The following is a 230,686-nucleotide window of genomic DNA, read 5'->3' as shown; positions in this document are numbered from 1 at the left end:
GCCCCCACAGAGTAAAGCGCTGCTCGGCGATATCAAATAAAATCGCTTGATTACCGTTGTAGGTTAACCAAGGCAGGATGGCAAACATAAACAAGAAAACAAAATTCATTTTACGGCGTAGGGTTTGGAAAAAGCCCGTAACTTTACGCACATAAATTTGATCGCGAGGTTTGTACTCTTCAACGCCCTTGCCTTTCTTGGCGGGATGTACTTTCACATTTTTAACTGGAATGCGAACGGGTTGTTCCGTTTTTGCCTGTGCTTTTTTTGCTTCTTGTTCAGATGTCACAATGGTTCCCCAACAATTATGAGATACATGAGGCAATAAATCAGCCGAGTTCTTACTCGCGCTTGTAAAGGGCTTAATGAAGAACCTATTTGAGCGCTGTGGCACACGTGATAACATGGGCTAACTTATTGTCACGAACGCATTATACGTGAAACCATGAAAAAATTATTGATCTTAATCGTCTCGGCCGCGATCTTTTTACATTTCTACCCACAGCCAGAGCTCACTGCTTGGTACGAACAACAAAAAGAACAAGTGCTCACTTTTTTTAGCGACGCCACCGACACCAAAGTAAGATTAAAGGCCAGTAAAATCTACGACGAGCTCAGCGCTGGTAAACACAGCTTTTCGAGTAATGAACTCAACACTATTCGTCAAATTAGTCAAAGCCGCCGCCAACTAAAAGATTTTCAAAAAGCGTACTGTGAAGGTAACAAGTCTCACCCAGTTTTTCACCAAGTGAACTTAAAAAAGGTTTGCACTAAAATTGGCGAATACCAAGGGCTACTTTAACGCCTTTTTTCGATTAGACTCGACTAAACAATTCTAGTGCTGGTATTTTGATATCGAGATACCACAACCGCAATAGACTTAGAGCTTGGTGTATCGCTACCGATCCCTCGATGCGCCAATGCCACTAAAGGGTTTGCCTCGGGAAAATAAGCCGCCAAATTGCCTTGCGGTACATCGTAAGGAACTAGCTTAAAACCTTCGACTTTACGGGTAATAGCATCTGGCCAAAGCGCTTCTAAATCAACTTTATCGCCCGCTTCAAAGCCCAAATCACGAATGTCATCAGGGTTCATCATCACTATCGTGCGTTCACCGCTGATGCCACGATACCTGTCTTCAAAACCGTAAATGGTGGTGTTATATTGGTCGTGAGAGCGCAAGGTTTGCAAAACAAAAATGCGATTGTCGCTCAAAGCCCGCACCGATGCTGGCACAATATCAATTGGCAAATTATGGGCCTGAAACTCAGCTTTACCGGTTGTCGTCAGCCACTGGCGCTGGGCCGCACTATTGCCAAGGTAAAAGCCACCGGGTTGATTGAGCGAGTCGTTAAAATTGTTAAAACCGGGAATCACTTGCTCAATAAGCTCGCGAATCATGCGGTAATCTCCAGCCAACGCTTGCCAATCGACAATTGAACTGATTGACGGCTTATCACTAAACAATGCTTGGCCAATACCAGCGATAATTGCTGGCTCAGAGCGCATATTACCGGTATCACTGGCAACCACGCCTTGCGAAGCATGTACCATAGAGAAAGAATCTTCAACCGTAACCTGCTGCGGCCCAGATTGTTGTATATCAATATCAGTACGACCTAAACATGGCAACACCAATGAGTCTTTCCCTGGGGTTAAATGAGTGCGATTGAGCTTGGTAGCAATACTCACTGTTAACTGACAACTCGACAGCGCTTGACGCGTAAGGTCAGTATCTGGGGTTGCAGCCACAAAATTTCCCCCCAAACCAATAAAAACTTTACTCTTGCCAACCAGCATCGCTTCAATCGCTTGTACGGTATTGTGACCTGGCGCGCTTGGCGGGGTAAACTGAAAAACTTCAGCTAATTTCGCTAAAAATTCAGCACTCGGTTTTTCATTAATCCCCATGGTGCGATCGCCTTGCACATTAGAGTGCCCGCGCACTGGGCATAAACCTGCACCAACTTTACCAAGCTGACCAAAAAGCAATTGCAAATTGGTAAACTCTTGAATAGTCGCAACCGAGTGTTGATGCTGAGTGATGCCCATTGCCCAGGTAATAATGACTCGCTGCGCCCCCTGATAGATATCGGCGAGTTGCACGATTTCGGCCTTTGACAAGCCCGATTGATCAGTGATGTGCTGCCACGATGTTTGCTCGACTTGCTTAAGATAATCTGGCAAGCCATGAGTATGCTGGTCAATAAAATCGAGATCAAAAACTTGATTGCCGGCCGGCAACACTTTTTGATGACGTTCATTGAGTACTTTTACCATACCGCGCACCAAGGCCATATCACCGCCTAACTTCGGTGTAAAATAACGCTTGGTAATGTTGGTCGCGCCACCTGTTATCATTTCAGTGGCCGATTGCGGATTAGTGAAGCGCTCTAGCCCTCGTTCTTTTAATGGATTAACACTGACAATCGTTGCGCCACGGCGCGATGCTTGACTCAAGGTATCGAGCATTCTCGGGTGATTGGTACCGGGATTTTGACCAAAGACAAAAATGGCATCAGCGTGCTCAAAATCGTCTAATGTCACTGTTCCTTTACCAACACCAATCGATTGTTTCAGCGCGACGCCACTGGCTTCGTGGCACATATTCGAACAATCAGGAAAATTATTGGTACCGTATAAACGCACCAGTAATTGATATAAAAAGGCCGCTTCGTTACTGGTACGCCCTGAGGTATAGAACTCTGCTTGATTTGGGCTTTCAAGTTGCTGTAGGTGTTTTGCTATTAGGGCAAATGCCTCAGGCCAGCTAATGGCGAGATATTTGTCGCTGGCACGATCATAACGCAGAGGTTCAGATAATCGACCTTGATATTCGAGAAAGTAATCACTTTGCTGATCGAGCCATGATACTGAGTATTGGCTGAAAAACTCGGCGCCAATACGGCGGCCAGTGGCTTCCCAGTTAACGGCTTTGGCACCGTTTTCACAAAAGCGAAAGCGGCCGGGTTCGTCTTTTTCTCCCCAAGCACATCCGGGACAATCAAAACCGTGATCTTGATTGGTTTTAAGCAAATTTTTAATATTTTTCGCTATGTTATCGCTTTTCAATAAATGTTTAGCTGTGCTGGCAAGTGCCCCCCAGCCACCGGCTGAACCCTGATACTTTCGATATGACATCACTCAAAACCTAACGTTAAACCTAATTATGTTGTGCTGTGCAAAAAAGCAACTCACTCACTGATTCGCCAATGGCCATGGTAAACATTAAAACACTCGGTGCGAGTAAAGCCAATCAAGGTGAGATCAAACTGCTGAGCCACTAATAACGCCAAACTCGATGGTGCACCAACTGCGACAATTATTTCAATGCCCGCTAAAACCGCTTTTTGCATTAAATCGAAACTGACTCGGCCACTTAACACCAAAACGCCAGCACTGATATTTTCACCACTAAACACCAATTGACCTATAAGTTTATCAACCGCGTTATGCCGGCCAACGTCTTCTTGAACATCTTTCATTTCGCCGTTGCAGTAAAAGCCAGCGCCGTGGACTGCGCCGGTTTGCTGAAACAGTGCTTGCTGAGCGCGCAATAAATTCGGCAATTGAATAATCTCATTGGCACTGACACTCAGTGGTTCACTTTCAGTCACTGTTTCTCGATTTAACGCCAATGCTTGAACCGCGCTTTTGCCACACAGGCCACAACTGCTATGACTGGCCAATTGTCGTTCCAAACTTCGCCAATCTAGTTTTGTCTCAGCACTAAGGGTAACGTCAATTTGATTGGCCTCAACCGACGCTTGATCAGTATTAACTTGATCAGTGTTGTTTTGATCGCTGCCAATGACTATCGATTGCACCTGACTGATTTCTGAAATCACACCTTCGGCAAGTAACAAACCATAAACCAATGCGCGGTCATTGTTGGGTGTACGCATAGTAATCGTCAGGCTTTTGCGCAGGTAATTAGCACACTTTGGGTCGTAATAATTAAGCCATATTTGCAATGGTTCTTCTAACACCAAAACGTCTTTAGATAAGTGAGTGCTCACATCAAAAAATTGGCTGTCGGAGTTGGATTGCTTGAGCTGATAGCGTTTCTTGGTAACAGCTTTTACTTGCTGTGACATTCATACTCCGACTTATACATGGTGAAAGTAGATCAATACGCACTAATCTTTGGCCAAACGCGCTAGCAACTTTGCAAAGCGCTCAGCAGTGCTGTTACTACTAGCCAAATCTGATTCATCTGATGTTAATTGTTCACTAATGTGTTGGCCGTTTTCCACAACCCATTGACCATTAACCATAACATCTTTTACTAAATTGTTTTGGCTAGCAAAGATCAAACTATCGAGCGCATATTGGTCGCTGGCGGCAAACAAATTGAGTTTAGCATCGTCTAGCACTAACAAGTCAGCCTGTTTGCCAACCTTAATTTCGCCGGTATTGGCGGCACAACTTTGCGCACCACCCAATGCCGCAGCTTGCCACAAAAAGCGACCTACCGACGGTTGTTGCTCAGTCGCTAATACTGCACGCTGCTGTTTTACTAAGCGCTGCGCATATTCCAACCAACGCAGTTCCTCAACGGGGTTAACCGAAATGTGGCTATCAGAGCCAATCGCGAAGCAGCCGTTTTCGGCGATAAATTCCTGGGTTGGAAAAATGCCGTCGCCTAAGTTAGCTTCTGTGGTTGGACAAATACCTGCGACAGCCCCTGAAGCGGTAATACCACGACGCTCTTGCGGGTTGATATGGGTGGCGTGAATTAAACACCAATGCTGATCGATCTCAGCATTGGCCAATAACCATTCAACTGGGCGCTGACCATAATGCGCGATACAATCGTCGACTTCTTTTTGTTGCTCGGCAATGTGAATATGAATGGGCGCTTTATCGTCAAGGCTGCGCACGTGTTCAACAGCGGTTTGCAACGAAGTTTTATCAACAGCTCGCAGCGAATGTGGCGCAATACCAAGGTTAGTATTGTTATATTGCTGCGTCAGGGTAAAACAATCGGAAACCAATTGATTAAACTGCTCAAGGCTGTGAATAAAGCGCTGCTGACCTTGAGTTGGCGGCTGTTGCCCAAAACCACTGTAGCGGTAGAGCACCGGTAACATGGTTAGGCCGATACCCGCAGTCGCAGCTGCGCTAAATATCGCCTTCGCCATATCAGGTTGGCGATAGTGTTCACCATTTAGGTTGTGGTGCAGGTAGTGAAACTCAGCAACACGGGTGTAACCAGCTTTCAACATCTCGATATAAAGTTGCTCGGCAATCAGCTCTACATCGTCAGCGGTTAATTTAGCGAGAAACTGATACATGATTTTACGCCAGCTCCAAAAGCTGTCTTGGTCTTGACTGGCGTATTCACTAAAACCGGCAAATGCCCGCTGAAAAGCATGAGAATGACAATTGACCATGCCGGGAATAACCGTACCAACTGCTTGATCAGCCGAAGCGGCTACACCCGGTTCAATACTAACAATAACCCCTTGCTCAATAGTCAGTAGCTGGTTTTGCTGCCAACCTTGTTCGGTTAATACGCGGGCACTAAACAGTTTCATCATTGCGCTCCTGTTCACTTTGCGGATTGTGTGGTTGATCAGCCAAACTATGACCATAGCCAATCAAACACTCCACTAACATCTTCAACTTCTTTTGCACCTGCGCCGCTAACTCGTGGTTATAACTGAGTTCAGCTTCACTCATATAAGTTGCTTGCGATAACTCTAGTTGAACCGCGTGAATATTTTGCTCAGGTTGGCCGTAAGCACGGGTAATGTAGCCACCTTTAAAGCGGCCATTAGTCACCGTTGAGTAAGGTGAAAAATCAAGTTGGTTAACACGATTAATCAGCTCATCACTGCAGCTAGCACCATTGCTGGTACCAAAGTTAAAGTCCGGCAGTTGCCCGTCAAAAAAGCGCGGTACATGTGACAAAATAGAGTGCGCTTCCAATAACACTGCGCCAGAAAAGCGCTGTTTAATCTCGTCGAGGGTTTGCTCAAGCGCGCTGTGATATGGCTGCCAATACTGCTCAATTCGACGCTGATTTTCTGCTGAATCTGGCTGCATGCCTTCGAGATATAACGGCGATAAATCAAACGCCGTGGTTGGGCAAAGTTCCGTGCTATTGGCGCCCGGATACAAGTTTTCACCGTCAGGTGCTCGGTTTAAGTCAATGACATAACGGTTGTATTTGGGAATTAACAAATACGCGCCGAGCTCTTGGGCAAACTGATAAAGCTCATCCATGTACCAATCGGTATCGGGTACTGCACGCCCTTTGTCGGTCATGGTTGCGGCAATATCACCGGGAATCGCTTGGCCGTTGTGGGGCATGCTAATTAGCAATGGTACGGAGCCTGGAATAAGTTGGTAACTCGAGGTCATGATTCGCTCTCTGTTGCTTCAGCTTTTTTAAAACCAAATGGTTAATGATTTGGGAAGCTGATTAAATTTGTATATACAAGTTGTTCAAAGAGTATCACGCTGTGAATTAGTCGGCAAATTAAGCGCATAAAAAAGCCCAGCGGTGTCGCTAAACAAAGCAGGGCTTATGAAATAAAACTATCAGTAGCTTAAGAAGCCTCTGATTATTTTACTGCTTTCGCAGCGGCTAGCAGTACTTGCTCATCTAAACGGACGCGAAAGTTAGGGTTAACATAGTTAAATTGAACCAAACCTTTGCTGTCGATAACGTAAACCGCTGGCGCAGGCAATACTAAACGGTCTTGACCAGCAGCATTTTTCTGCAATGGGTTGGCTAAATTCAAGCCAGCTAAGTAGCGCTTAGTTGTTTTCTCTGAGGTAAAAAACGCGATGCCAAAAGCCTGACTGAGTGTAGAGTCAAAGTCCGACACTAACTGATAGCCTAAATCCATTTTTTCAATGCTCTTCTTCAAATCAGCAGGGCCGTCAGTTGAAACTCCCACTAATTGAAAGCCCATCGCTTTTAATTGGCCTTCAATCGCTTTTAACTGACCCATTTGCGTATTACAAAACGGACACCAGCCACCGCGATAGAAAAACAAGACGGTTTTTTGACCATCTAAAAATTTAGGTAATGACTCCTTACCGCCATCAATTGTCGTCACTTCTACATCGGGTATCATTTGCCCATTGAGCAATGGCGCGACCTGTTCGGCAGACTCAGCAATTGACTTCGCCGGTGCTGAATAGCTGAGAAAACTGATGGTTAAACCAGCAAACGCCAGCAATGAAACAATAATTTTGCGCATAATTTTTCCTGTTTAATGTTTGTTATTTTACGATTTCTCTAATGCGTAACCCTCTAAAGACCTTGTCACAGAATAAAAGCTTTCAGTAATATCAGGGCGTGTTAATCTTTCGAGATTAAATTTTGTTCTATCTAAACGCTTTCTGATCGCGGCGCTCAGCTTGTAGCATAGTCGTTCTATGTAAAAACCGAGCACCGCTACCGCATCCTGCTATCGCTCAGTACCTACTTCCTGTAGGCAACAATAAGCAGGGAGCGTTTAGATGAACCCGCAGGGCAGCGCCTGTTTGGCTTTTCTACCGCGTTGTCGCAGGATTTGTGTAGAACAACTACACGACACCTGCTCCGCCTTGTATAAAAACCAAACAGACTGCTGCAAAAACAATCCTGAAAGATCAACACGCCCTAGTCTGCGCTAATCTTTGATCTTAATGGTCGCTTGGCGCTCTCGGTTGACTACCAGTTGGGTAACGTCTGGTCGAGAATAATGCCCTGCTGGATCGAAGTTCTGACGCTCTTCTCGCACTCTTTGATGATCAATAACCGCTGTGTATAAACCTTCTCGGCCGACTTGAGGTTCAATTAACCATTCACCATCTGGCCCCGCCAGACACGAAGCACCATTAGCGAGAAATTCATTGTTGAAGGCATTGAGGATATCATCTAAATGCGGCGTATCAGGAGAAAAGTCTTGTCGACGCATCAAACCACTCACCGACATCACGTAAGATCGCCCTTCTTTTGCGATAAATCGAGTAATATCGTGGGTGTTGTGATCGCCACCGGGCCAAATCGCAACGTGTAAGTCTTCACCCATGCCGTAAAGTGCCGCTCGTGGCAATGGCATCCAGTTTTCCCAGCAATTTAACCCGCCAACGGTAAACGCGCCCAACTTATGCACCCGCAAACCGTGACCATCACCAGGCGACCATGCCAATCTTTCTTCATACGTTGGCATTAGCTTGCGATGCACTGAACCGATCTTGCCCTGCTGGTCAATATAAACCATCGAACAATATAAACTGTGACCACCGCGATCACTCGCACGCTCGATAACACCTAAATAAAGGGCGACTTGGGTATCGGCCGCCGCTTGGCAAACGCCATCGAGATCGCCGCGCTCTATCACTACCGCTTGGTCGAGATAATAACTGTGAATGCGCTTTTGGTCCGGTGCATTAAAACGAGCACCATGAGTCAATTCGAGCCAGAACGGATAGCCCGGTACCAGTGCTTCACCAAAAGCAATTAGCTGACAATGGTCTTGCTGTGCTTGATAAAGCATATCAATGACTTTATCTAAGGTTGCTTCTCGGTCGAACCACACTGGCGCTATTTGCGCTAAACCAACAATTAACTTGTTTGATACTTCGCTATCCACGTTCACCTCTCATTGAATTTTTATACTCAAGCCACCTCAATATACTTGGGTATATTTGTTGACCATCGAAACAAATCGAATGGTTATATAACAAATAAGTACTGGCATCAGATGGGTTATTTACTTATTTTTATCCGATACATTTTCACATCACAAGTGAAACGACAAGCGACTTGTTGCTTTTTTGTTCGTAAATTTATCGCTCGTAAATACAGTTACACGGAGACCCAATGAGCCAAACCAACCAATACATACTTACCTGGCAATGTCCTGACAGCTCAGGTGTATTAGCAAAAGTAACACAAAGCTTATTTGAGCACGGCGCATTTATCACCGAAACCAGTCAATACAGTGACCCGTACAGCGATACTTTCTTTTCGCGCATTGTTTTTGATGACCGTGACTTAACTGTACCAATTGAAGAGTTTAGCGATGCCATTGACCAGCTCGCCAAACCTTTGTCAATTAGCTATCAGTTGCGCAATAAAAAAGACGTGCCCAACATTGTTGTTGCGGTATCTAAGGACGATCACTGTTTAGTCTCGTTATTAACCAAGTGGAAAGCTGGCGTATTACCTATCAATATTGTTGCTGTTGTCTCAAACCACCGAGATTGCCAAGCGTTAAGTGAATGGCACGGGGTACCGTTCCATCACTTGCCGATGGGCAAAGACAATAAGCCGCAACAAGAAGCTGATATGCTTAAACTATTTGCCGACTACAACGGTGATTTACTCGTGCTAGCTCGCTATATGCAAATACTGTCAGACGATATGTGTGAAAAGCTGCAAGGTCGAGCCATTAATATTCACCACTCGTTTTTACCGAGTTTCAAAGGCGCACGACCTTACCACCAAGCGCATGCTCGCGGGGTAAAAGTAATTGGTGCAACGGCTCACTACGTTACAGCCGATCTTGATGAAGGGCCGATAATCGTACAAGAGGTAAAACCAATTAATCACACTTACACTATTGAGCAAATGGTTCACTTAGGTCACGATTTGGAGGCAACCGCACTAAGCCATGCCGTTCGATTACACGCTGAACAGCGCATTTGTTTAAACGGCGATAAAACCGTTATCTTGGCATAATCAACACTGAAATACCTGCCGACATCTGCTAGAGTGAAGCCAAACGTATTACTTCGCGAAACTAGTTAAAAAGATGTCGGCAATTCACTACCAAATATCAGCTCCAAATCCCAACAATCATCAATTTCACGTTCAATTAAACTTTGCCGCCGAGCCGGGAAAATCGTATCAGTTACAGTTACCTGCTTGGTTACCGGGCAGTTACATGATTCGTGACTTCGCCAAAAATATTATTGGTTTAAGCGCGCACAATAGTAACGGTGATAGCCTAGAAATCAGCCAGCTTGATAAGCAAAACTGGCAATTAACCGCTACCGATCAGCAAGTGTCGGTCAGTTATCATGTCTTTGCGTTCGACTTATCGGTGAGAACAGCCTATTTAGATAGTGAACGGGGCTTTTTTAATGGCAGTTCAACCTTTTTAGCGGTTAAAGAGCTTGCCGACCAACCGTGCCTGTTGACCATAATTCCTGTCGATAACAAGCAAGATTGGCGAGTCGCCACTGGTATGCCGCGCAATAAAGGTACAGAAAAGTTCCAGTTTGGTGACTACTGCGCTGAAAGCTACGACCAGCTTATTGATTGCCCAGTGGCAATAGGTGATTTTGACGTTACTGAATTTACCGTTGAAGGGGTGATTCATCATTTAGTGTTCACCAGCCAGCATTACGGCGACACCCAGCGCATCGCGCAAGATTTAACTAAGCTTTGCCAACACCACATTAATTTGTTCGGCGAGGCACCATTTGACGAATACTGGTTTATCACGCATTTGCAGGCCAGCGGTTTTGGCGGTCTTGAGCACAAAAACTCAACGATTTTACAAGCCAGCCGTTTTGACTTGCCCAACCCAAATAAAGTAGAAGAACTGACCGAAAGCTACAAAACCTTTTTGAGTTTGTGTTCACATGAGTACTTTCACGCTTGGAACGTTTGCCGGATAAAACCTGAAGAATTCGTCCCCTATCAGTTACAAACCGAAAGCTATACCGAGCAACTATGGGCGTACGAAGGGATTACTTCTTATTACGACGATTTTTCATTGTACCGCGCAGGTATCGTCAGTTTTGATGACTATCTAAAGTTGCTAAGTAAAACCGCAACTCGCGTTTATCGCGGTCAAGGTGAGCTTAAACAAAGTGTCAAAGCATCGAGTTTTAACGCTTGGACCAAGTTCTACCAGCAAGGTCCTGATGCCGTCAATAATATCGTTAGTTATTACACCAAAGGCTCACTGATTGCACTCTGGCTTGATTTAACGATAAGACAAAAATCAAATCAGCAATACAGTTTAGACACGCTAATGAGAGAGCTGTGGATCCACTTTGGCCGGCCTGCTAGAGGCACCTGCCAAGATGATTTTATCAATATTGCCAACATCCTCTGCCAAGAGGATATTAGTAACGACTTTATCGCCTGCTTAGAACAAGCAGAGCGTTTAAGTTTAACTGAATTGTTGCAAGCGTTTGGCGTTAACTTCAATGCCGTTAAGTATAAACAACTCAACAGCATAGAAACGACAGATAGCCAAGCATATCAAGCTTATCTAGGTGTTCATTATCAAACTGTGCCAGCAGGCCTAAAAGTGACACAAGTCTTAGCTGATTCACCAGCCGAGCGAGCTGGCATTGCGGTTAATGATATTATTATTGCCCTTGCAAACATGAAAGTAAGTGATAAATCTTTGCAAAACTTGGTTAATTACTTGCCGCAGGGCAGCACGGTTAATTGTCACTACTTTAGAGATGATCAGCTACTCAGCGAACAACTGATCATTACCGATTCACCACTCGCCGGTGTCGCACTCAAAGTAACCGATCAGACATTAGCTAAAAACTGGCAGCAAATTATCGGCTAAAGACTTTCATTAGCCGTCACTCGCCATTGTCAGCGTTAACTGTAGCTATTTATTTACAGCTGTAGTTAATTGCTGACGCTAGCCCAATATCAAATATGCACTAAAAATAGCCTCAGATTTTCGTTTTGTGCTAAAACAAAACTCTATTTACTAGTGGTTGTATTCTATGATTAATATTAAACGCTTTCATCACGTTGCCTATCGTTGCATCGATGCCAAAGAAACCGTCGACTGGTATCGCGATAAACTCAATATGGAACTCACCGTTGCCATTGCAGAAAACGAAGTACCATCGACAAAAGAGCCAGATCCCTACATGCATATTTTTCTTGATGCTGGCATGGGCAACGTATTGGCGTTTTTTGAAATTCCAAACTCACCAACCATGGGGCGTGACCAAAACACTCCGGTTTGGGTGCAACACATCGCCCTTGAAGTCGAGAATTTTGATGCCTTAGTCGACGCCAAAGCATCACTAGAAAGCAAAGGGGTTGAAGTGCTGGGTCCTGTTAATCACGGCGTCTTTAAATCGATTTATTTTTTCGATCCAAATGGCCACCGACTCGAGCTTGCCGCCAACACAGGTACTGAACAACAATATCAAGAGCTCAAACGGGTCGCACCAATGATGATAGAAGAGTGGTCAAAAACTAAAAAAGCACCTCGTCACGCCGCTTGGCTTCACGAAATGGAATAGTGAACAGCAAAAGAATCAAGTGTATTCGTCCCGCTAAATTCTCCGTCAATCTTATTGCAGTAGCATAAAATTGCAGACCGTTTAATATAAACGTACTTTATGTTACTGCTCGCCATCTAAATCATTGAAGCTATAGACGATAAAATAATATTTTATCCGTGAGAAAATTGATCTATATCTTGCAAATTTTCATATGGTTACAGTACAGTTATATCTGGCCTTTAAGTTCTTTATTAAAAACTGTTTTTGTTGTAATTTTTTATCTGGCCTTATGGTCTGTTAATTACGTCCGTATACTAACAATAATTGGCAAGAACCAAACAACACGGAGATAAGCAATTGAAATTCTTACGCTATGCGCTATTTTTGCTACCGGCGCTCACTGCTCAAGCAGCGACAGAAGTTCAAGTATCGGATGCTAGAAACAAAGCAGTTTCCGACATCATTGTTTACCTTACACCGCTTGAAGGACAAACCTACGCCAATAATCCAGAAACTATTGAGGTTGGACAAAAAGATCTCGCCTTCACCCCCTATCTCACTGTTGGTCAAAAGGGACAAGCAGTGAGTTTTCAAAATGACGATGATATCACCCACCACATCTATTCTGCTGTTGGCGACAACAAGTTTTCGTTCAAAATAAAGGCAGGACAAACAATTAATAAGAATGACTTTAGTCAATCTGGCGTTGTTCCGATGGGCTGTAATATCCACGACTGGATGGGAGGTTATTTACTACTGGTCGATACGCCGTTATACAACAAAACCAATAAAAAAGGTGCTGCTCGCTTTGAGCAAGAACTATCGGGTAAGTTCAAATTAACGGTATGGCACCCTCAGCTACAAACGCCTGATAATCAACAAGAACAAATCGTCGAACTAGCAGCAGGCAAAACCATTGCAGTAAAATTAAACGGCAAATTAGCACCGATCCCGGAGCAAGTCAGTGATGACGATTTCGACTTTTTATCAGATTACGAGTAATCGGCCTGCACTATGAAAAGCTTACAGAATAAAATATTTCTGTTCTTTGTCTTATTGCTCATCCTGGTGCAAGGGGTGGCCTTTTGGACCATGTATTCATCGAATAAAGCTGATGAACAACTCACTATTACCAACCGCCTCAATAACGCTGAAACCCTGTTCCAGACTGAATTCGATTCGCGAAGTTTTTACCTCAATGGCTTTGCAGAAACCGTTGCTTTTGATTATGGCCTGATTAACAACTTTGATGAAGATGCCAGAAGTTTAGCTGTCGCTTTGAATAACCACCGCAATAGAATCGCTGCGAATCTAGCGATGATTGTCGATCAAACAGGCTTAATTCGAGTACAACTTATTACCGACAAAGACGACAATGGTAAAACCAGGATCCGTAGAGGTAGCGAGCATCAAAAAGCCTTTGGCGACTTAAGTGCTTTAATTGATGGCGAAACGGGTCGCTTTTATCAGTTAGACGGTAATATTTATAAAATTAGTTTCTCAGCGATTAAAACAGGCCCTGCCACTATAGGTTGGGTTGGTTTTGGTTTCAGAGTAGACTCAGAACTAGCAAGTAATCTCAGTAAAACGACCGATTTAATTATCGACTTTGTTGCCAATGAAAATGGCCAGCTGCGCAGCTTAGGTTCAAGCCAGACTGACGTTGACTTGGAATTATCTGAGCGCATTATCACTAACCAACAATCAGAAGAAGTGATCGCTCGTGCTTATAAATTTGCTTCTGTTGGTTCTGCGGACTACCTCGTCCTGATGCACGGTGCCCGTGACGATTTTGTCGCCCTACTGCAAAATCGTTGGGTACAGCTACTTTTATTAACAGCCATGACTTTGATGCTGTCGCTAACCGGTGCTTATTTGATTGCGGCAGGCATCACCAAGCCGGTTAAAGCATTGGTTGAACAAGCGAAAAAACTCGCTGCGGGTGATTACAATCAAACCGTGAAAATTGCTGACAAAAGTGAACTCGGCCAGCTTGCTAACGAGTTTAATGTGATGCAACAGGCGATATTGGCACGTGAGAATACTATTTCCCACCGCGCTTACCACGACCAATTAACTGACTTGCCAAACCGCAATATGCTCAAGTTAACCTTGAGTCAGCTGGGCAAACAGCACGAAAGTTTCTGCTTAATGCACCTTAATATATGCCGACTAAAAGATGTTAACGACACCTTGGGGCACGATGCCGGTGACAAGGTCATTATCGAAGTTGGCAAACGCCTTAATCAAATTAAAGCATTGAATTTAGTCGCCCATTTAGGCGCTGACGAATTCGCTATTATTTGTCAGAGTACAACCGCTGATAATATCAATGCGACTATGGATATTATTCACGACAGTTTGCACAAGAGCTTTACTTATCAAGGTATTGCCCTTCAGTTGCAAGTAAGAGTTGGTATTGCTTTTTATCCAGAGCATCAGGCAGATACTTTATTGCTGCTGCAAAAAGCTGACACAGCATTGCACCACTGTCGTCAAAAAAGACATGATTTTGAAATCTACGATCCAAGCCAAGATAGCAACACGGTAGAGCGTTTGAGCTTGATCAACGACTTAAAAACAGCGATCAGTGACAACCAACTGACATTATTTTATCAGCCAAAAATGAATTTACAGTTGCAAAAAGTCACCCATGTTGAAGCATTAGTACGTTGGTTCCACCCAACTCTGGGTATGGTGCCACCGGATAAATTTATCCATCTAGCTGAACAAACCGGTCAAATAAACGCATTAACTCGTTGGGTTTTCCACGAAGCAGTAAGACAACACCTAGCATGGCGTGAGCAAGGTATCATGCTCAATATGGCGATTAATATTTCAGCTGAAAATTTAAAAGACCCAGAATTTTACCCACTTGTTTGCGACTGTTTTACCGAGCACAATTTAGACCCAAGTTGTTTTACCCTTGAAGTAACAGAAAGTGCCGTCGTTGATGACCCAGAAGCAGCCATTGCCCTGTTATCTCGATTTAAAGAGCACGGGATTCATCTCTCTATTGATGATTATGGCACAGGTTATTCATCTTTAGCGCAATTAAAACACTTGCCAGTTCATGAGCTTAAGATCGATAAGTCATTTGTCATGAAATTAGCCAATGACCAAGACGATCAAATTATAGTAAAATCAACTATTGAGCTAGCCCGAAACATGGGACTAACCATAGTTGCCGAAGGCGTTGAAGACGAATTTAGTTTAAAATGGCTAGCAGAACATCATTGCACGTTGGCGCAGGGCTTCTTTATTAGTCGGCCTGTGCCAGCAGATGAACTCAGCACTTGGCTGGCTGACTCTGCCGAGCAATTAACGCAATACTATCCACAACTGGCCTAATGAAGAAACTTGCATTACTTACATTTTTATCCGCCCTCACCTCTAATTCAATTATTGCGCAATCCCTGAGTATTGAAACCAAAGGCATTATCGATTTTCGACTGACATCAACTTCCTCTAGCGACAGCTACATTAAAGGTGGTTTAGGTAAATTCCGCTACTCAGATGGCACTCGCTTGTCAATTGCACACGCAGGCCTTGAAGCTAACATCGGTATAAATGATCACTGGTCGGCTCGGGTAGTTGCCAATGGCTATTTAGACGGTGAAGACGATGCCATTGGCCTAACCGAAGCATTTTTTAAGTATCAAGGATTGCCATCAGAAGGGGGCTATCGCTTAAGTAGTCGCATTGGTGTTTTTTATCCTGCAATTTCACTAGAGCACGTTGCTACTGGCTGGGCCAGTAAAGACACCTTGACTGGTTCAACGTTAAATACTTGGATTGGCGAGGAAGTTAGAGTTGCAGGCCTTGAAGGAAAGTTAACGAAACTCGGTAAATTTGCTGGTAAAAGTTATGATTTATCACTAACTGCGACAGTTTTTAAGAATAACGATCCAACAGGTGCTTTGCTCGCTTGGCATGGCTGGACACAAAGTGTTAGACAAACGCTTTATCACGAATCACGACCATTTCCACCGAGGTTATCGCCAGAGTTGGTAGACCAAGCAAGTGAATCGGATCCATTTCGAGATGTTGATGGCAATCCCGGTTTTCACGTCAGTGGTGAATGGAAAAAGCGCCGCAAAGGCAGTTTTTCATTTGGTTACTACGACAATCAAGCAAAACCATTTTTGATTGAACAAGGCAACTACGGCTGGAAAACGCGCTTTTACCACTTAGGTGGTCGCTGGCGATTTGACCATGACCTAGAGCTAACGTGGCAGTATTTACACGGTGATACGCTGATGCAAAACTTGCAAAGGCAAGACATTGTCAATGCTGGTTATGGCAGTGGCTATGTCATGCTCAGTAAACGCTGGCAAAAAAAGCATCGCTTTAGCGTGCGTTTAGAAGAGTTTTCTGTTGATGATAGAGACTCAACCGAGCTAGACAATAATGACGAATACGGTAAAGCTGCAACCTTCAGTTATCAATATCGACTGTCAAAAGGTTGGTTTTTGAGCACAGAATACAACTGGATTGACAGCTGGCGACCGAGTAGAAGTTACATCGACCTACCTGTTGACACCACAGAACGCCAACTTCAGCTGTCGGCACGCTACTTTTTTAACCACTAAGTTTCTCTAAAAATCATAAACTTAGCGAAAATGGTAAAAAAATGTTAAAAAAAATGTCATTTAACGCTTGATGTATAAATTAATTTGAGTAGAGTATAGCCAACTGTTATGAAAACAGCGCAAAAACGGACAAGGTGCACGGATAGCAAAATATCAAAGTTGTAACTGATGAAATTTTTGTAATACGGATGGTTGTATTTTGAACAGGACGATTAATGCAGTCTAGGTGACAGACAATATACGGATAGCACAAAAAGTATCAGGAAGATCGATAACAAGAAATATATAAGAATAATAACGGAAGCCAATAATAATAAGACGGAAAACGTCAAATATAAGGGAAAAATAATAAGGTTAGGATAACTCAGTATTGGAACCAACTCTCCGAAAGCGATGACATTGTCATCGCTTTTTTCATTTCTATCTGACCATAATTGCCGTAAAATAGCGGTATAATCTTCGTAATAGCAAAAAATATGACTCGCCAAAAGAAATCTAGAAAGCCAAAGGCTACTATTATTAGCACGCCAAAAGATGCTTTATTTTCGAGTAAAGACAAAAAGCCTAAGAAAAAAACTGGCTTAAAAAGTGGCAACAAGCAGCAAGTCGCGGTTAAAAAGCAGAAGCAACCGACAAATAAAACGGCAAAAGATCCTCGTATTGGTAGTAAAACACCAATTGTACTAATCAAAGAAACGCCGAAAGCACCAAAGTCTTCTAACAACCATAGTGCTATTGCCGCCATTAAAAAAGCGCCTGAGCCTATGAGTTTGGCCGAACAGCTGGCAGCTATCGAAAATGATGAGCGCTTGTGGTCGATCACTGAACAACAAGAAAACGGCCAAGAATTGAGTCAAACCGATGTTGATTACTACAATCAACAAATGGATGAATACCAGCGCATTAGCGAACAACTCGGCGCCGATCAAGATAACGACGAAGCCCTGGAAAGCACGCAAGACAATGATGATGATTCACTCTCTGAAGAAGAGCTCTGGCAGAAGTTCAACAGTGATGACTACGACTTTTCTGAAACTGAATAAACGAGTCTAATACAATGTTGTCATCTCCGTGGTTTTATCTCAGCTTAGTCGGTGTTGCAATCATTATTGGCTTAAGCATTTATGCTGGCCGCTTGCTTTCTCAAGTCAAACAGCAGCAACGCGCTCAAGCAGAAGCTGAACGTGATAAACAACAAGCACTCAAGAAACACGATAGCAAAGTACTCAAGAGTGTCACTATTATCGTCAAAGCGATGCAAGAGCAGCAGTGCGACTTGAGTGAAGGCTGTTGGCGCTTGAGTGTTTTGCTTGAGTCACTCAAGCTCAGTAGCGATTTGTCGAGCCAGTTCCCTGCTGTTTTTGAGTTATATAGCCGCATCCAAGCACTCGATATTCTCGATGCCCGCAAAGCACTCAAGAAAAAAGAGCGCATGAAGCAAGATCTAGTGCGCATGAAAGCTGAATCAGAGTTAAGTGATAAAATTGATGCTGATTTAATTTTATTAGCACAATACAGCCAAGAGCGTTTATCGGCATTGAGTGAGCCTAGCTAAGCTCACCTTTCCCAGGGCCTGAATGCCTGCAAAGCCCAAAACCAAATCTGACGTCCAAAAGTGTCAAAAGCTTGCGCTTGATCAAAACCCGATAAGACCAGTTTGATAAAATTTCATCATGTCTTATCGGGTAATACAACTATGCAAGCCAGCCAATTTTTTGATCAAACACTCCTACAAAAGTACAACACTAGCGGACCGCGCTACACCTCGTACCCGACGGCACTAGAGTTCAACGATCAATTTAACCAGGTTCAGTTTGCTCAAGCGGTTGCCAATTCAGCTAACAGAGAATTATCGCTCTACGTTCATATTCCGTTTTGCCACAGCCTTTGCTATTACTGCGGCTGTAATAAAGTTGTCACTCGCCACCGCGACAAGGCTGATATCTATCTCGAATTCCTCGCTCGTGAAATTAGACAACGAGCGCCGCTTTTTAAAGACTATACCGTATCGCAAATACACTGGGGTGGCGGTACGCCGAGCTTTTTGACCAAAGCACAAATTAGCCAATTGGTGAATTTACTGACCGACAACTTTACTTGTGCCGACAACATGGAAATGAGTATTGAAGTCGACCCGAGAGAAATCGAACTGGATTTGGCAGACCATTTAGCTAAACAAGGCTTTAATCGCCTGAGTATCGGCGTGCAAGATACCGATGAAAAAGTGCAAGACGCGATAAACCGTAGACAAGATACCCAATTTATCGCTGATTTCATTAAACAAGCACGCGCCGTTGGCTTTAATTCAGTCAATGTAGATTTGATCTACGGTTTGCCCCATCAAACTGAACAAACCTTTGGTAAAACCTTAGCTGATATCAAATTAATGGATGTTGATCGCATTTCGCTGTTTAGTTATGCGCACTTACCACAACGCTTCGCCGCCCAGCGCAAACTGAAAGACGAATGGTTGCCAAATACACAAGAAAAGTTCAATTTAATGAAACTTGCAGTGGAAACGCTTTGTGATTATGGCTACGAATTTATTGGTATGGACCACTTCGCCAAGCCTAACGATGAACTCGCCAAAGCGCAGCAGCAAGGTAAATTGCATCGTAACTTTCAGGGCTATACCACCCAGGGGCATTGCGATTTATTAGGTTTTGGTGTGTCGGCGATTAGTGCTATTGGCAATAGTTACAGCCAAAATATCAAAGAGCTCAAGGGTTACTATCAAGCCATTGAACAACAAGATCATGCCCTAGAAAAAGGTTTGATGCTCAACCACGATGACCTAATTCGCGGAGAGGTGATTAAGTCATTAATGTGTAACTTATTTCTCGATAAAAACGCAATTAATCAAATGTTCAATATCGATTTTGATCAGTACTTCGCCGCTGATTTGCCTTTGCTCGAGACATTTATTGACGATGGTTTAGTGATTAACACCAAAGATCACATCGAAGTAAAACAAAAAGCGCGCTTATTAATTCGCATTATTTGTATGAGCTTCGATGCCTACATGAAGCAACACATTAACCAACAACGTTTTTCTCGCGTTATCTAACACCTGATTAGTTAAGCAATCATTCTCTTAAGTGGTTGCTTTAACTAATAGCGACCGATCACAAAACGGTATTCGCCACTATAAAGGGCTAATTCATTACCGGTCTCTGTCGCTTCATCTTGGGCAGTTTCAAGCCATTGGTAATATACGTTGCGATGAACTCGCGCCAGCAAATTTCTTCGCACTGTGACATAAAGCTGATCGTCTTCAGTAAGCAATAACTTGTGTTGCTCATTCAACACGAGCTCATCGTCTAAATTAGTTTTGCACTCAATTAAACCGTCGGCACTTTGTTGCCATTGCGTTAATACAAATGGCACGTCTTCTACTTCGATACCGACTTTTTCAACAGGTGTCACTAAAAAGTACTTCTGTTTGCCATTGGCTTCTTCTAACTTTAATACAGAGGCAAAAAGTTTAACTAATGACATTCGCTTAAATGACGAGCCACCATAAAACCAGGTGCCATCAGCTTTAATTTGTAGATCAATATCGCCACAAAACTCTGGGCTCCACAATTCTACCGGTGGCAACTTCTTCTCAGTGGAGGGCTGACCCTTGTTATCTAGCAATTGTTGAGATAAGTGCTCTAATGACATAAAAAGAATGGACTAATGATGTTAATGCAATAATTTTAGCAAAATTAACAAAATACGCTTGCCAAAAAAAGGCTAAATCTATAGAATTCGCGCACTGTTTACGACAAGCTCATAAACAGTACAGACCTCAGTGGTGGCTGTAGCTCAGTTGGTAGAGCCCCGGATTGTGATTCCGGTTGTCGTGGGTTCAAGTCCCATCAGCCACCCCATTTTATTTATTCCTTTATTCTATTTCCATTAAGCACATCTGCCACGACTGCGTAACCACCTTGTGATTCTGCTAATTTTGGTTGGCGTGAGTTAAAACTTCATCAGCTACCCCATTTTATTGATTCTTTTATTCTATTTCCACTAAGTACATCTGCCACGACTGCGTAATCACCTTGTGATTCTGCTAATTTTGATTGGCGTGGGTTCAAACTCCATCAGCCACCCCATCTTACTTCCTCAATTTTATTTCTTTTTTGTCGATACTGCACTGTGTAATCACCTTGTGATTTTACTAGTGCTATTGCTTCTTTCGATTAAATTAACCTTTTGCAACAATCAAGACATAGCGTCAACATATACACTGCTTTAATATTAACAATTTAGAAACCTTGTTAGAGAATCTTAATGAAGTCGGCCAGTGTTTTTCTGTTAGCAACGTTATTATTTAGTTGCAGCAATACCAATCAGGTTGAACGCATCGAATCGAGCCAGTCGGTCATCGTATACCAGAAAAATTCGCCTGACCGAGTCCGCTTTGACAATTTGCACCCGAGTGAAAAGCAATACCCTATTACCTGCCAAGAAGACTGTTACCCAACAAGCAGTGTAATTGAATGCCAAACTCACGGCGAAAACTGTCAGTTTGTTGGTCAGCAAACCAATCCTAACCTCAACGCTGGCTTCACAGTCCGTTGGCTCGGCCACGCGGGTTTTCACATTACTAGCGCAGATGGCACCGGCGTATTATTCGACCCTGTCAGCAAACAATTTGATTGGCCGGTCAATTGGGCGTTTCGTCTTGCTGTTGGCTTTAACCGTAAGCCCGGCGCCTGGCTGAGTGAAAATGCACTTGAACAAATAGATGCCGTAATGTATTCACACATTCACTACGATCATTTCAATAAAGCCGATATTAATGATTTAGGGAATAGTATTAACTATTACACGCCGCTTGGTTTTGCCGACCATTTCGAACAAGATGGTTACAAGATAAAAGAAATGGCCTGGTTTAGCGACACTAAACTAAACGAACTAAAAGTTAGTTTTGTTCCTGCTCATCATTTTAGTAATCGAATTTTAGTGCCATTTATATACGAAGATAACGATGCCAGCTTATGGGGCGGCTGGTTACTAGAACAAAATGGCAAACGCTTGTTTTTCGCTGGAGATACTGGCTACTCAAAGCACTTTAAAGACATTCAACAACGCTATGGCGATATCGACGTTTGTTTATTACCGATAGCTTCATACTATCATCCAGACAATGGCCGTTGGTATCGTTATGTTCACATGACACCAGAAGATGCTCTTGTTGCCGCCGACGATCTAAACTGCAAAGTTATTGTGCCTTGGGGCTACGGTAATGCCAGTTGGAAAATGGGCGATCACAGCAGCCACTCAGCCTTGTTGCGTTTGTTAAAAATGCACCGTCAACATACAACTCAAAGACCTTTGTACATTCTCAATGAGGGCGAAGAAATAAAGTTTTAGCGTCAACTAGCCGTTATTTCGCTGCTTTTTATCTCCAAATCGGTTAACTGTTTTATGATAAAAAGGTAAACAGGCTTGATTAATCTTAGAACAATAAATTAATATAAATAGAAATCATTATCACTTTTATAATTAACAATGTTCATAGGATTAATTTCAGCATGGTTTGCTTGCCTGACACTATACAGTGGCAGTGAACGTCAACAACTATGGTCGAAAAGGCTACCAACACTATACAGCTACAGCTTATCGATAGTATTTTTTACCTTCAGTATTGCCCTAACCAATACTAATTTCCCTACCACAAGTGCAGTGATTGCATGCTCAATAGCTGTTTTTACCTTTCTGCCATTGCAAACCATTGTCAGCGCTTACCACAAACGCTACACACTTTGGTTAACAGCAGTCGTTACATTAATGTGCTTATTGTTAACACTAATGGAGGTTCAGTAATATGCTACACAAAACCTTATTAGGGTTCTTTTTGGGGTTGGTTATTTCGGCGTCGATAGCACTTAACATCAATCTGATCTTGCCCTTAAAAGTTGATACTTTGCTGTTAATTGGCTTAATCATTTCTTTTCCTATTTGGGCTGGTATTCAAGTTTGGTGCTATAGCAGTACTTCAAATAAACAAGCTTGGTTAAGGCTAACCAAGGTTCTTGTGCCCTCTGTTGTTCTTAATATCATTTTACTTTACGTTAGGTAGCTAAACCGTGAAAAGAGAATCTTTATCAGCGCTTACCAATGCGCACGCTTGGGTTGGTTTAGTGATATCAACCGTATTATTTATTGTTTTTCTCGGTGGAGCATTTAGCTTATATCGAGACAATATTATTGCCTGGGAACGCGATACCGTTTACCCACAGGCAATGCCAGGAACCTTAGTCAGTTTAGACAAAGTCGTTGCCACTATAGATAGTAATTATCAAATAGATCAGCATCATCCAATTTTCATTCGCATGCCTAAGCCAAGTGCCCCACACTACGAAGTTTACTTTGCTGAAGAAGACGAGCACGGCAATGAAATTGACTACAATGTGATTGTTTCAAGTGAAACCGGAGAAGTGCTTGCTGATGGCAGTCGTTTTACCTTTGGTGACTTTTTATATGAACTTCATGTCAATTTAAAAATACCAGGCTATGGCTTGTATATCGTCGGTACTATTACGCTGTTTTTCTTCATTGCGATTATGAGCGGTATCGTCATTCATTGGCGCAAAATAGCGAGCAACTTTTTCAAATATCGAAAAGATGGCAAAAAAGATAAATGGCTCGATGGTCACAACCTCATTGGAGTAATGGGCTTACCATTTCACATTATGTACGCTTTCACCGGCTTAGTATTTAATATGGTGATTGTTTATCAAATCGCTTATGCAGTAGTGTTGTATCAGGGCGACCAAAACGCCTTGCTAAAAGACGCAGGTTTTGTCATTGAACCTAAACAAGAGCTCAACCAACCAATGCCAATGAGTAATTTGGATTCACTATTGGTCAAAGCGCACCAAGAGCTCGCGCCTGTTGAGATTCAATTTGTCAGTTTTGATAACTTCGGCGATCAAGCTGCAACAATGACCTTTCGAGCCAAAGATCCGACTCAATTTTCTGTTCGGAAAGAGTTAAAAGTATCGGTTAAAGACGGTGAAGTACTCTACAAAACTCTCGACAACTACGATAACGACGTTCGCGGTGGCTTAGATGTTATCGCTAATTTGCACTTTGGCAGCTTCGCAGGTTACGGTTTGAAACTCGTCTTTTTCGTTTTAGCGATTGGTACCTGCTACATCATTTTAACCGGTAACTTAATGTGGTTAGCAAAACGAGCGAAAAACAAGCGTCAAAGTAAAGCGGGATTACACCTTGTTAGAGCAATGACCACAGGTATTTTTTTGGGAGCAATGTTAGCGACAGCACTTGGTTTTGCCAGTGCCCGGTTACTACCAGAAACCTTTGCTGAGCGCAGTTTTACCATTGAACTGATTTGGTTTATCACGTTACTGCTATCACTTGTGTTGGCATTTAGCAGTAAAAAACAACAAGCCTTATCCGTACTGCTACTGAGGGCAAGTGCCGCGGTGATGCTATTGGTGCCAGTGCTCGACTGGTCATTAGCAAGCCGAAACATTTTAAACTTGCTTAGTCAGGGTCGATACGACGTATTGCTCGTCGAGAGTATACTGGTCATTTTTGCGCTTTGTGCATGGCGTATTGCGAAGAGTATTGCGGTCAAAAAACCAGAGCAAACAATTGAAGTAACTGAATTCAGTCGTCCTCAAACCGCATAATGAGCAAAGTCACAGATATCTAAAACAGAGTCGTTATTGAGTGCAAACAACGACGAATAACCTCAAAGACAGACAAAAAAAACCTCCTAAGTACAACTCAGGAGGTTTTTATTTAACCAGAAATTAAGGCTAAAAATTAAAATTTATAGGTAAGATTCAAGCTAACTTGTCTTGGCTCACCAAGTACTTGTGAACCCTGATTATCGCTATTCGCACCGCGATCGCGGCCGCGATTGATATTAGCTGCGTCAATAAAGTCTTTATCAAATAAGTTAGTCACAGAGGCAAAAACGCCCCAATTTTCCCAGTTGTAGCCCAATCTAGCATTTACTAAGATACGCGCGTCATTTTGTGGATCAAAACCTTCATCACCTTCGGTTAAGCCATTTCGATATGGGTTATTGCTGGCGTCATGACTGTTGGCAAAGTTTGCATTGATGTTGCCAAATAAACCTTCGCCACTGTCGTAGTTTAACGCAAAATTAGCTGTCCATTCAGGTGCGCCACCAAAAGTGCGACCAGACAAATCAATAATAGGTTCGCCAGGCACTGCGACGATAAACTGATCAAATTCGCTTTTTGCCAAACCGACACCCGCTGTTAAGCGCCATTGGTCATTAAGGTGATAAAACACTTCAACTTCAAAACCTTTGAGATTTGAGCTACCAACGTTTTCAGTTACGCGGTCAAAGCGATTAGAGCTAAGCTGAGTATTAACTTGCTGATCAGTCCAGTCGAGATAAAACACATTGGCATTAGCGACCAAGGTGCCATCAAGCCATACTGAACGCAATGAAAGTTCATAGTTGTCAGTGTATTCTTGATCATAAGTAAAAATTTCACTTCGCGCGATGTTAAAGCCAACACCACCAGAGCGATAACCTTTTTGATAGGTAAAATGTGCCGATAAATCGTCATTCCACAAGTAAGTAACGCCTAATTTAGGCAACCAAGCGCTAAAGGTTTCATCAGTCAGAGGTTCGTTGCCTGAAGCATTTCGCGCGTTTTGTAAAATAGCACCGTTTAAGCCAGTAACAATTTGAGTGGTCAATGGATCAAGACCAAGTGTTTGTGGGTTTGGCAGTAAATTCTGGTTCAATATTTCAACCGAATTACTGGTGGCATTTTCCTGTTCTTCTCGGTCATAACGCAAACCACCAAAAACTCTCCAATGATCATTGAGTTGATACGTAAAATCTGCGTAAAGTGCGGCACTAGCGACTGATTGCTGCAAACTTTGCGTTAAATTTGTCAACGCAGGATCAAATTGGCGGTATAAGGTCAAAATTTGATTAGCCACTTGATTAGCCTGCGCAACTGGCAAGCCTTGTTGCACCAAACTGCCAACTAATAATCTCGGTATGCCAGCATCACTTAAGCTCACTTGTGACGTACCTGCGTAATCATCATTGACGTCTAAATCGGTGTAATAAGCGCCAAATACTGCTTGTAGATCATCACCTTGATAAATAAAACGCAGTTCTTGGCTAAAGGTATCGTCACTGCGATCATCTGCTTGTGTTGCCAGCGGTTGAGGTCCGGTATCGTTATCCCAAACGTAACCATAGTAAGCATTTATATGAGTGGTTACCGATGCTAATGACCAGTATTCATCAATGTCGTAGTCAACTTCTAAGTTGTAGATGTTATTTTTAGTAAACTCAATGATTGGATCATTAAAAAAGACACGACGATTCTCAAATAAATCAACATTTTCTCTAAATTGAGTCCACTGCGGACCTATTTCACTTTCGTTGTAGGTATAGCTGAATAAAAACGATAAATCTTCTACGCCTTGCGGCTCATATAAAAACTTTAAGCGATAGGTTTCATTGTCGTTAAAGTCCGAATCTTCATTGCGAGTAACATTGTAGTTAAAGCCGTCAAAACTGTTCTTTTCACCACTAAACCTAAACGCGACTTGGTTGTCGACTAGTTCGCCACCAACGGCAACAGCGGCATCGCGACGACCGTACTCACCAGCAGCAAGCCTGGCTTTACCTTGCCACTCATAAGTCGGCCTTGTCGTGCGCATCACGATTGCACCTGCGAGCGCATTTCGGCCCTGTAAAGTAGACTGCGGACCGCGCAACACTTCAACTTGTTCAACATCCCAAGCAGAGAAACCGCCCTGCTCAATCATTCTCCGTGGCAAAATAGCACCATCAACGTAGACGCTAGTTAAAAAGCTATTACCGCCGCCAGAGACATTAAAGGCGTCAATACCGCGAATAGTGAAACCACCACCCAAATCACCCGAAACATTTGGCATTTGCTCCAAAACATCGAACATATCAATTAGGTTTTGTTGCTCAATTTGCTGATTAGTGACAACCGCAACACTAGCAGGCGTCTCTTGTAAGCTTCTATCGATTTTTTGACCGGTAACGGTAATGGTTTCTATTTTTTCATCATCAGCAATTGCGATGTTAGAGGTGAGAATGGCTCCTGTTAATGCAAGTTTAACTGCACAAGTAATATTTGAGTATTTCATGTTCATCCATATAATATTAATGATAATTGTTATCATTAATATTATTGATCATATAAATACTTAATTAAAGTTTAGATAATTATAAATTCCTTTAATTTCTATATAATTAGCCTTAATAATCCGCTAGTATCTAAACACTAACTAATTAGACAACTTGTCACTAAATTTGCGTAAGTGCAGGATACAACTGGCAACCTTTTAACCGATATGCTTACTAATACTATTGAAAAGATTACCCTCTTTTTTTCTTTGACTGCCATCGGTTTAATGACATGTGCCAGCAGCTATGGCAATCAAGCCATAATCATTAACAAACCTCTCGGTCCTAATGATCCCAGATACCAATACACCTATGAATTAATGTCACTGATTGTGAAGGCAACTGAAGCTGAATTTGGTCCAATAGAAGTGCGTCATTCCGACATTGCTATGACTCGCAAGCGCACTTTGAATGAGCTCGCCTTGGGTGAAAAAATTAACGTTATGGCCGAAGCGCCAAAAGCCGATTGGGATAAAAGGCTTTTGGTAGTACCAATTCCGATTAGAAAGGGCTTACAGGGCTATCGGTTATTTATCATCCACCAAGACAATAGAATATTGATGAACGGCGTGACCAATTTTGCCGATTTACAAAAATTGGCCACCGGCTCAGGCAGTTATTGGTCGACAAGAAAACCCATGGAACAAGCCGGTATGAAAGTGATCACTGGCTCCAACTACCAAGGTTTGTTTACTATGCTTGCCAATAAAAGGTTTGTGACATTCGGCCGCGGTATCAACGAGGCCTACCACGAAGTTGCAGCATTTAAAGATAAATACCCGGTTTTAGAAGTAGACAACAACCTGCTGTTACACATTCCACTCGCGACTTATTTTTACATTTCACCCAACAGACCTGAACTGGCAAAACGCATTGAAAAAGGCTTGCTTAAACTAATAGAGAGTGGCGATTTTGATCATTTCTTCTATCGAAGATTCTGCCCAGACATTGTCAAAAGCAAACTCGATAAGCGCAAGACTTTTCACATAGACAATCATCAAGTTTCTGTTGAACGCATGACCAGTCTTGTTGGTAGTGAGTTTTTAATCGACACCAACCACAATTACAACAGCATCTGCCAGCCGTACTTGAGTAAAACTATGCTGAATTAATTTTTGTAAGAAATTAAGGGTTAAATGGCCAAGTAATCGCGTTGACCTCGCCAGTTCTCGTATTGTACTGAATGGCTGGCACACGCTCATCTGCTAGCCCCGAAAAAGCGCCATTATTAAACGCACGGGTATAAACGTAATGGCAGAAAATATCACTGGTTTCACCAAGACTACCAACCGGTGATGCGTTTGATGACCAATCCACTTGCTGAGCTCTAGTACTCCAGCCTCCGCCGCTAGGAATAAAAGTTGGGCTAGTAACATCTGCTAACACGTCTTGCCAAATAGTACGACAGTCACCTTCACCAACTTGAGTTAAGTCAGAGCCACCAACAGGAAAACCCTGAGGAGATGGTGTACTGTTAAAGCCAACAAAAGCTTGATCTGGTTGGCCTTGGGTTTGCCAACGGACGTGGTACAGATTAATACCGGTTCGAAACGCACCGACAAAACTGTCAAAACTCGCTTGCTCGGCGTCGCGATTGAGATTAATAAACCTAGGTAGTGCAGTCGCGGCTAAAATCCCTAAAATTACTATCACTACAACCAATTCAATTAGAGTAAAACCTTTACTGCTTTTTACTTTCATCGTCATCACTTCAACTTAGACAAACGTACTTAACGTTAGTGATTATCATTAAATTTTGAACAATGTAAAGTGATAAAAAGTGAATATGCGTAAACAATGCAATACTCAATCACTAACATCGATTATTATTAACACTCGCTCACAACTACCGATATACTGTGGCTACTTTTGACATAGCAGCAAGCTCAATGACCAACCAATTTCACTATGGCTTAGATATTGGCGGCACTAAAATTGAAATCGCCATATTCAATTCAAAATTCGAGTGCCTAGGGTGTTTACGCGCGCCAACGCCCACGAATAATTACGTTGACTTTATCAATAGCATTAGTGATTTGGTCAACCAAGCAGACGACTACTGTGATAGCCAAGGTAGTGTAGGCGCAGGTATCGCTTGTACATTAAATAGTGAGGGGCTAGCGCAATCGGCGAATATTGATTGCCTTAACGGGCGTCAACTGATTAACGATCTCACCGAAAAATTAAATCGCCCTATCGCCATAGATAATGACAGCAACCTGTTTACCTTATCAGAGGCCAACGGCGGTGCCGCTGATAAAGCTGATGTTGTGTTTGGTGTCATTGTCGGCACCGGTTTAGGTGGTGCATTATCAATTGGTCAAAAGATAGTACCAAGTGCACAAGGGCTCAGTGGTGAATTTGGCCACACCTGTATTTCAGCAAACTTGCACGCTAAATATCAGTTGCCTTTACATCAATGTGGCTGCGGCTTAGTTGGCTGTTACGAGTCATACCTTGCAGGTTCAGGCCTAAGTAGGCTTTATCAACACTTTGGTGCTGAGCAGGCAGACACTATTAGTTTTGCGCAAGCACTTAAGACTAAACACCCCGTCGCGCAGGCCACTTTCGATTGTTACATCGATATTGCTGGTGCCGCTTTTGCCAGCTTAGTACTGCATTACGATCCCCAGGTTATTGTGCTTGGCGGTGGCTTATCAAATATCCCAGAAATTGCCGCTTCATTACCCGAAGCGATGGCCAAACACTTATTTAACCAAGTTACACTCCCCAAAGTAATAACGGCGAAATTTGGTGACTCTAGCGGTGTCCGTGGAGCGGCAATAATAGGAGCACAACATGCTGCAAAAATTACCTGATCACTATTATCTAAAAGCTGCCAAGGTCTATACCGAACGAGCGATTTGCGAAAATTACTATGTCGAGATAAAACACGGCCAAATTAGCGCCATTATAGAACAACCAAAGCTTGCCATTACTATTGTTGATAGCGGTGATATTAGCCTGTTACCCGGCTTTCTCGACTTACACATTCACGGCCGCGAAGGCAGTGACGTGATGGATGCAACACCACAGGCACTTGAAGTCATTTCTACATCACTGGCTAAACATGGTGTCGTTGGCTTTTTGGGTACTACCGTAACCTCCACTTGGCAAAATACACTCGATGCGTTTGCCAATTTAGGTTATGTCTATCAACATCAACCCAGTGGTGCCCAACTACTTGGCGCATACAACGAAGGCTTGTTTTTCACCCAAGATCACAAGGGTGCTCACGATGATAACTACTTCTTACCGCTAGAAATTGAAACCTTAGATCAACTTATACATGCTGCCAACGGCGCCTTAAAAGTTGTCGCACTAGCACCTGAACTAGCCAATTCAGCCGAGATCATTAGCTACCTAAAAGACCAAGGTATTCGCACCATGCTCGGGCATACATCGGCCAATTATCAACAAACCTGTGACGCCCTATCGGCAGGTGCCTGTGGTGGCGTTCATGTGTTTAACGGGATGAAAGGCATACACCATCGCGATCCGGGCTGTGCTGGTGCAGTATTGTTAGAACAAGACGCATACGTTGAAGTAATAGCCGATGGCGTTCATTTACATCCGGCAATCTTGCAGCTTATTTATCGCCTCAAAGGCCCTGAAAAAATGGGCTTGATTAGCGATTGTATCGTCGCTGGCGGTCTGCGTGACGGCAGTTATCAATTGGGTATGCTCGACATCGAAGTCAATCATGGCATTGCTCGAACCGAGTCGGGGGCTCTAGCTGGCAGTACATTAACATTAGAAAAAGCGGTCGCAAATTTAGTGGATATGGCAGGTATCCCTGCCCTCGACGCTGTTCACAGTGCCAGTTTAAGACCAGCAGAATTTCTTGGCCTAAATGACCAATTAGGCAGTATAAAAGTAGGTAAGCGCGCTTGTTTTGCTTTGGTTAATGAAAGTTTGCAAGTACAAGCAACCATACTTGACGGCCAGTTAATTTACCAAAGCGAAAGCTACTCATTATCGAGCTAACGACTCGCTAATCGATGGCTCCAAAGCCGCTGAAAAGACAAAACCATGATAAATATTTTTCGCCTTTTCTAGGGTTAGCAATAAAATTTGTTTACAATGAAATCAACACTAATAATTGAGTATTTGAGATGATCAACGCTAAAAAAATTGAAGACATCGCCAAGCAAGTCAGTGAAGCGATTCCTCCAGGTTTAAAAACTATCGCCCACGATATCGAAGACAAAACCAAAGTCGTATTACAAAAAAAATTATCTCAGCTTGACGTAGTTACTCGTGAAGAATTTGATGTTCAGACTCAAGTATTGATAAAAACACGAGAAAAGCTCGCGCAATTAGAAGCAAAAGTTGCTGAGCTTGAAGAAAAGTTGGCGGGCTAATCCGCCAATTACTTTGACAAAGCCATATTATACATTCACCAAAAAAATAGAATAAGCAATTTATTTAAATTGCATTTATGTACCAATTTAAGCAATAGGGAACCTTTTGATATAGAATACATTTTAATAAAACACCCGACTCAAGGTTCTCGTTCTCTAACGCTTTATCTAGACCAAATTCACTAAATACAGTAATCCCTCATAAATTTCAGGGTTGAATCTTCCCATCATTAACATCAGAATACGCCAAATTAGAGCATAGACTCAATTCTCAGAGATGTTATCTGTCTTGCCACCATTTCACAGGGTGCGAGCAACAAACAAATCTAACGATGGCTTCAATATCGCCAATATAGAGGTGCCTTATGCAAAACAAAACTCTTATTAGTGCTTCAATAGCAATGCTAATTACGTCAACCACACATGCCGCGGGTTACAAAATTAATGAACAAAGTACTAGTGGTATGGGCAATGCTTATGCAGGTAGAGGCGCTGTTGTTGAAGATGCTAGTATCGTCTTTTCGAATCCAGCAGGCTTAACAAAACTCTCAGAAGCAACGTTTAGTTTTGGTAGTGCTTATTTGCACGGCAAATCTGAATATCGTAACACACAAGCAACTAATGTTCTTGGTCAAGGGGTTTCTGGACCAGCAAATGGTGATTTCGATATTGGCGAGGTTGTGCCTTTTGGCTACTATGCTGCACCAATCAATCAAGATTGGGCTTGGGGTATTGGTTTATATGCACCAGCGGCCATTGCCGGTAACTACGATCAAGACTTCGTCGGTCGCAACTTTTCCCAAGATACCGAACTAACGGTCATTAGCTTACAGCCGACACTCGCTTATCAAATCAGTCCTAAGCTATCGCTTGGCATTGGCATCAATATTTCATTTTCAGAGGGTCGGCTAAGTGCATTCAAAGACCTCGGTGGTATTTGTGAAAATGCCGATGCGATAAACACAGCATTTGCCCCTGTCGGTTTAGGTGACGTACACAACCCAGCATTTTGTGATGTTCAATACAACTATGAAGCTGACGACTGGGCAGTGGGTGCTAACCTCGGCCTTTTATGGCAGCCTAATGGCACCACTAGCATAGCTGTTACCTACAATTCAGAACTCGACTTTAACCATCAAGGCGACTTCGAAGTAACCAATACGCCAATTATTGGCGCCAACGCAGGTAATGCAGACAATTTATTGGTAGTCGCACCTGAACTGCCAAGTATAGACTTAACCACTGGTCTGCTAGCCGCAACCCCGTTAACAACTGAAGCGGCAACCTTAGAGTTGCCAGTGCCGCAAAATCTAACCGTTAGTGTTGATCAAGCACTTAATGCCAAATGGTCTATTCAAGCTTCGCTGCAATGGATGGATTGGAGTGCATTTACCGATATCAGTATTATTAGTGAGCAAGATTTAGGACCAGTCTCTGATGTTACCGACCAACCCAACGAGCTAGCAAGTCCTGGCTTTATTGGTTATATCCCTGAAAACTGGCGAGATACGCTAGCCGGGTCGATTGGTGTTACCCACCAATGGTCAGATAGCATCAAAATTAAATCTGGTATCGCTTACGATCCCAGCCCAATTCCTAACCAGTATCGCACAGCTAGAATTCCTACCGAAGATCGCATTTGGTGGACAATAGGCAGTAACATCACACTGAACCAAGATTGGAGCCTAGATTTGGCCTATGGTTATATGTGGATGAAAGAAGCGGATGTAAATGAATTCGAGTTTAACGCGAACAATCAGCGTTTCAATCAAGCGAGTTTGTCAAGCCAACACCACACTTATGTTCATGTCATCTCATTCCAGCTCAACTACACCTTGTAGGGTTGCCACAAATAGCACCAGTGCTTTGTCACAAGTCACTGGTGCATTGTGGATATCCCTTCGAACAAATCTTTGTGATCACCACAAGCTAAGTTAGAATAGCGGCAGTTTATTCTGCACACATATTTTTCTCTTGACTAAAACACCATCCGACGCCACTGAGTTGCACCAAGCATTAAAGCACTATTTTGGTTATTCGTCGTTTCGCGATGGCCAACAAACCGTCATTGAGCAACTACTGCAAGGCCATGACTGCTTAGTCTTGATGCCAACCGGCGCCGGCAAATCGCTGTGTTATCAATTACCAGCAACACTATTGCCGGGTTTAACCATTGTTATTTCACCCCTGATTGCCTTGATGAAAGATCAAGTCGACGGGTTAAATCGCCAAGGCATTAGCGCAGCATTTATTAACTCCAGTCAAACCCCTGAGCAAATCCAAAGCATTTTTGCTCAAATTAGCCAAGGGCAAATAAAGCTGCTCTACGTTGCGCCGGAACGCTTAAAAAGTCGCTACTTCCTTGAAGACTTGCACAACTTACCGATTAGTTTATTCGCCATTGACGAAGCGCACTGTATTTCGCAGTGGGGCCACGATTTTAGACCAGCTTACACTCAGCTCGGCTGCTTAAAGCAGTATTTCCCTCATATTCCAGTGATGGCATTGACGGCAACCGCCGACGTTGCCACCCGACAAGATATTCTTCAGCAGCTGAATTTAAGACAACCCTATATTCACATCGACAGCTTTGATCGCCCAAATATTCGCTTTACCTTAGCCGATAAATATCAGGGCCTAAGCCAAGTGATTCGCTATATTCAGCAGCGCGGCGACGACAGCGGTATTATTTATTGCAACAGCCGCTGGCAAGCAGAGAAACTGCGTGACACCTTGCTCGACGCCAGCATCAATTGCGATGCTTACCACGCCGGTTTAGAGGTCAGTCAACGCAATCGCGTTCAAGAAGCCTTTACCAAAGATAATCTACAAGTTGTCGTAGCAACGGTTGCTTTTGGCTTGGGCATTAATAAACCCAATATTCGTTACGTGATTCACTTTGAGCCACCGAGAACGCTCGAAGCCTACTATCAAGAAATCGGCCGAGGCGGTCGTGACGGACTGCCCGCAGAAGCACTATTACTATATGACGAAAAAGATGCGGAGCGCATTAAAAAGCGCATCAACGATAACGACAACGAACAAAGAGTAAAAGTTGAGCTGCAACGATTTCAAGCAATGATGGGGTTTCTAGAATCGCAAACGTGCCGCCGCCAAGTCGTCCTCAACTATTTTGCCGAATATACCGACTCAGGCTGTGGTAACTGCGATATTTGCTTAGACCCACCCACTCAGTTTGACGCCACAATTGAAGCGCAAAAAGTGTTGTCTTGTGTCTACCGAATCAACCAACAAGGTGATATTCACCACGTTATTGATGTCTTACGCGGTGTTAGTTCGGCTAAGGTTCTGAAGTACCAGCACAGTAAAGTCAGTACCTTTGGTCTAGGTCAAGCCAAAACACCAGGCTACTGGTTTGCCATTATTCGCCAGTTAATTCATTTAGGTTTTTTACAACAAGACATCACCAACGATTCTAATTTATGCCTCACGGAAGCATCGCGCTCAGTGCTAAAAGCAGAGCAAACCTTAATGCTGGCCTCACCTCGTTTACAAAAAGCGAGCTACTGGCGCAATAGCCAAAGTCAACCGAAATACGACAAAGCACTGTTTATCAAACTAAGAGAATTGCGCAAAACTATTGCTGATGCTGAAGACATAGCTCCGTTTATTGTCTTTAACGATGCCACCTTATCTGAACTCGCCCGAATAAAACCGAGAAATAAAAATGCCATGTTGTCGGTCAATGGCATCGGTGATACAAAGCTTGCTCGTTATGGCGAACCATTTCTCAACTTAATTAACGAGCATATCTCGTAAAACTAGGCTAATTTTGGAACAAACTGCTCTGAACAGTTGAAAAACCTGAATCTAGGTTAAAGATTGAGTTTTACACTTTTTGGCGAACCGTTTAATATCAATGTAACAAAAAAATTGGAGCATAACAGTAAGTTATGCCATACCAAAAGTTATATACTTATGGTTAACTCGACGTAAGGGTTTACACCACGAAACGTTAGAGGCCTTACTGGGAACGAACAGGAGTGACAAATGAAGGTCGGCAATTTGAATAAATGGCTAATTTCGGGTTTATTGACGTTTTTACTCATACCTCTTGCCCATGCCAATACCCCCAATCACGTTTTTCAAGCCGCTGACGACCTCGCTGCCAATATTAATAAAATTAGGCAGCAGCAAAATATCACCAGCGAGGCGCGAAAACCCGGTGTTCAAATTGCCAAAACCCCCATTCACGCTTATACCAAAGCACTTGAAGTGTTTGAAAAACTTAATCGCTACAAGCAAAGTAAAGGTCTAGCGACAGCCACTTTGCCGACCTTGCCAAGTAAAAAAGTAGTGCCTGCCGATGTCCTTGCTTTAGTTCAACAAATTGCTGATGAGTTAACCGACATCAATCGCGAACTAGGTATTAATTTTACTGCAAATGCCAAGTTGCCTGCTGGCAAAACCCCGTCGGATGTTTATGAAAATTTATGGCAATCGTCTTATTTGCTCGACGATTTAGTCGGTGCCATCAGCCCCACTTTTGTTCATCGCAACACTTTACGCATCGAGCAAGCACTCATTGCGATAGCGAATAAATTGGGTAAAAGTAGCCAAATTACAACGCCAGAAAAAACACAAGGCAAAAAGCCTATCGACGCCAATATTCAAGGTTTTAAAGTACTTTATAAATTGGTTGAATTAGAAAAACAGTTAGATTTGCCACCGCTTAGAGTGCCGAGTTTTCCGGCAGGTAAAATCTCTCCATCGGATGTCTACGACACTACTAATAACGTGATTGCAGAGCTCACTCGCATTAATGTCAAACTAGGCTTGCCAGCCGTACCACAAGCCTCTTTAAGCACAGAAAAAATCACCCCGAATGAAGTTATTTTCCAGTTCAAGAAAATTCAATTGTTGCTCGACAAGTTAACGTCGTAGGGTAGGTTTAACATGTTTAACAACTTGTCCATTAGCAAAAAGATTATCGTTGGTTTTTTACCAATGATCGTTTTATTAGTTGGTTATTTAATTTACTCAGTTATTCAAATTAGCGCCGCTAACAAAAACTTATCAAGCCTAAAAAAACATATCGATGACCAAGCAACTTACGGTACATCGCTATTTTTGTTAAATAATATTAATCGTCGAGAGCAACTTAGTCAGCAGTACTTAATTTCTGGCCGCAGTCAACTCACCGAAATTATAGAATTGTTAGAAGCTGATTTTGACTTGCTACTCGAAGAACAGCTCGCCCATGCGAGTGCCGAAGAACGCCTCAAAATTAATCAAATTGTCAATCAAGAACAAAGTTACAGCCAGTTATTACACGAACAACTATGGCCAACTAACCGTAAGCTCAACCAACTATTGGAGCAATACAACAGCGATGTTGGCCCCAACTTGGAAAAACTAGCGTTAGTAACCAGAGATTTAGGTATTCAACGCAGTAATATAGCAATTACTGACATTGGTAGTAGATTAGCCGCTGGTGCATTGTCCGCGCGCGCCTACTTCAATCAGTACATTGCTAACCAAAGTGATACTAGCTTGCAACGGGCTTTGCTTGAAATTACTGCGGCTAAGTCTGCTTTAAGTGATTTTAGCGCCGATATGCAAACCGACAGTCATTACTCTCACGGACAAATTCGCCAATACCTACAGCAAGTTGAAGAAATTATTGCGCAAGGCCAGCAATACACACAAGCAATTGCCAGCACTCGCAGCCAAGCGGAAGATTTGAGCAATGGCATTATCAATGAAATGCTCAGCCAACAAATTGCTCAGTGGCGAGTGCTCAACTACGACGCCGGGCAAATTTATCGCTTTATGCAGGCTTACCAATGGCAAAGTGCCGCCATTCTCACTGCAGCATTGGTGATTGGTATTGTCGTACTGTTGATTATCGGTCGTGCAATCGTCAACAGCTTAAACATATTGCTATCGAGAGTTTCTGAAATTAGCGAAGGTGAAGGCGACCTCACCAAGCGCGTTAACATCAGTAATAACGATGAAACCGGGTTACTGGCCAAATCCCTCAATCAATTTATCGAATCAGTACAAAGCATTGTTCGCAGCGCTCAAACTAATTCGAGCATCATGATCGACAAATCAGAGCAAAATCTAGCCAATGCCACCCAATCAACTGAGCTGCTCGACGAGCAACAACAGAAGAACCAGTTGGTTTTGTCACAAGTTGAACAATTATCAGTGGCCTCGGGGGAAATTGCTGAAAGCTCTGTACAGTCTAATCACGCCGTTGAAGTGACATTCAGCTCACTTGAACAAGGTGTTGAAGTGGTTGAGCAATCGGTGCAGTCGGTACAAAAACTCAATGAACAGATGGAAACGACCAGCACGGTGAGTCAAGCATTGGCAAAAGAAACCGAAGAAATAAGCAAAGTACTCGACGTCATTAAAAATATGACCGAGCAAACTAACTTGCTTGCGCTAAACGCTGCTATTGAAGCTGCTCGAGCCGGAGAAGCGGGTCGAGGTTTTGCCGTGGTTGCCGATGAAGTGCGCAGCCTAGCTAATAGAACTCAACAATCAGCAACTGAAATTGACCAGAGTATTTCCCGTTTACAAACCGAATCACAGCGTGTGCTAAGTTCAGTTTCTGAATGCTACAGCTATTCAGCCGACAGTGCTGATGCTGCCGAGCGCACTCAGCACATCTTTAGTGAAGTGAGAACATCGGTCGAGAAAATGCAAGCAATGTCAGCGTCTATTGCAACTGCGTCAGAAGAGCAATCACAAGTAACAGCAAATATTCGACAAGATATTGAAGAAGTGTTCAATTTCAGCGAAAGTATTGCTCAGGCGGCGCAAGCGAGTCAGACCGCGAGTAAAGAGTCAACCGATTCGGCATCGGAGCTCAATCAAGTATTAACCAAATTTATTGTTTAAAGTTAGAGAATAACTATGAAAAAAATGGCGAAACAAGGTTTACTATTACTGGGTTCGTTACTGTTGTCATCGACAGTACTAGCGACAACAACAACTCCTGCAAACTGGAAGTTTTTGCGCCAAGACGAAGACTGGTCAAAGTATTACAACAACGACTTTAAACACATTAAGCTCAACGAAAAAGGCGACTACTGGGTTAGCGTTGGTGGTCACGTGAGATACCGCGGCGAGTTTTGGAACAACGTCGGCTTTAACGACGCCAACGATGACGCCTTTCACTTAGGCCGCGCTCTGCTCCACGCCGATTGGCACTTGGGCAGTAACTGGCGCATTTTTACCGAGATTAAAACCGCCAATTCAACCGATAGAGCCCTACCAGGTGGCCGTCGCCCGCTAGACGTTGATACTTTTGCCCTACAACAAGCATTTGTCGATTACAGCGCAGGCAAGTCGCGTTTTCGCATTGGTCGTCAAGCCTTGAGCTTTGGTCGCCAGCGCTTAGTGAGCCCATTACCTTGGGGTAACGCTTTGAGAACATGGGAAGGTGCTCGTTATGACTATCTTGGCGATACTTGGCAAACTACTGCTTTTGCTACCCGCTTCGTGCCAGTAAGACAATACGATCGCAACCGTTCAGACAAAAACAATAAGTTCGCAGGTATTTATACCAAAGGTAAAATCAACCGCTGGCGTACAGATTTCTATGTTTACAACTCATCAGATCAAGGTGATCGCAACTTGTTTACTTGGGGTAGTTTGATTGAGCGTCGAACTCGTGATTGGGACTTCAACGTAGAAGTAGCGGTTCAAACAGGTACAGACGCACAAGATCGCGATGTTTCAGCGGCTATGTTAGGTTCAGAACTTGGCTTTAAGATTGACCACGACGTTGTTAAGCGCGTTTCTGTTGGTGTTGATTACGGCTCAGGTGACGACAACCCGAACGATAACGACAACAATACCTTTGACCAATTATTTCCACTCGGCCATGCTTACCTAGGCTTTGCTGACCACATTGGTCGTCGCAACGTAGTTGCCGCTAATATCGCAACTAACTTGCGCATTTCTCAAAAAGTTACTACGAAAGTTGCCTTGCACACCTTCTACAAAGCAGAAAAAGAAGATGCAATTTACAACGCAGGTGGTATTGCCATCCGCCCGGGTAACGCCAATGGCAGCAGCCACATTGGTAACGAAATTGATGTTGTTACGAGCTACAAACACGATCGTCACACCAAAATTGATTTTGGTTTAAGCTACATTAAATCGGGTGACGCAATTAACGAAACAGCAAATGACGCTAATGTTGCCTTTGCTTACATCAGCGTTAACTATTTATTCTAAAAGCGGTGATAGCACGCTAGCCAGGTATTAGTGTTTGGCGCCTCGGTCATTGAAGGCGCCAAATGTTTAGTAACCTCAGCGTGAATAACAGTGTGGTTGCCGTTAAACCGATAAATAATATCCCGAGTAGCCAATAAAAAAGCCGCTGTAGTTTTAGTTTCAAGCGGGTAAAGAAACCTTGTTTATTGTTTACTGTTTCAGGTAACTGTACGAAAGTACTGGCAATAATGTAGGCAAGTAAGCTCCACAAGCTCAACGCTAACAGCGGCAGTAGATAACCTTCACTGTTCGCGTTGAAACCGCTAACTAAAATAAACGCCAATGAAGCTAAACTTGAAATAGCAAGCACTAGCCATGCTTTTCTCAAAGGCGCTAACAGCAACGCCAGCTTGTGTAGTGCATTTAACATCATTAAGCCTGCGGTTTTAAGTGCTGTGCTAAAAACGCCAGCAGTACTTCAAAAAAAGCGATTGTTCGCTGGTCATCCCCAAAGCTATGGGTTGCTTGCTGATCGAGATACCATTGATAGTCAATATTGTGTTTATCGAGCATGAGTTTTAACCGATACGCGTGTTCAATATCGACAACCCTGTCTTTACTGCCGTGCCCTATCAGTAGTGGCCGCTGTAAATTTTTTACTTGATAAACCGTTGAAATCTCAATTAAGTCATCATAGTCCTTAGTGCTATCGCCAATGTATTCACGACTCCACTCAAGCTGCTTCGCCGTCAAGCTTGTGCTGTTAACATACAAGTTAACATCGCTGACACCAGCCCAGTTAGCGGCGCACTGATAGCGTTCAGGATGTTTAATGGCCAACATGATTGCCGCATAGCCACCATAACTCATGCCAAAGAGACAGACCTTGTCAGGACTGATATCAGACCGTTTTACTACCGACTGTACCGCTTGGTCGATGTCGGTAAGCATTAGCTTGCCCCACTGTTTTTTACCCGCCTCTTTAAATGCTTCGCTGTAACCCGAAGAACCGCGAAAGTTAACTTGCAATACCGCATAACCTTCGTTAACTATCGCTTGTCTTGTTGCATCGTAGTATCGTCCGTCGAAAACGCCAATCGGGCCACCATGTGGCATCACTACCAAAGGTTTAACTTTTTCACCATCAGTCGGTATCGACAAGATGTAAGGTATTTCCAAGTCTTCAACCACAACTTTGCCCACGACCTGCTTACTGGCCAGTTTGTCTTGTAAACTGCTAAAGCGAAAACCAATCAGTTTCGCCGGTGCTTGGCGGCTATTCTGATTCTTTTCAAGTAAATAAAATGCCCCCGGATTGTTATGGCGTTCGCGATATTGCACCGTAAATTGCTGATCGGCACTTTGATTAATCTCGACCTTTAACTCTGGCGCCATTGCTTTATTATTTGCCAATTCGGCAGAGTCTTGACCAACAAATTCAGTTTCAATTTGGCCGTTGTTTAATACTTTAACGCCAATCAGCTGTTGTTGTTCAGTTAACACTAAATCGACTATACGATAGGCTTTTGACTGATAAACAACTTGCTTTTCGCCACTTTGATAATCGACTTGGTACAACGAGCGTTCATCCTGCTCATTAATAGCGACACAATAAAACTGTTTGGCAACACTAGCCATTGCAATCGGTAAACAGAGACTATCTCCGCTAGCTAAATCGGCTTTTGACCAAGTTTTTAACACTTGTTTATTACCATCTTGATCATAACTTGAGAGCTGCAATGCTTGCCCTCGATTAAAGTGCAGTACCGATTGTACCTCGCCCTTGTCCGAGAAAAACCAGCGTGTTGCGTAACCTGCGACATCGGCAACTTGTGATGACTTTTTAAACTGACCACCATCAATTCGGTCGAGTTTACTAAGCCGCTTTTTATAGGGTGCAAGTTTATTGATCGCTATTTTATAAACTTTTGAATAAATACCACTCTTTGCGTACAGAAAAACGCCTGCTTGCGCTGATAACGGGTTTACCAGCCAGCCATTGGTTCGAACACTATAAATAATTGGCTCTTGGTTTTGTTGAGGTAGCTTAACAATCAACAGTTTGCGGACCATTTTTGTGTCTAGTAAGTCTTCAATTCCCTTTTTACTTTCCACTAACTGTACAGCAATGTGCTGTTCATCAAGCCAAACCATGCGTTGTAACGACGCTTTGTCGTTGTCAGACAGCTGTTCAATATCAACAAGTTCAGTAATTTTATTCGTGGTGACACTTTGGACACTCAAACGCTGTTTTTGATCGTGAAACTCTACCCTAGCTATGTGTTGACCTTGCGGGCTTACTTTCGCCATCACTATGCTTGGACGCTGGAAAAAGTCAGTTAGCGTAAGAGATTGCTTCGCTTGAGCAACCTGACTAACAATTAGCAAACACCATATCAGTATATGAGTCACGCGCTTCATTGTTTTTGCTCCAAAGTCGTTAGAAACTGATCGCGATAACCGAGGTTACTGACCAGCGGGTAGCGAGTTAATAGCTCTGCCAACTCTTGACCAATGCGTTGGTAGTGCTGTGCAATGCGTGGATGTAAGTTAACGTCGATAGTGTTGGTAGCACGCGCTTTAGCAATACTGATTTCACCAATAAAGTTGACCTTGTCGGCTTCAATAGCAAAGCGCCAACTTGCGCGATTATGAGTCGTTAGTGAGAAAGGTAAATCATAAAAAGGTGCGTTAACTTCAGTAATTTGATAGTTACCAGCAAACATAGGCACTAGGTACAAACCAGCGGGCTTGTCTTTAAAGCTAATTTGATAATCGCGATCAAACTTGAGTTTTTCAGTTAACTCAGACAAAGGCTTTTTGCATCGAATACGACTTAGTGCTATCGAAGGTGCTACACCGTCAGCATTGACATAGAGCAATAAATAGCCTTGTTCTCGCTCTAGCTCAGAGGCTTTGTCTATGGTTTGCAAAGGTTTGTTGATGACATCTGCATATACCATTGACGCCGGTGCCAGCCAAAAGATCAAACCAATTAATCTTGAAATTATTGCCATTAAACAATCCTAGTTGCAGTAATTTTATGCTAGTGTAAATTCAACAGGTTAGCACTGTAAAGCTAGTATCAAACAAACAAAACACGGAGTCTCTAAATGTTAGTAACCGACTATTTTAAACAAGCGGTTAAGCAACTAAGTACGGTCGCCATTGTCTTGGTTTTAGGAGGCTGTGCCAGCGGGGTCAATATGCTGCCGAGCCTCACTGAAACAACTGTATTGTCGAATCAACAAGGTGTTGTGGTTGCCAAAGTGATCAACGCCAGCGCCTACCCATTGCCTTTTAACCAATTAACCATAGCGCCAAAAAACCTCAATGAATCAGATAAAATTAAACCCGAGCGCTTACAGGCCATAGATACGCCATTAACCAAAAGCACTGTATTTGCTGCTCCGGTAAATGCCGGTAGCTATTCACTATTCAGTTTGCGGACCTTTTATACGAGAGGAGACTATTGGTTTTCACGCTTTGCTCCTGCCGATGCAAAGTTTGGTACGTTTGAGGTAAAACCTGGGCAAGTCACCGACTTAGGCACAATTATTTATTACCCTAAGCCCGACAAAGACCAATATCTTCACACCTTAGTGCGAGTTGCTGAAAACGACAGCGGAAAAACACTAAAAGACTATTTTCCCTACTATCAATACCAGCCTGAGCAACTACTGGCCTGGAATAAAGACGAGCGCGACGAAGAACGCCAAAATTACTTTATTTCCATCGCACAAAACCCAATCACCTACAATGAAAAATACTTAGCGCCAGATAACAGCATTTATTTTGTTGGCAAACTTGGTGTCATTGTTAAGCGCACAGCTGATGGTGAGTGGTTGATAGATGCGGTTGATACCAACAGCGATTTAACCTCAATTGCGCAAAACCAAGCTGGCGATGCCATTGTTGCAGGTAATGAAGGACGGGTATTTATCAAGCGCGCTGATGATGAACAATGGCAAGATGTCTCTGTCACCACTAACCACGATATTGAACGCGTGGTAATACAAGACAACGGTGACCTTGATATTATTGCGCGCCAAGAAACTAAGCTGATTGTCTATCGCACCAACATCAATCAACCAAACTGGCAAATTATTGCTAGTTACAGCACAGTTGGCGGCTGGCGAGATGCCGACGGCAATAAACAAGTGGTGGTAAGTAAAGACACTAAAAAAACAACCAACAAAAAACCAAAAGCAAGACGCATTGTTAATGCCACAATCGAGCAAGTCAACGACCAGCACTTTATCGAAATCGTAACACAGTCACTAAACAGCAATTACGTGTTTGCTGAGGGTGACAAGGTTACCTTTACTTATGCCCCTAACACTTGGCAAGCGCGTTTAACTGAAGATGAGCAACCTATTTCAGCTGTCTTAAACGCAGGCGCGACTAAGTTAGGCATAAAATACGCTGGATTTTGGTCTTGGGACGGTCGACCTGATTACTTCAGGTTAGACAACAACAGCCAAGAGTGGATTGAAATTAATACTCACGTTAAGAGCTGTAAACAAGGTACCGAGCTCAAAGGCAATAATTGTACCGGCGGTGATAAACCGGCTAAGGCCAGTAAGAAAACTTTTAACTTTACATCTGTGCCTTGGTTTTATAGCGATCTAGAAGCAGTAGCCCTTGTTTCGTTTTCGGACTTCAACTTTTGGACCGGGCAATCAAAGCGTGAGACCAAGTTCGTCACAACTTCTGACGGTGGTAAAAACTGGCAGATTACCGACTACGAGCTGCCAAATAAGTACTGCACTGACTTAATCGCGGAAGCAAAAGACTATATGCTGCTTTCGTGTAAGGGAGTTAGCAGTGACTTTTATGAATCTTATGATCAGGGTCAAACGTGGCAGCACGTTAGAGAGCAAGAGAGTTTTTAAATAAACCTGTGTATTACAAGCTTTCCTTTAAATAAGAATACAAACGCCAGAAACCAAAAAGCCCAATGCGAAACATTGGGCTTTTTATTGTTATCAATTAACTGATGATAAGACTATTTCAAGCTTGCCATGTACTGAGCTAATGCTTCCATATCAGCGGGCTTCATGCGCTTAGCAATGTTGCGCATCATGCTGTTAGTGTCATTAGCGCGCTCGCCTTTACGGAACTTCATCAATTGAGATTTTAGGTAGTCTTGGCTTTGACCAGCAATCGCAGGGAAACCGGCACTGTCCATACCTTTACCATCAACGCCGTGACAGGCAACACATGCTGTAATGCCCTTAGCTGCATCACCACCTGTGTAAAGTTTTTGACCTAAATCATTGTGCTCGCCTTTGCCAGGCTTGGCCGTTTGACTTGAAAAATAAGCCGCTAAGTCAGCCATATCTTGCTCAGATAATGCTGCAACCATGCCCATCATAACTGGATCTTTGCGGCTGCCGTCTTTAAAGTTGCTCAACTGCTTAGCAATGTACTTTTCACCCTGACCAGCAAGATTTGGGTAAATAGGCACTAAACTATTGCCGTCAGCGCCATGACATGCGGCACATACTGCTGATTTAGCTTGACCAGCAGCGGCATCACCTTCAACGGCTTGAACACTAGTTACTGAGGCAAGGCCCAAGGCCAAGGTTAAGATCATTTTTTTCATAGCTGACTCTCACTACTCTATGGTCAATGGTTCACTGACACTATTTAAACTATTTGATGGGTTTAAAATGTTTTTATTATGGTGGTTAGTTTACCCAATCACAGCCGCTTTTAATAGCTTGTATGCGCGTAAGATCAACAATTATCAAGCGTTAAAAACAAAAACAGCGCCTATGGGCGCTGTTTTTTAACTCGTTGTCGTCACTATTTATTTTAGTGATGACATGTATTGTGCTAACGCTTCAATATCTTCGTCTTCAAGCTTGATCGCAATGTTGCGCATCATAGCGTTGTTGTCGTTAGCGCGCTCACCTTTGCGGAACAACTCTAACTGAGTTTTCAAGTAACCTGAATGCTGCTTAGCAAGTGCAGGGAAGCCAGCACTTGGCATACCACTACCGTTAATGCTGTGACAAGCAACACATGCCGTGATACCGCGCTCAGCATCGCCACTTAGGTATAATTTTTGGCCTAAGTCATTGGCTTTACCGTCACCTAATGTCGATTTTTGGCTTGCGAAGTAATTGGCTAAATCAGTCATGTCTTGCTCAGACAATGCTGCTGCCATTGGCGCCATAATGGCATTGGCACGACTACCGTCTTTAAACGCTTTTAATTGCTTAACGATGTAAGTTGCACTTTGACCCGCTAATTTAGGGTTCATAGCAACAACGCTATTACCGTCTGCACTGTGACAAGCCGCACATACTGCCGCTTTTGCTTTACCAGCAACTGCACTGTCAGACATCGCGACTGGTGCTACCGGCTTTCTCACTTTGATATTAGCAACTGCTTCAGTGTCAGCGAAATAAGCCGCTACGTGTGCAATTTCGTCGTCTGTCATCGCACCCGCAAATTGATTCATTGCGTAGTTTTGACGATCACCTGATTTGAAGTTCTTCAATTGCTTAGCAATGTATTCTGGGTGTTGCTTGTAAAGGTTCGGGTAAATAAGGACATCACTCTTACCGTCTTTACCGTGACAGCCAATACATTGACCAATTGCTCGGCTTTCGTCGCCTAATTCATAAAGGCTCTTACCAATGGCTGGATCTGGTTCAAACGCCGGAGCCGCTGGTGCAGCTGCTGTTGCGCCGGCGTCAGCACCACTAGCTGCTTGACCGCCGTTGCGTGGCAAGCTTGAAAAGTAAGCACCAAGGTCTTGCATGTCTTGCTCAGACAAACCTGCAGCCATTGGGCCCATTACTGCATCAGAGCGGTTGCCGTTTTGAAAGCCTTTTAATTGCTTAACAATATAGTCTGCATGCTGGCCTGCTAGGTTAGGAAAGCTGTCAGAAATACCAATACCATCTGTGCCGTGACACGCAGCACAAGCGCCTGCTTTGGTTTTACCTGCTTCTACGTCACCTGCGGCAACCGAAGTATTGATAAAACCCAACCCCAATAAGAGTGAAAAAATTACCTTTTTCATTAATACATTCTCTTTTTCGACCAGCTAAACAACGCGCACACTCGTTGTATAACTACAAGTTTTGATTAAAAAGTGGCAGCATTTTACACTAAAGCTCGCCCTGCTGTAATGCTCGAAGTCAAAAAACCCGATAATTTTTAAGTCTTTTCCTTCTTTACACAAAAAAATCGCTATAATAGCCAACAAATTTTCGTCCAAGGTGTTGTTCGTGTCAGAATCTACCATCAATTTACATAAAGCCCATTTCACTATTAGTGCGCCAGATATTAGGCGGCTACCTACTGATTCAGGCATCGAAGTCGCATTTGCTGGCCGCTCCAATGCGGGTAAATCAAGCGCGCTTAATACCTTAACAAATCAAAAGTCATTAGCGCGTACCAGTAAAACGCCTGGCCGAACACAATTGATCAATGTTTTCGAAGTTGCACCAGAAAAAAGACTTATTGATTTGCCGGGATACGGCTATGCTAAAGTCCCGCTGGAAATGAAAAAGAAATGGCAAAAAGCCTTGGGTGAGTACCTAGAAAAACGCGAAAGTTTGCAAGGCTTAGTGGTGCTGATGGATATTCGTCACCCACTAAAAGACCTCGACCAAGACCTTATTGAGTGGGCAGCAGACAGTAATTTACCGGTATTGGCGTTGTTGACCAAAGCCGACAAGTTATCTCAAGGAAAAGCCAGCGCAGAAGTGTTATCTGTTAAGAAAAAACTCAAAGCACTTAACGCCGATATAAAAGTACAAGCCTTTTCGTCGTTGAAAAAAACGGGGGCTAGCCAAGCGACACAAATTATCTGTGATTGGCTCAGCCAAGATTTGCCAGAGCAACCGGCAGAAATAGAATAGTAGCTTCCCTCCGTACCACCTAACCACTTTTTCAAGCGTCAGCTGAGCGTTCACTAAGCGCTCATTGGCGCTTAATCTTGCCAAATAATTACCCACAGCAAGCGCTATATTAAAAAGCGTAATCAATTGATTGTGCCAAACACCAAACCCTGAATTTCGGGCAAAAAAAAGCCGATGATAAAATCACCGGCATAGCTATATGGGGAAAGCTAGAATATACAAATTGTTTACAACAGGCGTTCGCTAACGGAACAATTTAATTATAGAGTACTAGCTCTACAAAAGTAAAGCACTTACTCTAAAAAACTTATACAAAATCGTCAGAAAAATTATAAGCACATGATATAAAAGAAAATAAAAATTAACTTTTTAGTCAGAAATTTATTTTTCTGTTTGATTAAAAGGCAGAATATGATTAAAAAGCAATTAATTATGAAATGGACAAATCGCTTTTACACCGTTTTCGACAGGTAATGCTAAATCCTCTGGCTCTTCTATTGAGCCGCCAGATCGCGACTTAAAACTACCCTCATCAATAGTTAATTTCATCAGAGCAGTGACTTTCCACTCTTTGTCATTCGGCGGCCTAATTTTATCCCAACGGTCGACTTCAATTTGGTTAATACAGGTTTTAAAACTCTGATTAAATTCGTCACGATCTAGCACCTTAGTGCCTGAGCAGTAAATCACCGCTGAACGATAATTGGCGCTATGATGGTAGGCTGATTTAGCCAACACCCACTCCTTCGATTCACAGACAGAAATACATACCTGCTTACCCGACTCTAAATAGCGCTGAATTCTGTTGTTGTTAGCTAAGTGAATATAGAGATTGTTTTCGTGCGCCCACAAAGTGATTGGCATCACCAGAGGCTCACCATCAACCACCATCGCCAAGTGGCCCAACTTAACGTCTTCAACCAACCTAATAATTTGGTCGCGATCATAACTCGCGCGCTTATTAGCTCGACGAACTTTAGTTCTTCTGGTGTGTTTAACTTGTTCAGACATACATTGCTCAACGAAATATGAAATCAATGCAGCTATTATCAATATTTTTGGTATGCTAAAAAGTACCAATAAAATACAAGTGATAGATCCAGTTTATTTGCGGAATTATCTTAAACGAGATGGAAATAACCAGCTTACATGACATTGTTTTAAACAAGAGCCAAAACCTACAACAACAGTTGTACCGTCAAATTGTCGCGAAAATTATCACAGGTGAATTAGCACCTAGTATGAGGCTACCTTCATCAAGGCGACTTGCTGACGAGCTCAGTATCAGTCGAAATACGGTGATTAAAACCATAGAGCAATTATGTGACGAGGGCTACACAACAAGCCTGCGCGGCAGTGGCGTTTATATTCACGACAAGCTCAATCACCAGCAACTTACCAGACACCGACACAAACCAGCCCAAGTATTTGCACTACCCAAGCTAAGCAACAAAATAGCTCAACTGAACTCATTAAAACGAGATGACAACAAAAACCTCCCTTTTTCACCCGGCTTAACCGCAATTGACCAATTCCCCTTTGCGATTTGGCAACAACTACTAAAGCATCACGCCAGCCGAAAGCTGCTGTACGGCTATAACGAAATCAAAGGTTATTTGCCACTGCGTCAGTCGTTAGTAAACTATTTAGCACATTCTCGCGGGGTAAAATGCGATGCTGAGCAAGTTATTATCACTCAAGGTGTCCAACACGGAATAAATTTGTGCGCCCAAGCGTTACTCAATCCCGGCGACCGAGTTATTGTTGAAGAGCCTGGCTACATCAGTGCTAAGCGGGTATTTGAGTCCTACCAAACCGAGATAAGCACAGTGCAATTGGCTCAACAATCAATCGATGTCGACCAGCTTAACCAGCCGAAATATCGAGACGCCAAACTCCTGTATAGCACGCCCACGCATCAATACCCGATGGGTGGTATTTTATCTGCTGATCAACGATTAGCGCTATTGGCGTGGGCAGCAGAAAACAAGACATGGTTGCTTGAAGACGACTACGACAGTGAATTTAACTTTTGTCAAAAGCCGGTGGCGGCCATTCAAGGTTTGTCTGACACTGCCCCTGTTATCTACCTCGGCAGTTTTAGCAAAACCCTATTTCCCAGTATTAGGCTCGGGTACTTAGTGGTGCCAAAAGCTGTCAGTCAACACTTTAGTTATTTGAAAGGTGTCAGTTGTGGTGAATCGCCATTGGTTGAGCAAGCTGTGCTCGCCGAGTTTATCGACGAAGGCCACTTCACACGTCACATTCGTCGAATGAGAAAACACTATCACGAAAAATGGCAGCACCTTCAACAACAACTAAAACAGTTACCCAATAACTGCCAAACAGTTGCTTACAGTGCGGGCATGCATTTGGTATTGAAGATTAGCGGCATTGACGAGCATCACTTGTGTCAGTTTTTGCTCAATTATGGCTACGCCCCTTCAGCATTATCAGATTATTACTACAACAGCGACAAACAAACGGGCTTAGTACTTGGTTTTGCCAATACTAACGGCGAACAGCGAGAGCATATCGTGGAATTAATAAATCAATATCTCAAACAGCAGCAAAGTTAGTAAATTTCAGGCAAAAAAAAGCCGATGATAAAATCACCGGCTCAGCTATATGGGGAAAGCTAGAATATACAAATTGTTTACAACAGGCGTTCGCTAACGGAACAATTGCATTATAGAGTACTAGCTCTACAAAAGTAAAGCTTTTGCTCTATAAATTTTATAAAAAACAAACACAAAATATCAAACCATTGATTTTAAATAATTTTAACTATCAACTTTTGTTCTATTTACCACCAGATATTTATTAGTTAGAACAATTGATAAGTAAATTCCTAAACTATTGGCAAGCAAATCGAACAAATCAAAACTTCGACTTAAAATAAACAACTGAGAACACTCTTCAACAACAGCAACTACAAAAACTAGCACTGCGCCCAAAGGCCAGTGATTTGACATAATTTTTAGTGTTCGAAAATTAAAAGCAGTAATTGTTAATGTACTCAAAAGAAAAAACAAAGTCACATGACCTATTTTGTCGCCCCCAGGAATCCAACCCACTATAGCGAACAAGTGAGAATCGTTGCCAAAGTTGGCTTGAGTGATAACCCAAGCCATAAACAAGCCAAAGATAACTGCAGGAATGGCTCTATACATTGTCTTGGTGCTGACTTGGGTTCGGCTTTGATAGCTCATGCCCAACCATATACCAATCTATATTCCGAGTCGTAAACATAACAGTTGCCAGTACCAAGAATGTCAAAAATGATCCCATCATTAACGCTAAATCTTCCATATTAATAATAATATACAAAATCCCATATAAACTGGCTAAAACGGCAGAAAACACATAAGCATACATATCATTTCTTAAGATTGGCTTGAGATAAAATACCAATAGTGCAACACAGCAGAAGCTGGCAATAAAATAAGCAAGTCCAAAGTGAATGTTTTCAGACAACGAAATTAGCAATAAATAGAAAATTGCATTTGCTAATCCAACTAAGCTGTATTGAATTGGGTGAATTGGTAACTTCATAATCGTTTCAAAGATAAAAAAAGTAATAAAGCATAAACCAATAAACAGTAAGCCATATTTGACTGTGCGCTCAGACTGCAAATATACATCTACTGTCTCAATATGTTTGACACCAAGAGCTCCATGGAAAAGACTATCACAGCTCGATTTCTCGCAACTCAATACCTTGTCTTGAATATTGTTGGCAAACGAATTGATATTCCATTTTGCCTGATACCCTTGCTCACTGACTTCATTTTCAGTTGGCAAAAAGTCACCAATAAACTGAGGGTGAGGCCACGATGAGGCTGCATGGAAAGTGTTTTCTAAAGCAGCAGGAATAAGAGACAACTGTTCCATTCCTCTCATTTTTAAGACATACGAAAATTGATTAAGCCCTTTTTCTTTAATATCAGGTAAATAGGCATGAATACCCGCGTTCTTCTTAGGTAACTGACTACCTGGTTTAAACTCGACAGCCTGGCCCTGCCAAGTAAGTGATGGAATACTGATTATTCCTCGCGGATCAGATACAAAAGCCGAAAAATACGGCGCTTTAAATACAACCTTATCGTGCTGCTCGACTAGTTGTTTTTTGTACTCATTTATCAGGTTACCGCTAAATGCACCGCTAACATTAACTTCAGATGTGTAAACAGGTACCTTATAAATACCTTTTTGCCTGATACTGTTGTCTATAGTCGCAGATAAGAATAGCTTATCTGGCACTATCAGTTTGTTATAACTAGTTTTTTGAATTCGGCTCGTGACCTTTTTGCTGACACTGTCAGTAACGTATACTTTGCGATGCACTTCATACGGTAAAATCAGCAATGCTGGTAATAACAGCTGCTCTGTCGTCCAACTATCACTAACAGCTTGTTTAGCTTGCGCTAAATAAAATGCTCGTTCGTCTATTTTTCCTGAGATCATTTGTAACGGTAACATCAAAACCAATGTAATGAATGCTATCGCGCTCAATTTGATGGCAAGTTGTTTTTGCATGTGTAACCCTCCTGATTAGTTTAAATCAGGATAGAGTTCATATATGTGCTGGATGTGTTTTTGTTGTGTGTAGCGCCTAGAAATTACCTTTTTATTGATAACACTGCTTTTACACCGTTATCAGTATTCTCAAGTTGAATGCGACCTGCATGTAAAGTAGCAATCTGCTTTACAAAGCAAAGTCCCAGGCCAGAACTTTTGTCGTCACTATTAGGGCGAGGTAATGAATAAAACCGGTCAAAGACTCTTGCCAAGGCATAATCTGGAATCAATGCACCCTGGTCAATAATCGACACGTTCAATACCGCATGATCAGCACCCACCAAAACGCTTATTTCACTATCTGGATTAGCAAATTCAATCGCATTTTGTATGAGATTATCGATGGCTTGATTGAGTAAAAAACCATCGCCCTGAACCATAGAACTTTGCGCAGACTTAAGTTCGACGACTAATTTTTTTGCATCTAGTTGCACCTGTTTACTGGCGATAACATCAAGGCAAAGCTGTTGCACATCGACAGGTTCTATCACGTTCAACGCTTCTTGTTTTTCAACAGCCACCAACCCGAGTAAACGATTTACCATATTGTCCATTCGATCAACTTCTTTACCAATGTTATCAATGAACTTGGCTTGGTCGACCTCAGGCATATGTGGTGACAACAGCTCACTTGCCCCTTTGATAGCGGCGATAGGGCTTTTTAGTTCATGTGTCAGCGCATGCACATACTTTTCAACATAATCTTTACCCTCTAATTCCACACGCATATTTTCAATGGATATTGCAAGCTTCGATAGCTCAGCTTCATGTACTTTAGGCAATTGAGCGCTGGTACCACGACTGGCATTGTCGGCATAAGTAACTAACCTGCGTATTGAACGTGTCAATAAATAAGCAATGGAGAGCGCAACAATTAAAGACAACACGATAAGCACGAGCCCTTGCTGAATAACCTTTTGATAAGCAATATCAATAAATGGCTGTACTGAAAAATTGGGTTTAGCCACTGTAAGTACACCAACGATTTTACCCTGACTAACAATAGGTGCAGCGACATGCATTACCGTACTAAACTCGTCATCTGGATCAGACTTGGTACTGCGCGCACCATATCGACCTCGAAGTGTTAAATAGACATCATTCCAGCGTGAATAGTTGGCACCTATATCAATACCTGACGAGTCATAGCGCACAATACCTTTAGCATCCGTAATATATACTCTCAAAACACTGCTGCGTTTATTAACAGAAAATATTTCGGCTTTGTATTTGCGTTCTAAAAACTTAGCCACTGCTGGGGTAAACGTTTGTAGTTTTTCTGGGCTGTGAACAAACTCTGGGGCAACAAGTTCCGCTAGCAAGTTAGCCATGTCAACAAGACTATCTTCTGACGATTGTCTCATCCCCGGTTTAAGCTCTGACATAAAAACATTTAAGAAAATGGCGCCAGCAGCCACTGCGATAACAAAGTACGCTAAAAATATTCGAAGCGTTAAGCTCATATTACTTACCTAGCTTAATGCTATAGCCAACACCTCGGTGTGTCGCGATCGGGTTGTATGTCGGGTCAATATTTCTTAGCTTTGCCCGAATAGTTTTTATATGCGTATCTATCACACGATCAAAACTCTCTTCAGGAGTCTTCCAAACTTTATCCATCAGCTGTGTACGCGAAAAAATACGATCTGGTTGACTGAGCAGCGTGGCTAAAACACCATACTCATAGTAAGTAAGAGACAGTAGCTTTTCCGAAAAATATATCTGTTGTGCTTGAGGCTCAACTCGAAACAACGCCGGCTCAACACCCTCTATTTTATGGCTGTTAATGCGCTTTAAAACGACCTTAACACGAGCAACTAACTCCCTAGGACTGAAAGGCTTTACAACGTAGTCATCGCCACCAATTTCTAACCCTACGACCCGATCTATTTCTTCACTTCTGGCAGTAAGAAAAATAATAGGAACATCAGACGTTTCTCGAATCGCTTTGCAAACTTCAAAACCATTAATGTCGGGTAAACCGACATCCAAAATAATTAAGGCAAAATCAATTGAATTGGCACGGTGAAGAGCTAAAACTTCACCACCTAAAGACTTGCAGGTTGGAACAAAGCCCTCTTGTTTTAACGAATAACAAACATTGTCAGCAATACTAGGCTCATCTTCAATTACCAAAATGTTCTTATTCATCTTGCTACTAATTCCTTGAATTTAGATAACTAAATCAACTTATTTTACGAATGGCAGGCCTTGTTAAAAGTTCCTATCGAGATTAACGGTCTCGAGTTCAGCCTTCAGTTTTTTATTAAACCACGTTGGCCCAACCCACATATATACAACAATGACAAGCCAAAAAAGTGAAACACCAGTACCAATAGCACCATAACCAAAATCAACCAAAGCGACAGAAGTCACTCTGAAAAAAATATAAGCCGAAATTAGCAATACAATTGTTCGAGCATTGTTACCACTAACCAGCCAAGTATTTATGCGCCACCAAATTCCCATTAGCGGGCTTTGACGAGCTTTAACACTAGTCAACAAAGCCAGTGCAGTACTATTATTAGGCTGTTGTTGTAAGGCCCAAATTGCGTGTTCTTTTGCCTCTATCACATTGCCATTACGCAATAAAGTGCGCCCCTTACCAACAAGAGAGCTAAAATGTTGAGGTTCAATACTAAGAGCTTCGTTATAGTAAATCTCAGCCTTGGATAGTTCATTCAACTCATACCAATAGTCGCCAAACAAGCCCAAAACTTCAGGTTCAGACGGGGCAAGTGCCAAAGCCCGCTCTAGGGTCACTTTAGCCTCCTGCAATTGCCCAACGTCCAATTGTATTGCACTTAACAATACCAAGAAGCTGACGTTATCTGGAGATAAAATCAGAGCATCGTTAATGTGTTGTAAAGCTTTGTCAAAATCTCGCTTTAACTGGAATAGATTTGCTAATGTATAGTGAGCATAAGCTGAGTTAGGCTCTAACTCTAGGCCTATTATTGCCTCGTGCTGTGCAGCAAATAAGCGTTTTAAATTAATTAATCCAAAAGACAAATAGCTGTGTAAAAAACCATTGTCAGGTTCAATAGCTAAAGCTAGTTTTAAGGCTTCTACTCCGCCTTGAAAATCCCCGTAGCGATACCTCTGCTCAGCTTGCTCAACTAACCGTTCAATAGAATCAGTGCCATATGCCATTAAGCAGCTCCCGTCAGCAATAGGTTTATAATGAAAATTTCCACTTTTTTACCCGCGAGAAGAGCCAAGACTAAGCCTACTGCTGGGCTAGCAATATCACCGTTAAAATACTCATAAAGATCAAAACTTGGCTGCTGCATAAGATAGAGTTTGTAGCAAAAAATAAGCTCTATACTAGTAATACATATCTTAATGTATTGAATATTGATATCGGCTAGAGCACCTCCTTCAATCAAGGCTCCCAAACCAATATACATACAAGTAAAAACTAATAGTGCAGCGCCTATGATGAACAGCTCTTTGTTGCGACTAGAGCTATTTAAAGCGATGCTGTTTAGTGCATACCACAACCAGCTAAAAATCGCCCCCCCAAGCATAAAAGCCAACAAAGGCCACATCGGATCTACGGATTTTTTCGACCAACGACTAGCGCGAGGCTCATCAACTATTTGGTAACTATTCATGCAATTACTTACCGTATTTTTTCAAAAAAGTGACAACGTCATCATACTGGCCAGAATCATTAGCATACTTCGCATAGTTTCTCGCCATGGTTAACCATTCTAAAGTCGTCGACTTACTGTCTTTTAACGCTTGCTCAAAATGACCTTCGCTTAGAGGGATTTCTCGGCCGTTTTCAATTGACTCGTCAATTGCTTCATCCACAGCTGATTCCACCAAGTTCATTAGATCTGCACCAGAAAAACCGCCTGTTTGCTTTGCTATTTTTCTCGCATCAATAGAATCACCACCGGGTCTATCTCTTAACAATCCTTGAACAATATTATTGCGAGCCTCTTGATCTGGTGGTGCAATGAAAACAACTCTATCAAAACGGCCCGGACGCCTAAACGCAGGATCTAACGCCCAGGGTACATTGGTAGCTCCCAAAATTAATACACCTTGGTTGTCTTGGGCAAAGCCATCGAGTTCAGATAAGAATTGGCTGACAAGTTTTGATGATGTGGCTTCTCTCGTATTCTGACGTTTAGCTGCTAACGCTTCTATTTCATCAAAAAAAATTACTGACGGTGTATTCGCCCTCGCTTGCTCAAAAATAGCATGAAGCTTGCGCTCTGACTCACCAATATACATATCGAGAATATCTGAAATAGCGACATTATAAAATTTTGCATTGCATTCGCCAGCCGTTGCCCTAGCCAACAAAGTCTTACCGCACCCAGGAGGACCATAAAGCAAAATACCTCCGCCTATTCGTTTTTTAAACCGACTAAACAGCGTTGGCTTTTGAAAAGGGGTGATTATTTTTTTCCGTATTTGCTTTTTGACATGCTCTAAACCGCCAACATCATCAAATGTTACTTTTTCGTCTTGAGGGTGGACTAGCCTAGTGATTTCGATGTCATCCGTATTATCATTTGAAATAACGCGCAACTTCATTCTTGAGCCACCTGGTGTCTTGACTGTCGCCGCTTGTAAAAGTTTTGCATATTCAAGATCTTCTAATGCCGGATTCTCTTCTACAGCAAGTTCATAGAAAGCTATTGCACTCTCCCGCTCATTCAATGCATGATGAATTTTCGACTTCAGTAGATCACTTTCTGGTGAGGCCTTTGTTAAAGTACTCAACGCCTGTTCATATTGCGCTAAAGCCAAAAATACTCTAGCTGCAATTAGTTGTTGCTCTATTTCTAAATCATCAGTTTTAACTTCCGCGATAAGTTCAGCGCAACGTTCAAACTCATCAAATTCAAAATACTGATAAATAATGGTAAACCTCAAAGCCGTATTTTCAGGAGACTGAGACAAGGCAATTTCAAGGTTCTCAAGTAAGCTTTTATCCATAAGGCATTTCTTTGGTTGAAAATCATTCAAAAACAACGGACTAACATAGCTCAAAATTCTAACCTACAACGCTAATCACGCCTAGGTTTATATATCCAAACTAGTGGAGGTTATTTCTTTTAATTAGAACTAGTGTCACGGTTTAAAAAGCGCTGTTGGTGATCAGGCTCAGGTAAAATACAACAGTCATATTTGCCAAACAACGCATATCGATTTAATGCGATGCGATCATAAAACCAATCTCTGATACGTTTAGGGATGAACTTAAAAACAGTAAGTAATCTGAATGGCCACTTCAGTTGCGCCATAACTTTTAAAAAGGCGTCGCTCTTTTCAAAGCACTGATTGCCTTCAACGTAGAGCATGGTTTCAAAATAGTCAGTTGGCATTCCAAAGTATGCAAGTATCTTTTTTCCTTCAGGTGACTGCACACTGCATAGTTTAAAGCGATGCTGAACATCGTACTTAATAATAAATTGGCTCCAGAAATTACATAACTTACAAACACCATCAAACAAGATAACGCGATCATTCGCTGAAATGTTAGGTGGATAGTCGGTACTTGCCATGACGCTTCCTCAAGGCTTTGCCAATTGATTTCCTTGTTTTAATTCATGTAACAGAATCAAACTGAAGCCAATTAGCGCGATGTTAGTGGTGACAGGATTAAACGCCTCAATAAGCAACTGTGGCTGGTAAAATGCGACAAAACCAAGTAACCCAGTAAGCCCCGCAATATTAGCGAGGTTAAGCCATAAGTTGCGATAGAGAATAAAAAACAACACGCCAAATATTACTTCACCGACACCGGCAAATTTAGTTAACCAATAAGAGGTTTGATCTGAAAAGCCAATACTTGCGGTCATCAGTTGCTCCAAAGGCGCAATATGTATCAGTTTAGGGAAAATTCCGTGGTACAGCCAACTAAAAGCAACTATAAATCGAGCGATTTGAATGGGTGGCAACCTTGCTCTCCTCTGTCTAGATTATCTATCGATAGCGCTAACATATACGTAACCAATAAGTACAAAAATCGGTATGTTTTTGGTTAATGGCCCAAAAGGATGTAACCAGAAACTTGCGTCAATTATAGTCAACAGCGCTGTATATACGAGCATCACAACAACTTGTACAAGGCAGCACAATTTGATTCTTTTTGATGTTAGCAGCCACAGTCCTATTACTATGTCTAACACACCACCTCCCCAAACGGCGAGATCTGCTAACCAGCCGGATATCATAGCGTTAGCTAGAATTTCATAACCGAAATTTGGCGACAAGAATATCGAAGTAAGCCCAGTAAATAGCCACAAAAACGATAAGGAATATAATGCAGCTTTGTTCAACATTAACTGTTTAGTTGCTGTCATTCATTTACCTCAAGTAACTGGAAACGGTTTAAATACCATTAGCCAAAATATCACTAAAATAGCGCAAAAAGCCGGAATACCGAGCAGTGTCCAAGTTCGCATTAACGCGTTAAATTGTGCTGAAATACAATTGGTTTCGACACTGCGTTTAGCCAGTGCTCGTAATTGGTATTGAATACGAAGTACTGGTAACCAACAAAAACCAATAACGCTAATTAAGCCTACAACCCAATAAAACCAAAGTGAATCAAAGGAGTAATTTTGTAGTTTCATCAACAGTATACCCGTTGTAATTTGCGTAACGACAGCAGGTGTTGTGAAAAGCCAATCTGCGAGAATAACGTGTTGCGCGGTAACATATATTGCTTGAGGGTTGTTTGAACGATTGGCCATAAACATGAAAAAAGCGATACCAATACCAGTTCCGGTGACAATAACTGCCGCCAAAATATGTATTAATTTTAAAGCCAAATAATAGTCCATGTTTTCTTGTTATCGCTCTTCGAAATGGATGTCAAAAGCATCGAAATAAGGTTTGAAATCGCTTATTTCGAACAGATCAACGCAAGGCCTCGCTCCATTATCGATGTCCTCCATTTGCAATAGCTTTTTAGCTAAAATAATCGTCGAAAGTGTAGGAATATAGGGCCCATTGCCCTTAGGAGCGTATAAAGTCCACCTAACGGTTTTATCTTGCCCGTTAACTCCAACGCCTCGAAGTAATACTTCCATCGCGCCTTTGTCACTGCCAAAAGGTAAGAACAAATTACTTGTGGTGACAATTGATTTAGCCAGCGGAGCCCAATTTTTTACCACTCCCCGTTTTGCTAAGGCCGCCATAAACACCATAGTTTGATGCAAAAAAGTAAGCTCTAAGCCTGCCTGAAAGGTCACTCGTTGTTCAACGTTATAATGCTTTGGAAATAACTCTAGGTCTGGCACATCGACATTGGCTAAATGGCGCTTGCCAACAAAGCCGCCAAAATTATTTGTTTTCGAGTCCATCCAACCATAAATATTTTGCCAATCACCGTTCTTAAAAACACTTATGGGATGGCCAGTGTACGACAAAATTGCTTCTACCGTCGCCAATCCGCGCTCTGCTTTGTTGCCAGGTGCAATCGATAAATCAATGGAGGTCAAAGTGTCAAATTGGTCTCGATAGTGTTGAATTACGGTTGACGATAAACCGGGTACAGAACTTGCCCCGCTGACAACTACAACACCATTATCTTTGGCGTATTGGTCGAGTTCAGTGATATCGCAAACAAACCGTCGATCGTCAGCTAAGTCAATGTAATTTGCCCCTGAGGCAATACAAGCTTTTGGTACTCTATAATCTTGTCCTTGAAAAGGGCCGCTTGTATGAATAACCAAATAAGGTGACAGACTTTTTATCTGCTCTTCAAAATCAGCTGCAAAAATATCAATCACTAGCGGTTTTAAAAGAGCTTTTGAATTAACTGGCAAATGTTCAATACATTTAAGCGCTTTCTCTTGGCTTCGGCCCGCAACATAAATAGTGAGTTCATCGATACCAACGAGGCTTTCAACAATTCGCTTGCCAAAGTTGCCATATCCACCGAGAACAACGACCTTTTTCATTTCACTCGTTCCTTGCAAGGTATATCAAAATCGACATGATAATGTTCATCATGCCTCACCCAAGAGCGTTTTTTGGAAAACTCAATATGTGTTTTAAGGTAATCGCCATATTCAGTAGCAAATAACTTGGGTTGCAGCTTGGGATCAAAAATCACTCGCCAAATATCAACGCCATAGCGCTGTGACGACTCGTGTAATGCAACTAAATGAGCCGCCAATGCAGTGTAGTCGATGCGATATTTTTGGTAGCGATCATTTTCATCAAACTCTATGTTGTAACCAAACTTATTTAAGGCATGTGTCGGTAAGTGAACCGATTTTCCTGATTCATCAACCACAGGAGTCATAAAGTCTACTGATAGCCCATTGCGATGCGTTTTATGTGGCTTAAATTGTCCACCTTGCTCAAAGCCTGTTTCAGCATACTTAAATACTTTATTGGGTAATTCGCTGCGTAAATCTTTATAAGCCTCAACAACAATAGACTTAACAACAGAATGAACATATGTTCGCCCCGCCAAACGAGCTACATCACTATAACCAACATAATTCTCTCCAGACGCTGGCAACTTGACACCATATTCGAGATAGCCATTTGATGTAGAGCCATAGCAAACACTTTCTTGAGCCGCTAGCAGCCATGGCACCAATAAAGTAGTAATAATTACAAGTTTAATCTTGTTCATTGGTTTTTATACAACTTCCAATTTAGGGCAAAGTAAATAGCAGCGCCCACTAGCCCAGTATATAGGCAGACTTTGTGTAACATAGAAACACTGATAATACGCCAAAATGGATTATCGAGAGATACAGGAAAGAAAGGTTCAACGTCTGAATGCATGATGCTATCGAGAAAAACATGGCTAACACTCCCGAGCAAGGCGCTTATTAGTGCCACTTTCCAGCTAATGACAATCGTTTTACTGTCATCAAAAATACCTAAGACTGTTAGACCAAACTCTGAGAGGTATTTTCCCGACAATGCAGAAAATGCTGCAATCAATAGTGCGCCAATATAAGTGTGAGTAAAACCGTGTAAATGCCCCTCGCCAGTGATAAGAACAATCAGCGGTTGCAGATCCATCACAATTTGCGTCCAACCAAACACCATTAAACTAAAGCTAGTACCGAGTATGGCTTTAATCAGTATCCCCGGCCCCATATGAATCGGCGTAAATGGCATTAAACTGGTCTCCCACTAATGTTCATAAGCACTGTCAGTATCAGTTTGATTGGGCTGATAAACAACCTCACTCAACTCAGCGATATAACCTGATTTATCGAGTTCTTTGTCGGCCTTTTTTAGAAATTTGCGCAAATGCGGCTTCAAGTGCACAAGTGCGTATGAAATCGGTAGCTGTTTGAGTTTTAAAAAAATAGCTAACGCATAAATGTGTTCTTGCTCCGAAAGGTAACCACTAGTATTGGACTGCCAACCTTGTGACTCAGCATTGCTATATTGCCTAAAATTAAATGCCGAGTTGGCCATAAAGATACCAAAACCGAGAAATGTTGCTGTTATATCAGTAGCAAATTCCCAATTTTCCCAACCACCTGGCGGTGGCTCTTGAGCGGTCGCAGTCAAGTAATGCGACAATTCGTGGGCAAGTGTTGCAACCAATTGAATTGGCTGGCCAATTAGACTCGGCTTGTATGTGATAACAACATTATTATCTTCAGTGGCTTGAAAGGTACCATTAGGTTGTACGGGAGCATTTTGTACCACCATAGTCGGCGACACAATGGGGTTTATGTCGTCATCTTGAGCAACTAACTGACATTGCCAAGTTGCCATACCCGCGTGCTGCTTAACCGACTCAAACGTTGCCAGCGCGGCTTGTTTGGGCTCGCTTACCTGTTCAGGAAAGAACGAACTGGTCGGTAATACTAATTGGGTTGTTTTATAAAAGTCATCGCCGCCAAAATGCTTAAGTAGCCAAGCATAGGTAGCTACTTGAAAGGTTAAGTCGGCTTCTGACAACAGAGGTTCTGATTTGAAGAGCTGAAACATAAATCCGTTTAATAACACCATGTGAGCAAATCATCATAAATGTCACTTTACTGATAATTTTTTCAATAAGCTACCGTATTTCTTAGTCAGCTATAAGCTCAAGCATGAAAAGAGAGCGAATGCCCTCTTCTTCATATTTACACAGTATCAAGCTTTATTGGTTTTAATTCCCAACAGCACGTATGCTGGACAAAACTTAAACAACCCGGTCACCAAAAACACGGCGCCGATCCAACTCCAAACAGGGCCGCCCAAAATCGCCCATAACACTAACGCAAAACCCAGTAAAACTCTTAATACTCTGTCAATTGTACCAACGTTAAACGACATTTATTTGTCCTCAAGTAAGTGAAACTGAGGCCAGTATAAAAAGTTAAAAAATCGCTTCAGTGACTAAAGTCACAATTGGCTATCAAGCAGCAACTTTAATTGATTTACATCAATAACCCGAATCAGCTTTCGCGAAAGTTGCAACCATCCTTTTTCTTCAAACTGTTTTAATAACCTGCTGACCATCTCGCGAACACTGCCAAGTTCATCTGCAATGGCTTGGTGTGATAGCGCAATATCAGGGCCATGTGCTATTAGAAACTGCGCCAATCGCAAGTCGAGCTTTTTAAACGTGACAGCGTCGAGCAGCTGCATTAACTCAGTAATGCGGTAAGAAAAAGTTTGCAACACTTGTTCTCGAAAACTTGCTTGTTCGGCAAATAACTCCATGAATAAAGCTTTCGGAATACTAACGCCTGAGGCTTCTGACTCAGTAATGGCATTGGCAGGATAACGGTCTCCACTGAGCAAGCAGCTAATGGTTAAAATGCAAAGTTGCTGTTGATTCACTCGGTACAGAGTAATTTCGCGACCATTCTCGCTCTCTGAAAAAACTCGAATATCACCAGATGTCACAATTGGCATCATCTGGCAGGTGTCACTGGTTTCAAATACTCTAACACCTGCGCCAATAGTAAACGGCTGGCAGTGCTGAGCGATTTTCTCTTTTGCCGATTCCGACACAGAATCAAAGATCCCACAGTTGAGCATTTGGCTTTGAACACTAGGCATAAAACTTCACTTTATTGCAGAAAAATATGTGTGTTGGCAAAACCTTTTATCAATAAATCGCCTTTTAAACAATGCTAAAACAAGCCACCAATACCAAGTTACTAGCCTATAAAAATCACATAAAAGGTAAATTAGGCCAAGACTATTGCGCTAAAAAAGCCGATAATTACGCCATTATTTTTTATTGTCGTGCACTGGTGAATAACTCACCCAATTTAGCACGGTAACAACAGTCATTTACTGTGGAAATTCCTATGGAAATCAAAGTTAATTTTCTTGAAAACTTAAAAGTTGAAGCCAAATTTGACGACTTCACTGTGGTTGCTGACCAGCCAATTCGCTACAAAGGCGACGGCAGTGCGCCAAGCCCATTCGATTATTTTTTAGCATCATCAGCATTATGTGCCGCCTATTTTGTGCGGGTTTATTGTTTGTCGCGTAATATTCCAACCGAAAATATTCGTTTGTCACAAAATAATATTGTTGATCCAGAAAACCGCTACAACCAGATTTTCCAAATTCAGGTGGAATTACCAGAGAGTATTTCTGAAAAAGATCGCCAAGGTATTTTGCGCTCAATCGACCGCTGTACCGTTAAAAAAGTGATTCAGACTGGCCCAGAGTTTAAAGTTGATGCGGTTGAGAGCTTAGATGACGACGCCCAAGCCATGTTAATGGCAACACCAGCCGATGACAGCAGCACCTTTATTTTGGGTAAAGACTTACCACTCGAGCAAACCATTGCCAACATGACTGAAATTTTGGCTGAGCTTGGGATGAAAATTGAAATTTCATCGTGGCGCAATATTGTGCCAAACGTTTGGTCGCTGCATATTCGCGACGCCGCTTCGCCAATGTGTTTTACCAATGGTAAAGGTTCAACCAAAGAAAGCGCGCTGTGTTCAGCCCTTGGTGAATTTATCGAACGACTAAACTGCAACTTTTTCTACAATGATCAATTCTTTGGCGAAGAAATTGCCAACAGCGAATTCGTTCACTACCCGAACGAGAAATGGTTTGAACTGACCGAAGATGATGCATTGCCACAAGGCTTACTCGACGATTACTGCCTAGGTATTTACAACCCTGATGACGAACTTTGCGGTTCACACTTAATTGATACCAACTCAGGTAATATCGAACGCGGCATTTGTTCGATTCCTTATGTCCGTCAGTCAGACGGCGAAACCGTTTACTTTCCATCAAACCTGATTGAAAACTTGTTTTTAAGCAATGGTATGAGCGCGGGTAACAACTTGCACGAAGCGCAAGTGCAGTGTTTATCGGAAATTTTTGAGCGCGCGGTAAAACGTCAAATTATCGAACAGGAAATCGTCTTACCTGATGTGCCACAATCAGTATTAGATAAGTACCCAAGTATTGTCGCAGGTATCAAAGGGTTGGAAGAGCAAGGCTTCCCAGTAGTGATTAAAGATGCCTCGCTTGGTGGCCAGTTCCCTGTGATGTGTGTCACCCTAATGAACCCAAGAACAGGAGGTGTATTTGCCTCATTTGGCGCCCACCCAAGCTTTGAAGTTGCACTTGAGCGCAGCTTAACCGAGTTGTTGCAAGGTCGTAGCTTTGAAGGCTTGAACGACGTACAAAAGCCAACTTTCAACAGCATGGCGGTGTCTGAGCCAGAAAATTTTGTTGAACACTTTATTGACTCAACTGGCGTAATCTCATGGCGTTTCTTTAGTGCTAAGCACGACTACGAATTTGTCGAGTGGGACTTCTCGGGTACTAACGAAGAAGAAAACAACTCACTGATGGCTATTTTGCAAGACTTAGGCAAAGAAGTTTACGTTGCTGAGTTCAACCAAATTGGCACCGCCTGTCGTATTTTAGTACCTGATTATTCGGAAGTTTACCCGGTTGAAGATCTTATTTGGGACAACACCAATAAAGCCCTAGATTACCGCGAAGATATTCTGACAATTCACTCGCTCGACGATGACGCACTTGCCAGCCTAGTTGAGCGTTTAGAAGAAAGTCAGCTCGACAACTACATTGATATTCGCACTCTAATCGGCATTGAATTTGACGAAAACACCGTATGGGGTCAGCTCACGATTCTTGAGCTCAAAACGCTCATTTACCTTGCCCTAGGTGAACTTGAATCGGCGATTGAATTAGTTGAAGAGTTCTTGCAGTACAATGACAACACAGTGCAACGTGGCTTGTTTTACCAAGCGGTTCATGCAGTATTAGAAATTAGCCTCAGCGATGATTTGGAACTTGAACACTACGTTCACAACCTAACTCGTATGTATGGCGAAGAAGTCATGCAAGCCGTGGTTGGTTCAGTCAATGGCAAAGTTAAATTCCACGGTTTAACTGAAACTAGCATGAAGTTAGAGGGCATTGAACCGCACCTGCGCTTAATTGAAAGCTATAAAAAACTTCATCAAGCCAGAGCGGCTTTAACTAAACTAAATTAGCACAGAGCTATTTTAGTAATTGCCTCCTAAGAATGTTGGCTACCTGATTAAACGAACTGGGTAGCCAACATTTATCACTACTTACATTGCACACCTTCAACTCTGTCGTTATCACATCAATGCGTCATAGGTTTTGTTCACAACCTCAACTGAAATATTGTTATTTTGGTAATTGCCAACAATACGATTAAATTTGAGCTGTTTGCTTCGAATAAAGTCAATAAAAGCTTTAGTGTAACTGGGGATGACCTTAGGAATAGTATTGTCGAAAGCAATGTTTAAAAAGTCCGCTTGGAAAATTACGCCGCTTTCTTTGAAGTAAACAAAACTTTGTCTTTTCGCGTGAGTACTCTCTAAAACATAAAAGTGCGCACCATCGATCAATTGTTCATTTTCAATTATCCGAAATTGAAATTTATCGATGTTATTAGCAAAATCAGGGAAAGCTTTGATGGCCTCAATAGTGTACTGGTCGGCAAGTATTTCAATACCTTGTTCAGCGTATACACTAAGGCCACCAATATCAGATTTATGTGGATGGGTAACGTGAACTGCACTAATCGTTTTAGTGGGAAATTGCTCACCAATCTGCTTAATAATTTTATCTGCTAATTCGGGGTAACCACTTGCGCCAAATACGGTAATGCTGTCGCCTGTGACTTTAAACAAGCTGTTGCGCCACGCGGCAGAATCGGTAATCAGATAAAGGTCTTGGGCTATTTCTTTTGTCACCAAAACACCATCGCCGCGAACCATTTCAGGGCCATACCCCGAAGGCAATTGAAGCTTGCCCGAGTCAACCTGCTCAATAACATCGAACTTGTCATTAAAACTAATGTAAGCAGGCTCAGATGACCCGTTGTAGTACTTATTTACCGAACGCGCAAAAGTAATGCCTCTGGTTGTTTGGTAATCATCATAAAGATAGCGAGCTTGCCGTGACTTATTGTGAAGTGAGACCAGTTGCAGTGGGCTAGTATTAAATTCATAATCGATAATACTATCTTCCGAAACTTTATGAGTAACAACTGTTGTGCCACGTTTAGGGTTTTGGTGAACACTAATAGTGTTAGCTATATCCATTTCATCTAATAGCGGTCTTACCGCTAAAAAGTCGATATTTATCGCCATAAAACTCATAAATCGGTCGAAGTTTCCCATGCCTCGATTAAAAAAGCGTTTACCTAAAAAGTTACCATTACGCTCGTAATAATAACTATGAGTGTCATTTTGAAACTGAACTCTATCAAGTATTTTACCGCCGGGAGCGTACAAGATGTCGTTGTCATAGAAGTGCTTCTTTTCCAAATCCACTTCAACCATTCTGAGCGACATGACTCTATCTGGCACTCGATAATCCCAATAATCGTATGATCGATATTGTTTATTTAAAAAGTGATAATTCAGAGAAAATCTTTTAATTGAGCGCGTTTTTTCATAATGCGATTTGAGCTTATTCATAAAGCCATCCGCTTCACTCGCCCAAGCATTGACACCAACCAACGACAACGCAACCATAGCGACACTTAAAGAAGGTATCGAGCGTAACCTCCTAGCGAGCAACTTCAACATAATTGTTATTTCCTTGTTTGATACAGTAAGTTCTAACAGTTTGATAAATAGACTATAAAACATCACTTCCATGTGCTTTAAATATACGATAACAAGCAGGGATTGTGCGGTTGATGGCGCTTTTGTCAGTAATGCAGTTCCATAATGGTCTCGTCGAATTCATCCTGTTCAACCACTTCAAACCCGAAACGCTCAAAAAACTTTTTCATTACGTCGTGCCCCTCAACATAACAAATTGAAATGGCGTTAAAACCCACGAGCTTTTTAATTTCATCAAGCACGAGGCTAATAGCCTTAGTGCCATAACCGTTGCCTTGGTGACCGACATCAATCATCAATTGATCAATAAATATTTCATTGGGCTTACCATCGTCAAAGTTTGGGTAATATTGAATAAAACCAACGGGTTTATCACCTAAATAAATACCGCGATTAACGTAGTAATCGTAAAATTTAGACGCGGCGATCGCCTCTGAATTCAACGCAACGTAATTCTCTTGTTCCTTGGTGATTTCGAGTTCTATCATATCGAGCCAGTTGTCTTTGGTAATTTCTCTTAAGTTAATTTCCATCTCATTTTCCTTTTATTTCAATGGTATTACGCTAAATAAGATTGAGACGACAACTATTAATTCAAGTATCTAGCTGCTAGCAGGGAACTGGTACAATAAAGTTAAAGACAATAAAAAAGGGCTATTTCAAACAAAATAACCCTTTTCAACACTATCGACTAAAAGAATAATTATTTTTCTTTTTTAGCTTTCTTCTCAGCAATTTTTACTGGGTCGTATTTAGCAAACCACCCCATAATATTGTCGGTTTTAGCGATTAATCGGCTTGGTCTTGAAGCGATGTAGTGCGGTGCTTCTGGCACTCTAATTAGCGCAGTATCAACACCGTTCATTTTCAAGGCAGTATAAAACTGCTCGGCTTCCCATGCAGGTGTTCTAAAGTCTTGCTCACCCACCATCATTAAAGTTGGAGTACTGACTTTATCCATGTAACTGATTGGCGAACGCTTCAAATATTCCTCTGGGTTTGACCAAGGATCTTCGCGAATCCAGTGGCGACGCACGTATTGACCAATGTCAGCAGCAAGTGCCATGGTCATCCAGTTAATTACAGGTTTGATCGAAGCCGCGGCGGCAAAACGATTAGTTTTTGTAACGATCCAAGCCGTTAAAATACCGCCACCAGAGCCACCAGTAACAAAGAGGCGTTTGTCGTCAACATACTTACGGGCAACAAGCTCATCAACCACTGTCATTAAATCGTGGTAATCGTTACCCGGATAAGCGCGGTCAATTGCCTGCGCAAAGTCTTCACCGTAACCTGTTGAACCTCGTGGGTTTGCCCACACTGTCACATAACCTTCGGCAGCAAAACGCTGAATTTCACTGGCAAAATAAGGGCCGTACATAGTGTGTGGACCGCCGTGGATCTCGATAATCATCGGGTAACTGCCATCAGCTTTAAAGCCCGGAGGCAGTGCTACCCAAGCTTCAATTTCTTTGCCGTCGTGGCTCGATTTCACTTTGATTTCTTCGATTTTTGCCATCTCTAAATATGGCAAAACATCGTCGTTTAGCGCGGTTAACACCCGTTGCTTTTTACCTTTAAAATTAGCAACCGCTAAATCAGCCGGTTTGTCGGTAGAGCCTGCTGTATAAGCAATGGTCGGCTTGCTTGATTTGCTAATTGAAAAGCTACCGGCAGCGTAAGGGCGACCAATGGAGGTACCGCCAATGTTGGTTAGCAGCTTGGTCACTTTACCTTTTAAACTGGTTTTATAAAGACTTAATACGCCGTAATCTTCCGACAAAAAGACGATGTTTTTACTGTCTGATGTCCAAGCAACCTGACCAATTGAACCCTCAAAATCAGCAATAATTTCACGTTGCTTTGAACCATCAGCATTCATCAAATAAAGATTTTGCTGCTGATAAGAAAGCACTTTGTCGTCGTAACCGCGATAAGCGATTAACTTACCGTTTGGCGAGACCACAGGTGAGCCGTCTGGGCCGTCGCGATCGGTTAATGCCTTGATTGATAAGTCGGCTAATTCAACTGCATAGATTTCACTTTCAATCGGGTCCATGTCTCGGTTTTCACCGCGGTTACCCGACACTAAAATGGTGTCGTTATCAAGCCAGCTTGGTGCTGACATATCCGCTTCACCAAAAGTCAGTTGCCTCGGCGTGCCGCCATCAACCGGTAAAACAAAAGCTTGCGTAGCACCTTCTTGCAAATAGCCAGCACCGTCAAATCTAAAGGTTAAGTCATCGAATACTTTAACGCCGGGGTTCCACTTAGCACCTTTCGGTGGTGTTGGTGGTGTCGCAAAACTCGGTTTTGCTGTTTTCACAAACATGTTAAAGGCAATGTGTTTGCCATCTGGCGACCACGTCGCTCGCGATGGGCTTTGGCTAAACTGCGCCAGCGAGACACTGCGATTATCAGCAAGATAGTAAACTTTAAGCTCAGGTTTTCCATCGCTTACCGTACCGTATAGTAAACGACTGCCATCGGGAGACCAGCGCGGTGAATACGAGCTCGCGCTACTATCAAGTAACGGCAAGTGAGTGTTCTTTTCTAAGTCGTATAACCAAATTCGGCTAGTATCTCGGTCGGTCATTTTATCCATTGAATGACGAATATAAGCGACCTTTTTGCCGTTTGGCGAAATTTGTGGATCTGAGGCGTATTCAATATCAAAAACGCGTTCAGCGCTAAAACGCTTTGACGGTTGCTCGGTTTGATTGCTCATATCGCTGCCTGCAACAGCAGGGCTATTCACAGCTAGCAAACCACAAACAGCAGCCAACACACTAAGACGGTATCCCATCGGTGTCTCCCAGTTGTTATTTATGTGAAAAAAAGGTTAATTTAACCGATTTAGCTTAGGCGAATAGCCAAGTGAATGCTAGTGCCGACAACAGACATTTCGACCAAGTGCTAGTTATTGTCGCTGTATCGACAATTCCAGAATTACCGTGTTGGCATCAGCATTGGCCCGAACTAATTAATGGTGCTGCAGCCTAACACTGCCAGGTGAGAGTCCCGTCCAATTAGTGTAGGCGCGAATAAACGAATTAGGCTCGTTAAAGCCAAGTAGAAATGAGATTTCAGAAAGCGAAAGTTCCGATTTACACAAATAGTGATCAGCAAGTTCAGTGCGAATAGTTTGCAGCAAGCCTTTAAAATTTTGTTGCTCTGCGTTGAGCTTACGCTGCAACGTTCTTGGGCTCATTGCCAGTTTACTTGCCACCGAGTCAATATCCGCAGTGCCACTCGGTAGAGCTTCCAACAATACTGCCCGCACCCGTTCAGAGGTTTGTGCACTTTGATCTAAATCGGCTAATTTACAATTGAGCTTGTCTTCAAAAAATTGCCACATAGCAACATTAGCCGTTAAAAAAGGCCGTTGAGCATCCTCAGTACTAAACTGCACTTTCACTTGTTCACCCTGCTGTAATTTACAACCAAAGTAGTCTTGATAGGCGTCAATATCGTCAGGTAATTCCGGTAAAGTAATTGCCAGTGGGCAGACATGGGCTCGGGTAGCTAAGCGCGCCAACTGAGTAAAAAAAACACATTCGGCCAAACACAGTGTTTTTGGCAACACGCCTTTGTTGCCGTAATAGCTCAAGCTCAATTCAGTTACGGTCGAGCTTGTCTTCAAGGTTATTTGTACAGGGCCAATCAGTGGCTTATAGCGCTGCAGCCGTCCAAGCGCCATTGCTAAGTTGTCGCTGCAAATACTGGCAAAAATCGGTGCATCGAATACCTCAACACTCAAATGTTCTGCCAGCAACAGAGGCAACTCTTGCCCCGACAGTGCTTTCTCTATCCCGATCCACAACCGATAATATTCACCCGGCGACAAAGTTGCTCCAGCCCGTGAGAATAAATCAGCAGGCAGTTGGCCAAACCGGAGCACGTCACTTGGCGAGGCGCCTATGTCGTTGAGCAACAATAGCCAATTTGGCGATACTGAAAATTTTGCCGCGAATTTCATCGTTAAATAATCTAGTCGTTATTCATATCCATTTATTACGCACTTTTTTCCATAAATTGTCGAGAGATCTTCAGTACTCGCTTACGTGAAAGCAATGGTGTTATCCAATTCAACATAAACTTTAAACCACTTTCGTTAAACGAAACCAACGTGCCTTTTTCCATATCACGATAGCCTACTTGCGCCACTGATTCGGCAGATTTTGCTTTATCAAATGCCGCGACTCCCTGTAAATCACCTGCGTCAACAAAGCCAGTTGCTACCGCACCAGGACATAGTGCAGTTACCGTAACATTGTGCTCGGCAACTTCTTCAGCGACTGCCTGACTAAATGACGTAACATAAGCTTTAGTAGCGTAGTAAACCGCTTGTAATGGTCCCGGCATAAAAGAAGCTGTCGATGATACATTGAGAATTTTTCCTCGACGACGTGCCACCATGCCCTGCAAATATAAATGAGTTAAGTTTGTTAGTGTTGTCATATTCACTTGAATCATTGACTGCTCAGCTGCTAGATCGCGTTCGTGAAAAAAACCGTGACCGCCAAAACCAGCATTGTTGATCAACATATCAATGGTTAAGCCGAGCATTTCTGTCTGCTGAAAAACTTGCTGGGCGGCATCAGGCACTGACAAATCAGCAACAATAACCGTCGCATTAATACGATGGCGTTGCTCAAGTTCTCGTTTAAGTTTGTTGAGCTTGTTTTCGCTGCGAGCAACGAGCACTATATCGCCGCCTCGTTGTGCGTGAATTTTCGCAAGCTCTAAACCAATGCCGTTTGAAGCACCTGTAATTAATGCCGTATTTGTCATGCCATACTCTCTCTGTATTACTAATTGATAAGAGAAATTTTAGCGAATCAAACTACGCCAAACACTGGCAAAAGACGACAACAGGCTCGCAAAAAGCGACATTTTTAGTAGCCGGTTATACTAAAGATTAAAATATATAAGCATCGCTACAGCGCAATTTAAGCAAATTAAGCCAACATTATTTATTTAGATTTGTTACCCTTAAAACACAACTTCAATAACAAATAAAAAGGTTGTCTTTATGTCAGATAAAAACGGCTTAAACAAGTCGGTATTTTATCCCTCCGCATTCATTATTACCTCTTTAATTTTAGCCGCTGTACTCTCGCCAACCGTCGCTGCAGAAGTCTTCAATCAAGTTCAGGCTGCAATTATTGCCAATGGTAGCTGGTTTTACGTATTGGCCGTTGCTGCAATTGTTACCTTTGTCGTTTACCTGTGTGTATCGCGCTATGGCTCAATTAAACTCGGCCCCGAGCACGCCAGCCCCGACTATAAACTCTCAACTTGGTTGTCGATGTTATTTGCCGCTGGTATGGGCATTGGCCTAATGTTTTTTGGCGTTGCTGAACCATTAATGCACTATTTGTCGCCTCCCACTGCGGAAGTCGGCAGTCTAGATGCCGCCAAACAAGCGATGAAAATCACCTTTTTTCACTGGGGTTTAAACGCTTGGGCCATTTACGCGATTGTTGGCTTAATTCTCGCCTACTTCAGTTATCGTCATAAGTTACCCTTGACCTTGCGCTCGGCTTTGCACCCGATTATTGGCGATAGAATTTACGGTTGGCCAGGGCACGTCATTGATATTTTTGCCGTTGTTAGCACCGTATTTGGCGTTGCTACTTCCCTTGGTTTAGGTGCAAGCCAAGTAAATTCTGGCCTTAATTACTTATTTTCGTTGGAGGTATCAACCACCAATCAAGTCATTATCATGGTCGCAATTACCGCATTGGCATCAATCTCAGTGGCAACGGGTTTAGACAAGGGAATTAAAATTCTTTCGGAAACCAATATGTTACTCGCCGTTGCCTTGTTAGCCTTAATTTTTATTCTCGGGCCAACGGTATTTTTATTGCAGGCTTACGTCCAAAATATTGGTACTTACTTATCAGATATTGTTCGTGACACTTTTAATTTATTCGCCTATGAAAAGAAAAGCTGGATTGGCGGCTGGACCATATTCTATTGGGGCTGGTGGCTAGCATGGGCGCCATTTGTCGGTTTGTTTATCGCTCGTATTTCAAAAGGCCGAACCATACGCGAATTTATTGTTGGCGTAATGCTAGTGCCAACTGCATTTACCTTATTGTGGATGACCATTTTTGGCAACAGTGCTATCGCTCTTGTTGTTGAACAAGGTGTCACCAATCTCGCCGATATGGTTAATGAAAACGCCGCAGTCGCGCTCTTTGTTTTCTTAGAAAACTTCCCGTGGTCGCAAGCGTTGACCTTTTTATCAGTGATCATGATTGTAATTTTCTTTGTCACCTCTTGTGACTCTGGCGCCATGGTCATTGATATGCTGTGCTCTAACGGCCAAAACAATACTCCGTTGTGGCAGCGCTTGTTTTGGGCCTGTGGTGTAGGTGTTGTCGCAATTATTTTATCCTTTGCCGGTGGTCTTAGCGCGCTGCAAACCATGACTATTGCCAGTGCCTTACCGTTTACTATTGTTTTACTAGTCGCGATGTTTGGTTTAATGCGCGCGCTTAAAGTCGAAATGGCCAAGCGTGAAAGTTTACAAGCCAATACTGTGTCAATTAACACCTATCAACAACCGGAAGATTGGCAGGACCGACTGGAAAACATCGTTACTCAGCCAAGTAAAAAAGACGTTGATAGCTACATACAGAATAAGGCGCTAAAAGCGCTAAATACTGTCCAACAACAGTTTACTGAACTTGGCCTTAGCTCTACCGTTAATAATACTCAAAACGGTGTTTATTTAACTGTTGAGCACGGCAGTGAGCATGACTTTGTTTACGGTATTTACAAAAAAGCGCGCACTCAGCCGGATTTTGACATTGATGAAGACATCGATAACGGCGACGACGAAAATTACTATCGCGCCGAAGTACACCTTGGTGAAGGTGGTCAGGATTACGATATTATGGGTTGGTCACGAGTTTCGGTGATTAACGATGTTATCGACCAGTACCAAAAACACATGCACTTTTTACATCTGTTACGAGAGCAACCAACACCCGGTTAAACACACAAAAAAACGCAGCAAAAATGCTGCGTTTTTTTATGCTTTACGCACCCAGTAGCATTACTGATTAACAATTGTGTTGCGCTGAATACCTAAGTCAATTTTGCCATCATCGCTTTTTATTGACGCTTCAATTTTATCGCCCGATTGCAAATAGTCGTTGTTTTTTGCTTGTTTCTTGACAAACAATTTCCATTTTAGCGATTCTGGTAACAGTCCCAGTAACTTTACAACTGGTGCTGGAGGTACCGACAATGCACAGCCCCCTGGCGAGCCGGTAAAAACCATATCGCCCGGCGCTAAATCTTCAATTTGCGAGAGTTCAGTTAAGGTTTCATGGGGCTTGTAAATCATGTTACTGGTGTGGTCAATCTGCTTGACTTGACCATTAACACTCAGTTGTAAATTGAGCTCAGACAAGTATTTTATCTCATGTTCTTTTAATAAACACAGATACGGTCCTGTCGGACAAAAGGTGCGATAACTCTTACCTTTGTAAAACTGAACTTGTGGTATTTGAATATCGCGAGCCGTTACATCGTGCACCATGACAATGCCAGCAATAAACTGGTGAAGATTTTGTTCGGTGACATTAACCGACTCAGTGATGTTGCGACCAATGACCAAAGCCAGTTCAATTTCATAATCGAGTAATCTTACGCAACTAGGTTTAACAATATCAGCGTTTGGTCCAGTAATACTGGCGTCTGATTTGTGAAAAAGCGTGTTAAATTCCTTACTATCTGGGTCGGCACCGGTTTCAATGCGTGCCGCAGGATAATTAGAACCCTGACATAAAATTCGACATGGTTTGGTGATTGGTGATAACAGTTCAATAGACTGTTCATCCAGTTTTTGTGCTTGATAACTGCTCAAGTTGTCAGCCTTTTCAAAGGCCAATGCTCGGCAGTTATTGATAAAGGATTGTGTATCTTGGCTGTTGGTTTCAATCGCGTAAAAACCATTGCTCACTAACGCCCAACCAAATTTTTGAGTGGCTTTATCTCGGTATCTTGCAATATGACAAGGCATAGCAGTTCTCTTTGTTAATATGAAGGCTGTCGATTAGATTATTGCGTTTGTTTCGAGTGCGACTGACGCATTTGTGCTGGAGTGACACCCCACCATTTTTTGAACGCTCGTAAAAAACTGGCAGACTCAGCGTAATCGAGCTTTAAGGCAATGACCTTAATGGGTAGTGCCGCGGCCAATAAAAGTTCTTTCGCCAACACCATTTTGGTTTCGCTAACCACAAGTTTAAAGCTGTGCTTTTCTTGGTGTAGCCTTCGCCTTAACGTTCGTTCACTCAAAAACAATGACTTGGCTACGTCTGGTAAGCGCGGCGAAAAATCTTTGTTGTGAATCATGTAGTTTCTGATTTTTTGAGCGAAGTTTGGCGTACCATCACTATCCTCTAACATTCGATCACACTCAGCGACAAAGTGAGCGTGAGCAATAGGGTCAGTATGCGGCAACGGCATATCCAACAACTTATTAGGTAACGCAATGGCGAAATAAGGTTGATTGCTGATCACCTTTAACCCAGTTAATTGACTCAACTCAGTGGCATAGTTAGGGTCAAGAAACGGCAGATACAATTCAATTTCTTGTAAGCTGCAGTCTGGGTTCATCTCTTGCAAAAACTGCACAGTCATATAACAGTAGCGCTCAAACATAAACCGATGAATTAACGCTGGTAGGTGATCTGCATCGAGAATAAACAGGGCTTTTGAACCCTCTTCTTTAAAGCTGATATGGGAAAGTGCGATTGGCGAATGGGTAAAGTTAGACATTGCTTTAACCGCCGCTCTGACGGTTGGGCTCGTGACTATCGCTAAGCCCCAAATCCCCAAATGACTTATCTTCAACGCTTGACCAATTTGAATGCCATAGCCCGCTTTCGGCGGCAACAAAGAGAGCGCGCTATTTATCACATCAACTTCGAGTTGATTAGATACCTTAACTTGCTCAGCGAGCACTTGTTCTAGTGATAAGTTATGTGGTTGCAAACAAAGAGCGGGATCAATCCCCTCCCGTTGCAACAATCTAACAATCTCTTGAACAGTAACTTTTGCTCTATTTTGTTCTTTCCAAGGCATTCAATACACACTTACTCAAATTCAAAAAAACACCACTAACTGATGCAGTTGTCGCTTAAAATAAACCTTGAACACTTACGGCAACCGAAGTGTCACCTTCAACGCTAACATCACCTTCCATTACAGCACCCATAGCATCGACTTCACCAGCAATAATCTGCTGCATGGTCTCAAGTGACATTGTAATAGTACAAGATGCTGGTCTATCTTCTGCGATAACTTCCTTATTGTGAACGAAAATAGTACTTTCTTCACCAATCACGAATTTTACCGAAGAAGGAAAACCACCAAATTTATCTACCGCTGGAATTAGTACATCGACAAGTTGTTGTGTATTCATCAGATAATCTCTCTATTATTTTTTGTTATAAGGCGAATGGACGGCCGTCTTTTTCTGAAATTGTGGTGCGGTGTAACTCTCTGCGATAGCCTTCGTAACCACCCGTTGCTTTGTGTAAAACACTGCGGTTATCCCACATCACCAACATGTTTTCTTCCCACTTATGGGCATATACAAATTGCTCTTGAACTTGCCAACGTTGCAGTTCCATAATCAAACTCATGGCTTCTTTTTGCGGCATATCTGAAACGCCAATAATGTAGGCGATTGCAGAGCCATAGATTGACTGTTTACCACTAACCGGGTGAGTGATAATAAAAGGGTGGGTTTCTTGTTCTAATGCTTCGTCTGAAGGAATAACCTCCATACTCTTACTTTCATATTTATCGCCGTAAGAGCCTTTTTTCGAGTAACCCATTTTAGCAGAGTGAATTGCGAGTTGACCTTCCAAACGAGCACGTAAGTCAGCTGGCATTTCTTCCAATGCTAAGACTTGATTAGAGAACAAGGTATCACCACCTTGTGGAGGAATTTCAATACTATATAAACACGTAGCAAAAGGAGGATCGGCTTTAAAGGTCCAGTCTGCGTGCCAGATTTCAGCAAAAATTGCCGCGGTTTCATCAGCTTCGCGCTGAATCGAGATCATGTGTTCACGACCCGGAATTGAAGTAACAAATGGATCAATGGCTAAATTGCCAAATGACGCTGATACTCTTTCTAAATCATCATCACTCAGCTTTTGATCGCGAAAAATGATAACGTGGTGCTGTCCCCATGCTTGACGAATATCTTCTACATCTGCACTAGTTAGTGGTTGTGTGAGGTCGACTCCGTCAATAAATGCGCCACATGCTTCACCGGTTGGGGTTACTGTTATACCCATAACGAGCTCCTGTCTATTATTGTTGTATTGCGCTTGCTTATTCAACACTAATAGAAGTGGCTACAAACCAACATCACACAACAGGCCACCAAAGTGACACAACAGGCCAAAAGTTCAAGTTTTGAGCAAAAAAATCTAGCTAAATACCTCGCGCCCCTCATCCGTATTACAAAATACTTTTGGGAACGATACGCCTAAGTTTGACTTTTAAACGCTTGATTGCACTCACTTCACTGTCAGGGTTAAAGTCCTTGCTAATACGCCAAGCATTTTCTGGCTGCATTTCTTCAAGCATGCCTTGCTTTACCGATTTAGCAACCTCAATGGAGGGGATTACCGTGATACTTTCAGTATTTAAATGAATACTGCGTGGGTCTAGATTAAAAGTGCCAATTACCGCAATTTCATCGTCGATCACCATCGATTTAGCGTGTAAGCCGAAGATCGGACTGTCAGCGAGTTTTTTGTCTAACACTTGCGACATAATCTTTTGTCGAATCGCTGCATCCGGCTTAAATTCATAAATTTCGACACCGGTGTTAAGCAGCGCTTTGCGGTCGCGTTGATAACCGCTAAACGCTTCAAGGTTGTCGTTCGATGCCAAGCTATTGGTCAGTATTTTAATTTCAACACCCCGTTCAACCAGTGCTTTAAAAACCTTGCGAACATCCTTCGTGGTTACCAAGTACGGGGTTTGAATCGTAATAGAAGACTTAGCTTGTTGCACCAATTCAAGTAACCGAGAGGTGGTTGCACCGCCACCGGCTAAAAACTTGTTAGCGGTGTTTTTTCCTGGAATATCAGAAATGTACTCAACGCCATTTAACCAATGCAGTTGGCCTGAACGTTCAATTTCGACAAAGGTTTTCGGCAAATCACTAATTTTTTGTCGAATGCTCGCAACAAAGTTCTCAGGGTTACAAGCGTATTGATGAAGGCGCTCGAAATCGGCGGCAATCGATGTTTTTCGCTGACGGCTAGCAAGCTTATTAACGTCGACACTAAGCTCACTCTGCCAGAATTGTTCAAAAGACTGCTCAACGTTAGCAACGACACCGCCTAGCATCAACACATCGCGATCGCGAAAATTGTACTGGTGATCATAGCCAAAATATTCATCTGCAATATTGCGGCCGCCGGTGATAGTCACTTGACCATCGACAGTAAAGGTTTTGTTGTGCATGCGTTGATTAAAATCGTGAAAGCGGGTCGTTAAGTTATAGAGCTTTTGAACAATGTTTTTACCGATATTGGCGAGCGGGTTGTAGACCTTAATCTCGATATTTGGGTGCGCTGCTAATACCAGTAACTCGCTGCCTTTAGCTTCAATCATAATATCGTCGACCAACATGCGCACGTTGACACCGCGCTCAGCAGCTTTCACTAAATAGTCTGTCGCGATCAAACCAATGTTGTCGGTGGAAAAAATAAAGTACTGAATATCAATACTGGTTTTTGCGTGTTCAGTTAACCAAGCGCGGGTTAACATCGACTCGGCATCTTCTTCTAAGACATAGATACCTGTTTGTGTCGCCATTTGCTGTGAAAATGGCGCTAAGTAATGGGCTAAAGGCTTATTTTTAGATTTTACGATCTCAGCACAATAATCTTTTGCTGCGGGTGTTTGATAAATTGATGGCTGTGCTACCGAACAACTGGTCAGTAACACAATAATGAGAAAAAAGAGTGTTTTGGCTCCGTTAGTTTTTATGCTCGCGAAACTAGTACGAGTGGCATTTAAAGTGCTTACTCCAGCCATTGAATCGTTATTATTAAAGCAAGTGATTGGTCCATTGTGCACAAAGCAATTAACAAAATAAAGCCGTGTTATTGACTCAATGACAAGGCCAATTGTTGAGTGTGCTTGAGTAATTCAATACCACCACTGGCACCATGCCCAGGAATAACGCGCTTAGCATCACTATACTTTTTCATGACTTGCTCAATTGAACTCGGCCAGGCCTCGGTATCGCCATCAGCGGTATAGCCTAAATGTGTAGAACGGCTAGATTTGACAAAACAGCCACCGTATAAGGTTGATGTTTCTGGCAGCCAAACCACAACATTATCTGTGCTATGACCAGCTCCGGGGAAGAATATTTCTAACTGATGGCGTGAAACACCAAGGCTTTGCCAACGAATTTGCGGGTTAACGGCAAGTTCAAACTTAGCAGTTGTTTTGCCACGTTCTAAAAGTAATTTATTGGTTTGTTTACTGGCGTAAGTTCTCACCCCAGCTTGTTGTAAAAAACCAATACCACCCGCGCGATCTTGGTGAAAATGAGTGGAAAGACTGGCGATTATCTCGATGTCTCGTTTGCGAAACCACGCCAACAACTTGGCTGTGTCGTTATCAGTCCAAGGCGTATCGATCATAACGCCTTTGCCATCGGCAATAGACACTAGGCCATTGGCTGGTACTAAACCATAGCCTTCAACTTTGGCATAAGACACAAACTGATAAAGATTATTCGAGATTTCAGTGACAGCTAACTCACCCTTCTCTGTTTGGTGTGCAACAGCAAAAGTAGCACTCAAACAAGTCAGTAAAATAAAAATTAATCGCAAAGGTCGCTCCTCAGTTGTCCGTATAGCTTAGCGATAGTAAAGGTTAATTCTGACAGTAAAATGGCAAAAAAGTAGCAATCATGTGTTATTGCATTTGATACCAACAATGTAGATCGAACATAAACAAAAAAACCCGCAAATTAATGCGGGTTTCGCTTTTTACATAACTACTTTGCTACTTAGGCAGTTGACCAAAGCCCATGTTGAATAAGGTAAATGCATAAATATCAGCATATTGTTCAATGGTTTTTGATACCGGTGTACCAGCACCGTGGCCAGCATTGGTTTCAATGCGAATCATAGTAGGTGCATTGCCCGACTGTTTGGCTTGCAGCTCAGCCGTAAACTTAAATGAATGCGCCGGCACTACGCGATCATCGTGATCACCCGTAGTCACTAGAGTTGCAGGATAGCTAACTCCCTTTTTAACATTGTGTACTGGCGAGTAGCCTTTTAGGTACTCAAACATTTCTGCACTTTGTTCAGCAGTACCGTAGTCGTACGCCCAGCCGGCACCAGCAGTGAAGGTGTGGTAACGAAGCATATCAAGGACGCCAACCGCAGGTAATGCGACTTGCATCAGGTCTGGGCGTTGGGTCATCACTGCACCAACTAAAAGACCACCATTTGAGCCACCGTTAATGGCAAGATAATCGCTTGAGGTGTAGTTTTGCTCAATCAAGTACTCACCAGCCGCAATAAAGTCATCAAAGACATTTTGTTTTTGTAACTGAGTACCCGCTTTATGCCATGCTTTACCGTACTCGCCACCACCACGTAAATTAGCGACTGCGTAAATACCACCTTGCTCTAACCAAACCGCTCGAGTCACACTAAATCTTGGCGTTAAACTAATATTAAAGCCGCCGTAACCATATAAAATAGTTGGGTTCTTGCCGTTGAGTTCTAGGCCTTTTTTATGGGTGATCATCATCGGGACTTTAGTACCGTCTTTAGAGGTATAAAAAACCTGCTTAGAGACATAGTCATCACTGTTAAATTTAGCGCCCGACTCGCGGTAAACATCAACTTGACCTGATGCTGGATTAAGCTGATAAATAGTGCCCGGTGTTTTATAGTTAGTGAAAGAGAAATAAAGTTCTTTATCTTCTTTACCACCTTCAATTTCACTGGCACTGCCCGGCCCTGGTAAGGCAATTTCTCTGACCTGCTTACCTTGATAGTCGTACTGGTAAACCTTTGAAATTGCGTCAACCATGTACTCGGCGAAGAAGTAACCCGCACCTGTTGATACCGATAACACATTGTCAGTTTCGGCAATTAAATCCTGCCAGTGTTCAGCCGTTGGCTTGCTAGCATCAACCGTAACAACTTTTTTATTCGGCGCGTTTAGGTTAGTCACTAAATAAAGCTTGCTACCTTGGTTGTCGATAACATACGTATCTGACTCAAAATTATCTAACACCGTCACTAGTGGGCTATTCGGCTTAGTGAGATCTTTTAAGTAGAGGTCATTACCCGACGTTGAGGTAGCGCCACTGATCAATAGATATTTGTCATCTTCGGTTACTTGTCCTGAGACATAGCGGCGCTTCTGCTCGGCATTTGCGCCAAAAACCACGGGGTCGTCTGATTGTGGCGTGCCAAGTTGGTGATAATAAAGTTTGTGTTGGTCGGTTTTAGCAGATAACTCACTGCCTTCTGGCTTGTCATAACTTGAGTAGTAGAAACCTTTATTGCCATACCAAGAAATGCCTGAAAATTTGACGTCGACTAATGGCTGTTCCAGTACTTTTTTGCTTTCAACATCAATAATGATGATTTTGCGCCAGTCGCTGCCACCTTCAGAAATCGAATACGCTGCAATTGAGCCGTCTTTTGAAAAACTCAACTGTGCTAAAGAGGTGGTGCCATCTTCGCTGAAGCTATTTGGATCAAGAAAAACTTCTGGCTCGCCACCGTCTACCATGCGGTAAACAACATACTGGTTTTGCAAACCATCGTTTTTGTAGAAGTAAGTATATTTACCTTCTTTAAACGGCGCGCCGACCTTTTCGTAGTTCCAAAGCTCAGCCAAACGCTCTTTAAGTTGTTCGCGGTAAGGAATTCTGTCTAAGTAGTTAAAAGTGACTTGGTTTTGTGTTTTCACCCAAGTACCGGTTTCTTCGCTGCGATCATCTTCTAGCCAGCGATATGGGTCAGCAACTTCTTGACCAAAGTACTTATCGACAACATCGCCTTTGCGGGTTGTTGGATATTGCGCATTGGCAAAGCTACTGTTCACTTGCGTTGATTGTTGTGCGCTTTGCTCAGTTTCACCTAAATCTGCGCAACCAGCAATTAAGCCTGCTGTAATAACACTCACCGAGAGTAGTCCCGTGACTTTTTTATTCATTTTGCCTTCCTATTTTTATCCGTCTTGGCATTCGTTAGGCTCTAGTCTACACAAAATCGTAAAAAAGCAGAAAAATTTAACAATAGATTAACCGAAGAGATGCCAAGCTATATTTACAGGGCAATTAGATCGTAATAAAACTACAAATAAAGTATAAAATAGGTATTTTTATCAGATAAAAAAATAGCCGGACTAGATGCCGGCTAAACAGTTATATAATGCTATAACATGAAATAATGAAACAAGCGTTCACATTGAGGAACAAGGTAATTATAGAGCAAATACACTATGTAAGTAAACAACAAATGTAATAAAATTACATAACTTTAGCAAAGTAAGTTTGGTTGACTAAAAACGGCAAAAAAAAACCCTTCTGCATTGCTGTAGAAGGGTATAAATCACACTTGTTTCAAAGGGATAAAACAGGTTCTTTAATAAAGACCCGAAAAGGATAATTATCTTTCACCAAGTGTTGAGTTTTTATTCATTCAAGTTAAAGGTCTAATGTGCTTGTTGCCAGTTGTCACCAATACCGGCTTCAGCGATTAGTGGTACTTTTAACTCAACCGCGTTATTCATGATCTCAACTAGCGTCGCGGTTGTTTGCTCAACAATATCTTGGTGAATTTCAAAAACCAGTTCATCGTGCACCTGCATGGTCATACGAATACGGTCATCAGCTTGTTGGACAATCCATTCTTGTACCGCGATCATCGCTTTCTTGATAATATCAGCGGCGGTGCCCTGCATCGGCGCATTAATTGCCGCACGCTCTGCACCCTTTTTACGCATCTGATTTTTCGATTTAATATCCGGTAAGTACAAACGGCGACCGTATAAGGTTTCAACGTAACCTTGCTCGCTTGCCTGCTGACGAGTGTCCTCCATGTAGCTTAGTACGCCAGGGTAACGCTCAAAGTATTTATCCATGTACTCTTGCGCTTGATTACGAGCAACTCCAATTTGCTTGGCTAAGCCAAAGGCCGACATACCATAAATTAAACCAAAGTTAATCGCTTTAGCACTGCGTCGTTGGTCACTGGTGACTTGCTCCGCATCCACAGCGAAAATCTCAGCGGCAGTTGCTTGGTGAATGTCTTTGCCGTCAGCAAACGCTTTTAATAAACCGGTATCATCAGATAAATGCGCCATAATGCGCAGCTCAATTTGCGAGTAATCAATCGCGACAATTTTGTAGTTTTCTGGCGCAATAAAAGCTTGGCGAATCTTACGACCTTCTTCACTGCGAATTGGGATGTTCTGTAAGTTAGGGTCAGTTGATGACAAACGACCTGTCGCCGCAACCGCCTGATGGTAAGACGTATGCACGCGATCAGTTTTGTCAGTGACCATCAAGGGTAATTTATCGGTGTAAGTTGATTTTAACTTACTCAAACCGCGGTACTCTAAAATAAGTTTTGGCAACGGGTAATCTAATGCCAATTCCTGCAACACTTCTTCTGCTGTTGACGGGGCGCCTTTAGGCGTTTTCTTAATCACCGGCAGCTTCAATTGTTCAAATAGAATTTCTTGCAATTGCTTAGGCGAACTCAAATTAAAACTGTGACCCGCAATATTGTGGGCTTCAACTTCAAGCTCCGCCAAGCGATTGCCAATGGAAGCACTTTGTTCAATTAGCAAATCACTGTCTATCAAGACTCCTGTTTGCTCCATCGCCGTTAATACGGGCAGCAAAGGCAACTCAATGTTTTCAAAAACACTAAGCTGCTGTTTTGAAGCACTCAACTGCGGATAAATCGCTTGATGTAAGCGCAAAGTAATATCGGCATCTTCAGCGGCATAGTGACCGGCTTTATCGATCTCAATTTGATTAAAGGTCAACTGCTTGGCGCCTTTACCGGCAATGTCTTCAAAGTGTACAGTTTTGTAATCGAGATACTTTTCTGCCAATGCGTCCATATTGTGACGAGTAGCAACGCTATTTAAACAGTATGATTCCAACATGGTGTCAAACGCAACACCAGATAAAACAATACCGTAATGACTTAGCACATTGGCGTCATACTTGAGATTTTGCCCCAACTTGGCCTTAGTTTTATCTTCTAAAATCGGTTTTAGCTGATTGAGTACCCAATCGCGATCAAGCTGGTCCGGCGCGCCCGGATAATCATGTGCTAACGGCACGTATACCGCACGCCCCGGCTGAACACAAAACGACAAGCCAACCAGTTCAGCCTTCATATAATCGAGACTGGTAGTTTCAGTATCGAAGGCAAAGTAATCGGCTTTTTCAAGCTCGCGCAACCACGTATTAAATTGAACTTGGTGGTAAACCACCTGATATTCTGGCTTGATGTCACTAGCTGCAGATACGTCGGCACTATTGTCACTGTCACTATTCGATTTGCTCTGCTCGCTTGTAGCATCTGTGCTCCCAGCGTTGAGTTCAGCGAGTAGTCGGCGCAATTCAAATTCTTGGTATAAGCTTCTCAACGCTTCATTGTCGGGCGCTTTTGCGGCTAATTCATCAACCGCCATCGGCAATTCAACGTCTAATTTGATGGTTGCAAGGCGATACGACATTCGAACAATCTCTTCGTGTTCGATCATTTTTGGTTTTAAGCTCTTACTGCCTCTAAAACCAAGACCGGCAATATCATCGAGATTGTCATAGATCTTACTGACACCACCGATACCGGCGATCAATGCTTTCGCAGACTTGTCGCCGACCCCAGGCATACCGGGAATATTGTCAACTGAATCGCCCATCAAGGCCAAATAGTCGATCATATGTTCAGGACCAAAACCGTATTTCTCTTTTACCGCGTCAATATCAGTAATTTTTTCCTTCATGGTATCTAACAAGGTGACGTGCTCAGTAACCAACTGAGCCATATCTTTATCACCGGTAGAAATAACCGTTTCAATACCTTTTTGGCTGGCCTGATGCGCTAAAGTGCCAATAACATCATCAGCCTCAACGCCCTCAATCACCAACAAAGGCAAGCCCATTGCTTCAATAATATTGTGTAAAGGTGCTATTTGACTGCGCAGCTCTTCTGGCATTGGCGGACGGTTGGCTTTGTATTCAGGATACCAATCGTTGCGGAACGTTTTTCCCTTAGCGTCAAAAACCATCACCATATTGCCATTGGGGTAGTCTTTTTTAAGACTTCTCACCATATTCAAAACACCGGTAATAGCACCAGTTGGTTGGCCGCTGGCTGTCGATAACGCTTGTAAATAGGGTACGTGGTAGGCGCGAAATAAATAAGAAGAGCCATCGATTAAAATCAATGGTGACGAGTCAGAACTAGCCATGGAAGCAGTACCTTAATAGTGATCTCAAAAAATTGTGCTAAGGATGCCATATTAACGGATTTGGCACTAGCACAAGCTAACCGTCAAAAACCGTAAAAGGCTGTGGATAAGTTTGTTGAAAAGCATAGCAAAACTTCACGTACTTATTAACAAGCACATGAGGGTAAGTTTTTAAGTGTTTGTTTATTATGAAAAAAGGGAAAGCAAAGTCCTGTTTTTTTCACAATATTATGATTTTTATTTTTGTGAATAAAATAATATTGCACTATTTTATTTTATACATCCTTTGCGGCTAATTTTTAGACAGCAAAATTAACACGGAGGAAAAGATTACCAGATTAAACCCGCTTTACCAGCAAATTATTAAACTATTTTTAAAGAATTATTGACTATTAAAAGAACAAAAAATCATAAGCACTGTTTTTACTAGGCTGAGGCAAAAAACGCCAAAACGGCGTTTTATTATGGTCTGATTTTCGCTTAATTGGGTAAGTAACTAGCTTAGTTAAAATTGAGTGTACTGTGCGGCTTGAACTAAGCTTGATTTGTCATAACAAAACACTTGTGAACCTATTTTGCAGTTTCTAACTCAGATATTTCACCCGTACGTGAATTTAAAAATAAAATCACACGCATCTCTTTGTCTGTTCCTCTAAAAAGAATTCCATCAGCGAAACCTAATGACGTCCCGACTTCATAACCCGAATACTTGACTGAATAACAGTACGGATCACCACAGTCACACTCTTCTATTACACAAAGCTTTTTGGACTGTTCTAAGTATTTAGTTTTTTCTAAATCAGATAAGTCAGGTTCTTGAAAAATAGCTTCTTTAACTAATTCCTGCTCAAATACGGATAATACTCTATTCATAACTAGGTAAAATTATTGACTGCCAAGCTCTTCGCACAAAGCCGTGTAGGTTTCTTCTTGTTTATTTGTCAGCTTCATCGCACCAAGCGCTTTAACCGTTTGCTCCGCCAGTAGTTGATGCTCTATATCTAACACCGATTTACGCTGACTGGCGACCAGTACCTTCAAAATACTAATCAATACGCGTGCACTATTGGGTGTTAGCGCCAGCGCTTGCTCCAAAGCCATAATGGCTGCGTCATAACGACTACGGTTAAAGTGCTCAACTGCCATTTGATTGAGCTGCTTGGCGGTAAAGTGAATTTCACTACGGGTTTCTAATTCTTTTTCGATAAAGCGACTGACTACCTGGCCAGTTAGCCCATCGGTAGCAATTTGCTGCTGAACGGCTGATAGTAACACTAAAGCTTCTTCTCGTTGACTGAGCTCGTGAAACACTTTTACTTTGTCGAGGTTGTCTTCAAGGCACGCCGTTGGCCTCACAGAGACATGGCCATCAACTAAGCGCTCGGCTAATTCACGCTGATCGCGCACGTTATACAAACGCGCTTTGGCAATAATTAATTGCTCGCGCAGTTCACTAACAGCATGAGGTGACTGCTCTAGTTCCGTTAAGTACTTTTCGGTTTGTTTAACAATTTTAGCCGAGTGTTCATTTGGCAGTGTTGACGCAAAGTCGATACCAGCGCGAATGACATTGAGCGATAACTGAGGTGAGTCGTGAATAGAATTTTTGGCGTATTTAGCCATCGCTTGTGTTGCTAAGTATTGGCCTTCGTGATCTTGATTTAGTCGAGCCAAATCCCAGAGCTTTTTATTGCGATCGATATTGCGTGGCGCCAATTTAACCGCTTTTTTAATCTCTTGATAAGCCAAGCGATAGTCTTGCTGTTCAATATAGTACTGCGCCAACAAGTCATAAGTCGCAAATCGAGTTTCAAGTTTATCCTGTAACGTTTTCAGCAAATCGGTAATTTCTGCGAGCTTGTGTTGCTTTAACAACGACTTCACGTACCCGAGATAAACCCAAGAGTATTTGTACTGCTTCAAGAGGTCCTGAAAAAAGGTTTGAGCCGCATTAAACTCGCGCAATGCCAATAACGCTTCACCTTTCATGCGCTGTAAATTGGCGTGATACTTCGCCAAGCTAGTGTCTAGTAAGTGACGATCTGCATAGTAAATCACTTTGCTAAATTGCTTGTGATCGAAGGCGCAGTAGAGGTTATACAGGGTTTGCTTAACATCCAAAATATGGGTTAAGCGATTTTGAATATAGCCCGGAGAAATTGGCTTTACCCAAAAATCATCTGGTTGCAGTTCTATGATGCTATTTACCACAGTTTCTGCGGTGTCTGCACTCAAGAAAATCAGCACGGTTCGCTTAGTGACGTAACCTTTAAACTTCATTTCTTCGAGCAAATGAAAGCCGTCTTTGTCGCTCTTTACATTAAAGGCACAAATGACTACGTGAAACTGCTGTTGCTCGCACAAACGCAATGCGTAATAAGCATTTTCCGCGTACTTAATGTTAACAACCCCAAAATCGGCAAGCGCATTGCCCAAACTTTGGTGAACTAAAGTTTGATCGTCAATAACTAGTACTTTTAATGCTGAAAAGTCGCTTAACTCGTGTTTTTCCATTAACTGTGATTGCGCAATAATTTAAAAATAACAACACATGCTAACAGGATTCGACGCTAAACCGAAGCCAGCGCTCGACTATAGACAACAAATAGCACTGGTTGACCTTAGCAATAAGTAAAATCAACACAGTTGTTAAAATAATTTAGTTTGAATAAATAGCAATGCCTGCTAACTTTTATAAACAAACAGGCAATTAAAAAACAATAAATGACCATATCACAAAAGCTTATCTCCGCCTTTATCGCCACAATAACGCTTCCGTTATTGGTGATTTCATCAATCATGATCAACAAAATCATCGACCAAGCTTACGATGACTTTGGCGTAAACAACACGCGAGAAGTAAAGCAAATAGACCATGCTATTGAGCTTTTCTTTAAAGAAATAGCTAAAAACGTCATCTATTTAACGGAAAAAGAAGAGCTGCGCAGCGCCAGTAAAGATATTCAAACATACATGGCTAATACTGAAGCGGTTGAAATGACACCGCTACAAAACAGCCCATTGGAACGAGAAATTTTTACCATTTTTGATAACTTTGCCCGCAGCCACGAAGGTATCTCATACATTTACTTAGGCAACCAAGCCGGTGGTTATTTGCAATGGCCACAAGGCAGTATGAACGCCAATTACGATCCGCGACCACGCCCTTGGTTTCAAACTGGCCTCAAAGGCAATGGCGAGCCCATTAGAACCCAAGCCTACTATTGGGAACCTGATGATGCAGTAATTGTCTCAACCGTAAAAACCATTACCAACAATGGCGAAGTGATCGGCGTTTCGGGTATGGATGTTTCTCTAAAAGAACTGACCCAAATGGCGAAAAAGGTCAAATTTGGTGAAACTGGCTACTTAATGATTATTGAAGACAGCGGCAATGTTTTAGTTGATGCTAAATTCCCTGAATACAACTTTAAAAAAGTCGATGAAATTGCCGACGGCACATATCGCGAATTAGCACAAAAGAGCGCAGGACAACTTGAGCTAATCATAAACGACGAAACCTACCTCGCCAACGTTTACACCTCACCAACGATGGGCTGGAAGTTTATCAGCTTAATGGAAAAATCAGAGGTACTCGCTTCAGCAACGCGCATGGCAACTGTCATCGCAATTATCAGTGTCGTGCTATTTGCCATCTTCATGACTATGGGAATTTACTTAGCGCGTTTAATATCAAAACCTATTGTCCAAGTGACCAATGGTCTTGAAGAGATCGCTCAAGGTGGAGGCGACCTAACCAAAAGCTTACAAATAGATGCTAAAGACGAAACCGGCAAACTCGCAACGAGCTTTAACCGAATATTGAGCTCTATTGCCCAGTTGGTGCGTGAGATTAATGAAAGTTCAGTTAACGTTAATCAGTCTGCCGACCAAACTTCTGCGCTATCAAACAATCTCAACAACGCCATCCAGCAGCAGCTACAGTCACTCGACTTATCCGCCACTGCGATTAACGAAATGGCCGCGACAGCCAACGAAGTGGCAAGTAGTTGCTCAACCGCTGCCGATTCAGCTAATAACACCAAAGTTGCCGCCGAAGAAGGTCAACAACTCATTGAACAAGCTGTGGTCAGCGTACAAGCTTTGGGTGAACTAACACAAAAATCTGCCGAAAATATTCAAAACCTCGACGCAGAAAGTGAAAACATTACCTCAATACTCGATGTGATTCGCGGTATTGCCGAGCAGACCAATTTACTTGCGCTAAACGCGGCAATCGAAGCAGCGCGGGCAGGTGAACAAGGCAGAGGCTTTGCCGTGGTTGCTGACGAAGTGCGAGCGCTATCGCAGCGAACATATGAATCCACCGAAGAAATCACCAAACAACTTGGTAAGCTGCAGATGATGACGCAAGAAGTTTCCGCAGATATGAATACCAGTGTTGAGAAATCGAAACAAACGGTAAGCTTTACTCAAGATGCCAAAACCTCGTTTGATAGCATCACAGAATCTGTCGACGCCATTAGTGAAATGAATACCCAGATTGCAGCAGCTGCAGAAGAGCAACAAGTGGTGGCGGAAGATATCAGTAAAAACGTTGTTGAGATAAAAATGGCTGCCGACGATGTCGCCGGTATTTCATCAGAAGCAGGTGACAATGCTCATCACTTAACTGAATTATCTTCTGACTTAAACGGCTTAGTGAAAAAGTTTAAGGTATAAAATTAAAAGCAATAAAAAAGGAGCCTGCTGGCTCCTTTTTTATTGCATTGCTCATAACTAGCGCATAGTAACAAATTCTTCTGCGCTGGTTGGGTGAATAGCAATGGTGTTATCAAAGTCTGCTTTGGTTGCGCCCATTTTTAACGCAACTGCGAAACCTTGTAGCAATTCATCACTGCCAAAACCAATACTGTGAATACCAACAATTTTCTCTTCTTTACCAACACAAACTAACTTCATGCGAGTTGGATCGCGATAGTCTTCAGTAATCGCTTGATACAAAGCAGTGAACTGTGAGGTGTATACTTTTACTTGATCTTCACCGTACTCGGCAATCGCCTCGGGTTCAGTTAAACCAACAGTGCCAATCACTGGATGACTAAAGACAACCGTTGCGATATTTGAGTAATCTAAAAATTCATAAGGCTTGTTGTTAAACAAACGCTCTGACAAACGACGACCAGCAGCAACAGCAACTGGCGTTAACTGAGCGCGACCTGTATTGTCACCAACCGCGTAAATACCCTCTACGCTAGTGTTTTGATACTTGTCTGTTTGAATATAACCGCGCTCGTCGAGTTCAATACCAGTTGCTTCAATATTGATATTGTCGGTTGCTGGCACACGGCCAATCGCCCAAACTAACTGGTCAACTGGACCTAACACTTTGCCGTTTTCTAGATGTAATGACACTTTGCCATCATCGTGCTTTTCAACTTTACTCGGTGTGCTATGAGTATGTAGTGTTGGGCCGTGTTTTCCCATTTGCTCAACTAAGGTATCAGTCAGCATAGGGTCAAAGTTGCGCAGTGGCTTTTCTTTGCGCACCACTAAATCTGTTTTAGTACCAAGCGCGTGGAAAACACCCGCAAGCTCAACGGCAATATAACCTGCACCAACAACAATGACACTTTCAGGTTGCTCAGTAAGAGCGAAGAAACCATCTGAGTCGATACCGTGTTCAGCACCTTCTACGTTTGGTAGCTGCGGGCGGCCACCCGTCGCGATAGTGATATGATCAGCTGTATATTGCTCGCCATTCACTTCAATGGTGTTGGCATTTACAAATTTTGCAAAGCCGTTAATCACGGTCACTTTATTGCTGTCAAAGCCGCGTTGATAAGCGCCGTGAATGCGCTCAATGTAAGCTTCGCGGTTTTTAACTAGGGTACCCCAGTCATACTTGCCTTGTTCAACCGCAAAACCAAAATCTTTTGAATATTTTAAGGCATCGGCAATTTGACCTGCATACCACATTGCTTTTTTCGGTACACAACCAACGTTTACACATGTGCCACCCACCGCTTTTGCTTCTACTACAGCAACTTTTTTGCCATACATAGCAGCTCTATTAGCAGAGGCAATGCCACCACTACCAGCACCAATGGCGATATAATCGAAATGTTGCGTCATAATTCCCACCTTAAAATAATTTATCTTGCACTTAATATGGCGCTATTGACACCAAATTCAAGCATTGACTCATGCGATACTAAAAACTCTCATTTAAGACCAGCATACAGTAAGTTTTATTCAACAAAAATCAGAAACCTTGAATAACGCGTAAAACGTCACTACATCTGAGTTAAATATCTTTATTAAGGCATTCTGTTTATGAGCAATCCACTACTTTCGAATACTGACGCAAAAAGCGCATTACCGGCCTTCTCAAAAATCAAACCTGAGCATGTTTTGCCTGCCGTTGAAGAAGTGATCAAAGAATGTCGCACAACCATTGAACAAGTGCTTAACGACTACAGCACCTATACTTGGGACAACCTAGTAGAGCCGATTGACGCCATCGACGACAAACTCGGCAAACTGTGGTCGCCTGTCTCGCACATGAACTCAGTCGTCAATAGTGATGAACTGCGCCAAGCTTATGAAGCGTGTTTACCATTACTGTCAGAGTACAGTACTTACGTTGGTCAACATCAAGGCTTATATCAAGCTTACCAACAACTGGCCGACAGTGACCAATACCAAGCGCTCGACACGGCTCAGAAAAAAGTCATTGATAACGCCCTGCGCGACTTTAAGTTATCTGGCATCGCGTTACCTGAACAAAAGCAAAAACGCTACGGCGAAATTGTTAGCCGACTTTCAGAATTAGGCTCTAAATTCAGCAACAACTTACTCGACGCCACCCAAGCATTTACCGTTAATATTACTGAGCATGAACAGCTTTCTGGCTTACCACAAAGTACTGTTGATGCCGCTCGTGCACTGGCCGAAGCCAAAGAGCTCGACGGCTGGTTGTTCACGCTTGATTTTCCAAGCTACTTGCCGGTAATGACCTACAGCGACAATCGCGAATTGCGTGAAAAAATGTATACCGCTTTTGCCACCCGCGCTTCTGACCAAGGGCCAAATGCCGGTCAGTTCGACAACAGCGAGATCATGAATGAAATTCTGCAATTGCGCCACGAACTAGCAAAATTATTGGGCTTCGACAACTTTGCTGAAAAATCACTGGCCACAAAAATGGCTAACTCTACCGACGAAGTGTTTGGCTTTTTACAGGACTTAGCCGATAAGTCGAAAAACCAAGGTCGACAGGATCTCGATGAGGTAAAAGCGTTTGCTCAAGCCGAATATCAAGCAGACGATTTACAAGCGTGGGATTTACCCTACTACAGTGAAAAACTAAAACAGAGCCGCTACAGCATTTCAGACGAAGAACTGCGCCCGTACTTCCCTGAAACTAAAGTTGTGCCGGGCTTGTTTGAAGTGGTTAAGCGTTTATTCAACATTGATATTAAAGAGCGCGCTGGCGTTGACGTCTGGCACCAAGACGTTAAGTTTTACGATATTTTTGATGAGAGTGGGCAGTTACGCGGCAGTTTCTACCTCGATTTATACGCCCGCGAGAAAAAGCGTGGCGGCGCTTGGATGGACGACTGCGTTGGTCGTCGCGGTTTACCCGACGGCAGTATTCAACTGCCAGTGGCATACCTAACCTGTAACTTTAATGGCCCTGTTGGCGACAAACCAGCGCTTTTCACCCACGATGAAGTGGTGACCTTATTCCACGAGTTTGGTCACGGTATTCACCACATGCTGACCCAAATTAACGCCAGTGGTGTTTCAGGGATCAATGGTGTGCCGTGGGATGCGGTAGAATTGCCGAGCCAATTTTTAGAAAACTGGTGCTGGCAGCCAGAAGCGCTAGCCTTTATCTCTGGTCATTTTGAAACTGGCGAGCCATTGCCACAAGCCATGCTTGATAAAATGCTCGCCGCTAAAAACTTCCAGTCGGCCATGCAAATGCTGAGACAACTTGAGTTTGGCCTGTTTGACTTTACCATGCACGCTCAGTATCAAAGCGATAGCGACGCAAGCTACATTCAAACCATACTGAACCGCGTACGCGAGCAATACTCTGTAGTAAAAGCACCTGATTTTAACCGTTTTCAACACAGCTTTGGCCATATTTTTGGCGGCGGTTACGCCGCGGGTTACTACAGTTATAAATGGGCAGAAGTGCTCTCTGCCGACGCTTTTAGTCGCTTTGAACAAGAAGGTATTTTTAATCCAACCGTTGGCCAAGATTTCTTGCACTGCGTTTTAGAAAAAGGCGGTAGCCAAGAGCCAAGTGAATTGTTTGAAGCCTTCCGAGGGCGCCAACCCAAAATTGATGCGCTGCTTGAGCACAGCGGTATCACAGGTTAAGTTGACTAGCGTTTAGCTGTACGATAAAAAACTGAGCAAAAAAGTATGAATCAAGAAAAAGTCTCTGCCCTTTACCAACGGGCAGCAGATAGAAAAGGCGGTGAAGCCGCACTCCAGTTATTACTCGGTCCTGCGCCGAGTGATAGCGACTTACTTAACCTCAGCGATGACAGATTTCTCTCTGCCTTTACTAAAAAAGTCTTTCAATCGGGCTTTGTTTGGCGTGTGGTAGAAAACAAATGGCCCGATTTTGAGGAAGTTTTTTTCGAGTTTAACATTGAAAAAGTGCTGATGATGCCGGCCGAAATGCTTGAGCGCAAAGCGCAAGATCCAAAAATCATTCGCAACTTTAACAAAGTCAAAACCATTAAAGACAATGCGCAAATGATTTTTAATGAACAGCACAACGGTCACAGTTTTGCTCAGTTTATTAGCCAGTGGCCAAGCGATGATATTATTGGCTTGTGGGACTATTTAAAGAAAAACGGCGCTCGCCTTGGTGGCAATACTGGTCCGTATGCCCTTAGAGCATTGGGCAAAGATACCTTTTTGCTGTCGCGCGATGTCGAAGCTTATATGCGTGCTCACGAGATTATCACCGGTGGTTTGCAAACTAAGTCGAGCTTAAAAGCGATTCAAGCGTGTTTTAATACATGGCGCGAACAAAGTGAAGCCGATGGCATCGCCATGTCACTAACACAACTCAGTCGACTAGTGGCTTATGCAACGGGCGATAATTCAGTGCAAGTAGGTTAACAATGAGCGCAACAAATTCAATCGCGGTTGCTTATGTTCACAGCTCAGACGCCGACAAAGCCAAGAAAATTGCCCAGCATTGGCAATTTAACTATATAGGTGATCGCGCTGCCGCGACTAAACAACCTGCGCTTGAGTACTTACTACAGGTTAACGACCAAGTACTTGAGCTAATCAAATTAGATGAGCCCAAAACCGGTGCGGTTAAAGTAGATTTCGTTGATGGTGCGGTTGGCCACAGGCGAAAATTTGGCGGCGGCCGAGGACAAGAAATTGCCAAAGCGGTAGGACTAAAACACGGTTTTTGCCCACATGTATTAGACGCAACCGCGGGTTTGGGCCGCGACGCCTTTGTCTTAGCCAGCTTGGGCTGTCAACTGACCTTAGTTGAACGCAACCCTGTGGTTGCGGCACTACTTGCCGATGGTCTTGAGCGTGCCAGCCTTAACTTAGAAGTAGCCGAAATCACCAGCCGGATGACACTTATTCACGCGCCAGCATTAAACTCACTAACTGAGCTCGCCAATGCCGACGTCGTTTATCTCGACCCCATGTACCCCGCCAAAGAAAAATCTGCCGCAATCAAAAAAGAAATGCGCCTGTTTCAAGGTCTCGTCGGTAAGGATTTAGATGCTGATGACTTACTAGCGCCGGCGCTCGATCTCGCTAAATACCGGGTGGTGGTAAAAAGACCGAGCTACGCGCCGCCACTAGCGGATAAAAAACCGTCAACCAGTATTAACATGAAAAAGAACCGCTTTGACGTATATGTTAATCAAGCCATCCCAAAACCAGCAGAAAGTATATAAATGCTCTAAAATCTGTAACAGTAGTGGAGTATTGTGTTATGGCTAAATCACTTTGTAAGTGGAAGAAAAAAGATATTGAAAAACAAGTCCATGAGCTTTTTCATATCGTAAATAAACCTAGATTTATGTGTAAAGACTGTGCACGAGCGGCCCATGACAAAGGCTTTTTGTGCAAACCAATAAAAATAACCTAGCCCGTTGGCTAGAACAATTAACAACAAGCAACTTAAGTGGAGCCCGTTCTCATGACACAAGCGAAAATGATCGAACAAAATGCAACTTTACCGCAAGGCCAACTACAGCAATTGGTTGATGGCGGCATGGTAAGTCACGATACAGCTGAGCTTTTTTCAGGCAAGAAAACCGTGCTATTTGCTGTTCCTGGTGCTTTCACACCAACCTGTTCAGCTGCCCATTTACCTGGCTTTGTTGCCTTAGCTGATCAAATTCAAGCCAAAGGCGTTGACCAAATTATTTGCCTTTCGGTAAACGACGCTTTTGTTATGGACGCTTGGGGCAAAGCACAAAACGCAGAACACATTATGATGCTTGCCGACGGCGATGCTGGTTTCACCAAGCAAATGGGCTTAGACGTTGACAGCGGCGCTTTTGGCGGTGTTCGTTCAATTCGGTACGCCATGATTATCGAAGACAATACCGTGAGTCAGCTTTTTGTTGACCAACCTAAAACGTTTGAACTGAGCACCGCAGAGAATATTCTCAAGCACTTGTAAATAATTCTGGATAAACACAACTAAAGTCAAAAGCTAAATAGCAATAGTTAACATTAATATCTATATGATTTTATTTAGCTTTTTATAGTTTTACTTGAAAAAAAACGCCGTAAAAGGCATGATCAGCCACTATTGATATCAGTGTATTCAAGCTCGGCGTAAAAGAGGTAGCAGCATGTTAAAAGCAGAAATGGTTAAAGAGCTTAACCAACAAATTAACCTAGAATTTTATTCTTCAAATCTATACTTACAAATGAGCGCCTGGTGCGAAGAAAATGGCTTTGAAGGTGCTGCTGAATTTATGCGCAAACACGCACTTGAAGAAATGGATCACATGAACCGTTTATTCACTTACGTTAGCGAAACTGGCGCGTTGCCAATTTTAGGTGCCATTGATGCTCCTCCGCATGAATTTGGCTCACTTGCAGAAGTATTTCAGCAAACTTACGAGCACGAGTGCATGATCACAGAGCGCATTAACAGTCTTGCTCACAAAGCGTTTACAACGCAAGATTATTCAACGTTTAACTTCTTACAATGGTACGTTGCTGAACAACACGAAGAAGAAACGTTATTCAAAAGTGTACTCGACAAAATCAGCTTGGTTGGCCACGACGGCCATGCACTATTTTTTGTCGACAAAGACCTTGCTGAAATGGCCAAATCTGGCGGTAGTGGCAGCATTATGACTGACACCACAGCATAATCACTCAAATGATAAAGACAGCTTACTAAGGAGCCTAACGGCTCCTTTTTTATTCCATATACCCTTTATTCTCTTAGCCCTTTTATTCTTTTATAATTAGCCCTTTAAATTGTTTGGCAAGTAATATGATCACCACAGATGTTTTAGTCATTGGCGCAGGTGCCGCGGGATTAATGTGCGGGGCAACCGCCGGCTATCGAGGCCGCAAAGTGGTTGTGGTGGATATGGGTAAAAAGCCCGGCCGCAAAATTCTTATCAGTGGTGGTGGTCGTTGTAACTTCACCAACCAAAATGCCAGTCCTGAAAACTACTTGTGCCAAAACCCACATTTCGTCAAATCTTGTTTAAGCCGCTATAGTGCACAAGATTTTATAGACTTAGTCGACCGACACAGTCTTGATTATCATCACAAAACGTTAGGCCAATTATTTTGCGACAACAGCGCACAGGATATCGTTGATATTTTGATGACCGAATGTGATTGGGCGGGTGTCGAGGTCCACTTGCGCAGTGAAGTCATATCAATACAAGCAAACGACCAAGGCTATAGTGTTCAAACCAGTGCTGAAAGCTATCAGTGCCAATCGCTGGTTATCGCCTCAGGTGGTCTAACTATGCCAAAATTGGGTGCAACACCGATCGGCTACAAAATTGCTGAACAATTTGGCTTAAACGTACTCCCGACCACTGCAGCATTAGTGCCATTTACCTTACACGATCACGACAAAGCGCGTTTCGACGGGTTATCTGGCATTAGTATTCCAACAGTCGTGAGTAGCGAAGACGGCACAAGTTTCAAAGAGAATATTTTATTCACCCATCGCGGCCTTTCTGGCCCTGCTATTTTGCAAATTTCGTCGTTCTGGCGTGCAGGTCAAGCAGTGACGATAAACCTATTGCCAGAATACGACCTCGCTCGTTTTATTGAAGACATGCGAACAACTCAAGGGCAAAAGTCACTCAAAAATACGCTCGCGACTATCCTCCCAAAACGCTTTGTTGAAACTGTGACCGAGCACAATGAAATCCCTGATAAAGCGATTAATCAACTCAGCCATAGTGAAATAAAACAGATCAGCAGCTACTTGCACCAATGGCAGATAAAGCCAAATGGCACCGAGGGCTATCGCACTGCCGAAGTGACCTTGGGTGGCGTTGACACCGACGAACTCAGCTCAAAAACCTTTGAAGCGAAAAAAGCCAAAGGCTTATTCTTTATCGGCGAGGTTACCGATGTTACCGGCTGGCTTGGCGGCTATAACTTTCAATATGCGTGGAGCTGCGGAGTTGCTTGCGGGCAAGCGTGTTAAAGAGGTATATACTAACAATATAATTTGCATTTATTGTAATTAGTTTGCATTTATTAGAACAATGTATTTTGCATTTTTATGCTCATGATACTAAAGTTGAATTTATTCAAAGTCGATTTATTTGATTAGTTAAATGGGTAGCGGCAGGAAATACGACAGTTATGATGCATATGTAAGACACCTAAAAAATGGTATTGGTATAGGTGAATACGAAGAGTATTCACCGTGGTTACGAGTGCAAGATGTTCGGGAATCTAAAGCGACTGGCGATAAAATCAACGGTATTAAAGTAAAACGTGTCTACCACACCCTATCCCCCAATGAGTCTAACTTTTTCTACTTAGCAGAGTTTGATAATGACGTTTTAGACATACGTGAACAATTTCCTCTTCTTCCCCTTACATTAACAACTGCAATTGCAAAACATTTAGGAGTAAAACATCCTCAGGTCCCATTTGTAACAGGTGGGATGTTAAATCTAATGACGACTGACTTTCTATTAACAACAAAAACGGGATATGTTGCAGTATCAGTAAAGCCTCCAAATGAATTTGACATCAATAGTAAAAACTTAAAGCGCACACTAGAAAAAATAGAGATAGAACGTGTATTTTGGGAGCTATTAGGAGTCGAATTTAAACTATTTGCACCTGACGAGGAAAGTAAAATAAAAGCAGGGAATATCAGTTGGGCAACAGACCCTGTCAGAAATAAGCTTTTTATTCCTGAATTCCAAGTAGATAGCCTAGCTCAAATAATTACTTTAGGTGAGCATGACTACGCATTATTGGTTGATAAAATATCCTATATTTTGGGCTTCGAACCAGTAATGGCCGCAAATGCGTTGAAACTGCTAATTGCAAAAAAAGTCATAGAAGTAGATTTAACTCGTAACTTTTTGCATAGCGGAATCATAGAAATAAACACGTTGTCAGAGCAAGGAGATACAAGTGTCTCAAATATTGCCTAATCAAATCTATGAAATACCGACAGTTATGATTGCAAAGTCTCATAAATATCGGATTTTAGCAGTTTACCCTGATAGAGGTTTAGTCGCTTTATTTCCTCTAGATGACGAATCTAAGTTAAAAAGGCCTACTTTAAAAAAAATTGCACAAATAGAAAGGTTGATAAAACAAACCAAAGAGCTCGAAGAGCTAACTCCGATAAATTTTCTGACCGCAAGTGACGATGCGATTTCCGAATCGCATAAACGAAAAAGAGATAAGAATTATCACCTTATAAAGGGATTGGTGGAAGGTGAATATGAGGAAACGGTATTTCAACTGGCAGCTTCTAAAAAATCCTTATTACTCAAAGAGTATGCTGCTAAACATAATTTTGAATTAACGTCAGTATACAGAGCGATAAATCGATTTTGGTATTATGGACAAACTAAGAATGCATTGCTGCCACATTACTTTAAGTCAGGCAACTTAGGCAGGGAAATGCCTGACTCTAACAAAAAAAGAGGAAGGCCAATTGCTAGCTATTCTGGACTTATTTCTTTTGAGCAAGGAAGAAGCATTACAGAAAAGGATAAAGAGATATTCAAGCAATACATCAAGCAGTACGTAAACATCCCTCACCCTCTGCCAATTGCAAAAGTTTATCGACTAATGATTGATTTAGAAGAGTCATATAGCAGTGAAGCAATTATCGCTGAAAAGAACGGCAAAAAAGCTAACAACCCGACTCTAGTGCAGTTTAGGTATTGGGAAAAAAAGTTAAATAGCATAAATGATAAACTGAACACGCAAGGGCCGGCATATAAACGTAAGCAAGACAATCGCGACTCATTAAAGGGTGTCAATGCAATGAGTAGCCTTCCCGGAGACAGCTTTCAAATTGACGCTACTGTTGCCGATGTCTATGTAGTATATAAGTATGATAGGTCTATAGTTTTAGGTAGACCGACTATATATTCAATCACAGATACTGCCACGAGAATGATCGTTGGCTTACATGTCACACTCGGACACCCATCATGGGAATCTGCCCGACAAACAATATATAATACATTCACACCGAAAGGTGACTACTGCTCTCGGCTTGGTCTTGAAATAGAAGATGAAGAATGGCCGTGTTATCACGCACCTAGAGAATTGATCTGTGACAGAGGTGAGATGATAGGCTTAAAGCCAGAACATAACTTACCTCTGTGTTCTTTAAGATATACTCCTTCTGGGAGACCAGAGATGAAAGGTGTTGTTGAACGCGTATTTCGTATCTACAACGATGAGCAACTACATAATATGGATGGAACCACTAGAGGTAAGGGTTATTCGAGAATGGATGCCAAACCTGCAACCACCGCGACGTATACACTCGATGAAGTGGCGAAAACACTTGCAGCGGAAGCAATAAAGCAAAATAACAAAAAAAATAATGATGTTAAGAATTTAAAATTAGTGATCCAATCTGGTATTTACCCCTCAGCTATAAATGCTTGGAAATTATATTTATCTCACCATCGGCATTCATTAAAAATTTATAGCCCTCAGCAAGTATTTGCAAACTTATTACAACCAACCAAGGTTTCTGTCACCGAATATGGATTTGAGTACAGCGATTTATATTACACTTGCACCGAGGCACAAAACGAGAACTTGTTCACGCTCTCCAAAAAGTTTGGCGAATATCAATTAGAAGCTCGTATAAATAGAGATGATACCAGCTATATATTTGTTAAATTAAATAAAGTTTCACCATTTATAAAGTGCCATTTAACACCTCGTTCAACTAATTTAGCTAATCTACATTTTTATGATTTTAATTATCTGAGGGACCTAAGAAAGCTTCATGGGCAAAATGATGGGGCGTCAGCAGTCAGGTCTAAAATGACCAAAGAGCAAGATCAGCTGAAGAGAGAAGCGAAGGCTAATAAATCAAACTCAGGAATTAAAAACAAAGTTACAAAAATTAAGGAAAATAGGAAAAAAGCAGTTAAAAATGAAGAATCTATATTTAAGCCAGCTGTAGAAAAACTTCCTGTAACACAAAGAGATCTGCAAGCTTCTTCATTACCTAATCAATACAATATTGTTGACCTGTTAAAAGTCAAGCCGAGCAGGAGAAAGCGAAATGAAGAGTAATTACAAACTTGCTGAGTACAAAGAAGTAATACTCCCTGAACACCAAGGAAATCCTTTACTAGAAGCTTTGCCAAATAAGATAAGTGTTCAAGAGATAATCAAACAATTATCATACTTTCCTGACTATAGCGAAGAAATAAGTGAAGCCAAAGATGAAGTAAGGCTTGAGTATTTATCAAGATTAGAGTTATTCCGGCAACCTTTAAAAGAATACGTTGCTAGCTTTAGAATGATCGAAAAAGGAATTAAACGAAGTTTAAGTTCAAAGAATCCACTTTCCGCTGCCACAAATTATAAACAGTTTTATAGCAAAATAGATACTGAAAAAAAATATTCTGCAAAATACCCTTTCAATAGTGATGGCATTGGAATGAGTTTGATAGGACCTAGTGGTGTCGGAAAATCCAAGATGCTTGAACAAATCTACAATTTTTATGACCCTGTTATTCAGCATAGATCATATAACAGCAATAAGCTTAATATATTGCAGGTACCTATTCTTTTTGTCGAATGTCCGAGTAACGGAACTCCCAAAGGTTTGTGTATTGCCATAATCAATAGCTTCCATAAAGTTTTACAGCTGCCACTACGGAACATAGCAAGAAAGACTCTAGATGAGTTAATTATTGAAGTGGCCGGATATGTTGAAACCTACTTTTTAGGTGTATTGATTATTGATGAGCTTCAAAAGCTATCTGAAAGTAAAGTTGGAGCTATTGCAATTCAAGACTTCTTATTGTCTTTAATAAATGAGTGCGGTGTATCAGTTCTTTTTTGTGGTAATAATGAGCTTGAAAATATTCTTACTACGACATTTCGAAATGCTAGGAGAGCTGAGGCTGGTGGTGTTGTATATATGCTACCAATGGTTTACGTGGATAACTTTGAAGACGACTCACTCAGTGATGAGCAAAAAGAAAAAGGTGCAGCATGGGAAGCTTTTACAGATGCTTTATGGGACTATCAGTGGACTCGAACTTATACAGAGTTAGATTGTTCATTAAAGTTTAAACTGTATGAATTAACTAAGGGAAATGTAGATTTAGCTGTTAGAACCTTCCAGAAAGCACAAGAAATACTCATAAACTCAGCTTCTATTGATGAAAGAATTACAGAAGCAGTATTAGAATCGGCTTTTAATGAAATCTCTAAACTAACAAGATCAACACTTGATGTTACATTGCTATCAATTGCAAAACCTGCGCGGCGTAAAAGTAAGCAAAAAGCAGTGAAAACAACAAGCTCGCAACCAAAGAATATTGTAATTCCAGGCGACTTAAGTAGGCCGCAGCATTCAGAATTTGCATCAAAAATTGATGAAGTGCTTCACGATGGCTACACTTTCGATAGAATAAAAAGCAAAAACAAAATCCGAAAGGCAATGGATAGCGATGATGCTATTCAATATTTTAAAGATTCAAATATGTGGGCAGAATACTAGACATTATTGCTCTTTCCGAGTAGTTTGTAGTAGCATATTTTTTGATCGTGTAGTTATTCTATATAGTGTATGCTGCAACCAAGTAGCAGAATCAAACATGCTCTGCAGCTCCATCTACATTTTGTCTGCCAATGGTTACTCCGTTTAATATAGAATAAGTATGTTAAAGCAAATAGCCACAATCAGAAAACATTCCGAATTAAACAAAACTCTGCGACCAACAATGTCTATAACACTAACACTAAGACTAAGACTAAGGTAGCTTTTGGGTCAGCTCATTTAGGAATTACTATGCTTACATTGTTGGATGGGGAAACCATATATAGCTTACTCAGTCGATTTTTCAACTCATTAAATCTAAGCTCTGCTGCTGAACTTAACCTAATGATCTTTGGTAAAGAGAAAAAACGAGTTCATTTCTATTTACCATCACAGATACAATTAGTAGCTGACTTCTTCGGGTTAAATAGCCATGAATTGCTTCACAATCACACACTATACGATTTATATTGGCAGTTTTTACCTCGTAAAAGATCTAGAGTCCTTAAAAGGTTAATGCTTGCAAACAATGAACGCAGAGTACCATCGAGCATTATCGAGTCCAATAGTTCATTGAACAGCCCTTATTACATAAAATATTGTCCCGTATGCACTACGCTCGATATAGAAAAACTTGGCGTAACTTATTGGCGACGGATTCATCAGCTCCCCCTTTTGAACACCTGTCCTTATCATAAAGTGAAATTGTTAGCTTTGAATGGAGGTGATGGCGGTGTTGCACACCAATATTTAATACCCATAGCTTCTGATAAACCCAACAAGAATTGTGAAGAGAAACTTCAGCTTAAATTTTCAGAAATAATAATCAATTTACTATATAAAAAGAATAAAAAAGCACTCAATATATCTAACTACTATGATGACTTTTTAGCTAAACATAACCTTAAAAGAAGTAACAGCTTAAATTTGGCTAAGCTCGATCGAATGTATGAAATAACGATGCATGATTATGATAGTTTTAAATATGCTCTGAGTTATAAACAATTTGTACGAATTTTAAGACACCCTTTAGCTCCTGTTCACCCTGTGAAACATCTACTGACTCTAACAATACTAGATTTATCCGCTAGTGAAATCGAAAATACTACTGTTTTTCCCAATAAATTATGTGACAACAAGAATAAGTCAATACAGAGCGTGGATTCTAAGAGTATTACTAGTTTTTATCGAAAATGTGGCTCAATTAACCAAACATCTAAAAATTTCCATGTATCTAGACTAAAAACCAAGAAGATACTAAAAGTTGAAGGAGTAATTCCTTTAACTCCGCTGGAACGCACGGTTTGTTTAAAGGCCTTATTAGGTCAGCATCGAAAAGTTATAGCGAATGAGATGGGCCTTAGCATTGGCTATATTGAACAAATCATCTCTTTTCAACCTTTGCTTGTTGAACACCGGAAAAAATTAAAATATAAAGCTCTAGAGTTCGAGTATAAAAACTTAGTGATTACATACATTGATAAACATCCTAACGGGACAATTAAAGATCTTAAAAGTCAAATATATAAAGAGTATTATTGGTTGTATCGTAATCAACACAAGTGGTTATTAGCTAATACTTATAAACTGATGCCAATTCATAGATCATGTAGTAACACATCAGAAGAAATCCAAAAGTCAATTGTGTGCTTCATCCTACTTTACAAACCTCACTCAAAAAAATTCTTGCATTAATCTATCCGTTGCCTGCTTTTCAATCGAAAAAACATCCAATAGAACGGGTTCCTTCTCATTGCTTACGAAAAACTACAAACAAATCCGGTTTTGAGTTTATCAACGAGATTCACTCATAAAACTTCATGCTCATTATTGAGCGTACATCTTTTTTCGTTCTCCTAGAATCTATTCATAATAAATTCAATTTCGTGTTTTTACACAATTGACTAACAATGCTTAGTAGCAATTAAAGATATCAAACATTTGTGTCGAATTAAGCTTGGAAAATCCAAGTAATAAGAAACACTGCAATTTAAAAAAGTGAAGCTCTAATTATGACCAACAATACTGCTCTCGTTACAGAAAAAACTAACACAATTATCAAATTGGAAAACGTTTCCAAGGTTTTTTCAAATAAACAAGAAGAAAATCGAGTGTTGCAAAACATCAGTTTTGATATTTGTGAAGGAGACTTTATAGCTATTGTTGGCCCCTCTGGTTCGGGAAAATCCACACTATTAAACATATTAGTAGGATTTGATACACCAACCTTTGGTGAGGTAACACTCCATAATAAAAAAATCAGTGACCTTAAAAGCAAGCAATTAACAAATTGGAGGAAGGAGAACTTGGGGTTTGTTTTTCAATCGCACAACCTTATTCCTGTTTTATCAGTATACCAAAATGTAGAACTGCCATTACTACTTAACAACGTACCAAAATCTGAGCGATTTACTACTGTCCTAAATACCCTAGAGGTTGTTGGGTTAAAAGAAAAATTCTTCAATCGTCCAGCGCAACTATCAGGTGGAGAAGAGCAACGTGTCGCAATCGCAAGAGCTATGGTTCACAATCCGTCAATTATAATCATGGATGAACCTACAGGTAGTCTAGATCGAAAAAACGCAAATCACATTTTAAATACATTAAAAATTATCAACCAAAAATACAATACTACTATTGTGATGGTAACACACGATGTGAAAGCCACAGAGTACGCAAAAAGCGTAATTGATCTAGACAAAGGGAGCTGCTAATGGAAAAGCTAACCTTGATACTGGAATACATCAAATACAAGAAGCTCAGATCTATAAGCATCATCACAGCGATTAGCTTTGTTATTTTGTGTTTCCTACTTTTACAAACTATTTCTCACGCTTGGGAGCTATCATTGGAAAATCGTCGCGATGACCGAGTAGCCACTTGGAACAAAGCAACTTATGCATTGACACTACCAAGAGAGTATGCCAATGAAATTAATGCTTTACCAGGAGTTCAAAAAGCTACTTTCGCAAATTACTTTGAGGGAGAGGACATAGGGAATTTGTACAATCAAAATATGTTGCTGAATATTTTTGCTGTCGACTCGAAAACATATTTCGATGTATTTCCCGAAACTACATTAAATCCAGACGAGCTAGCTATATGGAAACAGACGCCCAATGGAGTCATGGTTGCCAAAAGAGTGGCCAAAGCATTCAACTACCGAGTAGGTGATATCGTAACAATTAAGGGAAAAACATTTCCTGGCACTTGGAAGTTAAAAATTGTAGGTACATACGAATCTAACTTTAAAACCTATGCTGACAGCCTCTTTCTATTTAGCTGGGATTATTTAAATAGCAGCTTACAAGAGTCTGATCCTCGTAAAAATGAGATTAGTTGGGTGATGAGCTTAGTTGAAAACTCTAACAGTCTGGAGATAGTACAAGAGATTGACAATCATTTTAGAAACAAATCAGTCTTAACCCAATCGATGACCGAAAAAAATATGCTGAGTATGTATATGTCGGGGTTTATAGGTATTCTTGATGTCATAAACATCATAGGCGTCTTTTTAATGTTAATAATCGGCGTGCTTTTAGCAAATTCCATGTCTTTGAAAGTAAGAGAAAGGAAATTTGAATTTGGTGTATTAAAGACCATGGGATTTACAAAACAAGATATCTGTTCATTAGTACTAGGCGAAGTTGTTCTGTTAAGTATTTTGGCAAGTGTTCTCGGTTATTTTATTTCAATATTTTTCATTGATTTTACGTTAGGACCAATGATCGTAAAAAATATGGGTAATGTCTTTCCTATTTTTGAAGTTCCCTTATCAAGTGCCGTAATAGCTGCTTCAACTGTACTTATATTGACAACGTCTTTTACACTCATACCGGCCTACAGAGCATCTCAGGTCAATATTACGAATCTTCTTAAGGCGGTTGAATAATGCTTCCACTCTCTTATATTTTAAATGGTTTAACAACCCGATATAAAACAACAATATCATTAGTTTTAACAATTTCGGTTCTCGTATTCATGGTTACTGCACTACAAATGTTCAGCAATAGTATTCAAGAAGTCATTGTAAGCTCTATCAGCCCGAACAGCATGATAGTGACCTCTCAAAATGCCACGAATGAGATGTCCAGTGTTATTAGTGATGATCAACTAGATATAGCTAAGCAATATTTATCAGCGAATCAAATAGCCTTTAATGAAAACTTTGTGATAATTAAATATTTCAAACATAAAAATATTACTGGCGGAGGTAATATCACCATTCGAGGTCAGTCTCCCACAGTTTTTGAATATTTCACTAAACTGAAAATAGTAGAAGGGAGACTACCCGTCCTGTCTGAAAATGAAGTTATCGTGGGTAAAAAAGTCGCTGAACGTTTTCAAAACATGGAAGTGGGTGATGTCCTCGAGTTCGGTAACCAGAATTTTGTTTCGATTGTTGGTATTTTCGAAAGTGAAAACAATTCCCATGAATCTGAAATTTGGGGAGGTATTGAACCTGTCCGATTAGCATTTGGCAGAAACGCGGTCGTCTCTACTTTAAGATTTGATAACAAAGGTGAACACATACATAATGCTCAACTAAGTCAGATATTGACGGAACAAGGATTAAAACTTGACTTGGTGAAAGAACAAGATTTCATTAATAAACAAGCGCAAATTTTAAAGATATTCATTAGGATAATTGGTGTTGTCTTGTGCACATTCATTAGTGTCACAGCTCTGATAGTATCTCATTCCATTTTTACCGGATATGTGGTTAATCGCTGCAAAGAAATAGAGATATACCGAAAAATAGGTTTCACCAATACAGCAATTATCTCAACATTTATTATTGAATCAATTATTCTAGGCGCATTAGGTGGTATCGCAGGCGTAATACTTTCTTTTATTCTTCCATTTTTTAGCATTTCTGTTTTCAATATAAGTAGCTATTCTCAATTAGTAGTAGGATTCAGTATTAATGCCCAAATAGTGCTAATTTCTATTCTAATTGGCATGTTGGTAGGTCTTATTAGTGGCTTAGTCCCTTCCATTAAAATATCTCGCAACTACAATAATTACTTAACTGATTATGTCTAATTTTTCCTTGTTGTAAGCGTATTTACGTAACACAAACTTAGGTTTTCAGACACGGTCTAGCATTAAACGACTGTGTCTGAACTTTTCACCAATAAAATGCAATAATTCGAGATATCCGATGGATAAGCCTATAGTAAAAAGCCCAAGAAAAACACAATTAAAACTAGGGATGACCCTTACTATCATACTCGTTCTATGTATTTACCTAGGAGTGTTTAATAACCTCGATACACTAAAAGTAGATGCGCGAGAGATGCAAACTTATACCACTCACAAAGGTGATTTTTCAGAATACCTGCCGATTATAGGTAAAGTTTTTCCCATTAGAACTGTATATCTCGACGTAGTTCAAGGTGGTCGTGTTGAAGAAATATTTGTTGATGATGGTCAATACGTTGAAAAGGGCGACCTCATTTTACGCCTGTCAAATGATCGCTTGTTACAAAACTCAATAAACAATGAAAGTCGCTTCATTGAGAATATGAATAGCCTGCGAGATAGAGAGTTTCGGCTATCAACCCAAAAGCTTAATTTAAGAGAACAATTGCTGGAGTATGAGTATAGAGTCTCTCGACTACAAAAAGAATTAAATAGACTAAATAGCGTGGAAAATAGCTATGTCGTTCAAAAGGATATTGATAATACGACAGATGAGTTCAACTACTATATTAGTAAAAGAGACATTCTCAAAAAACGCATTACACTTGAAGATGATTTGCGCAAAAAACAATTACAACAGATCCAGACATCAATAAGCCAAGTGGACAGAAACTTGGACCTCATTCAGCAAACTTTAAACAACTTAAATGTCAAGGCACCAATATCTGGTCATTTGTCGACGTTAAAAACAGAGCTAGGCAGGAATATTCAGCAAGGAGAAAACATTGGACAAATAGATATCATTTCAAAATATCTAATTAAGTCGGAAGTCGATCAATACTACATCTCGCGCGTTTTTATTGGTCAAAATGCCGAATTAAAATTCAATAATCAACATATTAATTTAAAAATTAAAAAGGTTTACCCCGAAGTTATCAACGATAAATTTCATATCGACTTTGAGTTTCAAGGAAAAATACCAAAAAATCTCAAATCAGGTCAGTCTCTCAATATTAACTTAATCTTATCCTCGAGTGACGATAGATTGCTTTTAAGTAAGGGGAAATATATGCAGCAAACTGGAGCGAAATGGATTTTCAAGATAATTAATGATGGTCAGGCCGCCATAAAACAATCGATTCAGATAGGCCGACAAAACCCTAAATATTTCGAAGTACTTAGCGGGCTTGAAGAAGGTGATAAGGTTATCATTTCAGATTACAAAACATTCAAGGGTTACGAAGTAATTAACATTGAATAATCGTTGTAGCAGAACAATACAATAATAGTCTAAAAACATTAGAAGGGAGTAGCCATGCTCATAAAACTGGAAGGCCTGTCAAAGTTTTATAGAACAGAAACTATAGAAACAGCAGCACTTAATGAAATAAATTTACAGATTAACGAAGGCGACTTCACTTCCATTATGGGCCCTTCTGGATGCGGTAAATCTACCTTACTCAACATTCTGGGATTAATTTCAAAACCTGATGCAGGTGATTACTGGTTCATGGGCACAAATGTTAGCAAATGTAACGAGTCGAGTTTAGCTCAGATTCGCAAAGAGAATATTGGTTTTGTTTTTCAAGACTTTAATCTAATTCACGAATTATCAGTATTTGAAAACATCGAATTACCTCTGGTCTACAAAAAAACAGCTTACAAAAGACGTCAAAACATTGTGAAAAATGTCATAGAAAAACTCGATTTATCTCATCGATCTGACCATTTGCCACACCAATTATCAGGAGGTCAACAACAGCGAGTAGCGATTGCTCGGGCCTTAGTTAACAACCCTAAAATCATTTTTGCTGATGAACCAACAGGCAATTTAGATAGTAAACATAGACTAGAAGTAATGGACATCTTACGTGATATCAACCAAGAAGGAACAACCATAGTAATGGTGACTCACTCTCAGGAAGATGCAGCTATGGGCAAGAATATTGTGAGAATGGCAGATGGACATGTACTCACTTGATAACGACGAACATCATAATAATCACGCTTTCTAAATATAAATGATAAAAAGGCGACTTGACATGTTGGCGATTACAAACTTTGTTAAGAGATGTTTTAACAGAGACATCTTTTACACTCTAACGAATTTATTCGGTCTAATACTAGGCGTAACTTGCTCTATAATACTCATTCTGTTTGTTTATCACGACCTCACATATGATACTCATAACAATCATGAAGATAGAATTTACCGAGTCGCCTTTAATTGGAGTTCATCCAGTCAAAAGTCCCTAAGTGCAACGACGTCTTCGGGTTTGGGACCAATACTGGAAAGGAATGTCGGTCAAGTTGAGTCATTTGTTCACTTTAGAAAAAGCACCGAATCTGAGTTATTGTTTAATAGTGACAATTTGTCATTTTATGAATCTAACTTATATACCGTCGGCAATAAGGTATTTGAAATTTTTAGTCATACTATTCTCTATGGCGATATCACTAATGCTTTGACAGCTCCTCAAAGTGTGGCTTTGTCCTCGAGCCTAGCAAACAAATACTTTGAAAAAGAAAACCCTGTTGGCAGTACTATCAAAATTGATGGAATCCCATATAACGTGACATTGGTATTTCAGGATCTACCAGACAACAGTCACCTAAAATATGATGCATTGCTATCTCCCACATCGCCTGGTTACGGGAATAGCAACCACTTATGGAGTATTAATGACGGTTTTACTTATGTTATGATGCAGGATGATTACCCTCAGCATGGGTTTCACACCATTTACGAAGACTTTTTTGAAAAGCACATGGCAGCCATTACACGTGCTGGAGGATATCAAGCCAGTTTACTGTTGGAGCCACTAAACAAGATTCACCTCTATTCTGAATCGACGTCTGATTTGCCTAGAGGAAATCAGTCTTATGTGTTAATCATGTGTGCTATAGGCATTTTCATCTTGTTGGTGGCATGCATAAATTATGTCAACCTCTCCGTAGTTCAGGCAATAAAAAGAGAAAAAGAAATTAAACTTCGAAAAATTATTGGAGCCAATAAAAAAGAGATCTTTATCGGCTATTTTAAAGAATCACTCTTGTTTTCATTTATTTCTGTCACCACTTCAATATTGCTCGTCTTTGTTGTTACCACCTACCTACCTATTGAGCTATTATTTGCCAAAAAGCTCAATCTAACTATATTTTCCCCAGGTCAATTGATTTCCTTCAGTATTGGATTCTGGTTATTGCTTGCAATGTTCTCAGGGCTTTATCCGTCTTTCTACATATCCAAGATTGGGCTTAACAACATGCTCTCTTCAGACGCTGGAGCCATAAATAACTACCTGACAAAAGCACTAATAGGATTTCAATTTATCATTACCATCGGTGTTGTCGCGTCCAGTATTCTTATGTATTTACAAGTACAATACTTAACTGAAAAACCACTTGGCTTTTCCGCTTCCAATAAATTAGTTTTCAAACTGCAAAATGGCGAAAATTTCCCTCGAATACCTTCGATCCTGGAGCAATTAAATCAACACACCGCAATTCAACAAACAGCTGTCACAAACAACACTCCTTGGCAAGGAAGCTTTGTAACCGCAATCGAGTTACCAGGTATAGACAAGCTTCACTCGATGGAGATCAATCGAACGGATATCGATTCAAATTTTGTTCAAACTATGGCGATTAACATTGTTGAGGGACGCGATTTTGACCAAACCAGGGATAATTTTTCAGGACAGAATATGAGTAATAATGTTTTGGTAAATCGCGCCTTTGTTGAAGCGTCCACCTGGGATGATGCAATTGGGAAATCGTTTATGGCGGGACAACGTAAGTTCACGGTAATAGGGGTAGTGGAAGGTTTTCATTTTCAAGATTTACAAAGCAAAATATCGCCCTACGTCTTCTACCCATTTAATTTCGATTTAAGTCATTTCCCCAAGAACTACCTACAGTCCATGTCGGCACAGCTTATCGTTCACCATGTGGACGGTGAATCTGCTGATGCAATACAGCACATAGAACAGGTTTTAGCTGAAAATGGCATCCATGAAAATATAAATATCAAAAATTTAGATGAAATATTGGCTGTTAAATTTGATGTTAATGCGAATCAAACCCTCTTAATGGCGCTATTTTCATTTATCTGTATTTGTATTTCTTGTCTCGGGTTGTTAGGTCTTACTGGATACACAATCGAACGCAGATCAAAAGAAATAGGCATTAGAAAAGTACTGGGTGCAACCAGAAGTCAGATTTTCTTGTTGATTAACAACAAAAACATTGCGCTTATTGTAATCTGCTCTGCGGTAGGGGCAACGCTGGCGCATTTCGGTGTATCCTATTGGTTAGAAAGCTTTTATTATAAAGATGAAATTAACTTTATGGTGTTACCCCTGTCCGTCAGTTTGGGGGGCATATTATCAACACTTACAACAGCCTTGTTGGTTTTTAAAATAACCAACATCCATCCTTCAGAAACACTTTATAAATAGGCATGTCTTCATGCACTTGCATACAATGCGAGTGCATGAAACAAATAGCATGATATTGATAAAAATATGCAGATATCTCAACGCCTCAGATATTGTCGACTTTCGGTGCTATCAGAACAACGGTAACGACAAACTATGCTTAGGTATTGGTTAGTGTATATTACAGTCCCTCGTGACCAACGTTCCGATTGAGCGTGACCACAAACAACGATAGAACGTTGCCATTAAAATTTAATAACCATTTGGCTAGTCAAAATTGTTAAATTTGAAAATTACTCATCATATAGAGCCGTCTTATTGCGATTAGTATTAATTCCACGCACTCTTAGCATCGATCACAAAACTCTCCAGCATCTGCTCCATTTTATTTGCGCGCGGATTCAGTATTTCATTTGCCTGATGATTTACTGTCAATACAATTAAAGCTGTGTATTGACTATAGTTTTCAGAGTATATTGATTTAACAATACATGGTTGATGGACATGACAGTGCAGGAATTAACACAAGGCGACATTAACGTTAAATTACAAGAATGGACGAGTGCTGATAATCACTCGATTAGCTTACTATTGTCGGTTGACGACGGCAGCTTTCATCTCGGTTACTACATGGGAATGGGAAACTCAGATAACACGCCCATTGAAAGCCTTGAACCGCTATACAAAAAAACAATTGAAGAGCTTATTAAAGCGAATAAGTTAGCTTCTGTAGGCCAAGCATTTACACTTTACCCGGGTAGTCCGTTATTTCGTAAGTTAGTTTTCGTAAAGCAAAACTATGAGTAGCGTTTACAGTGCCTGATATTAATCTATACGAAGGTACCAGTTACCTCAGACATGTGAGGGTTAGTCATGATAAAAGTCGCAGATTACCCAGCATTAAAAATGCTGCTTTGGTATTACCACGCACCCGAAATCAAAGAAGAACATGCGTTTTACTATTACGAGAGAGACCTGGCAAAATGGTTTGATAAGCACGAAATCTCAGAGACTGAAATGAAGCTAATTAATGAATTGATCGCTTGTTACGGCAATGGAGTGAGTCTGTTTTAATTGATATAAATATTTTTAAGATTTGCCTACTAATAGAAAAGGCTCATAAAATTCGCTAGTGTGATTGGCAATATTAATCTAGTTTTGGACCGACCATAATTTACTCCATGAAAGCTATTGAAATAATATAATTCACTTTAACAAGATAGCGCTATAAATTCCACGGCTGGCCGCCCAAATGATTAGTACTGAGTGTACTCCTCACCGTGATAAACACTCTTTTCTTTGTCTATTCTAAACCTAATTGCTTATTTCTACGAATACATATTTTTGAGCTAATCGTTCGAATGAAACGAGTGTAAAATAGAACCTAACACTAGCTATCATCAATTTAGACATAAGCCCAACGGTAATGGATTTTTCGATTAGCGGTTGCTACATTGACGTAAAGTCAAACGAAGAAATAATCGAAATGGATAATCTTGAATGGTTTGGTATTGGCTGGTACATATTAATTGCTATTGTACTCTTTCCGACGATAGCGTTTATCATGTACACGTATTTACTCTCTAAAGATATTCGTAAGCTAGCAGAGAGAATGATTGAGAAAAATCTCAATCATTAAGATACTTTGTGTCATGATAATCACACATTGTAGTGGCATATCTGACGGGTGACTTATTAATTTTGACATAATCACGCTCACAAAAGGCTCTGAGAAACGTTCACCAAGCGAATCATCGTAATCTAAGTAACCAAACCATCCTACTCTCCAGTAACCATCATCATGGTTAGTTAATGTTTCAAATTTAAACTCTTCCCTTTCCTTTAATGAGCGCTCCTCAATATAACTTCAAACCTATCCAGCACACGCTAAAATTGTGGGTACATATTTACTATGGGCTAATATGTTTAATTGAACTTAATTTAACCTTCTATGTGTTTTTTGTTTTATTGAGTCGCTAACTTCATCGCATATCAAAGCTTTCAGTAATAAAGTTGTAGAAAATTTAAACGTTATATTCTAGAGTATTGACTAATTGAATATATCTTAGGGAAAAGAATGATGGTTTTGGATTCATTAGCTCTATACCTTGCTGCACCTTTTGTATCAGGCGTGCATAGTCAAGTAAACCCTGCGCCACGTGCAGCCGACAAATGGATAAAATTTTGCTATGGCTTTGGGTTATCGCTCACCATAACAACGTTTCTCTGCTTAAATCTGCATAAAGCAAAATTCGATCTAGTCGTTTCTTTTTTCGGCATGCCAATCAACCTAGTTGTACTTATCCTTCTTCATGTAGGCGCAATCATTTTTATTATGAACTTTTTTGTGACCTTTTTGAAAGATTTGGATGAAGCTACTAGCAAAGAGTCCATATTACTTCAAAACAAACTAAAAACTTTAGTTTCAAAAGAGCTAGAAGAAAACTTTGAATTAAATCATGACGCTCTGGAAAAAGATAAAAATATGCACTTCAAGCTGCAAAAAGGAGAATGCGTAAAGCGACTACATTCAGGTATTGATGAAAGCTTTGAAAAAAAGCCCCCCACCACAGAGAAGAAGATATGGGGTTGCTTATGGAAGTGCAGATTGGCTGGTTTGATAGCTGTTTCAATATGCATGTTAATTGCTAGTAGTGCAGTTTTAGCACCGCAATATTATGTAGCAACTGTAATCAACTAAGGGCGTAATAATGGAAGTAAACAACCTTTTAATGGCTGCACCTATTGCTTTATATGTCGCATTTCTAATCTATGTAATGGCAAGGCTTCAGCTTGGACATGAAGTAGAGTCTGGTAAAAAATTCGCGATAGGATCTGGCAATCTTCGATGGAAAATCATTTTTGCTACTACTGCAGCAACAATGATAGGCCCAGCATATTCTTTAGCGGTAGTGGATAAAATAAATAGTACAGGCTTATATTTTGTCTTTTTCTATCTACTAGCAACCGTACAATTCTTCATATTCGGAAAATATTTCAGTGCAAGTATTTATGAGAAATCAAGAAACAGTAAAACAATAGGCCAGCTTTTTTTAAAGGAATTTAATAAGCCTACTCAGTTGTTTGTAGGACTTATAACTGTCGCCCAAGCTTTGGCCATCGTTGGTGTTTTATGTCAAGCAGGAGCAATTGTTCTGAATAACATATTTGGTATCGAGCCTAGCTGGGCGATTATAGGAATAGCTGTTTGCGTAGGGTTCTACTCCACAATAGGAGGAATGCCCGCAGTAATAAAAACGGATATTGCACAATTTGGTTTACTCTTATTAGCCCTAATTATTGGTGGCATTGCTATCTTTCAACTGCCTAATACTCAGCCCGTGAACCTATCGCAACTATCATCAAATTTGATGGTTAGTGACATTGAACCTAAAGTATTATTCGGCCTATGTATTGCGTTTCTTCTAGGTGAAGCTCTTATTCCTGCATACGCTATAAGAGGCTTTATTGGAAAATCTGCAATGGATATTCGCAAAGGCTTTTATGCTACGGGTGTCTTCGCTACATTTTGGTTCATTTCTCTGGCTATTATTGGCTACTTAGCAGTCGGAACTGGCCTAGAAGGAGAGGGATTACTAATAAAAATTGTATCCACTAGTTTTGAAAATGATGCTATCAGAAGTATCGCCCTAGGTATTTTGGCTGTGTCATTTCTAGGGGTCATAATGTCAACATTAGATTCGATATTAAATGCTGGTGCAGTATCGCTTACAACAGATGTGATGGCTAATGTGTTTAAATCCGTCAGTACTGATGACATTAATGAACAAAGAAAATCTGTCTTAGTTATCGCATTCTTAGGTATAGGCTTTACCGCATACAGTACTGATATTGTAGATATTTTGTTATTAGCATATGCTATATGGGTACCAACAGTGCTTTTCCCTTTCGCATATCTCCTACTATCCAAACAACCATTTAAAAATAATTGGTCCGCACTAATAGCTATGGCTATGGGAATTATTGGTTATAACATCAACGATTTATTGAGCCTATCTTGGCTGCCAGCAATTTTAACAGGATTAGTTTTTAATATTGTTACACTCGCCTCCATAGAAAAATTAGCTTCAGAGAGCCGTATTAAGGAGACCGATTAGCTTTTTATGGTGAATACAAACAAAGAAAAAAATATTTGCCAAGTAAGAGCCGCTGTCGCTAAGGCAATAAAGGGGCACGCTGAGTCGGTAATTTTATGTGGTCACTACTTATTAAGATGGAAAGATAAAATTTATTCAGACCATTTAGGAGAGTGGCCTAATGAGGATCATATCCAAAGCTTTTGTTCCGAAACTTTTGATATCGGATGTGAGCAAGCAAGTGCAACAGGTCATCAATCTGTTAAGTTGTTGTTATTAGCAAACGACTGGCAGAATTTAAATTTAGATAGGCGTATAAAAACTAAAGAAAAACAAATATTAACGCACGAACTTTTAAGCAACTATTACAGTTCTCTTGAATCTATACCAAAGTTTCTCTTAAAGAAGCTAAGTGCTTTCTCTTTAGAGCCATCCTGTATTGAAAAATATGGTGAGCAAAATTGGATATTCTCTGAATATGCATTAAGAGAATCTTTTGCTCAATACATCAATAGCATAGAATCATCCAATGACTCTATTTTCACTTATACCCAAAATAGCCAAAAAATCACTGCAATTAATACAAACTCATATGATATTGAAGAATATCATTCGAACCCACAATCGGTGCCCTTATTATGTGAGAATTCTGCTAATTGCGCTGGTGAAGTAATAGAGCTATTAAAAGAAATGGAAAATAGAGGTGTTAATAGCATGGTTATTATCTACCCATTATCCTGCTTTAATTTTGTCAATTTAGGTACACTAGTCTTTAAAGAGTTATTTCCAAGTTCTAGCATATCCATAACCAATATCGCACTCCCTGTTACTGAAGGTTCTATTGGTAACGGTATGAAGTTGAGAAAGTTCTAGGCCTCCTTCTGATCTTTCATACCACCACATTGCAAGGTACAGCAAAGATTGTAGCACCTTGCATAACTTGTGCTAGCCTATTAGGTGCTTCATTTTTACACCATCTTTTTTAAACGAAATAGTGATAGAGCCTGTAATACCCTGCGCCGCCATTCGATCACTTCTCTTAGTAATTGCCAACAACGCACCAACAAAGCGAAGGTAAAATAAATTACCACCTAAATGCTTCATCCCTTTGTAAGCTTTTTGAATTTCTTCGTAGCCTTTCTTATGAGTGATTGCATTATAAAGTGAAGCTAAACCATCAGTAAATTGTTTAGTCCTCAGACGCCATTTCGGGTGTTTGTATACAGTGTATAAGAAAGTACCTTGTTTTCTATTGGCATGTTTATGGTATTCAAATTTTGCCAACTTTTTATCAAGATCTTCTATAGCCTCTTCCCAAGATATTTTCCATGGATAGTCTTTCTTTTTATTAAGTAAGTGTTCAAACATTCCACCAAACACTTCTTCTCGCAGGTCTGCATTGTCCCTATATGGCTTGTCTACATATGACAGCGCTCTACCAAGCGCATAGCCTAAGTCCTCGTTATCAATGTCACATAACAACGATAGTACATGTTCAAAATAATCATGACTGACATTACACGTTGATACACAAGAAATATCTTCAGCACCGGCAATTGCATTTTCGAGTGAAGCTAAAGCTGAAGGCAATTTGTCTGCATCTATAATGCCCCAGGTATGCGCCAAATCTATTGCCTTATTAGGGCTAAAGTCATCACCACTCGTTTCCAGTCTAGTAGAAAACCCAATATTAAATAGATCAGCCGTTGGTGAATGCTCTGGCGAAAACTCTGTCATGTCAGCATCAAAATCAAAGTAATACGTTGAGTGCCGGCTACCATAAAGTTTTTTATAGCCACGTTTGGCATCAAAGGCGATCATTTTATGGTTGTTCACGTTAAACGTGGTTTTCTTTTCAACCTCTTCGAAGTCTTTGCCGAAGGCTGTTATATCGCCTATTGTAAATGTGAAACCGAAACTGGTGTTCGTGGTATCAACCTTTTGATTGAAAAAGGCTGTAAGCTCACAATCATTGTTACTAACAAAGAGTTCAACAACTTCCTTAAACTTTCCTTTGATAGCACTAGCATGCATTTGTTTCAACACATTAACCGATGCAACCGGTATTTTCCCTTCCAATAAGGCATCATGCTGTTTTACGCGTTTATACTGATATGCAAAAGCGGCGGTAGCTTTGGTCGTTGCGACTTCTTTAATCGATTTTTGTAAATCAGACTTAACTTCTGCTAGGCGTTCCTTTAACTCTGCTAACTCCTTTTCAGCAGTATCTAAGCCTAATTTGTCAAAAAGCTTATCTACACTCGGCTGAAGTCGAGTTGGTAATTGATCATAAGAGACCGCTGTTTGTAGCTCTTCTTCTATTTGACTAATTACGCTATCACCCGTTGCTATTGCATCGCTAGGGAGTTTGAATAATTGATCTAAGTGCTCTCCTAAAAACTGCTCAACTTTACTGGGGTCGGTAAATTCTGCACCGACAGAAAGGCCCACATCAGCGCCAAATGTGTAAGCGGAGCCTTTTTTAAGGCCAATGTAAAAGTTATCTTCAGTAGGTTTGGCAAATACAACTTTAAAGCCTCCCGCAACTTTAAGAGAGAGACCGACAGATGCCGCAGCTTTTACGGTGATGTTTAGTGCATCGTCATCAACAATGTCGCTTAACACTCTTAGAGAGTCTTTCAGCAAATCTGACCAAGAAAACTCGGCTCCAACTTCAAATTCACCCGATACATCTAAATCTAAAGCACTGCCTGTTGTTAGCTCCTTAATATCATCAAATGAGAAAATGACAGGAAATGAACCCAAGTCGTTTTTGACTGCATCAAGTAAAGTAAAATCATTAGGGTGAGAACGGTAGGCACCTAACGAAAAGCCAGCTGCAATATCAAAGTTAAAGCCTAACTTGTCATAAGTCGAGGACCCTTTCGCTTGGCCTTCTGCGATAAATTTGTAGAGGCAATGTGGCTGATTTGCATCAAATGTTATGGGTTTTGATAGTACTCCATCCGATGGCGTTGAATTATGCTGCTGGACGATAGGATCATTTTTTAAATCGTCTACAGAATTAAGTACATGGAATGAAAGTAAACCGGTTAAGTTAAACGAGGCTTTATCTTCATATTCCCATAAGTTGTTATCATCATCCCCTAAATCCAGTGACATTGGCGAGGTATGTGGATAATCTGCGATGCTTTTATTGAATACAGCCAACTCTTTAATATCTTCTAAAAGCTGTTCTGCATTAAGTTGCTTAGGCATTTTCATTCTCCTTGTTGTAAAAAAGCCGACTTCCTACTGGCTTTAAAATGCTTAGTTCAATTGTATTTTGGCTTGCCCTTATTAAGTTTTTATTACCTACTTTTCATCTTTCCAAATAGTAAAAAGTAGTAATTAATATAATTCTGTAAAGCTACGCTATTTAATTTAGCTGAGCCAACAAGATTTTATATCACCGTGAACTAAATATCATAGTTCACTTTTCAAAGAATGTGTTACATGGTGTTATGGTAGGATGTTAATGTTATCGTCTGATTTCTAATGGGCAAAGAGGCTGTAGTACATATTAGGTGGGGTACTAAACATATTTAAAACATGGTTATTATGCCAATGAGGAATTTATAAATGAAATGTCCAGCACCTATAGTTTTTCAACAGTGCGACGACTTTATTCATTATTTCAAGATAAGTTCTGGGTACACGCTTTCTATGTCTCTCCTCCAATATTCGACGCCTATGAAGGCTATACTTAGCTTTTTTCTTGAATAGGAGCTTATTGGATGCTGCTATTTTTTTCATATGTGAATAGATACCCCAACGCTGAATGGAAGGTTATAATTCAGTAGCTGTTGCTTTAACCGCTTTAAACAGCTAAGTATAAAATCCCATCCAGCATTAATTTCTAAGTGCAGTGTATTACTGATAGCCATACTTAGATGTATCGCTTAGTCTATATTGTTTCGACGTCTAGCAATTACATTCAACTTCCTTCTGTATATTGACATAGAATGATCAGAGGCTAGCTTCGATAAAGGAGATAATCGATGAGCTAAAGCTCTAACTCTTCTCCAAAAATGAACAGAATATAGAAGCTTTACATCGCTAAACTTTCCAGTCTTACAATTACTTAAAAAGCGCATATTACCGCCATGCATGTACCCTGAAAAGTTATCTAATAACCACTTACTGATGCCATCACCGTAGACTGGTATTAGCTTTGTTAGCCACCCGATAGTATCAATAGTCATCCCACTTGGGGGAAGCATAGGTACAATATCTGCCGAATTTACAATACGGTAGACAGGTGTCTTTATTGTAGCCACCCAATCTTCATTTCCTACCCTAGGAGCACCAAATGTATACGTTGCAGCATGCCCACCTTGATGTTTTAACCGTTTGGTAGCGACCGTAGCAATTGCACCGCCCAAACTATGACCTGTAATATACAAAGGAAGGCTGCTATATTCTGGTTTTGAAAGTTCTTTGACGACTCTACTGCTAATCACTTCATAAGCATTTGAGAAGCCTCTATGAATACTTCCTGAAGTACTACAATCTTCTTGCACGCCATCTAAATCAGACTTGATGTCTTTAACTCGATCTGGTTCAGTGCCTCGAAAAGCTAAAACAAGCATACTCCCATTAGACACGAGCATTGCTTGCGTACCTTTACTATCAAAAGTTTCCCTAATTTCAAACTTTAACGCAGATAGCTCTGATATAAGGTTTTGCAGGTTTTCCTCATGATCGTAGCAAACGTGTCTTAAAGCCTTTAGCATTTTTTCAGTTTTGGGATTTTTAAGCATTTCATCAAGGCGTTCAATAATTCGCTTTTCGTCAAAACCTCCTTTAATCAACGGCTCAAAACGAATATAAACCAGCTCACTTATACAAGCCATTAACCAAGCAGTTCTATCTGAGTATGCTTTACGATATTCAGGGGTTTTCAAATTTAACAGTTGTTCATCAGGTGTTTTGGGCATGTAATTTCCTCTTTACTCACAATATTTTCAAGTGTACTTAATCCACAGTAGCCATTACACCTCGATGGTCGCTAATAGGACCAAGATCGAAGGAGCTAAATGTAGCGCCATTGAGTAGTGAATCAGATACTAGGATATGGTCTATTAACTGTTTTTCATCATTGTATATGTAACTGTATTCATCCTTATCAATAATATTTAAGCCAACTTTATATAATTCTTTAAGAGTGTTTGACGAGTGAACATCGTTTAAATCACCTATCACAATTTTATGACCTGTTTGGCTTTGTATTAGTGTGGCAATAGCGTTAGCTTGGGCGGCTCGCTTCTTGTCATTGTTTCCACGTTTTGATAGCAAGTGTGCCACAACAACGTAGTATTCTTTAGTACCATTTTTAAGGCTTACTCCTAATGCTTTAGAGGGGGTCTTTTTGACGTTTTGGTACTGGCCTTCAATTTCTGCAAAATTATTAAGTGTGCTATTTACTTTATATCGAGTAATAATTGCCACATCTTGTCCTGTTGCGTGGTCTCGCCCTTTTTTAAATACCAACTGATATTCATCAGGTAAATATTTTAATATTTTCTCTGCAACGTTTTGGCCTTCAATCTCTACTAACCCTACAATATCTGCTTGGTGTCTTTTGATTACTTCTGCTACAGCGTAAGCTTCAAGTTCAACGTATTTTGCGGAAGGTGGGTTTCCAACAGCTCCGAAAGCCGCTCTGCCTTCATGAGGTTCTTCTGAATCCCACATAAACTCAGTATTAATGGATAAAATAGTTGTCGCGAGTGACTGAAAGGATATTAAAGATAGTAGAAAAATTATTTTTTTCATTGGCACGTCCTGTGTCTTTATTTAATAAAAGCTATAGAAGAAAAAGTAATTAATATAGGTATTTCTTTCTATGTAACTAGCTTATCAAAGTCTTTTGTTGATATGCAAAAAAACTACCAGTTATAGAGGCATAAACACCTTGTTACACTACACCAATGTCATTACATAATAATTATGTGTATTCTTGTTTATTTTTGTAAATGACATTACTCTCTAAAGATATTCGCAAGTTAGCAGAGAGAATGATTGAGAAAAAACTCAATCATTAAGATACTTTGTGTCATGATAATCACACATGGTGTTATGAAAAACGGTAGCCCCCTTTAATTGACCTACCGTCAACCTCTACTAATCAGCACTATCAAGCTTTACGTTTTTTAAATTACTAATTGATTGGTCTGTATTAATATTATGAAAGCTATATCCTTGGGCTTCATAAAACTTCAACTTCTCAACAAAGCTAGTTAAAAGCGCTTCGCTCCAGTGTTCGAATTGATAGTGCTGTATGTCAAACCAGCTAGCATTATCATCTGAAAGATTTTCGTCAAAATGCTCAAATAACGTCAATGCTTGTACTTGTTCATCGGTATCATTGGAAACTGTTAGATGAACAAATTCACCGAAAATTGATAGTATTGCAGCCTGAGTCTCGATGGGTGTTTTCTTTTGATTCAACTCTTTACTGAGAAGCCTTGAAAGTGCGTCTTGAGACTTGTTTGGTATCGATTTAAACAACGTGACAAGCCACGTTTTATCATTAAATAAAGCGAGTTCTCGCGGCTCTGTATCTTTAACAAAGCTCCTAATAGCCGACACTAAGTTTGAGCACGAAACAAATTTTTTATGTTTGCTCTCAAACCAATTCTCAAATATATAACGAATATTGTTATTTGGAGACTGAATTTGTGTTAGCCACCATTTTGCATTAGCTGATTCCGAGGACAAAAGATTTAAATACTTCTCTCTAATAGCTGTGTTTTCTTCGATATCAAAAACCGCTTCTACAAAATTGCTGTTAGTGTTTTGTAGCGAGCCTAGTTGAAGTGATTCTTGATACTTACTGAAGCTACTAAGCCATACTATTATCTCAGTCTTAGACAGCCCTGTTTTTACTAACTCATCCATGTGAGAGATGGTATTACTAACTTGTTGCTTGTTAACTCGTTTGGTTCGGACTAACTCTTTCACAGAGTCTTTTAAATATTTATTGATTTGGTCGTCGCTAAGAGCTTCAAGAATTCTGTCAAAATCACAGCTGATAGTAAGATAATTAGTCAAATAACGACTAAAGTCTTCTGACTCGTTCAGATACGCTTCAAATTGAGAAATATCAGAATAATATTGATGATAAATAATATGTGCTATGGACAAGGCTAGCCATTTTTGTCGAGCATTACTATCTTCAATATTTGAATATTGAGACATAAAATGATGATCGTTATAGTCTGAGTACCAACTGGAATAGTAAATGCATTGTTCAACTGACAATGGGTTGTTATTAATTGTGCTTGAGTCACCCCAGGTGTTAAATACCCTATCTAAAACTTTGTTTCCTTTAGGCCAACCAACTTTATAGTTACTAGCAACATGTGCAAGCAAATCGTCGTTTATGTATTTGGTCGTAGCAGCGTTGTCATATAGCTCTGTTACGAACTCTTGAGTAAGCGTTATCTTGTCGATTTCCCAGTAAGAAAAGGTGTTACGATGGGGCCAAAGTTCCTTCATGAATAATTCGGCACTCAGTTGGGTAAAAAGTTTGGGCGTAAAACATAGTAACTTACTAAGGCCATGCAAGCTTTTGAGGTTTTCTAGAGGCTCGTTTTGCCTTGCATATTGGTTTGAGGTGAGATCTAGCATAGAGAACTCTTTTTTCAAACGACTAGAGTTAACACTAATATTGGCGTTTTTTAATGTAGCGTGATTGTCAATCCAGCTATTGATGTCTTTAATGTTGTTATCATCTTGCCCGATGAACCCATCGATAACAGGTAACCATTTATCAAACCAACGCCCAACACTTTCTTGAGTTTTCGCTTCATCAGCCATGTGAGCCATGACACCGACAATATCTTCTGTGGATTCTTCAGCTAATAAGCTTCTTAGTGTTTCTTCATAACCATAGATGTTTTGTTTTTCAATAAATGGCGCTGAGTCACCATTGTGTAGAGCTCTTCTCAATGGTTCGCCAAGTAACTCACTTTCGGCAATTTCAAAGGATGTTTGGTAATGAATAGCGGCGAGCTCTTTTGACCATTGCTCAAAGCTTAATTGCTGTTGAATCAATGGAAAGCTTTTCTTAAGTTTGGCATCTAACTTTGCAGCTAAAGTCTCCGTGTTATCGGCATCAAAGGTATGGTCTATATTTTTACTTAGAACCTTTTCGAGCGGTATTTCGCAAAACTGAATCACCAGCTGATAAAAGAAAGCGCTAGTAACACTGACGTTTTCATTATCTGTAATTTTAATACTTACGACAGAGTTAATCAGTTTCTTTAAATAGCGAGGCGTGATTTGTTTGGTCATAAACTCAGACCATAAATCAATCAATTTAATAATGATTGGTAGCTCATTTCGGTCTATATTCTGAATCGATTGAGCTATCATTGTCTCGCATTGATTTTTCCAATCAGCGCTAGTTATAGGTGAGACTCTAAACGTTACAGGGACGCGTTTAGAGATAAATTCTTTTCCTTCATTTGCATCGGAATGTTCGCCTTTTTCGGATAATGCTGATGCAATATGTGTGTTTGAATAAGGCAAAATAAGCTGGATTTTGTTTTGGGCTATTGATGTAAAAACTTCAATATCGCTCCATACTTCACGTAACTTCTCTGAAGTAACTCTATCTAGGTTATCAATGACTAATATGAATCGGCTATCGTCGGGAAGCTCGTCAACAAACACCTGAAGCGCTTCTTGAAGTTCATAAGAGCCAACTTCTTTGGTAATTTCAGTTGTCTCGCTTATTTTGTCTCGACTATTGCGTTTGAACAGCTCACCAACTGTTGGCGGTCGACTAAAGTACCCAAACAGCTTTTTTTCTTTACTAGAGCAATAAATGATGTAAGCGGGGAATAGAACGACAGCAAATGAAAAAATAACGAATGGTTCAACGGTTAATTCGCTTACAGTCAAGTCACCAAAAATTAAATTAAACAGTATTTTTATCGTATTCCCCAAACCTACGGAGGCTTCTATAAAGACTTTAGATGCCACCAATAACGATAATGCAAAAACAATGACCCACATACTGATTGAGCTTTTGACTTGCGATGTATACTCAAAATAGTTACCTAAAGCCATATCTTTTGCTTTTTTGACGCGGTCTTTGCTGTCAGGTGTCGGTAATACTTTTTTAATGTTGTGGTAAAGTGTCTCAATCAACGCCTTTTTTGTTGCTCCATGTTGAAATCGTTCCACATCAAACTCTATAAAGTCATATTCTTGATTAATACTTTGATTTTTTACAAACTCTATAATTGTACTTTTACCAGAGCCTAGTTCACCTTCAACGCCAATTACATTAATGTTATTGTCGTCTTTTAGCGTTTGATACACAGATTGAGCAATACGGCTGTGACTGCCGCCATTAAATAAATCTTCATTTGAGGGCTTTTCTAGTAAGAATTTATAGTCAGACATAGTGTTTTGCTCTAATAGTCTTTAGTTTCGTAACGAAAAACGTTGTCACTCAATCAGATAGGTTCAATATTTAAATTGTGAAACGATTTTAAAAAGTCTTTTTTGGTTTGTTCGAACTTGATGTGACCGCAGTGGTTTAAAGGTCTAGTATTGTCATCAAAAGCAGGTGCTATAAAGCCCCAGTTAGAATTTCTAGCAAAATAAACGACAACGTTTATATGACTGTCTTGCCAGCAATTTTCGACAATGTGTTGCTCTCCACTGGCCTCTACCGTTTTGACTTGGATACGATGAAAGTTAGGCCCATCAGAAATGAGAATGTCAGTTTGGTGACCGTTGTCGATAATAGGTGTAAATACCTGCCAACCGTCTTGCATCAGCCAGCTAATCACCATGCTTTCAAATGAAATGTTTTTAAATACTTGGTGGGTTCCATTTTTTATTGCCGTCATGCGTCTTGGCATACTCAATAATCTCCTTTGATTAGCACAGAGATTAGAGCAAATTCAATAGTTCAAGGCAACAAATTTTGATTTATCTACAATGGATGCAAATTCCACTCACTTTCGGCATCAATTACAAAACTACTTAGCACCTGTTCCGATCTATTTCAGCGACCATTCCGATAAAATCAGTAAAAGAATGGCGAGGGTAGTATTATCTATCCATTCGTCGGCGGTAAATCATACCGTTATAAAATATTGTCAAGTGTTTAACAAACTGCTTTACCAAGGGTATGTTTCAGAAACGTTGGAATTAATTGTGACCTTTTTCAGGCCATAAATAATGTTTGTCTGTAGGTAACATCGATTTCTCAAGAAAGAATCGATATGAGAGGATTTCGTTCGTTTTACGTGAATGAACAGGGACAGTCATCGTCTGTTTTTCACTATCCCATTCAAAGTTTTGCCAACACAGTTTTGTACCATGACGCGACTTTCTTTCAACTGCTTTATACTCTGACAACTGCTTTTTCAATGTTAACCAAAAAGCCAAAGATAAATCGTTGCGTCTCGCGGCTTTTAGGTAAGATGATAGCTTTAGTTTGTTGCGCTTAGTCAGCAGTTTTTTCATAGGGTAACTCATTCATCTAGGTAATCAGGACTGCCATATTCTCTTCCAACTGGACCACCAAGGGCACCATGAAGTTTTCTTTTCTTGCACCAAGCAATGGCAAGTTTATCAAACTCTTGGGCATCAATCGCTAACGTAATTTTTTGATAATTATTCTCTTTACACACCGAGTATTTTTCAGGGTTTTCAACTTGAATAATGACAGAGTTATGGTTTTCTCGTTCAAAGGTTATTTCTTGATAGCCACCAACATCAGAGGTTTCAGTGACATAAAACCATTTTTTTTTACTCATATGATTTCCTCTTAAATTGTATGATTACTAAGTACGTCCCATGCGCCAAAATGCTAAATCTACACCAAGGTCTTCGGTAATATTTTCAGCCTCCCAAATATCTCTTATAGACTGCATGTTAAGCCATATATTGACACTCGTCCCAGTTGCTAACGCGAGCCGACGTACCATTATAGCACTGTACCTAGCCAGGCTATCTGCAAACACCGTGAGAATATTTTCATCAACTCCTCGGTGTCCTAAATTGTATGCTTGTCGAGCATTTCATGTTTAACGAATATACCCAGGAGGGTCGGCTGTCTTGTCATGTTAACTGGGGGCATTTTAGTCTCTAGGAAATTCAATCAGCTTTGATAGTATAGACTTGTTTAACACGATAGCTCGTCGCAATTTAACGAAGATTAATTCATCGCATGTTCATTGATATAACAAGCCTGCTTGCTAAAAGGCTTATTATCAAAGGCTACTCCTAAGCCATGATAATACTTATTACCCGGGTCATTTGTATCAAAAACAAATCGTTCAAGTAATTTAAACGCCCGCGCGCGCTCACTTATACAACCCCATTTTTCTTAATGACGACCGAACGGTATAGTTTGCGATAATACCTTTATCTATCAAATGTTGAATACCCCCAAGCTCTGTCGATATTTTAATTAACTCCGAAAACTTTGTGTCTGACTTGTTAAAAATCTCATGATTATTTTTAGAGTCTTGAATATCCAGCTCACTGTCATTCAATGCCGTTGTGCTTCCTAAGTTAAACTTAATTGCGTGATAATAGATTTGGTAACCGATGAGCTTATAGGAGATGGCACTATCATTGTACCAAGCTAAGTCGTACTTGATACTATCGTCTTTATTCGCATCCATTGCTGAATTTAAATGTTTTTTAGCTTCATCTAGGTAATCTTTATTGCCATACACATCCGCGGCAATAACATAAGCAACACCAATATTGCTCTGTAAAGATAAGTACTCTTCAGGGTTGTTTTTCTTTAATTGGTTTATATCAATACGAGACTGTGCATAGAGCATATCTCGCATTTTTTTAATGAGCTTTTGTCTATCATCATTGTTAATGCTCTCATTCGAGAGGTTTTCCCACGTATGAATTAATGACAATAGCTTAGTTGAGATAATCCTAGCGTCTTTGGCATTTTTCTCAATTTCCGATGCAAATGTTGAGTAATATATGTCTGTTTTTTTAAACTGCCCCCAGCCCTGGAAACTAACAAAAAGTACGATAATAATTATAGCTGAAACATACAAAAAATTACGTAAAAGTCGGCTTTTATAGGTGGTGTATAAGACATTGGAAATTGACTCTATTGATGAAGAAATCAGGTTAAGCATAGCCACTCAATGAAAAACACTGCAAGATGCAGTGTTGTAAAGGATTTGTTGATTTATTGTTGTTTTTTTATTAAGAGAAAGCAATCTCTATTTATGAATAATTTGATCAGGCGGCTTAACACCACCAAATCCACCAACCCTTTGCTCGCCCATTTGTTTTAAGAAAGTATCTTGCTGTTCACTTAAAGCTGAGGGAGCTATATTTTTTTCAATGATAATATCTGTCTCTGACGCTGAAATGTCGGAATCTGAGAAACCAAAGGTGAGGCCCGCAACGCTAATTATTGCGGCTAGTATGAATGATAAAAGATCTGAAGCCATTTTCAATCCTTAAAAGTTATTATTTTTAGTACGTTATAAAGTATAAACCAATAAACCCTTTAAAAATAAGCAGACATGCTTAATTCCTTGCACTACGCATTATAGTTTTCATCTTAAAGTTGTCAATATTTAGACAAAAAGTGGACAAAATATATTGTGTGTAAAGGCTTAAACCGTTGCACCAGTCAAGTACTGTGTTCATTCGTATTACTCTATATACTCTGAAATCAGGGAAGCTCATTTATTTGAAATGAATGATTCCATAAATCCAGAAGCTCTTTATATTCGTTTACTTGTTCTTGCGTTGCCTCTTCGGCTAAGACAAGCTCTGCTAATTCATCTAATCGATTTTTTTGCTCTAACGTCATAATTTAATATCCATATTAAACACTGTAACGTTGTTCTTGTTATTATTGGTTACTGCCAAAGGTCGAGAAGTCTATTGTTGAAAACTGTTTAACTTCTACACTGTAAACACGGTCAATGTATGTTTGAAAGAACCAAAAACTCATTGCGAGTATACTAAGACCTATAACTGAGCTATTTATTTCAATACCATCATTACCCAGCTTCAAATGAACTGAGGATTTAGTATTATTCTTACCGTCGCGTTTAAATTGTAAGTAACTCAACCAGAACCCAATCGCCACCATTATAAATACCATGATAGCTACACCACTTATAACTCTAGATTGTTTGAATAAATATTAGAAGCGTTAGCTTGCCTGATTGGACTTGACAGGTTTAGAAAAGAACACGAAAAGTGGATTTTTCTTGGTACAATTATTCCTGAGATTGTTTACCTGATAGCAATAAATTCTTATTTACTTCCTATTGTACTGATTAAAGACCGATTCATTAGCTTTTTGCTCGATAACTATTCCCCCCTTCTAAATAGTCATCAAAAGTTGGAAGAATTTGAACTTCAATTAAAAACCGACTGTCATAAGCAATTTGAGATATATAAGCTTTTTCTCGATACAGATCTTTATGCTTATAATATTAGCCGATTTGAAGTTCATTATTGGGTAGAGGAGCTAGATATAGAGCAAATTAAGCAAGACCTTCATGAGCTCAATAGATATTACTCACTATTAGAAGATCGCTCCTATGGGTTAACACGATTAACCGAAAAACTTAACTACAAAAAAAGAGCTAAAAGTCGTTTGGGACTCAGTGCATTTAAAAAAACGCAATATTCGTCTTATTTTAGTGAGGCTCAAATACGCTATTTTAAACGACAGTCTGGCTGGTGTTGAAAAGGACAGTCACCAAAATAAAACCAACTAAGTATTTGCTTATATTGAAAATTATTAGCTTTATCTGTCAGATTCGAGTAGTAAAACTTAATCAAGCCTGACGATCGCCAATGTGTCCGTAGCGGACAATTTACACCTAATTCAGAGGCCGTAAAATAGTTGGTCAAAATAAGCGAGGTACGAGCAAAAACCAACTACTTTTATATCCTGCTTCAATGACTAGTATGCATTTATATATGACCTAAGTGAATATTAAATAACACTTCTGTTTTTTTATCGTATGCACACAAATCAAGATTATTTATGTACCACTCAAAATTGTAGTTGCTCGGATGATATTTGCGTAAAAATCAGCCATTCGAACTATATAAATTGGGTGGCCTGAAGTAGCTATAGGGTGACTTATATATGCAGTTCCAGGTTCCATTCCTAGCATTGCATGTTTTTCGTGAAGCCTCCACATTCTAGAGCGTTCATCATTCATATTACCGTTGCTATCAGCTGAATCGAACACAGAGTGATCAAAAATACCAATAGCATGAAAGTTTTCTCGTGTTACGTATGCAAAAAGAACATCATCTGTTCTCTCAGAAAGCCCTGTACTCTGGACATTCATATTTAGGTGAAAATGGTGAAAACCTTTGGTGTTTAATATTTGATCCTTATCTTCCCAAGAATCAACCTCACCGTCCTTTATTCGCTGGGCTGGGGTATAGCCATAGTAATGCGCCCTTTTGGATAAGTAAGGAAAAACATCTTCTTCGTTGCGGATTTTGTGTAGTAAAGCGTTTATATCTTCTTTTAACCTTCTCCACCTCTTGTCAGACGTAACTTCAGGTGCTATCTGTATTCGCCGCCTCCTTGCTGGGACTAGTCTTGTTTTCCAGTGAAGATAGTGAATTAAGATCCCATTTAGACTTTGAGATTCTAGGTCGGTTAATGTTTTCTTATTATTTGGGAAAAAAGGGAGCTCTTTTATTAATCGCTTTTTAAGGCTTCGTATCCTTTTAGATTCTTCCATAAAAAATCAATCGTCCCATCTATGGTGATGTATAACGCTTCGCCTCAGAAGTGCAAAATTCTTGGCTAAAATTAGCGATGAAGGAGCACAAGCCAAGCGTATTCCGTCCTTTATTTTAGGCGTTAGTTAACAGTTCTGATGCACGAAATTTATATTTTTTGAACTACTCAATGTAATTTGATTAAAGCCACTGCGATTAAGCAGTCGAATCATAGCCTTCGACTTGGGTATACACCTCGCCAGAACACTTTTACCTTTAACTTCTTCCAAAATTAGCTTGATGGCAGCTTCACCGAAGCCTTTTTTCCTACGATGAGACAAAGTAGAGAAAAATAGTATTTCACTGTCAAACTCAGGTACAAGGCTACTGCATACTACAGCAAAGCATACTGGATTGTTATTTTCGCGAAATACTAAAATTAAAGCAGAACCAGGGTAACCAATGATTTCTGAAGTATTACTAATATGAGTTAAGTAATTTTTGTTAAATGCCAAATCAGTAAACTGTTTATCATAGTGTCCTTTAGCAGAATCCTGCTTCAATAAGCTAGCGAAAATATCTAACTCTTCTTTTGTTATGTTATCTGAAATAACCACATACTTTCCTTAACTGCTAACAGCTTATTGTGTAGACGCCTTAGTAATTTCCATCTACCTTATCCTTTTTCAAACTACCAGAATAAGTAAAATTATCAATCAGTTAAAATAAAAAAAACAAAGCGATTTTAAAAAATTTGGGATCTTAGTGAGAATTCTGACTAATATCCGAGTTTGATTTAGCAAATTTATCTAAATTAAAACAGGTGTATATTTACTGAGAGTTCTCAGTAATGTGAAAATAATGGCGCTTTACATTTTATTCAATATCCGACTTTCGCGCATAGCTGCCTGTCAGATGAAGTACAACTCCATTCATCGAAACTTTAAGATCAGATATGAGCAAATGCATTAAGCTAAACTTGCAGATTTGTTAAACAACCATTAAACCTCTTAATATTTCTTTTAATTTCTTCGGGCTTAATTCCCTGATGCTTACGGCGTAACTGGTTTGAAGAGTAACTAACTAAATATCCCTCCTAAGAAGTAGGTTCTGAATTAGCAGAAGGGCTTGCCCCGGGGATCTTTATTAGTGGCAATGTTTCGCTACTTATGTTGGCAACACCTGATTGTCTCACTTGGCCAAAATCACTGTAATATACAGTTAGATAAGATTCGCCATTTTGTTTAAGGTATTCAGGTTTCGGACAGTAACTTTCCCACCCATCAACTTTTCCACTTTACCTATCATTTTGGATTTTTTAAGTCCTTCTGGCGCATGTAAATACATGACATCATCCAGCCCAACGAGTTGCTCAGATGGCAACAGTAGTTTATTTAATTCTTCGTGTGGAAAAGACTGCTCTTCTTCTACATTGAAAAAAGCGTGAACCTGATTTGCTATTTTCTCTTTAAACGGATTTCCTTCTAATGTCGTCATTAATAGAGAACAAGGAAAAATCCGGACAGGGATTAAAGCGCCAACAATATCGGAAACTTGCTCAGTCAATTTTTGCGCTAAATCTGTTATCGCAATACCTTGATAGTCAAACAGTGCATTACCACTGCGTATGTAGGTGGAGACATTTTCACATTGTTCTTTTTCAAACGTTTTTTTTAATTTCTCCATGGATAGCACATTGTGCTTCCCTACATTTATACCTCTCAACAATGCAAAATATCTAGCCATATTCACTACTCTTCAACTGAACAAGTTAAATCCTATCGCGACAAAAACTAATGTGGAAACGCGGTCAAAATAGCGTCTTCAATTTTTGGATAGGCCTCATTTAGAATAACCGTCCCGTGACCGGGAACGAAATGCTTAAATTCCACTTTAAGTAGATTTTTGTAATCGAGTGCTGGGATTTCCAGGTTCTTAACCCAGTTTAAATCGATATCTAAAGACTTAATCATGCCATACTGACTCATTTTTTCTCCACTTTCAGTGCTGAAGAACGCATCCACAACATCCCAGTTTTTAATACTGTCGCAACTCACCAGCACGCCACCATGGACCTTGAGTAGCAATAGTGCTTCAGGTTTATTCTTTGTATTCAACTCATAAACGGAAATAATGTCACTTGGTGTATTCGTCTTACTCAAAACTTCATTAGGTCTTAAGCCACCTTCATGCTCATCATGCGCTAGCATCCAATACTTTGCACCATAATTTCCAACATAAAAAGCGTCATCAATACCATGAGCAGAGCCAAGCTTGATAACATTCTTAACTGTACCAAGGTTTTCCAATGCTTTTAATCCTGATTCATTCAAACGAATGCTATTAATAATTGATAGTTCGTCGTTTTCTCTCAGAATGACCATGTTACGGCTGAATTGCCAAATATCATCGCCATATTGTGCTTTATAGGTACCTTTGACTATAAAAACATTTTCCAATAGTTCGGTTATTTCGCTGTGCGCTAAAGTTTCAGCACAGTTAATTTGAAGACTCATTTTCATTTTTCCTTTAATAGCCTAGAGAATTGTAATTCAGTTATATCGTTGATTACTTACCTTAACGATAAGTCATTTCTAATTTTGGAAAAAACGTCAGATTCCGCATTTCGCAGATAAAAGTGATCACCAATAAAAACCTGACTCTTAAATTGACCATTTGTTAACTGTTTCCACGCTGCCAGTTCGCTGCAGTTAACCTCTGGATCACTATCACCACACATTGCGGTAACAGAGCAATTAACTCGGCGTTTCAGGTTTGGTTGATAAGTTTCAATTAATTCAAAATCAGCGCGTAAACAAGGCAAAAACAGCTCCATTAAGCTAGATTCTTGCATTACCGCCTCAGGCGTACCATTGAGGCTATACATTGCATTCAAGAAATCATTTTCTGCAAGATCATAGACTGGACGACGTCTTGCAGGAAGGTGAGGTGCCCTTCTCCCAGAGACAAACAAATGCTCAGGGCCTTTTCCTATCGATTCAAAATGGAGTGCAACCTCATAAGCAATTGCAGAGCCCATACTATGTCCGAATAAAACATATGGCTCATTTACTAGCAGCTCAAGTTGCCCCACTACATCTTCCAACATATCGGCCATTATTGTTTTAGCCTGTTCTTTTCTTCGTGTTTCACGACCTGGTAAAACAATGCGGGTAAGTTCAATATTTGGGTGTATATTTTGCCATTTAGCAAAAAATGAAGAGTTGCCACCAGCGTGTGGGAAACAAACTAATTTAATAGGTTGAGACAGCTTATTGAAATCTAAAACACGCCGCTTCGATGAATTTTGGCCATCGCTTGCTGCAGGATCACTTGGTTGTATAAAATTATCCACCTATTCCACTCCTCTGACTCAAGGGGCGGATATCCAACCATTGCGTTTCTATATAATCCAAACATTCTTGATACTTCATAGCTACACCAACCACATACCAGCCATCAGGAAGTTTCATATTTTCAGGCCAAACTGACATCTGTTCTTCAAGATTTTGCACAACGTTATGACGCAGCTCCCGATAATTGTCTTTTTGCATTTCCGTGTGACCTCTTAAATCCATATGTAGTTGCGGTAATAATCCGTGATATTGTCCAAAACGAGAATCTTCCTGCGTTTGGACACCCTATCTAACAAATGTTGGTACTTTGATACCGCAAGTTGACGATTCTCCACTGGAACCAAACATTGTAAGTTTTCTTCTAATAAACTTTCGTATTCGGCAAAACTCAATTCTGTACGAGCGCTTAGATAGTCACCAATTTGCATAGGCTTCAAATGATTTTTAGAATCTCTGGAAAGCAATAAACTAAAGAATTCAGATGAACATCCAGACCCATAGGAAAATAACCCAACCCGATCTACATCGTTAACGTGAATGTGATCTATGGTACTCGCTAAGGCCAAATAGACTGATGCCGAACACAAATTCCCCACCATTGAAGGGTAGTGCAAAGAAGGCGTTAGCCGACGCTCAAAATCTTCTGAAACAAGCGCGACATCTGCAATGCCCGCTTCCCTCAACATTTTTTTATGCGCCGATTTGACCAAACCGGCAAAGGGCGTGTGAAATGCGAGATGGTTAAAGGTGTTTAGAAAGTCGGCTCCAGTCACTTTACTTTTGTAATTCTCAAAGCTTTTACTTAAACAATCTAAATAAACAAAAAGAGAACCATCTACGTCAGCAATTTCATGTTGTGCCGTTGGCCGAGCAGAATCAAGAACTTCAAAACTGTGTAATCCAAAAGCCCCTAGATCAAATTGGGCGATTTTTGGGTTATTACTCAGTAACAAGGCTGAACTTCCAGCTCCAACAGTCGGCTCCATGTACTCTGCACGAGCGTTAACAATCGCAACATCAGTTCCAATTACCATCACTTTTGCATTGCTTGAAATACCAGAAGCCAGGTAACCCACAGCCAACTGAATCGCAGCTGTTGATGCAAAGCATGCCTGTTTCACTTCCAACAGGCGACATGTATTTGCAAGACCTAGGTGCCGATGCACATAAGAGGAAATAGATTTGCTCATATCTATTCCCGATTCACTCGCAACCACCAAAATCTCTATTTGTGCGACTTCATCCGCAGTTAAGTTATCAATGATAGGCTTTGCTGCGTTGACGGCATTAGTAATGGGATCTTCGAACGGAAGATTGATCGCCCTGTTTTGCATACCCAAATTATTCATCCGTTTAAAATCCAAGCCACGTCCTTGAAACATCACTTCAACGGAAATTTGGGCTATTCCGCAATAGACATTCATCGCTTCTATGCCGACAACAGTGTTTAACTGCATACTCATCCCTTCATTTCCTTTTCTAAAAAGCCAACCATCTGGTTGATGTTTTTAAATTTGCTAAATTCAAATAAAGGAATGTCGGCACCTAATTGTTGTAAAATAGTGGACATAATTTCCACACGGTCTACAGAATCAGCGCCCAAATCGGATAAATGAACAGAGCCTAAAATTTCACTTTCTGGAACGTGGGGAAGGATGAGTTGAATAGTCCCCATCACCACACCAGCGATATCGGTGTTATGCATTTAATTTCCCTGAATTAGCTGTTGTACAGTCGCGATAGCAACATTGCGGTTAGAAATGCTGTCTTTAATGACTACATTAAAATAGTCAAACTCTGCGTCTTGCCACAATGTGACATTCAATGACAATATTGAGTCGAAATTAGCATTACTCACAAAACAAATTTTATGGTCGAGGACTATGCGTTCTAGGTAGGAGTTTTTATCACGATCTAGTCTTTTATACGTCTGCCAGATTGCTTTATCCACGATGGAAAAATAAGAAGCGAAGTAAAGCAAACCCACGCCATTTAAGTCTCTCGTGACATCTATTTCATAATCAAACTCAAACACTTCCTTTTGCGTTAATTCCCTTTGTTTATCTATCGAAAGAAATGATCCAGTACGTCGCGCCAGATCGTAAATAGCTCGAGGGGAATGCTTTACAGGTAATACAGGTAGTTCGCTGACATCGAATCCAATGGGGCTGGATTTAACAAGATTCTCATTACTTTTAGGTGCCGTTCTGGCAATCCATCGATTAAAATTTTGAATATAAATACTGTTTTCTTTTGGCGACTCATAGAACTCCTGAATAGAGAAGTCTTCGTGACTTCCCCCCGCAGACTTCTCAATTTTGTGCAGAGTTAAAATTGATTCGCTGCCAAAACTGAACAGTTGTGTCTGTATATTTAACAGATCACCAAAAGTGAGTTTCCCCAGATGAAATTTTTCATTTGCCTTTATATGGTAATAAAAAAAAGAGAGATACGTCGGCGCCCCCACCTCATTGTGAGCGTTATACACGTCGACACCGCAATGTTCATTAACCGCATCCCAAGTCCAGTCTCCGACACGACCTACAAACAAGGAATTATGTCCACACATACTCGGTTTGATAATCTCTTGCCTAATCACTTTTCCCGGCATTAGAGTCATTTCTCTGCCCTTTACACCTGCTTCGGCAACACTCATAGTTCTACCTCTTCGGCCATATTTTCGACACTGTGAATTTGCGCTGTTGTAAGCACAAAATCAGCGAGTATGGTGTTGCACTCACGAGCGTGAGTAAGCGTTGGAAAATGTCCTGCAGTTTCAATTTTTATCAATTTTGCACCCGTTATTTTTTCAACTAAGTGTTGTGTTACTTCTTCGTCAATTACAGAGTCCAGACTTCCTTGCAAAACCAAACAAGGAATATCTATTTCAGCTAATTTTTCTTTTAAATTCGGTAGGTTAGCTAACTCATCAATATACCTAAGTCCGGTTTTCGGATCCATGCTTTCGCATCTCAACAAGATATCAACGAAGCGACTTTTGTCATTAATAACCGCTTTGCTTTCAACTTTCTGCTCAATTTTGGCAAAATCCTCTTCAATAACTTCAATTAATGGGCTGACTTTGCCATCGCGGTTGCCAACTTTGTAAGAACTACAAATTAGTGTAAGTGAACAGCAAAGCTTTCGATGACGCTGAACAAACACTTGAGCCTGCAAACCACCAGCTGATGCGCCAACAACGTGTATAGGATGTCGGATGTGGAGTTTTTTCAAAATCTGTTGATATTGATCCGCGATAGTATCTAGTGACAACTGTTGCAATGATTCTGTTTCCCCAACACCAGGATGATGAATACAAATAACTTTGAAATGTTTACCCAATTCGGAAAATTGCTCAGCAAACAATCCAGCACCTATGTTGAATGGATGCATTAACAACAAAGGTTTTCCTTTGCCAATCACAAAGACTTCAAACTTGGCATTGTCTAAAGGAATAATTTTACGCCCTACCTTTGGCGCTTTTTCCTTGATAAGCAAATAGTTTGCGTCCTTAGGTCGCTCTGCCGCATTGGCGGCAGTTTTAACCATTTGACGATATTCATCTGGCGAATCTAATTTAGGTTTCGCCGGTGCCAGAATGTCAAATGACGCCAACAGTGGTGAGGCAGAATTGGATGTTTCTTTAAGAAATGGAATTAACGTTTTCTTTTTAAAGATTGTCTGTATTCGAGCTGCAACTTCCTCAATTTGAAGTTCAGACAGACCGAGTGGAATTGCAACCCTAATGGTCTCACCGTATTTACCATACTGTTGGTTTAAGTGTTTAGCAGCTCTGACCCCCGTATTAATATAGAGCCAGTATAAAAATGCATCGACTCGCTGCTTTGAGTTGGAATCGACAAACTCAGGTGCATCAAATAGTGACACTTTCGAAACGTCAACGATAAGACAATGACCACATACATGCTTAATAAAAGGTAAATCTACCTTCGTAAGCTGTTCTGCTAATAGCGAAACATTCTCAATACGCATGCGACATTGCGCTTCGACATATTGAAAATCGTTGACCGCATAACTAATCAATTTGCGACTTTCAGCATTCACCCAATGACCACGAATAGATATCTGTTCATTCAAATATTCGCCAACAAACTCATCATGCGTCGCCACCAAGCCGCCAAAATTGAGTCCATAGTCTTTTGATAAACTCATCGTTAAAGAATGACAACAGTTGATAATTTGTATAGCGATCTCTTGTACACTTTGGGTTTTATAACCAGCTTCATATTGCTGAATAGCGATAGCATTTTCCATCAGCCTTGTTGCATCCAGGACAAGTGGAATGGCGTTTTCATCGGCAAGTAACTTAACTTGCTGCAAATTGGATAAGGATAATGGCGCACCACCTAAACTGTTGTTATTAAGTTCTAGACAAATAAAGGCGACGTCATGGTCGCTGACGAGATACTCTCTCAATTTACTAACATCTACATTGGCACCAAATACTGGCTCATTTTTATCTAGCTCCAATTCAGCTGGAGACAAACCTTTGTCTAACAATGAGAAGTTCCAGCTAGGGAACAAACCATTGTTTAACACTTTACTTCCTTTTGTTGGAAGTGCTTTACACAGAGCAGTTTCAGCTTCCTTACCTGACGATGTGGCAACGGCAAACTTGGTTGGCAGCCAAAATGGTTTTTCTACATACGTTGAACGATTTACCTGTTCACGCAAAAACCGCATTCGATCATAGGTGATGCTGCTATTCTGCTCCGTCCAAGAGTCGCTTATGAAATCAAAATCAACTTCTGCAGACTGCAGCCGTATTAGGTTGTTGTCTAGGGTTTGTAATAATTTGCTCCTTTTTTGAATTGTATCTAAGTGCTCCTCAACAGAACCAGGCAGATTAACATTTACTACCGGTACATTTTCCAATTGCGGATTTGCTATTGTGAGCAAGATATCGGAAACGGATGTCGCATCTGGTTCGTCTGGTCTACATAAATACACCGTCGCATTTGTCGTACGGAATTTGTTTTTAAATTGAACATTACCGTCATTGTTTATTAGGCCCAGTGTTTTCAGGTCTTCTAACTCTCTAACAGCGTTGGAGTCGGCATTATCAGACTCGCCTTCAACCACACCAAAGGTTCCGCCAAAGCTAAACATGTCGCATTTTTCTTCAATGAGTCGTTCAAATATTTCGACTATTGCGAACTCAAGACCTCCTATGGGTTCGGATTTGTCGTAGAACTCCAAATCGAGAAGGTAACCGTTTTCCGACGGAATTTTGGTAATGATTATCGCGTTTGACAACCTACCGTCCAAGCGCGTTAGAAACATCCTATGACCGGTCCCCAAGATCCCATTCGAAATCTCTTTTTTAACACGATGAACATAAGGGTTGGTCATTTTCTTACCACTTGCCCAATTCTCTATCACTTCACAGATTTCCAGATCAACATTGGCGTCAGATCCTACTGCATACTCAGAGGTTTCAACTCGCTTTGCCGACTTTGAGAACTTGTTAACCAAATAACGTAATTTACGCATAGCCTGGCCTTTTAGAGTGAAAGAAGGCAAATCAACAAAACGCTGTAATACGCCGAAAGGCGTCGAAGTAAATGGAATTCCTTGGGCATTATCGATAGGTATCAGGGAATTAAAATTCGCCTTTATCCCCTGTTGTTGCGCGTACTCAACATACTCTCTGGCAATTTCCGGCAAATATTCCTCACTTCCTACATAACTAAAAGAAAAAAGGGCAATATGATTCTGAGTAAAATTAAAGAAGCCTTTTTTTGATGAACCCAAAAAAATCAATGGGGCAATATCACGACCCGGTAAGCCCCCCTCTTTGCCAAATTGCAGCAACAAGTCGTCAATAGTACGCTGTAAATCTTTATCAGAAGGTAGCGTTCGCTTGGGAATAACGATTGGTTGCTTGGATTCCACGACACTGTTAACAGTGACACACGGTGCATGAACTTTTCGATTTTCTTGCTGTTTGTTTGACACATCCAAACTGGATAAAAACACTTCCAACTGTGGTAGAGTCGAACAATCAAATAACAAGCTTTTACGCAATGGACCAAAGTCTTGTTCCAAACCAGAAACGGCTTTGAGCATTTCAAATGACGATAGCTGTTCTTCAAATGTTCTGTTTACCTCTATATCTTTTGACAAAATTTCCGCGATTTTTAAACCAATATGACTTTCAGCCTTATCATGTTCAACGTCGAACGGTGCTAAATTCTGAACGTCGCTCGGTACGCTATCGCTGAAGGTTGATAATGTTTCATTTTGAATAACCGCGTCATTAACACCATCGTCGTCCCCATTAATAAAACGAGCTAATTTCTCGATGGTATTGTTTTCAAAAAGAATCGTTTTGCGTATTGGTCCCGTCACTTTTTCTATTTCTGCCACCAGCCGCAGCATTTCAAAAGAACTGATATATTCAGAAAACACCGCGTTCTGAGCTAGCTCTCTTGAAGTGACGGAAAACACCATCTGCTTAATTTGAGATAGAGATATTTTTTCTCTTTCAGCCGGCTCTGTTAACGATTCCTGAGTGACCTCTAATTCCACAACAGTTTCTGGCTCAGGTATTGTTTGCGTGTCGTTTAAAACAGTTTCTGGGTACATGGAAAGGATGTGCTCGGTTAATGCTTGAACAGTACTAAACTCGTAGACATCTGCTGCGAGGATCTCAGTCTCGTACATTTCATTAATCTTACGAATAAATTGGATACCAAAAATTGAATCTAGTCCCAGCTCAACAAAATCTTGTTCATGGGACACTTCATCAACTGGTAAACCTAACAAGTCACTGAGTGTTGCCGCGACAAACGCTGAAACAGAAGCTTGCCCTGTTGAAACTTGGTTTTCCCCCGAATGGACCGACGTGCTTTTTTGCAACTTTTGTTGAGTAATACTTTCATCAGGAGTATGTGACAAAGTGACAGCCGCGCTTGTCGGTGGTGAGATTTGCCCCGGCTTTGCAAATACCTGAGATAATGTCACCTTTCCGTTAGACTCATTACTTTTGCTAGTCGGAATAATTGCTTCATTTAAATTCATTTTATGTTCACTTGAATTGAACACGTTTTTACTGTTGCCAGCTTCCAGACTATCTCCTGTCGTTAAAGATTGGGCAACATCCTGAAACCAGAAACGCTTCAATTGCAGTGGAAAAGAAGGAATACCATTCACTCTTTTAACCTTGCCATCTACTAATGTTGGCCAACTAACCTTATCGCCATTCAACCATTGCATTATTTGTCTGCCTGTAACATTGCTAGGGAAGAAGTTAGCTTGGTCGCCACGTTGCCATTGACTATAATCCTGCGATTGACCTTGAGCATATTGTCCCAGGTGATACATGAGTTCTTCGTGATTTGTCGCCACAAAAGCAACCCTGTATTGCTCCTCCTTTTTTCCATACATTAGTGTGTTAGCCAATGATTTCAGATCAACTTGAAGGTTGTTTTGAAGGCAGCGCGTTATTAAATCTACATAGCTATTGAGGGCCTCTGGAGTAGGCGCAGACAATAGAAATACGTTCTTAGATGATTGGGGGCTATCAGAAACCGCTGCATCCCGCCCAACCGCCTGTAAAACAATATGCGCGTTGGTGCCACCAAAACCAAATGCACTCACACCAGCACGCCTCACCATCTTGCCGTCCTCAGCTTCAACCGCCTTCCAATGCTCTGTTTGCTGCTGTACATAGAATGGTGTCTGTTCTAAATTAAGATATGGATTTTCTTCCTGGAAATTCAACGTTGATGGTAACACCTTATGTTTCATGGCGAGCAACACTTTGATGATACCCGCGATACCGGCAGCAGCTTCCAGATGACCAATATTGGTTTTGACTGAACCAATGGCCGTTGATTTCCCTTCCGAAAACGTATGTCCAAATTCGGCATATAACCCTTTCATGGCAATTTTCAGCCCTTCAATTTCTACGGGGTCCCCTAATTGGGTACCGGTACCATGCGCTTCGATATAACTCACGGTTTTTGGATCTATATGTGCGTTCTTATATGCTTTTTGTATCACGCGTGATTGAGCCGTTGGACTAGGTGCCGTCAACGAATTTGTTCGACCACCATGGTTTACGGCGCTGCCTTTGATGACAGCATAAATATCATCGCCATCGCTCAAGGCTTGCGAATAGGGCTTTAATAAAATTGCGCCAACGCCTTCACCTCTTACATAACCATTTGCGGATTTATCAAAAGTCTTACACTTATAATCGGGACTCAGCATTCCCGATTGTGAGAATGCAGAAAAAAGCCCTGCACCTAAGAGTGCGTTAACACCACCCGCAATCGCTGTAGAACATTCACCATTTTTGATCGCCGTCACAGCTCTGTGGATTGCCACCAGAGAACTGGAACAAGCAGTATCTACAACTTCACTAGGCCCTTGTAAGTCGAACATGTAGGAAACTCTATTCGCCAAAATAGAATGTGCAATTCCAGTTGCGGTATGAGCTTCAACATTAACGCCATGCTTGCTCATTAAATCATTGTAGTCAGTGGTACTAACACCTGCGAAAAGTCCGGTTTCAGACCCAGCAAAATCACTAATTCGATAACCCGCGTCGTTCACCGTACGCCAGACAACCTCCATAAACAGACGTTGTTGTGGATCCATATTGGTCACTTCTGCCGGTGATACTTTAAAGAACTTAGCGTCAAACTCCGCAATACGCTCGACAAAACCCGCCTTCATATTCTTTAAATATGAGTCCGCAAGGATATCGGTTCTATCCGACGGTACTTCGGCAATTAAGTCTCGATCATTTGCTAAATTTTCCCAGAAATCAGATAGGTCATCTGACTGTGGAAAAATCCCACCAACACCTATAATCGCTATATCTTGATTATCTTGTACTGGGGGTAATTGTTGTTTTATCGGCGCATGATCGACTGATGTATCGTTTAAGTTTCTGGCCGCAGCTGAGTCAGTAATCTCGAGCTCTGTTTCATAAGTGCTATTGATTGCAAGTGAAGACATATCGCTCGTCTCAAAACTCGCGATAGTGTTTAACGCCTCTCGATGCTCTCGAAGAAGAAATTCAGCGATAGCATATAGTGTTGGGCAATCAAACAACATTTGAGGTGTAAGGCTTAAATTGAGTGAAAGATTGATATCTTCCAAAAGCTCCACCAGTGACACTGAGTCAAAACCCATCTCAAGTAGTTCGGCGTTTAAGTCAACTTCACTTCCTTGCACCATCAAAAAACGCGCCGCTTTTTCTTTTAATAAGGATAAAGCTATAGTCTCTATATCTTGGTTACTTCTGTTTTCAAACTCATTTTTCGCTTTCGCTGAAGTTTGCAAAGCACTCTCACCGTTTACGGATGCTTTTTTTGCCTTAGTTTGAGAGGGTTGAACTACTTCTCCAGTGTAAGAGCTATCTTCAGCCAAATCGTTACTAGTGGCAAAGACATCAAGTTCTGATAGATAGACTGCGAAACTGCGTAAGGTAGGATGATCAAACAATACCTGTGGCATCAATTGAAGTTCAAATATCTGATTAACTTCTTCCAATAATTCAGTAATAGAAACTGAATCAAAGCCAAGTTCTAATAGTTCCGCATCAAGGTCAATTTCCTCTTTACCAATCAATAAGAACTGGCTCGCCGCATCTCGGATTCGACTTTCAATATGCTCTTTACTCGTTTTCTTCGTTTTATTGGCCAGTTTAGGAACAGCCTTTTTACTGTTCAAAAGGTTTATAGCTATCTCTAATCCTTTCATTTCCCCGATGATGATTTGTTCATCGTTGAACACAGTTAAGTTGAACAGGCGCTTTCCTGTTTGGTGGTCATCCGCAGTTACTTCGGTAATATGCACCCAAGCAGGTTTGTCAATTGCATCGAAGAGTGACAGGTGGCGAATACCAGATGGAATATAAGATAAGTCACTATCATCTAGGGCTGCGACCGCTTGCAATGCCCCATCTAATAGTGAAGGTACGATTTGTATACTTTGGTTATTTACAGCTGAAAATTCTGCATTGTCCAATCTAACTAATAGTTGTTTATCACCAAGCCACAATGCGCTTACAGATTGAAATGATGTATCGTGATTTAAACCGGCTACATTTAACCTTGCGTAAAATTCACTGACATTTAACGGTTCCGAGCATGATCTTTTTATTGCAGCTAAATCCTTTGTGACAATTTGTTGCGTTTCTCTCAGGACCGACCCAACACACAACACATCATCGTTATTACCATCGCTGAATCTAAATAGTTGAGCGTTAACAGGTGCCACCAGTTCCAACTCAATCGTTTTCTCACTGGCATTCATTCGAACTGGATTGACCCATTTAACGTCTTTAAAAGTGAGTGTGCTATCACTTCGTAAGTCGCAATCTAAATGTTGTCGACACAACTCAAAGTAGTATACACCCGGCAACCAAGTTTCATTATTAATTCGATGCCCTTTGCAATAATATGCATTCGCCTCTAATACAATATTGACGCTTTCGGTAAAGGCGGATTCGGAAGAAGTGCCCCCTTGTTGCATCACAGTATTCTTTGTCGCCCCGGTGTTTGCTTCGGGTGCTTTTATATCTAACCAAAAGCGCTTTCTATTGAAAACATAGCTAGGGAAGGCACATATTTTAGGTCGTTCATCTTGCCATAACATACGCCAATCTACATCGATTCCGCGAACCCACATTTGAGCCAACTTTTTCAGACTCCCCGAATCTAGAAGCTGTTGAATAAAAGTGCTGCCAACCTCATCATTAAAAATCGACACATCAGAAGAAAATCGTTCCAGGTCATCTTGCCAATACAAATTTGATGCACGTTGTTGTGTAATATCATTCAAAGTCATCAAGAGAGATGGCACGTCGTCAGCCAAAATCGCAAGTCTTGCAGACATTTCAATGCGACCTAATTGAGAGCTGTATGCAAGTGACGCGATATCAAGCTGCTGGCCAGCTTCGCTTTCTAAATAAGTCTTCGTTACCTTTGCCAGATTCATTAAATCGTTTTTGGATTTCGCTGAAAGCAAAATCAGCTGTTGTTTGCGGTTGTGCTCGCTTAAACGACGATCAACATATTCCTCAACAATGAGATGTGTATTGGCGCCACCAGCGCCAAATGAACTGATCCCTGCGCGTCTGGGCACCACCTGTTTAACACCGTCAATTTCTATTTCTTGCGTTTCCCAAGGCGTGAGTTGGTCCTGAGGTTTAAAAGGTGAATTAGCAAAATCGATTTTGGGATTAAGCTTGTTCAAGTGCACATTAGGTGCAAGCTGTTTATGTTTCAGCTGCAGCAGTACTTTAGTTAGCCCAACAATACCAGCAGCCCCTTCTAGATGACCTAAATTGGATTTAACTGAACCAATAGCGCAATAATGGGTATCCTTAGTTTGCCCTTTGTATGCACGGCTTAAACCTGCGATTTCAATGGGGTCTCCTAAAGACGTGCCTGTTCCATGCGCTTCCACATAGGAAATGGTTCTTGGATGCACACCTGAGCGCTCCAGAGCCTCAGCTACTAAATGACTTTGAGCATTCGGATTGGGAACCGTATACCCGGCTGTCTTACCACCAGCATTAACAGAACTGGCTTTTATGATACCCAGTATCTGATCATTGTCTTTCTCAGCTTGTCTTAACGGCTTCAATAACACCGCACCAACACCTTCCCCAGGAGCGAAACCATCCGCCGATTCATCGAATGTTTTGCTTCGACCTTGTGGAGACAACATTTTCAATGCGTTCAGTGAAGCAAAATGCGCTGGGTGTAAAATGACATTCACACCACCGGCAATTGCCATATTGCACTCACCCCGTCTTAAGCTCTCGCAAGCGAGATGTACAGCCGTCAAAGAAGAGGAACAAGCCGAGTCGACACAAAAACTGGGACCTTGCAGGTCAAAAGTGTAAGAGACTCTGTTGGCCAATGACCAATGAGCAGAATGTGGACCTGTCAAAAGCCCTTCGTTCCATCGCGTCGCTGCAAGCTGACCGTAGCCGGCGTACATCGAACCGACAAATACACCAGTATTAGCTTGTTTGCGGTATTTACCCAAATAGCCAGTAGAGGCGAGTAGTTCCCAGCTTGTTTCTAGAAACAGACGTTCTTGTGGATCAATGTTCACCGCATCTTTTGGTAATATATTAAAAGGTGCCGGATCAAACTCATCGATATTATCAAGAAACGCCGCAGGCCCGGGGCCCATTCCTGCTTCAACATAGGGGTGCCAATCTTTTCGGTCCTTGGGTAAGTCTCCCACCAAATCGGTACCTGAAGCCAGTTTTTGCCAAAAAGTCTCCAAATTGTTTGCTTGTGGGTAACGGCCACTCAAGCCAATAATGGCAATGTCTGTTACATCCGATTTATTCCGATTGTTCAAAGATTCGTGTCGTTGTTCATTTTCTTCAACAAGTGCCTCTTGTACCTTTGTGTTCTGTGCTTCAATATTCTCAGATGCTGGTTTTGCAATCACCTGCGTACTCGGAGCTATGAGCCGCATCAGTTCACTCAATTTCTCCTTTTGCATATATAGAGCAAGCTCATTCAAGGTTAAATGTTCAAACAAGAGGGTTGCCGGTAGGTCGCCTACGTCCTTCTCCAGTCTGGATATCACTTGCTGTCCAACTAACGAGTCGATACCAAAACTTTCAAAAGTAGAGTGCTCATCTAACAATGATTCATCACATTCCAATACCTGAGCGAAGAGCGAAATCAAGTACTGTAAGATGTCACCTGTAGAGATTGAAAAAGCATTTGTTTCAGAATCAGAAGTAACGGCATCAAGTTGCGTGCTACTTTCAGACTCAGATAAGCGACTCTGCTCGCTAGTCATTTCTCCAAACAGGTTTTTCATTTTCACGGTTTTGTAGGTCATGAAAAAATCGGCAAGCTGTGAAATGTTTAGATACTCAAACAGCAGTGTGGCAGGCAGCTCGCCAAAATCTTGCTCTAACCTCGCTGTGAGAGTTTGTCCTACAAGCGAATCGATACCGAATTGTTCAAATGTATCATCTGCGCCTATGTCCTGCTCTTGATAATTAAGTACGTTTGCGAAAACAGAAGACAGATACTTTATCATTTCCTGTTTTTTGCCGAGTCCCTGAGACGCTGGCTGTGCGATTGAATTCAGGCTTGCTGAGCGCAAACTGACAATGTTTGCTTCTGGAGGCATATACGCGGCGCTAATAATGCATTGTTCCAATGCCTGACCGTCGGTACCTGGGATTCCACTGATTTGCGTATTGTCAAACCCGCCGTTTTCCAACAATGACTGCCAATTGGCTGGACTCAGAATAGGCGTGTGAGCAATTCTTCTTTCACTGTCGTTAAACGCCCACCAATCTTGCAACAACCCAAAAGTCAGAGTGAGAAAGTCATATCGTTGCGTCACTTCATTTATGATCACAATACCTTTAATTTTTAACAACTTACTTATATTATTAACACAGGTTTGCATATCTTTGGCAACATGCAAAACCATTGTCGCCAAAACTATATCGTAACTGCCCAAATCAAAACCCTGTTCCTCAAGCGGCTTTTCAATATCTAACAATTGAAACTTCATAAAGGGGTGCTTGGGTAAATAATGGGTTTTTCCATGTGCTAAGAAAGCTGACGACACATCGGTATAACAGTATTCCACATCCAACCCTGCCAGCGCAGGTAACACAAACGCACTAGTGCCTCCAGTCCCGGCTCCTATCTCCAAAACTCGAACTCGACGCTGCTCAGTTTGATTCAATCGCGAAACTTGCTCCTTCACCTGAATTGCCACTATTTCATTGTAATAATTAGCAATCGGCTGCCCTTTATAGATGCCCTGTACCAGCTCAACTGAACCTTTGGGGAAAAGAATATCAGTGCCTTTCACGGTTTGATTAAACATCGCCGGTAAAGAGTCAACACAAGTAGTTAACAGATTCAGATGTGCAGACATATCGGGATAATCATTAATAAATGAGTCGCTAATATCGGTAAAATTGTTAAGGGTGTAGAGGGTTTTGATTAAACCATTATTGCGCTCTATGTAACCTGCACGCTCCGCCATTTCTAAGATTGCACTGAACAACGGCCATAAATACTTAACACCGCCAAGGCGTAATTTTATCGCTGATTCAGCAACAACGCCTCCTTGCTCAGGTAACCAACCACGCTGGATCAGTGTTGTAACAACGCGCATTTGCCCCAGTTTTTCAAGTTCACAGTATGCACTTCGGGAACGAATTAGCGCCGGCATATCACGGGGTTCCCTTTGAGAATCGATGATGCCAAACCATTCTTGCAATCGCTCTTTGGCAGCTTTGATAATTAGCCTTTGAGTTTGTTCACCACGTAAGGCCTGCTCCATTGCATTCATCGCCTCAGTCGGCTCTATTGACCAAAGGCCAATTTCATTCATTCTTCTTTGATAACTAGGATCGGACACTGCGCCGACACTGCCCCAGTACCCCCAATTAATCACTCTGGTTCTATATGGTTGGGTTGTCTGTAGATAATGTCCAATAGCATCTTCGAATGTGCTGGCTGCGGCATAATTTGCTTGACCAGGGGTTTCAACAAAAGAAGCAGCGGATGAAAATAACAATAGAAATTTCGGATCATACTTAGACAAAGTTTGCGCTAAATTTGAAACGCCCTGTAATTTTGGCGCAATGACCCGTTTAAAGTCATCATCCCCCATTTTTAACATCGACATATCATTGAAGATACCGCCAGCATGAATTGCTCCATCCAACCTTAAACCGTTCTCAGTCAAACAAGTATCGATGCTTTTTGATAAAGCCGTCTGATCAGTGATACTGGCTTGAATATAATATGCCGTCCCACCTCGGCGTCTAATATCTTCAAGTTTATTGCGGATACTTTCGTCAATTTGACGACGTCCAAGCAATAAAACGTTTGCTGAATAAGTTTGTGCAAGGTATTTACCGACTTCGAAGCCAATTCCACCAGCGCCCCCAACAATCAGATAACATCCCCCTTGCTGAAAACTGATATTGTTGTCCGTAGCGTATTCGCTCTCTAATTTAAATCGACGTCCATAGCGTTTACCGTCACGTATAGCGATTAAACCGCTTATTTGTGGCTCATTAACAATCGTCAACGCCGTGTTTGCAACATCGAACATAGCATTTGTGGACACATCGACGATTTTTACATTCCATAGTGGATACTCAGCCGCTATCGCTTGTGATAGCCCAACCAACCCTGCACCAGAGACGTTGACTTGGTCACTGCCCTTAACCTTGAGTGTTTGTTCACTCACAAAAGTTACATTGATGGCATTTCTTGCGTTGGACGCCAAAAGTAATTTAGTTGCTTTGTAAGCTTGGAAAACACCCGAGTCATTTAAACCATCCTCACTTGAGCCAATAAAGTAGACAGCATCAACATCGAGCCCATTCAATTTACTCTGGAAGGTGGTGTAATTCAGAACAAGGGCATCAGAATATAGTGCTGAAATAGCAATACCTAACGGATGATTCACTTCAGGACTGATAATCACGACTCGATTCTCATCCAACAACCTCGCCATGACTTTGGGTTGTTCGATCCATTCTGCGACATATGAATGATTTTCTGCAGGCATCTGGCTGCCCGATTTAGTCCCCAACGGCCTTAATAAAAATCCTTTGCAAGCAACACATAGTTCACCTTGCTGATTTAAAACTTCAATATCGTATGTCCAGCGACCCGTTTTCTTTATGTACGCAAAAGAATAAACACCATTTAAGGGTTGTATATAAGTGAGTTCTTCCAGCATATACGGCACGGCGGGACCGACTTCAGAGCGTCCGTGAAGCTGGGAAATACTTTGGAAAGCCGCATCAAGAATACCAGGATGCATGAAGTATGGGTGATGCAAAAATTCGGATAGCTGAATCTCACCTACTGCTTCGTTATCACCGCAGTAGATTGCCTTTAAATTTCTATAGCCATCACCGTATTCGATCCCTGCCTCACTAAACGCTGTGTATATATCCGTAGAATCAATCTGTCTGCTACAGCGTTGCTTTATTGCCTGAATGTCCTTTTTGGCAGCACTTTCAGTATAAGATGCATTATTCACAACGCGCCCTTCCACATAGGCCGTGTTAGATTCCTCCAAGACTAGGCGAAAAGCCTGCTCCTCAGCTTGTTCCAAAGCTATACGTTGAGGCTTTCCAAGAATTGGCATTTGCCACTTAACTTTTGAAAGTGTTACTGGCGCCTCTTTTTGAGACACCATTGCACTTGCAACGGCCATTTCCAGACTCACTACCCCTGGTAGGGTCGGCTTGCCATTCACAATATGATGTTCTAGTAACCATCCATTATTTTGCAGATCTCCGATTAATCCATTCTGTAAATCCGTTTCTGCCAAATTGGCGTAGTTGTTGATAAATACGTGCTGTCCAAATGTTAACTGCGCCATTTTGCTTCTCCTGTGCTGGCTTTTTTCTTCTGAATGGAAGTCTTGAGGTACCGGATGCTGAGTATTGAATGTTGATGACTCTGAAGAGGCTGCCTTGTTGCTTTGGCTGTCTATCCAGTGCCTGTGTTTAGTAAACACATAGCCAGGAAGAGAAACTTTTCGGCCATTATCTAGACCTGGGATGAACTCCCATCGTAAACTCCCCCCTTGCATATAATGAATCGCCAACTGTTCCAGTCCCCACCTAATGAGTTCGGGAGATGGCATGCCTTTTTTTAGTTGAGGGTACACTTCTTTTTCATTAGCCTCAGCGGCATGACTGCGCAGTACAGCAAAACTCTCTGTGCGATTTATTTGTCCCAACCGCAAAGATAAGTCTTGTTTATCATTTGCTACCAACGCGAGCCTGTAACGAAAATGGGTTCTTCCCCGCGCCAATGTATAAGCAATATCTCCAAGCGAAACGTCAGGCTCGTCTTTTAGCCATTGTTCCAAATCAACCACCCGACGTTCCAAAGCTTGTTCGTCATTCGCAGACAATAAGATTAAAGTCGGGCAACTCTCACCAAAGGATGTTTTTTGTTGTGGAGGCGGACTACCGAGTATCACACAAGCATTTGTCCCACTAAATCCAAAACTACTAATTGAGGAAATTAATCGACCTTGGTCGTTAGCAACCCAATCCATTTTTTTCTCTACCACGAAAATGGGACTTTCGGAAAAATCTATTTTTGCATTTGCTTTGCTGTAATTCAGACTTGGAGGTAGCTGACGATGTTTAATGGCCATCAATGACTTCAATAAGCCTGCAATTCCAGCAGCCATGGTAGTATGCCCAATATTTGATTTGACAGAGCCTAGACCAACTCGCTTCTCCTGCGATTTTCCGTACACATTTTTAAGTGCATTAACTTCAATCGGATCACCTAAATTAGTCCCTGTGCCGTGAGCTTCAATATACCCAATGTCTTCAGCCGTTAGCTGGGCTCTAGACAGCACTTTGTTCATCAGCATTTCTTGCGACTCACCACTAGGAGCCGTTATGCCATTTGACTTGCCATCATTATTTATCCCTGACCCATGAATAACAGCATGAATATGGTCACCGTCTTCAATAGCTTTAGAGAGGCTTTTTAGCACTACGACGCCTGCCCCTTCTCCCAGAACCGTGCCATTAGCTTTTTCATCAAAAGGCGAACAATGACCGTTGTCAGACAAAATGCCCATTTGGGAAGATCGGATTTGCAGCTGTGGCGTTAACATAAGGGCGACACCGCCGGCTAATGCGACTTCACAATCACCACTGCGAATACTGTCACATGCCATATGCACCGAAACTAAGGAAGAAGAACAGGCCGTATCCACCGCAATAGCCGGCCCACAGAAGTTTAAATGGTAAGATATACGGGAGGCTAATATAGACGGTACTAACCCCAGAAATGCTTCACCTGTGTTCCCCTTACCCGATGCCATTAGCCAATCAACATAATCACCCACTGCGCATCCGACGAATACACCAATATTTTGTTTCTCTTTTGTTCTAACGGCGTAACCGGCATCTTCTAAAGCGCGCCAGGACTCTTCCAAAAAGATACGCTGTTGCGGGTCCATCAATTTTGCTATCAATGGAGAAATTTGAAACACACCTGAATCAAAAGACGCGACATCATCTAACAGGGCAGCCCATTTATTGCCGATTTTTAGAGGGTCTGTGCCAGAGGGATCATAATAACTATCCAGGGGCCAACGATTTTCGGAAACAGGTGAAATGCTGGAATGTCCATTGCTCAAATTTTCCCAGTACTCATTAACATCCGACGCACCTGAAAAACGCCCTGCCATTCCAATAATAGCAATGTCGCTTTCATGCCCTCCTTTGGACACATCTATTGGGGAATGGGGGCTATTACCTTTTTGGGTACTATTATCCTGCGCCAAAATGTGGTCATTCTGCCAACCAATCCCTTTGTTTTCTTGCACAATATATTGTGCCAACTGTTTTATACTCGAATAATCGAATACTGATACAGCTTCCAATGCCATGCTGTAACGGCTATTTATCTGCTCAACTAATTCAACAACACCTGTCGATTCTAATCCCATATCACTAAAGCTTTTATCGATATCGATTTCGCCTTGGTCCAGGTACAGTATTTCAGCTAATACAGTTGCAATATAATGTTCAACACTCTCGATAATAGAAGACTCATTCTCCACGTTGCTTTGTAATGGGACTTTCAGACTATCCGTACGATCGGAAGTATCTATAAACAGTTTCTCAGCCTGTGTAGTAGTTTTCTCGTCAGCACTTTCAAGAGAAATTAACGGGGCATCTTCAGACAACAAACCTTGTCTAATACCTTTCCAACGCCCTAGCCAATAAGGTTGCTCGTCAAAAGGATAATTTGGTAACGCTATTCTTGCCGGCTTTTCAGAGTAGAATTTTTGCCACTCAACTTCACCTCCCTGTTGCCAGAAAAAGGCCAGTTTTCGGCACTCTTCGATGGACAGTTCAGCCATATTTTGCGGCTCTATATTCGGATATTGAGAAGGAGAATCTGCGCTTTCGCTCCAATCCCACTTGGCATTAAATCCATATTTCCTGTCGGCAATGAAGTCCCGAAGAGCATGAATGAGCTCATTGAGATCTTGTGTAATAACTACTAACCGCGTTGGCATTGCATCTCGACCAACCTGAATGCTATAAGCAAGGCTTTGTAAGTCAAAACTGATCGGTTCTTCTGCAGTGGAATGGTTTATTTCCCGTAGCAAGCTACCCGCTGTAGAGTCCAAGTTTAACTTGACACTGATATTGCCGAACCTTTGCTCAATTTTGGTTTGTAAACGCAATAGAGCATGACCATCAACACCCAAATCTTCAAAACTTTCAGCAATTGACTCCCTGTCAACATCAATATCTGCCTCTTGGGAAAGAAACTGAATAAGCTCTGATTCAGAGACTCTCTGAGTATTGGTGCTTTGGTTTTTTAACTTGTCTACTAACCAACTAACAAGTTGCTCAGCTTGTTGCTTTAATACCTTTGCAGAGCGCCCCGACAATGCCACAATCACCGGACCAGAAAGCGTTGAATCCTGTTTACCCTCTTTCTGATATTGCTCAATTACTACGTGAACATTACTCCCACCAGCGCCAAACGCACTAACTCCTGCCCGAAGTGGAGCCCCATTAATTGGCTGCCAAGGCTGTACTTGTGTTTGTACCGACACCGGCGCACGATCAAAGTCTATTTGGGGATTAAGGGTTTCTGTATGAATCGACGGTACCAGCGTCTTGTGCTGTATTTGTAACAAAACTTTTGAAATTCCTGCAATGCCTGCGGCGCTTTCCAAATGTCCAATATTAGATTTAACCGATCCAATTTTGCATTTGTCATCGTTAGAATCAGTGTCACTGTTAAATTTGCTAAAGGCTTGTCTGATGCCTTCTATCTCAATGGGATCGCCTAACGAGGTGCCGGTTCCATGAGCTTCAATATAGCCAATAGAATCTGGTGTCAATCCAGATCGAGCCAAGGCTTCAGAGATTAAGTCAGCCTGGGAACTTGGGCTTGGAACCGTATAACCACTGGTTTTACCGGAGTGATTGAGGTATGAGGTTTTGATCACACCAAGAATATTATCACCATTTTTTTCCGCATCAGCCAGTGATTTTAGTACTATAACACCAACACCTTCGCCCGGCACATAACCGGTTCCACCTTCCCCAAAGCTTTTACATAAGCCGTCATCCGACAAAAACTGACTCTGTGATAACTGCAAATATTTTGCCGGATGTGTAATAACATTTACCCCTCCGGCTAGCGCCATGCGGCACTCTCCACGTCGAATGCTTTCACATGCCAAATGCACTGCAGTTAACGAAGAAGAACACATAGTATCAACGGTTAAACTGGGGCCCGTTAAATTTAAACAATGAGAAACACGATTAGCGACTGAAGCGTGAATCGCTGTTGGAATGCTCGCTTCAAATTCAGAAGTCACCTGCTGATAATGGTTCCACATTACACCTGCAAATACGCCTATTTGAGAACCACTTAAACTACGCGGAGAGTAAGTTCCGTTTTCCAATGCCTCATAACAAGTTCTAAGAAAGAGCCTTTCCTGAGGGTCCATAAGTTCCGCTTCTTTGCGAGATATGCCAAAAAATTCGGCGTCGAAGAATTCAATATTGTCAATGAAGCCTCCCCAACGACTGTAAGTTTTTCCAGCTTCTCCTCTTCGAGGTGAAAAAATAAAATCATGTTCCCAACGGGATTCTGGCAGCGCTCTAATCGCGTTATGACCTGATTTCAAATTTTCCCAAAATTGTTCGATATTTCGGGCCCCGGGATATTGTCCAGCAACACCCACAATGGCTATTTCTGAATCTTCACTTGTATTCGGTCTGTTTACTTCTTCGATTATAGCCTTAGATTCCGGAGCAGGACCAAGTATTAGGTCTAATTGCGCTTCATCACCATATGTTAAGATTTGGCAAGGCGATTCAGACGATAAACAAACTTCCAATGCATTGAGCGCATCTGGTGTGGGCAAGGGTATTAGTCCCGTCGTCTGACTCGTCCTTTGCAACACATCTTTTAAGACCTGCATTCCGCCATCGGCCCAATAGGGCCAACCAATGGCCAAAGATTTTCCTGTTTTCTTGACTGCTCTTATTCGACAAAAGGATTCCATAAAGCCATTAGCAAAAGCATAATCACTTTGACCTATATTTGCGAAATTAGCCGACAACGATGAACAAGCTATAAAAACAGATAAATTGTCTCTACTGGTTACCTTATCGAGATTTACCAATCCTTCGGTTTTAACCTTTACAACTCGCTTTACTTGCGCTGATGTTTTTAGGAAATGTAAACCATCTGCTATGACCCCTGCTGTATGAATAATTCCTGCTATAGCCCCCCATTGCTCTCTTATCTGCACAAACGCTGTATTTAGGTTGTCATAATCGAGAATATCCGCCTGAACATAATGCACCGAATTTCCATTTCTTTGCCATTGATTTGCATAAGATTCAGGGGTGTTTAGGGATGACTTTCTTCCAATGAAAACGACCGTTGCTCCCAGCTCCTGCATTAGATAATTAGCGATATGCATACCGATAGCTCCAGCCCCTGCGATAACATAAACGCCGTGAGTTGCCATTACACTGGTAACCTGATGGTCAGATTTGACGATTTCCCGTTCACGCGCAAATCGCTTCACCACTCTACCTTTGCTGGTATAGCGAACAGCGGGCTCATAACCCACTTCGCTATCTTCGAATTCAGAGTGTAAATAAGTTTCTAATCTTGCAGCTGGCAGGCCAAGTGAATCTCCAACAATGGAGAATTGGATGTCGGGAGTTTCTTTAGCCACCGTGCGAGCGAATGACGCAATCGCCTCAAAGGAACAGTCTTGATAGGAATTTGTTTCCCGATACAAGACTTTAATTTTATAACGGTTAACCGGTTTGCTACTCACCAAAAATTTGGATAATCCGTAACAAGCCAAAATAGCTTCTGTAGCTTCAATTTCAGAGTCAAACAGTACAACCAGGTTTGATGGTATCTGGCGAGATGCAAAAAATCTGTCCAATTGCTCTCTAAGCCTTTCCAGCTCTACGCTTAACAACACATATTTATTAGGGTTTACAAACGCTTCCAGCTCCGATTTCAAACGTCGACAATCAAGAATGGCGATAGTAGAACTGTTATCTGAAGTGGGAAGATATGGTGTACGTTGCCATTGTTCGGTAAATCGCACCAATTTGGCATTACTGGGAGTTTCTTTAGTCTCCGTTGCAACTTCACTCAAAATTTGAATGAAATTGTCTTCTGTTGAAAACTGACTTTTCAAAAATTCAGCCAAACTTTTTACATTGGAATATTCAAACAATAATGTGGGATACAGTGGCTGGTTGAACACCTCTTCAAGTTGTGCCCTCAAATTCAGAAGGTCAGCACTGTCCAAGCCCAGCTGATAGAATCCTTCATCAACATTTATATCATTGCTTTCCACGCTTAATTTTTCTGAAATTAACTGCAACAACAGTGTTTCAATAGCGTGGTTCTGCTCTTCAGTGTGTTCACCTGTCACTTCGGTTAAAAGAGTGATCTCAAATTCAGAATCCAGATAAGTGACTAATCGCTGAATAGTGTTATGTTCAAACAATAATGTCGGATATAGCTTGTGTTCTATCAGTGATTCAATAGATTCACTTAGTTGCAGTAAATCCGTCGAATCCAAGCCAAGGTCATAAAACCCTTTATCAAGAGGTATATTTACTGCATCTGTTTTTAGTATTGTGGCAATCTCCTCCTTAATTGCCTTGACCAGAACCCCATCGCTAGGCAGTTCCTGCGACACAATTGTTGTTGAATCAGTAGTAGTTGTTGTTTCTGCAAGCAGTTTTTGAATATGCTGAGATTGCCTAATTCTTTTGCAGGTCAAGTTTTTAAAATAGGCAATCGCCTGGCCAGTTTCATCCACTAAATAGTAACTGTTGGAAATGATATCCTTTGAATCAGCCAATTTTTCTTTTTCAGGGACATAAATGGCACACTTACCCTGCGGACGTCTAAGTACCGCAAATTCTTCAATATACACAGGAATAAAGGGCTCACCGGGATCAAACTCTGTCCAGGCGTAAGCTAACAGCGTTGAGCCATCAAGAGTTGCCGGATGAAACACGAAATTTTCACTAAATACTTCAGCGCTTTTTGCCAGGTTTAGTTCCGCAAAAAGATAATTGTCACCAATGTACATCTGACCAAAACTTTTCATTTGGTCCCCATGAACGATGCCTTCTCGCTTTGCTATGCGATAGACTTCATCATTATTGCGAACAACGTTCGCTTCTGCTTTTAGTTTTGCGATTGAAAATGTTGGAAAACTCACCGATGAGGACAAATCTAATTTTGCAGTAAAATTATCTTCCCAGTGTGCAGTATCGTCTGCTGTTGAGTTTTGGCTCTTACCTGTAATACGAAATCTATTTTCAGACTCAGGTTCCAAATTAACTGCAATGTTTTTGTCAATACCAGGCCCGGTAGCAATTGCCTGATAAAACAGTACGTCGGTTATTGTGACATTTTCAAACCCAATACCTTTTGCTTCTAGTACACGTAAAACAATGTCTAAAAAAGTGACACCTGGCATTAGGGATACATCATGCACATGATGATTTTGCATAATGAAATCATCTTTTTTCAATTGCAGTTGGCAGCTAATTCGTTGTTCGTTCATAATTTCAGTCCATTTGTCCAGATATGACGTAATCAAATGTGATGAGCGCACTTAGGCACTCAATCAAAATTGAGCGCTAAGATTGGCTTCTTATTATTCTTTTGTGTTGTGCGGTTAACCGTAGGCACCGAAGGCATCGCGTTTGCCTCTATCCAATGTCTTTGTTTTTCGAACTTCGGATAAGGTAAAGGCTGGCGTTGAGGAATATAATTGCTCAGTTGTGCGGCTTCGTCAGACACTATGACGTGAACATTACTTCCGCCCAAACCAAAAGCACTTATACCAGCGACTCGATTTCCGTTTATTTCTTGCCAGGGTTCGTTTTCTAATGGCAAGTACAGTGACGATGATTCGAAGTTAAACCTTGGATTGGGTTCATCACAATGCAATGTCGCTGGTATCGTTTTATTTTCCAAGGCAAGAAGCACTTTACACAAGGAGGCTATTCCAGCTGCACTTAGCAAATGACCAATATTGCTTTTAACACTGGCGACGGCACAACGGTGATTCTCGCTGGCCTGCTTGTTAAACACTTCGTTAAGGGCTCTAAGTTCAATCGGATCACCAATTTTCGTACCAGTACCATGGGCTTCGACCATTCCAACGTCTTGCGCTGTTAAACTGGCGCGCTTCAGGGCCGTTTCAATAACCTGCTGTTGTGCTTTCGGATTTGGGGTAGTCAGCCCCATGGTCTTGCCATCATTATTAGAAGCGACTCCCTTAATGACACCTAATATCCTATCTCCGTCATTCTTCGCCTGTTGTAAGGATTTGAGCAGGACAGCTCCGCCACCTTCACCCGGTACAAATCCGTCTGCGGACTTATCAAATACCTGACATCGCCCCTTTGACGATAGCGCTTTGGCTTCAGTAAATTCCAAATAATATTCTTCATCCAATAGCAAATCTACGCCGCCGACAAGAGCCATTTGGGTATCGCCGACACGAATACTCTGACATGCCAATTTAAGTGCGTTCAACGAAGAAGAACACGCAGAGTCCACCACCAGGTTCGTTCCATGCCAATTCATAAAATGTGCAATCCTGGCAGCAATGAAGTTTTGATCTCCTCCCAAGCCAGCTGCACCAAGCTTTCCAGCCATCCGCTTGCGATAATTCGAAATTCTAGCGCCAACGTAAACATCTATGGCTTGACCATCTAATTCCTGTTTTTCGTAACCCGCGTTACAAAGACACAGACAAGCCTGTTCAAGCATCATCCTAATCGCTGGATCAGTTTCCGAAGCTTCCTTCTCAGACATTTCGAAAAATGCAGCGTCAAAGTGTTCAATATCGTTTAAAAAGCCGCCCCATTTGCTCACACTTTTACCAGAATGTCCTGCCGGATCAAAAAGCATTTTAGTGTTCCATCGACTTGATGGAACTTCATCAATTACGCATCTGCCCTCAGCCAAAATTTCCCAATACTCAGCCAAGTTGTCTGCACTTGGAAAACAACCGGAAGCACCGATGATGGCTACGTCTCCAGTAACATATTCCTTATTCTTATCAGATGTTTTTTCTTGCACACTATCAATTTTTAATTCGCTTAATGCCAAGTCTAACTGTGATAGGAATTGTTCGAGTCGTGCGATGCTGTCGTGTTCCAGTAATGCGGTTGGCTCTATGAAAACACCGAATCTAGCTTCCAATCTGGACATCAGCTCTGCCAACATCACTGATTCTATGCCGAGCTGACTAAAGCTGGCATTGCGATCCAAGTCCCCCGACGCAATTTCCGTCACTTGTGAAATGATCTCTACCAACGCTCCAGTTAAATCCGTGGTTACGCGAGGAGGCGTTGGATTGCCATTACCTTTATCAACAGGTCGTGACGGATGAATTGCAAGTTGTTCACTCAACTGATTAACTGTTGGATAATCCAACAACAAATGTGGCTCTAAAGAAAACCCCACATGGTTTTCTAAATCAGAGAGCAGTTCGGCCATCATGACCGATTCGACACCGAGCTCTGCAAATTCAAGGTTTACATCTAAACTCTCTGAAACCATTCCTAAACGTTGCGCAATGATGTGTCGAACCTGCTGTTTCAGAGCGTTGTCTGACGCTTTTTCAGTACGTTCAACCTGTGGCGTCACTTTTTGTTTCTGCGGTAAATTTCTCGAAACTTTTAACCGCTCATTCAAGTCCGCCGGTTTATCTCTAGATGGCAAAAATGCAACGTTCGGCTCAACGTTATTGTTTAGCAAAGTGTCAATAAACTCTATGCCTTGAGCATCAGAAATCGGCTTCAAACCAAGCGCCAAGCATGCCTTTAAACTGCTTTCATCATCCGTACGCTGCCAAAACGGCCAATTGATTGAAATGAGTTTTTTGTTTTTTTCTTCTGCGACGGCAATAGCATATTTATCCATCATACTATTCGCCAAAGCATAATCGCTTACTCCTGCCGCTAACTGCGGAAAAACAGCCGAAACAGATGAAAATGACAGGAAGAATCGATAGTTAACTGGCATAAGAGCCGAAACGAGATCTTCTAATAGGCTTATTTTGGGTTTCAGTGTGCTTTCAAAATCTGCCTCTGATTTATGGGTGAAAGCTGGTGAACCGTTGCTACCTGAGCCGGCGCAATGAAAAACGCCATCAATAGGACCCAGTTGCTTTTGAATATCTTGTACGCAATCCGCCAGTTCGATCCTTTCTAGCCCAGAGAAAACCTTTACAACAGCGCCCATTTTTCTCAATGCCATAACATTTTCTTTTGCTTCTCGCTCGAGAGAAGAAAGCAGTACATCTTCCTTTTCTGACCATGACGTGCTGCTCAGAATAACCAGTTTCCTAGCACCTCTTTTGACCCATTCTTTTGCGATCATGGCACCTATTCCTCGGGTTCCGCCTGTCAATACATAAACGCTTTCACTATCAGGTATAAACGGCTCACCGCGAGTTAATTCCTGCCACCTCAAAGACGGCACTTCTCGAGCGCCGTTGATATACCGAATTTGACGATAATCTGGTTTTAAACTGCACTCACTTTTGATGATCTCTGCGACTTCATGAGCACAAAGCTCTGCGTCCAGCTCAACAGAAAGGCTTACCGTCTTGATATGACTGCTTCGGTGTTCTTGCGCGATGGCTTCTATGAGAGACGCCACTTTAGCTCCTACCCCGAGCTTTCCACTGCACAAAGGATTAACCGAAGTACTCGTTAGATGTAGTATCTGGGTAACCATAGAGGCTTGTTTTAGCATAAACTGTAAAGCTTGCAGTCGGTGCTCGAAGTGTGTGTTGTTGTGTGTTAAATCAACTAGATCAAGAACGATAATTTGCTTTTCATTGTTAATTAATCTTGTTAATTTGCGCAGAAAGTCAATACAATCAACATTTATTGACGTCAATCTTTGCCATGGCAGCGAGCCTTTCATTCGCTTAATAAGACGCTCAGTTATATCATTCACTATTGCAATGCAGAAACTTTCAGAGTGTTCAGGCTCTACAGCCAAGTGTCCGGCGCTCTCCGTCCAACTCTTTTGTACAACCTGTACCTTATTTGCGAAATATTGTTCCTTAGTATGTGCTGATTGTTTTATCCAACAATGATCCTGCTCAAACGGATAATCAGGTAGCGTCAAAATATGAGGAAAACCATCGGGATAGAGCTTTTCCCATCGCACTGAGCCGCCAACAAGCCAATGTTCTATAATTTCCTGATGATTTGTACTTGATGGTGTTGGCTCAAGAACGACTTCACTTTTATCCTTTGCAATTATTGGTGTTGAGTTTGATTTCCCCTCTAAATATTGCTTAATTTTGAACTGAGCATCTTCAATGTCGGATACCAAGAAACAAACTCGATGCTTAAATGCTTCTCTGCCAACCTGTAAAGAAAAGGCCAATTGCTCAATAAGCAATGTATCGTGCCTTATTTGGCTACCCAGTTGCGCTAGCAAGCTGTCAACCACACTCAGATTTACGTCACCTGAAGTTTCCTGCCAACCTAACGTTGCTTTTTTCCTATACGCGGTTAAAGCGCTAACGAGTTGCTGTGTATCACTGTTCTGAGTCGATTCTCCCTCTTCCAGGCCTGATAAATAACTCAGTAGTAATTTCAGATTTGATGCTAATGCACGTTCTGTGTGTCCAGATACTGGCAGGTAAAAATAAATTGTACCGTTATCACTATGCGAGCTTAAAGGTGCTGCAGACTCTTTAACTCTATACTCCTGAACTACAACGTGAGCGTTAGTGCCTCCTGCACCAAAAGAACTGATACCCGCTGCCATTAATTGCTCTGGCTCCGTTTCCCATGGCTGCAGTTCAGTTTGAACCTTAAAGGGTATCTGTTCCCAATTTATATTTGGGTTAAGCTCTGTGGCATGAAGTGTTGGCACAATTTGCTTGTATTGCATTTGCAGCAACACTTTTGTCAACCCAGCAATTCCCGCCGCGGCTTCCAGGTGACCAATAGCAGATTTTACGGAGCCAATGTTGATCTCCGGAGTACAATCTCCCAGCGCATTATATGCTCGAGTTAACGCTTCTACCTCAATCGGATCGCCTAAGCTGGTTCCTGTACCATGGGCTTCTATATATTGAATATCTGCAGGATTTAAATTAGCGCTTTGCATAGCCTTTTCAATCAAACGTGACTGCACATCCGCATTGGGCACCATGTATCCATTGCTTCGACCGCCGTGATTAACTGCCGAGCCTTTGATGACGGCTAAAATACGATCACCGTCCTTTTCTGCCTGTGCTAAAGTCTTGAGTAATACAGCGCCAGCGCCTTCACCGGGTATAAAGCCATCAGCATCTGCAGAGAAACTTTTGCAAAGGTTATCAGGAGAACGCATTTTTAGTCTGTCAATAGTTACAAATTTATTGGGATGCAAAGACAAATTCACACCACCCGCTATCGCGAGCTCCACCTCGCCACGCCATAAAGCTTCAGCTGCTAAATGAATTGCTGTTAATGAAGACGAGCACATGGTATCGATAGTCATGCTAGGACCATTAATATCCATGAAATACGATACGCGATTGGCTATATCAGCATTAGATGTATCAGATGATTCAACATTTCCACGAAGGGTTTCTTCCACACCAAAATAGCTGTATTCACTGTACATTGAACCGACGTAAACACCACAACTTCCATTGTGAACATCTCGAATCCGACTCGGGGGATACCCGGCATTCTGCAATGTATTCCAGACAACCTGTAAAAATAACCTCGTTTGGGGGTCGATTAATGCTGCATCTCTTGGAGCTATATTGAAAAAGAGCGGATCAAATTTATCGACTTGTTCTAGAAATCCTCCCCACATCTGGTCAGAAGACCAGTTTGCTTGTAATCGGTTCTCGGGTATTTGTCGAACGCTATTTTTGCCTTGTGCTAAATTACGCCAGTATTGATCTAAAGTATCGGCTTGAGGATACTTACCAGATACACCAATGATGGCAATATTTCGAGTACCATTTTTTGCTGAAGAAAAACCTGACGACATTTTAGTACCTGCCGGTGCCTTCCCATTAGTCTTAGTTAGCAGAGCAGACTCCTTTGACATCGGTAGCAAACCAGTGAGATGCTCTGCGATCTCCCCTAAAGTTTTATACTGATAAAACAATGAAGTAGGTGCGTTTTTATAGCGCTGCTTAATCACACTATTCATTTGCAATACAATGGCTGAAGAAAGCCCGTAGGAGTCTAAAGCAATGTGCGATTCAACTTCTGTGACAGGGATTTGAGTTACATGAGCGAAGTGTTGCTGCAACCAAACGTAAACCTCATTTTTAACAGCAACGTCGTCAGTCATTTTCTCAGCGATACAAACATTATTTGAATATGACGGCTTGTCCAGCCAATACGAAACCATTTCGAAGGGATAACTGGGTAATGCAATTTTGACTGGAGTTTGACGCCAAAATTGAGTCCAATTGATTTCCTCACCCTTCAACCACCTTTGAATTTTTGAATTCAAATTCAAAGAAAGCTGATTAGCATACTCTAAGTGTGTATGAGACTCGCCTTTACTCAAACATATTAAAGCCTGTTTTAAAGTTCGCATGTCATGGGTCCTGATGACTGCACGTTTGCTGAGCTGTCTTCTCCCTTGTTGCAAAGAATATGCTATTGAAGCCAGTTTATTGGCTTCTTTTTCGACAACACTAACGTCCACAAACTCTGCTATTCGGGATGCTAACAATTGCAAGCTGGTCTGTGTGCAGGCGCTCAACGGAAAGAAGTAATCACCATCATGAGAAAAGATTGTGTCACCTGTTTTGCTTTCTAATGCAGGAGTAATCAAGGCATGTGCATATGAGCCCGTCGCGCCAACTGCGTTAACCAAACAGGCATTCTTTGCATTTCGTTCCAAAATCTCAGCCGCAACACAGGGTATTAGCTTAATGTTTTGCCAATCGACTAATTCAGTGCCAAATTGTGTGGGCGCAATTTGACCTTTCTGCAATTGCAAAATAGCCTTAGTTAACTGTGCCATACCGGATGCGGCTTCTAAATGACCTATGTTGGGTTTAATACTACCCAACCATGGGTGGCAACCCTCTCGATCGAATACCTGCTGAAGTGCTTCCAGCTCCGCAAGGTCAGCCATATTGGCACCAGATGCAGCAGCTTCAACGTAACATATATCTTCGGGCTGAATATTTCCAATTTGTAGTGTTTCTCGAATTGAGGCTGTTAACCTTTCCACGTTCGGCGTTGCGTATCGATTTTCACTGCCTGCATGTGAAACATGCGTCGAGTTTAACCAGGACAAAACTCTGTCCTTTTGTGTCACTGCTACTTCTTTGTTCCTTAATAACAGTGCGCCACAACCTTCCCCTGGAATCCAACCATCATTTGAACTATCATACGCGAGACCCGAGCAATTAGATGAGGCCAATAGGTTTAAATCTTTGAGAATTTGTCCGTGATATTTATCCGCAAAGAGATTCACGGCACACACAACTGCTGATTCGCATTCACCACTTAGAATGCTCTGTCGTGCCAAATGCAAGGCAGTCAAGGAAGAAGAACAAGACGTATTAACAGCAATACTTGGCCCGGTAAAATGGAAAAAATGCGAAATACGATTTGCAATATCAGACCCCAAAGAGGCAACTACTTCTGATTTATTAGCTCCTTGTTGTAGATAGTCATGCCACATCACTGCGACAAAAACCCCAACCTTAGCCCCATTAGTATTTAGGGAAATACTGTTGTGGGAACTTTGCTCTAAACATTCCCATACAGTATGCAATAATAAACGGGTCTGGGGATCTAAACTAGCAGCTTCGCTAGGTGCTACGTTAAATAATTGACTATCAAAGCCGGTGATATCGTCAAGAAACCCGCCCAATAAACCGGAGTTGGCATTACCATAAATTTCGAGGCGTTCAAGCGGGTTTCTAACTTGCTTTCCTGTGAGCAGGTTTTGCCATAACTCTTCCGTATCATTTGCCTCTGGATATCGACCCGCAACCCCCACAATTGCCAATTCTTCTGGTGTTGAAGTATTTAGAAAGGGTAAGTTTGGCTGTTGATTCTGATTGCCAGCGCAGTTCTCACCAGTATGGTTGACGCTCCCTCCTACAAATGATTGCAAGTATAAGTGCCCCTCATCGATCGGCAGAGCTTTTTGCAGTCGCTCCACATTCATATCACCAATAATCGTAACACCAATATTACAACTAGCCTGGGCCAACATAAGCAGCTGTCCCATGTAGCCAGCTTCCAACATCAAATAACGCTGAGCAGACTCTCTATATAATGGCTTAATCGCATTTTGCTGACCCAACATAAACAAGCTGAAACTGGCACCTGAATAAATGTCTCGGTTATAGAAGAAGTGGTCGCTGTGCTGTAATCGTTCCTCACTTGTTAACGAATGCAGTTGATGCTCCAGCGGATCATAGTGATACCAACCACAACCAAAACCTTCAACAGCATTGTCATTGAGATACAGAAATATCTGCACAGCATAGGTACCGCCAGCCGAAGGATACAGCTTGCCTCCTTCCACTGCACAGAGAACAGATAAAAATCTCTCGAAATCTTCTCGTGCAATAGTTTGTTTTTCAAATTGTCTTTGGTTTGCTCTCCAAGATTGCCAACTTCCTTGTTTTCGCCAATTGTGTAATGGCGTTGCTATGGAATCAGGCTGTCTAAGTAGTTGGTTTTTGTTCAATGCCTTAAACTTATCAACCGCCTCTTTATCACATAAGTCTATTGAGTCTATATTTACAGTGCTTCCGTGTTCTCCTTCACATTCTACCTGCGCTACTGAGGCTCGTTCCACATGTCCATTGTCTTCTAAGTGACTTAGCACTTCTTTGGCTACTACCTCATACAAACCATTGAGGGAAGGATCATTCATAAGTGCCGATACATTGACATTACATTGATAACGTTTCCGAATGGCGTTCGTGACCTGAATCATATTGAAAGAAGTTAAACCCAAATCCCATAAATCCTGTCCACCTTGAATTGAATTAGAATTTAATTGTTTACAAAGCAAGTCTTTGATGAACTGAAAAAGTTGCTGACGCACCTCATCGCTTTCACTACTTTTAGTCCGGATAGTAGAGCTTGATTGTTGGAGGGGCCAAGGTAGTGCCTTGCGATCCAATTTCCCATTACTTGTTGAAGGAAATGTATCAATGTAAAAAAAGAAATTTGGCACCATATATTCCGGTAGAAATTGGCTGCAATAAGCCCTTAATAATTTAACCTCCATCTCACTGCCATTGGCAATTAAGTAAGCGATTAACTTTTTATCTCCTAAGTCGTCTTCCTTAACCTGAAGTGTCACATCTTCAATATTAGGATGAGCGCGCAATTGATGCTCGATTTCCCCCAGCTCAATGCGATAGCCGTGAATTTTAACCTGTCCATCTGAACGACCAATAAAGGAAATATTGCCATCCGATAAATACACTGCTCTATCCCCAGTTTTGTACATTCGCTGTCCAGGCTCAGAGGAAAAAGGATTAGGAATAAATTGTTGCGCCGTTAAACTGGGTCGTTTCCAATATCCAAGCGTTAAGCAATCGCCGGCAATGTAGAGATCACCCTCGCGTCCAATTCCGCAAACTTGTAATGACTCATCCAGAATGTAATATTGGCTATTATCAATGGGTTTACCGTAGGGAATACTTCTCCACTCATTATTCACCGATTCAACAGGGTAATAATTCGACCATACCGTGGCTTCTGTAGCACCTCCCAGGTTAATGAGCTCTGACCGTTGAAAGCATCTCTTTACCTCTTTCGGTAAACTAAGTGGCGTAAAATCGCCGCTTAAAAAAACCAACCTAAGTGTTTGATCAGCCAAAGACAAATCACTACTTGCCATCCTCTCTTTCAATTGAAATAACATTGCAGGTGAAGAATTCCAAAAAGTAATCCTCTGTTCAACCAAGACATCAAATAATAAATTCGGGTCCTTACGCTCTTCTGTATTAGCAACATACAGTGAACCACCACATCCAAGCACGCCAAATATGTCAAAAACAGACAAATCAAAACTCAAAGAGGCAACCAATAACCCCATGTCTTGGGCGTCAAAATTGAATCTGTTTTTTGCCCAGTTAATAAGGTTCAACAGTCCATGATGAGCAACCAACACACCTTTAGGTTTTCCCGTTGAGCCAGATGTGTAAATTAAATAAGATGAATTTTTCACACTTGAGTTGATCTGTGGATTGACGCTTGTTTCAACATCTTTTGGGACTTCTTCATTGAGTAGGATGAACTCACAATCAAAGTCACAAGTGAAATCTGACTTAGCTTGCTCGTTCTGTAGATAAATCTTTGCTGCTGAATCTTTCAAAATATCTTGTTTTCTGGAAGAAGGCAGCGTGGGATCTAGAGGTAAATACGCAGCACCGGCTTTGTGAATAGCCAAGACGGTTGCAATCATCAGAGGGCTTGGTTCTATTGACAGCGCGACGATAACCTCCGGAGCAGCGCCTTTGTGTATCAGCATGTTGGCTATGCTATTCGCCCAATTATTGAGTTCTTTATATGTGATTTCTTGATTTGCAGACACCAATGCAGTCTTCTTAGCGTATTTGTCAACCTGTTGCTCGAATAACTGAATAGGCAATTTATTTTTACTGTACGCTGTTTCAGTTGCATTCCAGTCATAAATAATTTTCTCGAACTCGGCTGCGGGCATCTCATCAGCTCGATGCTCTCCACCCTTACTATTTTCCTGCACAGGCAAAGCAAACATTTCATGCACATCGATATCGTTCCAATTTTCTTTTGAAGACAGTAAATCAATAGCGCGTTGTAAATCCTCAAACCCTTCTCTTATCGCCCCAGGCGTAAAGTCGCTTTCAACGGCATCCCAAAATATATTCAGCTTGTCATCCGTTTCGACGCAAATCATATCTAATGAAACGTCGGGAGTAGCGGTTAACCAGTCAAGTGCCCTCACATTTTCAGGTAATCTATATGACGCCTCATTCCATAGGCTCGTGTAAACTACGGGAAATTGAAAATCAGAAGAAGAGTTAAAACTCCTTTTCTTCAAAATGCCCAACCCCTTGGAAACCGCCCCTTCGACTCTTTCGATTAAAATTGTGTTACACTCCCTAACAAAGGACACAAAATTGCTAGCATAAGCCAACGCCTCCAAAGAACAAACCAACCAAGTCAAAGAGGTATACTCACCAGGTCTGAATCTATCGGTTTCATCGTCCCAACACACGACTGGAATGGTAAAGTTACTTTGCTTAGCATGTTTTGCGATTGCCAAAGCAAATAACGCACTCAAAAGTGCATCACAAGACACCCCCAACCTTTGAGTACCGCGACGCAATAGAGGCCACTGGGTTAACTCTGTTGTCAGGCGCGTACGTTTAACAGGTCGAACTTCGTGATCAAGGCTGGGTCCTGACGGTGCTGTACGTAAGTGCTTTTGCCAATAAGACTCCCAATCCGAAGCAAGAGGAGAGTTTTCAACAACTTCCTTTCCCTTATACCAATCATGTTCACTCAACAATGGTGTGAAATTAAAATTTTCATTGGCGTAAAATTCAAAAAGCTGATGTGCAATTTGTCTGATACTTATCGCATCAATCATTGCTAAGTCCATGACAATATGGATGTATGAATCATGTTGTGACTGCTTGGTAACTACAATCTCAAAGCAAGGGGTTATCCCCAGAACATTGTATTTTTCAATCAGATTCGACTTTACCTGTGACAACGCACCTACACTATCATCGGCAGATGTGAGGTCGATAACTGCCACATCCCAGGTCGTCAACTCAGCTGCTAAGCATTTTTTATTGGCATCTTCAGCAAAATATGTCCGCAAACATTCGTGCTGATTAATCCATCTTACTACTGCTACTTGAAAAGTTTCATAGTCAAAGTCTTTGACATGGAAGCTTTGCAAGATATTGCAAGCGCGATTTGACCTGGATAACGAACTTGATTCTGAAAAACGGCTAACTAGATATGCTTGCTGCAATGCATTAATGTCCGCACCCGATTTCGTATAATCATCCAGAGCAAGAAACTGTAGCGTTTGGATTAATCGAGAAAATAAGCGTTCGATTTCGCCAAGGGCAAAATATTGTGGCGCATAATCCCAATGAATTTTTAGCGCGTTGTCTTCCTCCCACATTTCGTGTTCCAACCAAACACCGGTGGTATGTGAGGATCGGCAACACAAACTCTTTTGGAAAGGGTTTTCGGGAACACTGTCCAACCCTATATCCAACAAGCTGGTGAATACTAATGGCATATGGATATCTTTTTTATGCAGTGCTCGATACCGCCTTATCACTTCGACACCGTCTAAAGCATTATTCGATAGATCTTGCCACAGTAACTTTTTTATATGTGTGGCATTTGTTTCGAAATCAGAACTTAACTCACTAGCACTAAATAATAAGCTTCCGGTAAAAGGGCCGATTAACTGACGGCTGGCCTCACTTTGCAACCATGGTCTATTATTTGTGGTTAGCAATAAGCTAACGTCTTTGTTGTTTAACCGTCCGCGCAGTACTTCGCAAAATGCCGTCAACACGAATACAGTTGGTGAAACGGAGCTCTGTTCGGCAAGTACCTTTAGTTTTGACCAGGTATCAGAGCCAATTTCAGTGGAAATACTGTCTCTTGGAAGCAGATTTTGCTGAGCGTGCTCTTGACTTAAAAGCGAATTGAAATTGGGTTGAAAGCTACACAGCCTTTCATCCCAATAGCGTTCTACCTTGTCATCATTGAGTTGTTTTCGTTTGGCAGCGACTTGAAGCAATGCCTGTTTAATATCGCACTCCTCAGCTGGCCACTCGATAGATAAATCAAGGTAAGCCTGATACCACTTGGACAACAAGATATTAATACTCAAGCCATCAACCAAAATACCATTAATGCTTAAATGAACGACACTGTCACCGTTTCCACGGTGCGAAACGGCAACCCGAAAGCCATACTCTCCATTCGAGATTTTTTTTGTAAATTGTGCTCTGATATCTCTTAAGTGATTTTGCCATGAGACTTCCGTCGAGAACGCTTCGTTGTATACATGGATTAGCTGATTTGAAATTTTATCTTTGATGCTCAACTGTCCATCAGCGTCAACGCACATTCTCAATACTGGCGTTGCATTTACCAGTTTGCTCCAAGCGGAACTCAACCGGCTTAAATCCAAATCTAACACCTTAAATGAATAATATAGTAGGCATCCAACAGCGTCTGGGTCTGATTTATTTTGTGCAGCAACCCAATATGATTGTTGAATAGGTGACAAAGGAAGTGATTTTTCGCTGTACTCTGTTGCCGTAGGATGTTCAGCAGTTACAGGAACAATAATGCTAATCTGCTCTTCAACCAATTCACAAAGCTGGTAAACGGTATCAATACGATTGAGCTTTTCCATATCTAACTTAACGGAAAAATTATCTTTGATTGCAACCCATAACTCTAACTGTCTAATAGAAGAAAGGTTGAGAGTTTTTAACTCTGTCTCGGGAGTGAGTTCTATATGAATACCAAAACAATTGTTCAATACAGCACAAACGCGAGTAAACACGCTGCGTACATTGACACTTTGTGTATACTCATTTTTCTGGCCATTTGAATGAACATATCCATTTTCGCTTTGCATAATATCATTTCCACGCTGAACGATAAATTTTTACCAAATGCACATACTACAAAAGCAAGTAAAAACAACATGCTCAATATTGATAATTTGTATTTATTCCTTATAAAGAACTGGAGTCTGAGATAAAAAAATAAAAGCTTTAAAAACGAACATTCTATCGTAGTCAGTAAATATCAAAGATTCGGCACTTTTCTACTCAATCAAAACCCAATATTTTGCTCACATCATTACATTCACGCTCAATTTTGAGCTTTTCTAGATTCGCACGAGGATATATTTAAAAGCGAATAGAAGAGACACCAAGTCTTTCTATTCGTTAATTAAATAAATGAAATTACTTTTATAGGATATATAAAATGAAATTAAGTAAAAAAGTCGCAGCTCTTTTTGCTGTTACAATGATGTTCGGCGCAACCGCAACTTTCGCTTCTAATAGTTTTTCGTCAGCGAAGGATGTAGTTCTAAGTCATCACTCAGATGTGCATATCCCGCCACGTTAATTAGATGTTAGCCTGGATTTTTCCAGGCTTTTCCCCTCGATAACCAAAATCAGATTGATTGCTAATTTGTTTCAAGATACATGTCCCTGAATCGTTACCAGAGATGTACATACACTTTTATAGGGGCGAAAATTTCAAAAAACTCTTCAACAGTTTCAAATAGTAGTATTATTTTAGTTCACCTGCTTATTGTCTAAAAGTTAACAAAGAACTATTCATTAATTTATTACATAAAAATAGCAAGAAGACTACTAAAGCATTCACTAGTGCCAGCCTTCCAGAAAAGTAAAAACCTTCCCAAATTGAACTTTCCAACTAATGCAATAAAACTTATTCAGATCATACCTTTTCAGCAGGTATTCGTTTAACTTCAGTGTTATGCAGTTATTTGAAATGGAAAAATCGCTGACCATAGAAGTATTAAAGTCTAAATAATGTCTTACGATGGGATAAATAGCCTTGAACAAGGATTCTTTCGCGGAAAACACAATAGTTAACAGTATCTCATAAGGAAAGTTCAAACTTAAAAGTAATTTTTTTTCCTGTAGGTTAATTATTTGTCGACCTATCTTCTCAGCTGTATGTGTTGCGATTATATTTTCAATGTCTATTCCAATAAAGCGCTGATTAGCACGTTCAGTAATGGAACACACAGCAGTATCATCGGTATGAGAAAGAGAACCTATAAGGTGATGAGGCCATATAGGTTCTCTATGGTCGCCTACCATTACTTGTGCGGATGTCTCCCCCATTTGTTGAAATATGATTGAGGCAGTCAAACGGCCAGCTAAAAATTCCGATTGTCTTTTAATTACAGCATCGTGAATATTAACTGGTAATTGGATATTATATTTTGTGTACAAAGTACGGCGATATTTCTGCACGTCAAATATACATTGCGCAAAATGAGTCTGGTGGACGAAATCGAACCAATAAGTTACTTCCCTGATAAACCCTTCAGATGAACGCATATATTTCTTAGTCCGAAGATTTCTCGTACTCATTATTTACTCAAATCAACCATTTTTTAACTAACTTTAGGCATACCTGATTGCGGTGTAATTATATTATTTAACGAATATTGTAAAAGTTCGTAAGCCTCCTGCATCAAGTAAAGAGCTATTTTATCCACATTTCGGTTTTGCCATGAAGCAAATATCGTGTCTTTTACAGCGTCGTTAAATGCTCCCATGGCAGGTCCACAGTGAATCTGAAAGTTTGCAACCTGAGTTTCATCGCCCGACATAGCACTTTTGATAGAATGGGCGAAGTACCAACGAAATATCAATGCCATCTTGTGTTTTGGTGTACACTGAGCTTTTTCGATTTCAAAGCCTTTTCCTACCTTTCTAAAGTATTGACTTGTTTCGTTCCAGACATCATCGATACTTTTCTTAAAGTACAATTTTTCAATACTTTCCCTAACAGTTATAGGGATTTCGTCAATTCCATTATATTGTCGGTACAACTGATACAGCTTGTTTGCTCTAGGAGCAAAAAGTGTTCCTTTATTCAATACCTGTACTTTAGCGCCCAATTCAAACATATCTCCTGCTGGTGCATAAGTAGTATCATATACACTTGCTTGAGAAAGCATCTGCTTGACCTTGTCGGACGTCCCCGACTCTACACTACACTGGTTGATCGAACCTGTTACTATATAATCAGCCCCGAGGATGAAAGCTGCAGCGATACTTTCAGCGGTGCCAATACCTCCAGCAGCGCCCACAAAGATATCTCTAGTATAGTTAAATTGTGCTTTAGCGCTTTCAACCTGTTTTTTGATAACAGGCAATAACGCTGAGATATTTCCACCATCAGTGTGGCCTCCAGAATCAGCTTCGACGGTAATCACATTTGCAGTTGGATTAGTACGGGCTATTTGAACTTCTGATTGTGTCAATCTTCCTTCAGATAAAAGCTGAGAAAGAATCTTTTCAGAAGGAGGGGCTATAAACGATTTTGCAATATCTGGACGAGATATTTTAGCAAAAACAGAATTTGGAATAATGGTATCCCCACTAGGGTCAATATACGCACCATGAAATCGAAATTGCACCACAGCACTTGTAACACTAATAAATCCAGCAGCTTCGACTAAATTGACATTTTCCTTCAAATACAATTCAACTACTTTAACTTCCTGATCGTTGTCATTTGGGAGGTGTAAAAGATTCGCCCCCCACTTAGCATCTTGTCTAGAGTTAGCTTTTATTTTATGAATTGCCACTTTAAGATCCTGTAAAGCAAGCCCCCCAGAACCAAAGAACCCAATCATTCCTGCATTTGCCATTTTGCTCACTATTTCGGTAGAAGATATCCCTCGAAACATCGCTCCAGATACCACATTGTATTTAATACCAAACTTAGCTTTAAAACTTGGACTGCCTAATGCCATAACATTTTTTAGCTGAGCATCTTTATTCAAATGGACTCGGTTGTAGCTATTTTCATAAGACACATCTCCCCTCCCCCTAACCAATTTTTTTTTATCAATTAACAGGCCTTTTTTTGAACGTTCATCCCGAAATTCATTCCATAGTTTCGTCAGCACATCACTATTAGATGTCTCAATCACCTTAGTGATTTGATGGTCGTGTAAAAAGCTCATTGTACCTTTCCAGTTAACTGGAGAGTATATTTGCTTGGTAATGAGTTGAGAAACTTTAGAGGCATCTTCAATAGGCTTAGCTTCGACGTTTGAAATGACGGGCGTATGAGGTTGTTTGAAAGTAAAGAGGTTGAGATAGTTCGAAAATTGTCTTGCAGGCTCCTGCATGAAGCGAGAATGAAATGCAGCACTCACATTTAAGGGAATTGACTTTCCAAGACCCTGCTCTAACAATTGGGCTGAAAGAGCGGCCAATTGAAGTTTGTCACCAGATAATACAATCTGATGAGTACTATTAATATTTGCAATATCTACTCGGTCTAAGCTAAGTTCACATATTAAGCTCTGCAATTTTTTCTTATTGGTGCCAATAATTGCATACATGCCACCACCGTTAGCCTGGCTTAGAAGTTCGCCTCTCTTTATGACTAATTTTAAGCAAGAATTGAAATCTAAAATACCAGCTGCATGCAAAGCGTTATACTCACCTAGTGAGTGGCCAGCATAAAACCTTGGAGTTTCTCCTCGCTCTATTAATTCAGCGTGGGAAAGGGCATTGACCACAAAAATAGCAGGTTGTGTATAACGTGTATCCTTCAACCTATTGTCTGTATCGTTGAGACAAAGATTTTTTATACAATAGCCCAATACACTAGAAGCCTCTTCAGTTAAGCGAGGAAAGCGGGAAAAAAGTGTTTTGCCCATACCTCTTCGTTGAATGCCTTGTCCCGGAAAGACAATTGCTGATTCACTAGAATCTATAGAATGATTTAGGTTAGTTATGTTTCCCATGAAAATTTACCTTCCTGTATAAACCTAGTAATATTATTCAGAACAGTTTCTTTAGACATGACTGTTGTATATTGATCTATGATTTCAGACTCTCTGGTGATGTAGGATTCATTAAAAGAATTAAATAAACTCTTAATTTTGTGAAGGGAGTTGATTTGAAGTCTGCTTATTCGATTGGTCAATTTTCGAGTTGCAAAATTAGGGTTGTCGACAACTTCATCAACCAATTGTTTTGTATATGCTTCTTTTGCACTAATTTGTTGAGTACTTAAAGCGAGTGTTTTGGCATTTTGTAGTCCCATCCGTTTTACTATAAAAGGTGCAATACAATAAGGAACCAAATCCCACAATGCCTCTGGCAATGAAAACTTACTATTGGTTCCAGCAATAACAAAATCACAAGCAGAGATTAAACCAACCCCGCCAGCAGAAACAATACCATTTACTGTCGCAACAATTATGAGACGACTCTGGCAAAGGCGAGATAGTAATTCATAAAACTGCTTACCTTGCTTCTTTATTTCTTCCTCAGACATATTGCTTATTTGGTGTACAATACTAAAGTCCATCCCAATACAAAAAGTATCCCCTTTTGCTGAGATACTCATAACCCGACAAGCTGGGTTTTGCTCTGCTATTGTCAACTCTTCATTTAATCTTTCGATGAATTGACTATTTATACAATTTCGCTGTTTGGTATTATTTAGTAATACTTCTGTTATATTTTTATCAAAACGAACTTCGATTATTTGATCTTCTACCACAAAGAATGCTCTGCTGTATGCCGTACTAAAAAATTAAAACAATGAAAGATAATTTAGCGCTCAAGTTTGAGCGTCAAATCTAGAAAATTCTGGATACAGTATTTATTGGAGAGTTATAACTTATTTACATTAGGTATCCAAACTAGTGCAATTGTCAAAATTTCAAAGCATCAATTATGAAGATCAATACCTTTCCCCTTTACAATGGTTCCATTATTGGGCTAAAACGCAACCTAATAAAATCGCAATTGTTAATGATAATGTATCTATCACATTCTCTGAGATGGACCGTTTGTCTGCTGCATTAAGCACTAAACTCAAAGATAGAGGCTTTCTAAAAGGTGAAAGCCTTTTATTGGCATGCGATAAAAACGTTTATTCAATTGTAGCAATGCTGGCAGCATGGAAAGCTGGGGGATTCTACATACCTATTGATGCATCTACACCGAAAACTCGTTTAAATAGCATTCTACAAATAACGAAAACCCGTTTTGCAATTGTTAATGAAAATCACAATATCGAGGGTTGTATATGTATAGAGCAACATGATATCAAAAAAATGAAGAGCAACATTGATATCAAAGAAGATAGTATGTTACGAGAACATGATGTTGCTTATTGTATTTTTACTTCTGGTTCAACAGGCATTCCCAAAGGTGTAACAATTTTAAATCATAGCCTATGCCATTTTATTACCTGGTGTCGAAGCGCTTTCAATTTAGATGGTAAAGCTAAGGTTCTCAATATCGCAGAATTGTCATTTGATCAATCCGTTATGGATATCGCGTTTTGGCTAGGAGTTGGATGTGAATTACATCTTTACTCGAAACCAAAACACCCGAATGCGATTGCAACTTACGTTAGCTTAAATAAAATTACGGTTATTTCAAGTGTTCCAACAACGTTTGGATTGATATTGGATGAAAGGTTTCAAGTTAAACTCGATGATTTTGTAACAATTTCACATCTATTTATTGGAGGGGCTGCTTGCCCTGCTAAGTATATCAATCAAATAGGGGTAAGAATACCACAAGCTAGAGTTTTCAACATGTATGGACCTACCGAAGTGACTGTTTATTGTATGTTTCATGAATTTTCAAAACACGAATTGACGACGGAAGTAAATGAAATTCCACTTGGAAAGCCGTTACAAAATCACTTTTATCGAACACAAAAAAACGAGGAAGGCGCTGAAGAACTCGTTATCTATGGGCCTCAAGTAATGCATTCATACTGGGGTGACAGCAAAAGAACAGAGAGTGTCAAATTATTTTCTGAGCAAGAAGGTATCTATGGCTATAAAACCGGCGACATAGTTAAAAAAGGACAAAATGACGAGCTTTACTATGTGGGCAGAGCAAATGAAACCATCAAAAGTGGAGGGTACAGAATTGACTTGGGTGATATTGAGATGACGCTAAGCAAGCAATCAGAAATCAGCTTAGCATCGATAGTCTCATTGCCAGATAAATTTTTAGAAAATAGTCTGCATGCATTCATTGTCCCTGCACATAAAGTTAATCTAAAGTTAAGTGATGTCCATGCAATAATACAGTCATCACTGCCTCTATATATGCACCCCAAGAATGTCACTATCTTAGATCAATTACCTCTTAATACATCAGGGAAGGTTGATAAAAAGGCCCTGTTAGCTATGCTACCAAGCAGTAGCGTTTAGCAGTGTTTCTAATTTCTAACCTAGTTTAATGGATCCGCACACTTTTGTAGCGGGTAATAAATCCATAACAAAGATGCGAAAATGACTCAAAGAAGAAAACCGAGAAAGTATACACACTAGCTTAAAGAAAAAAGCCGTTAAAATCCTTCAAAACAATGACATACCATTGCAGAATCGGCTAAATCTTTAGATATTACCACTAAGCGGCTTTATAACTGGAAAAACAAATTAGCTAAACAAGCTGCAGGTGAAGCACTAGGCAAAAATGAAAGAGCTGAACTAGTGATGCTCAAAAAAGAAAATAAGCGCTTACGGATGTAGCGTGAAATCTTAAAAACGACGCCCTCTTTGTAAAAGAAATGAAGTAAAGTTCGAGTACATCCAAGAGCAGTAGTGACGCTTTCCAATTTGTGCGCCACGTGAGGTGTTAAAGATAAGTCGCTCTGCTTATTACGCATAGTTAATAAGACCAGCTAAAATCGTTACAGCCGATGAGCTAATGCTTTTTCGTCATATGAAAAGGATATTTGATGATAGCAGAGGTAATGCTGGTGCTAGAATACTGATGAAGCTGCTACGCAAATAAGGCTTTGATATTGCTCTTTGTCGAATGAAAGCCTTGATGAAAAAGCTTGACTTAATTGTCAAGCAGCGCGTGGCTTATAAAGTCACGGCAATGTGAAAGCATAACCATGCAGTTGCAGATAACTTGCTTAATCTGTGTGATTCATAGAGATCGTTTCAATTTTGCGATCTCTAAATCTCTTCGGTAATTGGATAATTGAACACGCTCATTATGGGCTTGATAAAATTCCTCAACTTCATCTGAAAATGGCGTTTGTTCACTAACTTCAAAATATCTTTCTATCGGTGTTTTTCCATTGTGAGCGCTATGTGGCCGCTCCCAATTGTAATAGTGCTGCCACTCAGCAAGTTGCATGTGAATATCTTTAGAACTCAAATCAACAGTGACATAAAACTCAGCTTTATCAGTTTTTTGTGAGCGTTCAACTTTGCCATTTAAGTGAGGTGATGCTGGCTTATTTGGTCGGAGTTTTATCTTGTATTTCATCAATAATTTTTGCACTTTTTCAGAAAAAACTCTGTTCCTCGGTCAGTCTGAAACCGCTGTATAAGGAATGGCATTTCTTCAATTACAGACTCTACAAAGTGAATGGTATTAGCCGCTGTACGGTTCTTATAGAGCCTTAAAACCCGATAGCGAGTGCAGTCATCAATAGCGGTGTACTGGTATAAGCTAGGAGCAATTTTACAAGTGTCCATTTGAACCCGCTCACCCGGAATTGGTTTTGAATAACGTTTAAAGTCAGGCTTTCTATGGTAAATGACTATTGGCTCAACGTTATTATTTTTAAGTACTTTGTGAATGGTAGCCAGACCCAGTTTGATTTGCTCATTCCTGAGTAGCCCACTTTGAATGCGTCAAGCACCTAGATTTCTTGATTTCCTTAAGGTCAGAATTAGAGACTCAACTTCTGGTGTGGTTTTCTGGTTTGGCGAGTGGTGAGGCCTTTTGCTTAGGCTTTTAAGGCCATCTAAACCGTATTTTTGGAATCTAGGCCACCACTTCCTGAGCATTGGCCTAGATATTCCACAACGAAGGCAAACTAAGCCCGCATTGTTAGTTTCTTGGTTAAGCTTGATCCACTTTAATCGTTGCTGAATGTCATTGTTCATGACAACCAATTATAGAAAGGATCTCTATGAATCACACACTTTAAACTAACCAGGTAACTCGATTTTGAAAGTAGTATTTCAGTTCGACACTTCTATACATCAATTAAGTTATTTGACAAGTGTCGGGAACAGGCGAAGATATCACTTGCCCTGAACTCAGATACTCTTGTAACGGATTAATGTATTTCCTTTCTAACCCATCTTCCAAATGCGCAACCTCCCTTTCTGGAATACCTTCCTGATACCAACACAATCTAGTTTTTGAATTGATCTGTGTAAAAGTTAAATTTAAAATAGAATACTCGCCGTCTTCCCAGTTGTAACAGTCTTTCCAAGCCATAATGAGACGTTCACTTTTCTTAAATTCGATAAAGTACCCCTTTATATAGCCATTGAATAAGGAAGCTTCGCCACCTGGTGATAGGTCTATTTTTACAGGCATACCGGTAAACTTCTCGAACTCCGATGCTTCCGTCAACGCTTTGTATACTGCATCAGAAGATGCATCTATCATGAACTCTTTACTGATTTGAGCCATTGCATTTCCTTTTAATCATTTCTTTACCAAATTTGCGGAACAAAACTATTATCTTTCATTGAGCCTTCCACAAACATTTTACTCCAATTTCCACCACCTTTTTCTTTCGGCAATGTCTCTTTGAAGTAGAGTTCTCTAACTTCAGGGTCAGCTGCATGAATTTGTATTAATGGATAATAAGAATCAATCTTATCCATATGAATCAACCAATGAATCTTATCTGCATTTCCAAAAGCTTCTTCATACAAGAATGCAGTAGCCTCTCCGCGTGCTTTTGTGTTGATAGAATCAACAACATCTCGAGCAAATTGTCTTCCCTCAGAGCGAAACTCATATTTCAATTGCGCTTCTCGATGTATCATTAATCCGGCATTACCACTGTGAATAATATTTTCTAATGGTAAAGTAAACTGGTGAAACGCTGGTGGTAGCCCTGTCAACGGCTTTTGGAACGTCATTTCAGTTCCTGAATCATTCGCACCATACATTCTTCTAAACTGCGGTAACAATGTCTGCGAAGCTAAGGTTCCTGACTCAAATAGTTCACTCCAATCGTTAACAATACCAGAAATCTTATCATTGATAATCGTACGCAGCGGACCACAATTCATATCAATTTGCATAATATCGTAGTAATCCTGAAGAGTCTCCACTTGAAATAATAAATAAATTGTATTTTTAGTACCGAATAATTCTTCAAATACAAATAAAGAAGCTCTACCTTTATAAATGTCATTAATATAATTAGATATCGATTGTAAAACTTTGCGAGTTTCTGAAACTAAGCTTTGTTTCACCAACCCTTTCAATTTTATTACTGCACCAGCGCTTGTTGTTGTCAACGTGTCTTCAGGAGACAATGCAATCTGTTGTTGAGCTCTATAATTTTCTTTCATATTCATTAACTCAAACACTCCCTCAAAAGTCTTTAGTCGGATGTTGAGGGCAAACTAGTAAGTCTTTAATACTACTTTGTTTAAAGTGCCCAAAACCGGCAGTTGAAACTTCACCATCCATTCGAATTCTTTCAACCATCAACGCTTTTAAGCCAACATCCAAAGCACAAAACTCGATGAACTCTTCATAATCTTCATACTTCTCAAAATTTAAGTGCCAATGAATACGATCGACATTACCAAAGTGTTCTTCAAACATGAAGCACGTTACATTGCTAGGGCAATGACTATTTATGTAATCAGCATATTGTCTGCCAAAGAGCCTAGCAGCTGAACGGTGTTTTACTTTTACATCAGCTGAGCGCATCAATACCATGCGAGAATTCGCGGAATGGAATACCTGCGACCGTTGATTCTCGACCTGTTGATTTGCAATTATTTGACTAGAATCAGCATCATGAGGAATGTTGGTTCCGCTGCTTCCCCAACGATGTGGTACTATCACTGTTTCATTAAAAGTCGCTTCAGGGAACATGTTTATCCAACTGGCATATTCTCCCTCGAAATGAGAACGATTACGCATGAATATTTCACCAAATGCAGGATCCTGATTGGCAAGCCGATGGAATCGCATATAATCAGATAATGATTTCAGATGAATAAACCAATATATCCTGTCTTGCTGGCCGTAGGTCTCTTCGTAAATATAACTAGAGATAAACCCCTTTTGAGTTTTATTGGTGTGCTCACACACTTCCAATGCGCACTCTCTTGCTTCATTACGGTAGAGATTCGTTACTTGGCCACTACGCATAATAATTACTCCAGCATTTCCTGAGTTTAAAAGCTCCTCTTTGCTGACACTAGTTTGTTTAGTTGCCGGTGGAAGATAACTCAATAAATCTAGTTTATCTTCGCTCATATTTTCCGTCTTCATCATGTTTCCCTATGCTGTTTAACATATATATTTTCGATTGCACTGACGTCAAATTATTCAGAAGCAGGTCACGATATATATGCAGTTTTTAAACATCATAGAGTCTTTTTTCTGAGTTTGTATGCTCACAATTGAGCATTCCCATTTAGTACCCTTCGCTATATTTTTAGCAAAACGTACTATCTATATCTTACGTAAGGGTTGTTATGCACAGGGAAAGGAAAAGCGTTCTTCTCACGGGAGGAACAAGGGGAATTGGTCGAGCCGTAGCCACATACTTAGCAAAAAATAATTTTGATCTCATCCTCACTTACAGGAACAACGACGAAAGTTTAAGTGAGCTATTAAATGAGTGTAATCTAGCTGGAGCGAATGTTTTTCCTATCAAATGTGATCTAGCTAACTCACACGATGTGGATTCAACAACCGAGACTTTATTAGCAGAAAATAGAATCCCATATGGCATCGTATGTTGTGCAGGCATGAGTTCAGATAGCCTGAGCTTCCAGTTTAATTCAGATAGCGTAAAAAAAATATTTCAAGTGAACCTTTTTTCGACAATGCAGCTTGTTTCAAAACTAATAATGCCAATGAGCCGTATGGACTCAAGTCGCATCATCTTCATAAGCTCTGTCGCTTCAAAGCATGGTAACCGTGGAAATTCGATATACAGTGCAACTAAAGGCGCAATACAAAGTTACATGCGCAGCGTGATCGAAGAGTTTTCCAGAAGAGGTCTAACCATGAACGCTATTTTACCCGGGTTTATAGACACAGAGTTGACTCAGGGGCGAGCAAATTGGGCAGATAGCATGCTAAATCGCATTCCAGTTCAACGATTAGGTAAACCCAATGATATAGCTACATTAGTAGATTTTTTACTATCACCCAACGCAAGCTTCATCAATGGTTCAGAGTTAATTGTTGATGGTGGAATGACCGCAACTCTTGGACTCAACTAACACAAGGCCAGTTTTATAATTATGTTCAGAGAATTCGCCTAATGCCCGCCTTTCAAAAGATTAAAAAGTTTGCACCTATTGAGTCAGATTTTAGTAAGTGGAAAAAACTTGCACAGGAAAAGTCGAAAAATCCAGCTTTTAGTGAATCAGGGAATGTCACTGAAGACGGAATAAAAATTAAGCCACTATATACACAAAACGATGTGGCCGGTTTACCCCATCAAAATTCAATGCCAGGTCTGGCTCCTTACATAAGGGGCCCTTATCCAACGATGTATTGTAATAGGCCATGGACCATAAGACAGTATGCGGGTTTTTCTACAGCAGAAAAATCAAACCAATTCTATAAAACACTTTTAAAAGAAGGCGCACAAGGTATCTCAGTTGCTTTTGATTTGGCTACTCATAGAGGGTACGACTCTGACCATGAGCGAGTAATCGGCGACGTTGGTAAAGCTGGCGTTGCAATTGATAGTGTAGAAGACATGAAAGTTCTGTTTTCAGGTATTCCTTTGAACGAAGTCAGTGTATCGATGACTATGAATGGTGCGGTACTTCCAATATTGGCAGCTTATATTGTAGCAGCAATTGAACAAGGTGCAGATCTTCAGGAACTTCGAGGAACAATTCAAAATGACATTCTAAAAGAGTTCATGGTAAGGAATACATTTATTTACCCTCCAAAAGAGTCAATGAAAATCATTGGTGATGTTATTGTGTTTCTCTCACAAAACATGCCCAAGTTTAATTCGATTTCGATTTCGGGTTACCATATGCAGGAGGCGGGTGCATCACCAGCAATGGAGTTGGCATATACGCTTGCAGATGGTAAAGAGTATATTGAGACAGCCTTAGAATCAGGATTGACCATTGACGAATTTGCACCTAGGCTTTCCTTTTTCTTTGGAGTAGGCATGGACTTCTATTCTGAAATAGCCAAGTTGAGAGCCGCTAGATTACTTTGGTCTGAAATAATTAGAGGTTTTGGCGCCAAAGATGAAAAATCGTACTTACTTAGAATGCATTGTCAGACCTCTGGCTGGACATTGACCGAAAAAGAGCCACTAAACAATATTGTAAGAACAACAATTGAATCAATAGCGGCAGTCTTTGGTGGAACTCAATCTTTACATACAAACTCATATGATGAAGCTGTCTCTCTTCCAACTATAGATGCAGCTAAAATCGCTAAAAATACACAACTGATATTACAAGAAGAAACCGGAATTTGCAGCACTATTGATCCTTGGGGAGGATCTTACTTTATGGAAAGCTTAACAAATGACATAGCTAATAAGGCTAGAGAGTTAATTCGCGAAGTTGAAGTTTCAGGAGGTATGACTGAGGCTGTTGAAAAAGGAATAACAAAAAAACAAATAGAGCAAAGAGCTGCGATCACACAAGCAAAAATCGATAGTGGAGAAAAGGTAATAATCGGTGTCAATAAATACCGCACTGATAAAGAAACTCCACTAGAAACATTAAACATAAATACAGATCAAGTCAGATCTAATCAAATTGATAGATTGACTTATATAAAAAGAAATAGAGATAAAAACAAACTCAAATGTGCATTGCAAAAGCTGAAACATTGCGCCAAAACAGGGCACGGAAATTTACTTGCCATCAGTATAGAAGCTATGAGGTGCAGAGCAACAGTTGGGGAAGTATCAGAAACACTAGCAAAAGTTTGGGGGAGATACAGCCCCAATTATAATGAAACAGCCAATACTTACCAAAATGTTTATCAAAAGAATGATGATTTACAGGAGGTCCTGTTATGTGTTAAAAAATTCACAGAAAGAAAATCGAAAAAGCCAACCATTTTAGTAAGTAAGTTGGGGCAAGACGGTCATGACAGGGGAGCAAAAGTCGTTGCTTCAGCTTTTTCAGACTTCGGATTTGTCGTCACACTTTCCCCTTTATTCAGTACTCCAAAGGAAGTAGTTGATCAAGCTATAGCAGAGAATGTAGATATTATTGGCATTTCATCACTCGCGGGAAGTCACCTTAAATTAGTTTCATTGTTACTGGAAGAAATCAATAAGCACGAAAATTTGAATATTACTATCTGCCTTGGTGGTGTCATTCCATCGCAAGATTATAAAAAATTAGCATCCCTTGGCGTTAACCATATTTTCGGTCCTAATACCCACTTGCCAACTGCGGCAATAAAACTAATTCAGTCATTAAACAAACCTAAGTAATAAGGGAATTTTTAACACCTACAGAAAAGTTCTGTTAACGCTAATTATATATATTTAATAAACACATAAAATTATTCAGCTTAATAGAAATTAAATTATTTACAAGACATATAAATGGACAAAATGACATGGAAAACATAGCAGTTTTTGATCAAAATAATAAAAATGTAAAACTACTAAACGATTTATTTGAGGGGTTTCAGCAAACCCTTGTTCTTGATAAAGACTCTTCTATACACATAGATGACAAACACGATTCCGTATATAAAGTAGAAGAAGGGTTTGTAAAAATTGTCAGGTACACATTCAGTGGAAAACGATGTGTACTGGGTATTCATTACTCCGGAAGTATCTTATGTGAATTCAGTCTATCTAACTCTAATTGTTGTTATTACTTAGAAACTGATACTAAAACCAAACTTAAACGTGTAAGTACGGAGCGGTTTATTGAAACACTTGATTCTTCTGAGCTCAGACATGCTTATATACGCTACATGGCAACTTTAATCTCTGAGAAAAATGATAAAATCACCAGTTTTATTACCAGTAGTAGTGAAGAGAGATTATTATTTTTCTTACTTAAAATAGCAGAGAAATACGGCGAGTTCAGTGAGCAACAATTGACTATAAGAACTAAGTTGCTTATTCAAGATCTCTCCGACTATGTTGGGACAACAAGATCTCGAATAGGGTTTTTCATTAAAAAGTTATCTAATTCGGGACTATTGAAACATCGCTCAGACGGTTCTATTTCGATTAAACTGCCTGAATTATATGAGTACCTCAAAGTCAACGAAAACATATATCCTGACTTTTTTGAAAAAGTAAGACATGAAAGCATAGAAATATGATCATCGATTCATTTCTTATGGTAGTGCCTAGAAATCTGTGTCATTTCAGTAATATTAATAAAACAAGAGTGACACATGAATTTGCAAGCTAACTTGCTTAAGAGAATGAGTCAATAAAAATAGAATTACATACTCACCAGAAGTACGTGAAGGTGTAATACACATGGCTTTTGCATTTAAAAATAAGCATTCGTCTCATTGGACAGCCATTCAGTCCATCTCTAGAAAAGTTAGTTCGCACTTGAGAGCTCGGCCTTCAAAGCATTAATATAGGTTTACCCGGTATCACGACGATACCATATGACCAACCCAGTTAAGCTCTTAAGTTATGTGAATCAAGACTTTACTTGTCAAAGCCTAGTCAGCTTTGGGTGGTCGATATTACCTACTTTGCGACATGGCCAAGCTTCATCTATGTGGCGTTGTTACTCAATGTTTATTCACGAAAAACTATTGACTGTAGGGACATAAAATTAATGAAAGATTCAGCTTATACTTAGTGCTTTAAAGCAAGCATTTTGGGCAAGAGCCAAGCCTAAAAGCCCTATTCATTACATTTTTAACGCTAGTCAATATGACTCAATACGCTATACCGAAATACTTAGCAATGCTAGTTTTACAACCTCAGCTGACAGCGCTGTCGACTCATACGATAACGTTCTAACTAAGTCGATTAATAGCTTGTAAAAAAAGGTAGTCATTCACAAAAATTAGGCTTAAGCGAGTTAAACTAGCGATATTAGATTAGGTTGATTGGTTTAACAATAAACGACTCTTAAATTCAGTTGGTGATATTCTACCAGAAAGATATGAAGAAAATCATTATAGAGTGTTGCCATATGCTCGGACAACATAAATCACGCAAATCCAGTTTTGAGTTTATCAGCGCGATTAACTTTGGCTTAACCAGTGAACAAGTCAATCGTTAAGTGCCGTCACTTCCATCAAAAACAAAGAACATAGTGCAATGAATTTTGATGATCTGGCAAGTATTGGTCAACATATACTTAGTTAAGTTCCGATGGTAGTAAAGTATATCATGTCACCCTGTAAATAAGTCTCCAAAGTCGATAAATTACTTTTATTCATCAATCAGGTAAGGAAATTATTACACTATGTGGATTAAGCCAGGTGAATTGTTACAAAGCTTTATCTTTCGAAAGTCATTACTATTAAATGAACTCAACAAAAGCATAATTGTAGAGTTGTTAATAAACAAAAAGTTTTGCTGGAGATTCAACTTTGGCTTAACGGAAAGTACATTTCTGCACTTTCAAACGTATGATATGACAGAGCTACTTACATTAGTCGAAGAACATTCTATACTAAAGTTTTTTAAACTAGTCAATACACCCGATATTTTTCTAAAAAAAGCATCGAATATATTTAATAACACTGATAAATACATCACTATAGAAATGCCGAAGACATTGGCATTTCTTAATCTAGAAATCCAATTTTGCCCTATTTGCTTTAAAGAACAAATAAACACTGATGGATTTACCTGGTTTAAGTTAAGTTGGTGCCATCACGATGTCTGTGAAGTGCATCATATCAGCCTGTTTAAACATGGATGTCACTGCGATTCAAACAAACTAAATAATTATCAAAAATTAAAGTCTATCGTAACTGGAACTTGTAATGTGTGCGGTTTTGATATTTGGAATAAACCGGTAACAACACAAAAAGTAATTAATAATTGTCATCTTGATTTCAATTACTATGTTACGCCATGCTATTACTGGTCATTTAACGAATACCTAGAGTTGATCAGACGAGAGCTACATAAGGCCCGCTTATCAGTGGAATTCAAAAAAAACGTTGAGGATAAGTTACATAGTAAAGCCGCGATAAAAGCAATGAAAACATTATATACTCCAAATAATTTTAACTTTCCACCAAATAGGATTCGAAGTTTATTACCCCATTTAGAGAACTTTCCTGAAACGCACTACAGAAATGGGAGACGTATTCCAATTACAATTTTAGAGTGGTGTCATAGATATGTATACTTTAAAGAAAACTTTTCCTTAGAATGGAAAGCTTTCAGGAAAAGTAAAATTGAAGCTCTAAACTGGCCTTTCCAACAACCTAATCAAGGCATTAAAAGAAAAGTATTTGTCGATAAAAACAGAGAATGCGATAAATGCAAGATACCTAAGAATGAATGTATCAAAAAATTTGAGTAGCATAGTAGAATAACTCATCATTAAAATGCAAAGATCATTATTACAACAAGTGCAAACTACATTATGATAGTACAAGAGGTTCACAACAAATTAAATTTGACTTAAAGTGAACAGAACTACTGATTGGCTGTGCAAACGCATAACAGCCTCTAAAAAGGACATTTATGCAAATGCTACAAAAATACGCGGTTTACGTTATCAGTGTATTAACGACACTATTTTTAACCTCGTGTAACCAAAGCAACGACGCAGAAAACTGGAATAAAACGGTTCAAAAAGTCTCTTCTGGTGTCGTTAGTATTCAAACAGATATACCTGTAGCATTCGATGGTAAGTCGAATCGAAGTAGCTATGCCACCGGATTTATTGTCGATGCTAAAAACGGCATTATTTTAACCAATAGGCATGTGATTAACCCGGGGCCAGTCACCGCCAAAGCGATTTTAGTGAATAACGAAGAAATTGACTTAACGCCACTTTATTTCGACCCCGTTCACGATTTTGGCTTCTTTAAGTATGACCCTAGTCAAATTAAACACCTCACTCCTCATCAATTTACCCTGAGCGACTCAGACCCAGAAGTGGGTGAAGCAATTCGCATTATAGGTAATGACGCTGGCCAAAAAATATCTATTTTAGATGGGACTATCTCGCGTTTAGATCGCGATGCGCCGAACTATGGCAAAGGTAAATACAATGACTTTAATACCTTCTACATCCAAGCGGCGACATCTTCTACCGGTGGCTCATCTGGCTCTCCGGTCATCAATATAAAAGGCGAAGCCGTCGCTCTAAATGCAGGCAGCCGTTCTAAGTCAGCAACCGCGTTTTACTTACCACTAGAACAAATAAAAATTGCCTTGGTTCAATTACAAAACCAGCAAGCGATTCCTCGTGGAACCATAAAAACTACCTTTCAATCAACCTCATATACTGAACTAACTCGCTTGGGGTTAACGTCTGAGCTCGAACAACGCTATCGAGAGCAATATCCTGACTTGAAAGGTTTACTTGTTGTCAGGCATATCATCCCTCAGAGCAACGCTGACGAAAAACTCAAAGTGGGTGATATTCTACTGAGTATAAACCAGCAAAATGTTATTAATTTTTCACAACTCGAACACAACCTAAACGTTAACGTTGGACAAAACATTGAAGTAACTGTGATCAGACAAAATGAGCAACACTCGTTCAATATTGCAGTTGATGATTTACAAACGCTCAGCCCACAGTCAATCGTGCGATTTGACGGTAGTACTTTTCACACTTTGTCATATCAACAGGCGCGTCACTTTAACAAACCCATACAAGGGGTTTACGTTGCAAGATCCAGCAGTTCATTTAGCAAAGCGGGGGTACCAAGTCACGGCGTGATTACTGAATTCAATGGCGTTAAAGTGAATACCGTTGAAGAATTTAACCAGCAACTAAAAAACATAAAAAGCACGCGTAAAGTCAATTTGCGCTACTTTGATTTTTCTACACCAAATACGACCAACTACGCCCTTGTCGAAATAAATCGACAATGGTTTGAGCACAGCTATTGCGAAAAAACTGCAGACCAAAGCTACTGGCCTTGTCAAAAATTTAAAGCCCAAGCGAGCCTGACACAAACAAGTGAAAGTTCAACGACAAACTTCACTCCTGTCGATAGCGAAAATATTGAAAATGCCTTGGTTAACGTGTCATTTTCTAGTCCATATTCAGTCCAAGGGCGTAATGGTGACAAAAATCACTATGGCACAGGTGTTATCGTAGATATCGAAAAAGGCTGGGTTGTCGTGGCTCGCACCGTAGTATTTAGCATGCTAGGCGATGTCAAAATCACCTTTAACAATCGCTATGAAATCAATGGGAAAGTCGAATACATACACCCATTACACAACCTTGCTTTAGTTTCCTATACACCTTCAGATTTAGCCAATGCCAAGGTCTCGCAAGCCACCTTCAGTGATAAAGCAATGAGACGAGGTGACCCTATTTTACAAGTTGGCCTCAACTACGACGGCGTTGTTGAATACAGAGAAACCATTGTTAATAACACCGAAGAACTTTGGCTATACAATTACAAAGTGCCACAGTTTATTGACAAAAACATTAAAGGTACTTCTTTAGTTAACCCAAATAGTGCTATAGACGGGGTGCTTGTGAATACCGCCAATGAAGTTGCTGGTTTATGGATTGTCTTTGACGCCAGTAATTCCGAAGGTAACGAGCAAAATAACGCTATTTCTGGCTTGTCAGCTCAGTACGTAACAGAGCTGCTTGATACTTTTGCCAACCAGAAAACAACCTATTCTTTGGATATTAACTTAACCATGATTCCGCCGGTTAATGCCGTACAAATGGGACTAAGTGAACAGTGGATTAACAAGATTGTTCAACCGGGCACAGATGCCAATAAGCTCTTGGCAATTTACAACGTTTCGACAAGCTCTAAAAGCGCTATCCACTTAAAACGAGGCGACCTATTGCTTGCCATCAATGACATCCCCGTGTCGACCTTCAAACAAGTAGAGTCACTTAGCCAACAGCCAAGCGTTAAAGTCACTTATTTTAGCGAGGGGCAAATAAAAGAGGCTGATATTGAGACAACGGCCCTACATGGCGTCGATATTGAACAAGTCATTTATTGGTCTGGTTTATACCTACACGCGCCTCATCGAGCCGCACAACTGCAAGGTAATGTTAGTTCAGAAGGCGTGTATGTTGCCAGCTATACCTATGGCTCTCCGGCAACTCGCTATGGCATTTATGCAATGCAACGCATTGTTGAAATAGATGGTAAAGAAATAACTACCACCCAAGACTTTATCGAGGCGGTTAAAGGCAAGAAACATCAAGAGTCAGTGTTGATAAAAACCATAAGCTTCAACAACACGCCAACAGTGACAACGTTAAAGGTAGACAATCACTATTGGCCATTTTTTGAAATGAAATACAACAATGGTACTTGGGAAAAAATAGATCACACACTGAGAAACCCAATAAATTAGACATCATCACGCTGCCTCAAGTCAGGTTATTTTGATTTGAGGTAGTTCAAAACACTCTCCCAGTCAGGATACTCAGTTGAGCCAAACTGTATTAATTCGCCCTGAAAACAATCCTGACCATGACCATGAGTTCGGTCATCAATTAAGACATCGCCGCAAAGTAGGCTTTTGTCTGGGCTGATAATCAGTCGTTCAACAAACGCTAAACCCAAGTGCTTCTCTACCCAAATACGTTTTTCGGTATAGCATAAAGGGTTTAATATTGAAGGTGCTGTAAGAATGTAAGGGGTGAATTTTTCAGAACTCAGTAAGTCGATAAGTGCTTCAATTGCCCCTGTCAGAGGTGTTAAGTTAGCGTAAAAACCATATTGAGATTGCGGATAAGTGATCTCTGGATTAACGCTAAGTGCGCTATCAAACGCCCCAGAGAAATCACACAAAACATCATCCATATCAATATATACAATCATAAATTAGCCACTACATACTCAAGTTTCGTTCAAAGTGGGCAATATCAACATCAGGCTTAACTTTATACACCTGGGCTAAACGACCTCCTGATTTCACTTTTTCATCAAGAGCTTCAAACATTTCTGATGCATCTATCCTGCGGATTAAGCTCTTGCGCTGAATCTCTTTGCCAATAATCACTTCGATCACAGACTTGAGCTGTGCAATAGTAAATAGCTCAGGCAAACAATAAACGGGCACCATTGAATACAGCGCTTTTTGTTGTAAACGATGTTGTGCTTGCTCAATAATAAAACGGTGATCGAAAGCAACGGCAAGGTCATCTAATTCTTCAAGATCAACCCACTTTGCATCATCCACAGTATCAATGTGACAGCTAACCTCTTGCTCAGCGACTAGTGCGTAGTAAACCAACGTAACGCTAAATCCTCTGGGGTCTCTGTAAGCGCTAGAAAAAGCTTGTAACTGCTCTAAATACTGTGGTGCAACACTGGTTTTTTCCTTGAGTTTTCTCAATGCTGTCTCATCTGTTGATTGGTCTATATCAACGTCAACAAAACCTCCCGGCAAACCCCATTGATGAATAAAAGGTTCATTTGCCCTTCTTACCATCAACACCTGAAGCCGCCCTTCTTTTACAGTGAATAACACACTATCAACAGTGAATAGTGGATTTTTGAAATCATTAATATTGTATGGCTTAGTCATGCTGCTCAACTCAATTATGTCTATAAGACACAATATAGAAATATGCGAAAAATTGCAATTGCTCAGCTTGTTAACACCACTAAAAATGGCAATAAACAGGAAAGTGTCATAAAGACACAAATTTGTATTGCATAAATATTATCACCCTGCTAAATTAAATAATGTCATAGGGACACAAACAATAAAGAGAGCATCATGAAAATATTTAGTCACAACTCTGCAGGTAAAAAAACAATTGTTAACTATGAGAGCTTTAGTTTTTCAGGTGGTGAAGAGCACATTCGCTTTGCTCTCGAAGATTTGGCGAACTGCAAAAAAATAGAAATTATTGAACGCTTAACCAACTCGAGCAAAATTGTTCGACTCATGATGGCCGTTGATGCACTAAACAGACTATTCAATGACAGCGTTCCTATTGAATTAATCGCGCCCTATTTTCCATATGCTCGACAAGATCGTGTTTGTGTCACGGGTGAAGCATTAAGCGCTGCAGTTATGGCAAACATAATCAATAGCCTGAATTTTGCCAAAGTAACAATTTGGGATGCTCACAGCGATGTAACACCAGCACTGTTAAACCGAGTAACTAATATCCCTCAACTAGAGTTGCTTAAAAAAAATCAAGAGCTCACGACTAAGCTCCGCAGCGGTGAACTAACGCTAATTGCACCTGATGCGGGAGCAAGTAAAAAAACGTTAAAAATTGCGGAACAATTTGGCAGCGAAGTTATACAGGCGCAGAAACTAAGAGACTTGCGTACAGGTGCTATCGTCAAAACAGAAATTATTGGTAACGTTACGGGCAAGAACCTAATCATAGCCGACGATATTTGTGACGGTGGCAGAACTTTTATTGAGTTAGCCAAAGTATTAAAGGCCCAAGGCGCAAACGAAATATCACTATTTGTTACCCACGGTATTTTTTCGCAAGGTTTAGAAGTATTTGAAGGCTTAATCGACCACATATATACCACCGACTCATTTAGAGCAGCCAACGAGTTTCAAACGACTCAAAAAGTAACACTTAACATTATTGAAGGGTAAGGAGAGCAAAATGACAATTACCGCAGCAAGCATGCAAAAAGATGTTTATAAAGAGTTTCACAGTCGTGCATACCATCCTGACGTAACCGAGGTTTATGCTAACTTTACCTCACGCAACGGCAAGCTAAGTAATGTTGAAAATAACGATAAAGTGGCGTTTGTTGGTTTGCAGTACTTCATCAAAAGTTATTTACAAGAAGAGTGGGCAGACTTTTTTAGTCGTGACAAAACTATTGCCGTTGCTGAGCACAAACGCATTATGAGTGCCATGCTAGGTTACCCAGTAAATGTTAAGTATTTAGAAGATTTACACGATCTGGGATATCTACCACTGAAAATTAAGGCACTGCCTGAAGGTACTCTTGTACCTTATTCAGTACCGCCAATTACCGTAGTGAATACCAAAACGGGTTTTCAGTGGCTAACCAACATGATCGAAACGGTTTTAAGTTGTGAAAATTGGCCAATCCAAACTAGCGCAACCACCTCTGTCGCTTATTTCAAGGTATTTAAAGAGTTCGCTGAAAAAACAGGATTACCGATGGAATTTGTCCCCTTTCAAGGTCATGACTTCAGTTTTCGGGGGATGTTTGGCAAGCAAGCAGCTGCGATGAGTGGTTTTGGGCACTTAGCCTCTGGCCTAGTCGGTACCGACACTATTCCCGCGGTATTATTCGCTGAGAAATACTATGGCGCTAATGTTGACCAAGAGTTAGTTGGCTGTTCAGTTGATGCCACCGAGCACTCAGTGACTTGTTCATGGATTTTAGAAGGTGAAATTGAGTTTTTTAAATACTTGATGCGAGAGCAGTCACCAACCGGCATTTTAAGTGTGGTTTCTGATACTTGGGACTTTTGGACCCTAGTGACCGAATATTTACCACAACTTAAAAATGAAATACTGACTCGCGATGGTACTTTGGTGATTCGTCCTGATTCAGGCGATCCCGTCAAAATACTAACCGGATATAAATTATCACCAGTATCCGAATACAGTGAACTGTTCACAGACCAAAAACAAGCTCAGCTCGACGCAGTTAGTAGTGGCTACGAAGCTTACCGTTGGTGCGGCGAATACTTCGCTAGCAATGAGCAAAGCAACAAGCCACTAATGCTATGTGAAATAAAAGGGTTGATAGAGTGTTTATGGGACATTTTTGGCGGTACGACAACCGACAAAGGCTTTAAATTGCTAGACGAACACATTGGTGCTATTTACGGTGACGCTATCACCCTAGAACGCCAACGCCAAATACTACAAAGACTGATGGACAAAGGTTTTGCCTCTAAAGTTGTACTTGGCATAGGTTCGTACAGCTATCAATACGTTACTCGCGATACTCATGGCTCAGCGGTTAAAGCAACTAGCGTGGTAAAAAATGGCGAACGAGTCGCTATTTTTAAAGATCCCAAAACTGACACCAAGAAAAAATCAGCCAAAGGGTTGTTAAAGGTCGATAACGTCAACGGTGAGCTCACCTTGTTCGACAACGTAAGCGAGCAAGAAGAAAAAGAAGGTCTACTCGACATTGTTTTTCAAGATGGCAAATTGATAAAAGAAACAACACTAGCTGAGATTAGAGCGCTAATCAATGAACAAATATAAAGCGATTAGCGCGCAAGGATTGAGAGATAAAACAAAATGAATATAAGAAATAATCAAGAATTGCTGCAAGCACTTGCAAATGGTGTTGCGGTTAAATACCTTTTTTTCTGGGGGCACCAAAGCAAAATGACTAGTAGTGCACCTGTTGTCACCAAAAGCTGTTTTAGTCAGTGGTATCACGCTCCTTTTACCAGCGATAACTGCCACTTTCAAACTGCAGAGCACTATATGATGTTTGCTAAAGCCATGTTATTCGATGATAAAAAATCAGCGAACAAAGTGCTTGCCGCCCAATCGCCCGGCGAAGCAAAAGCCATAGGTAGAACTGTCGCCAACTTCAATGACCAAGTTTGGCAACAACATAGGTTTGATATTGTGATAAACGCCAATTTGGCTAAATTCAGGGCTCATAATGAGCTTGCCAATTTTCTTATTAACACCAATGACAGAGTAATCGTTGAGGCGAGCCCTGTTGATTCGATATGGGGAATAGGCATGGCCCAAGACAATCCGAAAATAGAGCAACCTGAACACTGGCGTGGTTTGAATTTGTTGGGCTATGCCTTAATGGAAGTAAGAGAGCGACTGATCAATGACTAACCCAATAGTAGGCATCACAGAAAAGCAGCTCACCGCAATATCCAAATATTTGAGCTTTGTTTTACGACACAAACCCGATGCTATTGGTTTAAAGCTAGACAGCTGTGGCTGGGCCTCAATCGATGAGCTTGTCGATAAAACTACTGAACATCCACTGACAGCTGAACTTGTTGATTTAGTCGCTGAAACGAATGACAAACAGCGTTTTGCAATAAACTCAAACAGAACAAAAATCAGAGCGAACCAAGGTCACTCTATCGATGTTGATCTGGCATTAACACCACTTATACCACCTGAGAAACTGTTACACGGAACCGCTGAACGCTTCTGCGCAAGTATTCAGGAACAAGGACTCAGTAAAGGAAACAGACACCATGTTCACCTTACCGAATCAAAAACGGTGGCGGCGTCGGTTGGCAGTCGATATGGAAAACTTAAAGTGCTCGAAATCGATAGCAAAAAAATGCATGAGCAAGGTTTTATCTTTTATCGCTCAGCAAACAATGTTTGGCTCGTTGACAATGTACCAACTGAATTTATTCACTGGCACATTAGCTAACCAAAACAGAAACACAACAAAGGAATAATACATTGAAAATTGATCAAGAGTCGTGGCTTGAGGTTGAGCCATACTACCAACAGCAAGCATTTTGGCCGGATAGTGGCAAACATATCATGGCTCAAAGTTGCCAAGATTACGTAATAGTTTACCAAGCTTATCGCCCTAGTATTGGCAACTTTGCAGCAAAACAACAGTACTTTGGCGGTGACTTCAGTTATTCGAGAATGAGCTGGATTAAACCCAACTTTCTCTGGATGATGTATCGATCAGGCTGGGGCACCAAAGAAGGTCAAGAGACCACATTAGCCATATTTCTCAAACCTGAATATTTCGAATATTTACTACAAAATGCTTTTCCGTCAACTAACGTATTTGGCTTAGCACAACAAGAGTGGAAAGAAAAAATAGCCACTACTGATGTCCGCCTTCAGTGGGATCCCGATCATAACCCCTATGGTGAAAAGCTCGACCGCAAGGCAATTCAGCTAGGCTTGAGAAACAACTATTTAGCGCCGTTTAAAGGTGATGGCATTTTTCGCATTGAAGATATTTCACCCTTTGTTGCCGAGCAAAGAAAATTTGTCGAAGCTGGTGATTTAACAAAATTACTGACGCCGAAAGAGCGAGTGTTTTCGGTCTCAAAAGAAATTCAGAATAATCTGTGTATGTAACAGACACCGCAATGAATGCCAATATGGTTCACTTTTTTTGCGGTGAAAATGAGTCGAAATATAGGAAATTTTAGCAATTTATTAATTTTAAGTTTGCTTTCACAAATTAAACTGATTATTATGCGCTCGCTTATTTAGTGAGCAACTATCATTTTTCAACTAACTGTAGAGGAGTAAAAAACATGAAAAATACATTATTACCCTTTGCAGATCTTTTTAGCTAGCAACAAGCTACGCCAACATTCTGTAATTCTTTTTAAGCTGAACTAAAGCAACTCACTTTAGCACTTCGTCGCTAGAGCCTGTTTGTTTGCCTATGGTTTTTGTTCAACGCTAAAAAGATCTGCCAAACCGTATTCGTTTTAAAAAACCAAATTTTCAAATGAACAAAGGAATTGGTGTTATGGACAAATCCGTCCAACAAATTACTGACAAAGTTAGCCTTATTGCCTCAAAAAATACGTGGATTGAAGGGCTAGCAATACAACAATTAATTAAAACAGCCGAATTAACCGGTATGGAACGCGTCGCGGGTATGCCTGATTTGCATCCGGGCCGAGGTTATCCGATTGGTGCGGCATTTTTCACGCGCAGTAAAATTTATCCGGCCTTAGTCGGTAATGACATTGGTTGTGGCATGGCGTTGTGGCAAACATCGAGCAAAGTTGCCAAAGTCAATCTAGACAAAATGGCTAAACAATTCAAAACGATTGAACAGCCACTTGACGACAACTGGGCTGATGACATTGCTCAAGGCAAACGCGAGAAAAATATTACTAACAGCAATTATGATCATGCGCTTGGCACTATAGGTGGTGGTAACCACTTTGCAGAGTTTCAGGCGATTGACCAAGTTTACGACCAAAGCCAATTAGATCAACTGGGCATAAACAAGAAGCAGTTGCAGCTTTTAGTGCACTCGGGATCTCGCGGTTTAGGGCAGTCGATTTTGGTTAAGCACATTAGTGAATTTAACCATGATGGTTTGGCGACAAATAGTGAGCCATTTAATCAGTATATTGCTGAGCACAACCATGCGGTGCGCTGGGCTGAGCTTAACCGTTCACTTATAGCCAAGCGCTTTTTAGCAGCGATAAAAGCACAAGGTGATTGCGTACTTGATGTTAACCACAACCTCGTTTCACCCAAAACAATCGATGGTGTTAAAGGCTGGCTTCACCGCAAAGGGGCGACGCCTAGCGACGCTGGTTATGTTGTGATTCCGGGTTCACGCGGTGATTACAGCTATTTGGTGAAACCGCTATTAAACCAGCAGCAGGAGCTAAACCACAACTTGTGTTCTCTTGCTCATGGTGCGGGCCGAAAGTGGAAGCGCGGCGACTGCCAAAGCCGATTAAGTCACAAGTACAAACGCGAAGACTTATACCGAACAGCATTGGGTAGCCGAGTCGTTTGTGGCAACAAAGAATTGTTATACGACGAGGCGCCGCAAGCCTACAAAAAATGTGAAAGTATTATTTTAGATATGGCAGCGGCAGGTTTAATCGAGATTATCGCGAGGTTGCGCCCGGTACTCACATTTAAAACTAACGGGAGTTGTAGCAAATGATTTTACTTCAATTTTCCGCCGGCCAAGGGCCAGTTGAGTGCTGCCAAGCGGTTGCACTCGCCGTTAAAGCCATTGAAAAGCAATGTAAAACGAGCGATCTAAATTGCACGGTAATTGACGCGAGTCAGGGTGAAAACAAGTTAGGTTTTAAGTCGGCCTTACTGCAGATAGAAAGCAATCAAAAAGCAACAGCTTTAGCGTTTGCACAAACGTGGCAAGGAGCAATGCTTTGGGTTTGCCAAAGTAAATACCGCCCACAACACAAACGCAAAAACTGGTTTTTTAGCGGCCAAGTATACCAAGTAGACGAAATGACATTTGATCGCGAGATTGTTTACCAAACTTGTCGATCATCTGGTGCTGGCGGGCAACATGTCAACACAACAGACTCGGCTGTGCGAGCCACTCACACTAGTTCAGGAGTTTCAGTGCGCGTTGAAAGTGAACGCAGCCAACACGCCAACAAGCGTTTAGCAAAAGCGTTGCTGTTTCAAAAACTGCAAATGGCTCAGCAGCAAAAAATGAGTCAACAAGAACAAGCGCGCTGGCAACAACATTGGCAATTGCAACGAGGTAATCCAGTAAAAATATTTAAAGGTGAAAAGTTCGTGTTAAGTCAATAGTACATAACCAATTTAAGGAGAGTAACAATGTTAATTTCACAACTAAAAGGTGCTCTCTTCTAGATTCAATTCTAGTGGAGAGCAAAATGAAAAACTACATTAGAAATCAACAAAAGAGTAGCTACTAACCACAATAATACAGCTACTCAAGGAGAATATAATGACTGTTATTACAGCAGCAATAAAAGATGGCAAAGTATGTATCTCTGCCGACACGCAATTAAATTTTGGCTCGTTAAAAGTACACGCAAAATACGTTAACGATCGCAAAAAACTTTTTCCGGTACAAGACAGTGTTATAGGCATGACTGGCTGGTCGGCAACCAGTCAAATCCTCGAGCACTTAATAGAAACGGAGCCGAAACTATTTAACCTAAAAACGAGGTGGCAAATATTCGAAACCTTATTGGCGATTCAAGACAAGTTGAAAAATGAATATTTTATTGAAACCAATGAAGACAGTGACCAGCCGGTTGAGTCAAACCAACTCGACGGCTTGATCATTAATTCCTCTGGCATTTTTCAATTTGGTAGTTATCGCGAAGTACATCAGTATGAGCAGTTTTGGGCGCTCGGCTCAGGCAGACGTTTTGCATTGGGTGCTATGCATGCTCTTTATGAGTCTGGAGCAACGGCACAACAAATCGCTGAAACAGGTGTTCATGCTGCCGCTGAATTTGACGATGGCTGTAACCTACCTTGCCATAGCATAGTCTTAGACATGGAGAAAAATACTGGTAATGAGTAAACAACGCGTTTTATTTATTTGTAGTCGCAATAAATGGCGCAGCCCAACAGCAGAGCAGGTCTGGAAAAACTACCCTGCTCTTGCCGTACGCTCAGCAGGTACTAGCCCAAAAGCAAAACGAACGGTAAATGCCAGCGACATACAATGGGCAGATATTATTTTTGTGATGGAAAATAAACACAAATGTCGATTAAAGGCGCAATTTACTCGACTGTTACATCATACAAATATTCAGGTACTCGATATTCCCGACGAGTACCAGTACATGGATCCAGAACTAGTTGAGCTTATTACTCAATCAGTCAGTGGTAGTTTGAAGATTAATACATGCTCACAGTAACTAGGTAGTTGCGATAGGCATAACTAAAGTGAGGATAGAACAATGTAATTCCGCGATTAATACCGCACACACTAACTTTGTCAGCAGCGCTGGCAAAGCGTGTTGTTGCACCGCAAATTTACAGCGCCGAATTATCTGCATTGCAGAACATACCCGCTGTAAAAATAGTCGTTACAATTGGAGTTACAAAAATGAGAGTTAAATACCCGCGTACCCCACATTTGCCTTGGTCACCAGGAGCTACGTCAGACGACATACACCAAGGCAATGCCAGCCCTTTTGAAGGCAAAAAGGTTGTCGTTACTGAAAAAATGGATGGCGAAAATACAACGCTTTATTCCGACTTTATTCACGCGCGATCCATCGACAGTCGCTTTCACCCATCTCGCACTTGGGTTAAAGCACTGCAAGCTCGTATTGGCTATAACATTCCAGCAGGCTGGCGCATTTGCGGTGAGAACCTTTATGCACAGCATTCTATCGCCTATGACAATCTACCGAGCTATTTTGTCGCTTTTTCAGCATGGAATGAAAACAACATGTGTTTGGATTGGCAAGCCAGTAAAACGCTGTTTGCTAAGTTGGGGCTAGAACCACCAAAAGAACTTTATACTGGTTTGTGGTGTGAAAAAACGATACGCGAACTCACGCTAGATCAAAGCAAGCAAGAAGGTTACGTGGTTAGACTTGCCGACAGTTTTCATTTTGATCAATTTGCTCAATCGGTGGCCAAATGGGTTCGTCCCAACCACGTCAGCACCAACAAACACTGGATGCACGCTGAGGTTATTGCCAACGGTTTAAAAGGCGCTGATAACTAGGAGGTTACCATGAACAAACTAACTACTTGGCTACAAAGCTTGGCAGAGAACCATACGCCCAACTTTGCAGAATGTGTTGACTACTTAGGGCAATATTTCCCTTTGCTGCACCAGTTCGAGAATACCGAACAAGACTCGGATTGGCATGCAGAAGGTAATGTTGCTATTCACACAGAGATGGTCTTGCAAGCACTTTACACCCAGCTAGAGTCAGAGGCCAAACACATTCGGGGAGTTGCTCGCCAAAGCTTGATACTAGCGGCATTGCTCCACGATATTGCAAAGCCGTTAACAACTCGGCGCAAGGAAATTGCGGGAAAAATACGTCTAGTTGCTCCCAAACACGAGCAGATTGGCACTAGCTATTTAGCGACTCGCTTAATTTCTTTACCGCTTGATCAACAAAGTGTTTTAACTATTATGGGCTTGGTTGGTTTTCATCAAATGCCTAAATTACTGGTATTGAGAAATAGCGACTTTAAAGACTACTTTAAGTTGTCGTTAAACGTTGATTTAGCCCTGCTTTACTGGCTCGAAATTGCAGATATGAAGGGACGAATTTGTCCTGATTTATCAGTACAACTCGACTTTTTAGAACAGTTTCGGCTATATGCTGAAGAGTATCAGCTCTGGCAAATGGCTACTCCAGCATTAGCTCACTTGGCACAAATCCAGGTAAAGAAAAACACCGCTGAGCAAGTGTTTTTAAATAGCTATGCAACCACTCAACTTGCCAGTGGAGACATTAGCACAGCTGAAGAAGCAATAGCTAAACATTACCAAGCGTGCCAACAATACAGTCACTTATACGTTATGTGTGGCATAAGTGGCAGTGGAAAATCGACTTGGATTGAGCAAAACCTAAGTAATTTTGACGTCATTTCGCTCGATGAAATAAGGCGTGAAATTAATGGCAAACGCTTGAGCCAAAAAAATCGAGGACAAGTATTGCAGCAAGCTAAAACAAGGCTTAAGCAAGCACTAGCACAAAAGCGTGATGTAGTTTGGGACGCCACCAATATTCGCAAAGACTTTAGAAAAATCATTTGCGATTTAGGCACAAGCTACAACGCGCTAATCACTATGGTTGTTTTTCAACAAAGTGAAAAAGCCTTGCGAACAAACAACCGACATCGCAAGTTTGCCGTTAGTGACGAAGTTATTACTGACCAGATGAATAAGCTGGAATGGCCTTGGTTTAGCGAAGCGCATCGCTTGTTGATCATTGGCGAAAAAGGCAAAGAGCTTTATCGCTATGGTTCGTTTGAGTAAAGTCTGAGCGCGCCAGCCAAGTTTGACGTGATATCGAACTTGGCTGGTACTCAAAAAGAAAAATGCCAGCCGTATTATTAGGCCTCACTCCAACTCAGTACATTGACATATTTAACAACTATCTCCGCAGATTTTTTTGGTTCTATTTGCAATAAAAAATGCGGCCCTTTCAATTCTTCGTATGTTAAGTCACTAAAAGCAGCTGAAAACTCATTACCTTTTTTCACACTAACCAGTCGATCTTTAGAGGCTCTTAGATAGAGTATTGGTATATCACATAGTATAGGAGGTAGTCGCTGGTGCAACATGACCTCTAATCGAGCCTTTAGTGTTGTCTCAGGTACAGACTTAACCAGCCTTGTAAATTGACAGAGTAACTCACGCGAAGCTCTACCATCAAAAAATAAATGTTGATGTAAAATGCTACCACATGATACAGAAGCTAATACGTGAATGGGCAACTTCAGCGCTAGCTTAATCATCACTTTGTTAGGGCTGCTTAGAAAGCTAGCAACAAAGATGATACCTTTGACTCTCGTACAAATGTTTAAATCACTTTTGATAAGCTCGATCGCAAGGCCACCGGAAAATGACTCAGCTAGTAAGACAATGTCTCCATCAGGTAACTGTTTAGCAACTCGCTTAGATAAAGATACATAGTCCTGTGCACCAGATTGAGGTAGTGAAATAACTACGCAATCGCTTGGATAATACTTAACAAAGTCAGCAAATAACTCTCCTGTACCGTCCATGCCGGGTAGTAATACTAGTTTCAATATACAAACCTCTCCATAGCGTTTATAACAATTAACCTAACAACAAAAAATAATAGTGCAATGAACCTGGCTAAAGACAATAGCTCAGACATTTTGAAGTCTTATTGGTTTAACTGTGATAACTTTATGTCCTTCAAGACTATCAATTCAAGTAGGGAGTACTTACCTTGCAGATCACAAAAATACAAATTAAGGATGAAAATGGCTTTGGCCAAGTTTATCAAGAATTAGAATTGTCGTTCGATCGCATCCAAATCACTGTTAAAGACTTAATTGTAGAGCGGGTATACCAAGAAGTCGTCCAATACAATGAAAAGCAGCAATCTAGTAGACATTCTCTGGTCAAACCGAAAACTCTAGAAACCACTCTCAACGGCTCACCGAAAAAAAAACATCAAGTAGATCCTGAAAAACAAATTGAAATAGCATTTAACGCATTTGAAAGTAACGGCTTTTTCATTCTCATAGACGACATGCAAGCAGAAAGCTTAGACCAAACCATCAAGATAACCGCGAATACCTCTATCAGTTTTATCAAACTAACCCAACTAGTGGGAGGCTAAAAAGACCGATATGCTAGAAAAAATTTTACAAAGGCTTAGAAACGCTAAAACGTCGGGTGCACAGCCACAAACTTCTGAATTTGATCACTACTTCAACGCGATACAAACACAAGTCATAGACTCGACCGAGTACCTCTATAGTTATCATCATTTGCCTTTTAAAGACTGTGAAGAATATCAGCAGCTAAAAAAATTACCTGCATTACAAAAAATTGCGGCGCTTGAAGCTTTGATGAACAAAATTAACAGCTATGATCTTGATACACGTGACTACAACAACCCCAATAAGCAAGCAAACTATATTTACTCAAGATTAATCGAAGCTTTACTTAAAACGAGAATAGATTTTCCAATCGATTACAGTTTTAGCGATTTGTTTTCTTTGCTTTATCACCAAGGCCGCAAAAATAAACTAGCATTGAACGATGGTCCTTTTGGTTATTTCGCCACTCAAATTGAAAAACACGTAAAACGACATGGCCCACAAACGCACATTGCTGAAGATATTGAAGAGCTTTTGGCTAATAAACTAATTAAGCCTCATATAAACGGCAATGAAGGCAACTACTATTGGGGGCCAGATATCGGTAAAGCCATTCAAAAACTCCAAAATGCTCTTACTAGTGCCAACGCTAATGGCGAACAACAAGTTCCTTCTTACAAGTTTAGCAGTGGTCGCTTTGGTCAAATAGCAAGACAAGCTTTCGAGACAAGTAACCTGACAAACGATAACAATTGGAATAGCTTACTGCGTCACTTGTCGACTGCTAAAGCTGGCAAACCGAGCAAAAAATTCTTAACCACCTCGAGCCAACTAATCGACCAAATTGGCATTAAACCATATAAAAAGTTAGTCAATCAGCTATTCAAGCAGTTGGTTGAGTTAGAGGTCATTATTACGCAAAGAACCAGTAACTATAATGGCCAAGAATATGTTTACCACAACTATGAATATATAGAGTCAGGCTGTTATCAGTTGTTAAAAGGGCTAATTTGGTCGATGAGTCGCTTTCATGATCAAGAAAGCGTGCAAAATATCGCTAAACTGACGGAAAAGTGCTTCGAGAAAATACCTGATCACGGTCCTGTTGCTTTAGCAGTCGGCAATGCGGGAATTTATACCTTAGCTCAATCAAAAGGGCTTGGAGGAATTGGTCATTTATCTAGGTTAAAGCTCAGAGTAAAACAAAATAGTACCCAAAAACTGATCCAAACATACATAGATCAACAGGCAGAAAAACTTGGTATAAAGCCAGCTCAGGTCGAGGAAATATCTGTCCCTGATTTCAACCTGATAGAGGGAAAAATTAGCATACCGTTCAATGATTTTAGTTTACAAATAAAGGTATCAGGCGTTAATCAAGTAGAGCAAATTTGGTTAAAGCCTGATGGTGTACAACAAAAGTCAGTGCCTGCTTTCGTCAAAAATGATAAAGCACTTAATGACAATCTCAAAAAAGCAAGAGCCACTGTCAAACAAATAAAGCAAAACCTATCTACACAAAAAGATCGCATTGACCGAATATATACCGATGTTATGGAATGGACCATTACAGATTTTGAACAATACTATTTAAAGCACGGCTTAGTTAGTGTTATCGCGCAAAAATTAATTTGGTCATTTGATGAAAAACCTCTGTTATACATTAACGAACAATGGCAAGACGTATCAGGCAACGCCGTTAATATTGATCCAAATGCTAAAGTTACTCTGTGGCATCCGCTATTTTCTGAAGCAGAAGAGGTTTTAGCATGGCGAGAACGCCTGGACTATCTAGGAATTAAACAGCCGATTAAACAAGCTTTTCGTGAAATTTATTTACTTACGGATGCCGAAATTAATACTCGTATTTATTCCAATAGAATGGCTGCACATATTATCAAACAGCACCAATTCAACTCTCTAGCTGCAACTAGAGGTTGGAAATATACACTACAAGGTGCCTTTGATAATGGAGCTGACGGCGAACTAGCACAAAAGTATCTACCGGCACACCAGCTCACCGCCCAATTCTGGATAAACGAATTGATAGATGAAGACGGCCAATATACTGATGTCGGTATTTGGTATTATGTTGCTACTGACCAACTCAGGTTTTGTGATCAATCCGGTGAAGCCGTTGAACTCGCTGATGTCCCACCTCTATTGTTTTCCGAAATCATGAGAGACGCTGATCTATTTGTAGGTGTCGCCAGTGTGGGGAACGACCCTCAATGGCAAGATGGAGGGCCTGACGGAAGAGCAGCATACCGTGACTATTGGCACTCCTACTCTTTTGGTGATTTAAGTGAAGTGGCAAAAACTAGGAAAGACGTGTTAGAAAAACTATTACCACGCCTTAAATTGCGAGATGTTGCGCACATTGATAATAAGTTTTTGATCGTTAAAGGTACAAAACACACTTATAAAATTCACATTGGCAGCGGAAACATTTTAATCATGCCTAATGATCGCTACCTGTGTATTGTCCCGAGTCGGAGCAAAGATAAAAACCTCAATAATGTATTCTTACCATTTGAAGGTGACAATGGTCTATCGATTGTACTTTCGAAAGCGTTTTTACTCGCAGAAGATAATAAAATTAAAGATCCAACGATTTTGAGTCAGCTATAAATTATTAGTTTGTTTATAGAGAATAGTTACTTCAGTTAACGAAGTAACTATTCTTATGTCAAAGCAAGGAGTACTAAGCTTGTACTATTTCGCGCCAATGTTCCTGTTCAATCAATCTTTCAAGTTTAGCTTTTGACATTCTCACTATAGGTTTACCATCGGTACTACTTCTACTTGTAACCCTCAATTCATTAAACGGATATACAGATAGCTCTATATTGAACTCGTTTACAATATAAATATGTTGATAAACTCTAGGCTTGTTATTCTTCATGATAAGCACTTCATTTTGCTCAAAAGAAATTTTCTCATCGTTTAAAAATGTAGTTAACAACTCAATGTCATCACAAAATACGTGCAAGTCGATATCGCTAGTTCGCTTTATTTTACCTGTACTAACAGACCCAATTAATCTGGGAGAAAAACAGTCTAATAGCTCCATAATTTCTAATGCTTTTATTCGCATTCTAAAAAGTGTATGGGCTCTATCAAAGCTCCGATCCTGCATACTTAATTCATGTACCGCATTGACAATTTCGCCATTAGTAGGGAAAAACTGATTTTTGCTTTTGCAAATGCGCTTAGCCGCTATCCTTTTAGCGTCGAAATACTGGCTAACGCCTTCAAAGTACATAAGCTTCGCACACTCTTGAATCATTAGTGTTTTAATGTGTTGTTTGTTCATGATAAATGGACCATTTAAGGTCGGGTTTTAAGCTTTAATAGAAGAAAAATGCTGTAATATGTAGTCGACTGCAAATTCTGGCGTACAAACCACACCATATGGATCGCGACCATTTAAATCTAGATGACGCAATACAATCAACTGCTTCAGTCTGGAACTATTTCTTAGAGCTCGTTTTGTTTTTGCTGGGTGGGTTAATAAGTCCAAATGATGACGAATTAGCCAACATATATTCTCGTTAAAGATGCCACTAAGTAGCTCAGCTCCTATTTCTGCGTGAGTGGGTCCATCGATCGCTTTTCCAATATCATGAAATAATGCTGCAGCCCATATTTCAGGATCATTGGAGAATTTAAGACTAAGTTGGAACACCTGCAAACTGTGAAACAGCGCATTACCTTCTGGGTGATATGTTGGATTTTGTTCGACAAATTCTAAATCAAGGAGGGTATTTAATAAGTATTTACGCAATAACTTTCCGGTCTAGCCGGCTGTCATGGTTAAAAGTAATAGCCACAGATTTGTGACTAACTCGACTATAGTTGAAGGGCTAGCGCAGATCAAGTTTGTTGATTTGTTATTGCCCTTCAACTATGTGTTTATGCTATCAAAACTAATCCAGCAAAACCCTTTTAAACAACTGATTTAGTAACTCAAAATCGGCATCTCTGTCTCCGGCACTAGGAGGGTTTTCTTGATGTCGGCTAAGCTCAGATTCAATAAATTGATTGATTATCGGCACCGCTGGCGCATATTCCTTTTCTAAACTCACTTTTTTGCGAGCAACCAATTCAGAAATAGCTTCATCTAACGCTTCATTGTCAGCAACCAGTTGACGCAATACATCAAACTCTATCGGAGCTGGTTTGTCATATTTTTCTAGCCACATTATTGCCAGCAGCGGCCTGAGCACGTAAAAGTATTTTTTCAACGGCACCACATCTTTTTTCAAGTACTCGCGAAAATTACCGCGCGCCATGTGCAAGTAGTGATAAATACCTTTGTGAGACGATGCCACACTGGGCATTAAATCACGAGCCGTTGGCGCGAAAAAGCCATCGTCGAGATAAACAATTGGTGACTGTAACCACTCAATAAACGCGGGATTTGATTTCCAAAACAGTTTTAATGCTTTGCGAATATCCCAACCATTAATATCGATTTCATCAACAATTGGGTATTCAATTACATCGCGCTTGTCTTCAATGTCTATCGTTAGATAGTAGTCTTTGGGGTGCGCATAAATAAAGCGCACATCGTAATCGCTATTTGGGCTAGCAAAACCCCAAGCACGGCTGCCTGACTCTACCGCGTAAAGCACCTTTACGTTGTGCTCTTGTTCCGCAGCTTTGATTCGGCGCATTATTTCTGAGTACACGTCAGGTGCTATCACTTGCTCTGCTGTTAACATCACCATTTTATCTATCCAATCAATTAAGTTGTTGTTAAATCAATGCGCCAACGCTGTTTAGTCTGTTGCTCTATGCGTACTCTGACAGGTAAAAAGCGTTTAATTACGTCGATATTGGTCAGCGTGTGTAAACTTGGTTTAGTCGTGGTAAAACTGCCTGAACCAGCCAAGGCCATAGGTACCAACAATTGATCGGCTAAGTGCTCTTCTACCGTCGCTTGTGCATTCAAAAACTGTTTTACTCGCCCAGCACAACGCTTGGCAACGCGTTCAGCTGAAACACCAAGTTCGCCAACCGTTTCAAAAACGCTGGCATGAGAGTGAGTCGAAACCATCGCCTGAAAACTGTTTCCAGGGCCTGCACTTTCAACCAGCTCAACGTCTTGCGGTGCTTGTTGCCAAGCCAGTATTTTTACTGCAGTTGCTACTTCTCTGTCACCAATGTGCTTGGGCAGAGAACTTATCAACGCTTTGAGCTGGCATTGCTGTTCAACACTTGGGTCAGCTGCACGCGCATCTAAACCATCTATCGGCTGTAAACTAGCGGTCGGCTCTACCAGCATTTGCCATTTGCCACCACCAGCGGGATAAAAGCCTAGCTTCTCAATGCATACTCGACACGCTACTCCCATTTTGCGAAGCAGCGGTAAATATGAGTGTTGTAAAAAGCAAAGTGAAGGCGACATACCGTTGTGAGTGCCGCCTTCAAAGGTAACGGTGGAAGCGCTATTAGCTAAGGCCAATACCGGTAATATGGTTTGGCAAACCAATACCGTGCTGCCAGCAGTACCAATAGAAAAATGGTAATCACCGCCAGTTAATTCACCCGGCGAGAATCGAATGCTAGTAGCACCTAATTCAACACCTTCAACCTCAGCATTTGACACTGTTTTAGCTGCCATCACTGAAATATAGTGCTGGCGCAATAAACCGGGCTTTGCTCGATTGGCGCGAATATTTACTAGCTCAATTGGCTGCTTGGTTAAAATTGACAGTGTCAGTGCTGTCCTTAGCACTTGGCCGCCTCCTTCGCCTTGGGCACCATCTATGGTTATATATTTCATTTGTACTCCTTACCCTTTAACACAAACAATTTGCTTTAAGGTATAAACCACTTCAACCAAGTCTTTTTGCGCCGCCATAACTTGGTCAATATCCTTGTAAGCATGAGGAATTTCGTCGATTACCGCAGCGTCTTTACGACACTCAACGCCCTCGGTTGCGGCAATTTGATCATCAATAGTGTAAACCTTTTTCGCCTTGGTTCTCGACATCACTCGACCGGCACCATGGCTACAACTGTTAAAGCTATCAGGGTTTCCCAAGCCTCGAACAATAAACGAACGAGCACCCATACTACCTGGAATAATACCCATTTCACCTTTTTCTGCGCGCACCGCTCCTTTACGGGTCACAAAGCAATCTTTGCCAAAGTGGCGCTCGCGTGAAATATAATTATGGTGACAATTAACTGCCAATTCTGCCGTTGAAAACTCAATTGGTATTTGCTTTCTCAACGCTGCGATTGCGTTAAACATCATGATTTCACGATTTTTTGCCGCAAAATCTTGCGCCCATTCAACCGCTTCAACATAGTCGTCAAAGTACTCACTGCCCTCTTCGAGGTAAGCAAGATCAACGTCTGGCAAATTAATTTGATGACGCTGCATTTCTTTTTTGGCTAACTCAATAAAATAAGTACCAATACGGTTGCCAACACCGCGGCTGCCTGAGTGCAGCATAATCCAAACCGCGTCGTTTTCGTCTAAACAAAGCTCCAAAAAGTGATTACCTGTTCCCATAGTGCCCAAGTGTTTAACGTGGTTACTCTTGCTGATGGCTGGGTGTTTCTGACAAATTCTTTCAAAGCGAGCTTCAAGTTTTTTCCACTCGCCAGCAACTACCTCTGGAATATTATGCCAAGCGCCGCGATCGCGCGCTCCGCGTTTTCCACCTGTGCGTCCGTGCGGCACAGCCGCTTCAAAAGCGTGACGAATACCCGCTAAATTATCCGGTAATTGGCTTGCCGTTAACGTAGTTTTCGTCGCCACCATACCGCAACCAATATCGACACCAACGGCTGCTGGAATAACGGCATCAACCGACGGAATTACACTGCCAATGGTCGCACCTTTTCCCAAGTGAACATCAGGCATTACCGCAATATGTGAATGCACCAATGACATACTGGCAATGTTATTTAGCTGATCTTGCGCTTGTTGCTCAAATGGCACACCTTTAGTCCACGCCTTAATTGGCACCTTGCCTTCATTTTCGATCAAGTTATAGTGTTTATTACACATAAGTTTTCCTTAATTCTTTATTGATTGGCGCTAGTCCTTACTGCGAACTAGCGCTCTGTTAACTGCGCGTTAGTAGCAGTGCACTAGGCGATTTTGACCACGCCATTCATCAAACCTTCAAGCCCGCCGTAAACGGTTAAGCTCTCAATTTTGCCCGCTACTTTTTCGAGCGCTTCAAGCTCCTTCAAACGCATTAGTGTTGGGTTGTTCTCCATCACTTTTGCGGTGTTGTGTAAACTTCTAGTCGCCGAGGTTTCTTCTCTTCTTTTAATCACGTTGGCTTCAGCTGCTTTTTGTGCTTCAACAACTTGGTTCAGAATCGCTTTCATTTCACCCGGTAAGATGATGTCTTTGACCCCGACACTGACTAAGCTAATACCCATAGTTGTTAAACGCTCAGTCACTAACTCTTGAACGGTTTCGTTAACGTAAAGCTTGTCGAGCAAAATATCGTCAAGCGACTTAGTGCCAACCGCTTCACGCAAGGCCAATTGCAGCATTTTATAAACGTACTCTTGAGCGTTGTCGACACTACTCGCAGCAAGCTCTGCATCGTGAATTTTAATACTGGCGCTCAGGTTAATTCGCAAACTAACGCGGTCTTTACTCAATATTTCTTGGCCAGAAATTTCCAGCATTTGCGTTCTACAATCAAACGACTTTACTTCAATCGCGTGATTAAACTGCCAGAAACCATGGCTACCCGGCGCTAGTCGCTTAGACAATTGCCCATTGACGTAAAGTAAACCAATGTGGTCTTTGGCAATGTTGATATCGGCTACTGGCTTAATGGCAACGGTGCGTTCACTGCGGATTAGCCGTGATGCGGTATTGGCACCAGCGCGATTGATTTCAACCAAGGTCTTTTCATCAAGTTCGATGTTGTCATCAATAGAGACTCGCTCAACCCGAATATCACCTGCGTCTTTCCACAAGTATAAATTCTCGCTTGGCGCAACAACCCCTCGCAGTAAATCATTGATATACAGCATACCCACTTCGTTGCTCGCCATTTTCCAATGGCCAATGTGTTCGCGCAGTTGCTCATTATTTTTATATAAACGCTCTGCATTTTTTTCTGCAAAATAGAGTTTGTTAATATCAAAATAAACAAAGTCGAGTTCATCGCGAGTATCCCAAACTTTGTGCTTACCTGTAGATAGAACCTTATCTAAGGCTTGATTTTTAAATACGAGTACTCTCTCGTACTCTGCTACTGTCACAATTTTTCTAAATAAACTTTTTTTAATCATGTCTAAATTCCTTATTTTACGCCGACCTTTTTAGGGCGTTGTTAGTAAGGGTTCACAACTTAGTTAACAAAGGCTTTTAGTTTCATCTCTTGGGGGAGCTTCCTGCTTACCCGTGTTTATTCACTTCAGCGTTTATTAACCATTGGTTGCAACGGCTTACTAACTTTTTCTTCATTTATGGTTTATAGGGTGGGATTTGAACCCACAACAAACGAATTACTAGTTCGCTGCTCTACCAATTGAGCTACCTGTAATTTAAGGGAGGATTCGAACCTCCGACAACGGATGGAACCGTCACTCTGGCCTCTGAGTTACTTAAATAGTTATTGAGATGGGATTCGAACCCATGTCTAACGAAATCTCTTCGCTGCTCTACCCCTGAGCTACTTAATAGTGTTTGATTAGGTATACGCAGTCACAATGTTTAGCGCACCGGAGTGATTGTTGAGTCACTACCTCATAATCAGACAGGCTACCTATATCAAGTGATGTGCCAAACCAAGAAAAACCTCGTAAATAAAAATATAAGATGATGATTTTTATATATTAAATCTTGTTTTTATCTTTTTATACTTAAAGTCAGCTTGCGAGAAAAAACAACAAAAGATATCTTATTAGATATATAAATATCTTTTTGGAAACAAATAGTGAGAAGGAAAACAGTCGCGGTCAGCTTGATAGGTACTCAGTTAGACTTTGTTGGCAAAAGGGTCGATCGCTGGGCAAGATGGCGACCCAATATCAGTTTATGTAGCCAAGAAGACTTAATTATTGATCAGCTCCACATGCTGCACGACAATCACAGCAGCCGTTTAGCCAACAATGTCGCGGTTGATATCGAGTCGATCTCACCAGAAACAGAAGTGATACTTCACACCGTTAACTTTAACGACCCTTGGGACTTCGAGGAAGTTTACGCAAAACTTTTTGACTGGTGCCAACAGCAAAGTTTTGATGCAGACGAGAATGACTATCTGTTTCACATCACTACCGGCACTCACGTAGTGCAAATATGTAGTTACTTACTCACTGAAAGCCGACATTTCCCCGGCCGCTTAATTCAAAGTTCGCCAGACAAAACCAATAAAAACAAGTCGGTTGGTAAAACCCAAATTATCGATTTAGATTTATCTAAATACGATCAACTTGCCACTCGATTTGATGTTGAACACCAAGCCGGTAAAGACTTTTTAAAAGGTGGTATAAAAACCGAGAACAAAGCGTTTAACAAACTGATCAGCCAAATTGAAAAAGTGGCGATTCGCTCTCAAGATCCTATTTTACTGACTGGGCCAACCGGAGCCGGAAAAAGCCAGTTAGCCGGCCGTATTTATCAGCTAAAAAAGAAGCGCGCGATGCTAACTGGCCCATTGGTATCGGTGAACTGTGCAACCCTAAAAGGCGAAAATGCAATGGCGGCATTGTTCGGTCATACCAAAGGCGCTTTTACTGGCGCTCAAAAGAGTCGCGATGGTTTTTTACTTGCCGCCAACAACGGCGTGCTATTTCTCGATGAAATTGGCGAACTCGGTATAGAAGAGCAAGCAATGCTGCTACACGCTATCGAAAACAAAAGCTTTCACCCAGTTGGTAGTGACCATTTAGTATCAAGTAACTTCCAACTAATCGCCGGCACCAATAAAAACTTAGCCGAAGAAATTGCTCGTGGCGCCTTTCGCGAAGACCTACTGGCACGTATCAACCTGTGGACTTATCAACTTCCGGCACTAAAAGATCGCAAAGAAGATATTCCCGCCAATATCGACTATGAAATAGAGCTATTCAGTCAAAACAACGGCGAACGAGTGAGATTTAACAAAGAAGCGCATAACGCATTTGTTCGGTTCGCTTGCTCAAGTGAAGCACTATGGTCGGGCAACTTTAGGGATCTTAGCTCAGCCATCACCCGGTTGTGCACGCTCGCTGATTCATCTCGAATCACTACAGATGATGTTCAAGAAGAAATTGAACGCCTCAAGCGATTGTGGACGCCAACATGCACTCAAACACTAAACCAACATTTATCGCGATACTTGTCTAAACAGCAAATTGCCCAACTCGATAGCTTCGACGCGAAGCAGTTAGACTACGTTCTCTCGGTATGTAGCCAACACAATAGTATGGCGTCGGCTGGTCGAGAGTTATTCAACGTTAGTAGAACGCTCAAAGCCAAGCAGAACGACTCTACTCGTTTGCAAAAATATCTCGCAAAATTTGAGCTAAAATGGAGCGAATTGAACGGATAGTTAATCAATAATAAAGCGGCATACAAAGCAAGGTTTCCATAGCGGAAACCGCTTTTAGTTTATTCCTACGATAATAATCGATAAACTTGTACTCAGTTAAACAATCGCTAACACAAGGCTTTTAGTAATGAATTTTTCACGAATATATTTTTGGTATCACATTCTGACATAGATTTCCTGAGACCCAGTCCTAGGAGATCCTCTTCTGGGCAACCTAAATATATTCCTGACGGCAGCCCAGTTTATCAACTGGGCTTTTTTGTGCCCAAGAAAAGATATAGGTAAAGCAATGAATATGGGTATCAATACTCGAGTGAAAGAGCTCAATACTGAAGAAACCAAACTAGACGTGATCGCACTTATGCTCAATGTCAATAAATCTGCGGTCAGCAAAATGGGCAATAAAACGGTTGGCGATACCAACCTATTAAAGCTGAAAGAGTTTGTAGAAGCTGCCGGTGGTAGCTTTAGCACTGAGATCACTTTAGCAAACGGAGATATTATCAAAATCTAATCAGATTTTCGGAGGGTTAGCACGTAACTGGTAGCGTCCCTGACTGTAAATCAGGTAGCCCTAGGCTCTTGAAGGTTCGAGTCCTTCACTCTCCACCAGATAAAATAGCGAAGATACTGGGTATCGGCTGGCCTCCAAAACCTTGCCTGTAGGGTTCGAATCCCTATCGCTATGCCAACCAATGGCCCGTTAGCATAATTGGTTAATGCCCTCGCCTCATAAGCGAGCCGATGGGAGTTCAAATCCCCCACGGGCCACCAAAAATAAAACTAGCCTATAGCTTTCAGTTCTGGTCTTTCAGGTAAATCTTGTGGCTCTTTAATTGCCCACACTAAACCGAGCTTTTTGAGTATTTTTAAAACTTCCCAACCAAGATCGAGTTGCCCTGGCTTGATTCCTAATCGCGCAGAGCCAGGAAATGCGTGGTGATTATTGTGCCAACTTTCACCCATGGTTACTATCGCCGCAAAGCGAACATTGTGCCCTTGTATACTAGCCCTGTTTACGTGCCAGGTTCTCTCTCCTCTATTATGAGCAAAATAGCCAATCAGCCAATGACCTAACACAGATACAACAACCCGCATGCATATGCCCCAAATAACCCATGGCCAACCACCAAATATCCAAAAAACTATCGCCCAAGGCAACTGTTGTAACATCCACGTACGCTCCATAAAGTTGTATACGCGATCGTTTTGAACGCTACTTTCAATGTTCAACGATGGAGGCTTTTTTAATTTCAAATCGCAAAATAATTGCCAATACGCATCTTTAAGCATCGGTTGCTGGTGACCAAAATAGTCATGACAACTTTGTTGCCGCTGCGCCCAGTCTCGCATATCGTGCGTTTTTATCATTCCAAATGGGCCAGCCAGACCAACAATAACACCAAGGTGGACAAAGAAGTACTCAAGCCATTTAGGGCATTGGTAACTCTGATGGATTAACCTGCGGTGCATGCCCAAAGAATGTCCTAAGCAAAGTGATAGGCCAGTAAAGACAATAAACAAAATTAGCGCACCAAAAGAAAAAGTGAGTACTCCGCCAACTATCGACAAAACAAGCATGCCACCAAGCCACAATAATTTGAGTTTCGATAACACAACAATCCCATCAACGGCATTTGCGCTGTTGGAATCATCAACTCGTTCATTGTGGTATGCGCGTGAAATAGTTAATTCAGTCATGTTGATCTCCAATTACTTGGGGGTAATCATGTCATCTAATAAAAACTGGGCGGTTCTTTTTACGGTGTACTCCTGCAATGGACCAAAATACCAAACGGGGTCTAGAAATCGGTGATAGTTAATTGTCAATGTCACTTTAGTTTGCTTATCACCGATTGGTGTTAAGTAAATTTCGGTTCCTTGTAACTCTAAGTAGTTAGAGATATAGCTCGTATCATCAACAAATGTGGTTCGAATATAGTTGTCCTTAACCTCACTGATTTCCAACTTCATGCTGCCTTCATGAGTGTTAGTGACAAACCAACGATGATAGCGAAAACTAATTGTGTGAATATCCCCAGGACTAAGGCTCTCTGCCTGAACTTCATAGGGCATTGGAAATAATTCAAGCATCCAATGACGAGAGTTATTTAAGTTAATAGGCTGAATTAGCTGGTTTTTAATATCATCAACACTACCTAATATGATCTTTTCACTTGTTACCTGATAATCGCGCTCAAAACTAAACTCAGGTAGAACTCCTTCAAACGCACCAAAAGCGATAAATAATGGTAAAACATGAACATAGTTTTTACCGTTTCGCCTGCGCTTCAAGTATTCTCCCAGTGCTTCAAACAAGAACACTAGCAAGATAACGCCAAAGTAAATTGGCATAAACATGACAACGCAAATGAAGCCTTCAAATAGCACAATTGAACTGCCCAGCATAATTGCTAACGACAAAATAACGAGATTTAAGTAGCTGCGCTTCCAATTATCAGAGTGCTTTGGCCTATCGATAGTAAGTAAGAAAATTGCGATTAAAAATGGGATGCCAACATATAGCAGTGCTGAGCGATCAAAGTCGTACTGTATTAGTAATCGAATCAATATTGACGCGACACCAATAGCTAATAACGTTTGGACATTCTTATTCTTTATTCTGCTGAACATCGACTTAATCATAGCCTTCCACCTTAAATTCCTTTATTATTTGTACATCAAATACAAATTTAGTTAATTAACTATTTAGTTAAATATATAATCCAATGAGCGGCGTATTTCAAGCATTATCATCTTCAGTAAGACGAAAAATATTGGCTTACCTGTCAGAGGCAAGTCTAACTGCTGGAGAAATAGCAGAGCGTTTCGATATAAGTAAACCTGCACTATCAAAACACCTGAGTATCCTTTTGAGTGCAGGTGTAATAATTGCAGAAAAGAAAGGCCAGTATGTTCACTACAGCCTAGATAAAGAAAACCTGTTTGCTTCTATGAATGACTTTCTAGTGGATTTTTGTCCTGAAGGTAAACCATTAAAACTAGAAAGTGCAGAAATAGCGAAAGAGCAAAACGATAACAACCCTATAGACAAATCAAGTAAGAAGTAATTTATATGAGCGAAACTCTACCACCGTGCCCAAGCTGTCAATCAGAATACGTCTACCCAGATCAATCACTCCTTATTTGCCCTGAGTGCGGCCATGAATGGGATCCGAATGAGGCCGAAGAAGTGATTACGGCAAAAGATGCCAATGGCACTGAGTTAGTTGACGGCGACAGGGTGACTGTTGCTAAAGACTTAAAAGTAAAAGGCAGCTCGCTGGTGATTAAAATTGGCACTAAAGCCGTGGTTAGACGCGTACTTGATAAAAAAGACCACGAACTCGATTGTAAAGTTGATGGCGTTGGCGAAATGATGGTGACAGCCAAATTTGTTAAAAAGGCATAGTTCATAAAAACCACTAATTTTCAATGACTAACCTAGTCGCAATTTACCTATGTAAATTCATTTATACCTCTATCCGAAACAGTGATTACAGCTAAAACCACCTCAGCTGTAATCACTTGTTACATCATCAGATATCATTTTTTGCACAACTTACTTTCCAACATGGAAAGTTACTGCTATATTACTTTCCACGTTGGAAAGTAAAAAAAGGAAAGTAAGATGAGTGATAAAGAGCAAGACTATTCAGTACAGCAAGCCAGCGAGGCATTAAAGAGTATTAGTCAAAGCCAGCAACAGCTATTAAAGCGCAAACCACCAATGTTGTTGACCCTATTGATTAGCCTTAGCTACGCCATCATTATTCTCGGGTATGGCATGACCGAACACGAAAACATGTGGGCACTGGCAATATGGGGAGGCTTTGCCGCTTACCTGATATTTTGCTTTGCCTACTGGTACAGCTATCGATTATTGGGAATGAAATTGAGTTTATGGCCAAAGTCGAAACACTCTGAAAAAATGCAAATTCTCACTGGCTTAACCTTAGCGGCATTGCTGATTATTGGCAGGCAGTTAAGGCTCAGTTTTGATTGGTCGTACTCGCCACATGTCTGTGCGGCTCTATCGGGATTGTTGTTGTTTTACCTTTTAGTAAAATACCCAACCGGTGAATATGTTGATCAAGGTAACTCAAATGCTTGAGCTAGATAGCGTTATCCATGCCCCCAACCGCTTAAAAATATGTGCGATGCTATCGGCAATCTCTGAGCTTGATTTTCAATTACTCAAAGCCGAGTTAGATGTGAGTGACTCAGTACTATCAAAGCACATTAAAGCGTTGGAAAGTGCTGGCTACTTAATCGCAGAAAAGCGCAAAACCTCAGGTAGACCGACAACTTGGCTTAAACTGACTGCTGCAGGCCGCAAGGCATTTAACGAGCACGTCGCAGCACTTAAGTCGATTGTTGGTGAGCTATAAACACAGTCGCCCCGGGATTAGCCAAGGGCGACTGTGTATACCCAAAGACAAATACTCGTTCTTACTAGGTGTAAGAACGATTTACTCTCAGCCAGTAGGCGCTATACAGAAACCCAGCCGCCAACACTGTGCCACCTAAACTTACTTTGTCGAGTAAAACATTGAACGGTGCCATACTGACATCACGAGCACTCGACCAGCTGTGTTCAATAAGTTCAGGCGTAATCGCAAAGTATTCAGCAAATACTGGTAAAAACATATACGACGACAAATCAAAATACTGAACAACTAACACTTCAGCCAACAGCAATATGGTAACTGGCAGCACGGCCCACAAAAAGGGGGCTTTTCTCGCCAGCATCGACGCTAGCATCAGCCAAGTGTAAATCGGTAACAACCAAACTAAATAAGGTAATAAGTTTAGCCAAACCTTAGCAAGATTCGAGATTAGGCCGATGCTTGCCCATAATGACCACAGCGAAACGTCGTAACCAACTTGCAAAACAAGCGTCGCAAGTAAGCCAAGTATGACAAATACCAGTAAAGTTGCCGTTGCTGCTAGCATAAAAATCGCCGGAATCACTAAGGCCCCCGTGAGCAACTTAAAACCGATAGTACTGGCGTCTGAGACAGGTAATGATCGCCAAAAGTAGATGGATAAATCACGTCGTTCATCAAACAAGCAAGTGGTAAAGTAATAAAGCTGAACAATAAACGAGGTGATAATAAACGGCGTGAATAAGCCAGACATAGTGACAAAGGCCATTTGTCGAATCTCGTTGGCTCGATGGCCAGCAAGAATTTGTTCACCGTTGCGCGTAAAGAAATCAATAATGTTCTGACGCTGATAATCTTCAATCAATAAATATTGAATAACCGGCAATAAAATCGCAAGACTTGCCAGAATAACGGGCAGCCAAAACAAAATTTGCTGAAACTCCCAGAGTTCCTTTTTAATACCGGCGTTAAAAAATCGCATATTCATTAGCAAGCCTCCTTGTTCATTACACCCACAAAAATATCGGCCAAACTCGGCACACTCAATTGCCCTAACTCATGCAGTGGCTGACTATGATTATGGTCTGTACCTTTGCTGCTGTTAGCACTGTCGAATAGCATACTAGTCAGTCCCATTAAACTATTGGCATACAGTGGCTTTAACGACTGGGCTTGTGCTAACTGATCATTCGCGACAGTCAGTAATTTAAATCGTTCTCTAACACTGTCGACGTTATCCGCTAGCACCACTTTACCCTCTTGAATAAAGGCAACATCAGTCAATATGTGCTCTATTTCTTCAATTTGATGGGTGGTAACCACTATGCACTTATCCTCGTCGTAAAAATCTTCGAGCAAATGATTGTAGAATTGGCGACGTGTCAAAATATCGAGTCCGAGGGTTGGTTCATCGAGAATTAACACTTTGGCATCGATTGCTAAAATTAGTGCTAAATGCAACTGAGTCACCATGCCTTTTGACAAGCTTTTAACACAAGCACTGAGCTCAATATTGGTTTTCGCTAAAAAGGTTTCAGCTTGTTGATGATTAAACTTGGGATGAACATCAGCCATGTAACTCAGCGCCTGCGACACTTTCAACCACTTTGGTAAAACGGCAACGTCAGCAATATAGGCAACTTCCTGAAGCATTTTTTCTCGACTTTTCTTCGGGTTGAACCCCAGTACATCAACTTCGCCCTGATAGTCAATCAAGCCCAAAATCGCTTGCAAACAGGTCGTTTTACCCGCGCCATTGGGGCCAACTAAACCGAGGATCTGTCCGGCACTTACCGATAAACTAACACCGTCAACAACCTGCTTATCGCGGTATTTCTTTGCTAAATTTTGTACTGATATTAGTGGTGTCATGATTACTTCTCCTCAGTACCTTTTTCGCGGGTACTCAACAGCAATTGCTCAGGTGAAAGCTGCAAGCGCTCAATTTTTTCGATGATACTCGGCCATTGTTGTTCGAGAAATAGCTGGCGCTCTCGTGCCAAAATTAGACCTTGCACACCCGCCTTAACAAACAAGCCCTTGCCGCGCTGTTTTTCAACAATTTGCTCTTCTTGTAGCATTTGATACGCCTTTGAAATCGTCAGTGGGTTAAGCTGATATTCAGCCGCAACTTTGCGTACTGAGGGCAGTGCTTCACCCTCTTGAATATTGCCATCGAGGATCCGAGACACCACTTGTTGATATAGCTGCAAGTATATTGGCGTATCGGATTGCCATTGCTGTGCCATTAATTAAACTCCTAAAAAGTCAGGCTAACAATGGTGTTATACATCACCAACACACTAGTGACAAATTTTTTCGATTATCGAAATGTAAATGCTTGTTTCAGCAACCGTATTTTGCCCTCTACTCAAGGGCAAACCGGTTATAGGTTATACAAGGAATGGAGATAGATTTGAGCTAGGCTTAATGACCTAAAGTAATAGAGCGAACATTACTTAGTTTTGCGCGCCTGCTTATTCAAATCAAAGTCAAACTCGTCGGGAAATACTACTAAACCTTCTTCGGCTTCATTGGGAAAAGCAACAATTGCTAACTCGTCATCGAGTAGCCCTTGCGTCCAGCGGCTGTGCCACTTGTTGAGGGAAATAGCTTCGGGTTTGCAGTCTTGCCAATCACCTGTTGCCCAGCTTTCGGCAAATGCTTGGCTTGGCCATACTGGCACACAATCTTCGTCTTCGGTATTGAGCATCACACAACCGTGCTCGTCAGTTAAAATCCACACTTGACGCTGACTCACCACTTCTTTTAACAAATACTGATAGCGCTGCTCGACATTGTATTGGCTAATGGTTTTCAGTTGTTCGGCGGTTAACGGCTGGTTCATCAAAGTAATCTAGGCAAGAGGAGTGAGTGGCTATTGTCGGTGACTTCACAATGAAATACAACTTTTGCGGCTACAGGCACTCGCAATCTGTCACGAGTGCCTGACAAAATGGTCAATTATACCGTTCTGGTTGCAATCGCGGGTGCAATATTGGCCGCTTTCTTAGCTGGGCCATAAACGGCGAGCTGACCAACTAGCCATAGGGTAATCATGCCTATTGGAATATAAAACCAATCAATTGCACTGAGGCTAAAGGCATTTACTAAAACGACATTTAGTCCGACAGTTAACGCTGCGCCAAAGGCGACACCAACAGAGCTAATTAAAAAATTTTCCAGCATAAAGTAGCGCAATATCGCCCCTTGGCTAGCACCGAGAGCGCGGCGTGTACCAATTTGTTTTTTGCGACGATTAACGCTAAAGCTCGCCAAACCAACAATACCAAGTGCGGTAACCACGGTAAGAATTATCATGACCGTGGTTAAAATTTTGATCATAGCACTGTCGCCGCGATAGCTGCGCTCGCGATCTTCGGCACTGGTGCGCAAACCGCGAACAATACGACCTTTGTTGCTGGTTGCTAACGCCTGTTCTACTTCTGGCATCAATTTATCTCGCATACCTGGCTCTGTGCGAATCAAGTAACGTACCGTAGGAAACGCCAAACGCTCAGGAGATAATAAGGCGTGTTCGACATTGTCCCAACCGACCCAAGGCGCTTGCAGCTTATCGACAATACCTTTGATAATCATCGGCTCATTGTCATTGATATAAATTGTTTTGCCGGCCACACTGGCCCACTCGCTATCGGGAAATAACTTTTCTGCAAACGCTTTAGTGATAATCGCTTGCTCGGGCCAATCGGTTTGGCCTCGTTGTCGCCAGCGAATATCACTGGCAACAAAAGCTTCACCGGCGATTAATTCAAGGTCGAGGGCATTCAAACCATTTTCATCAACCATATAAATCGCCGAACCAATACCGTCATATTCGGCACCTGCTTGGGTTTGCAAGCTCATCGACCAACCACTGCCACTAATTGGTACCGCATTAATTTGAATGGCATCAACAACGCCAGGCAAGGCTCTCAACAACGCCAAGTCCTGTTCAATACTCACTTGATGATTAAAGTTAGGGGCAAAGGCTGAGCTGCCGATGTGAAAGGTATTGGCTTCATCAATACCACTTTCACGGGTCATTTTTTGGCTGCGTTCGACAATAATAAAAACCGAATTAACAATAATGGTCATGGTGATTGCAATTTGAATGGCAATCAAAATGGCACCAACTTTATTGCGCATCAACGCGCGAAAAATAGGGCCAATCTCCAAGTTTGAAGCTGACATATTCATTCTCCTATTGGCTCTTTAACTGACTAGCTGGTGCAATGTTACACGCTCGCCACGTTGGGTATAGCCCAGCGGCAATACTGGCAACCAGCGACAAACCAAGGCCGATAACAACTAAGGTGAAATCTAACTGAGTTAAGTGCTCAACAAAGCTGCCATAAAGTGCACCTATGCCTTGCAAACCAAGTAGTGCTAGCGCTAAGCCCAAAACACCACCGCACAAACCGATAACGGCAGTTTCAACTAAGTGCTGAATAAATAAGTTGCTTTTGGTAGCACCCAGTGCCCGACGCAAACCTATTTCTGCTGATTTGCCAGTGAATTTTGCCAATAACAAACCTATGGTATTGAGCAAACAAACCGCTAGGAACATAAACGATAGCCACAACATAATTTGCGCGTCATCGGCGACCACTTGTTGGTTTTCCATCCATTCCATGACATCTGATAGGCGGTTGTTCATTGGCCGCGCAAAGCGACCAAGCGCCTTTTGTTCACTAACGTAACTATTGAGAAAGTCGAGATACTCAGCTTCTTGCTGACTATTTTCTAGCTCAACCCACATTTGAAAGTTGACACATTCAGAGCGCAAGAATGCCTTAAAACCTTCACCCTCTGGCGATTTCCAGCAGTTAGTATTACCCCAATTCGGAAGCTCTAACTCCTCCTTAAGGTAAAATGGCATAAACAGTTCTTCGGTTTCGTCGAAAGCACCGTTGTTAACATCGTAGAACTTAGGTACGGGTTGCCAGTGATCAAGCACCCCAACAACGCGAAAGTTTTGCCCCATGATCACGATGTTTTTACCAACAGAGTTTTCACCACCAAAAACTTTGTCGTTAATTTCCCGCGTGAGCACCACCACGTAGTCGCGAGCTAAATCAGACTGCTGATCCCAACCATTACCGTATAAAAATGGGGTATTAAACATCGGGAAAAAGTCAGCAAAAGTTAACCGAATTGACGCTTCAAAAGGTTTGTCATCAGGGTTAGATGGCTCAATAACTGCACCCGATTTTGCCATAGCAGTTTGTCGTTTTGCTTTTTTCGCGGCCATCAAATTGGTCGCTTCAGTCCAAGTCAATTGATTGGGCGGATCATTATTGTCGTCGTTGTAAGGGCTCGTTGGGTCCCAGCTGTCGACTTGAACATAAAAAAGTTGCTGACTCTTTTCTGGTATCGGGTCAGCCGACATTAAGTAGTTAACAGTAATCGTGGTCATGCTCGAACCAATACCCAAGGCAATGGCAGCAACCATCAGCGCACTCAGTATTGGGTTGCGCTTGATACTTTTAAGCGCCAGTTTTAAATAGTAGCCAAACATAAGCGTTCCCTTCCCTTATGCGCTTGCTGCCGCAGCCAAATCGGCAACCGAGTGCAACTCACTGACCTTGCCATCGCGAACATAAATATTGCGTTTTGCTTGTTGGGCGAGTTCACTGTCGTGGGTTACCATAACAATAGTGGTGCCGTTGCGATTAATTTCTTGCAATAGCTCCATCACGCTTTGCGCCATTTTCGAATCTAAATTACCGGTTGGCTCATCCGCCAGTAGAAACCTCGGCTCACCAGCCAGTGCCCGGGCAATTGCCACCCGTTGTTGCTGACCACCCGAAAGCTGGGCAGGTAAATGTTTCATTCGGTTCGCTAAACCGACTAATTCCAAACTCTGTTCAATACGGCGGCGACGCTCAGCACTGCTAAAGCCCCGATAACGTAATGGCACATCGACATTGTCGAACAGATCTAAATCAGGAATAAGATTAAAGCTTTGAAAAATAAAGCCTATTTTCTCGTTGCGCAACTGACTGCGCTGCTTGTCATTGAGATGACTAACATCCATACCGTCGAGTTGATATTGGCCGCCGTCAAAGGTTTCTAACAACCCGGCAATATTTAAAAAAGTGGTTTTGCCTGAGCCTGATGGGCCAGTGACGGCGACAAAGTCACCTTCGTCGACGGTTAAGTTAAAATCGCGTAGGGCATGTGTTTCAACGGTGTCGGTGCGAAAAACCTTTTTTACATCCATCATTTTAAGCATGCTATTTCTCCTGTTGGTGCCAAGTTGCTCGGCTTAATTTGTTATATGTATTTTTTCGGCACCGTTAAATTGGTCAGTACCTGAAACGATAATGGTGTCACCGGCATTTAAGCCCGCGATAATTTCAACATTGGATAAACTTCTCGCGCCTGTGGTAATGGTTCGGCGCTCAGCAACGCCATTGTTAACCACGTAAGCTATGCGACCGCTGCCACTTTCGAGGAACTGACCCCGTTGCACCATAAGGACGTTTTGTTTGTTTTCCATTAAAATGCGTGTTGTTAGGCGCTGGTTTTGGCGTAAACCACTAGGCTTGGCCAGTGGCTGACCGTTTTGATCGTGGCTGGCAAAACGCACCAAACCCGTTACTTGATTGTTCTCAATTTCAGGTGAGATAGTAACGAGCTGCGCAAGGTGCGTTTCACCATTAAGGGTAACTTCAGCTAACATGCCGATGGTCAGGTCATCAGCGTAGCTTTCTGGGATATCGACTTCTAATTCAAATTCAGATAAGTCAACGACACTCAATATCGCTTGGTTTTTAGCCACTTGATTTTTCTGTTCAACCGCTAAATTACCGACAATGCCATCGACGGGTGAACGCAATACTAACTCGTCTACTTTGCGGCTTAGTTCAGCCACGAGTAATGCCTGTCGGTCCAGTTCAAGCTGCATGGTTTGAATTTCAAAGGTTAAGCTTTCTTTGTTGAGTTCAGCGTCTTTTACCGCGTGTTGATGAACCAGTTGCGCGTTTTCTAAATCGTCTTGCGCTTTTTCAAAATCAATCTGGCTAATAGATTTACTTTGATAGGCTTTATCGGCACGGCGCTTTTCTCGATCAGCTGCGGTTAAGGCGACTTTTGCCAAATCAACCGCCTTTTGGTTTTCAAGCACTTGCTTCTTGGCTTGAATGCGCTGGCGATCAATGGCTATCTTTTGCCGTGCTAAGCTCGCTTGTTCTTGCTCGAGTTGGTTAGTGAGCTCAGGGCTTTCAATACTCGCCAATACTTGGCCAGAACTCACCGTATCACCGGCAGCTACTTCAAAAGTAATTGTGCCTTGGGCGGTGCTGTAAAGTTTTGGGCTAACTGCAGCAACCACTTGTCCCTGTACCGACAAATCGCGAATAAAATCACCTTGGGCAACGGTTGCAACTCTAATGCGGTCTCTTGCAACACTGGCATCAGAGCTCGACCAATTGCTCAGTGCCGGCGCAAGTAAAAACCAACTACCGACTAACACAATCGTTATCAGTGCAAGCCACCAAAGGCGCTTACCGTTATTTTTAGGAGTCAGTACTACATCCTGAGCACTGGTATCAGAAATCTTCATCTTGTGGTCCTGAAATTTGAACAATCACAAGATAAGTAGAAGAAAGGTTAAAAAAGGTTTAAATAAAATTAAGTTTTTCAGGTGTAAAAACAAAAAAAGCAGGCCGAAGCCTACTTTTTGATATCAATTAAAAGCGTCATTACTGCTCAATAACAATCTCTTCTACAGCGTTTAACACCTTGATGTTATTACCTTTACTATCTTGGTCAATACGCGGCTTTTCGGCTTTATTGGCGAACTGATCACCTATTTTCAATTCAATTGAATTTACCTGGCCACGAGTTAAACCTGCGCTAGTAGTAAGCTCAGTAAACACATTGAGGTAGTAAGTACCATCTTGAGCGCTGTGAAGCGTTACAGGTACCTGATAGTTCGATTGACCTAAGGTATATTGTTTAGCACCTGTGCCTGAGATGATATCAAGTTCAGGAGCAGTAATAGCTACCTTGAGTGAGCCTTCTGTTTGAGTCGGAGAAAACGATAACTCAACAGTAAAGCTATCTCCCGCTTCGATTCGCTCAGGTAAAGTATATGCAAAAGCAATACTGGCATTTGGTTTAGTATAACCAGAAACTGTGTGAGTCACTTTTGCCGCTGTTTGCTCAACGACCGCTTCTGTTTGCTCTTGGTTACATGCACTAAGGCCAATAGTCATTAAACTGGCGAATAAAATACTATATTTCATCATTGTCTTCCTTTTATTCCTTATTGCACAGTAACATTAAAACAACTTACGCTATCGCGTGGACTGCGATTGCCGACAAAATTAAAGTCACTCAAGACAATGACATAATTGCCCGCAGATAAGTTAACACTGCCAACTTCAGTATTGGCTGCGGTACCTTCAAAGTTTCTAATGGTATTGCCTTGTTGTAATATCGAGATATCAGGATCACTGTTATTTGAACCTGAAGGACTTCTCACAGCGCTAAATTGATAATTACCCGCGCTTGAAATATTCAGGGTAAGAAAACGTCGATTACCAGAGCGATTTCTAGTGCCTAGTGCGTCAGTCAAACAAACATTCACAGGGTTACCGTTAGCACTCACTTCAGTATAAATAGGTAACAAATTGGCATTACCGGCATTATTAGTCTCTGTTGAACCTCTAGCATCAATGGTATTACTGACGATATTTTGTCCCGAGACCAAAGTATCTATAGCATCTGCACTCTGTGGATTATTAGCCTTTAATGCACTAACAAAACTAAAAATACTCGTCACTAACTCCGTATCTTTCTGCTCGTTAGTCATGACTTGGTAAATGGGTCCAAAGCCAAGTGCAACAGTATCAATACCAGCTTCTTCTTCAGTGTCGAAAAGATCATAAACAATCGCTTGCACAGAACCTTCACTATACCAGCCAGGGTTATCCGCTGGATTATTGTTTCTATCTACATCAAAGTTAAAACCGCTTGCTTGACGAGCACCCAGGCTATCGTGATAGACGGGATCTTGGTGAATAATACCCGCAAGGCCATTGCCCCAACCTTCACCGAATGCCAGCCTCATATCTAATACATCACCTATAGAGTGAGGACCCCCCGTAGAATCAGAGCGAGAAAAATTAGCTTCAAAATAATGACCCCACTCATGGGCAATGACGTGGCGATCATATTCATCCGTATCAGTACCTTCTGCACCTAGAATGAATAAGTCGTTTCGATTATTACTTCGCCTAAAGAAAGAAGTGCCAATGTTACCCGTAGATAAATCACTACCAGCTACCGGACGGTTATTAATACTCCAGTTAATATTCAGTTCAGCAAAGCTTGCTGATGCATCGACAGAGCGGACAAGTTGCATCGCGGAATATACAGTATCAAGCATAGCTAAAGGTGCAGCAACTCGAGCACTAGTATATGAGCTGCCACCCCAACCTGAAGGCGCGTGAATATTGCGCTGAGAGTTACTGGTGCCGCTAGAGACTAACCCACCATCAATAACATAAACCGCATCGCTACTGGTATTATCAATAATACGGGCTTGCCAACCTTCGCCGAAGCCAGCTAATTCAGCGACAATACGCACTCTAACGTTAGTATTTGCACTTACATCAAATGAATATTGACCTTGCGCATTGGTTTCTGATGTTGCCAAAACCGCTTGATTGGCGTCGAGCAATTGAACAGTAACACCCTTAGATGTTCTAGATTCAATCGCGTTATAGTTTAAGCCTACTGAACTGTTGTGTGGAACAAAGTCATAACTAACGACGCCAGACACGGTTACCGTACTCGGTGTCGGAGTTGGTGCCGGAGTTGGTGCCGGAGTTGGTGCCGGAGTTGGTGCCGGAGTTGGTGCCGGAGTTGGTGTTGGCGTTGGACTTGAAGAGCCCCCACCACAAGCGCTTAGCACTGAGGCTAATACACTTATTCCTACGTATTTACGTACAGTCATATCGATCCTTTGTTCACTTAACCTTATTGTCATTCCAAGTAATTATACGCATAGATGTGCGCGAGCAAAAGTGCAGCCTACCGCAATCTTCGTAATTTAATCGACCCACACCATGTAAGTTGTTTCTGGTTCAACTTACAGTTATTTAATCGTCTAAAACTGTTATTCACCATTAAACTTGCTAAGATAGCTCAGCTAAAACCGATGCTAGAACAAAGCTAGCCTGTTATTTTCTCAAATCAAGTGCGAGTATGGATTACGCAAATTACCGATTTCTGATTGTCGACACTATCAAACAGTCCAGAGACAGCCTCAAACAGTTTGCCTATAACCTTGGCGATGTCAGGGTCGATATAACGGCGTATGTAAGAGATGCCTTGTCCTTCTGCCAAGATGTTCGTTATGACGTGATTTTACTCGGCTACGATCTCGGAGAAAAACAGAAAAACGGTCAGCAATTGCTTGAAGAGTTGCGAGTAAAAAACCTCGTTAAGCAACAAGCTATTGTCATCATCATTACCGCTGAGATATCGCAGGCGATGGTATTAGCCGCGTTAGAGCACAAACCTGATGAGTACTTAACCAAACCCTTTACTCTAAAAGATTTAAAGCGAAGACTAGATAGATCGCTTGCCAAAAAACAGGCAATGAATAACGTCTACAGAGCGCTCGACAACGAACAACACGATAAAGCGATTGAACTTTGTCAAAGTGTTATTGAGAAATACCCACATTATCGCAACGAGTGTTTAGGTATTATCTCTAGGCAATATTTTGAGCTTAAGCAGTATCAAAAAGCTGAGGAAATTTATCAAGGTTATAAGGATAAGCCAAACTGTCAGTGGGCTGCTATTGGTCTTGGAAAAATCGCGCTTGCACAAGAAAACTATCAGTCGGCAATCGAACATTTTGACAGTATCATTGAAAAGACACCACGTTACCTTAAAGCCTACGACTGGTTAGCAAAAGCATATCAACTCAAAGGTGAAAAAAAGAAAGCAGAACAAACCTTAGAACAAGGCTTGGTAGTTTCTCCCAGGTCAGTCGGCCGTCTAAAAAACTACGCCTTACTGTGTTTAGAAAATGAAAACTACGAAAAAGCAACTGATGCGTTTAAACAAACTAATGAATTGGCACTTAACTCAGTTCATCACAAACCTGAAAACGCTTTACTGTTTGCGACCTCATTATTAGAACTGTTTAACAAACTGCCAAGCCAAGAAGCCAAGAAACTTGCCAATCAAGCCTATCAGGCACTACATATCATGGCAAAAGAGTTCAATCAGGAAGAGTTAATCATTCGAGGTCACTTGCTCACCGCTTCTCTGCAGGTAAAGACTAAAGAGCACACTACTGCCAACAACACGACCCGTAGAGCCGAAAAGTTACTTGAGACCCTACGCCATGACCTTTCGGCAAACGGTACCATCGAAATATCTAAATCACTGATAAACTTAGATCGAAAAGACACGGCTACTGAGCTACTTACCACCTTAGCGCAAAATAACCCAGAAGATAAAAAGCTTCTCGAACAAATAGATCAATGTGCTGGTAACAAAATCAGCTCAGCGGTCACGCAAGCACAAGAATCAGTCAAAGTTGCTATGGCTCACTATCAAAGTAAGCGCTATGAGCAAGCAATTGATGAACTCAACAAAGTATTGTCAATGTTCCCTGATCACAATGGAATTAAAATGAACCTGCTACAAGTGCTTCTTGTAGCTCAAGAACAAGCGCAAGCACGTGCCCAAGACTTGATTCAAAGTAAATCTCTAATCACCGAATTTGAACAGCTATCCGCAAAGCACTATTCTCTTGATCGCTTTCAAAAGCTAAAAACCAAATACATAAGCCTCAACGAAGTACAAGAAGAAAGTTGATTAGTGGTACATCACACTAATACGACTCAATAATACATAACAGTCGATCATTAGCTAAAGATTTTTTGCTTGGATTTAGATACAAAAAAGCCGCCCATTAGGCGGCTTTTAGTATGATGGTGGAGGGAGGTGGATTCGAACCACCGAAGGCGGAGCCGTCAGATTTACAGTCTGATCCCTTTGGCCACTCGGGAACCCCTCCAAAACAGGGAAAAGCCCAGTAATAACACTGGGCTTTAGAATAGAAGCTTAGCGATGACCTACTCTCACATGGGACCTCCCACACTACCATCGGCGCAGTTGCGTTTCACTTCTGAGTTCGGCATGGATTCAGGTGGTACCACAACGCTATTGTCGCTAAGCATAAACAGTTACAATCTTGGAAAACGTCTTATATATCTTATTCAAGTATCACGTTGAGTACGTGATGTGCTTTTGCAATTTGTTTGTCAGCACACAAAACCACTTGGGTGTTGTATGGTTAAGCCTCACGGGCAATTAGTATCAGTTAGCTCAAGGCCTCACAACCCTTACACACCTGACCTATCAACGTCGTAGTCTCCAACGACCCTTTAG

174 protein-coding genes, 6 tRNA genes, 2 rRNA genes and 1 pseudogene (1 of these 183 cut by a window edge) are annotated in these 230,686 nt (G+C 41.1%); 80 read left to right on the top strand and 103 right to left on the bottom strand.

Translation table 11 applies throughout. The features are described from left to right. A protein-coding gene (gene ccoG / locus J7384_RS06130; protein WP_348523847.1) for a cytochrome c oxidase accessory protein CcoG crosses the window boundary here: on the bottom strand, window positions 1–289 show its start. Its footprint begins 1,172 nt before the window's first position; only the first 289 of its 1,461 coding nucleotides appear in the window; the start codon lies at window positions 287–289; the stop codon falls past the left edge of the window. 156 nt (window positions 290–445) lie between these two features. Here ccoG and J7384_RS06125 point away from each other — a divergent pair, with 156 nt between their 5' ends. Continuing rightward, window positions 446–802, top strand: coding sequence for a hypothetical protein (locus tag J7384_RS06125; protein ID WP_209112133.1), 357 nt, complete (start codon window positions 446–448; stop codon window positions 800–802). A gap of 23 nt (window positions 803–825) precedes the next feature. Here J7384_RS06125 and J7384_RS06120 read toward each other — a convergent pair whose 3' ends face one another. The 6 genes from J7384_RS06120 to J7384_RS06095 all read right to left on the bottom strand — a co-directional run bounded on the left by J7384_RS06120 (window position 826) and on the right by J7384_RS06095 (window position 8,597). Continuing rightward, entirely contained in the window at window positions 826–3,141 is a 2,316-nt protein-coding gene (locus J7384_RS06120) for an FdhF/YdeP family oxidoreductase (protein WP_209112131.1), read from the bottom strand. A gap of 53 nt (window positions 3,142–3,194) precedes the next feature. Beyond that, window positions 3,195–4,097 carry a formate dehydrogenase accessory sulfurtransferase FdhD gene (fdhD, locus tag J7384_RS06115; protein ID WP_209112129.1) on the bottom strand — a complete coding sequence of 301 codons (903 nt, stop codon included), beginning with the start codon at window positions 4,095–4,097 and terminating at the stop codon, window positions 3,195–3,197. Window positions 4,098–4,139: 42 nt separating this feature from the next. Beyond that, window positions 4,140–5,543 (bottom strand): formimidoylglutamate deiminase, encoded by a 1,404-nt coding sequence (locus J7384_RS06110; protein WP_247741656.1) that lies wholly within the window; start codon window positions 5,541–5,543, stop codon window positions 4,140–4,142. Continuing rightward, window positions 5,527–6,369: an N-formylglutamate deformylase gene (gene hutG / locus J7384_RS06105; protein ID WP_209112128.1), complete on the bottom strand. Its 843-nt coding sequence runs from the start codon at window positions 6,367–6,369 to the stop codon at window positions 5,527–5,529. The genes J7384_RS06110 and hutG overlap by 17 nt, the downstream gene beginning before the upstream one ends. Before the next feature lie 203 nt (window positions 6,370–6,572). Beyond that, window positions 6,573–7,217 carry a peroxiredoxin-like family protein gene (locus J7384_RS06100; RefSeq protein ID WP_209112126.1) on the bottom strand — a complete coding sequence of 215 codons (645 nt, stop codon included), beginning with the start codon at window positions 7,215–7,217 and terminating at the stop codon, window positions 6,573–6,575. A gap of 414 nt (window positions 7,218–7,631) precedes the next feature. Further along, on the bottom strand, window positions 7,632–8,597 hold the full coding sequence (locus J7384_RS06095; RefSeq protein WP_348523846.1) for a carbon-nitrogen hydrolase family protein: 966 nt from the start codon (window positions 8,595–8,597) through the stop codon (window positions 7,632–7,634). A gap of 230 nt (window positions 8,598–8,827) precedes the next feature. Between J7384_RS06095 and purU the strand changes: the two genes are divergently transcribed. The 9 genes from purU to hemN all read left to right on the top strand — a co-directional run bounded on the left by purU (window position 8,828) and on the right by hemN (window position 19,884). Next, on the top strand, window positions 8,828–9,688 hold the full coding sequence (gene purU / locus J7384_RS06090; RefSeq protein ID WP_209112122.1) for a formyltetrahydrofolate deformylase: 861 nt from the start codon (window positions 8,828–8,830) through the stop codon (window positions 9,686–9,688). A gap of 73 nt (window positions 9,689–9,761) precedes the next feature. Next, window positions 9,762–11,546, top strand: a complete 1,785-nt coding sequence (locus J7384_RS06085) for a PDZ domain-containing protein (protein WP_209112121.1) — start codon at window positions 9,762–9,764, stop codon at window positions 11,544–11,546. A 166-nt stretch (window positions 11,547–11,712) separates the two neighbouring features. Further along, complete coding sequence (locus J7384_RS06080) at window positions 11,713–12,243, top strand: VOC family protein (RefSeq protein WP_209112119.1); 531 nt, start codon at window positions 11,713–11,715, stop codon at window positions 12,241–12,243. 339 nt (window positions 12,244–12,582) lie between these two features. Next, complete coding sequence (locus tag J7384_RS06075) at window positions 12,583–13,227, top strand: hypothetical protein (protein ID WP_209112117.1); 645 nt, start codon at window positions 12,583–12,585, stop codon at window positions 13,225–13,227. Between the two features lie 90 nt (window positions 13,228–13,317). After that, entirely contained in the window at window positions 13,318–15,576 is a 2,259-nt protein-coding gene (locus tag J7384_RS06070) for a GGDEF domain-containing protein (RefSeq protein ID WP_247741655.1), read from the top strand. Further along, window positions 15,576–16,817, top strand: coding sequence for a hypothetical protein (locus J7384_RS06065; protein WP_209112113.1), 1,242 nt, complete (start codon window positions 15,576–15,578; stop codon window positions 16,815–16,817). Before J7384_RS06070 ends, J7384_RS06065 begins: the two co-directional genes overlap by 1 nt. A gap of 476 nt (window positions 16,818–17,293) precedes the next feature. Beyond that, window positions 17,294–17,860 (top strand): Der GTPase-activating protein YihI, encoded by a 567-nt coding sequence (gene yihI, locus J7384_RS06060; protein ID WP_209112111.1) that lies wholly within the window; start codon window positions 17,294–17,296, stop codon window positions 17,858–17,860. 14 nt (window positions 17,861–17,874) lie between these two features. Next, the gene (locus J7384_RS06055) at window positions 17,875–18,372 is read left to right on the top strand and encodes a DUF2489 domain-containing protein (protein WP_209112109.1); all 498 of its coding nucleotides are present in this window, start codon (window positions 17,875–17,877) and stop codon (window positions 18,370–18,372) included. A 141-nt stretch (window positions 18,373–18,513) separates the two neighbouring features. Then, on the top strand, window positions 18,514–19,884 hold the full coding sequence (hemN, locus tag J7384_RS06050; RefSeq protein WP_209112107.1) for an oxygen-independent coproporphyrinogen III oxidase: 1,371 nt from the start codon (window positions 18,514–18,516) through the stop codon (window positions 19,882–19,884). Window positions 19,885–19,928: 44 nt separating this feature from the next. Here hemN and J7384_RS06045 read toward each other — a convergent pair whose 3' ends face one another. Continuing rightward, a complete protein-coding gene (locus J7384_RS06045; RefSeq protein WP_209112105.1) occupies window positions 19,929–20,483 on the bottom strand; it encodes a DUF1285 domain-containing protein in 555 nt (184 codons plus the stop codon). 133 nt (window positions 20,484–20,616) lie between these two features. Between J7384_RS06045 and J7384_RS06040 the strand changes: the two genes are divergently transcribed. The 3 genes from J7384_RS06040 (at window position 20,617) to J7384_RS06030 (ending at window position 24,472) form a co-directional block, all read left to right on the top strand. After that, window positions 20,617–20,692, top strand: a tRNA-His gene (locus J7384_RS06040). A gap of 406 nt (window positions 20,693–21,098) precedes the next feature. Beyond that, window positions 21,099–22,184, top strand: a complete 1,086-nt coding sequence (locus tag J7384_RS06035) for an MBL fold metallo-hydrolase (RefSeq protein ID WP_209112103.1) — start codon at window positions 21,099–21,101, stop codon at window positions 22,182–22,184. Window positions 22,185–22,900: 716 nt separating this feature from the next. After that, on the top strand, window positions 22,901–24,472 hold the full coding sequence (locus J7384_RS06030; protein WP_209112101.1) for a PepSY-associated TM helix domain-containing protein: 1,572 nt from the start codon (window positions 22,901–22,903) through the stop codon (window positions 24,470–24,472). A gap of 136 nt (window positions 24,473–24,608) precedes the next feature. Here J7384_RS06030 and J7384_RS06025 read toward each other — a convergent pair whose 3' ends face one another. Further along, window positions 24,609–26,966 (bottom strand): TonB-dependent receptor, encoded by a 2,358-nt coding sequence (locus tag J7384_RS06025; RefSeq protein WP_209112099.1) that lies wholly within the window; start codon window positions 26,964–26,966, stop codon window positions 24,609–24,611. Between the two features lie 207 nt (window positions 26,967–27,173). Here J7384_RS06025 and J7384_RS06020 point away from each other — a divergent pair, with 207 nt between their 5' ends. Next, a complete protein-coding gene (locus J7384_RS06020) occupies window positions 27,174–28,118 on the top strand; it encodes a hypothetical protein (RefSeq protein WP_209112097.1) in 945 nt (314 codons plus the stop codon). 13 nt (window positions 28,119–28,131) lie between these two features. Here the strand turns inward: J7384_RS06020 and J7384_RS19535 are convergent, their stop codons facing one another. Beyond that, window positions 28,132–28,707, bottom strand: coding sequence for a type II secretion system protein (locus J7384_RS19535; protein WP_209112095.1), 576 nt, complete (start codon window positions 28,705–28,707; stop codon window positions 28,132–28,134). Between the two features lie 188 nt (window positions 28,708–28,895). Between J7384_RS19535 and J7384_RS06010 the strand changes: the two genes are divergently transcribed. The 8 genes from J7384_RS06010 (at window position 28,896) to J7384_RS05975 (ending at window position 39,587) form a co-directional block, all read left to right on the top strand. Further along, window positions 28,896–29,825, top strand: coding sequence for an ROK family protein (locus J7384_RS06010; protein WP_209112093.1), 930 nt, complete (start codon window positions 28,896–28,898; stop codon window positions 29,823–29,825). Further along, window positions 29,806–30,993 (top strand): N-acetylglucosamine-6-phosphate deacetylase, encoded by a 1,188-nt coding sequence (gene nagA, locus J7384_RS06005; RefSeq protein ID WP_209112091.1) that lies wholly within the window; start codon window positions 29,806–29,808, stop codon window positions 30,991–30,993. Before J7384_RS06010 ends, nagA begins: the two co-directional genes overlap by 20 nt. Window positions 30,994–31,121: 128 nt before the next feature. After that, window positions 31,122–31,370: an accessory factor UbiK family protein gene (locus J7384_RS06000; protein WP_209112089.1), complete on the top strand. Its 249-nt coding sequence runs from the start codon at window positions 31,122–31,124 to the stop codon at window positions 31,368–31,370. A gap of 365 nt (window positions 31,371–31,735) precedes the next feature. After that, window positions 31,736–33,211: an outer membrane protein transport protein gene (locus tag J7384_RS05995; RefSeq protein ID WP_209112087.1), complete on the top strand. Its 1,476-nt coding sequence runs from the start codon at window positions 31,736–31,738 to the stop codon at window positions 33,209–33,211. Between the two features lie 133 nt (window positions 33,212–33,344). Further along, a complete protein-coding gene (gene recQ / locus J7384_RS05990; protein WP_247741654.1) occupies window positions 33,345–35,150 on the top strand; it encodes a DNA helicase RecQ in 1,806 nt (601 codons plus the stop codon). Between the two features lie 231 nt (window positions 35,151–35,381). Continuing rightward, window positions 35,382–36,275: a hypothetical protein gene (locus J7384_RS05985; RefSeq protein WP_209112085.1), complete on the top strand. Its 894-nt coding sequence runs from the start codon at window positions 35,382–35,384 to the stop codon at window positions 36,273–36,275. Between the two features lie 63 nt (window positions 36,276–36,338). Further along, window positions 36,339–38,243, top strand: a complete 1,905-nt coding sequence (locus J7384_RS05980) for a methyl-accepting chemotaxis protein (protein ID WP_209112084.1) — start codon at window positions 36,339–36,341, stop codon at window positions 38,241–38,243. Between the two features lie 15 nt (window positions 38,244–38,258). Next, window positions 38,259–39,587, top strand: coding sequence for an alginate export family protein (locus J7384_RS05975; RefSeq protein WP_209112082.1), 1,329 nt, complete (start codon window positions 38,259–38,261; stop codon window positions 39,585–39,587). Between the two features lie 46 nt (window positions 39,588–39,633). On the opposite strand, the gene J7384_RS05970 is transcribed toward J7384_RS05975, so the two are convergent. From J7384_RS05970 to J7384_RS05960, 3 genes are read right to left on the bottom strand one after another with little or no spacing between them, the layout of a single operon-like run. After that, on the bottom strand, window positions 39,634–39,999 hold the full coding sequence (locus J7384_RS05970; protein WP_209112080.1) for a hypothetical protein: 366 nt from the start codon (window positions 39,997–39,999) through the stop codon (window positions 39,634–39,636). Next, window positions 39,999–41,987: a prolyl oligopeptidase family serine peptidase gene (locus J7384_RS05965; RefSeq protein WP_209112079.1), complete on the bottom strand. Its 1,989-nt coding sequence runs from the start codon at window positions 41,985–41,987 to the stop codon at window positions 39,999–40,001. Before J7384_RS05965 ends, J7384_RS05970 begins: the two co-directional genes overlap by 1 nt. Then, window positions 41,984–42,583: a hypothetical protein gene (locus tag J7384_RS05960; protein WP_209112077.1), complete on the bottom strand. Its 600-nt coding sequence runs from the start codon at window positions 42,581–42,583 to the stop codon at window positions 41,984–41,986. The genes J7384_RS05965 and J7384_RS05960 overlap by 4 nt, the downstream gene beginning before the upstream one ends. Window positions 42,584–42,679: 96 nt before the next feature. Here J7384_RS05960 and J7384_RS05955 point away from each other — a divergent pair, with 96 nt between their 5' ends. After that, entirely contained in the window at window positions 42,680–44,461 is a 1,782-nt protein-coding gene (locus J7384_RS05955; RefSeq protein ID WP_209112075.1) for a hypothetical protein, read from the top strand. Window positions 44,462–44,574: 113 nt separating this feature from the next. Here the strand turns inward: J7384_RS05955 and J7384_RS05950 are convergent, their stop codons facing one another. Further along, the gene (locus J7384_RS05950; RefSeq protein WP_209112073.1) at window positions 44,575–45,174 is read right to left on the bottom strand and encodes a c-type cytochrome; all 600 of its coding nucleotides are present in this window, start codon (window positions 45,172–45,174) and stop codon (window positions 44,575–44,577) included. Window positions 45,175–45,381: 207 nt separating this feature from the next. Further along, window positions 45,382–46,605 (bottom strand): c-type cytochrome, encoded by a 1,224-nt coding sequence (locus tag J7384_RS05945; RefSeq protein ID WP_209112071.1) that lies wholly within the window; start codon window positions 46,603–46,605, stop codon window positions 45,382–45,384. Between the two features lie 208 nt (window positions 46,606–46,813). Here J7384_RS05945 and yihA point away from each other — a divergent pair, with 208 nt between their 5' ends. Beyond that, the gene (gene yihA / locus J7384_RS05940; RefSeq protein WP_348523845.1) at window positions 46,814–47,449 is read left to right on the top strand and encodes a ribosome biogenesis GTP-binding protein YihA/YsxC; all 636 of its coding nucleotides are present in this window, start codon (window positions 46,814–46,816) and stop codon (window positions 47,447–47,449) included. Window positions 47,450–47,875: 426 nt separating this feature from the next. On the opposite strand, the gene J7384_RS05935 is transcribed toward yihA, so the two are convergent. Beyond that, a complete protein-coding gene (locus J7384_RS05935; protein WP_209112069.1) occupies window positions 47,876–48,460 on the bottom strand; it encodes a pyridoxamine 5'-phosphate oxidase family protein in 585 nt (194 codons plus the stop codon). A gap of 119 nt (window positions 48,461–48,579) precedes the next feature. Between J7384_RS05935 and J7384_RS05930 the strand changes: the two genes are divergently transcribed. Continuing rightward, a complete protein-coding gene (locus J7384_RS05930) occupies window positions 48,580–50,028 on the top strand; it encodes a PLP-dependent aminotransferase family protein (protein WP_209112067.1) in 1,449 nt (482 codons plus the stop codon). A 204-nt stretch (window positions 50,029–50,232) separates the two neighbouring features. Here J7384_RS05930 and J7384_RS05925 read toward each other — a convergent pair whose 3' ends face one another. The 17 genes from J7384_RS05925 to J7384_RS05845 all read right to left on the bottom strand — a co-directional run bounded on the left by J7384_RS05925 (window position 50,233) and on the right by J7384_RS05845 (window position 63,037). Then, window positions 50,233–50,622, bottom strand: a complete 390-nt coding sequence (locus tag J7384_RS05925; protein WP_247741664.1) for a VanZ family protein — start codon at window positions 50,620–50,622, stop codon at window positions 50,233–50,235. Next, the gene (creD, locus tag J7384_RS05920; RefSeq protein ID WP_209112063.1) at window positions 50,615–51,988 is read right to left on the bottom strand and encodes a cell envelope integrity protein CreD; all 1,374 of its coding nucleotides are present in this window, start codon (window positions 51,986–51,988) and stop codon (window positions 50,615–50,617) included. The genes J7384_RS05925 and creD overlap by 8 nt, the downstream gene beginning before the upstream one ends. An 83-nt stretch (window positions 51,989–52,071) precedes the next feature. Then, window positions 52,072–53,493, bottom strand: coding sequence for a two-component system sensor histidine kinase CreC (gene creC / locus J7384_RS05915; protein ID WP_209112061.1), 1,422 nt, complete (start codon window positions 53,491–53,493; stop codon window positions 52,072–52,074). Between the two features lies 1 nt (window position 53,494). Then, entirely contained in the window at window positions 53,495–54,181 is a 687-nt protein-coding gene (creB, locus tag J7384_RS05910; protein WP_209112059.1) for a two-component system response regulator CreB, read from the bottom strand. Window positions 54,182–54,244: 63 nt separating this feature from the next. Beyond that, window positions 54,245–55,183: a tetratricopeptide repeat protein gene (locus J7384_RS05905; protein ID WP_209112057.1), complete on the bottom strand. Its 939-nt coding sequence runs from the start codon at window positions 55,181–55,183 to the stop codon at window positions 54,245–54,247. Further along, window positions 55,183–55,647 carry a hypothetical protein gene (locus tag J7384_RS05900; RefSeq protein WP_209112055.1) on the bottom strand — a complete coding sequence of 155 codons (465 nt, stop codon included), beginning with the start codon at window positions 55,645–55,647 and terminating at the stop codon, window positions 55,183–55,185. The genes J7384_RS05905 and J7384_RS05900 overlap by 1 nt, the downstream gene beginning before the upstream one ends. 4 nt (window positions 55,648–55,651) lie before the next feature. Next, a complete protein-coding gene (locus J7384_RS05895; RefSeq protein WP_209112053.1) occupies window positions 55,652–57,025 on the bottom strand; it encodes an ATP-binding protein in 1,374 nt (457 codons plus the stop codon). 83 nt (window positions 57,026–57,108) lie between these two features. Beyond that, window positions 57,109–57,558 carry a thiol-disulfide oxidoreductase DCC family protein gene (locus J7384_RS05890; RefSeq protein ID WP_209112051.1) on the bottom strand — a complete coding sequence of 150 codons (450 nt, stop codon included), beginning with the start codon at window positions 57,556–57,558 and terminating at the stop codon, window positions 57,109–57,111. A gap of 9 nt (window positions 57,559–57,567) precedes the next feature. Then, window positions 57,568–57,954, bottom strand: a complete 387-nt coding sequence (locus tag J7384_RS05885) for a DoxX-like family protein (RefSeq protein WP_209112049.1) — start codon at window positions 57,952–57,954, stop codon at window positions 57,568–57,570. Between the two features lie 21 nt (window positions 57,955–57,975). Then, a complete protein-coding gene (locus tag J7384_RS05880; RefSeq protein WP_209112047.1) occupies window positions 57,976–58,359 on the bottom strand; it encodes a DoxX-like family protein in 384 nt (127 codons plus the stop codon). Between the two features lie 9 nt (window positions 58,360–58,368). Continuing rightward, a complete protein-coding gene (locus J7384_RS05875; protein ID WP_247741653.1) occupies window positions 58,369–58,830 on the bottom strand; it encodes a DUF2269 domain-containing protein in 462 nt (153 codons plus the stop codon). Between the two features lie 21 nt (window positions 58,831–58,851). Beyond that, window positions 58,852–59,964 (bottom strand): saccharopine dehydrogenase NADP-binding domain-containing protein, encoded by a 1,113-nt coding sequence (locus J7384_RS05870; RefSeq protein WP_209112043.1) that lies wholly within the window; start codon window positions 59,962–59,964, stop codon window positions 58,852–58,854. Further along, window positions 59,961–60,650 carry a penicillin-insensitive murein endopeptidase gene (locus J7384_RS05865; RefSeq protein ID WP_209112041.1) on the bottom strand — a complete coding sequence of 230 codons (690 nt, stop codon included), beginning with the start codon at window positions 60,648–60,650 and terminating at the stop codon, window positions 59,961–59,963. Before J7384_RS05865 ends, J7384_RS05870 begins: the two co-directional genes overlap by 4 nt. Next, window positions 60,647–61,147, bottom strand: a complete 501-nt coding sequence (locus J7384_RS05860) for a metal-dependent hydrolase (RefSeq protein WP_209112039.1) — start codon at window positions 61,145–61,147, stop codon at window positions 60,647–60,649. Before J7384_RS05860 ends, J7384_RS05865 begins: the two co-directional genes overlap by 4 nt. A gap of 15 nt (window positions 61,148–61,162) precedes the next feature. Continuing rightward, complete coding sequence (locus J7384_RS05855) at window positions 61,163–61,975, bottom strand: hypothetical protein (RefSeq protein ID WP_209112037.1); 813 nt, start codon at window positions 61,973–61,975, stop codon at window positions 61,163–61,165. Window positions 61,976–62,122: 147 nt separating this feature from the next. Beyond that, window positions 62,123–62,305, bottom strand: coding sequence for a DUF2892 domain-containing protein (locus tag J7384_RS05850; protein ID WP_209112035.1), 183 nt, complete (start codon window positions 62,303–62,305; stop codon window positions 62,123–62,125). Between the two features lie 69 nt (window positions 62,306–62,374). Further along, complete coding sequence (locus J7384_RS05845) at window positions 62,375–63,037, bottom strand: Crp/Fnr family transcriptional regulator (protein ID WP_209112033.1); 663 nt, start codon at window positions 63,035–63,037, stop codon at window positions 62,375–62,377. Between the two features lie 254 nt (window positions 63,038–63,291). On the opposite strand from J7384_RS05845, the gene J7384_RS05840 reads away from it, so the two are divergent. Beyond that, window positions 63,292–65,478, top strand: coding sequence for an OsmC domain/YcaO domain-containing protein (locus J7384_RS05840; RefSeq protein ID WP_209112031.1), 2,187 nt, complete (start codon window positions 63,292–63,294; stop codon window positions 65,476–65,478). 111 nt (window positions 65,479–65,589) lie between these two features. Here J7384_RS05840 and J7384_RS05835 read toward each other — a convergent pair whose 3' ends face one another. The 3 genes from J7384_RS05835 to J7384_RS05825 form a co-directional block, all read right to left on the bottom strand. Then, complete coding sequence (locus J7384_RS05835; protein ID WP_209112029.1) at window positions 65,590–67,050, bottom strand: hypothetical protein; 1,461 nt, start codon at window positions 67,048–67,050, stop codon at window positions 65,590–65,592. A gap of 125 nt (window positions 67,051–67,175) precedes the next feature. Then, on the bottom strand, window positions 67,176–67,622 hold the full coding sequence (locus J7384_RS05830) for a GNAT family N-acetyltransferase (protein WP_209112027.1): 447 nt from the start codon (window positions 67,620–67,622) through the stop codon (window positions 67,176–67,178). A 170-nt stretch (window positions 67,623–67,792) separates the two neighbouring features. After that, window positions 67,793–69,895, bottom strand: a complete 2,103-nt coding sequence (locus tag J7384_RS05825) for a S9 family peptidase (protein ID WP_209112025.1) — start codon at window positions 69,893–69,895, stop codon at window positions 67,793–67,795. 71 nt (window positions 69,896–69,966) lie between these two features. Between J7384_RS05825 and J7384_RS19530 the strand changes: the two genes are divergently transcribed. Further along, window positions 69,967–70,092, top strand: a complete 126-nt coding sequence (locus J7384_RS19530) for a hypothetical protein (protein WP_280636317.1) — start codon at window positions 69,967–69,969, stop codon at window positions 70,090–70,092. Here J7384_RS19530 and J7384_RS05820 read toward each other — a convergent pair. Then, window positions 70,073–71,068: an AraC family transcriptional regulator gene (locus tag J7384_RS05820; RefSeq protein WP_209112023.1), complete on the bottom strand. Its 996-nt coding sequence runs from the start codon at window positions 71,066–71,068 to the stop codon at window positions 70,073–70,075. The genes J7384_RS19530 and J7384_RS05820 overlap by 20 nt on opposite strands. Before the next feature lie 35 nt (window positions 71,069–71,103). Further along, on the bottom strand, window positions 71,104–71,883 hold the full coding sequence (locus J7384_RS05815) for an SDR family oxidoreductase (RefSeq protein WP_209112021.1): 780 nt from the start codon (window positions 71,881–71,883) through the stop codon (window positions 71,104–71,106). Window positions 71,884–72,124: 241 nt separating this feature from the next. Here J7384_RS05815 and J7384_RS05810 point away from each other — a divergent pair, with 241 nt between their 5' ends. Further along, window positions 72,125–74,098, top strand: a complete 1,974-nt coding sequence (locus tag J7384_RS05810; RefSeq protein WP_209112019.1) for a BCCT family transporter — start codon at window positions 72,125–72,127, stop codon at window positions 74,096–74,098. A gap of 60 nt (window positions 74,099–74,158) precedes the next feature. Here J7384_RS05810 and J7384_RS05805 read toward each other — a convergent pair whose 3' ends face one another. The 10 genes from J7384_RS05805 to J7384_RS05760 form a co-directional block, all read right to left on the bottom strand. Further along, on the bottom strand, window positions 74,159–75,130 hold the full coding sequence (locus J7384_RS05805) for a fumarylacetoacetate hydrolase family protein (RefSeq protein ID WP_209112017.1): 972 nt from the start codon (window positions 75,128–75,130) through the stop codon (window positions 74,159–74,161). Window positions 75,131–75,168: 38 nt separating this feature from the next. Beyond that, a complete protein-coding gene (locus J7384_RS05800; RefSeq protein WP_209112015.1) occupies window positions 75,169–76,197 on the bottom strand; it encodes an AraC family transcriptional regulator in 1,029 nt (342 codons plus the stop codon). A 55-nt stretch (window positions 76,198–76,252) separates the two neighbouring features. Then, window positions 76,253–76,537 carry an SCP2 sterol-binding domain-containing protein gene (locus tag J7384_RS05795; protein WP_209112013.1) on the bottom strand — a complete coding sequence of 95 codons (285 nt, stop codon included), beginning with the start codon at window positions 76,535–76,537 and terminating at the stop codon, window positions 76,253–76,255. A 25-nt stretch (window positions 76,538–76,562) separates the two neighbouring features. Continuing rightward, complete coding sequence (locus tag J7384_RS05790; protein WP_209112011.1) at window positions 76,563–77,423, bottom strand: TauD/TfdA family dioxygenase; 861 nt, start codon at window positions 77,421–77,423, stop codon at window positions 76,563–76,565. Window positions 77,424–77,589: 166 nt separating this feature from the next. Next, window positions 77,590–79,182 carry a phospholipase D family protein gene (locus tag J7384_RS05785; RefSeq protein WP_209112009.1) on the bottom strand — a complete coding sequence of 531 codons (1,593 nt, stop codon included), beginning with the start codon at window positions 79,180–79,182 and terminating at the stop codon, window positions 77,590–77,592. Between the two features lie 68 nt (window positions 79,183–79,250). After that, complete coding sequence (bla, locus tag J7384_RS05780) at window positions 79,251–79,991, bottom strand: subclass B1 metallo-beta-lactamase (RefSeq protein WP_209112007.1); 741 nt, start codon at window positions 79,989–79,991, stop codon at window positions 79,251–79,253. A gap of 175 nt (window positions 79,992–80,166) precedes the next feature. Then, complete coding sequence (locus J7384_RS05775) at window positions 80,167–82,347, bottom strand: prolyl oligopeptidase family serine peptidase (RefSeq protein ID WP_209112005.1); 2,181 nt, start codon at window positions 82,345–82,347, stop codon at window positions 80,167–80,169. A gap of 501 nt (window positions 82,348–82,848) precedes the next feature. Further along, on the bottom strand, window positions 82,849–85,629 hold the full coding sequence (gene polA, locus J7384_RS05770) for a DNA polymerase I (RefSeq protein WP_209112003.1): 2,781 nt from the start codon (window positions 85,627–85,629) through the stop codon (window positions 82,849–82,851). A gap of 570 nt (window positions 85,630–86,199) precedes the next feature. Next, window positions 86,200–86,502, bottom strand: a complete 303-nt coding sequence (locus J7384_RS05765) for a hypothetical protein (RefSeq protein WP_209112001.1) — start codon at window positions 86,500–86,502, stop codon at window positions 86,200–86,202. Between the two features lie 12 nt (window positions 86,503–86,514). Next, window positions 86,515–88,143 (bottom strand): response regulator, encoded by a 1,629-nt coding sequence (locus J7384_RS05760; RefSeq protein ID WP_209111999.1) that lies wholly within the window; start codon window positions 88,141–88,143, stop codon window positions 86,515–86,517. A 210-nt stretch (window positions 88,144–88,353) separates the two neighbouring features. Here J7384_RS05760 and J7384_RS05755 point away from each other — a divergent pair, with 210 nt between their 5' ends. Beyond that, the gene (locus tag J7384_RS05755) at window positions 88,354–90,312 is read left to right on the top strand and encodes a methyl-accepting chemotaxis protein (protein ID WP_209111997.1); all 1,959 of its coding nucleotides are present in this window, start codon (window positions 88,354–88,356) and stop codon (window positions 90,310–90,312) included. Between the two features lie 57 nt (window positions 90,313–90,369). Here the strand turns inward: J7384_RS05755 and gorA are convergent, their stop codons facing one another. Then, a complete protein-coding gene (gorA, locus tag J7384_RS05750) occupies window positions 90,370–91,725 on the bottom strand; it encodes a glutathione-disulfide reductase (RefSeq protein ID WP_209111995.1) in 1,356 nt (451 codons plus the stop codon). Window positions 91,726–91,926: 201 nt separating this feature from the next. Here gorA and prlC point away from each other — a divergent pair, with 201 nt between their 5' ends. The 21 genes from prlC to J7384_RS05645 all read left to right on the top strand — a co-directional run bounded on the left by prlC (window position 91,927) and on the right by J7384_RS05645 (window position 117,428). Then, window positions 91,927–93,984, top strand: a complete 2,058-nt coding sequence (gene prlC / locus J7384_RS05745; RefSeq protein ID WP_209111994.1) for an oligopeptidase A — start codon at window positions 91,927–91,929, stop codon at window positions 93,982–93,984. A gap of 45 nt (window positions 93,985–94,029) precedes the next feature. Beyond that, window positions 94,030–94,740: a DNA-3-methyladenine glycosylase I gene (locus tag J7384_RS05740; protein WP_209111992.1), complete on the top strand. Its 711-nt coding sequence runs from the start codon at window positions 94,030–94,032 to the stop codon at window positions 94,738–94,740. Window positions 94,741–94,742: 2 nt separating this feature from the next. After that, entirely contained in the window at window positions 94,743–95,549 is an 807-nt protein-coding gene (locus tag J7384_RS05735) for a class I SAM-dependent methyltransferase (protein ID WP_209111990.1), read from the top strand. A 245-nt stretch (window positions 95,550–95,794) separates the two neighbouring features. Next, on the top strand, window positions 95,795–96,283 hold the full coding sequence (locus J7384_RS05730; RefSeq protein WP_247741652.1) for a peroxiredoxin: 489 nt from the start codon (window positions 95,795–95,797) through the stop codon (window positions 96,281–96,283). 175 nt (window positions 96,284–96,458) lie between these two features. Next, window positions 96,459–96,989 (top strand): non-heme ferritin, encoded by a 531-nt coding sequence (gene ftnA / locus J7384_RS05725; protein WP_209111988.1) that lies wholly within the window; start codon window positions 96,459–96,461, stop codon window positions 96,987–96,989. 125 nt (window positions 96,990–97,114) lie between these two features. Then, window positions 97,115–98,299, top strand: coding sequence for an NAD(P)/FAD-dependent oxidoreductase (locus J7384_RS05720; protein WP_209111986.1), 1,185 nt, complete (start codon window positions 97,115–97,117; stop codon window positions 98,297–98,299). Window positions 98,300–98,432: 133 nt separating this feature from the next. Continuing rightward, window positions 98,433–99,269 (top strand): TnsA endonuclease N-terminal domain-containing protein, encoded by an 837-nt coding sequence (locus tag J7384_RS05715; RefSeq protein ID WP_209111984.1) that lies wholly within the window; start codon window positions 98,433–98,435, stop codon window positions 99,267–99,269. Beyond that, entirely contained in the window at window positions 99,250–101,394 is a 2,145-nt protein-coding gene (locus J7384_RS05710; RefSeq protein WP_209111982.1) for a hypothetical protein, read from the top strand. The genes J7384_RS05715 and J7384_RS05710 overlap by 20 nt, the downstream gene beginning before the upstream one ends. Beyond that, on the top strand, window positions 101,384–102,835 hold the full coding sequence (locus J7384_RS05705) for an ATP-binding protein (protein WP_209111980.1): 1,452 nt from the start codon (window positions 101,384–101,386) through the stop codon (window positions 102,833–102,835). Before J7384_RS05710 ends, J7384_RS05705 begins: the two co-directional genes overlap by 11 nt. Before the next feature lie 291 nt (window positions 102,836–103,126). Then, window positions 103,127–104,569, top strand: a complete 1,443-nt coding sequence (locus J7384_RS05700; protein WP_209111978.1) for a TnsD family Tn7-like transposition protein — start codon at window positions 103,127–103,129, stop codon at window positions 104,567–104,569. 317 nt (window positions 104,570–104,886) lie between these two features. Further along, the gene (locus J7384_RS05695) at window positions 104,887–105,588 is read left to right on the top strand and encodes an ABC transporter ATP-binding protein (RefSeq protein WP_209111976.1); all 702 of its coding nucleotides are present in this window, start codon (window positions 104,887–104,889) and stop codon (window positions 105,586–105,588) included. After that, on the top strand, window positions 105,588–106,766 hold the full coding sequence (locus J7384_RS05690) for an FtsX-like permease family protein (RefSeq protein ID WP_209111975.1): 1,179 nt from the start codon (window positions 105,588–105,590) through the stop codon (window positions 106,764–106,766). The genes J7384_RS05695 and J7384_RS05690 overlap by 1 nt, the downstream gene beginning before the upstream one ends. Continuing rightward, on the top strand, window positions 106,766–107,920 hold the full coding sequence (locus J7384_RS05685) for an ABC transporter permease (RefSeq protein ID WP_209111973.1): 1,155 nt from the start codon (window positions 106,766–106,768) through the stop codon (window positions 107,918–107,920). Before J7384_RS05690 ends, J7384_RS05685 begins: the two co-directional genes overlap by 1 nt. Before the next feature lie 118 nt (window positions 107,921–108,038). Beyond that, window positions 108,039–109,280 (top strand): efflux RND transporter periplasmic adaptor subunit, encoded by a 1,242-nt coding sequence (locus tag J7384_RS05680; RefSeq protein ID WP_209111971.1) that lies wholly within the window; start codon window positions 108,039–108,041, stop codon window positions 109,278–109,280. Between the two features lie 54 nt (window positions 109,281–109,334). After that, window positions 109,335–110,000, top strand: coding sequence for an ABC transporter ATP-binding protein (locus J7384_RS05675; RefSeq protein ID WP_209111969.1), 666 nt, complete (start codon window positions 109,335–109,337; stop codon window positions 109,998–110,000). Between the two features lie 40 nt (window positions 110,001–110,040). Next, entirely contained in the window at window positions 110,041–112,479 is a 2,439-nt protein-coding gene (locus tag J7384_RS05670) for an FtsX-like permease family protein (RefSeq protein ID WP_348523844.1), read from the top strand. A gap of 483 nt (window positions 112,480–112,962) precedes the next feature. After that, window positions 112,963–113,265: a hypothetical protein gene (locus tag J7384_RS05665; protein WP_209111965.1), complete on the top strand. Its 303-nt coding sequence runs from the start codon at window positions 112,963–112,965 to the stop codon at window positions 113,263–113,265. A gap of 66 nt (window positions 113,266–113,331) precedes the next feature. Further along, a complete protein-coding gene (locus J7384_RS05660) occupies window positions 113,332–113,532 on the top strand; it encodes a hypothetical protein (RefSeq protein WP_209111963.1) in 201 nt (66 codons plus the stop codon). A gap of 1,003 nt (window positions 113,533–114,535) precedes the next feature. Continuing rightward, on the top strand, window positions 114,536–115,159 hold the full coding sequence (locus J7384_RS05655) for a hypothetical protein (protein ID WP_209111961.1): 624 nt from the start codon (window positions 114,536–114,538) through the stop codon (window positions 115,157–115,159). Between the two features lie 10 nt (window positions 115,160–115,169). Next, the gene (locus tag J7384_RS05650; protein WP_209111960.1) at window positions 115,170–116,576 is read left to right on the top strand and encodes a hypothetical protein; all 1,407 of its coding nucleotides are present in this window, start codon (window positions 115,170–115,172) and stop codon (window positions 116,574–116,576) included. 6 nt (window positions 116,577–116,582) lie between these two features. Next, entirely contained in the window at window positions 116,583–117,428 is an 846-nt protein-coding gene (locus tag J7384_RS05645; RefSeq protein ID WP_209111958.1) for a hypothetical protein, read from the top strand. Between the two features lie 72 nt (window positions 117,429–117,500). On the opposite strand, the gene J7384_RS05640 is transcribed toward J7384_RS05645, so the two are convergent. The 10 genes from J7384_RS05640 to J7384_RS05595 all read right to left on the bottom strand — a co-directional run bounded on the left by J7384_RS05640 (window position 117,501) and on the right by J7384_RS05595 (window position 129,387). Further along, window positions 117,501–119,774 (bottom strand): hypothetical protein, encoded by a 2,274-nt coding sequence (locus J7384_RS05640; RefSeq protein ID WP_209111957.1) that lies wholly within the window; start codon window positions 119,772–119,774, stop codon window positions 117,501–117,503. 683 nt (window positions 119,775–120,457) lie between these two features. After that, window positions 120,458–121,495 (bottom strand): lipase family protein, encoded by a 1,038-nt coding sequence (locus J7384_RS05635; protein WP_209111955.1) that lies wholly within the window; start codon window positions 121,493–121,495, stop codon window positions 120,458–120,460. 37 nt (window positions 121,496–121,532) lie between these two features. Beyond that, a complete protein-coding gene (locus tag J7384_RS05630) occupies window positions 121,533–122,333 on the bottom strand; it encodes an endonuclease/exonuclease/phosphatase family protein (RefSeq protein ID WP_209111953.1) in 801 nt (266 codons plus the stop codon). A 348-nt stretch (window positions 122,334–122,681) separates the two neighbouring features. Next, entirely contained in the window at window positions 122,682–125,975 is a 3,294-nt protein-coding gene (locus J7384_RS05625; RefSeq protein ID WP_209111951.1) for a P-loop NTPase fold protein, read from the bottom strand. Window positions 125,976–126,028: 53 nt separating this feature from the next. Continuing rightward, complete coding sequence (locus J7384_RS05620; RefSeq protein ID WP_209112353.1) at window positions 126,029–126,439, bottom strand: hypothetical protein; 411 nt, start codon at window positions 126,437–126,439, stop codon at window positions 126,029–126,031. Between the two features lie 292 nt (window positions 126,440–126,731). Beyond that, the gene (locus tag J7384_RS05615; RefSeq protein ID WP_209111949.1) at window positions 126,732–127,049 is read right to left on the bottom strand and encodes a hypothetical protein; all 318 of its coding nucleotides are present in this window, start codon (window positions 127,047–127,049) and stop codon (window positions 126,732–126,734) included. Between the two features lie 8 nt (window positions 127,050–127,057). Then, complete coding sequence (locus J7384_RS05610) at window positions 127,058–127,342, bottom strand: hypothetical protein (RefSeq protein WP_209111947.1); 285 nt, start codon at window positions 127,340–127,342, stop codon at window positions 127,058–127,060. Window positions 127,343–127,891: 549 nt separating this feature from the next. Beyond that, a complete protein-coding gene (locus J7384_RS05605) occupies window positions 127,892–128,698 on the bottom strand; it encodes a hypothetical protein (RefSeq protein ID WP_209111945.1) in 807 nt (268 codons plus the stop codon). Window positions 128,699–128,785: 87 nt separating this feature from the next. After that, entirely contained in the window at window positions 128,786–129,019 is a 234-nt protein-coding gene (locus J7384_RS05600; RefSeq protein ID WP_209111943.1) for a hypothetical protein, read from the bottom strand. 227 nt (window positions 129,020–129,246) lie between these two features. Continuing rightward, window positions 129,247–129,387 carry a hypothetical protein gene (locus J7384_RS05595; protein ID WP_209111941.1) on the bottom strand — a complete coding sequence of 47 codons (141 nt, stop codon included), beginning with the start codon at window positions 129,385–129,387 and terminating at the stop codon, window positions 129,247–129,249. A gap of 540 nt (window positions 129,388–129,927) precedes the next feature. On the opposite strand from J7384_RS05595, the gene J7384_RS05590 reads away from it, so the two are divergent. Continuing rightward, window positions 129,928–130,278: a hypothetical protein gene (locus tag J7384_RS05590; protein ID WP_209111939.1), complete on the top strand. Its 351-nt coding sequence runs from the start codon at window positions 129,928–129,930 to the stop codon at window positions 130,276–130,278. Between the two features lie 301 nt (window positions 130,279–130,579). Here the strand turns inward: J7384_RS05590 and J7384_RS05585 are convergent, their stop codons facing one another. The 11 genes from J7384_RS05585 to J7384_RS05535 all read right to left on the bottom strand — a co-directional run bounded on the left by J7384_RS05585 (window position 130,580) and on the right by J7384_RS05535 (window position 171,366). After that, a complete protein-coding gene (locus J7384_RS05585) occupies window positions 130,580–131,299 on the bottom strand; it encodes a hypothetical protein (RefSeq protein ID WP_209111937.1) in 720 nt (239 codons plus the stop codon). A 126-nt stretch (window positions 131,300–131,425) separates the two neighbouring features. Continuing rightward, complete coding sequence (locus tag J7384_RS05580; protein WP_209111935.1) at window positions 131,426–131,896, bottom strand: hypothetical protein; 471 nt, start codon at window positions 131,894–131,896, stop codon at window positions 131,426–131,428. 604 nt (window positions 131,897–132,500) lie between these two features. Beyond that, the gene (locus J7384_RS05575) at window positions 132,501–133,025 is read right to left on the bottom strand and encodes a DUF1697 domain-containing protein (protein WP_209111933.1); all 525 of its coding nucleotides are present in this window, start codon (window positions 133,023–133,025) and stop codon (window positions 132,501–132,503) included. 47 nt (window positions 133,026–133,072) lie between these two features. Next, window positions 133,073–133,795, bottom strand: a complete 723-nt coding sequence (locus J7384_RS05570) for a hypothetical protein (protein WP_209111931.1) — start codon at window positions 133,793–133,795, stop codon at window positions 133,073–133,075. Between the two features lie 56 nt (window positions 133,796–133,851). Beyond that, window positions 133,852–134,634, bottom strand: coding sequence for a thioesterase (locus J7384_RS05565; RefSeq protein ID WP_209111929.1), 783 nt, complete (start codon window positions 134,632–134,634; stop codon window positions 133,852–133,854). Continuing rightward, window positions 134,627–134,833 carry an MbtH family NRPS accessory protein gene (locus tag J7384_RS05560; protein WP_209111927.1) on the bottom strand — a complete coding sequence of 69 codons (207 nt, stop codon included), beginning with the start codon at window positions 134,831–134,833 and terminating at the stop codon, window positions 134,627–134,629. The genes J7384_RS05565 and J7384_RS05560 overlap by 8 nt, the downstream gene beginning before the upstream one ends. Before the next feature lie 14 nt (window positions 134,834–134,847). Continuing rightward, window positions 134,848–136,098 (bottom strand): hydroxymethylglutaryl-CoA synthase family protein, encoded by a 1,251-nt coding sequence (locus tag J7384_RS05555; protein WP_209111925.1) that lies wholly within the window; start codon window positions 136,096–136,098, stop codon window positions 134,848–134,850. After that, window positions 136,095–136,340, bottom strand: coding sequence for a phosphopantetheine-binding protein (locus tag J7384_RS05550; protein WP_209111923.1), 246 nt, complete (start codon window positions 136,338–136,340; stop codon window positions 136,095–136,097). Before J7384_RS05550 ends, J7384_RS05555 begins: the two co-directional genes overlap by 4 nt. Beyond that, window positions 136,341–137,291 carry an LnmK family bifunctional acyltransferase/decarboxylase gene (locus J7384_RS05545; protein ID WP_209111921.1) on the bottom strand — a complete coding sequence of 317 codons (951 nt, stop codon included), beginning with the start codon at window positions 137,289–137,291 and terminating at the stop codon, window positions 136,341–136,343. Continuing rightward, on the bottom strand, window positions 137,288–158,314 hold the full coding sequence (locus J7384_RS05540; protein ID WP_209111919.1) for an SDR family NAD(P)-dependent oxidoreductase: 21,027 nt from the start codon (window positions 158,312–158,314) through the stop codon (window positions 137,288–137,290). Before J7384_RS05540 ends, J7384_RS05545 begins: the two co-directional genes overlap by 4 nt. Before the next feature lie 23 nt (window positions 158,315–158,337). Continuing rightward, complete coding sequence (locus tag J7384_RS05535; RefSeq protein ID WP_209111917.1) at window positions 158,338–171,366, bottom strand: non-ribosomal peptide synthetase; 13,029 nt, start codon at window positions 171,364–171,366, stop codon at window positions 158,338–158,340. 356 nt (window positions 171,367–171,722) lie between these two features. On the opposite strand from J7384_RS05535, the gene J7384_RS05530 reads away from it, so the two are divergent. Then, window positions 171,723–171,866 (top strand): hypothetical protein, encoded by a 144-nt coding sequence (locus tag J7384_RS05530; protein WP_209111915.1) that lies wholly within the window; start codon window positions 171,723–171,725, stop codon window positions 171,864–171,866. Between the two features lie 263 nt (window positions 171,867–172,129). Here J7384_RS05530 and J7384_RS05525 read toward each other — a convergent pair whose 3' ends face one another. From J7384_RS05525 to J7384_RS05515, 3 genes are read right to left on the bottom strand one after another with little or no spacing between them, the layout of a single operon-like run. After that, complete coding sequence (locus J7384_RS05525; protein WP_209111913.1) at window positions 172,130–172,837, bottom strand: 4'-phosphopantetheinyl transferase superfamily protein; 708 nt, start codon at window positions 172,835–172,837, stop codon at window positions 172,130–172,132. A 56-nt stretch (window positions 172,838–172,893) separates the two neighbouring features. Beyond that, window positions 172,894–175,269: an ACP S-malonyltransferase gene (gene fabD, locus J7384_RS05520; RefSeq protein ID WP_209111911.1), complete on the bottom strand. Its 2,376-nt coding sequence runs from the start codon at window positions 175,267–175,269 to the stop codon at window positions 172,894–172,896. Beyond that, window positions 175,257–176,033, bottom strand: coding sequence for an enoyl-CoA hydratase-related protein (locus tag J7384_RS05515; protein ID WP_209111909.1), 777 nt, complete (start codon window positions 176,031–176,033; stop codon window positions 175,257–175,259). The genes fabD and J7384_RS05515 overlap by 13 nt, the downstream gene beginning before the upstream one ends. A gap of 145 nt (window positions 176,034–176,178) precedes the next feature. On the opposite strand from J7384_RS05515, the gene J7384_RS05510 reads away from it, so the two are divergent. Further along, window positions 176,179–177,711 carry an AMP-binding protein gene (locus J7384_RS05510; RefSeq protein WP_209111907.1) on the top strand — a complete coding sequence of 511 codons (1,533 nt, stop codon included), beginning with the start codon at window positions 176,179–176,181 and terminating at the stop codon, window positions 177,709–177,711. Between the two features lie 727 nt (window positions 177,712–178,438). On the opposite strand, the pseudogene J7384_RS05505 reads toward J7384_RS05510, so the two are convergent. From J7384_RS05505 to J7384_RS05490, 4 genes and pseudogenes are all read right to left on the bottom strand, one after another. Continuing rightward, window positions 178,439–179,409, bottom strand: a pseudogene (locus J7384_RS05505) (IS481 family transposase). 103 nt (window positions 179,410–179,512) lie between these two features. Beyond that, window positions 179,513–179,947, bottom strand: a complete 435-nt coding sequence (locus J7384_RS05500) for an SRPBCC domain-containing protein (protein ID WP_209111905.1) — start codon at window positions 179,945–179,947, stop codon at window positions 179,513–179,515. Window positions 179,948–179,970: 23 nt separating this feature from the next. Beyond that, window positions 179,971–180,849, bottom strand: coding sequence for a DUF6039 family protein (locus J7384_RS05495; RefSeq protein WP_209111904.1), 879 nt, complete (start codon window positions 180,847–180,849; stop codon window positions 179,971–179,973). Window positions 180,850–180,865: 16 nt separating this feature from the next. Next, the gene (locus J7384_RS05490; RefSeq protein WP_209111902.1) at window positions 180,866–181,765 is read right to left on the bottom strand and encodes a DUF6039 family protein; all 900 of its coding nucleotides are present in this window, start codon (window positions 181,763–181,765) and stop codon (window positions 180,866–180,868) included. 221 nt (window positions 181,766–181,986) lie between these two features. Between J7384_RS05490 and J7384_RS05485 the strand changes: the two genes are divergently transcribed. The 5 genes from J7384_RS05485 to J7384_RS05465 all read left to right on the top strand — a co-directional run bounded on the left by J7384_RS05485 (window position 181,987) and on the right by J7384_RS05465 (window position 190,985). After that, a complete protein-coding gene (locus tag J7384_RS05485) occupies window positions 181,987–182,742 on the top strand; it encodes an SDR family NAD(P)-dependent oxidoreductase (RefSeq protein ID WP_209111900.1) in 756 nt (251 codons plus the stop codon). Window positions 182,743–182,783: 41 nt separating this feature from the next. Further along, window positions 182,784–184,949, top strand: coding sequence for a methylmalonyl-CoA mutase (gene scpA / locus J7384_RS05480; protein WP_209111898.1), 2,166 nt, complete (start codon window positions 182,784–182,786; stop codon window positions 184,947–184,949). Window positions 184,950–185,077: 128 nt separating this feature from the next. Then, window positions 185,078–185,800 carry a Crp/Fnr family transcriptional regulator gene (locus J7384_RS05475; RefSeq protein WP_209111897.1) on the top strand — a complete coding sequence of 241 codons (723 nt, stop codon included), beginning with the start codon at window positions 185,078–185,080 and terminating at the stop codon, window positions 185,798–185,800. 1,115 nt (window positions 185,801–186,915) lie between these two features. Beyond that, window positions 186,916–187,989: a hypothetical protein gene (locus J7384_RS05470; protein WP_209111895.1), complete on the top strand. Its 1,074-nt coding sequence runs from the start codon at window positions 186,916–186,918 to the stop codon at window positions 187,987–187,989. A 164-nt stretch (window positions 187,990–188,153) separates the two neighbouring features. After that, window positions 188,154–190,985 carry a trypsin-like peptidase domain-containing protein gene (locus J7384_RS05465; protein WP_209111894.1) on the top strand — a complete coding sequence of 944 codons (2,832 nt, stop codon included), beginning with the start codon at window positions 188,154–188,156 and terminating at the stop codon, window positions 190,983–190,985. 26 nt (window positions 190,986–191,011) lie between these two features. Here J7384_RS05465 and J7384_RS05460 read toward each other — a convergent pair whose 3' ends face one another. Together J7384_RS05460 and J7384_RS05455 are read right to left on the bottom strand one after the other, a co-directional pair. Next, window positions 191,012–191,455 carry a hypothetical protein gene (locus J7384_RS05460; RefSeq protein WP_209111892.1) on the bottom strand — a complete coding sequence of 148 codons (444 nt, stop codon included), beginning with the start codon at window positions 191,453–191,455 and terminating at the stop codon, window positions 191,012–191,014. Between the two features lie 10 nt (window positions 191,456–191,465). Beyond that, window positions 191,466–192,164, bottom strand: a complete 699-nt coding sequence (locus J7384_RS05455) for an NUDIX domain-containing protein (protein WP_209111890.1) — start codon at window positions 192,162–192,164, stop codon at window positions 191,466–191,468. A gap of 195 nt (window positions 192,165–192,359) precedes the next feature. Here J7384_RS05455 and prs point away from each other — a divergent pair, with 195 nt between their 5' ends. From prs to J7384_RS05400, 11 genes are all read left to right on the top strand, one after another. Then, entirely contained in the window at window positions 192,360–193,208 is an 849-nt protein-coding gene (gene prs / locus J7384_RS05450; RefSeq protein ID WP_209111888.1) for a ribose-phosphate diphosphokinase, read from the top strand. Between the two features lie 10 nt (window positions 193,209–193,218). Continuing rightward, window positions 193,219–194,814 carry a nicotinate phosphoribosyltransferase gene (locus J7384_RS05445; protein ID WP_209111887.1) on the top strand — a complete coding sequence of 532 codons (1,596 nt, stop codon included), beginning with the start codon at window positions 193,219–193,221 and terminating at the stop codon, window positions 194,812–194,814. Window positions 194,815–194,850: 36 nt separating this feature from the next. Next, window positions 194,851–195,414 carry an NADAR family protein gene (locus J7384_RS05440; protein WP_209111885.1) on the top strand — a complete coding sequence of 188 codons (564 nt, stop codon included), beginning with the start codon at window positions 194,851–194,853 and terminating at the stop codon, window positions 195,412–195,414. Continuing rightward, complete coding sequence (locus J7384_RS05435; RefSeq protein ID WP_209111883.1) at window positions 195,407–195,973, top strand: RNA 2'-phosphotransferase; 567 nt, start codon at window positions 195,407–195,409, stop codon at window positions 195,971–195,973. Before J7384_RS05440 ends, J7384_RS05435 begins: the two co-directional genes overlap by 8 nt. 32 nt (window positions 195,974–196,005) lie before the next feature. Next, on the top strand, window positions 196,006–196,647 hold the full coding sequence (locus J7384_RS05430) for a DUF4291 domain-containing protein (RefSeq protein ID WP_247741651.1): 642 nt from the start codon (window positions 196,006–196,008) through the stop codon (window positions 196,645–196,647). A gap of 403 nt (window positions 196,648–197,050) precedes the next feature. Next, complete coding sequence (locus J7384_RS05425) at window positions 197,051–198,217, top strand: RNA ligase RtcB family protein (protein ID WP_209111881.1); 1,167 nt, start codon at window positions 197,051–197,053, stop codon at window positions 198,215–198,217. Continuing rightward, a complete protein-coding gene (gene prfH, locus J7384_RS05420; RefSeq protein ID WP_209111879.1) occupies window positions 198,214–198,840 on the top strand; it encodes a peptide chain release factor H in 627 nt (208 codons plus the stop codon). The genes J7384_RS05425 and prfH overlap by 4 nt, the downstream gene beginning before the upstream one ends. 160 nt (window positions 198,841–199,000) lie before the next feature. Then, window positions 199,001–199,588 carry a hypothetical protein gene (locus J7384_RS05415; protein ID WP_209111877.1) on the top strand — a complete coding sequence of 196 codons (588 nt, stop codon included), beginning with the start codon at window positions 199,001–199,003 and terminating at the stop codon, window positions 199,586–199,588. Continuing rightward, window positions 199,581–199,928 carry a phosphotyrosine protein phosphatase gene (locus J7384_RS05410; protein WP_209111875.1) on the top strand — a complete coding sequence of 116 codons (348 nt, stop codon included), beginning with the start codon at window positions 199,581–199,583 and terminating at the stop codon, window positions 199,926–199,928. Before J7384_RS05415 ends, J7384_RS05410 begins: the two co-directional genes overlap by 8 nt. A 191-nt stretch (window positions 199,929–200,119) precedes the next feature. Continuing rightward, window positions 200,120–200,749: an RNA ligase family protein gene (locus tag J7384_RS05405; protein ID WP_209111873.1), complete on the top strand. Its 630-nt coding sequence runs from the start codon at window positions 200,120–200,122 to the stop codon at window positions 200,747–200,749. A 9-nt stretch (window positions 200,750–200,758) separates the two neighbouring features. Continuing rightward, window positions 200,759–202,021, top strand: a complete 1,263-nt coding sequence (locus tag J7384_RS05400; RefSeq protein WP_209111871.1) for an AAA family ATPase — start codon at window positions 200,759–200,761, stop codon at window positions 202,019–202,021. Window positions 202,022–202,098: 77 nt separating this feature from the next. On the opposite strand, the gene J7384_RS05395 is transcribed toward J7384_RS05400, so the two are convergent. Further along, window positions 202,099–202,797 (bottom strand): alpha/beta hydrolase, encoded by a 699-nt coding sequence (locus J7384_RS05395; protein WP_209111869.1) that lies wholly within the window; start codon window positions 202,795–202,797, stop codon window positions 202,099–202,101. A gap of 167 nt (window positions 202,798–202,964) precedes the next feature. On the opposite strand from J7384_RS05395, the gene J7384_RS05390 reads away from it, so the two are divergent. Both J7384_RS05390 and J7384_RS05385 read left to right on the top strand, forming a co-directional pair. Then, window positions 202,965–203,360, top strand: coding sequence for a hypothetical protein (locus tag J7384_RS05390; protein ID WP_209111867.1), 396 nt, complete (start codon window positions 202,965–202,967; stop codon window positions 203,358–203,360). Window positions 203,361–203,370: 10 nt separating this feature from the next. Next, on the top strand, window positions 203,371–205,974 hold the full coding sequence (locus J7384_RS05385; protein ID WP_209111865.1) for a DUF4132 domain-containing protein: 2,604 nt from the start codon (window positions 203,371–203,373) through the stop codon (window positions 205,972–205,974). Between the two features lie 73 nt (window positions 205,975–206,047). Here J7384_RS05385 and J7384_RS05380 read toward each other — a convergent pair whose 3' ends face one another. From J7384_RS05380 to J7384_RS05345, 8 genes are all read right to left on the bottom strand, one after another. Next, window positions 206,048–206,659: a nucleotidyltransferase gene (locus J7384_RS05380; protein WP_209111863.1), complete on the bottom strand. Its 612-nt coding sequence runs from the start codon at window positions 206,657–206,659 to the stop codon at window positions 206,048–206,050. A gap of 27 nt (window positions 206,660–206,686) precedes the next feature. Continuing rightward, complete coding sequence (locus J7384_RS05375; protein ID WP_209111861.1) at window positions 206,687–207,130, bottom strand: HD domain-containing protein; 444 nt, start codon at window positions 207,128–207,130, stop codon at window positions 206,687–206,689. A 142-nt stretch (window positions 207,131–207,272) separates the two neighbouring features. Then, on the bottom strand, window positions 207,273–208,076 hold the full coding sequence (locus J7384_RS05370; protein ID WP_247741650.1) for a nucleotidyltransferase domain-containing protein: 804 nt from the start codon (window positions 208,074–208,076) through the stop codon (window positions 207,273–207,275). Window positions 208,077–208,093: 17 nt separating this feature from the next. Further along, window positions 208,094–209,134 carry an RNA 3'-terminal phosphate cyclase gene (gene rtcA / locus J7384_RS05365; protein WP_209111859.1) on the bottom strand — a complete coding sequence of 347 codons (1,041 nt, stop codon included), beginning with the start codon at window positions 209,132–209,134 and terminating at the stop codon, window positions 208,094–208,096. 9 nt (window positions 209,135–209,143) lie between these two features. Next, window positions 209,144–210,373, bottom strand: coding sequence for an RtcB family protein (locus J7384_RS05360; RefSeq protein WP_209111857.1), 1,230 nt, complete (start codon window positions 210,371–210,373; stop codon window positions 209,144–209,146). 83 nt (window positions 210,374–210,456) lie between these two features. Further along, window positions 210,457–211,626: a slipin family protein gene (locus tag J7384_RS05355; protein WP_209111856.1), complete on the bottom strand. Its 1,170-nt coding sequence runs from the start codon at window positions 211,624–211,626 to the stop codon at window positions 210,457–210,459. A gap of 178 nt (window positions 211,627–211,804) precedes the next feature. After that, a tRNA-Thr gene (locus tag J7384_RS05350) sits at window positions 211,805–211,880 on the bottom strand. Window positions 211,881–211,949: 69 nt separating this feature from the next. Further along, window positions 211,950–212,019 (bottom strand) — tRNA-Ser (locus tag J7384_RS05345). 254 nt (window positions 212,020–212,273) lie between these two features. On the opposite strand from J7384_RS05345, the gene rtcR reads away from it, so the two are divergent. The 4 genes from rtcR to J7384_RS05325 all read left to right on the top strand — a co-directional run bounded on the left by rtcR (window position 212,274) and on the right by J7384_RS05325 (window position 214,646). Next, entirely contained in the window at window positions 212,274–213,872 is a 1,599-nt protein-coding gene (gene rtcR / locus J7384_RS05340) for an RNA repair transcriptional activator RtcR (protein ID WP_209111855.1), read from the top strand. 289 nt (window positions 213,873–214,161) lie between these two features. Beyond that, entirely contained in the window at window positions 214,162–214,386 is a 225-nt protein-coding gene (locus tag J7384_RS05335) for a hypothetical protein (RefSeq protein WP_209111854.1), read from the top strand. A 10-nt stretch (window positions 214,387–214,396) separates the two neighbouring features. Continuing rightward, window positions 214,397–214,484 (top strand) — tRNA-Tyr (locus J7384_RS05330). An 85-nt stretch (window positions 214,485–214,569) separates the two neighbouring features. After that, window positions 214,570–214,646: transfer RNA gene (locus tag J7384_RS05325), tRNA-Ile, on the top strand. A gap of 9 nt (window positions 214,647–214,655) precedes the next feature. On the opposite strand, the gene J7384_RS05320 is transcribed toward J7384_RS05325, so the two are convergent. Both J7384_RS05320 and J7384_RS05315 read right to left on the bottom strand, forming a co-directional pair. Next, window positions 214,656–215,573: an acyl-CoA desaturase gene (locus tag J7384_RS05320; RefSeq protein WP_247741649.1), complete on the bottom strand. Its 918-nt coding sequence runs from the start codon at window positions 215,571–215,573 to the stop codon at window positions 214,656–214,658. A 12-nt stretch (window positions 215,574–215,585) separates the two neighbouring features. Further along, window positions 215,586–216,518, bottom strand: a complete 933-nt coding sequence (locus J7384_RS05315; RefSeq protein ID WP_209111853.1) for a hypothetical protein — start codon at window positions 216,516–216,518, stop codon at window positions 215,586–215,588. An 83-nt stretch (window positions 216,519–216,601) separates the two neighbouring features. Here J7384_RS05315 and J7384_RS05310 point away from each other — a divergent pair, with 83 nt between their 5' ends. The 4 genes from J7384_RS05310 to J7384_RS05295 all read left to right on the top strand — a co-directional run bounded on the left by J7384_RS05310 (window position 216,602) and on the right by J7384_RS05295 (window position 218,263). Further along, on the top strand, window positions 216,602–216,943 hold the full coding sequence (locus J7384_RS05310) for a metalloregulator ArsR/SmtB family transcription factor (protein ID WP_209111852.1): 342 nt from the start codon (window positions 216,602–216,604) through the stop codon (window positions 216,941–216,943). Between the two features lie 5 nt (window positions 216,944–216,948). Then, on the top strand, window positions 216,949–217,284 hold the full coding sequence (locus J7384_RS05305; RefSeq protein WP_209111851.1) for a zinc ribbon domain-containing protein YjdM: 336 nt from the start codon (window positions 216,949–216,951) through the stop codon (window positions 217,282–217,284). Between the two features lie 219 nt (window positions 217,285–217,503). Next, window positions 217,504–217,986: a hypothetical protein gene (locus J7384_RS05300; RefSeq protein ID WP_209111850.1), complete on the top strand. Its 483-nt coding sequence runs from the start codon at window positions 217,504–217,506 to the stop codon at window positions 217,984–217,986. After that, the gene (locus tag J7384_RS05295; RefSeq protein WP_209111849.1) at window positions 217,979–218,263 is read left to right on the top strand and encodes a transcriptional regulator; all 285 of its coding nucleotides are present in this window, start codon (window positions 217,979–217,981) and stop codon (window positions 218,261–218,263) included. The genes J7384_RS05300 and J7384_RS05295 overlap by 8 nt, the downstream gene beginning before the upstream one ends. A 64-nt stretch (window positions 218,264–218,327) precedes the next feature. Here the strand turns inward: J7384_RS05295 and J7384_RS05290 are convergent, their stop codons facing one another. The 10 genes from J7384_RS05290 to J7384_RS05245 all read right to left on the bottom strand — a co-directional run bounded on the left by J7384_RS05290 (window position 218,328) and on the right by J7384_RS05245 (window position 228,230). Continuing rightward, complete coding sequence (locus tag J7384_RS05290) at window positions 218,328–219,248, bottom strand: hypothetical protein (RefSeq protein WP_209111848.1); 921 nt, start codon at window positions 219,246–219,248, stop codon at window positions 218,328–218,330. After that, complete coding sequence (locus J7384_RS05285; RefSeq protein WP_209111847.1) at window positions 219,248–220,132, bottom strand: ABC transporter ATP-binding protein; 885 nt, start codon at window positions 220,130–220,132, stop codon at window positions 219,248–219,250. The genes J7384_RS05290 and J7384_RS05285 overlap by 1 nt, the downstream gene beginning before the upstream one ends. Before the next feature lie 2 nt (window positions 220,133–220,134). Continuing rightward, window positions 220,135–220,509: a GntR family transcriptional regulator gene (locus tag J7384_RS05280; RefSeq protein ID WP_209111846.1), complete on the bottom strand. Its 375-nt coding sequence runs from the start codon at window positions 220,507–220,509 to the stop codon at window positions 220,135–220,137. 206 nt (window positions 220,510–220,715) lie between these two features. Then, window positions 220,716–221,108, bottom strand: a complete 393-nt coding sequence (locus J7384_RS05275) for a DUF2750 domain-containing protein (protein WP_209111845.1) — start codon at window positions 221,106–221,108, stop codon at window positions 220,716–220,718. Between the two features lie 116 nt (window positions 221,109–221,224). Further along, window positions 221,225–222,454: an FtsX-like permease family protein gene (locus tag J7384_RS05270; RefSeq protein WP_209111844.1), complete on the bottom strand. Its 1,230-nt coding sequence runs from the start codon at window positions 222,452–222,454 to the stop codon at window positions 221,225–221,227. 10 nt (window positions 222,455–222,464) lie between these two features. Next, a complete protein-coding gene (locus J7384_RS05265; protein ID WP_209111843.1) occupies window positions 222,465–223,781 on the bottom strand; it encodes an ABC transporter permease in 1,317 nt (438 codons plus the stop codon). A gap of 15 nt (window positions 223,782–223,796) precedes the next feature. Continuing rightward, the gene (locus J7384_RS05260) at window positions 223,797–224,498 is read right to left on the bottom strand and encodes an ABC transporter ATP-binding protein (protein ID WP_209111842.1); all 702 of its coding nucleotides are present in this window, start codon (window positions 224,496–224,498) and stop codon (window positions 223,797–223,799) included. A gap of 33 nt (window positions 224,499–224,531) precedes the next feature. Next, the gene (locus tag J7384_RS05255; RefSeq protein ID WP_209111841.1) at window positions 224,532–225,830 is read right to left on the bottom strand and encodes an efflux RND transporter periplasmic adaptor subunit; all 1,299 of its coding nucleotides are present in this window, start codon (window positions 225,828–225,830) and stop codon (window positions 224,532–224,534) included. 139 nt (window positions 225,831–225,969) lie between these two features. Next, on the bottom strand, window positions 225,970–226,518 hold the full coding sequence (locus J7384_RS05250) for a hypothetical protein (protein ID WP_209111840.1): 549 nt from the start codon (window positions 226,516–226,518) through the stop codon (window positions 225,970–225,972). A gap of 17 nt (window positions 226,519–226,535) precedes the next feature. Continuing rightward, window positions 226,536–228,230, bottom strand: coding sequence for a hypothetical protein (locus J7384_RS05245; RefSeq protein ID WP_209111839.1), 1,695 nt, complete (start codon window positions 228,228–228,230; stop codon window positions 226,536–226,538). Between the two features lie 251 nt (window positions 228,231–228,481). Between J7384_RS05245 and J7384_RS05240 the strand changes: the two genes are divergently transcribed. Further along, window positions 228,482–230,110, top strand: coding sequence for a tetratricopeptide repeat-containing response regulator (locus tag J7384_RS05240; RefSeq protein WP_209111838.1), 1,629 nt, complete (start codon window positions 228,482–228,484; stop codon window positions 230,108–230,110). Between the two features lie 117 nt (window positions 230,111–230,227). On the opposite strand, the gene J7384_RS05235 is transcribed toward J7384_RS05240, so the two are convergent. The 3 genes from J7384_RS05235 to J7384_RS05225 form a co-directional block, all read right to left on the bottom strand. Next, window positions 230,228–230,312, bottom strand: a tRNA-Tyr gene (locus J7384_RS05235). A 45-nt stretch (window positions 230,313–230,357) separates the two neighbouring features. Then, window positions 230,358–230,472 (bottom strand): 5S ribosomal RNA (gene rrf, locus J7384_RS05230). Between the two features lie 115 nt (window positions 230,473–230,587). Continuing rightward, window positions 230,588–230,686 (bottom strand): 23S ribosomal RNA (locus J7384_RS05225); the annotation flags it as partial.

Origin of the sequence: Endozoicomonas sp. G2_1 (genome assembly GCF_017744155.1) — a bacterium.
Classification (GTDB): Bacteria; Pseudomonadota; Gammaproteobacteria; order Enterobacterales; family Alteromonadaceae; genus JAGHQT01.
The sequence above is the reverse complement of the archived record's forward strand: the minus strand, read 5'-3'. Positions and strand labels throughout refer to the sequence as shown.

Excerpts from the sequence above, each read along its gene's own strand:
- J7384_RS06125 (WP_209112133.1), top strand. The coding sequence starts at position 446 with ATGAAAAAATTATTGATCTTAATCGTCTCGGCCGCGATCTTTTTACAT.
- J7384_RS06120 (WP_209112131.1), bottom strand. The coding sequence starts at position 3,141 with ATGTCATATCGAAAGTATCAGGGTTCAGCCGGTGGCTGGGGGGCACTT.
- fdhD (WP_209112129.1), bottom strand. The coding sequence starts at position 4,097 with ATGTCACAGCAAGTAAAAGCTGTTACCAAGAAACGCTATCAGCTCAAG.
- J7384_RS06110 (WP_247741656.1), bottom strand. The coding sequence starts at position 5,543 with ATGATGAAACTGTTTAGTGCCCGCGTATTAACCGAACAAGGTTGGCAG.
- hutG (WP_209112128.1), bottom strand. The coding sequence starts at position 6,369 with ATGACCTCGAGTTACCAACTTATTCCAGGCTCCGTACCATTGCTAATT.
- J7384_RS06100 (WP_209112126.1), bottom strand. The coding sequence starts at position 7,217 with ATGCGCAAAATTATTGTTTCATTGCTGGCGTTTGCTGGTTTAACCATC.
- purU (WP_209112122.1), top strand. The coding sequence starts at position 8,828 with ATGAGCCAAACCAACCAATACATACTTACCTGGCAATGTCCTGACAGC.
- J7384_RS06085 (WP_209112121.1), top strand. The coding sequence starts at position 9,762 with ATGTCGGCAATTCACTACCAAATATCAGCTCCAAATCCCAACAATCAT.
- J7384_RS06080 (WP_209112119.1), top strand. The coding sequence starts at position 11,713 with ATGATTAATATTAAACGCTTTCATCACGTTGCCTATCGTTGCATCGAT.
- J7384_RS06070 (WP_247741655.1), top strand. The coding sequence starts at position 13,318 with ATGTATTCATCGAATAAAGCTGATGAACAACTCACTATTACCAACCGC.
- J7384_RS06065 (WP_209112113.1), top strand. The coding sequence starts at position 15,576 with ATGAAGAAACTTGCATTACTTACATTTTTATCCGCCCTCACCTCTAAT.
- yihI (WP_209112111.1), top strand. The coding sequence starts at position 17,294 with ATGACTCGCCAAAAGAAATCTAGAAAGCCAAAGGCTACTATTATTAGC.
- J7384_RS06055 (WP_209112109.1), top strand. The coding sequence starts at position 17,875 with ATGTTGTCATCTCCGTGGTTTTATCTCAGCTTAGTCGGTGTTGCAATC.
- hemN (WP_209112107.1), top strand. The coding sequence starts at position 18,514 with ATGCAAGCCAGCCAATTTTTTGATCAAACACTCCTACAAAAGTACAAC.
- J7384_RS06045 (WP_209112105.1), bottom strand. The coding sequence starts at position 20,483 with ATGTCATTAGAGCACTTATCTCAACAATTGCTAGATAACAAGGGTCAG.
- J7384_RS06035 (WP_209112103.1), top strand. The coding sequence starts at position 21,099 with ATGAAGTCGGCCAGTGTTTTTCTGTTAGCAACGTTATTATTTAGTTGC.
- J7384_RS06025 (WP_209112099.1), bottom strand. The coding sequence starts at position 26,966 with ATGAAATACTCAAATATTACTTGTGCAGTTAAACTTGCATTAACAGGA.
- J7384_RS06020 (WP_209112097.1), top strand. The coding sequence starts at position 27,174 with ATGCTTACTAATACTATTGAAAAGATTACCCTCTTTTTTTCTTTGACT.
- J7384_RS19535 (WP_209112095.1), bottom strand. The coding sequence starts at position 28,707 with ATGAAAGTAAAAAGCAGTAAAGGTTTTACTCTAATTGAATTGGTTGTA.
- J7384_RS06010 (WP_209112093.1), top strand. The coding sequence starts at position 28,896 with ATGACCAACCAATTTCACTATGGCTTAGATATTGGCGGCACTAAAATT.
- nagA (WP_209112091.1), top strand. The coding sequence starts at position 29,806 with ATGCTGCAAAAATTACCTGATCACTATTATCTAAAAGCTGCCAAGGTC.
- J7384_RS06000 (WP_209112089.1), top strand. The coding sequence starts at position 31,122 with ATGATCAACGCTAAAAAAATTGAAGACATCGCCAAGCAAGTCAGTGAA.
- J7384_RS05995 (WP_209112087.1), top strand. The coding sequence starts at position 31,736 with ATGCAAAACAAAACTCTTATTAGTGCTTCAATAGCAATGCTAATTACG.
- J7384_RS05985 (WP_209112085.1), top strand. The coding sequence starts at position 35,382 with ATGAAGGTCGGCAATTTGAATAAATGGCTAATTTCGGGTTTATTGACG.
- J7384_RS05980 (WP_209112084.1), top strand. The coding sequence starts at position 36,339 with ATGATCGTTTTATTAGTTGGTTATTTAATTTACTCAGTTATTCAAATT.
- J7384_RS05975 (WP_209112082.1), top strand. The coding sequence starts at position 38,259 with ATGAAAAAAATGGCGAAACAAGGTTTACTATTACTGGGTTCGTTACTG.
- J7384_RS05970 (WP_209112080.1), bottom strand. The coding sequence starts at position 39,999 with ATGATGTTAAATGCACTACACAAGCTGGCGTTGCTGTTAGCGCCTTTG.
- J7384_RS05965 (WP_209112079.1), bottom strand. The coding sequence starts at position 41,987 with ATGAAGCGCGTGACTCATATACTGATATGGTGTTTGCTAATTGTTAGT.
- J7384_RS05960 (WP_209112077.1), bottom strand. The coding sequence starts at position 42,583 with ATGGCAATAATTTCAAGATTAATTGGTTTGATCTTTTGGCTGGCACCG.
- J7384_RS05955 (WP_209112075.1), top strand. The coding sequence starts at position 42,680 with ATGTTAGTAACCGACTATTTTAAACAAGCGGTTAAGCAACTAAGTACG.
- J7384_RS05950 (WP_209112073.1), bottom strand. The coding sequence starts at position 45,174 with ATGAAAAAAATGATCTTAACCTTGGCCTTGGGCCTTGCCTCAGTAACT.
- J7384_RS05945 (WP_209112071.1), bottom strand. The coding sequence starts at position 46,605 with ATGAAAAAGGTAATTTTTTCACTCTTATTGGGGTTGGGTTTTATCAAT.
- J7384_RS05935 (WP_209112069.1), bottom strand. The coding sequence starts at position 48,460 with ATGTCTGAACAAGTTAAACACACCAGAAGAACTAAAGTTCGTCGAGCT.
- J7384_RS05930 (WP_209112067.1), top strand. The coding sequence starts at position 48,580 with ATGGAAATAACCAGCTTACATGACATTGTTTTAAACAAGAGCCAAAAC.
- J7384_RS05925 (WP_247741664.1), bottom strand. The coding sequence starts at position 50,622 with ATGTATAGAGCCATTCCTGCAGTTATCTTTGGCTTGTTTATGGCTTGG.
- creD (WP_209112063.1), bottom strand. The coding sequence starts at position 51,988 with ATGCAAAAACAACTTGCCATCAAATTGAGCGCGATAGCATTCATTACA.
- creC (WP_209112061.1), bottom strand. The coding sequence starts at position 53,493 with ATGAGCTTAACGCTTCGAATATTTTTAGCGTACTTTGTTATCGCAGTG.
- creB (WP_209112059.1), bottom strand. The coding sequence starts at position 54,181 with ATGAATAAGAACATTTTGGTAATTGAAGATGAGCCTAGTATTGCTGAC.
- J7384_RS05905 (WP_209112057.1), bottom strand. The coding sequence starts at position 55,183 with ATGGCATATGGCACTGATTCTATTGAACGGTTAGTTGAGCAAGCTGAG.
- J7384_RS05900 (WP_209112055.1), bottom strand. The coding sequence starts at position 55,647 with ATGAATAGTTACCAAATAGTTGATGAGCCTCGCGCTAGTCGTTGGTCG.
- J7384_RS05890 (WP_209112051.1), bottom strand. The coding sequence starts at position 57,558 with ATGGCAAGTACCGACTATCCACCTAACATTTCAGCGAATGATCGCGTT.
- J7384_RS05880 (WP_209112047.1), bottom strand. The coding sequence starts at position 58,359 with ATGACAGCAACTAAACAGTTAATGTTGAACAAAGCTGCATTATATTCC.
- J7384_RS05870 (WP_209112043.1), bottom strand. The coding sequence starts at position 59,964 with ATGAAAAAGGTCGTTGTTCTCGGTGGATATGGCAACTTTGGCAAGCGA.
- J7384_RS05865 (WP_209112041.1), bottom strand. The coding sequence starts at position 60,650 with ATGAACAAGATTAAACTTGTAATTATTACTACTTTATTGGTGCCATGG.
- J7384_RS05860 (WP_209112039.1), bottom strand. The coding sequence starts at position 61,147 with ATGCCATTTACGCCGATTCATATGGGGCCGGGGATACTGATTAAAGCC.
- J7384_RS05855 (WP_209112037.1), bottom strand. The coding sequence starts at position 61,975 with ATGTTTCAGCTCTTCAAATCAGAACCTCTGTTGTCAGAAGCCGACTTA.
- J7384_RS05850 (WP_209112035.1), bottom strand. The coding sequence starts at position 62,305 with ATGTCGTTTAACGTTGGTACAATTGACAGAGTATTAAGAGTTTTACTG.
- J7384_RS05845 (WP_209112033.1), bottom strand. The coding sequence starts at position 63,037 with ATGCCTAGTGTTCAAAGCCAAATGCTCAACTGTGGGATCTTTGATTCT.
- J7384_RS05840 (WP_209112031.1), top strand. The coding sequence starts at position 63,292 with ATGGAAATCAAAGTTAATTTTCTTGAAAACTTAAAAGTTGAAGCCAAA.
- J7384_RS05835 (WP_209112029.1), bottom strand. The coding sequence starts at position 67,050 with ATGTTGAAGTTGCTCGCTAGGAGGTTACGCTCGATACCTTCTTTAAGT.
- J7384_RS05830 (WP_209112027.1), bottom strand. The coding sequence starts at position 67,622 with ATGGAAATTAACTTAAGAGAAATTACCAAAGACAACTGGCTCGATATG.
- J7384_RS05825 (WP_209112025.1), bottom strand. The coding sequence starts at position 69,895 with ATGGGATACCGTCTTAGTGTGTTGGCTGCTGTTTGTGGTTTGCTAGCT.
- J7384_RS05820 (WP_209112023.1), bottom strand. The coding sequence starts at position 71,068 with ATGAAATTCGCGGCAAAATTTTCAGTATCGCCAAATTGGCTATTGTTG.
- J7384_RS05815 (WP_209112021.1), bottom strand. The coding sequence starts at position 71,883 with ATGACAAATACGGCATTAATTACAGGTGCTTCAAACGGCATTGGTTTA.
- J7384_RS05810 (WP_209112019.1), top strand. The coding sequence starts at position 72,125 with ATGTCAGATAAAAACGGCTTAAACAAGTCGGTATTTTATCCCTCCGCA.
- J7384_RS05805 (WP_209112017.1), bottom strand. The coding sequence starts at position 75,130 with ATGCCTTGTCATATTGCAAGATACCGAGATAAAGCCACTCAAAAATTT.
- J7384_RS05800 (WP_209112015.1), bottom strand. The coding sequence starts at position 76,197 with ATGCCTTGGAAAGAACAAAATAGAGCAAAAGTTACTGTTCAAGAGATT.
- J7384_RS05795 (WP_209112013.1), bottom strand. The coding sequence starts at position 76,537 with ATGAATACACAACAACTTGTCGATGTACTAATTCCAGCGGTAGATAAA.
- J7384_RS05790 (WP_209112011.1), bottom strand. The coding sequence starts at position 77,423 with ATGGGTATAACAGTAACCCCAACCGGTGAAGCATGTGGCGCATTTATT.
- J7384_RS05785 (WP_209112009.1), bottom strand. The coding sequence starts at position 79,182 with ATGGCTGGAGTAAGCACTTTAAATGCCACTCGTACTAGTTTCGCGAGC.
- J7384_RS05775 (WP_209112005.1), bottom strand. The coding sequence starts at position 82,347 with ATGAATAAAAAAGTCACGGGACTACTCTCGGTGAGTGTTATTACAGCA.
- polA (WP_209112003.1), bottom strand. The coding sequence starts at position 85,629 with ATGGCTAGTTCTGACTCGTCACCATTGATTTTAATCGATGGCTCTTCT.
- J7384_RS05765 (WP_209112001.1), bottom strand. The coding sequence starts at position 86,502 with ATGAATAGAGTATTATCCGTATTTGAGCAGGAATTAGTTAAAGAAGCT.
- J7384_RS05760 (WP_209111999.1), bottom strand. The coding sequence starts at position 88,143 with ATGGAAAAACACGAGTTAAGCGACTTTTCAGCATTAAAAGTACTAGTT.
- J7384_RS05755 (WP_209111997.1), top strand. The coding sequence starts at position 88,354 with ATGACCATATCACAAAAGCTTATCTCCGCCTTTATCGCCACAATAACG.
- gorA (WP_209111995.1), bottom strand. The coding sequence starts at position 91,725 with ATGACGCAACATTTCGATTATATCGCCATTGGTGCTGGTAGTGGTGGC.
- prlC (WP_209111994.1), top strand. The coding sequence starts at position 91,927 with ATGAGCAATCCACTACTTTCGAATACTGACGCAAAAAGCGCATTACCG.
- J7384_RS05740 (WP_209111992.1), top strand. The coding sequence starts at position 94,030 with ATGAATCAAGAAAAAGTCTCTGCCCTTTACCAACGGGCAGCAGATAGA.
- J7384_RS05735 (WP_209111990.1), top strand. The coding sequence starts at position 94,743 with ATGAGCGCAACAAATTCAATCGCGGTTGCTTATGTTCACAGCTCAGAC.
- J7384_RS05730 (WP_247741652.1), top strand. The coding sequence starts at position 95,795 with ATGACACAAGCGAAAATGATCGAACAAAATGCAACTTTACCGCAAGGC.
- ftnA (WP_209111988.1), top strand. The coding sequence starts at position 96,459 with ATGTTAAAAGCAGAAATGGTTAAAGAGCTTAACCAACAAATTAACCTA.
- J7384_RS05720 (WP_209111986.1), top strand. The coding sequence starts at position 97,115 with ATGATCACCACAGATGTTTTAGTCATTGGCGCAGGTGCCGCGGGATTA.
- J7384_RS05715 (WP_209111984.1), top strand. The coding sequence starts at position 98,433 with ATGGGTAGCGGCAGGAAATACGACAGTTATGATGCATATGTAAGACAC.
- J7384_RS05705 (WP_209111980.1), top strand. The coding sequence starts at position 101,384 with ATGAAGAGTAATTACAAACTTGCTGAGTACAAAGAAGTAATACTCCCT.
- J7384_RS05700 (WP_209111978.1), top strand. The coding sequence starts at position 103,127 with ATGCTTACATTGTTGGATGGGGAAACCATATATAGCTTACTCAGTCGA.
- J7384_RS05695 (WP_209111976.1), top strand. The coding sequence starts at position 104,887 with ATGACCAACAATACTGCTCTCGTTACAGAAAAAACTAACACAATTATC.
- J7384_RS05690 (WP_209111975.1), top strand. The coding sequence starts at position 105,588 with ATGGAAAAGCTAACCTTGATACTGGAATACATCAAATACAAGAAGCTC.
- J7384_RS05685 (WP_209111973.1), top strand. The coding sequence starts at position 106,766 with ATGCTTCCACTCTCTTATATTTTAAATGGTTTAACAACCCGATATAAA.
- J7384_RS05680 (WP_209111971.1), top strand. The coding sequence starts at position 108,039 with ATGGATAAGCCTATAGTAAAAAGCCCAAGAAAAACACAATTAAAACTA.
- J7384_RS05675 (WP_209111969.1), top strand. The coding sequence starts at position 109,335 with ATGCTCATAAAACTGGAAGGCCTGTCAAAGTTTTATAGAACAGAAACT.
- J7384_RS05670 (WP_348523844.1), top strand. The coding sequence starts at position 110,041 with ATGATAAAAAGGCGACTTGACATGTTGGCGATTACAAACTTTGTTAAG.
- J7384_RS05665 (WP_209111965.1), top strand. The coding sequence starts at position 112,963 with ATGACAGTGCAGGAATTAACACAAGGCGACATTAACGTTAAATTACAA.
- J7384_RS05660 (WP_209111963.1), top strand. The coding sequence starts at position 113,332 with ATGATAAAAGTCGCAGATTACCCAGCATTAAAAATGCTGCTTTGGTAT.
- J7384_RS05655 (WP_209111961.1), top strand. The coding sequence starts at position 114,536 with ATGATGGTTTTGGATTCATTAGCTCTATACCTTGCTGCACCTTTTGTA.
- J7384_RS05650 (WP_209111960.1), top strand. The coding sequence starts at position 115,170 with ATGGAAGTAAACAACCTTTTAATGGCTGCACCTATTGCTTTATATGTC.
- J7384_RS05645 (WP_209111958.1), top strand. The coding sequence starts at position 116,583 with ATGGTGAATACAAACAAAGAAAAAAATATTTGCCAAGTAAGAGCCGCT.
- J7384_RS05640 (WP_209111957.1), bottom strand. The coding sequence starts at position 119,774 with ATGCCTAAGCAACTTAATGCAGAACAGCTTTTAGAAGATATTAAAGAG.
- J7384_RS05635 (WP_209111955.1), bottom strand. The coding sequence starts at position 121,495 with ATGCCCAAAACACCTGATGAACAACTGTTAAATTTGAAAACCCCTGAA.
- J7384_RS05630 (WP_209111953.1), bottom strand. The coding sequence starts at position 122,333 with ATGAAAAAAATAATTTTTCTACTATCTTTAATATCCTTTCAGTCACTC.
- J7384_RS05625 (WP_209111951.1), bottom strand. The coding sequence starts at position 125,975 with ATGTCTGACTATAAATTCTTACTAGAAAAGCCCTCAAATGAAGATTTA.
- J7384_RS05620 (WP_209112353.1), bottom strand. The coding sequence starts at position 126,439 with ATGCCAAGACGCATGACGGCAATAAAAAATGGAACCCACCAAGTATTT.
- J7384_RS05615 (WP_209111949.1), bottom strand. The coding sequence starts at position 127,049 with ATGAAAAAACTGCTGACTAAGCGCAACAAACTAAAGCTATCATCTTAC.
- J7384_RS05610 (WP_209111947.1), bottom strand. The coding sequence starts at position 127,342 with ATGAGTAAAAAAAAATGGTTTTATGTCACTGAAACCTCTGATGTTGGT.
- J7384_RS05605 (WP_209111945.1), bottom strand. The coding sequence starts at position 128,698 with ATGCTTAACCTGATTTCTTCATCAATAGAGTCAATTTCCAATGTCTTA.
- J7384_RS05600 (WP_209111943.1), bottom strand. The coding sequence starts at position 129,019 with ATGGCTTCAGATCTTTTATCATTCATACTAGCCGCAATAATTAGCGTT.
- J7384_RS05595 (WP_209111941.1), bottom strand. The coding sequence starts at position 129,387 with ATGACGTTAGAGCAAAAAAATCGATTAGATGAATTAGCAGAGCTTGTC.
- J7384_RS05585 (WP_209111937.1), bottom strand. The coding sequence starts at position 131,299 with ATGGAAGAATCTAAAAGGATACGAAGCCTTAAAAAGCGATTAATAAAA.
- J7384_RS05575 (WP_209111933.1), bottom strand. The coding sequence starts at position 133,025 with ATGGCTAGATATTTTGCATTGTTGAGAGGTATAAATGTAGGGAAGCAC.
- J7384_RS05570 (WP_209111931.1), bottom strand. The coding sequence starts at position 133,795 with ATGAGTCTTCAAATTAACTGTGCTGAAACTTTAGCGCACAGCGAAATA.
- J7384_RS05560 (WP_209111927.1), bottom strand. The coding sequence starts at position 134,833 with ATGCAAAAAGACAATTATCGGGAGCTGCGTCATAACGTTGTGCAAAAT.
- J7384_RS05555 (WP_209111925.1), bottom strand. The coding sequence starts at position 136,098 with ATGAGTATGCAGTTAAACACTGTTGTCGGCATAGAAGCGATGAATGTC.
- J7384_RS05550 (WP_209111923.1), bottom strand. The coding sequence starts at position 136,340 with ATGCATAACACCGATATCGCTGGTGTGGTGATGGGGACTATTCAACTC.
- J7384_RS05545 (WP_209111921.1), bottom strand. The coding sequence starts at position 137,291 with ATGAGTGTTGCCGAAGCAGGTGTAAAGGGCAGAGAAATGACTCTAATG.
- J7384_RS05535 (WP_209111917.1), bottom strand. The coding sequence starts at position 171,366 with ATGCAAAGCGAAAATGGATATGTTCATTCAAATGGCCAGAAAAATGAG.
- J7384_RS05530 (WP_209111915.1), top strand. The coding sequence starts at position 171,723 with ATGAAATTAAGTAAAAAAGTCGCAGCTCTTTTTGCTGTTACAATGATG.
- J7384_RS05525 (WP_209111913.1), bottom strand. The coding sequence starts at position 172,837 with ATGCGTTCATCTGAAGGGTTTATCAGGGAAGTAACTTATTGGTTCGAT.
- fabD (WP_209111911.1), bottom strand. The coding sequence starts at position 175,269 with ATGGGAAACATAACTAACCTAAATCATTCTATAGATTCTAGTGAATCA.
- J7384_RS05500 (WP_209111905.1), bottom strand. The coding sequence starts at position 179,947 with ATGGCTCAAATCAGTAAAGAGTTCATGATAGATGCATCTTCTGATGCA.
- J7384_RS05495 (WP_209111904.1), bottom strand. The coding sequence starts at position 180,849 with ATGAATATGAAAGAAAATTATAGAGCTCAACAACAGATTGCATTGTCT.
- J7384_RS05490 (WP_209111902.1), bottom strand. The coding sequence starts at position 181,765 with ATGAGCGAAGATAAACTAGATTTATTGAGTTATCTTCCACCGGCAACT.
- J7384_RS05485 (WP_209111900.1), top strand. The coding sequence starts at position 181,987 with ATGCACAGGGAAAGGAAAAGCGTTCTTCTCACGGGAGGAACAAGGGGA.
- scpA (WP_209111898.1), top strand. The coding sequence starts at position 182,784 with ATGCCCGCCTTTCAAAAGATTAAAAAGTTTGCACCTATTGAGTCAGAT.
- J7384_RS05475 (WP_209111897.1), top strand. The coding sequence starts at position 185,078 with ATGGAAAACATAGCAGTTTTTGATCAAAATAATAAAAATGTAAAACTA.
- J7384_RS05470 (WP_209111895.1), top strand. The coding sequence starts at position 186,916 with ATGTGGATTAAGCCAGGTGAATTGTTACAAAGCTTTATCTTTCGAAAG.
- J7384_RS05465 (WP_209111894.1), top strand. The coding sequence starts at position 188,154 with ATGCAAATGCTACAAAAATACGCGGTTTACGTTATCAGTGTATTAACG.
- J7384_RS05460 (WP_209111892.1), bottom strand. The coding sequence starts at position 191,455 with ATGATTGTATATATTGATATGGATGATGTTTTGTGTGATTTCTCTGGG.
- J7384_RS05455 (WP_209111890.1), bottom strand. The coding sequence starts at position 192,164 with ATGACTAAGCCATACAATATTAATGATTTCAAAAATCCACTATTCACT.
- prs (WP_209111888.1), top strand. The coding sequence starts at position 192,360 with ATGAAAATATTTAGTCACAACTCTGCAGGTAAAAAAACAATTGTTAAC.
- J7384_RS05445 (WP_209111887.1), top strand. The coding sequence starts at position 193,219 with ATGACAATTACCGCAGCAAGCATGCAAAAAGATGTTTATAAAGAGTTT.
- J7384_RS05440 (WP_209111885.1), top strand. The coding sequence starts at position 194,851 with ATGAATATAAGAAATAATCAAGAATTGCTGCAAGCACTTGCAAATGGT.
- J7384_RS05435 (WP_209111883.1), top strand. The coding sequence starts at position 195,407 with ATGACTAACCCAATAGTAGGCATCACAGAAAAGCAGCTCACCGCAATA.
- J7384_RS05425 (WP_209111881.1), top strand. The coding sequence starts at position 197,051 with ATGGACAAATCCGTCCAACAAATTACTGACAAAGTTAGCCTTATTGCC.
- prfH (WP_209111879.1), top strand. The coding sequence starts at position 198,214 with ATGATTTTACTTCAATTTTCCGCCGGCCAAGGGCCAGTTGAGTGCTGC.
- J7384_RS05415 (WP_209111877.1), top strand. The coding sequence starts at position 199,001 with ATGACTGTTATTACAGCAGCAATAAAAGATGGCAAAGTATGTATCTCT.
- J7384_RS05410 (WP_209111875.1), top strand. The coding sequence starts at position 199,581 with ATGAGTAAACAACGCGTTTTATTTATTTGTAGTCGCAATAAATGGCGC.
- J7384_RS05405 (WP_209111873.1), top strand. The coding sequence starts at position 200,120 with ATGAGAGTTAAATACCCGCGTACCCCACATTTGCCTTGGTCACCAGGA.
- J7384_RS05400 (WP_209111871.1), top strand. The coding sequence starts at position 200,759 with ATGAACAAACTAACTACTTGGCTACAAAGCTTGGCAGAGAACCATACG.
- J7384_RS05385 (WP_209111865.1), top strand. The coding sequence starts at position 203,371 with ATGCTAGAAAAAATTTTACAAAGGCTTAGAAACGCTAAAACGTCGGGT.
- J7384_RS05380 (WP_209111863.1), bottom strand. The coding sequence starts at position 206,659 with ATGAACAAACAACACATTAAAACACTAATGATTCAAGAGTGTGCGAAG.
- J7384_RS05370 (WP_247741650.1), bottom strand. The coding sequence starts at position 208,076 with ATGGTGATGTTAACAGCAGAGCAAGTGATAGCACCTGACGTGTACTCA.
- rtcA (WP_209111859.1), bottom strand. The coding sequence starts at position 209,134 with ATGAAATATATAACCATAGATGGTGCCCAAGGCGAAGGAGGCGGCCAA.
- J7384_RS05360 (WP_209111857.1), bottom strand. The coding sequence starts at position 210,373 with ATGTGTAATAAACACTATAACTTGATCGAAAATGAAGGCAAGGTGCCA.
- J7384_RS05355 (WP_209111856.1), bottom strand. The coding sequence starts at position 211,626 with ATGATTAAAAAAAGTTTATTTAGAAAAATTGTGACAGTAGCAGAGTAC.
- J7384_RS05335 (WP_209111854.1), top strand. The coding sequence starts at position 214,162 with ATGAATATGGGTATCAATACTCGAGTGAAAGAGCTCAATACTGAAGAA.
- J7384_RS05320 (WP_247741649.1), bottom strand. The coding sequence starts at position 215,573 with ATGACTGAATTAACTATTTCACGCGCATACCACAATGAACGAGTTGAT.
- J7384_RS05315 (WP_209111853.1), bottom strand. The coding sequence starts at position 216,518 with ATGATTAAGTCGATGTTCAGCAGAATAAAGAATAAGAATGTCCAAACG.
- J7384_RS05310 (WP_209111852.1), top strand. The coding sequence starts at position 216,602 with ATGAGCGGCGTATTTCAAGCATTATCATCTTCAGTAAGACGAAAAATA.
- J7384_RS05305 (WP_209111851.1), top strand. The coding sequence starts at position 216,949 with ATGAGCGAAACTCTACCACCGTGCCCAAGCTGTCAATCAGAATACGTC.
- J7384_RS05300 (WP_209111850.1), top strand. The coding sequence starts at position 217,504 with ATGAGTGATAAAGAGCAAGACTATTCAGTACAGCAAGCCAGCGAGGCA.
- J7384_RS05295 (WP_209111849.1), top strand. The coding sequence starts at position 217,979 with ATGCTTGAGCTAGATAGCGTTATCCATGCCCCCAACCGCTTAAAAATA.
- J7384_RS05290 (WP_209111848.1), bottom strand. The coding sequence starts at position 219,248 with ATGAATATGCGATTTTTTAACGCCGGTATTAAAAAGGAACTCTGGGAG.
- J7384_RS05285 (WP_209111847.1), bottom strand. The coding sequence starts at position 220,132 with ATGACACCACTAATATCAGTACAAAATTTAGCAAAGAAATACCGCGAT.
- J7384_RS05280 (WP_209111846.1), bottom strand. The coding sequence starts at position 220,509 with ATGGCACAGCAATGGCAATCCGATACGCCAATATACTTGCAGCTATAT.
- J7384_RS05275 (WP_209111845.1), bottom strand. The coding sequence starts at position 221,108 with ATGAACCAGCCGTTAACCGCCGAACAACTGAAAACCATTAGCCAATAC.
- J7384_RS05270 (WP_209111844.1), bottom strand. The coding sequence starts at position 222,454 with ATGTCAGCTTCAAACTTGGAGATTGGCCCTATTTTTCGCGCGTTGATG.
- J7384_RS05265 (WP_209111843.1), bottom strand. The coding sequence starts at position 223,781 with ATGTTTGGCTACTATTTAAAACTGGCGCTTAAAAGTATCAAGCGCAAC.
- J7384_RS05260 (WP_209111842.1), bottom strand. The coding sequence starts at position 224,498 with ATGCTTAAAATGATGGATGTAAAAAAGGTTTTTCGCACCGACACCGTT.
- J7384_RS05255 (WP_209111841.1), bottom strand. The coding sequence starts at position 225,830 with ATGAAGATTTCTGATACCAGTGCTCAGGATGTAGTACTGACTCCTAAA.
- J7384_RS05250 (WP_209111840.1), bottom strand. The coding sequence starts at position 226,518 with ATGATGAAATATAGTATTTTATTCGCCAGTTTAATGACTATTGGCCTT.
- J7384_RS05245 (WP_209111839.1), bottom strand. The coding sequence starts at position 228,230 with ATGACTGTACGTAAATACGTAGGAATAAGTGTATTAGCCTCAGTGCTA.
- J7384_RS05240 (WP_209111838.1), top strand. The coding sequence starts at position 228,482 with ATGGATTACGCAAATTACCGATTTCTGATTGTCGACACTATCAAACAG.